Raw genomic sequence first — 230,686 nt, 5'->3', positions numbered from 1 at the left:
GAGAAAAAGGCTTTGCCATTAATACGCAGTTTGACAATTACAACGCTGGCATTGCTGGAGTTTCACATAGTGACTTTAGCCAAACCATACAGTATGCAAGTAGCGGCGTTCAGCTAGGTACAGTGCAAGATGGCGACTATGCCTACAACATTATTGCAAAAATGGGCAAGGCAGAAGATACCGAACTTCAGTCAATACGCGAATCGCAAGTATGGTCTACACAGCAGCGACAGTACGTGCCTTTTACACAGGTGTCGCAAGGCCTAGATCTAATGACCGAAGAAATGCGTATTCATCGCCGCGACCGTGTGCGCACCATTACCGTAGAAGCTGAACCAGGCGATCATGAAACCGCGGCTAAAGCCTTGGCTAGAATTCGCCCTCTTATTGAAGATATTGAGCTACCGGCAGGGTATTCACTGGAATGGGGCGGCGAGTTTGAAAGCTCTAGCGATGCACAAAAAGCACTTGGCGCCGGATTGCCCGCCGGCTTTTTAGTCATGTTTATTATCTCGGTATTGCTATTTGGTCATGCGCGCCAGCCACTTATCATTTGGCTTGTGGTACCTATGGCCGTGGTCGGTGTTGTGACAGGACTTCTTAGTACTGATATGCCCTTTGGCTTTATGTCACTACTCGGCTTCTTAAGCTTGTTTGGAATGCTTATTAAGAATGCCATAGTGCTTATTGAAGAAATTGACCTTCAAATAGAGGAAGGTTTAGCTATCAGGCAAGCCATTGTTGACGCTACTATCAGCCGTGTACGCCCGGTATCATTAGCCGCGGTAACGACTATTTTAGGGATGGCACCGCTGCTATTTGACGCCTTTTTTGCAGATATGGCAGTGACCATTATGGGCGGATTAGCGTTTGCCACAGTGCTTACGCTTATCGCTGTACCCGTGCTTTATAGCCTGCTGTTTAAAGTTAGCTATCGCAAGAGCTAATACTTATTTGGTAGTGGTCTCTCTATCGGACATTTGACGAAGTCTAGTAGAGAGACCTATACCCTTATTTGCGTCTCTATTTAACTAAATACTGTTCGTGTATTTACGTCAAACGTATGGATTATCCCCCATAGCAACGGCTACACAGAATAACCTTAAATCTAGCTCAAGCTGATGGTAATCAGGCTCCATATAACAGCAAAATTTATAAAAAGCTTTGTTGTGGTCCTTTTCTTTAAAGTGCGCCAGCTCATGAACTACTAGTGCTTTTAAGAGCGGCTCTGGCGCATAGAGCAAATCGTTATTAATGGCTAAATCGTGCTTGCGCGTTTTACCTTGCATACGGTAGGTATGCGTACCTAAAGCGTTGGTTATCATATCCCCTTGCTTTTTAAACGCGGCGCGCCCAAATGGCGGAGCATTTTTTAAAAACTGCTTCTTTAATTCAGTCGCATACTGATACAGCAACTTGTCTGTGGTTACGTCATGGGCTTCTGGGTACTTTTTTAGCAGATAAGTCTTTAACCGATTGTTTGAAATTAGCTGAAGCGCTTGCTCCACGATAGCTGGGGGGTAACCATCAAAATACCGAGCATATTCATTCACGTTTGTTTCTCCTTTACCGGAAGAATTATAAAGCATTTGAACGTAGTGGACAGGTCTCGTATTCCTAAGGCATTACTTTTATATAAAACCCAAAAGCAAAAAAGCCGCAGAAAAAGTTACTGCGGCGAAGGGTGTGCTAAGGGAAGCACTACGGGAAGTTTGTTTACCTAAACTCCATAGGTTAAAGTTATTCTACGGTAACTACGACTTTACCCACAGCGTTACCACTTGCCAGACGGTCATGTGCCTGTGCTATCTGCTCAAGAGTGAAATTTTCTGCATCTATAATTGGTTTAAGCGCACCAGCATCTACAATACTCGCTAGCTGTTTAAGTATTTTGCTATGGGCTTCTCGGCCCACGTTGTGGATCATAGGAAGTAGCATAAACACAACGTTTAAGCTTAAACCGCTAAAGTGAACGGGTGACAAGTCGGTCTCTAATAGAGATAGCGTAGTGGACACCTGTCCATTAAGCTTGGCTGCTGCAAATGAGTTTTGAAGGTTATTGCCGCCTACCGTATCGAAGATCACGTCAAAGCCGTTACCGCTTGTATACTTATTCACATAATCTTCAACTGATTCACTACGAAAATCGATGTAAGTGGCACCTAAAGATTCAATAATATCTTTTTGCTCATCAGAGCCGCCTGTAGCAAATACGTTTGCCTTCATATGTTTGGCAAGTTGTACTGCTATATGCCCTACTCCACCCGCGCCGCCGTGAATTAATACGTTTTGGCCTTCACTGGTTAATGCACGAGTTAACCCTTCAAACGCTGTAATACCAACAAGAGGTATTGCTGCGGCTTCTTTCATAGAAAGAGACGAAGGCTTGTGAGCGATAAGGCGAACATCGGCAAGCATTTTTTCTGCAAGTGAACCTTGTAAATCGCCAAGGCCACCAGCACAGCCGTATACCTCATCGCCTACTTTGTATTCTGTTACGCCCTCACCAACAGCTTCGATGGAGCCGGCAAAGTCCATACCCAGGACACCATTGGGTAACTGTGGAGCAAAAGGTAAATCAGCTCCCGACTGACGAATCATCATGTCGATTGTATTAACGCTGCTTGCTGCAATACGCACAACTACATGCCCGGCCTTTACGGTTGGCTCTGCAATATCGTTTTGTGTAAATTGTTCAGAACCGCCAAATTCGTTTATTACCATCGCTTTCATGATTAAGCTCCTTTAAAGCCTGTTGTATGAGTACGGAAGTAATCATAAACACTAGAATTCCAAATGATAATTAGTGTATAAAGGCAAACAGTTTTTAGATTTTATTGATAATCCAAATGAACATAGAACACCTAAAGCTTTTTGTGCGTATTGCAAGCACAGCGAACATCAGCTTAGCGGGGCGTGAGCTAAACATTTCACCTGCCGTGGCGAGTGCGCACATTGGTAAACTTGAAGAAACGCTAGGTGTTCGCTTAATTCACAGGACTACCCGAAAAGTATCGCTTACCGACGATGGAAAGCTTTTTCTTCCCCATGCTCAAGAAGTGCTAGACAGTATCGAAACGGCACAAGCAGCTGTTGGCAGCGGCGCTCAAACGCCGCAAGGTACATTACGCGTTACCGCGCCTGCGTCATTTGGTCGAATGCACTTAGTCCCTGCGATCCCTGAGTTTTTAGAACAATACCCAAAGCTAAATATCGACTTCCGATTCAGCGACAGTATTTTGGATGTGGTAGAAGGTGGCTTTGATGTTGCCATTCGCGATGCAGAATTGAAAGACAGTAATTTACACGCGAAAAAACTTGCTGATGACAAACGTATTATTGTCGCCGCCAAAAGCTATATAGATAAATATGGTGTGCCTGAAACACCATCCGACTTAAAAAACCACAAGATAGTAAATCTAACTGGGCTAGAGGTGTGGGACTTTAAGGGAGCCCATGGGGTTACATCGGTGAAAACGCCTAATCATTTGCGTATGGATAATGGTGAAGCGGTGCGCGATGCCTGTATTCAAGGCTGCGGTATAACCCTTACTGCTACCTGGTGCAGCTCACCATATTTAGAGAAAGGCCAGCTAGTACAAATACTACAAGATTACCCGCTTGCTACCGACTGTGCACTATGGGCAGTGTATCCTAGCAACCGTTTATTAGCCCCAAAAGTTCGCGCATTTATTGATTTCTTAGCCGACCGCTTTAGCGGCACGCCTTATTGGGATCAAAAGCTAAACGGTGTAGTAGTGTAAAATGGTATCAATTAAACAAAAAACACAATTTTTCAGTCACTTCTTAGTTTCTCTACTATGCTTGTACTAAAGTAAAATTGTCACGACACATTGTTTTAGGCAACATTTGTCACAGACTTTAAATTGGGTAAAAAATGATGAAAAAGCCGTACTTGTTCTTCGCGGCCATCTTTAACTTGCTGTTGGCTAACTGCACGTCGGCAGAACAAAATAAGTTAGATATTAGCGGCTTTGGTACACTTGCCACTGCCACCGCTGACACCCGCACTTATCAGTTTCGTACCGACCGTTCGCAAGCAGAATTTGCGAAAAAAGACGGCTTTGCGTTTAAGCCTTTAAGTTTGATTGGCGTCCAACTTGATTACACATTATCAGACAACCTAGACTTCGTAGGGCAATTTGTTTATCGAGAGCAAGACGAACAAAATATTGGCTCCATCACCCAAATGGCCTTTTTGCGTTACGATATTTCGCCAGCATGGCAGGTAAGAGCGGGTAGATTAGCCGCGGATATTTTCCACTTTAGTGATACCAGAGACGTTTCTATCGCTTACCCTTGGGTAAAAGTACCTACCGAAGTTTACGGTATTGTGCCCGCTAGAAGCTTCGATGGTGCCGACATAAGTTACACCACGCCCTTTAGCGACTACAATTTGTCAGTTAAGGGCTTTTGGGGTAGTGGTGAAAGCGATTTTAGTAGTGACGACTACAACCCAATAAAGTTTAACAATTTACGCTCACTAGGCATTGAATTTGTTGCTTTTGACTGGAGCGTAGCGCTAAAGCACACTCAGACTGAAGCTAAAAACGACAACGATGACGTTGCGGTAGTGGCAGCGGCAGTCGCTCAATTACAACCTTTTTGGGCGGGCGCACTTAAATTTTCAGGTGAAGTAAGCCTACGGGATGCTTCAATTCATTATACTTCTGTGTATTTTAATCGCTTCTTGGGCGATTGGGAACTATCAGGCGAGCTATCCCATATAGATTCAGACTCGATTGCGCTAAGACCTTCAACTAATGGTTTTTTGAACTTAAGTTACCTTTATGGACCTCACACATTTTACGCTCTCTACTCCTTTGCTGATACCGACACTTACTTTCTAAATGAAGAACAACCCGGTTTCCCCATCAACCAGAACACTGCAGAGATAGTTCTTTTTGTTGAAGAGGTGGCTAGTTCGCTGGCTCATAATCAACAATCATTTTCATTGGGCTGGAGATGGGACTTACGAGAAAACTTAGCCTTTAAAGCACAAATTGAACGCACTGACGTTAAAGCAAGAGGTACCGGGCTTCGTGCACGTGATGGGTTGATTGTTGACGATGAAGACGGTGTCGCGCACACCTTATTCCTCGCGTTAAGCTTTAGTTTTTAAGGGGTTAAGCATGAAATTGTTTAGACGCTTCCCCGTAATTATTGCCTTAGCACTTCTAACGCAAAGCTTTGCATTTATGGCGCAAGCACAAGAAAAAATTGTTGTTGTCACTAACTTTAATAACGATGTACATGTTTTGGATAAAAAAGGCTTAATTGATTTATTTATGGGTAAATACTCGGCGTTTCCAAATGGAAAAGAAGCCACGCCTATTGATGTAGAACTAGATTCCGAATTGAAAAGTCAGTTTTACAAGTCTTTAGTGGGCCTCCCTCTTGCAAGGGTTAATGCCTATTGGTCACGACTAAAATTCTCAGGCCGCGTCAAACCTCCTGCGGTAGAGCAAACCCTCGACGACATCAAGCAACGGCTTGAGCAAGACGAATCGGCGCTAGCCTATGTATATGAGTCGACCGTGACCGACAGTATGAAGGTAGTATACCGTTTTGATTAACGTGCAAGGTCTGGGGTTTCGTTTTTCGCTGTTTCTAATCGCAGCGGCAATGATAGTGGTATTTACTACCGCTGAGTTCTTTTATCGTGCAACTTATGAAAACGAAATAAGCGAAGCCAATAATGATATAGAAGAGCTTTATCAAACCGTAAGTGCAACCGCATCCATCGCCGCATTCTTAGAAGATGAGGACTTGGCCACAGAGGCTATTAATGGCTTAGTTAAAACTGACAAAATTTTAGCAGCCTCTATAAAAAGCGAAGCTCTCTACTATCAGGCAAATGTAAGTGAAGCGATTAATAAAAACACCAAACCTCGAGTATTTGTGGTTAGACACCCCTTTATGCCAGAGGAGTCACTTGCTGAAGTTAACGTATATCCAAACTTTGAATACATTATCAGTCAGGCAGAAAAAATAAGTACCGACAATAGTTACTCCTTGTACGCTGAAGCACTGGTTGTGGGCATTGTGGCTTTGTTCATCACCTATTACATCATTATCTCCCCGATGCTACGAGTAGGCCACTCTTTACACCAAATCACGCCTGGAACATCGCAGAGGATCCCAATCCCGAAATATCACTCGCGCAGTGAAATAGGTAAACTCGTTTACGACACCAACCAATTGTTGACCAAGGTTGAAGAGCAGTTCACACAAGAGCGACAGTTAAGAGAAGAAATAGAGTTTCTTGAAAAGCGGTTTAGAATGCTGTTCGAGAATGCCAAAACTGCAACTGTGTTAATGGCTGAAAATGGCACTATAGAGCTTCGAAATGATGCCTTTAACGATTTAGTAGAGAAGACGGGACTTGGCATAAAGCAAGGCTACGGCGAGTTGTTAGACGAACTGTTCGAAACACCCGTGGCAATGAAATCTGCACTTAAAGAGGCCTTTGCGCGAAACGAGTTTGCTACAGGAGAGTACAAGCTAAAAAGTAGTGCAAGCGACAGTGCTATATGGGTTCAACTTATTGCTAGCCCATTACTGACCGAAGAAGATGAACGTTATTACCAGCTTACGTTAAACGATATTTCGAGTCGTAGACAAGAGCTACAAAAGCTTGCCCTACAGGCAGACTTCGACGCGTTAACAGGGATATACAATCGCAATGGTGGTGAAAAGCTTATTGCTAAACTCATGAGAAAAGAACATCAGTTTGCTTTAGCTCTTATTGACCTTAACGGTTTTAAAGCGGTAAACGATATTTATGGCCATGATGCAGGCGACGAAGTTCTCATTTTTGTTGCTGAGCAATTAAAAGAAAAAATACGCAAAAATGATGTCGCCATACGTTGGGGCGGCGATGAGTTTATGTTGTTACTGCAAGCTGATGATGAAGCGTCTGTTAAAAGGGTTATGGAAAAAGTAAATGCTGGCATTAAACAGCCTTTTTATTTTAATGACGAAAGCAAGCCTACTGTGGTTTCAATGAGTGTAGGCGTGGCTTTTTACCCTCAAACAAGTCGCGATTTGCACGCTCTGATAAAGCTAGCTGATATCGCCATGTATAAAGCGAAACAAAATAAGATATCCTCACCTGATGACTACCTTATCTTTGCTAACTAATGCAGACTAGATGATGAAGATATGAGTTAGCGAGCCTCAAGCCCGCCTAATACTTAACCAACACCCTACTCTCAATACTTTTGCGTACGATATTGCCGGGAGCGCCCTCTTCCTTCATATCTAAAGCACTGTGGGCCAAATAAGGTAAGCCTTTATTGTCGTATATATTAAAAATAATAGCTTCATCCACCTGCATTTTTGACTTGTAGAACCAACGATGTTGACGGTTAGCCGCCACGCCCAAAATCTCTCCATGACGATCTGGGTATTTTAGAGCAATAGTCATCCAGTCTTCATCGTTCATAGAGTCTGGGCAGATAAAGCCTAACGGCGATGACATTATAGTGTCTTCTACCGGTCGCCAAATATTTACAAAGCCAAAATGCCCCTCGTTGTATTCAGCCGCTTTTTGTTCGCCCACTAAGTCAATAAGGCGTTGTTGAATTCCTTTTTCGCTGTAATCGTTGTGAACATTTCTGGCTGGACGCCGAGATGCGCTTTCATCGTCTATACGAATGGTATGGTCAAACACGAGTACGTCTTTTGCACTGACATGTGTAGACAGTAATGTTTGAATTTCTTTGTTGTACACTTGTTCTTGTTCAGCCGTGAACGGATAAGCCACTGGGCTCAGGTTTTCTAAAAAGGTTATTCCATGAACATTAAAGACCGTATTTGTTTGGCTTTCTCTAAGGTCATAAACGCTAACATCCGTTGTAAATAGCTCGGGCGAAACTAAATTGCCGTCTATGCCATCTACATCAAATTCAAAAGCCTGAATAAAAGGTTTTTTGACATGATAATTTACAGATGCATTCATATTGCTTCCCTCGAAATAGTAAAAATCACCGGAATACTGGGTTCTGAAACCTACCGAACCCGTTTAGGGGGCGAACTATACCCGTAGCAAAAAATATGAAAAACCACTTACTGACTGAAGCAGTATTTAGATTATCTTGATAATCTAAATACTGCTAACACTCAACGCACGCTGAAAGCAGTTAATAAATGAGTGATAGATAAACTGACCGTTAGTTTTCTGCAATGACAAGCGCGATTAAAGCTGGGAACACACCATTATCAAAATAAACTAAATACTGACTCAATAAATAACGCATTTATCTAGTTTTAAAATTGGAATATTCTTCAATTAACGAATGGCACGCTACCAAACGAACTAACAAAGGTTGGTCGTGACACCGTAAATTGGAGAGCAAATATGTCTGATGTAAAAAGTAATGTAGAAACCACACATGCTGGAACAGAATCAGTGGGAGCGCTGCAAAAAGCGCGTGCACTTACCCTTCCGTCAAGAGATGAAATGCTTAAACGAGCACCATCTGTACAGCAATTTTGGGATAAAAACCGCTCACTATTGGAAGCCGCATGGAAAGAATGGGATGTGCAAAACGAGCAATTAGCTGAGTGGATAAACGAAAATTTGATAAGCGAACCGCTTCGCAATGCCGTCACGCTAGCGTGGGAAGACCCAGCTAAAGAACAAGCGGTGACAAATTTGTGGGACGAAGTATTACCAGGTGTATACCAGGCCCAGCTATTCGATGTTGAAAAGCTGCAATTATTGCGCAATTACTTAGACGGTGTTGCTGATGCCGGTATCCCCCTTCGCCCTCCATACGGTATTGCTTTGAATCGCAACGGCGGTATGCTAGATGCACGCTCTGAAGGGTATTTAGCAGCGCCAACCTTCCAAGACTTCTATAACGTGATCATGGACAAATACATGCGTCCAGTATCTCGCTTGTTGTTCCCTGAGGTCATGGGGTTTGATAGCCAAACCTTTGGCTTTTCAATTCAGTACCAAGAAGGTATGGATACGTCGCTTCGCCCGCATACTGATGCGTCCGCCGCGACAATGAACGTAAATCTAAACGTGCCTGGAGAAACCTTCAAAGGGTCGGAAGTCGATTTCTTTAATCAGGAAACGGGTAAGGTAACGCGTACAGTGTTTGCTCCTGGTGTTGCGATGCTGCACAGGGGAAGCGTACCTCACGCCGCGCAGCCAATTACTGGCGGCAGCAGAACCAATATGGTGCTATGGCTATATGGCGATAGTATGCAAATACCACGAGGCGTTTTGCCGACGTCGAAAGCGGATGCTAAATCGAGGTGGACAGTTCCCAACACGCTAAAAGATAGTTTTGCACCTTTCTAATACGAAAAAAAGCCGAGTTATTTATTAACTCGGCTTTCCTTTCAGCTTTGAGTTTCTAACTCAATGCTGCGCTATAAAGAAGAATTTAAGTGTTTCACACTTTATTCATTAATTGTTTTGCCCAGCATACGCTTCAACGTACCGTCTTTGTCAATAATGTGGTGCTTAAGTGCGCCAGCAATGTGTAGCAATAAAGCAACAATGACGGTATAGCCGAGATAGAAGTGAATAGTGCCTCCTAACTTCGATAACTCATAATTAATCGGTAAGGTTTTTTCTGGGTCATCTACGCTAAAGTTTTGAGCAAATACTTCTAATCCGAACACGGATAGGCCGTGACCACCCAATACTGAGGTCATCAACCCTGAAATAGGCATTAATAAGGTAGCTATGATCAAAACCCAATGAACGATAGATGCAAGCTTGTGCTCAATTGGCTTGTAGTTCGATGCAGGACTGGGCCAACCATTTTTCATTCGCCATATAACGCGGATTATAGCGACTATTAGCACAAGAAACCCAAATGCCTTATGCCAACTAAATAGCTCGTAGACATTGTTCTCTGTCATATAAATGCCTGTGGCAAGTAACCCTATAATGGTTAATCCCACCAGCCAATGAAGAATTACCGTAGTGGTAGCAAATTTGTTATGACTATCGTACTGCATGCTTTTCTCACTTTAATTGTTCATACCAAGAACTACGTTTTCCATAAAGCGTATCTTGGCACTTTATAATTCCTTACACATTGTAAGGAATTATCTAAAGGCACTAAAGTAAATTCGAGCAGCAAATTCGAGGCCAACAATTTCGAGAGCGCTTTTGAAGCAAGTGAAGATTCATTGTGATGGATATGAGTATAAGGGGGCCGGAACTCCCCTTACCGCGTCTAATTTGTCGGTGGCGCGCGTTTAGCGCTGCCAAAAAACATAGCTAGTTAGCGGAAATAATTGCTTCAAGTTCTGATATCAATGCTTGTCTATTCGTTGAATAACTAGCGAAAGGGTGTGGAGATGCAAAAGTATTATGGTCATTGTCAAAGTAATCGCCAGCGACGTTAGCAAAACGTTCAGATAGTGCTGCCTCAATAAATATTTTAGCTCCCTCTTTTAAATCGCCACCTGCAATACCATAGGCATCTTTAACCATTTTACTACCTAATAAAGACTTAGGGTTCACCGAAACCATCTTAGGTCCATTCAACCGACACTTTTCCCCAAGATAAGCTGTCCACATAGTAATACCCAACTTACTCTGCGCATAAGCTGCGCCATCCGAAAGTTGAGTTTCACCTCTTAGGGCAGCAAAGTTCACTGGCGCTTGTGCAGCAGAAGAGACGTTTATCACACGACTGTGCTCATCCATAACATCTACAAGGGACAGGGTAAGCATATAGGGCGCGATAGTGTTAACCATGAACCGAGCATCTAATCCCGCAGCAGTAATAGGGTTTTCTATGGAAAAAACACCTGCGTTATTGATAAGTATGTCTAAACGGTCGGTGTTTGCTTTTAACTCTACGGCAAGTTTTTTAACGTCGTCGAACAACGATAAATCAGCCTGAAGAACAGTGATGCTGTTTTCGGGAAATTGCGCTTCTAATGCGCCTTTAACATTATCTAATTTACCTTGGCTTCTGCCGTGTAAAAAAAGGGTATGTCCTTCTTTGGCTAACATTTTTGCTGTTTCTAGACCGATGCCGTCAGTCGCCCCAGTTATCAATATCGTCTTCATCTCATACTCTGCCGTAAATAAAGCCCAAAACTCAATGCAAGCGACTTATACCAATCAACCTGCTTTAGTTTACATTATCAGTGAAGTAGAAGACTGATAATGGTGTCATTGCTTAAAGCTGTTTCAATGTAATCTATATAATCAACAGCTTTCGTTTTAATACTGTTTAAAATGCTTATATCAGCGATAGATAATTTATAAAAACCATCTAGCCAGCGACTTCAATAACACTTAGACTGCGGGAACAAAAATAAAAACGACAGGTATTACGCCGGCTTTCGAGCGAGGCGTTCGCCATCCTATGTATGCTATGCAGGTAGCCTTATCCATTTTCGAATTGTGGTGTACTGCGCGTGGTTTCAACATACATATGATGAGGTACTTTTCATTTTAGTAACAAGGGTTCTCAATTTAATGTCACAACAAAAAGTAGGTTTAGTGGGCTGGCGCGGTATGGTTGGCTCAGTATTAATGCAGCGCATGCAAGAAGAGCAAGATTTCGCGCACATTGAGCCCACCTTTTTTACCACCTCTCAAAAGGGTATTGCAGCGCCAAACTTTGCTGGCAAAGATGCAGGTGTTTTAGAAGATGCGCACGACATCGAGGCGCTATCAAAACAAGATATTATTATTACTTGTCAGGGCGGTGATTACACGAAAGCCGTTTATGATGATCTTCGCGCGTCTGGCTGGAATGGCTATTGGATTGACGCAGCGTCGGCCCTTCGCATGAAAGACGATGCGATTATTGTACTAGACCCAGTGAACCGTAAAGAAATTGATAGTGGCATTGAAAAAGGTATTCGTACATACGTCGGCGGAAACTGCACAGTGTCACTTATGCTGTTGGCTCTAGGCGGCTTATTTGAACAAGACCTTGTTGAATGGGCATCACCGATGACCTACCAAGCGGCTTCAGGTTCGGGCGCTAAGCATATGCGTGAACTTATTAGCCAAATGGGCGCTATTCATAGCAATGTTAAAGACAAAGTGGAAGATCCGGCTACCGCTATATTGGATATCGATCAGCAAGTTGCTGAATTTATTCGTAGCTCAGAATACCCTAGTGAGCAGTTCGGCGTTCCTCTTGCAGGAAGCTTAATTCCGTATATCGATTCCCAGCTTCCATCTGGACAAAGCCGCGAAGAGTGGAAAGCCCAAGCCGAAGCTAACAAGATTTTGGGTATTAATGGCAGTGAAGTGCCTATCGACGGTATTTGTGTACGCGTTGGTGCCATGCGATGTCACAGCCAAGCGATTACGCTTAAGCTTAAAAAAGACTTACCAGTTAGCGAGATTGAAGAAATCTTAGCGAAACACAATGATTGGGTAAAAGTCGTGTCTGATGATCGTGAAGTAACTATGCAGGAACTCACGCCAGCCAAGGTTACCGGTACCCTGTCTATCCCAGTAGGTCGAATTCGCAAGCTTAATATGGGCCCTGAGTATATCTCAGCGTTCACCGTTGGCGATCAGCTTTTGTGGGGTGCTGCAGAGCCACTTCGCAGAATGTTGCGCATTGTGCTTGAGCAAAACTAATACTTAGTTTTACTTAGTAAATCATAAAACGCCTTACCAGTGACTAGTAAGGCGTTTTTTATTTCTAGTATTCTTCGTAATGTACGTAAAACAATAGAAAAGAGTATGATTCTAGTTAGCCGACTCAGACCAAACAGCAAGTTCATTGCCGCCAGGCTCTACAAAATGAAAACGGCACCCACCGGGAAAATCAAATAAGGGTTTAGTAATTGTTCCGCCCGCGCTTTCTACATTATGTTGTGCTTTAGCAATGTTAACGGCATAAAGTACTAACAAGGGCGCCCCGCTCTCTGCTTTTGAAACTCGTTCCGCTGCGAATATGCCACCCTCTAACCCTGAATTACTAAAGGCACTATACTCACTACCGTAGTCAGTAAAGCTCCAGTTAAAAGCATTTTCGAAAAAGGCTTTTGAACGTTCTAGATCAAGGGATGCAAATTCAACATAGTTAAGTTTGGTACTTTCCTGCATGAGTGTTATGCCTAGCGATAAGCGAATTTGACAGTATCATAGCACTAATCATTATCGAGTCGACCATACAGACATAACTCTGTTCGCTGGGTTAAGCCGTTACGGAAAATGCAAAGCACGGCCGTTTTTGCCGTGTGCAAGGCTAGAAACTTATATCCCATTGAAGTGAATAGATTGTGCTATCGCCGACTTCATTGTCGAACTGATCAAGAGAAATTCTGCTTACCTGCGCAGTAAGTTTGTTGTCGTGACCTTTAAAAAACCAATTAAGTGCCAGTGACTTTTCGTAAAACTCTTCGTCTTTCTCGCTAGTATTAGGTGAATAAGTAGCATAGCGGACAGCAATTTCTAAAGGCTTCGGCCACCAGCTTAATGACCCATTTAAAAAGTAACCTGCTTGAACGTAATATCCGCGCAATGTTGTTTTGATGTTGTCATTCGCTACGTCCACGATTTTCTTTTCGTGATATTCTGCCTGCGCGTTAAAGCCTTGGTAAAAGTATGCGCCGTCAATCAAAAACTGCTGAATATCGTACTGCCCTTCAATTTCACCTTCATCAAAATTGGTTAGATTTCCTGCACCAGAAGAAGAGAAACGCGTGAATTGACTTTTAAATTTAGCCCCTGCGATAGCTATCGCGGCTTTCGGAGTAGATGAACGTGCAATGTCGCTATTTTTAAAACCGACTTCTTTACCTAAAAAATTCCACTGCAGACGACCCGAATACATGGCCTCACCATCATGATTACTATAGTCCCCACGACCTGAACCATTAAACACACCTGCCCAGTAATTGAAATTAGCAGCGCCGCCGTTATCGATATGACCGTAAATAGATGCGCCCATTTGCCTGTCTAGTGTAAATATTCTATTGATGATAGAGCGATCCATCATTTGTTGACCGCCGCTGCTTACGCTTCGCTCTCTGGAATATTCAACTTTCCACTGACCAAACTTAAACCGAAGCGCGTCATACTTTTCAAAGGCGAGGGTTGCACTTAGCGTACGCTGATCGACGGCATCGTATTCCACAGCGTAGTTAATCCACGGCATAGCAATGTGACCGTCTAATTTAACTCGCGCCCTGTTAATACCGAATTGATTTCCAGCGTTGTAGTCAAAGTCGGCAAGTTCAGTTGGTTGGCCAATGCCAGGGTTGGCATAGCGAAACTGCACTCGCCCTCGAGCGCGCAACGAAAAGCCGTTGTTGTCACTTTGAAACACTAGACCGTCGCCATTGTAAGCGGGCGAGGTCTCGTAAGACTCTTGCTCGGCACCTACCTCAATCGCTAAAGCGGCCGAGGAAAAAAATGACGCTAAAAAAACAGTTGATATAAGGCACAAAGAAAAACGATATTGGTAAAGCAAAACACACTACGTATCACGGAAATTTGTGCGCAGGATATATACTTTAGTATAAGAATCAAGAGTGCTGACACAAAAGTGACATAAAAATGAAATATTTAATGATTCTTTAGCAATATAGCGCTCTTCTATGTAAAGGCCATCTGTACTCTTTAGTTGTTCAATAGCGCGTTGGCTGGTAAGTGAGGACTTCCTTTTTGTGCTATCTCACTTTGTTTAATTAGTTCAACAATATGGCTATTTATTGGTGTAGCAATGTGATGTTTTTTGCCTAACCTAACTATCTCACCGTTCAAGTAATCTATTTCAGTACGCCTTCCTAGTACCAAATCTTCATACATGGAAGAGCGTGCTTCGGGGTCGATTTTAAGCGTCGAAGCAGCAACCGCCTTAAACAGAAAGTTAGGCAGTTTCATGATTGTCGGCATAAGTTTGGGGATAACCTTCCCAGTACGTGCAGGTTTTATTCCTTCGGCATTTAGCACTGTCAGCGCCTCGGACAATACTTTTGCCATTACCAGCCTGTATTGACGGTTCCCTAGCTGAGATTTAAGCGGTATACCTGACAATGCATTGACCGCGTTATTTAAATTCATAATAAGCTTGCCATACTGTACAGCGGCCATGTCACTGTAAACAGTCACAGGCAGCGAAGCGTTTTCAAGCGCCTTCACCAACTCTTCACAGTGATTATAGGGATCTTCTAAAGCTAAATTCCCCTCTGTACCACAATGAAAGTGCCCCTTTCCTTTGTAAAAAACGTTAAATGGCACCATGCCTGCAACGACTGCGTGTATTAAATGTTGGCGTAATAAGTCAGCATTGCCCACACCGTTTTGCAGACTGATTATAAGCGCGTCAGGCTTCGCACATTGATTAATTATGTTGGCAGCACTTTTAGTATCTTGGCTTTTAACACATAGTAGAATGATATCTGCATTAGCTAAGCTATCGTTATTTAATGTAAAATTGACGTGATGAGCATCGTTCATTTGATTGCGGCCCTGCCAATCTGTAACTTTCAAGCCATTTGCTACGATGTCGTCGTATAATCGCTGTCGCCCAACCAGCGTAAGCGTATTTGAACTGTTGAATGCAGGGCCGGACGCCAACAAACAACCCGCAACGTAACAACCAATACTACCAGCGCCTAACACCACGATATCCATTGATGTTTTTCCTATAATGCCTAACTTTCTGCTATTTAGTTAGACTGCTTCGCAATAATCAAAATGTAAACATAAAAATCACACACTAGTAACAAAAAGCGTTTTGTATCAGTTATTTCCTATTAGTTTGATTCAATCTTTCAATTTTCCCCTGACAAATGATCTCCCTACAATAAGACCAAGTAGTCAACTTATATATCGTCAAATAGAGGGTCATCATGTTCGGTCAAGAACTTGCGTCAACTAATGCTCGTAACGCTGAAAATTCTGCTAATAGCAAAGTTGCTTTAGTCGCAGAAGGTGGCGGTCAACGCGGTATTTTCACAGCAGGTGTACTTGATACATGGTTAGATGCAGGTCACGACCCCTTCGATATCCTCATTGGCACATCGGCAGGCTCGCAAAACTTAACAAGCTTTGTTGCACGTCAAAAAGGCTATGCAAAACGCCTTATTCGCGGCTTAACTCGACACAAGCGTTTCTTTCAGATGGGCCGCGGTTTAATGGGCAAACATATCGTCGATTTAGACTGGTACTTTGATAAAACCCAAGAAGCGAACCGTTTGCTAGATTTAGATACTGCTAAAAGCAACGTGGCAGATAGAGAAATACTGTTTACGGCTACGAACGCTAGAGATAGAAAAGCATATTTTCTAAACCCTATGAAAAGCCAAAACAACTGGGTTGAATTGATTAAAGCATCAAGCGCACTGCCCTTGTTATACAAACAAGGTGTTCCGCTTCACACTGAAATTGAGGCCAAGCAAGCTGCCAATACCGATTTTTACTTAGATGGTGGTTTAGCCGCACCTTTACCTGTAACTGAGGCTTATAACCGCGGCGCTACAAAAATCGTAGTGATTAGAACAGTGGACGAGGGCTTTCAAGCACAATCACCTTGGCTACAAAAGCTAAGTGCAGTGATGTGTGCAACGGGTACCTGCCCAAAAACTATCGACTATTTGCTGCAACACGAACATGCGTATCAAAAAGAATTAGCGTTTATCGAAAATCCACCAGAAGGGGTTGAGGTCATTCAAATTTTTGCACCTAACAAACTTCAAAGTAAGCTGTTAGGCAGCACTGATGCGCAGCTTCGTCACGATTACAACTTAGGCAAAAAGGCAGGTATTGCTTTTCTAGAAGCAGAAAGCGCATCAGAAGCTGAATTTGAAAGCGAAGCTGCTGCGGTACTTATCAAAGAGAACGAAGCCGAAACGTTAGGCAGCGATAATATTCGTGTTGCGAAGAATATTGAAGAGGTTAAAGATAAAGAGGCGAAAGCAAAACGACCTTTACTTACATTGCCCTTCCCTGCTCGTTTGAAACAGAATATGAATGCGCAGAAAGAAGATAAGCGAATGACGGCATAATCGCTGCTCTATTTACTGTTAGGGCAGCGAGGCTTCCATTTATATATCTGACAGCGATGCTCTCCTCACCTCTGGGGCAGCGATGCTGCCCAGTCCTCAAGATTTTCATACACGCCCGCTGCTCTAGAAAAATCATGATTAGCCGACAAGGGTGTGGGTATAGCCACTGTTTTAATTCCCGCACTAACGGCAGCTTGCAGACCAAATTCGGTATCTTCAACTGCCATAACTTCATGTGGTGCCAATTGCATTTGGGATAGGGCTGCTAAATAGCAATCAGGTGACGGTTTACCTTTAACTACGTCATCAGAAGAAACGATACACTCAACAATATCTTCTACACCATAGAAAGACACTGTCTTCTCAACCGCTAAACGGGCGCCTCCCGTTATTATAGCTACGCGCAAGCCATGAGATTTACAGAACACAAGGGCTTCTTTTGCGCCACGCATTAACGGAAATGCTTGGCGCTGTAAAAACTGTAGTGTCAGCGCCCTTCTCTTCTCAAATAGCTCCTTGGGCGTCAAAGCAAGCGAAAAGTCTCGAATGATATCGCTAGCATTGTTCATTACTGAGATACCAGCCATACGCGTGTGGTAATAATCGAATGTTAATTCTTTGCCCATATCCGCAAGCATGGTTTTCCATAACTCAAAATGCGTCATTTCTGAGTCGATTAACGTACCGTCGTGGTCGAATAAAATGGCTTTCACGGTACACACCGTAAAACTAACTCAAATGACATGGAAAGTAACCTAGTGAATATGTGTAAACGGCTTTCACTGCACGATAAAGTGTAACCGATTGATAGATATAGGAAATAAATACGGTCAAAAACCAACCATCTTGACAGCAAATGGAAAAGTATTTATAAAACGCCTTTTCACTATTTCATCAAGTAAATCATGTCAGAATTATCAACACCTGTAAAACAAACCGAAGCACACAAACTTATTGAAGGCCTATTGAAATCTAGCGATCCAACTGCCGAGCTAGATAAAATTTCTGAAGAGTACAATATCGCAAATTGGGGGCAAACTAATCCTGTGTCTGCCGACCTTTACGATGCCGTACGCGACTTACTTGGCAAAGGTGTAGTTACAGGTAACGACCTAGTAGCGGGCAAAGACACAATGGACCCAATTGTACATAAAGTACAAGCGGAAACAGAAACGCTTATCGCTAACCCAAGCGAAGCCGATGCTGACCGCGTTCAAACCTTTGTACTTGGCTTCCTACGCACTTTCGTAAGCCAACTACTTCACCCGGGCACAAAGAAAGCAATTTACGCGAAAAAGCTTCCTGACCTAATCAAACTTCACCAGCAGGTTGCTAAGTAATATAAATTAAGCGAACGATTCTGCGTTGTTAAAAAACGTTAGTTTAATATCGCGTCATATAATTTTTATTGAAACCCGCTTAATCGCGGGTTTCTTTTTGACTAAATCAATATGCTTTTTAGACCTTAAACAATTCCACCATTAGCCCGTATGACTTGACCATTTATCCATATACCGTCTTCGCTGCATAAAAAGGCAACGACATTAGCAATATCCTTTGGCGTACCCAAACGTTCTAACGGCGCCATGTTTTTTAACTTCTCAACAAAGTCTTCCGACTTGCCTTTCATAAACAGTTCGGTATCAGTTGGGCCGGGTGCAACAGCATTTACTGTAATGTCTTTCCCACGCAGTTCCTTTGACGTTATGGCAGTCAAGGTTTCAACACCAGCTTTTGTTGCCGCGTAAATGCCATATTTTTCTAATTTAAGACCTACTATAGAGGTAGATATATTTACGATTCGGCCACCTTGGTTCAGCCGATTGACTGCTTGCTGCGTGGTGAACATAACGCCTTTAAGATTAATATCCACATGTTGATGAATGGTATCTTCACTCACATCTGCTAATGCATCCATCGATAGAACACCAGCGTTATTAACGAGTATATCGACCGAACCAAACTGCTTTTCAGTCTCATCGAATAGACGTTTTACACTTGTAATATCAGACACGTCCGCTTGAATGGCACAAGCTATACCGCCATCCTTCTCGATATCATGCACCACACTTAGCGCTTGCTCTTCACTTCCCGAGTAATTAACAACAATCTGAAAGCCATCTTTACTCAACTTTCTAGCAATTTCAGCACCGATGCCTCGTGATGAGCCTGTGACAATGACAGTGCGAACATCTTCTTTCATAACCTTTCTCCGTGTATATGCAAACCCTATTGTTAAGTGTATTTACGCACTTGCTCAGGAAACGTTTTTAACAAGCGACAATTGGCTGGTGTAGCTGGGTGAAGTGTAAGAAACTTGCGTGCAAATCAAAGTGTGTGTTGTGTAGTTTAGTTGAATTTACTGCTGATGTGAGGCCAAGCGCAGCCCCAGCTTTGATGAAACTCCTTCGAGATACCATGGAAATGTGCTCCGTAGAAAACAATAAAGAATTGCGAATACTACGTAGTAGAGATACCTAAACCTGTAAGTAGAAGATCAAGAGTAGGCGGATATGGATGACGACTTATTTTAAAAGCATTATTTATAATTGCTTAAGTCCATTTCTTTAGGCACAAAAAAACCGGCGTAAAGCCGGTTCTTAGTATTTGGCGGAGAGAGAGGGATTCGAACCCTCGATACGCTATAAACGTATACACACTTTCCAGGCGTGCGCCTTCAGCCACTCAGCCATCTCTCCAAATTTTGTATCAAGAAGTTTTCAACGACGAAAACCTTTGAGCGCGCGTATAGTAGGTAAAGCCGCGCGCTTAATCAAGAACTTGCTGGAAAATATTCAGCAAGTGCTTATAAAACGTGCGCTTAAAGTCCGCCTTTCGCTTTTAACTCGGCTGAAAAGTTAAGCATGCGATCAAGTGGAATCAGTGCGCCTTTACGCAATTCATCATCAATAAAGATTTCATGCCCATCAGTTTCGCCCGTTAAAGACGCCTTAATCGCCTCTAAGCCGTTCATTGCCATCCAAGGGCAGTGAGCACAGCTTTTACAGGTAGCGCCGTTACCGCCCGTTGGAGCCTCTATAAACGTCTTCTCTGGAGTAAGTTGTTGCATCTTGTAAAAGATGCCTTTATCGGTAGCAACAATAAAGGTGTCGTTATCCATGGTTTGCGAGGCTTTTATTAGCTGACTGGTTGAGCCAACTGCATCTGCCATCTCTACCACACTTGCGGGTGATTCAGGGTGAACCAGAACCGCTGCGTTTGGATATAGCGCTTTCATGTCTGCTAGTTTCTGTGCAGAGAACTCGTCGTGAACGATACACTCGCCCTGCCACATTAACATGTCAGCACCGGTTTGCTTTGCGATGTAAGAGCCTAGGTGTCTGTCAGGGCCCCAAATGATCTTTTTGCCCTGGCTGTCTAGGTGCTCAACGATTTCAAGGGCAATGCTTGACGTTACTACCCAATCAGCGCGCGCTTTCACAGCGGCCGAAGTATTCGCGTAAACCACTACGGTGTGATCAGGATGTTGATCACAAAACTCGCTGAACTCTTTTACCGGGCAACCAATATCAAGGGAACAGGTCGCTTCAAGGGTAGGCATTAGCACGGTTTTTTCCGGGCTAAGAATTTTCGCCGTTTCGCCCATAAAACGAACGCCAGCAACAATTAACGTTTGCTCTTCTACATCTCTACCAAATCGCGCCATTTCTAACGAGTCAGCTACACAACCGCCAGTTTCTTCAGCAAGCGCCTGAATTTCGTGGTCGGTGTAATAGTGTGCGACAAGCACAGCGTTACGAGCCTTAAGCAAGGCTTTAATCTCTGCCTTTAACTCAGCTTTACGTGCTTCTGATAATGGCTGTGGTTTTGCTGGGAACGGGTACTCTACCTGATCCACTCGAAATGCTACTGACATTAACCTACATCTCTGTTGCGACAAGGGTGCGGATTATACCCAACTGTCATAAAAATTACACACTACCTATTCAACATAAGCGTAATTAAATAGTCATATTTGTGCTTACCTGTTCTACTACATGGGGTTAGGTAAACCAGATCAAAGTAAAAATGAGATGAGTAGCGTTTTAAACGCAATAAGCTTTAGCGTTTTGTACTGAGGAGATTATTTAAAAAAGGAATACTTGAGTTTGGGACTTGATGGTGGGTCGTGCTGGATTCGAACCAGCGACCAATTGATTAAAAGTCAACTGCTCTACCAACTGAGCTAACGACCCATCAAGTGACACACAGATAAGTTTAGCAATTCAAATGATGGTGGGTCGTGCTGGATTCGAACCAGCGACCAATTGATTAAAAGTCAACTGCTCTACCAACTGAGCTAACGACCCATCATTTGATGCTAGGAGAGAAAGTGGTGGGTCGTGCTGGATTCGAACCAGCGACCAATTGATTAAAAGTCAACTGCTCTACCAACTGAGCTAACGACCCTTTCTTTCCTGTTGTTGCCTGTGTCTTGGCAACGGCGGCATATAATACTCAGATTTTTATTCGACGCAACCCATAACGTCCTTTTATTTTCATTTTTCTGTCAAATTACGACTAAACGGTCAAAATGAAAACAAATCGCTGAGTATTTATACCAGCGCTAAATGAGTTTAGTCACTTTTCTACGAAACTCAGTAAAAATTGGAGCATTAATTTTAGGTCGCTTAAGCGGAATATTTTGAAAATTTTTTTGTTTAATGTATAAAAAAGCCTCTTTAAAAGAGGCTTTGTTCATTACAAGTTATTTAATCTAGGTTCAGCTAGGCGTTTTGCTGAAGAATCTGGATATTCATTTACGACTTGTTGAAATAGCTGTCGAGCCGTTGCACTGTCTCCCGTACGTTCGGCAATCACACCAAGCTTCAACAGAGCGTCAGGGCGCTTAGTAGAGTCGGTAAAGCGATTAGCAACAATATTGAATTGCTCACTTGCCTCACTCCATTGCTGCTTATTAAACAACAACTGCCCTAACCAGTAATGCGCATTTGGCGCGTAACCACTGTTTGGAAAGCGTGAAATGAACGATTGAAACGCAGGAATGGCCTTATCGTACTCTTTAGACTTGAGGATGAGGTTCACTGCATTTTCATACGCTTCATCTTCACCAGCCTGTGGCGTAAGCGCTTGTGCTGGCGTTGGTGAAGACGTTGAACTTACCGAGCCTGGATCAACACCTGCACTAGGCATAGCACTACCTTGAAGCGCACCACTTTGCTTAAGGGCTTCTACGCGCTTATCTATTTCAAGGTAAAGCTCACGCTGACGCTCAAGTACTTTTTGAAGCTCGTTGGTATTCACTTCAACCGCACCGCGTAGCTGGTCGACTTCCATTTGCATGTTGTCTAGCTGCGTTTGAAGCCTGTGCTGCATTTCAGTTCGGCTTTTCACAATGCGCTCTAGTACAACGATACGCTGCTCTAATTCACTGCCGCCATTAGCGTCTACCACGGGCGCTTGCGCAAATGCGGTAGAAACAGCAAGGGCGGCACATAAAGTGACGCCCATTTTTAATGTCTTATTCGCTAGAATAGTCATTAGCGGTAAACAACCACTCCGCGACGGTTTTGAGCAAATGCATACTCAGTAGAACCCATCACTGCTGGTTTTTCTTCACCGTATGAAACCACTGTTACTTGGCTGCTGCTTACACCAGCATTAAGTAGATAAGTCTCAACAGACTGTGCACGACGCTCGCCAAGTGCGATGTTGTACTCAGGTGTACCACGGCTGTCAGTGTGACCTTCGATAGTCACTTTAGTGCTTGGGTTTTTAACCAAGAACGCCGCATGTTTGTCTAGAATACGCTGGAACTCTGGCTTGATGCTTGAGCGGTCAAAGTCAAAGTAAACGGTTTGCTCGTTTTTCAGCGCTTCCATTTCTTGCTGAACCATTTCTTCTTGACGCTTCATGCGCTGAGCCGCTTCGGCTTTAACGCGCTGCGCTTCTGCTTCACGTGCTTCTGCTTCTGCAGCCGCTTGTTCTTGTGCAAGACGGTTACGTTCAGCTGCCAATTCTTCTTCGCTAGGGCCTGAAGAACATGCCATCATTGTCACTACTGGCAATGCGATAATGAAGCTCTTCATCACTTTATTCATTTGCATCCTACTAATCCTTAAATTTTATTGTTTAGTCGTTAAATTGTTAGAACAAAAATGGTGACCAACTTGGCGATTTAACTTGCCCATTGGCTGCTGGTAACCTAGCTTTAAAACGCCCATCTAAAGAGACCAGTGATAGTACTTGAGTCCCCTCGTGAAGGGTGCTGTAAATAATCATGCTTCCATTCGGCGCTACACTTGGTGATTCATCTAAGTACGTCCGTGTCAGTACTTGAGGTGAACCACCATCCAAAGACTGCTTGGCAATGTGATAGTTCCCATTAGTTTGGTTAACCATGATCATTTGCTTGCCGTCAGGGGTTAGCGTACCGCCAAGGTTCTGCTCACCTACGAAGGTAACGCGCCTTACTTTCCCAGAATTTAAATTTACGCTATATATCTGGGGTTTACCACCCCGTTCCGAGCTAAATATTAAACCGCTGCCATCGGGTAGCCACGCAGGCTCCGTATCAATCGCTCTATTGCGCGTGACTCGGCGAAGGTTTTTCGTCGCTAAGTCCATCACATAGAGTTCAGGGTTTCCATCTTTCGATAAAACCATAGCAAGTTGCTTGCCATCTGGCGAAAATGTAGGACTACTGTTTATTCCAGGAAAATCAGTAATGCGTGTACGCTCACTGGTGTAAATATCTTGAATGAATATTTGTGGTCTTCGGTTTTCAAAGCTTACATAAGCTAACTTCTCGCCGTCAGGTGACCATACCGGCGACATAAGTGGCTCAGGTGACGACAACAAACGGGTTTCGTTCTCGCCATCATAATCTGCAATCACTAATTGATAGGGCTTGTCCACGGTATCGCGGTCGCGAACAATGACATAAGCAATTTTCGTTAAAAATGCGCCGCGAACGCCGGTTAACTTTTCATAGACGATGTCGCTAATTCGATGCGCATACTGGCGAAAATCTCGTCCGTTGATTACGGCCTGACGGGAAGCAAGAACATGATTGTTACTCGATACTAAGTTGCCGTCTTTAAGTACCTTAGCTTGGCCATTGTCAACTTGCCCTTTGAGGACATCAATCAGCTCATACGATACAAGAAAGCGATCGCCGCCTTGAGGCTCAATGCTTCCCACTAATACGGTATCAACACCAAGCGTTGCCCATGCGGTGAAAGACACTTGCTCAGCGGTTTCTGGATACTGTGGCATTTTATCTACAGAGACCGGGTTAAACTTACCGCTTCGCATCAAATCAGCCATCACCACTTTAGAAATGTCGCCTGGCATACTGCCTTGCCCTTTCCACTTAAATGGCACAACACCGATTGGCCGGGCGCTATCTACGCCCTCGGTTATTACAATTTCTAAGGATGCAAATACTTTGACACTAAAGGCCATCGTAATAAGCGCTATCCATAAACCTAGTTTTTTCATACCACTATAATTCCACTTTTAAAGTTATGTCTTTTAGCTGCTCGTAAACATCGGGTGCATCTGACACAGGTAGCTTTTCTGCACGGCGTACTGCACTCTCTGCTGCGCGGCATAGCGCGTCGTTACCGCCAAGTACACGAATACTGGTTACAAAACCTGTGGTAGCCAGCCGTATATTCAAGCGGCAAGTTTTACCGCTATAGCTGTCGTCAGAATACAAGTTGCGCTTGATAGTTTGCTGAATTAGCGCAGTGTAGCGCTCAACTTCAGTTAACACTTGCTTTCGTCTACGCTCTCGCTGAGCCGCTTGCTCTTGCGCTAACTGCTCTTGCATGATTCTTTCCATCTCTGCACGTTCAGCCGCTTCTTTCTTCTTCCGCTCGGCTTCAGCTTTCGCTTTTGCTTCACGTTCCTTGCGCTCTTGTTCCTTCTGCGCAGCAAGGCGTTCTAACTCTTTTTGTCTTTTTGCCTCGGCAGCCTCAGCCTCACGCTTTTCTTTCGCACGCTTAGCTGCTAGCTGCTGTTGACGCTTTTTCTCAGCTGCCGCTTGTGCTTTTCTTTGCTTCTCTCGCTCTTGGGCTCGCGCCTGCGCCTCGGCTTGTGCCTGGGCCTTCTTCTGGTCGGCTATAGCTTGCGCATCAATGAAGGTTGCTTCAATTACCGGCGCATTAGAGGGAGCGTTAGGCAGCGGCTCGGGCGAGAAACTGACGCTAATAAGTAACAGTGCAGCAATAATGGCATGCAAACCTAACGACTTGTATAAACCAAGTTGTTCAGGCGTCATTTTACTTTTCTTGTTACCTTTTTGCTTCGCCCCCAGGCGCTCTCCTTCTTTCGAAGAAGCATTTTTGTGCTCAGTGCTGTTGGACACTTCAGGTTTCGACATATCTATTTTACTCAACCGGATCCGTCATTAACCCTACTGAAGGCACACCAGCTTGTTGCAACAATACCATTAACTGTATCACTTCGTTGTACGCCACCTGCCCATCACCTTTCACAACAACAGGCGTGTTAGGCTCTTTGGTTAACTGCGCTTTCACTATGGCACCCAGCTCATCTTCACTGATTGGAGATTCTTGGTCTTCACCAACATTTAAAAAGTAACGGCCTTTAACATCTACTGACGCAATAATGGGTGGGTTATCTTCTTGCTCGATTGGGTTAGCACTTGCTTTAGGCAAGTCAACTTTTACCCCTTGCGAAATAAGTGGCGCCGTTACCATGAAGATAATAAGTAGCACTAACATCACATCGATGTAGGGTACAACGTTTATCTCTGATACCGGTCTGCGGCGTTTTCTTACATACATAACAAGTCCTCCGTTTGGAATGTAAACGCTTAGGCTTGTTGTTGTGCTTGCGCAGCAACCGCTTGGCGATGAAGAATTGCCGAGAACTCTTCCATGAAGTTGCCATAGCTATTTTCTAGCTTCTCAACTTGGTGACTAAAACGGTTGTATGCAATTACAGCTGGAATAGCTGCAAATAGACCAATGGCAGTTGCAATAAGCGCCTCTGCAATACCAGGCGCTACCATTGCAAGGGTAGCTTGCTGTACTTCACCTAACGCGATGAAGGCATTCATTATTCCCCACACTGTTCCGAAAAGACCGATGTAAGGACTGATAGAGCCTGCAGTAGCTAGAAAAGGTAGACGACTTTCTAGTTCTTCAACTTGACGTGACATAGAAACACGCATAGCACGGTAAGTACCGTCAACAATGCCATTAGTTGCCGTGTTTGACTTGCGCAGGCGAACAAACTCTTTAAAACCTGAACAGAAAATGCTGCCCATACCGGTTAGGTTAGTTCTTGCCGAAAGCTCTTGATAAAGACGGTTCAGGTCTGCGCCTGACCAGAACTTATCTTCAAACTGACGCATTTCATTTCGTGCAGCCGACAAAGCTTTACTTCGTTGAAATATGAAAGTCCAAGACGCAACTGAAACGCTTAAAAGTAAAAGCATAACAAGTTGAACAATAAAGCTTGCTTGTAAGAACAAGCCAATAAAAGTGAGATCAGATGACACGCGAAATTTCCCCTAACAAAGTACGTGGTAATCTTTTTGGCTTCATTACAGCCAAATCGACGCAGGCAACCTTAATATTTCCTGATACTAAGGTAACGCCTTGTTCATTTTTAATATTTTGTTGAAACGTCATACTAGCGCCTTTCAATTCTACAACGCGAGTTTCAATACTCAACAGCTGATTAAACCGCGCTGGCGCATAGTTATGCATTTCAACGTGTTTGACGACAAAAGCGATGGATTGTTCCATCAGCGTGTCTTGTTCAAAACCTAGCTCGCGAAGCCACTCTGTGCGCGCTCGCTCCATAAACTTAAGGTAATTCGCATAATAGACGATACCGCCTGCGTCGGTGTCTTCGTAATACACTCTTACCTGATGTAAATGCATAACTATTCCCTTACCCAAAAATTTAATAATCCAAAACGGAGTTAAAATAACTAATTAGCGCGACAAAATGCAGAACAAATACACCCCACAAGCCCCACCAAAGCTAACATTTAATTAAAAATAAACCAATATTAAACACCCAGTTAACACATTAGTTTTTCTAATCCAAAACAACAATTTTACTCAATTGTAGTTTTTTCTGCTCTCCCTATAATGCACAGCATCAGTCGTACAGAGCGTGATGGTGCATAGCACGGTCATGCAAGAGTTTTTTCTCCTGTTAGACATGAGTTCCCTGGATTTATTTCCTTCAACACTTGTTGTTTTAGCCCGCTCTCTGAGCGGGCTTTTTTTTTGCCTATAGTTTGAGACTGTTTCTAACGAAAGAATCAATACCTATACCAGCCACTCGCTCTATACTCCTGTTCTCCCACGACCGACTTTGTTTCTACTCCAGCATAAATTTGTTTGACTTGCGCTATTTACTAAGCCTAAAAAAGCCCAGCTATCCAGCTAGGCCATTAATACAAATCTATACCCTGTTAAACAAAGCGATGAATTATTCTGACGGAGTAAAGCCAAAGTGCAGATAGGCGCGCTGTGATACGATGCGACCCCGTGGCGTGCGCTGTAAGAAGCCCTGTTGAATAAGGAAGGGCTCAATTACATCTTCTATGGTTTCTTTCTCTTCGCCTATGGCAGCAGCCAAATTATCTAAGCCTACTGGCCCACCATCAAACTTTTCAATAATAGCCGTAAGCAATTTGCGGTCCATGTAATCAAAGCCTTCTTTGTCTACATCAAGCATATCGAGGGCTTTAGCAGCGACATCAGCGCCTACGCTACCATCAGATTTAATCTCGGCATAATCTCGAACACGGCGAAGTAAGCGATTAGCGATACGCGGTGTACCTCTAGAGCGACGTGCCACTTCTTGAGCGCCTTCCTCATTCATTTCTAAATTAAGATAGCTTGCACTTCTTGCAACGATGCTAGTAAGGTCTTTTACATTGTAAAATTCCAGCCGTTGTACAATCCCGAAACGGTCCCGTAATGGCGATGTTAATGAGCCTGCGCGTGTGGTGGCCCCCACCAAAGTAAAGGGAGGAAGGTCAAGCTTAATAGAGCGCGCCGCTGGCCCTTCCCCTATCATAATATCAAGCTGATAGTCTTCCATTGCTGGATAAAGAATCTCTTCCACTACTGGGCTTAACCTGTGTATTTCATCAATGAACAATACATCGTTGCGCTCTAGGTTGGTAAGCAGCGCGGCAAGATCCCCAGCCTTCTCTAGCACAGGCCCTGAAGTGGTTTTGATGTTTACGCCCATCTCGTTAGCCACAATATTCGCCAAGGTTGTTTTACCTAAACCAGGCGGGCCAAAGATAAGTAGGTGGTCGAGCGCATCATCGCGATTACGTGCCGCCTGAATAAATATTTCCATTTGCTCACAAACGTGAGGCTGCCCTGTGTAGTCTTCCAACATTTTAGGGCGAATGGCACGGTCAATCACCTCGTCTTCGGTACTGGCGTCAGGCGTAATCAGTCTGTCTGCTTCAATCATGATAGTTCTACTTTAGGGAATAACACGAAGACAGCATAACGACATTATCGCTGCCTTCACTACGGGCTATTATATAGCGGCTTTTAAGGCATCGCGAATTACCGCTTCGCTTTCCATACCTTCAATGTATACACTTTCAACCAGCTTACTCGCCTGCGCTGGCTTATAGCCTAATGCGATAAGTGCGCTTTGTGCCTCTTCACGGGCGTCGTTTACTTCAACAATTGTGTTATTCGATAACAGGTCACTGCTAGGCGGTGGCATCACAATGCTTTGCGCTTTACCAAACTTAGCGAGCCTGTCTTTGAGTTCGACCACTAAACGTTCGGCAGTTTTCTTACCAATGCCAGGTAAACTTACCAATGCTGAAACGTCTTCATTTTGCACACTTGCCAAAAACTGCCCAGCCGACATACCTGATAAAATAGCTAAGCCCAGTTTAGGGCCTACACCGTTCGCTTTTATTAACTCGCGAAATAAGCCTCTTTCCATTTTATCAGCAAAACCAAACAGTAACTGGGCGTCTTCGCGAACCACAAAGTGCGTGTACACCACCACTTCTTCACCCACCGCAGGAAGCTGGTAGAAACTGGTCATAGGCATGTGAATTTCGTAGCCAACGCCGGCTACATCTACAAGAATTTCTGGAGGCTGTTTCTCAGCCAACGTACCGCGAATTCGTCCAATCATGAATTATCTCTGTAAAAGCGTGAGCTTCGAGCAGTATTAGCGCAAACGACCACGAACGGTTTTTCGGGCTTGCCCTGCCATGTTTATCAGGCTCTGTTCGGTGTGTGCGTGACACAAGGCAACGGCTAATGCATCGGCAGCATCGGCCTGGGGAGTGCCGCTTAAGCTAAGCAGGTGTTTAACCATGTGCTGAACTTGCGTTTTATCTGCGCCACCTTTTCCAACTACCGACTGCTTAATTTGCCTTGCGCTGTATTCAGCAACAGGAAGCTGCGCTTGGGTGGCTGCCACAATGGCGGCCCCTCTGGCCTGACCAAGCTTTAACGCTGAATCAGGGTTTTTCGCCATAAATACTTGCTCAATCGCAAACTGGTCGGGCTTATATTGACGAATAATATCGCCAACACCGGTAAAAATATTAGCAAGACGAGAGGATAAATCTGCCGTTCCAACGCGAATGCATCCGCTTGCTACATACACCAGTTTACCTTGCTTGCGTGCAATTAAACCATAGCCTGTAATCCGAGAACCTGGATCTATACCCAGTATAACCATTAAGGCACACTCGGTACAAACAAAGATACCGCTTCTTTATTAGAGGGAGACCATAAACGCGCCAGTGCTTCGTCTTTCGACACCCATTCGTACTGCAAGTGTTCTGTTAATACAAGGGGTAAATCACTGTTTATTTGAAGGGAAAATACGTGCTCTTTGTTGTGCACAGTACCTGGGGGATAACGGTGTAGCCAGCGGCTACGAATAACATATTTATTTTGCTTACCGTGGTCGTTAACCACAAAGCCGTGTGCTTTGGCATCGATACCAATTTCTTCACACACTTCACGATATGCCGTTTCTAAGGGTAACTCCCCCTCTTCTAACGCGCCGGTTACCGACTGCCAGAAGGTGGGGTCGTCTTGTCGTTGCAAAAGCAGCACTCGGTAGTGTTGGTCATACAACACTACCAGTGCAGATTCAGGCTTCTTATACGCCATAAATTACGATTGCTTTTTCACCGTTGCAATAGCGAGCTCTTCAAGCTGCTGTGGGTTCGCAGGGCTAGGCGCCGATGTTAACGGGCATGCCGCTGTGGTCGTTTTCGGGAACGCCATTACATCGCGAATAGAGGTTGCGCCCGTCATTAGCATTACCAAACGGTCTAGACCAAACGCAAGACCTGCATGCGGTGGCGCACCAAAGCGAAGTGCATCAAGCAAGAAGCCGAATTTGTTCTTCGCTTCTTCATCGTCTATGCCAAGAATATTGAATACCGTAGACTGCATGTCTTCATTGTGAATACGTACAGAACCACCGCCTAATTCAACACCGTTCAATACCATATCGTAAGCATCAGATAAGGCTTCAGCTGGGTTAGCTTTAAGTTCTTCCGGCGTTAAACCACGCGGCGCAGTAAACGGGTGGTGAATAGCGTGTAGCTGTCCGTCAAACTCTTCAAACATTGGGAAGTCAACAACCCAAAGTGGCTTCCACTCGCCTTCAAGAAGCTCAAAGTCTTCACCAAGCTTAAGACGAAGTGCGCCCATCGCTTCGGTAACCACGGTGTAGCTGTCTGCACCGAACAATAGAATATCGCCACTTTGTGCGCCAGAGCGCTCAATGATTGCGTTAGTAATGTCTTCCGTTAGGAATTTAAGGATTGGCGACTGTAGTCCTTCAAGACCTGCGCCAGCATCGTTAACTTTAATCCATGCTAGGCCTTTCGCGCCGTAAATACCTACGAACTTGGTGTATTCGTCAATTTGCTTGCGCGAAAGTGACGCACCGCCAGGTACGCGAATAGCCGCAACGCGACCTTTCGGGTCGTTGGCTGGGCCGCTGAATACTTTAAAGTCAACGTTAGCAAGCAAGTCTGCAACGTCTGTTAACTCTAGCGGGTTGCGCAAGTCGGGCTTGTCGCTACCAAAGCGCTTCATTGCTTCTGCATAAGTCATACGCGGGAAGTCGCCAAGATCAACATCCAGCATTTTGTTGAACAAGTCGCGGATCATACGCTCGGTAATAGACATTACGCCATCGGCATCTAAGAACGTGGTCTCAATATCGATTTGGGTAAATTCTGGCTGACGGTCGGCACGTAAGTCTTCGTCGCGGAAGCACTTAACGATTTGATAGTAACGGTCCATACCCGACATCATCAGAAGCTGTTTGAAAAGCTGTGGCGATTGCGGAAGTGCAAAGAACTCACCTTTGTGCGTGCGGCTTGGCACTAGGTAGTCACGTGCACCTTCTGGCGTTGCCTTAGTAAGAATAGGTGTTTCAATATCTAAGAAACCTTCTTCTTCTAGGAAGCGACGTACAGCACCGGTTACTTTTGCACGGAATTGTAAGCGTTGGCTCATTACAGGACGGCGAAGGTCTAGGTAACGGTAACGAAGGCGCTGTTCTTCTGAGTTTTCTTGGTTCCAGTCTAGTGGAAGCACGTCAGATTTGTTGATCACTTCAAGGCCTGTACCTAGAATTTCAATTTCACCTGTGCGCATGTCTTTATTAATTTGACCTTCAGGGCGCGCTCGTACTTTACCGGTTAACTTTACACAGAATTCACTACGTAACGTGTTAGCTACTGATAGCACGTCGGGTAAATCTGGGTCGAACACCACTTGTACGATACCTTCGCGGTCGCGTAAGTCGATGAAAATTACACCGCCTAAATCGCGACGCTTATTAACCCACCCGCAAAGGGTAACTTCTTGTCCAATGTATGATGAATCGATATTCCCACAGTAATCTGTGCGCATGGTCCTTGACCCCTGATGTTTTCTTCTTGCTTCGCATGCAATGAATTGGCGTTCAAAACCGTTTACTTTTGAGCTTAAGACTTTGCCAAAATTCGCGTAAACTTGCTGGCCAATTAACCGGCCCGCCCACAACATGCATAATGTAATGATTTAAAGGCCGCATAGTATAAACAAATGCTTGATAAAGCCCAATGACAAATATGCACAAATCAGCCATATCCCGAGGAAATCTCTATATTGGATTGCCAATGTGGCAACACAGCCATTGGCCAAGCACGTGGTTTGCTAATTATCCCAAGTCTGATAATGGATTGTCGCTGTATGCCAAGGAGTGTAATACGGTTGAAGGGAATACCACATTTTACTCTCTTCCCCACCAAGACGCTGTAGCGAGATGGTGCGATTCAACACCCGACCACTTCAGATTTACTTTCAAGTTTCACCAGAACATTACTCATGTACATCAATTACAGCATTGTGAAGAAGAGGTTGCCCAACAGCTTGCTTTATTAAGCCCGCTAAAAGAAAAGCTAGGAGTAATGATGCTGCAACTGCCCGCTTCTTTCGGGCCAGAGAAACTGCCCGTTCTAGACACGTTTTTAGCAAACTTACCTAAAAAATTAAACATTGCAGTTGAAGTGCGCCACCTGGCGTTTTTCGCTAAAGGTAATGAGGAAAAAGCGCTTAACCAACTTTTGATCCGCCACGGTGTGAATAGAATTATTATGGACACCCGAGCTTTATTTAGCGGGTCTTTAGATGCAGGCGGAGCAGATAAGCGCGCTATGCTAGAAGAAGTCAGGCAGAAAAAGCCGCGGGTTCCCGTTAACGTTATCGCTACAGGCCAGACTCCCATTGTGCGCTTCGTGGGTAATGATATTGATGACGACAACCAGCGCTGTTTATTGCCCTGGGTGAAAAAAGTGAAGCTTTGGCAAAGCGAAGGAAAAGATGTGTACTTTTTTTGTCACCGCCCTGACAACAAAGACGCACCATGGCTGGCGCAACAGTTTATTGATTTGTACAACGCTGAAGAGATAGCCCACCGGTTAGACAACCTTTCAATTAGAAATCAGCCAGCTCAAAATGCCTTGTTTTAGACAATAACTGCTTAATAGATAGTATTTTTCTGATTTAAAGGTAAACTACGACGGTTATTAGTTTTTGTGTTAAACTACTTTTTATCGTGACCCCCTCAATGAATCATGAATACGAAAAAGCACGTCTTGCTGCTTTGGAATCGTTAGATATATTAGACACTCCCCCCAGCGAACAACTTGATGCGCTTACTAAAAAAGTCCAAGAAGAATTTAGTGCTAAAACCTGCTTGGTAAGCCTGGTTGCTGAAGACCGTCAATGGTTTAAGTCGCGTCAATGCATGGACGCTACAGAAACACCCCGTAACATCTCTTTTTGCACTTATGCCATTGCAGAAGAGGAATATTTAATAGTACCAGATGCAAAAGCTGAAAAAGTATTCGCTAATAACCCGTTGGTGACTGGCAAGCCATATATTCGGGCGTATGCGGGTGCAATTTTACGTAATAAAGACGGCTATGAACTAGGTACCTTATGCCTTCTGTTTGATGAACCAAGAGACTTTACAGAAACTGAGATAGTGAGCTTAAAAAACTATGCTCGCACAGCGGAAATGATCATTTTTTCAGAACATTAAGGTCGTCGTTCCGCACACTACTTCGAGTGTAGGTTCAATTTAACAGGAACAGAACATTTTGTGGCATTTGATTGGCCATTGCTAAGACACTGACATTAGCCTTCTGTAGAATAGAAAAACGCGTTTCTTGGGCAGTAACGCTAGCAAAATCCGACTGAGTTATTTGGGCACTGGCACGCTGTAAATTTACGCTCGTGCTCGACATACTTTTGAGCGCTGAAGAAAAGCGGTTTGACGTTGCCCCCATATCTGTTCGCAAATTACTTATAATTTCAATGGCGTTATCGACCATGTCTAATGTGCTTCCATTTTGCTGTGCACTTTGCGCATCGTACTGACCGACTTTGCTGTTCAAACTCGACGATATTTGAAACTCACCTGTCGGGGTAGCCACGCGGATATCGGCATTGGTCTGATTAAGGATTACATCGCCTGTTACAAAATTAGTGCTTGTTGCATTGAGCCCTAAAATTTCGTTGGCCGTAGTGCTAATTAGCGCCGCATTAACGCCTCGATTTTCCACTAACTGAACAGCCCGCTCTACAAACGTTAACCCGCTATCGGTTGAAACGCTCAATCTTTTTTCTCCGGGGTTATCCTGCGCTTGAAGTATCACTTCGCCGGCATTTAGTGCGCTCGATCCGGATACACTCTGCCCTGACAAGCTTTGAGGTTGTTGACCAGACGCTGATACTGAAAACCCCGTCAAACCCAGTCCGGCAAGACCAATCCCATCACCATCTTGCGTTAAATCGACGCGAATGTTGCTGCTGCCGTTCGCGCTTATCGCAAAATCGCGGATAAAGTTACCGTCAAAAATTTTCTCACCTGCATAAGTAGTAGAATCAGCAATACGTGCTATTTCGTTGAGGTGCGCCTGAACTTCTTGATTTATAGAAGCTAGGTCGCTTTTACCGTAGATGCCGTTTTGTGAAGCTATAGACAGCGTGCGAATGTCATTCAAGTGGCGAGTGACTTCGCTTAGGCTACCATCAACTACTTGTAACAGCGCTTGCCCGCTATTAGCGTTTTCGACGGCTTGATTGAGTCCGATTGTTTGACTGCTAAGGCGCTCAGAGATTTGGAGGCCCGCCGCATCATCACTCGCTTTGTTGATACGAAGCCCTGAACTTAGTTGCTCGAAGGAACGACTCAGGCCTTTGTTTACACCGAACAGGGTGTTTGTAGCCTGTTGTGTGGCTACATTGGTATGCAAAAACATAGTGAATCACCATATACATAACACCTAATATAAAGATAGTAGAATGTAAGTGGCTTACACCGTTTCCGTTCAAAAAATAAACTAAAGAATAATGCAGAAATAAAAACAGGGGCTTATAGCCCCTGTTAATTCAGTCACAATTTAAAACTGACTTATCTGAAATCAGCGGCATCTAAATCATGCTTTTTCATAAGTTTGTGCATGTCCGTTCGGTTTCTACCTGCAAGCTCAGCAGCGCGTGTTACATTGCCATCGGTCATTTTAAGAAGCTTATGAAGATATTGCTGTTCAAAGGCGTCGCGAGCCTCTGTGAGCGTTGGCCAGCTCTGCTTAGTAGCTGAAAGAGCTTGTTCTACTAAATGTAGAGGGATGACAGGTGTTTGCGTTAAAGCTACGCATTGCTCAACCACGTTTACAAGCTGACGTACGTTACCCGGCCAAGATGAAGTCACTAACTGTTGCATTGCATCGTCAGAGAACTGGCTTACATTCACACCATGACGCTGTGCACTTTGCTGAAGCAGCGAGCGAGCCAGTAGTGGAATGTCCTCACTACGCGATTTCAGCGATGGAAGCTTAAGGTTGACTACATTCAAGCGGTAGTACAAGTCTTCGCGGAAGGTGCCCTCTTCCATTTCTTTATGCAAATCTTTGTGCGTGGCAGAAATAATACGTACATCAATATCTACGTGTTTACTGCTGCCAACCGGACGAATCTGGCGTTCTTGTAATGCACGAAGAAGTTTAACTTGAAGTGTCATTGGCATATCGCCAATTTCGTCTAAAAATAGCGTACCACCGTCGGCTTCCCTAAATAAGCCAGGATGGGCTGCTACGGCGCCGGTAAACGCGCCCTTTGCGTGACCAAACAATTCAGATTCAAGTAAGTTTTCAGGTAGCGCACCACAGTTAATCGCTATAAATGGTTTATCGCTGCGGTTACTGGCTTTATGGATAGCATTCGCCAACAGTTCTTTACCTGTGCCGCTGGCGCCACTGATAAGAACAGATACTTCGCGCTGGGCAATACGAAACGCTTGGTCAAGGACATTGAGCATTTCGGGTGAACGGGTGATTATGTCTTTTGCCCAATCCCCTGGCTGCGCAGCTTGAGATTGACTCAATGCTTTTTGCAATAATGCGCGCAATTCATCGTGATCAACGGGTTTAGGTAAGAAACCAAAGACACCGCGCTGAGTGGCAGCAACCGCATCAGCAATAGTGCCATGGGCCGTCATTAAAATAACAGGGATGTCTTTTCTGATTCCCATTATCTCTTCAAATAGGCTTAAACCGTCTAAGCCCGGCATGCGAAGATCACTTAATACAACATCATAGTTATCGTTCTGAAGTTTTCTCAGCGCCGATTGACCGTCTTCCACTGCGGTCACAGTGTATCCCTCGCCTTCAAGGCGAATGGTCAACAAGCGCAATAAGCTTTTATCATCATCAACCAACAATAAGTTAGGGTTACTACTCGCCTTCTCGCTCACTGTTGTGTACTCCTGTTTTTGTCCATCAGTGTTGCTTCTATTTGCAACAGTTCTTCTAATTTTTTACGCAGATTAACGGCTTCTTGTTCTAGCGCCTTAACCTTTTCTCCACGAGATGTATTTTCTTGTTCCAACACGACCATTGCGGACTCAAGCTGCATTATCTGGTTGTTTTGCGAAGCAGCAATAACATTAACTACTTCTTGGGCTTCTGCCGTGAATGTGCCCGCGATATCATTTAATGCTAGTTGTGCGCGCAACCTGTCTTGATAAGGGGTATCAATAGGTAGCGTTAAAATATAAGCATGGATGGTGTCAAACGCTGAATCCCCCAATGCTTTTAAAGCCTGCTTACGCTCTACCCAAGGTTGATTCGCTGCTGCAATCCACGTATTAAGCCAATAGGCTGCATCGCAATTGTGTTCAAAAACAGGTGGCGGCTCGTTAAACAAACAGATACCACGTTCTATTTTTGCTACAGGTGTCACTTTTTCTGGCTCACCCGTGTTGCTGCTGTTTCTGGTTAAACTCTGACATCCTGTCAGTACCAGCAAGGCAACAATTAAACCACTTATTCTCATTTTATTTTTCCTGTTGCGGAATGGTCACTCTAAAGCAAACATCGGCATAGTCTACATCTACCACTTTTACATCACCATGCATTAGTCGAGCGCAATCGGCAACAATTGATAATCCTAACCCCGTTCCGATAACATTGTCGTTTCTTGGCTCGGTCCCGCGGATAAAAGGTTCAAACAGCGTGTGTACTGATTCTGGCGCTATGCGTTTTCCTCGGTTGGCGACATCCAGTACAAGGCTATCATTTTCGTTATAAAGGCTAATATTTATCGGCCGTCCAACTGCTCCATGTGCTACAGCATTGGACACTAGGTTATCAAGTATTCTTCTAAATAATTCCTCGTCTACATATACTGAAGATGAGGAGATATTCACGTCTACCTCTCTATCTTGAATGGCGAGGGCGTAGTCCTCTAAACAGGCTTCGACTAATTTATTTGCATTACTTTCAACAATTTTAGGCTGCGCTTGTTGTAGTAGCAGATTGTAGTCGAGTAGTTTCTCAACCAAAGTATTGAGACGCTGGGTACTTGCAGTAAGTAATGACAAAACTTCTCGTTGAGCGTTATTTAATTCGCCTACCACGTTTTCTGATAATAAACTGCAGCCTTCTTTAATGCTTGCTAAGGGTGTTTTTAGTTCGTGCGCGGCATGCCTCAATAGTGCGGTTCTAATGTGCTCTAGCTGCTGCAGACGATCATAAAGCCAGTGCAAATCTTTCTCTACATCAATAAGTTCTCTAGGTGCCTGCTTAGACAGTGGCGGAAGCTGACCGTCACTATGTGCCATGATACGAATAATTTTTTTGAGGTTATTAACGGGATTTACAATTAGTTGGCTGCCCATCAATATCAGAAGTAACGACACGCTAACCAGCATTGCAGTAGACCATGCCTGTTTTGCCTGCATGGCGTTTAAGTCGTCTTGTTGTACCTTAACCCGCTCTGTTATGGCCGCTTCTACATCGTCACGCAGTTGGTCAACACTATCTCCTACCGATGCTAGATACGCATTGAGCAGCAGCTGATCTTCGATGGCACGATATTCAGCGAGTTGATTAAGTTGCTCAGATAAACGGGAACAGGTTGCTGGTACGGAAAGCGCCTGACATAAGTTATCGGCTGCCACAGCAAACTGGTCTATGGCATTATCAGAGAGCTGCGCCACCCTGTCGTTACGTAAAACGGCAAACTGTCTGATACTGCGCTCTACATCGACCACTGCGTTATCCAGACGTTGCATATCACTTACGACATCCACCACAAAGCGCGTTTCAAGGGTAGTCATTTGACCTACCTTTGCTAAATCGCTCTGGCTTTGCCAAAGAAGCGCAATAAGGGGAATAAGGGCCAGTACAAAACTTCCTAACGTTAACTGCCTTAGTGAACCAAGTTGTACCAAGCGCTCACCAAACGATACCTTGTTTATCAGAACCCTACCCTCATTGATGTTGATGTTCTTTCCTACTCACTCGCGGTGAGCTTTTTGTTACCTGGCGTAAGCTTGCTCTTCGCCAACTCGGCTTCAGAGAGCTTACCGTCTTCGTTGTCGTCAATCAGCCCAAAGTTTCGCAGTAATTCTGTATGTCTTACTGCTTCTTTAAGTGAAATAAGACCATCTTTGTTTGTATCTAATTTCTGCATAAGCGTGCGCGCTGGTGTAGCATGCGCATCGGCTACTGAAACGGCTTGTACCGCAGCAACTGCACAAAGTGCTAATAAAACTTTTTCGAGACGTTTCATCATGAATCCTCCGCTAAACGCTTTTTAAAATCCTTCTCAATTCGCCAATTGCTAATCTCTGATGGTTACCGCCATTTCGCAATCAGTTATGTGGATATTACCATTAGTCTTCAATTAACCACTATGTTTAATGCATTCAAACTACCTATGCTATTTTCAGACCAAAAGAAATATTAACAATATATACAACAACTTAAGAGTTTCACCGTTAGTCCCTCTCCTGTAATTAAAGGGCGGGTGTTGCAATAAAGAAACACTAGGCGTGAACGTATGCCGCCAACATTGTCGACATACTTTTGTAGATTTAAGCAAATTGTTCAGCTTTATACTGGTAGGGAGAAACGACAAGGTCATTGATGGGGACAGGTTTGCTAAACATGAACCCCTGAACGTTGTCACAGCCGTGCTCTATCAGATAATGCCATTGCTCAAGGTTTTCTATCCCTTCAGCGCAAACTGAAAGTGATAGGCGTTTTGCCAAATCGATAATAGCGCCTGTTACTAGTCGGCTTCGTTCTGAAGATTAGAGTTCAGTCACAAACTGCCTGTCTACTTTGAGGGTATCTATATTGATTTGAGTGAGATAACTCAAAGATGAATAACCCGTACCAAAATCGTCAAGCGCGATAGCACATCCCATATTACTAATGCGCCTGAAAAACTTATTAGAAAGCGAGAAGTTTTCAAGATAAGCACTTTCGGTAACTTCAAATTCAATGTTCTCTGGGTTCACGTCATAAAGCGTAAAAGTATTGTAGATATGATCGAACAGTTGATTACTTCTCAAATCATGACCGGATAAATTAATAGAGGCCCTGAAAGGCCCCTTTGCCCAGCGTGTGAGGTTAGGCATATCCATACACACTCGGTTGATGACCCAACGCGTAATAGCGGTGATCTTCCCGCCTTGTTCCGCGATAGGAATAAACTCGTTTGGCATGACAAGGCCGAACTCAGGATGCTGCCAACGAATCAATGCTTCAGCACCAATTACGTTGCCGGTGTTGTTTACTTTAACTTGGTAGTAAACGACAAACTCATCGTTGGTTATACCTTGTTCAATACCATTGGCTAGATGCAGTTTACGCTTGTGAGATTCCACCATATCCGGCGTAAATAATGTGTAGCTTCCCCTCCCCCTTGCCTTTGAACGATACATGGCTAAATCAGCGTTACTCATAAGCTCACTTAAATCGTACCCTGCATCAGACGCTGTGGCCACGCCGACACTCAACCCTACGGTAAGCGATAGCCCTCTGAGTTCAAAGGGCTCGTCGAACGCTGTAATTAGCCGCGTTGCTAAACTCTTTGCTTGATCTGCCGTCGCATCTCTATCTGGGAGGACTAAAAACTCGTCGCCGCCTAAACGAGCAAACAAGTCACCGTCTCTGAGCAAACACTGCACCCTATCTGCAACTTCTATCAAAATAAGGTCGCCGGTTTCGTGTCCTAGCGAATCATTTATCCCTTTAAAGCCATCAAGATCGAAAAATAGTAACAATAGATCTTCGTCATTTCTTTTTGCTCGGGCTAACTCTAGTCTTAAATTATCAAGAACAAACTGTCTGTTAGGTAACCCTGTCAAACTATCGAAATTCGCAAGGCGAGACATTGTCTCTTGCTGGTCGACCAAGGTTTGTTTTTGTTCAAAGTTCACCAGTAACTCAACTTCGATAGCATCTAATAAGCTGTTAATGTTGGTGGCTATGCTGCCTATCTCATTAGATGAGTTTATGGAGCTTCGTAGCGCGTAATCTTTGGTTTCAAACACTTCTTGTGTAAACCGCCCTAACGAGGCCAAAGGTGAAATTAATCTGGATACTATGAAAATACATACGCCAGTACACAATAGCCAAAGTGCTATAAAAACTGGTATTTGTTCTAAAAACTGCCGAGCACTATTTGTCGTCTGAACGTTGGTGGTGTCAGCGTAAATAACAATGTGTCCCATGGGATAAAGGCTACTACCAACAATTTGATGGGAAACAATGACACCTTCGTATTGGTTTATACCATAAGGAACGCTTTGAGGTGTTTTGGGGACCGTGGGGTCGCTTATTTCGAGCACTTTTTCAAGCTGAATAGCAGAGATAACGCGGTAGTTATTGTCGTAAAAAGCTGCTGATAAAAGCTGTTGATGTTCTTTTATGGGTTGGAACAACATAGAGAGTAACGCGTCGTTCCCAGGGTTCCTTTCCATCATCTCTGATAATTGTAGCGCAAGAGAATTACTTAAAGCGGCGGTGTTGTTTTTTACCAACTCAACTACAGACTTGCTATTATCTAATTTATAAACCATAGCGATTGAGATAATTAAAACTGCCGAGGATAAGGCAACAGCAATCCCAATGGGAACTTTCAATGTTTTCAACACACGTGTGTCCTTGCTTACTACTTTGATTAAAGCGGTACATGCAAGGTTAACAATCCCCTTAACACAGCCACTTTTTTATTATTCTGGCTGCAATAGTATGTCACGGACTCAAAAATTAAAAATGGATTTTTGAAGGTATTTCCCCCATTAAGCGTTGATTATTTCGTACCTTCAACAACTTCGAGCTTTGTTTTGATGAACTGGCTGTGAGGGACATACAACAAATCGGCGATTTGTCGTATTGTACTTTCTTCCAGCGGCGCTAGGGAATTATCGGCGTACGCAATAACCCAAAGGCTTTTAATTACGCTAACTTTTTCCTCTGCGGAATAATGATTATTGAGAACCTGAGTAAAGTGAACAAGGTCCACTGCATCATCCGCTGTTTGGTGCCCTCGCTGTAGCAAAAGCTCCATAGCCTCATCATCGACATTTACCAGACGTTTAAGCTGCTTTTCATATTCTTCCTTTTCCGTATCGGTTACCTGATTATCTGCATTGACCAATTCGCTAAGTAAAGCAGCGGTGGCAAGTTCGATGGTGTAGGCAGGTTCCGCTTTTTTGTGAGACTCTTCAAAGAGTTTGAGAAATGATTTCAGCATAAGCCCTCAGGTTTAAAGTTATGGCGACGCAGTTTTTACTAAAGGAAACTGAGTATTTAGCTAATTCATACTGAGTGGAAGGAGATTTCGATTAGTTGCTTAATTCCTTGGATAACTCTGGGGGGGAAGGCTATATAGTCCAAGCTAAAAAGGCATCTATTGGCTAATTTCGAGTGCTTAGCAGACAAAGGACTTTGCTTCCGTTATTTTCAAACCACACTCTCTCGCAGAGTGCGGTGATAAGGGGAATGCCTCGACCGTAACACTCATCATTAGATGAGCGAGGTTCTGCTAAATAGGTTTTATCTTCCCATTGAAACCCTTGCCCACTATCCTCAACCGAGATCAGCACTTCGCCTTTCATGGGTAAGGACTCAACTCTGATGATAATTCGCCCATGTTCCATCACTTTTAATGACGCTTCACGTTTTTCGTAATACTGTTGAAAGCCCCTGCTATCACGCTTCAGCTTTGAGTCTAACTTCAGGATCCCGTGCTCAAGTGCATTATTAAATAATTCTGATAATACCGTGTACACAATTGAACGAATACCCTGAATCCCCTCACATTGCCCGGTTAATTGAAGTACACGAGGCAGAACATCGGGTTCCTTGAGGTGTTTTGCCTCAAGAACAACTTCATGCACTGAGGGAAAACTACTTTCAACTTGGCTTTGTACCGGCATCTTTATTGGTTTTGAAGTAAATACAACCAAGGTCACATCATCATGAAAAGTAGATGTCGCGCAGTGCGCTTTGGCCCGGTCAAACAAAGACCTTGCCTTAATAGCACCGTCCTCTGTCATTTGCTCTTTTACTATGTCGATTAACCCGTCTTCTAACAACATATCCCCATTGCCGCTGGCAATTTCTATAAGCCCGTCACTGCATATAACCAATTGCTCGTTATGCCCCAAGTTAATAGTGTCAGTATCCGTATTTAGCTCGTGTTCTTCCAAAATACCCAAGGCCATATGCCGAGAAGAAAACTTACGCAACGCCATATTTGTTTTAGCGGGAATAATCACTGCAGGCATCCCGCCTTGCCATAAATTTACACGATTCCCTTGCGCATTAATTTCACCAATTACTGCCGCCATAAACATGTCACTGGGTAAAAACCTGATGAGTATTTGATTTAGTTCGCTAACAATTTCAGATACAGATACACCTTGCTGACTTAACTCCTGAAACGCACGGGTTACAGGCAGCGCTCCAATGGCCGAGGCAAGGCCATGGCCGGTAAAATCTCCTACAATGAAATAGATGCCACCACTTGGGCTTGCTTCACACAGAAATAAGTCGCCGTTAAAAGTTTCAGCAGGTTTAAGGAAACAGTCGAAGTGAGCCTGCACTTCTGGCCGATTAACAATAGCATGACTGAATATATGTTCTACGATGGAATGTTCGCGGGCCACCCGTTGGTTAAAAACTCGTAGTGTTTTGTTTTGTTCATCAACGTATTCACTTAGCGCGCGTATTTTTAAATGCGCTCGAATTTTTGCTATTAAAATATGACGGTCGAAAGGTTTCGTTGCAAAATCATTGCCTCCTACTTCCAAACAGCGTACTAGACTGTCTTTATCTTCTAAAGCAGTGATAAAAAGAATGGGAAGATAAGGGCCTTTTGCGAGTTGTCTAATTTTAGGCGCAACATCAAAGCCTGACAGGCCAGGCATTACCACATCAAGCAGCACAAGATCTGGCTGCTCTTCAATAAACTTTTCAATCGCCTCTACGCCATTAACGGCTTCTACGCATTTTTTATAGCCTGCGTTGTAAAGCATGTTAGTCAATAAAGTACGGTTGATAGCCTCATCATCAACAATAAGGATTTTCAAAAGAGGGTCCTTTCTACAGGCTATTTAATGTCGAACTTCTTATCGAACCGGGATATTTTGAGGATCTTAGCCACTTGGGGTCTGGCATTTTCGATACTGTACGTAAGCGTTCTTTCGGCTAGTGTTTTTTGCATATTCAACAACATGCCTAAGGCTGAGCTATCCATGTACTCTGTACGAGATAGATCCACAGTGATATGACTCACATCATTGTTAAGCTCACTGTAGGCGTTTCTAAAGTCTTCTACTTTGCTGAAGTCGAACTTTGTACCCACATCTATAACTAACACTTTCCCTTGATTTTGATAGCTTGACGTTATTTCCATATGCTTTCCTTAAAATGTCAGCAGAAATGCTTCAATACATGCTTTTATCTTTGCTATCCTTATTCTAGTTGAACTTTTCTACATCGCCATCGAAGGCTAATTAAACTTTCGTATGATTACACTTTGTTTAGTGTATTAAAGATGGTTTTACAGAATTTATTGAGGTATTTATGCAAGATTGGCAAGACGCTCTTTTGGTTTACAGCACACAGAGCGGCAAAATAAAGCCTGAGCAAAAAGCTGAGCAACGGTCAGTGTCTACTGACGGCGTAGTTCGTATTCATCGAGAAACAAAAGGTCGCAAAGGGAAAGGCGTGTCGTTAATTAAGGGGTTGGATCTCCCTGCAGATGAACTAAAGAAATTAGGCTCAGAACTAAAAAAGAAATGCGGTTGCGGCGGTGCAGTGAAAGAAGGTGTCATTGAGGTGCAAACTAATGATAGAGAAAAACTGCGCTCGCTACTTACCGACAAAGGGTACAAAGTTAAGCTCGCTGGTGGTTAGCGATAAAAAACTACCGGTTCGCTCTCACTTTTTCATAAACATATAACAAAAAGAGTCTGAAATGGAAAAGCTGTCAATTTCTGATTTACACATTATTTTGGTTGAACCTTCTGATACACAACGAAAAATTATTACTACGTTGCTGTTGAAGGAAAACGTTAAGGAAATTGACCCTGTCAGTACCCTTTCCGAAGCCCGTTCTGCGGTTAAAGCCCATGGCGCCGACTTAATTGTAAGTGCGATGTACTATGAAGATGGAACCGCACTAGAACTTCTTAAATTCATCAAAGAAGATGAAGAATTTAAGAGTATTCCATTCATGCTGGTGTCTAGTGAAAACCGATTGAGCAAGTTAGAAGAGTTTAAACAAGCAGGTGTCGCCGCTATTCTTCCAAAACCGTTTGAGACTCTGCACTTGTCTCGAGCGCTAAATGCTAGCCTTGACCTTATAAACCACGATGAATTGGAACTCGATTTATTCGACGTACACGATGTCCGAGTACTGCTAGTCGATGACAGCAAGCTTGCAAGAAATCACATTAGACGCGTACTTGAAGGAATGGGGCTACAGCGAATTCAAGAGGCAGAAAATGGTGCCGCAGCGCTTACTTTGATAAAAGACCAAGCTTTCGATCTTGTTGTGACTGACTACAATATGCCAGAAATGGATGGTCGAGAGTTGTCTGAGTTCATTCGTTTTAACCCAGAAACTACCCACATTCCTATTATTATGGTGACGTCTGAATCGGCAGATAGCGCACACATGGCAAACATTCAGCAAACTGGAGTAAACGCGTTATGCGACAAGCCGTTTGAACCAAATGAAGTACGCCAAATGCTCTCTGCACTTCTAGGTAACTAAATTTCGCTGAAGCATCTATTAGCTATGGCCGCATATCGCAAAAGGTTAGCGATTTGCGGCAAACTTATTTTCAGCTCTTTTTCAAGTCCCTCATATCAAAAACGACTATACATTTTGTAAAAATGAGTTGACACAAATAGGGCTTCAACATACATTCATGGTTATGAAACAGAATATAAAGCACGTAGCATTTTTCTTTTTTGCGTTTACATCCTTTAATTAGGGAGGCGCAGCTACATGCATGAAAACCTCCCTCTAGGGAGGTTTTTTTTTAGCAACATTTTTACACGACTCACACGGGAACCTTATGTCAGACAATGCACTAGATACTGTTAGAGAGCGCATTACCGCTCTAGACAGTGAATTACTTACACTACTCTCGGAACGCAGAAAATTAACCAACGAAGTTGCTGAGACGAAAATAAAGCATCATATCCCTGTGAGAGATCAAAAGCGCGAAGAACAGCTGTTGGTTCGCCTAATAAAAGAAGGGCAAGAAATCGGTTTAGACCCTCATTATGTAACACAGATTTTTCACGTCATTATCGAAGACTCAGTTTTGAATCAACAAGCTATGCTTGCAGAGCGCGCCAACCCCGGCAGCACGCTGCCATTGAACCGCGTGGCGTTTTTAGGCGATAAGGGTTCATACTCTTATTTGGCTACACAGAAGTATTTTTCACGGAGACCTGGCGAGTTACTTGAAATTGGCTGCCAAAGCTTTGCTGAAATTATTAACAAAGTTGAAAGTACAGAAGCCGATTACGCAGTTTTGCCTATTGAAAATACGACCTCGGGCAGTATTAACGAAGTGTACGACCAGCTACAGCATACTCAGCTAAGTATTATTGGCGAGCTTACCCACCCAATTCGCCATACCTTGTTGGTGGGAACTAACACAAGTATAGATAAGATTAAAACGCTTTATGCACATCCACAGGTATTCACCCAATGCAGCCACTTCTTAGCGGAACTTGGTAACGTTGAAGTAAAAACCATGGACAGCACAAGCTCAGCTATGTTGACAGTTAGCGAACTTCAGCGCGACGACGTAGCAGCTATTGGAAGTGAAGCTGGCGGAAATCTTTACGGCCTTATGGCAATTAAAAGTAATTTGGCCAACCAAAAAGAAAACCACAGTCGCTTTATTGTTGTGGCACGTAATCCGGTTGTGGTGCCTTTACAGGTACCGGCTAAAACTACGCTTGTTATGTCTACCGTTCAAAAGCCGGGAGCGCTTGTTGAAGCACTTCTCGTGCTTCGAGAAAACAGCATAAATATGACTAAGCTCGAGTCCCGCCCAATGCCTGGTAACCCTTGGGAAGAGATGTTTTACATTGATGTGGAAGGCAACGTAGAAGACGGCCCTGTACAAAATGCCCTTGATGCATTGCGAGGTATTACGCGCTACATCAAAGTGCTGGGATGTTACCCAAGTGAGGAAATTAGCCCAACTAAAGTGGCAGCGGCAAGCGCGTTGACAAACTAGTACCAAAAAGGCGAGCTCAATTGCTCGCCTTCTTATTCATTCGTTTAGTTTATTTATCTCTTAGAAGCTGTCCGTCATCAGCCTTTAGCAACATCTGTTTACTATCTACTAAACACTTCTTCGCGTAGTCTCCAAACCAAGCGCCGACTCTCATAAACTGCTCGACAAACCCTTTTTTGTCTCCGTTTTCAAGTAACGATAAAGCGATACCAAAGCGCTCGTAAAAACGGCGTAGCAGTGCAAAATTGTCAGGATTATTAAAGATAATATCAGCATAGAGTTGTGGAGACTGGGCAAACAGTCTTCCAACCATTGCTAGCTCTAACCGATAAATAGGCGAGCTAAACATGGTAAGGGATTCAAGGTTAGGATCTTCACCTTTCAAATGTTGCCCATACACAAAGGTGTTGAAGTGGCGCATGACCTGAATATACGCCATAGCTTGATCGTGCTCTTGTGCGCTTGAGTCATGAATTGTGGCTCCCCAAATTCGCATTTGCTCAATCAGCCAACTGTACTTTTCACTATGGCGTCCGTCACACACTACTACGACTTGTTTGATCATGCCTGGCGCATCAGGACCAAACATAGGGTGCAACCCAACGACAGGGCCGCTATGCACAGCAAGCATCGCCTTTAAAGGCTTAGCTTTAATACTGGTTATATCCGCAAGCACGCAATCTTTTGGCAGCATAGTTAGCTTGCTAATCACGGCTTCTGTTAAGTTTATAGGTACGGCAACAACAACTAGTGAAGCACTGCTAAGCAGCGATGCTGCTCTACCACTTTCCCAGTCGTCTTTTTCAACCACCGAAACTTTATAGTTACTTCGGTCAAATAAACTGACGAAAACACGACCAAGAGCACCTGCACCACCAATTACTACGACGTTGTCAGTATCGGGTTTTACACATCGATACTTGTTATTTTGCGTGTGGTAAGACTCACGCATTACGCGTCGTAATAGGTCTTCTGTGAGCTCGGGAGAAACCCCTAGTGCCTCGGCCTGAGCGCGGCGAGACGCGATCAGCGCTTTTTCACGTTCAGGTACATAAACAGGCATGCCTGCTTCAGCCTTAATCTGGCCGACTTGGGTTGTGATTTGGTTGCGTTTTGCGAGTAACTCGACAAGCTGGGAATCCAGCTCGTCGATACCTTCTCGCAGCGTATCTAACTGTTTTAAGTGCTGCGATAAATCGGCCATTCTGTCTTATCCTTGAATCAAATGGCACGGGGCTTATGGGCAATTTTATATTGCCCGTTAGGCGTCACTTCTTATTAGGCCACCGTGCGCTTATTTTGGCGTAAGGGTAACACAGTTATTAATTTATCTCTGGTTTGAGAGATTAAGTTTTCTGTTGTTTCCCAATCGATACAACCATCTGTAATTGAAACTCCGTACTCTAGTTCTTCGGGCTTCTTACCTTCCGCTTTTTGGTTACCGGGCTTCAAATGACTTTCCAGCATAACGCCAATGATAGATTGATTACCTTCAAGGATTTGATTTACCACGTTCTGCGCAACTAACGGCTGGCGGCGGTAATCTTTTGAAGAGTTTGCATGACTACAGTCAACCACTAGTCCTGCAGTCAATCCAGCATCCTGAAGCTCGATTTCGCATTCTGATACACATACCGAATCGTAATTTGGCTGCTTACCGCCGCGCAAAATGATATGGCCGTCTGGGTTACCACTGGTACCGATAATACTTACCTGCCCCTGCTTGTTAATTCCCATAAAGCGATGGCCTGAGGCGGCAGATTTAAGCGCATTAATTGCAATATCTAGGCTTCCATCTGTACCATTTTTAAAGCCCACAGGCATTGACAGGCCACTGGCCATTTCTCGGTGAGTTTGTGACTCAGAAGTGCGCGCACCAATAGCCGCCCAGCTAAATAGCTCAGCAAGGTATTGAGGGCTTATTGGATCTAATGCTTCTGTCGCAACAGGCAATTCCAACTCAGCTAACCAAATTAGAAGCTCTCTTGCTTTGCGAAGACCCGTTTCAATATCAAACGTACCATCAATATGAGGGTCGTTAATTAAGCCTTTCCAACCTGTTGTAGTACGCGGCTTCTCGAAGTACACACGCATAACGATAAACAGCGTATCTTTGCATGATTCATGAAGCTCTTTAAGCTTAAGCGCATACTCTTTGGCTGCTTCAATATCGTGTATAGAACAGGGGCCACATACAACAAGTAGTCTGTGGTCACGGCGATGAATGATATCTGATACAATTTTTCTCGACTCTGATATCGCCGCTAACGCTTTGTCTGACACAGGCAATTCAGCACTAAGCGCTTCAGGGGTAATAAGTACATCTTCTGTACTTACGTGAACATTATTTACGGTGTCCTTGATCATGGGAGTTCTCTTACTCTCTTAACTACAAATAAAAACGGAAAATTAAACGCCAAAAGAGTGTGCAATCTGCATGTAAACTTTATTATACAACCAGCTTTTTCTATATTTCTTTAACGTCATTGACTTTTTAACAACTTAAGCATAATAGCGCAAGCAATAACGAATAATACTTTAATCTAGGGTAGATTCGAAGCCAATGAGCATGACTAAATGGCAATGCTCTATATTTAAAGCTCAAATTTTAATCGGCAGTGAGGTTTAATCCTTTTTACTTTGCTTCCCTAAGTTGTAAGCGTCACCCATAAGTACTTCACCAGCCATCGCACTCGATAATACTGCTATTACAAACAGCATCTCTTTGGCATTCTCGATACCAGCAAAAAAGCTCCAAGCAGCAAACATCAACATCGATAATCCCAATAGATTAGCAATGAATTTAATATATATTTTCTTCACTTTTGATCCCCGAAGAAGCCAAGCAAGCTTACGTTACTGATGCACATCTCCGTGCACTTTAAATTTATGTATCTTTAATTTATGTATCTTAGATTTATTTATCTCAGGTTATTAACGGGCATAAATAAGCTAAATTTCTCATTTATTGTCTAGGTTTTGTATGATTGCCACAAAGGAATAATAACGAGAACACAATGCAACATTTAAGTATCACTTATACTGGCGACGTAGCTACATTAACCATGACAAATGGTGAAAACCGCCATAACCCTATATTTGCAAAAGAGATGCTTTCAGCTTTAGATGCTATTAAAAGCAATGAAAGCTGTAAAGCACTGGTGATCACATCAAACGATGAGAAATGCTTTAGCTTAGGCATTGATACCGATTGGCTGATGCCGGCTATGAAAGCGAGTCGCACAGAAGAAATAAAGCAATTTATGCATGATATGGATGATGTATTTAAAACCCTGCTCCTCTACCCGCTTCCTGTTATCGCTGCCATCAATGGCCACGCCTTTGGTAATGGAGCAATTTTAGCGTGTGCTTGCGATTTTAGGTTCATGCGCTCAGACAAAGGCTTTTTCTGTTTCCCTGAGGTAGATTTGTCTATTCCCTTTTTGCCGGGAATGATTGAGTTTGTTAAAAAGGCGATGCCTTATTATCGGTTTAACGAAATGAAGCTTTCAGGAAGACGTGTTTCCGGCAAAGAATTAGAGCAAGATCATGTGGTAGAGAAAGCGTACGACACTCAAGAAAGCTTGCTTGAAGGTGCACTGAACTACGCAAAAACCTTTGATAAAAAGCGAGGTATATTTGGTGAACACAAAAAACGACTGCACAAACATATCATTCACACTATAGACAGCGAAAATAAGCCACTAATTGAGGCCCTATCTCTTATGGCTTAATTAGCTTTGAGGGCGGGTATTACATATAGCAAGGCTGTGTAAACCGAAGGGGTAACACAGCCTTATATTGTATATTTTTAATAAATGGATTTATTTATCGCTAGTGTTTTTTTCTGAAAACTTCGACGTCCGTTTTCTGAACAAGTCTACATTCACTCCCCAATGAAGTGATGTTATCCGCAATAAAACTGTTACGCCAACAGAGCCCAAAATACACCAAATGTAGGGTATATCCACTGCAAATAGCGCAGCATAGGTCAGTCCCCCCGCAAAACAAGCGCTCGCATAGACATCGCCACGCATAACATAAGGCACTTCTCTGCACACCACGTCCCTCATCAAACCACCGAAGATACCTGTGGTCATTCCCATGGTTAAAGCAACAATCATTCCTGTACCACTAATTAACGCTTTTTCTATTCCTATTACGTTAAATATAGCGAGCCCTATGGTATCAATCAGAATGAAATAAAAATTTGAAGGGGATGGGAAGTAACGTATTAATATCACAGTTACGAAGATCGCACTGTAAGTCGCTAAGAGGTATTCTGAGGTTTCTACCCAAAATATCGGTTTTCCCAAAAGTAAATCTCTTAGCGTGCCTCCGCCGAGCGCCGTCATAACGCCAACAACCACTATTCCGAAGCCGTTAATATTTTTCTCATGCCCCAACAGTGCGCCTGATATAGCGAAGAAGGCGACCCCCATAATGCCTAGCACAATAAAATATTCGGAAGTCATTCTGCTCTCTATTAAAAAACCTTAATGTATGTAATGGACAGAACAGGAAAAAGATCGAATTTCAGGCACAAAAAAGCCCGCTTAAAGCGGGCTTTTTCGAAGTTAACAATAACGCAAGGATTAGTAATCTTAGTTAAGCTTCTCTTTGATACGTGCAGATTTACCTGAACGCTCACGTAGATAGTAAAGCTTAGCACGACGAACCGCACCGCGACGTTTAACTTCAATTGAAGAAACTGCCGGGCTGTGTGTTTGGAACACACGCTCAACGCCTTCGCCGCTAGAAATTTTACGCACGGTAAAAGACGAGTGCAGACCACGGTTACGCTTAGCGATAACAACACCTTCATATGCCTGAAGACGCTCTTTGTCACCTTCGGTAACGCGAACTTTAACAACTACTGTGTCACCTGGACCAAACGCAGGAACATCAGTCTTTAGCTGTGCTTCTTCGATTTTTTTGATGATATCTTGACTGACTTTGCTCATCATATCCTCTCGTCCTAGTTAACTGTCATCTTGCTGCAGTTGCGCTTGGAATAATTCAAGCAAACGCTGCTGCTCCTCAGTCAGAGCTAGGTGATTTAACAATTCAGGGCGACGCTGCCAGGTTCTACCTAATGACTGCATCAATCGCCACTGCCTAATTTTTTCATGGTCCCCACTTAACAACACCTCAGGTACCTTTTGACCATCAAGTATTTCGGGCCGCGTATAATGCGGACAATCCAAAAGACCGTCAGTGAAAGAATCTTCAACTGCTGAAGCTTTATGCCCCAACACACCGGGAACAAGCCTGGCAACCGCGTCCATAAGGACCATTGCAGGTAGTTCACCGCCGCTTAACACGTAATCACCAATAGACACTTCTTCATCTACATGGCTTTCGATTACCCGCTCGTCGATGCCTTCATATCTCCCGCAAATTAAAATTGTGCGGTCAATATTAGCAAGGCGTTGTACGCCAGCTTGGTCAAGGGTTTTCCCTTGGGGTGATAAGTAGATCACCTTACTTTTTTCACCGCCCACTTTTTTGGCGGCTTGTATCGCGTCAGTTAGCGGTTTTACCATCATAAGCATACCGGGGCCGCCTCCGTAGGGGCGATCGTCTACTGTACGATGGCGGTCATGTGTAAAGTCACGGGGGTTGAAGGTGTCAACCGATACCGTTCCAGACTTAACAGCTCGTCCTATCACACCCTGTTGGGTAAAAGGGGCAAACATATCTGGAAACAGGCTAACAACGCCAAACCACTTTTCCGGTGTCACTTAAAACCCCGGGTCCCAGTCAACTTTAATGACCTTCGCTTCTTTATCTACCTCTTGTACGACTTCGTCGAACACAAAAGGTAATAGTCTTTCTTTTTGACCAAAAGCATCGCCTACATTCGCTTTAACGTGGATCACGTCGTTAGCACCTGTATTAAACACTTCTTTCACCACACCTAAGTCGTAACCTTGCGTTGTTACTACTTTCATGCCGGTGAGCTCACGCCAATAAACCCCTTCGTCGCCTAAATCAGGCAGCTGTGAAGCATTTATGTTGATATCCAAGTTTTTGATACGCTCGGCATCATCTCGACTATCAACGCCCACAATTTTTGCAACGAGGCTTTTACCGTGCGGTCGCCACTGGTCAATTTGGTATTCTTTTTCTTCGCCAAGAAACCATGGCGTGTACTCGAAAATACCTTCTGGCGTTTCTGTATAGCTGTTGATTTTGACCCAACCTTTAACACCGTACGGTGCGCCAATTTTGCCAACAATCACTTTGTCAGACGCTAGACTCATCTATACCACCAGTTAATAACAGCTTACGCTGCAGATTTTTTCGCTTCTTTTACCAAGCTAGAAACGCGCTCTGATAAGCTCGCGCCTACGCCAACCCAGTAATCTACACGCTCTAGATCTACGCGAAGACGTTCCGCTTGACCTTGTGCAGTTGGGTTGAAGAAACCGATGTTTTCAATGAAACGACCGTTTCTTGCACGACGGCTATCAGCCACCACTAGTTGATAAAATGGACGCTTTTTCGCGCCACCACGCTGTAAACGAATAGTAACCATAAATGCCTCAAACTCGTTGTAGCGTTACCGTTAACTTAAGCCTTCATTTAACGACTAAAAATTAGACGCCAATTGGAAGGCCGCCGAATTATACGGATATCACCGTTCAATGCAAGTAAAAGTCTTGTTTAACTTATAATATTTTGTTGGTAATACGCGATTAGAACAATGCAAAGAAGGCACCGTTTAAACCTATCCCATTTTTAAACGACGGTTATAGGTGGCGCAAGGTTACACTTGCGTCATTATAGTCGTAGGGAACGTTTTCCCACTGTACGTTTTTAAGCTCTTGTGACTCTGTCTCTTCTGTCTCAAAGAGTTTGTTAGATTTGAGTATTAAACTAGGGAACCCTTGAGCGCCGATACTACGAGCCATATGCATTTCTTCGTTAAGTTTCTCAACTGTACTTGCACTGTTAAGCGCTAATCTAAAGCGCTCGACATCAAGCCCTATTTCTTCAGCAAATGCTATCAAGGTATCAAAATCCGAGGGGTTTCTTGCGTTCAAGTAGTACCCTTCTTGAATTGCCTTGATCATTGCCTTCTCTAATATTTTAGCTTCTCCACTATCTTTAGCCTGAGCTTTTGCCGCAATAACTGCTCGACACGAAGGATAGGTAGAACGGCGGGGCTGACATTGTGTCCAAAAGTCGTAATTAAACTGGGTGCCTGGCACTCGTTCTTGAATAGTTTTCCAGTATCCAGCAATTGTAAGCTTCATTTGTTCAGGCATCGGTACATCACTATCTGGTGCAAGACCGCCAAGCAAATAGACAACCTCAATATCATTGGGCAAGTCACTTTGTATTTTTTCCCAAGTGGGAACAAACGCCCAACACCAGCTGCACATTGGGTCGTGCACGTAATATAAAGTTCGCTTCTCTTCCATCATTGTTACCTTTGCCGGCCGCTGCCTAACGAAAACACTTAATTTTTCACTCAAGTTAACGCTAACTATATTTAGCTTTATTAATTAGCTGCGTTACTCGTTTATTGCTTCACTCAATTCTCATCTCAGCGTAGATACTGTCGCTGTAGTCGCATTGGTTACGTCCAATGTACACACTTTACCGTATAATCCAATCATCGATGTCAAATGGCGCTTTAAAAACAGCGCTATAAAGAAGTAATGCACGCAACGAGGTAATTTTGACGACACCGCTACCAACCGTATCAACAAAGCAAGTCTTACAGTGGATTGGCTCACATTTACTTCAATATAAAACGCGAGTTGTAGGCGCTGTCATTGCCCTTTTTACCGCAGCTATCGCATGGCTTCTGCTTGGACAAGGCATTAAATACGCAATAGATAGCGGCTTTATCGAAAATGCTGCCGACACCTTAAACAAAGCGACGGTTATGGTGCTTGCAATAACTTTCATCGCCTGTTTGGCAACTTATGCGCGCTTTTATTTAATGACTTGGCTTGGCGAACGAGTTAGCGCTGACATTAGAAACCAAGTATATGCGCATCTTCTCTCGCTTCCGCCGTCATTTTTCGCAGAGCTTCGAACAGGAGAAGTAATATCTCGCTTTACCAGCGATACGACAATCATCCAAACCGTAGTGGGAATGAGCTTATCCATGACGTTGCGTTCTATTGTTACCTTTGTAGGTGCATTGGCGTTAATGACCTTTTCCAGCCCACTGCTGACGTTTTGTGTAATTGTTGCCGTGCCGGCAGTACTCGTTCCAATTAAAGTACTCGCGCCCCAAGTTCGTCGTTATGCAAAAGCAAGCCAAGATAAAGTGGCAGACCTAGGCGCGCGTATTGATGAAAGTTTACATGAAATAATGACCGTACAAGCTTACACCGCCGAAAATGCTGAGCGCCTGCATTTTTCGAGAAAAGTTGAGCTTGCCATGGACGTAGCCAAAAAGCGTATTCATTACCGTTCATTGCTGATTGGCTGTATTATGTGTATCAGCATGACAGCTATTATTTTTATTGCGTGGGTAGGCGCAAGGCAAGTACTCGACGGAACCATGACAGTAGGCGAACTTTCTGCCTTTCTTTTCTATGCCGTTATGGCTGGCGGCAGTGTGGCTACTATTAGTGAAGTCATAGGCGAAGTGCAGCGCGGTGTGGGGGCGAGCGAGCGTTTATACGAACTATTTACTACTGAGTCAGTTATTAAACCTGTATCAGATGAGGCGAACAAAATTACCGAGCCTAAGCACACAGTGGAATCTAACGTCAAAGAGGTTGAAAATAAGGTTTCAATTTCCAAGGCTGCCCCTCGAATTCAGTTGGACAAAGTTTCCTTTGCATATCCAGATAGTAAACCTTTGTTTGATAACTTGAACATTGATATAAAAGCTGGAGAACGCCTTGCTTTAGTTGGCGCGAGTGGCGCAGGCAAAACCACCCTCTTTCAATTGCTAATGCGTTTTTACGACCCAAACAGCGGGCAAATTCTGTTTAACGGGATGCCGATTAATAAAATGCCCGTTGATGTATTAAGGCGACATATTGCGATAGTCACTCAAGAGCCCGTGGTGTTTGCAGATACTGTGATGGAGAACATTCGTTATGGCAGTCCTGAAGCCTCTGATGAAGCCGTTGTAAATGCGGCAAAGCAAGCCTTTGCTCACGAATTTATTGATAGCCTTGATGAACGTTATAGCACTCAGTTAGGCGAAAGGGGCGTAAAGCTTTCTGGTGGGCAAAAACAGCGTATCGCTATAGCGCGCGCTATTTTAGCCGACCGACCAATCTTACTTCTTGATGAAGCAACAAGTGCCCTTGATGCTATGAGTGAGCGTATGGTTCAGCAAGCCATTGATAGATTAATGGTAGGTAAAACAAGCATTGTCATTGCCCATCGTTTAGCCACGGTACAGCATGCAGACCGTATTCTGGTCATGGATAAAGGTCAAGTTGTGGGAAGTGGCAATCACGCTACTTTGATGAAAAGCGATACCCTGTACAGGGAATACGCTGAACTGCAATTGCTTAGCTGAACCGCCTGTGGTGCTATACGGTACAAACAATTAGGTTAACCAATCGGCTATTAAACATCCGTTTTGGTCATACAAAAATAAAGGGTTTACCGCTCTCTACAGCGACGAGCAGAGTAAACTTAACTAACGCTACGGGTTTAAAATGAAATATTCAGTCTATGATGCATTAAAGACATGGACACGTCTTTGTGCTCTTTTTTTAGTGATGGTACCAACTGCGAACGCGCAGTTTATGGGAGATAGACAAGCGAAGCTTGTTGTGACCAAGCCCATTCAATTTATGAACGAAACACGAAAAGTAGAAGCTGTTGGCAGTGCTGAAGCCGTGCGCTCTATTGTGTTATACCCTGCCGTTTCTGATGAAGTAACGGAAATCAACTTCGTACCGGGCCAATCGGTGGAGAAAGGTAAGGTTCTGGTTCGCCTTGATGATAGACGGCAACAAACTGCCTTAAAGCGCGCTAAGCTTACTTTAGAAGATGCCCAGCGTACGGTAGAGCGCTTAGCCTCAAGCTATAAGCAAGGTGCAGTGCCCGTTAGCGAACTAGACCTAGCACGCACTCAGCGCGACCTTGCTGAGGTCGCATTAGAAGAAGCGAAAGCAGATTTAGAAGACAGACATATTGTCGCGCCTTTTGACGGCATTGTTGGTATTACTGACGTAGAGGTTGGAGACCGGATTAACGAACAAACGGTTATCACCACCCTCGATAATAGAAGCAAGCTTTTTATCAATTTCAAAGCTCCTGAAGCTGCCCTTCCTGTTTTGCTAAATGCACCGAGCGTCACACTTGAACCTTGGAGCGATAAAGAACAACTGGTGAAAGCCGAAATAGCGCAAGTCGATTCTCGTATTAATGAAGCTGACCGCACCCTTCGTGCACGCGCACTATTAGATAACTCATCTGATAAATTCCGTCCGGGTATGAGTTTTAGGGTTAATTTGAGCATTGAAGGTGATCGCTACGCTGCCGTGCCTGAAGCCGCGTTACTGTGGGGAGCAACCGGTGCGTATATTTGGCTTGCTGAAGATGGGAAAGCCAAACGGGTGGATGTAAGTGTCCATCAGCGTTTAAGAGGAACTATCTTAGTATCCGGCGATATTGAAGAAGGCGACGCATTAATTTCAGAAGGCGTACAGCGCTTACGTACAGGCCAGGAAATTACTACTGAATTGGCCGGAGGGCCTCAAGGTGAGTGATCCAAATCTATCGTCTTCAGTCAGTGATCTTCCCTCACTCTCAATACGACGCCCAGTTTTAATTGTTGTTCTAAACCTGCTTATTGCCATTGCAGGCCTTGGCGCTTTAAGCGGGCTTGAGGTTCGAGAACTCCCCGATGTTGATACCCCTCGCGTTACGGTTACAGCGCAATTTCCCGGCGCTTCCCCTGAAACCGTAGATGCAGAAGTTACGGGTCGACTGGAAGGTGCAGTTGCCCGCGTTAGCGGTGTGAAAAACATATACGCGCAAAGCGAAGAAAACTCTGCACGCGTACGTGTAGAGTTTCGCCCTGGCGTCAACTTAGAAGATGCAGCCAATGAAGTACGTGAATCAGTAAGTCGCGTACAGCGTCAACTTCCTGAGGACGTAGAGCAAGTGGCAATCATTCGCGCAGACAGCGATGCTCAAGCGGTAGTTAGCCTTGCTATTTCTAGTGATACCCTGGATATGGAAACACTCACTGAGCGAGTTGATACAGACGTAGCGCCTTTGTTTCTCAGCATTCCCGGTGTTGCGGACGTTACCTTAAACGGCGATAGAGAACGTGTCTTGCGCGTATCCGTTGACCCACTTCGCCTCACGAGCTTTAGTCTTTCCATGAGTGATATAGCCGACGCCTTATCGCTCGCGCCTTTTGATGTTCCGGCAGGCAGTATACAGTCGGCAGAACAGGCGCTTATTGTGCGCGCTGATGCAACGTCAGTCAGCGCAGAAGATGTTGGCAACATTGTTGTAAGTGGCGATATTCGCATTAATGATGTCGCCAGTGTTTATTTTGGCCCCGCCGATACCACCAGCGTGGTTCGCTTAGATGGCACACCAGTTATCGGTGTAGGTGTCATTCGACAAGCTAGCTCTAACACCATAGAAATTTCTGATGAAGTGCTAGCCATGGTCAAAGACCTAGACAAGCGCTTCACTGACATGCACATCACCGTAACGGCTGACGACGCGGAGTTTATTAGAGATTCTGTGAAAGAAGTTGTGATATCGCTTAGCCTTACCGTTGCTTTAGTAGTAGTGACGTTACTGGTGTTTATTGGTTCTTGGCGTGCGACCATTGTTCCATCGCTTTCTATTCCTGTATCGCTAGCAGGTGCCTTGGCAATTATTTGGGGCATGGGATTTTCAATTAACATTCTTACCCTGCTCGCCCTTGTTTTGGCCACGGGTATGATTGTGGACGATGCGATTGTTGTTTCTGAAAATATTCAGCGTCGAAGAAGTATGGGGTTAGGTGCTCGTGCTGCTGCCGTAATTGGCACACGTGAAGTGTTTTTTGCCGTAGTGGCAACCACCGCTGTGCTTGCTTCTGTATTTATACCTATCGCTTTCCTTCCCTCTACCGCAGGGCGTTTGTTTAGAGAGTTTGGTGGCGTATTAGCTGGTGCAGTTGTTATCTCCTCTTTTGTTGCACTTTCCTTGGTACCTGCGCTTACCGCGCGCCTTAAGGTGAAAGAGACAAAAAGCGATGGCTTGTTTAGTAAAACCTTTGGACGCTTTGGTAATGCCTGCCTTGGTGTATATCAAGCTTCACTGCTAAAAGCCCTTAAGTATGGATGGGTCGTGGGCATACTTAGTCTAGCCGCTGGCGGTGGTGCTTATATATTGTCACAAAATATCGATAATGAGCTTTTGCCAAGCGAAGATAGAGGCACAATTCGTATATTTGCCCGCGGCCCTGATGGCGCAGGGCTGAACTTTATGGATAGACAAGCTGAAAAGATGGAAGAGCTGCTGCTACCTTATGTTGAAAACGGCACCATAGATTCGATTTACACCGTTGTTGGCTCTTGGGATCCGAACATTGTATTTATTACCGCTCCACTTAAGCATTGGGATGAACGGGATAAATCACTTCAAGATGTCGTAAACGAAATTCGCCCTAAACTACAGCAAATACCCGGTGCTCCTGGTAACGCCTTTGGTGGCAATAGCCTTAATTTGCGCGGTCAAGGTGGCGGTTTAGAAATTGCGCTTACCGGTGATACCTATGAAAACATTTTTCTAGCAGCGCAAAACTTTTCCCGTCAGCTTGAAGAAAAACTGCCCGAGCTTGGCAGACCCAGAATTAGCTATGACCCTACTCAACCACAGATGCGTGTAAATATAGACCGCCGTCGTGCAGAGGAATTAGGCGTGCCGCTTACCGACATCGCCAGTACGCTGCGTGCTGCCGTTAATGGCGATGACATTGCCGATTTAAACGTAGGCGACCAAGCTATTCCTATTATGCTGCAAACGAATAATCGCAGTACGCTAGACCCGTCCGAGCTAACCAGCCTGTATGTAAAAAGCGTTGATGGAAATTTAGTACCGCTTTCTAGTGTGGCATTTATTAGCGAAGAAGGCGTTGCTGCTGAACTAGAACGTCAAGCCCAGCGACGGGCGATAAAAGTGGAAATGGAACTGCCAGAAGATGTGGCACTTAGTGAGGTGGTAGATCAAATACGCACGCTAGCGCTTGATACTTTGCCCGATGGCGTTGGATTGGTCTTTTTAGGTGAAGCACAAACCTTTGAAGAAACCTCTAAGCAGGTTGCCCTAACCTATATCTTAGCCTTTGTTATTGTATTGCTTGTACTAGCTGCCCAATTTGAAAGTGTGAATAGCGCTGTTGTAGTTATGCTTACCGTGCCCTTTGGTATTGCTGCCGCGGTTTATGCGCTGTTTTTAACCGGCACTAGCATTAACATTTACTCGCAAATTGGATTAGTTATGTTAATTGGCCTACTTGCCAAAAATGCTATTCTATTGATTGAGTTTGCCGACCAGCTTCGCGATAAAGGTTATGATATCTATGATGCTATTGTTGAAGCAGGCAAAGTGCGCTTACGCCCCATTATGATGACCTTGGTATCTACAATTCTAGGTGGTCTGCCCTTGATTCTATCTACGGGTGCAGGTGCTGAAGCACGTAATGCAATTGGTTGGGTAGTGTTCGGCGGGCTGGGTATCGCGGTAGTATTTACTCTTTACCTTACGCCTGTACTTTACCTAGCACTAGCACGCTTCACCAAACCTCGTGCAGATGAAAGCGCTAAGCTTGAAAGAGAGATGGAAGAAGCTAACGCACAGCACTCTTAGAAAATTCCCGCTTGGGTAGACGCAGTGCCTATCTAAGCGATGTTTGAGGCGTGTTTACTTGCTCACTCTGAGCATACCCCCTTTTCAGATCGAGAATAGATAGACGCTTTGCCAGTCAGAGAGCGTTAAGAAGTAAAAGAGACGTCTAAGCCACGGGCGTAGTAACAAACACAATTGTTATTACGCACTGGCTTAGGCGTTTTTAGCTGAAATGCTGCAGAAATACGAAAGACAAATAAATCGCATTATGAGGACTAAACTTCTTACTAGGTCTTACAAAAGGCTTCAACCTTAGTCTTGCCAGTAAAGGCTAGCAGCTGATCTACCATCCTATCGAAGTAAGGGTTATACGTGAGCCTTGCATATACTCTTTTTTCTTGATCACTGATAAGATTAGTGTTCTCTATCTCTGGTTCAAAGCCCCAGGGGCCATACCATACTTCCTCCCCTGCTTTGCAGCGGGCTTCAGCATCACTTCCTTGTCCGTTGTCACAAATGCGAAACCTACTTTCCGTTCCATACAAGGTGTTATGTTCAGAAAAAAGTGTACTCATATGAGAAGCTGCACTAATTCGTTTCTCGGGTAAGTTCATGGTTTGCATAATGAGTGTATTATCAGGCACTTCAGGCTTATTCTCGCCCTGCCACAATATACACTTATGCGGATGAGTGAAATTGTCTCCAAATTGTTCAGCAATATTTTTGGTATCAACCACGCTGTCTTTTTCGGCCACCACCATTAGCACAGGAAGGTTCAAAGTTTGCTTTCCTTCTGATTGAGAAAACAACTCTTGAAGCACGTTTACGCTTTCCTGATAGGCAGCGAACCCTGGCATAGCGGTAGAATTATAGCGACTTGGATTATCCTCCTCTTCTACATTCGGCCAAGGAAACAATGAATCGATATAAGGGGCCAAACGGGTCACAAAAAAGCGTGACTTAAAGGCCGGTGAAAAATGCATTAGCCCCTTAATATCGAGCTCTTCAGCCATAGAAAAACTTGCAATAGTGGTTAAATTTGCCCCCGTTGAGAACCCCCCAATGTAGAGGTTATCTACTTCTTCAGAAAACAGCTTTATATGGTGATTGGTTTCTGCCTGCCATTGTTCATAGTTAACGTTTAGCATGTCCCCTGGCTTTGAGCCATGCCCAGGTAACAAGATGGTTCTTACATGAATGCCTTCATTACACATGGCGTTTGCTACATCGCGAAAGAAATAAGGTGAATCGCCAAGGCCATGAACTAACAACACACCGATGTCGCGGTATTGTGTGCCACATTCAAAAGGCATGTTCATGGTAATTTCTTGCGTTTTGTTGTCGGATATAAATGCCCTGTGCTTTAAAAGGTAGCCCTCTACGTCTTTTAAATAATCGTCAAAGGGTTGCACACCAACTGGGAACGCTTGTGCACTTGCCTTAAATTGAGACGCGCTAAATTGAGAGCTGGGGGATGTATAGCACCCGCTCAACATGAATAGCGAGAGAGAAGCAGCACACAAATATGCTGCTTTCATTGAGTGTTCTTGTACTTCTGGACGCACTTTGGGGGGCGTTAGCTCGCGCAACTTTTTTCGCATTAGTTAGAAAGACACCTACGATGCTGTAAAGCAATTATTGTAATGTATCTTTACCTGAAACTAATGCCTTGGCGAGTAATTTATGAGTAAGTAATGATAGAAGCTCGGTTTCTTCTTCACTTCGCTCACCATCTATACCGGTAATCGCCATAGCCACCTCTAACGTTTTGTCTGCGTCAAACGATAGGTCATTTTTGAGGCTTTTTAAGAAAGTGACAGTATCGCCAGTATCAATGGCCTTTCGGGCTTGATAAATAGTGTCGTTTAGAAATGCTTCGCGACAGATTGGGCTTTGCCAATCTAACGATTCAACCATAGCATTCAGGTAGTCTTGTTCAGTCAATGTTACCATTCCATCGACTTGATAAAGTAAAACTGAAAGCTTGATAAGGGCTTGGTTAAAACTTTGTTGTTCTGATAATTGCATAACTCTCTTCCTCTTCGTACTGTACGCACCAGTACCACAACATGCTCTGCATCCTAGCAGTAGCGAAAATTTTCTGTGCCTACATCGAGCTATTAAACATCGAAAGCATTGAAGCGCTTATTGACTGCTTTTACGACCTGCCAACCTTTACTTTGGTTCCAAAGTACAGGACTAACAATATAGACCGCTCGATTGACGGTAACATTACGCAGCGATGAAGCTTTTAGTTCACAATGTTAAATAAGTGTAAACACCTATTGCATTATAGGACTTTTTTGACAGGTTCCAAGTGGTAGTCATCGCAAAATACGAAAGACTTTTGTGGAGTATTGAATTGAACGAATATTGAAGTTGTCTTTGATTCTCTGCAAGTCACAGCTAAATAAAAAGTCTGGCACGCTTTTGATTGGCGAGGGCCAGACTTAATTCGACGAGATTTAGGTGCGCACAAAATTTGGCATCAACGCAGGCCCAACGTGATGTCATTTATATAGAAGTTACCTGTATAGATTCTATCGTTATTACCGTGAGATTCTAATGCAAAAAACTGCTTGTCTTCATCGTTTAGGGCTTGATACCCACCAATTACCTGATAAATCCATACCTCAGGATCAAAGTCTAAAGCGTGCTCTTCAAAATAATCCAGTGCCGTTTTAGGCTGGCCTGAATCAATCACCTCACAGAAATAGGCTTCAACTGCCTGCTGAAGGGGATCTTTTTCTAGCGACAGAGTGGATTGCTCGGTCACATCAATGTCAACAGGCTTAGTATCTTCGTGCTGAGACTGGCGTTTGTGTACGTGAGTCAACGACGCCACAATATTTTGGTAATCAGCTTCATGCTCAACGTTATTCACATCAGGCGCTGCATTGGCAATAATCGAATCTGATTGATTAAACAACACTGGCACATTGGTCAGATTAGCATAGTTGCCCGGCGCAAAATCAGGCTGCTGCTCCATGTGTAGCAAAAACCCTTTAAGTAACCGGGTACGACCTTGAAACTCTCTAAACCGGCCTAACAAGTCTAACAAACGCGCTTGCACAACAGATAACTCTTGTGCGGCTTTAGAAAAGCGCTGCTGGAGCGATACTACCAATAAATGGCGTAGTTCTCGGTTAGACCCAGCCAGTTCACTTAACTCATCGAAACGGAAACATTCAAGCTGAGCGAGCAAATCCGTTACCTGCCCCTGCGCTAACTCGTTTTCGCGAATTTTAGCTTCCACCGACGACACATAACCGAATTCATTGTTAATACGGCCGAACATCACACGCACACTGTTACTCAGTGATTCTGAAAGCTGATAGACGTGCTCTGTTAAATCACCCATGTGGGCTGCTGCTTCATTATATTTATTGTAGTGAAGCGCTTCTTTATAATGCTCGGTTAACGTTTTAAGACTAGCCAGCGACGCACCAATATTCGCATTAATTGTACGGTTACGTTCGTCTTGCAAGCTTCCTTCTAGAAGCGTTCTTACCGCGCTCTTTAAGCGCAATTCACTTTGCGCTTCGGGACGCCATAAGACTCCCAATTGAACGAGTTGCTCCAATACCTTTGAGCTGTGGTCGCGCTCTTTCACTGAACCATTAACATACGCCTGCATAATAAGGTCGCTGTGACGACCCAGTGCATTTAATAGTTTAGTCCCCGCCTGAATTAAAACCTGGCTCATATCAAGCTACCTTGCGAAATAGCGGCCTCCGCCTGCTCAGATAAACTCAGCGCTTCGGTTTCATCGATAAAACGCAGCATTTCGTAAAGGTGCTCTATTTTACCTGTGCCCAAATAGATTTGTTTATCCGGGTTAGGTTTAATCAGGTAACCCATTTCTGTTAAGCGTTTAAAAACCTGCTTCAGCTGTCCATCTAAGTTCACGCTGGTAGAGCCAAACATACGATAGCGCGAAATTTTCTCAAGTTGCTCTGCATAGGCCGGCGTGTCTTCAATGGTTGTTTGCAGCTCGTTCAAACGAATAGCGCTGCCCATGGTTATTGGCATGTCAGACTCATTGGCTTGTTGAACCAGCAATAACCACTCGACCAAAGGGACTAGGTTAGACGCCGTATCTTGGAACTGCTGGGTTAGCACTTTGCGTTCGTTTTCACCTATGGTGAGAAAGCTAGCAAAGAAAACATCACCTTCAGCAGTCGTTGAGAGTGTGCGGTTCAGCAACGCTAAGTGAGGTTCTAGCTGTGCAGCGTTGTCTCTTGATTTAAGAAAACGCCATGCCTCTTCATCGGTCACCTGACAAATAAACGCGCCTTGTAAAAGTGCACTCAGTACACGGCCTTGTTCTGTCATCATGCTGATGTCTCCTTGCCTGCTACTTCACTGTTCTTTTCTGCTTCTTTTTTTAGTTTTATGCGTGCGCCTATCGAACTTGCTTTCGGTTGAACTACCTGCAGTTGGCGAGTCACTTTATCTATCAAGTAGCGGTTTTCAAATAGCGTCAATACTTCCGATTCAGGATTCGGGAATGCACCTACTACACTGATGTTATTGTTTTGACAGGCTTCGAAAATTTTCTTCACATTGTTTTGGTGAAGTGTACCTAATTCATCAATAGGCCAATGCACGGTAGCGTCTGCATCGCCTCTTAGAAGACGGGTAAAGGCAAGTAAGAATTTACACAAGATAAGGTAGGCCATACCGTGGCTTGATGATTCGTTAAGCTGGCGGTCAGTACGAATCACAAGGTCGCTGTTCCCCTCACGTAGGTGAAGCTCGATATCAAGTAGCTTGCTGATGCCTCCCGTAAGCGCTGCACGGCCAAGAATATCCAATACGCGGCGCATACTCTGCCCATACTCTTCTTCAGGCAGCTCGTTCGCCCCCTCTTCCATCCAGTGTTCATAAAGCTTTCTGAATTGCTCAAGTTCAGGCCAAAATTCAAGTTCGCTAATACGTGAACGAATTTTAACGGCAGAATCTGATACACCATCAAGGGAAAGGTCGCCGTCCACTTCTTGAGTAATGCGGCGGCTTTGCGACACAATGCGTTTGTCGATATCGGCAAGTACAAAATAATATTGCGAAAGATCAGCACCGAATATACGGCCTTGTTCTCGCAAACCTTGCAGCTTTTGCGGCACAATCACATTCAGAAGCTGTGCAAGGTGCGACACCATGCGACGGTGGTCAAAACTCTTCACGCCATGGGCATTGAGCGTAGCGCACTCTTCACGGGCGCGCTCCCAGGTGTCAGATAGACCTGTACCTGCTTGCGCTGCTATAAGCTGATCAAACCTTTCTACATAAGCTCGTACATCGCTCAATAAGTTTTCGCGTTCCTGAAGCTGACTTTGTACCTCTGAGATGCGTTGACCAATACTGACATCATCATGCTTAATCTCTGCTGTTTCGTCTCCAGCCTGAAGAGTCAGCTTAGCTAACGACTTACTTAACGTTTTAACTTGCTCTAAATGTTCACTGGCAGTTTTAAGGGTACTTTCAAGCTGCGCGTGCTGTTCTTGAAGCTGCTCACGATTAGCTTTATACGTTGCCTGTTTACTTGCCAAGTCACGCTCCGACTCACCCAAGAGCTTACGCGACTTCGACAGCCCTTCCTGCCATATCACTTTTTGCTTAGTAAATACGTTAGTGTACCAACGTTCGTAGTCAGCTACTTTGTGACGATGAGTTTCAGTGCGTGTAATATCTTCTTTGAGCTTATTAATTTGCTTTTTAAGCTGACCTATCTCATCAACATCCACACCGCGATTACTCAATTCGCTCTCTAGCCAATCTTGCATATCTTTGCGGTCTTGAGCAGCACTGTCCTTCGCTTTTCGCATATCGCTATCAAGCTGAGAAATACGCGCGTCACTATCAGCAATAAGCTGCTGCCAGTGAAATTTGTGCTCGGTTTCTGCTTCTCGCTGCTGATCTTTGATTTCGTCTCGGCTAAGCTCAAACTGAGCTTTTGCTTGCTTTTGAGACTGCTGATTCGCTTCAAGCTTTGTCTTAGCTTTTTGCTTGCGTGCAGAAAGCGCTTGTTGGTATTCACTAAGCACCGTATCGCGGTCTTGCTGTGCCCGCTTACGACTGGCTTCCGCGCTCTTAACTGCGTTGTCTTTCTGAGTAACCACAAGTTCTGCATTGCGCACGTCCTCGTTAGCTTTTGCTAAACGCTGCTCACATTCATTTTGCGCGGCAAGGGCGGCAGCCTGACGTATTTCAGCTTCTTGCAACTGCTGTTTAAGTGCTTGTTCAGTGAAGGCGTAGTCAGGGGTATCAAGTTCAGTGAGCGCTAACTTAACACCCATGAAGGTATCGCTGGCGCTGTCGGTATTCTTTGCCATAACAGGGGCTAAATCTGCGCGCTCGAGTAGCTCAGGGCGAATAACTTTACCTAAGGATAACTCCCAGTCGTCCACATTGGCACGCAAGAACTCAAGTAACGAACCTTCCCCTGGGTACAGCAGCGCGTTAATTTTATTAACCGCTTTTTCTTCTTGTTGAAAGGCGTTGCGTGCTTTGTCTAACGCATTTGAACATCCTTTGCGAAATTCTACTGATTTAGCGTGTGCCTGTTGAGCTTGTCGCAATTCGCCACGGGCTGAATCTTCATTAATCGACGCCTCTTTTATTGCTGCGTCTAGAATGTCTAGCTGAGACTGCTCAAACTCGTTATAGCCAGCGTTACTGAGCGAGGCTTTAAGCTCAGCCTCCGCTACTTTCAGATCATTTAAACTATTCTGGTAATTCTGCTGCAGCGTGCTTAGCTGGCCGTTGTAATCGCTTTGGATGCGACTTAACGCTTCACGTTCGCTCTGCTGTTGTTCTGCTTTGTTTTCTGCAGCTTCTTGTCGAGCAGCTGACATTTCTTCTAAGGTAATTGAAAGCTTTTCGCCTAGCTCAGCTAAGCGCTTGTTGTAGGCTGACTCAATGTCCTGATGTTTTTCCGTCAGCAAAACATAACGGCTGTCGGCCATAGCTTTTTCATTCTGCCATTGCGCTAGGTTTGCAACATCTTCTTTAAGCTGCTCAATATTTTCGTCTTGCCACTTATCGAATTCACGCTCTACCGTATCTAGTTCGCTAGTAAACTTCTCAACATCAGCACGGGCAGAGGAAATGACTTGGTTTAAGTGATCCCTCGTATCGCCCCATTCGCTATCAGTTTGCTTGCGCTGAAAACTGTTTTCATCGAGCTCGTTTTTAGTGGTTTCTACACGCGCGGCTAAATAGGTCTTATCAAGCTCAAAGCTATGCTTTAGGTTAGCAAGCACTTGCTCTGTGCTTGTTAGCGCCATGTCGGCTTGTTCGAGTTTAGAAAATTCAGGGCGAATTTTGTCGAACTGTTTAATTAAGTGACATTCTTTAATCCAGTCATCAACACGATGACGGCTAAGACCTGAAGTAGGTGGCGTAACGCCATCTTCTTCTAAAATAGCGGCAATCATGGCCTTGATGGTTTCCATCTTGCCTTCTTTAGAGTGCACCGCTTTTGCCAACTTTTCGATATGGCGCATATGCTTTGAAGGTTCGCACAAACTAAAGATTTTGGCGTAGCCTAATAGCTCACGGGCATTGTTACTCTGGTTAAGCACCCCGTGATCGTTTTGAATGATTGCACGGAAGTCTTTGGTATTAAGTAAGCTCGTAACCAATATGTTGTTACGCTTCATGGCGCGTGCAAGCTCGGCGCTGCTTACACTAGCGTGTTTGCCGTTCTTTTGCTCTATTAAGTAGTCACTGATTTCAAATGGCTTGCCGATTAAACGATAATTGACGCCGGTTCCATTTGAGCTTAACACTGCTTGGCACAGGTCACCTTCGGCACGCGTGTATTCATAAATAATAAAGCTAGATAAACGAGGCAAATACCAGCGTTCAAAGCTGTCACGGGTTGCCGGTACCACGCGACTTGGGTACTCGCCGTAAAACACGGGAATAAGTCGTTGAAGCGTAGTTTTACCCGACGCATTGGTACCACAAATATTGGTGTGTCCATCAAGCTTTAGCTCGACCACGCCTGGTAAATGCGTGTCGATAAGAATAATACGTTTTAAGCCTGCCATAGTGTTCCTGTATCAATAACTCTGCCGCGTGAATCCTCACACAGCACAAAATTTGTGCCTGCTTTGATATACAAAAAAGCGTTATATCGAATAGAAGCCGAGCACGTGCGCACGATGTAGCCCGTCAGTGTATTATGAATTCACGAATTTGCACAGATGCGCAATGATTTGTTGGTTACAAAGCACGCTATGGCGCCAGAATTATTAGATGTTTCTCTTTTTCAAAGTTTGGCCCGCTTCGAATTAAAAATAAAATTTCTATGATTTTCCTAAATAGAATAACTTTTACACTTGCTGGTTAACCAATTTTAGAACAACTTATTAACCAATAAGAAACATTTGGTAAAAATCGTGTATACAAACAATAAAAAAGAAAACGCCCTACAAGAAACTCTAAAAGTACTTTTCTACTTCTTTTTAATTGCGTTGGTGATAACAGCGGTATCGGCCTGTGGAAGTAGTTCTAAAAGTGATACAACTTCTCAATCTGTAGCTGTACCTGATTCTCAAGGTGGTGGAGAAACGCCCACTGAAGAACAAGCAGAGTTTACCCTAGAGTCTGAAGTCATGTTGAGCGCCACGGGCGCTGCCAGCGCTAGCGAAACCTACGCATTAATAGAAAACGTGTTTGGAGAAGGCAGCATAGAAGCCCCCGACTTATCCGCTGGCGATCATACTTCTACGCCGCATATCTTAGAGGAAACCGATAGCGTTATAGGCCCCCACTTTGTGTTTTTAGCCCACCGAGATGACGACTTCAACAAAGGTGTTCAGTCTGACCGTCAGCGCAACGAAATAAAAACTTATGATAAAAGCGATGACGAAGTACTCGGGTTTGAAGGGGAAACCATGCAGTTTGAATGGTATTTCCATGTCGCCAGCGATATGTCTTTAACGAGTAAGTTTAGCCACTTTTTCCAGCTTAAAGCGCGAAACGACACTGAGGACAATAGTAATGGTAACGACGATCAGCCCGTCATTACCCTTTCTGCTGTTGAAAAAGACAGCTCAGGCAAAGAACTACAAGTAAGACACAGTGTAGGGTTTAACTCTGACGGTTCTCGCACCAGTGATGTTTATTTAGTCCGAGCCAACTGGAGCGATATCGCCGATGAGTGGGTTAAGGTATTTGTGCAAGCAACCTTTGCAGAAGAAGGCAACTTCATTATGCAAATAACCCGCGTTCGTGACGACGCGACTATCGTAGATATCAACGAAATAGATATAGATATGTGGCGAGGTGTATCTGACGAGGATTTTATCCGCCCTAAGTGGGGTATCTACCGCTCTACCGCTGAAATAGATAAATTACGCCTGCAGGAAGAACGAGTGAAGTTTGCTGACTTCGTTATTAGAAAAGGTACGCTTTGATTTGCTATCAAAGCCACTCAATCGATGTTTTCACTTTAGGGGATACTGGGAGTAGTCGAAAAACGTTTTTGCAGGTTCTTTTATAAAGGCGGTAACCAATACTCAGATTTACTTACCGCACTCATTTAGCTTTGACAGTGTGTTTTTAAACTATCATGTTGGAAAGCGCTATTATGCGCCTTCCAACCACTGCTTTACCTATTCAACAGCTAGTACATTCACAGACTCTGGCGCGGGATACATCATGCTGAAAGTCGGCGCAATGTCACCCGAGGCCGAATTTAAAATATTATCGAAGCGAAGGATCATGCCGTTTGATTTTTCCGCTACGTAAACATGACCGTTGCTCAGCATTAGATCTACTGGATTCCCCAACATTGAACTAGGACCTGCAATATTAACTGACACATCGGTTAAGCCATCTGCGTTGCCAGCACCAGCAATGACATAAAGTTTGCCGTCTGTTGCATCTGCAGCGTTACCAACGTCAGAAATAACAAGGCTATCGCTCTGGCTATCGTAGTCTATACCATGGATGTTCGTTGGCGCCGCAAATGCAGCGCCGTCGCTCGCTGGTACGATTAGCCTATCTTCACCTGTAATTACGGTCTCGCCACTTTGCAATTTGCGCATTACTTCTTCAAAAACTGCGACAGTACCGTTGGTTAATGCTAAATACGCACTGTCAGTTGAAGGATAGTAATCCACATCCCAGGGGCGTGCACTATCAGCGGCTTCAAGGGTCAATAAAGGCGCAACATTACCCGATGCACATGGCGAGAATACTCTTACAGCAGGCGTGCTTTCATTGACATCAGCAACAAATACCACACCGGCTTCAGAAGCAATGTCTAGCCCTTTCGGCGCAACCAGCCCGGTTTCGCTACCCATAATCATGTGGTCGTAACTATCGCTGTACGTCATCTCATCGCGCATGGTTTTCAAGCGATTAATTACTAGTAAGCCTCCCGTCGAGGTATCCACATCATCAAAGGTGATAACACTATCCCCCATTGCCGTAAACGCGGCACTTTCAATGCTCATACCTGCATCAAAAGAACTCAACTCGCTTGATAATACAGCGCTATATTGAGCCACCTGCCCTGTTGTTTCGCTTTCAGTTGAAGGGTTACTTGATACCGAAAGTCCCAAAATAGGCATAGTTGTTATGCCGTCGTCCGAAGCGTCTTTCATTTCGTCTAATTCTGTAAACTCAGCTAAAGACTCCGGCTTCGCCGATGGCGTTGATAACGTAGGTGTAATATCGCCGCTCTCTCCGTTGAAGATATTTGAGAAAACTAGAATGGCGTCGTTTGATTTTTCCGCCACGCGTAGGTCAGACCCGGTGAGAATAATGTCTACTGGATTGCCAAGCTGGGTCGATGCTCCGCCTATTACTCTGGTTGGTACAACAGCCCCATCTGCTGAAGAGACATTTTCAATCACAAATATTTGACCGTCGTCGGCCACAGAAGCATCGCCCACATCTGACAGCACCATACGGTTAGATTTAGGCTCGTACACAATGCCGTGTAAATTAATCGAAACTTGGTTTCCGTCGGTATCAGAAGGCACAACTAAACGCATCACAGTAGGGGCAAAATTTGAGCTTGCCACATTGTCGTACACCGCTAGTGTGCCATCGGTAAGTGCTACGAATAACCTATCGCTTTGCTCGTCGTAGGCCACGTCCCACGGTTTTGCTGACGTCATTATTTCTGCAATGGGTGCAACATTGCCTGCTGCTTGACCACCGAATACACTAACTTTTTGACCATTAAAGTCAGCCACCATAACTAAGCCAGCATTTTCAGCAAATGCTATACCTTTCGGGTTAACAAGGCCCGTAGTTGCGCCCGTTATCTCGTGGCCTCTATTCGTCATGTAATCTGTTTGTGCATCAAAATTACACTGCGTTCTTAAAAGCGGTAAGTCACTGTCGCCCGCTTGTACCAGACTTCCGCGTTGCGTGAATACAATTCCCTCATTGGCTCCTGTAGTTACCGTAGATAAAACATTTGCGTTTTGGTCAATCGAAGTAACCGTATTGCGGTTGTCATCGCCATTATTTGCGACCAAGAATGTCGCAGACGCAAAGCCTGGGGTTCCATCTTGACCCGGTGCGCCATCTGTTCCATCAACACCATTTAGGCCGTCTGTCCCATCGTCACCATCGCAGGCACTTAGCGCGAGAACCATTGCCGTCGCCAACAGTGACAATTTTAATTTTTGCTGTGATGTTTTATTGAATTCCATCTTCATCTCCGTACTTGTTGATTCGCGAAGAGACGTTTCTTAAACGCATAATGCGATAAGTACTGCTCACGTCCTGTTCAACAAGCCAAACGAGCCACATTTGATATTGGATGCAATAAAAACAAAAAAACCTCAATGCATTGCTGCAATTGAGGTTTTTAAGCATTGTTAAGTAATGCGACAGTCTTTTAACGTGGTGGGAAGCCACCGCCTCCACCAAATCCGCCAGGGCCGCCGAATCCACCTGGGCCGCCCGGACCGCCAGGGCCTCCAAAGCCGCCACCACCCGGTGGCATCATACCTTTCATCTGGCGCATCATTTTCTTCATTCCACCACCAGACATCTTCTTCATCATTTTCTGCATCTGCGTAAACTGTTTAAGCAAACGGTTTACGTCTTGAATTTGGGTTCCAGAGCCTGCTGCAATACGACGTTTGCGTGAACCTTTGATCATATCAGGACGTGCACGTTCTGCCGGCGTCATTGAATTGATGATGGCTTCCATTTGATTGAACTGCTTGTCGTTCGCCTGATCTTTAATTTTATCAGACATACCGCCCATGCCAGGCAGCTTATCAAGCATACCCATCATGCCGCCCATGTTTTTCATTTGCTCAAGCTGATCTTTAAAGTCTTGCAGATCGAAGCCTTTACCTTTCTGTACCTTTTTGGCCAGCTTTTCGGCTTTTGACTTATCAACTTTGCGCTCAACCTCTTCGATAAGGCTAAGTACGTCACCCATGCCCAAGATACGAGACGCAACACGCTCAGGGTGGAAAGGCTCTAGTGCATCAACCTTTTCGCCCATACCGATAAACTTGATTGGCTTACCGGTAATGTGACGAACCGACAGCGCAGCACCGCCTCGAGCGTCACCATCCGCTTTAGTAAGGATTACACCAGTTAGCGGAAGCGCATCGTTAAAGGCTTTTGCCGTATTCGCTGCATCTTGCCCCGTCATGGCATCAACCACAAACAGGGTTTCGATAGGTTTAACAGCAGCGTGAAGCTCTTTAATTTCATCCATCATGTCGTTGTCGACGTGCAAACGACCTGCGGTATCCACTAATAGAACATCAAAGAAGTTCTTCTTAGCTTCGACAATGGCATCATTAACGATATCAATGGGCTTTTGTAAAATCGTAGACGGATGGAAAGCAACATTTACTTCACCAGCAAGGGTTTCAAGCTGCTTGATAGCGGCTGGACGGTATACGTCGGCACTCACTACCATTACTTTCTTTTTCTCGCGCTCTGTTAAGTATTTGGCAAGTTTACCTACAGAGGTGGTTTTACCCGCACCTTGTAGACCAGCCATTAGCACAACAGCTGGAGGCTGAGTTGCTAGGTTCAGCTTTTCATTCGCCTCCCCCATTACAGACTCTAGCTCAGACTGAACGATTTTAATGAATACTTGGCCAGGTTTAAGACTCTTAGTCACTTCTGTGCCAACAGCACGCTCTTTTACCTGTGCAACAAACGACTTTACCACTGGAAGCGCTACGTCGGCTTCAAGAAGTGCCATTCGCACTTCGCGTAGCGTTTCTTTAATATTGTCTTCAGTAAGACGCCCTTTACCGCTGACATTTCGTAATGTCTGGCCTAAGCGTTCTGATAAATTCTCAAACATAGTATGAAACTTCTTTTTATTTCAGACGTAATGCCCGCATTGTAACGTAAAAGCGAAGCGTAACGTACCCACAATTGCGGTTAAATTTTTAAACTTTTGCGCAGGTATCTATTGTTTTTTTGTTGTCGTTCTCGCACTCGGATACGCTGCAAAGGTAAATAGACCACAGATATGCGAGCTCCCTATACCCACACTAAAAGTGGGTGTGAAACAAACAAAATCAAGGAGATGGTTGAATTTACTTGCAAGTTGCAGTATCAATACCGACTCAGTCGGTGAAGACATCACCTACCTATTACAGGATGCATCATGAACACCCTTTTCGCCATTTCTGCTGCTTTACTCTACGCGTTGGCTGCGGCAGTGCTTATTGGCAAATTCGTACATCAAGACGGCCCAAACAAACGTTTAGGCCTATCTATCGCTAGTGTAGGGGCAATCGCACATATCGCGTTTCTTACCAGCGCCATTATGGTTGCGCCAGGCCAGGATATGAGTGTAACCAACGTACTTTCTCTAGTGTCGTGGATAATCACCATCTCCATGCTCATTTTTGCCCGGGCTATTCCGAATCTAATTTTACTTCCTGTTGTATTCGGCTTTGCTAGCCTCACAGTGCTTGCATCACAGTTTATTCCCGTATCGTATATCATGCACATTGAGCTGCAGCCTGGCTTGGTTATTCATATTAGCCTATCCTTGTTTGCATACTGTACCTTGGTCATTGCATTTTTGTATGCACTCCAAATGTCTTACATCACCTATAGACTTAAACAGAAAGGTGCAGCGCTACTTCATTCATCTCTACCTCCTCTAATGTTGGTGGAAAACATCTTGTTCAAACTGTTACTTGCAGGCACCTGCCTATTAACGGTATCGCTTATCAGTGGGTTTGTTTTCTTAGAAGACATGTTTAACAAAACCTATGCACATAAAACAGTGCTTTCCGCTGCAGCGCTTGTGGTTTTTCTAATTCTTTTAATAGGCCAGAAACTTCGAGGTTGGCGAGGACGACAGGTTATTGTGATGACAGTGTTGGGTGTTACACTGTTATCTCTTGCCTATTTTGGTAGCAAATTAGTGCGCGAGTTCCTTCTTTAAATAAACGTATTTATAGCCGCCGAGTCTATCAAGCACATTGCTAGGCGGCTCCTACTTTACGCTAAACTTTCTAAGTATTTAGGGTGATATCAACAATTTCCCCTTGAAACTCATCCCTCAAATCAATACATTTGAAGCCTTAGTTTGTACAGGAAACCCTTAATTGGACGACATATCAACGAGTACGCTGTTTATCGCGCTCGGCGTACTCATATTACTATCTGCGTATTTCTCTAGTTCAGAAACAGGCATGATGTCGATAAACCGCTATCGACTCAAGCACTTGCAAGGAGAAGGCAACCGCTCGGCTATGCGTGTTGCAAAGCTTCTTGAACGACCAGACCGCCTAATCGGCCTCATCCTTATCGGTAACAACCTTGTTAACATAGCGGCTTCTTCGCTTGCCACCATACTCTGTATTCGCCTATTTGGTGATTATTGGGGGCTGTTCGCAGCAACCTTTGGCCTAACGCTAGTTCTTCTGATTTTTGCGGAGGTTACACCTAAAACCTTGGCGGCACTTTATCCTGAAAAGATAGCCTTCCCTAGTTCTATTATTCTGCTTCCATTACTCACTTTGCTTTACCCTTTTGTCGCAGCTATCAACGGTATTACCAATGGTATTCTCGCGCTGCTCAAAATTAGCCCAGCAAATGGCAATGACGATTCATTAAGTAGAGAAGAGTTAAGAACCGTAGTGTTTGAAGCTGGCGCTATGATCCCTAAACGTCACCAAGACATGTTGGTTAGCATTCTGGATTTAGAAAGCGTCACAGCCGAAGATATCATGGTGCCCCGCGCTGAAATTTTTGCCATAGACATCAATGACGACTGGAAGAAAATTCAGAAAGCCTTAACCCATGCTCAGCACACCCGAGTGTTGTTATACCGTGATAGTGTCGATGATGCGGTAGGTTTTGTACACGTACGAGATGCTCTGCGGCTTTTATCAAAAGATCAGTTCACAAAATCAAGCCTGCTTCGCGCGGTACGGGAAATTTACTACACTCCCGAATCTACGCCACTGCATACGCTAATGTATAAGTTTCAAGCAGAAAAAGAGCGCATCGCCCTAGTGGTAGACGAATATGGCGATATCATGGGCCTAGTGACCCTAGAAGATATTTTAGAAGAAATTATTGGTGACTTTACCACCAGTATGGTTCCCGATCACAGTAAAGAAGCCCATGTGCAGCAAGATGGTTCGGTACTGGTTGACGGTAGTGCTAACGTGCGTGAATTGAACCGAGAAATGGACTGGAAATTACCAACTGAAGGACCTAAAACCCTTAACGGCCTATTGCTTGAATACCTTGAAGATATTCCGGAAAACAAGGTTAGTGTACGTTTGGCGGGTTATCCACTTGAAATAGTAGATATTTCAGAAAGCATGATAAAAACCGTCAGGATTATGCCGGAATATTATGTCGCACCTAACGAATCAAATAATGACCACTAAGCAATGTAGTGGTTATGCCTTTGACTTTATCTGCTAGCCTTTTGTTTCGTCAGCGAGACGCTGTGCACGATTTGCCAACGCTCTCGCTTTCGCAGCAGCGACCTTATCTGATAATTCAGATAATCTGGCAATAATATCCCGCGTCTCCTCATCTTCACGTAAATCAGCCTCCGCCATATGCGATTGCAATGAACGTTTAAGGAGCTCAGGAATAGATTTGCTGTCCATTTCCCAACCCTTCAATAGAATAAACTTTGACACTCTCAAAGAGACTATCGACCGGATAGAGATATACTTAACAATTATTTGTTCAATTTTTATTAATTCACGTGAGAATGAGTGAACTGTGTTAAAGACCCTGATAGTGCGTAACCAAGGTGCCCTTGTGCTCATTCAAAGAGTACTTAATTACCGCAATTGACGCTGTAGAAAACAAGCTAGTGGTGTAGGACTGGCAAAGCTCATCAACCAAATAGCTAACTAAGGGCATATGACTAACTACAAGAAGCTTCTTGATAGGCTTTTTAGAATTGATGGCAGCGTGGAGAAGTCCGTCGATATAATCACTTACCAATCGCGGCGAGCCTTCTGGAACGATGTCTTCATTACTTTCAACCTTGCCCGCTTCTACATCTAACGACACCATATCAAAAGTTTGTTTTGCTCTGCGATAGGGGCTTACAAGCGCTAAATCAACAACACCTTCGGTACAGTAATGGTCTTTTAACCATAGCGTAGCCGACTTGGCTTGTTCTCGGCCAACTGACGTGAGCTGTCTACTTTTGTCATCGAGTCGAGGTGCTTCTGCTTCACCGTGACGCATAATGAAAAGATAAATGTCGTCGTTGCTACTTTGACCTGACATAACATTGCGCATAGTATTAATGAAAGTATGCTAACGATATCAGAGAGCTGAATCTACGCCTAGCGCAAAACCGTGAATAATGTGAATTTTCGACTATTATTTAATGTTTTGTGAAGATTATCTTAATAGATGCTCCAGCAGTAAGGTGCCTTTGACCATATATGAGAAAATGTGAATAACACGATCAACTTAGAAAACGCGCACCACATAACTTTGCCTAATGGCTTGCGTGTTATGCTGTGTCATACGCCCGAGGCAAGTGAGTCCTTTGTTTCTATGGCAGTACGAGCAGGACACTTTTACGACCCTCACGATTGTCAGGGGTTAGCTCACCTTCTAGAACACATGCTTTTCATGGGGAGCCGGCACTTACCCAAACCTAATGCGATAAATGGCTTTATTGAACAGCATGGGGGCACCATAAACGCTTGGACTGGAACCGAATACGCAAACTATCATTTTAATTGTAGTGGAGACGCGATTGCGCAAACTTTACCTGCTTTTGCAGATATGCTTAGGCAGCCTTTATTCGAAGAAGAAGCGCTTACCAACGAAATAAAAAATATTCATGCCGAATTTGAGTTTAAGAAAAAAGATGACCTTCGTCGTCTTTACCAAATTCACAAAGAAACCTGTAATCCAAAGCACCCTTTCGCTAAGTTTTCAGTGGGTAACAGCGATACCTTTTCCCAACATGGGTGCGCTGCGCTGAAACAACAACTTAAAGCACTTCACCATACTTATTACTGCGCAAAAAACATGTGCCTGTGTATTGCCAGCACCATGCCCTTACCTCAACTTGAAGCATTAGTGCATCAATGTTTTGCCAGTATGCCGTCAGGACAGTTAGCGTCAGATGACTGGCCAGCCCTTTACACCGAAAATGAATTGGGTATACAAATAAACATACATCCGCTTCAGTCAGCAAAGCGGATGATAGTGACATTCGCCCTACCCGCTTTACAAAATGACTATGAAACAAAACCGCTGAATTACATTAGCCATTTAATTGGCGATGAGGGCGAAGGTAGTTTGCTTGCCTACCTTAAAGAAAAGGACTGGGCGCTTAACCTCATTGCTGGTTCGGGTATCGAGGGAGACAGATTTAAAGACTTCAACGTGAGTTTCCAGCTTACTCAAAACGGACTGGAAAACAAAAACCGAGTACTGGAAGCACTATTTAGCTACATCTCAATAATTCGAGAAGCATCCCATGAAGATTGGCGATTTCACGAAAAATCGAAGTTAAATACCTTAGCCCTAGAGTACGAAGAAAATATTAAGCCACTTAGCCTGGTAACCGAATACGCACAACACCAGTTTATTTTTGGGCCAGACGAATTAGGTAAACTGCGCTCTACTATAGGCAGCTATGATAAAGGCGTTATTGAACATGCTTTATCCTTTTTCACCCCAGATAACATTCGCCTGAAAGTTATTTCTAAAGACGTGAAAACCACACAAGTTTGTGCGTTCTACGAAGCCGAATACAGTGTAGAGAACATTGCTCCTAAGTTATTGCGGGAGCTTAGGTCACCAGAGACAATTAGTGAATTACAGCTACCTCCACCCAACCCTTATTTAGCAAGCGAGTACAGCCTTATATTGCCTGAGACTGGCTTTAATATTCCTAATAAATTGGTGGACAATGGTGGTTATCGTTTTTGGTTTGCCCAAGACCAGCAGTTCCATAGCCCTAAAGGCGATATTTATATCTCTTTTGACGCCGCTAAATTTTCTGACTCTTTACTCGCGGTTGCTGCTAAACGCATCTGGCTGGGCGCATTAAATGATTACCTGCAGGCCAAATATTACAGAGCCGAGATAGCGGGCCTGCATTATCGTATATACGGGCATCAGGCTGGGTTTACGCTGCACACTCGAGGCTTCACTAATCAACAAACCTTATTAGCCAACCAGCTTCTTGCTGCGGTACTGGATTTCATACCTGATGAGAAAGCCTTTGAACATCACAAAGCGCTGCAAATTCAGAGCCTTCACAATTCGCTATTAAATAAGCCCACTAACCGCTTATTTTCGCGATTGAGCGTGCTTATCCAGCGCAACACCCAAGCTCCAGTGGAGCTGTTAGATGTAATAGATAGCATCACCTATGAGCAAATGCATAACTGCAGAAAGCGTGCTTTTGAGCATTATTTCATTGAAGCATTTATGCACGGAAACTGGTCTAGCGAAGAGGCAAGAGTATTTTCAAAGGCGCTTCAAGAACAGTGTATTAATGCTGGTGGCGGCCCGCTTTCACGGGCGGTATCTAAACTTCCTGTGGGGGGAACGCTTTACCATGAAGTGCTTTGTAACCACGATGACTCGGCGGTAGTGCTGTATCTTCAAGCGCCCTCCCCTGGCTTTACCGACACGGCGCTTTGCATGATTTTAGAACAAATGCTGGCCGCCCCTTTTTTCAATGCTTTGAGAACAGAACAACAATTAGGCTATATCGTAGGAACCGGCTATGTTCCGCACAATCAGCACCCAGGCATGGCGTTCTATATTCAAAGCCCACAATGTAGCCCGAAACATTTGTTAGATGCTATGACAGAGTTCTTATTCCAGCAGTTAAATGAAATTGAGTTCTATCGCTTTTACTGGCCAACAATTCAGCAAAATTTGATAAAACAGTTAGAGGAACGAGACTTAACGCTTTCTATGAAATCTCAGCGACTATGGGTGAGTTTGGGTACGCAAGACTTAGGGTTTAATAGAAACGTTAAACTGGCAGAGCGAGTTAAAGAACTAAGCTTTGAAGAAATTCAAGATTTTGCGCAGCAACTCGCTAAGCGTGAACGCTGTGGAGAACTTGTCCTGTTTTCCAAAGGAAAATTCGAAGCTATTCCAACCCAAGAGAAGCGTACAATAAACAGTATTTCCCACTTCAAACAAGAAATACCCTACTACTGAGCACAGTTTTCAATTATTACACTGTTATACGCTTACAACTACTCTGCTTTTTGTGTAAGGACCATCTTATGCAATAGTTAAGCGGTAATTTCATTGCTTTTTCTTCAATAACGCGGTTAAACCTCTTAACAATATCCTCTTTTTCATCAGTGCTTTACAGAAAAAACATAATAACCAGCGATTTAAAAAAGATATAAACGTCAAGTTTTTGACCAAGGTGTCGATAAATAGACGCTGAATTTATCTAAGGTTGCTCAATAAGTAACCCATCATCCCTGCTAACCCTAAAAAGTGCTTGTGGAGACTCAGTTAATTCGGCATATTTATTATTCTGGTCGTTAGGGATGCTGCCAGTCAAAAATAAAAAAATAATAAATGGCGTATGCCAAAGGTGTATAGGTGCGCTCAACCCTAATTTATTCAATGCTGCTTCTTTTGTTGGCTTTGTCAGGAATGTGTTCAAATCCTGTGAAGGCGATAGAAGTTTCTGATCTTCATTTCACAGAGTTAAATAAGCAACACGGCCTATCAGACACCGCAGTTTTAGATATTGTGGAAGACCATATGGGCTTTATTTGGCTGGCAACGTCAAATGGCCTTAACCGCTATTCGGGATATGATGTAAAGCAATACCATCCCTCAGACGTTGACCCAAACTCCTTACCTTCAGGTTACATTCAAACACTATTTGTCGATTCCGAAGGACAACTATGGGTAGGCACTCATTCAGGGCTGGCGCTTTATCAGCCAGAATCGGATGACTTCAAAGTCTTTAATAAAGACAGCTCTGTGATAAAAACCAACTTAATCACGGCAATTTCAGAAGCGAAAAACGGTGATGTACTTTTCTCTGATAAGAAATTCCTCTACCGCTATTCAAAGCAAACTGCACAAATAAGCGTTCTCACCCAGGTTTTTAAAGAAGAAAGCTACATTAAAGTAATTTTTGAAGAAGCAAACCGTATATGGGTGGGCTCTAACCAATTCGGCGCTGCCATAATAGACTCTGAAACGTTGGAAGTTCACAACGCGAGCAAAGTTAACCCGTGGGGGGTTTCTTTAGATATACGAGCGCTTCACGATATCACTGTAATTAACGGTAATTATTGGTTAGCAACAAACGAGGGCCTTATCGTCTTAGGTTCTAACGGCCGTGTTTTAAAGCGAATACAAAGCAATGACCTTGGCGTAACTGGAGAAGTTAACTCTTTCTCCATAACTGTTGTGGGTAAAGATATTTGGGTGGGCACTTACATTGGATTATTTTTGTTATCGGATGCAGCTGAAGCAACTATATCACCTGATTATCGCCCTGATTATTTGCATTTAAACTCTGACACTTACAGCGCAACAGGAATTCCTTCTGCAATTGTAATGCGGGTAATTGAGGATCGTACGGGTGTGGTATGGGCCGCAACTTTTCATCGCGGCGCTTTTAAGTACCACCCTGAATACGCCAGCGTACATTTTCAACCGGTGTATAATTCAGCTCGCCATAGCGACGATAACTTTTCAACATTATGGGGCTTTGCGGAAAGCAGCGATAGGACACTCTACCTAGTTTCTCAACAAAAAGGGCTAGGTAAAATATCCCGAGATACGGGCAATGTTACGTTTTTCGACTTTTTCGAAGAAATGGACCCAGCCATTCACTATTGGGATATTGAGATTGATGACCAAGATAACATTTGGATAGCATCCTCTATTGGCTTACTCGTGGTCAAAGATTCTGGAAACAGCTTAGAATTAGTGCGTGAGTATTTTAAAGGATCTTTTATTGATTACATCTTCAAAAGCGATTCAGCCATTTGGTTACAGGTTGCTGTGGGAAATGTATACTCTATAGATGTGAACTCGGTTGCTTTTACAACACAAAGTAACGAAGTAACGAAGACTGAGGTTCCTGAAAAATTGGGACACATGGTGGCAATATTCGAAGATGATGAAAATAACATATGGTTTAGGGCTAGTGAAAAACTTGTTATTTACTCGGTTAGCAAAGGTGAAATCATTCGAGTTTTAGACTCATCCAACGGCATTAATTCTTTGGTATATGGCGTACATGAAACCCCTTCCGGCCTATGGTTAACCACACGTTCAGATGGTGTTATTCAATTAGATAAAAGAAGTTTTACTCTGCTTAAAAAGCAAAAGAGAGACAACCAAAGCGGGTTTATCACTTCAACGACTGCGATAGAAAATAGCATCTGGTATTCGGATGCTAAAGGTGTCCATAAAGTTCATTTACCCACTTTAAGAGAGGCTGATAGTATTCCCAATGCTCAGCTTGAATATAACTCTCTTGGCGAAGGCGCCGTAATCGCCACTTCAGATAAGACGATTTATTTTGGCGGCAATAAAGGCTTTGTCAAGATTTCAAAGCAAGCCATTAGTGCCAGTAACGAGATTAAGCAAACCCTCCCCCCCCAACTTTATCAAGTCAGTGTGTTTGGCTCGTTGGCTAAGACCAAAAGAAAACTAATTGAAAATGACGAAGCTTCGAACTACCTATCGTCAAAAGTGAGTATCACCTACGAAGAACAGTTGGCGCTAAAGCACGACGAAACCCGCTTTAGTATTTCGTTTGGGCTTGTTAATCCGGTTTATCCAGATCAAGTGACTTATAGGTATAAGCTTAGCGGTTTTGAAAGCGACTGGGTTTACGTAAATAAAGAGCGTACCGCTCAGTTTAACAATATTTCTTTTGGTAACTATATATTTTCAGTACAAGCTAAAGAACCGGGTAAAGCGTGGTCTGAGAGCAGAAATTTAAAAATAACCATAGAGCGCCCCCCTTGGCTCCACACCGTAGCCCTTGTTTTCTACGGATTAATTGCATTGGCTATTTTTGCCTTTATTTTACGACAATACCAAATACGAAAAGCAAACCAGCTGGCCATAAAAGAGTCGGAAGAGCGTTTAAAGCTAACCCTATGGAGTTCAGGCGATGAGCTGTGGGACTGGGATGTGTATCGAGGTCAGGTATACCGTGCCAACACCTGGGGGACGTTAGACTTTCCTCAAGACGATATTCGTACTTCTGGAGCCTACGATGCCAATATTCACCCCAACGATATTAATCGAGTCAAATCCGCGCTAAGAGCACATTTAGAAGGCGATAGTGACTTTTACGAACTAGCCTATCGCGCTAAGACATTTAAAAACCAGTGGATTTGGATACTAGATCGCGGAAAAGTGGTAGAGCGCGACCATAACGAGCAGCCGGTGCGAATGACAGGTACGCTCAAAAATATTCATCACTTAAAAGAAGCTGAAGAGCAGCTCAACCTGTTTAAACGCTCAATTGAGAACATTTCAGAAGGGGTATTTATTACCAATACCCAATTCAAGTTTATTAGTGTTAATAATGCATATTGCAGCTATACCGGCGAAACTCGCGACCAAGCACTTGCCAGCTTCATGCATTTTCATTTATACCCAGATGCCTTTACTGAGGAAATTAAGAAAACGCTCAAGTCTAAAGGTAACTGGTCTGGTGAGGTAGAGAGCGTACGAGTAAACGGCGAGCGCTACGAAATGGAGCTCAATATTGATGCCGTGCACGATGAAGACGGCAAAATAAGTCATTTTGTTGGAGTTTTCAGCGACATTACGTCTCGTAAGAGTACTGAAAAAGAACTTTTGAAACTTGCCAATGTCGACCCGTTGACCGAACTCCCTAACCGTTCGTTCTTCCAAGCGAGCCATCAAAATTTAGTACGTAAATCCAGCGCTCATTCCTTGCTTTGCTTGGATATGGATAACTTTAAAAAGATAAACGACTCGCTAGGCCATCAGACCGGCGACATTTTAATTAAACAAATTGCCAAACGGCTACAGCGTATTACCGGCAAAAATGCCACTTGTTATCGCCTAGGTGGTGATGAGTTTAGTATTTTAATGGAAGATAATGCCGATATTCATACGGTAACCCATTATGCACAAAGCTTGTTAGATACCTTGTCGCGCCCCTTTATTATCAATAAACAAGAGTTTGTGCTGGGCGCAAGTATTGGTATCGCCTTCTACCCTGACGATGGTGAATCCCCCCAGGAAATGCTGAAAAATGCAGATACGGCCATGTATTTTGCCAAAAATAACGGCGGCAACAGCTATCAGTTCTTCAGTGGTGAAATGAATCAGAACGCGGTTAGGCAGCTGCAAATTGAAAATCTGATCCGTCAAGGTATCAAAGACGACCTGTTTACTGTGTATTACCAACCTAAAGTGGATATAGCCTCTGGTAAATTAGTCAGCATGGAAGCCCTGGTGCGTTTTGAACACCCACAAAAAGGCATAGTAAGTCCGGGGCAATTTATTCCATTAGCAGAGCAGACTGGCCAAATCATTGAAATTGGCGAGCAGGTACTACGCAAGGCCTGTGCGGATACTAAACGCTGGGTTAAGCAAGGTTTGTTTAGCGGGCGTGTTGCCGTCAATATTTCGGCAAAACAGTTCGAACTGCCAGATTTAGACGACAGAATAAATAGAATTTTAAGCGATGTAGGTCTGTCACCGCTGCACCTTGAGTGCGAAATTACTGAAGGTACGCTGATGGAAAGCCCTGAAAACGGCCTTCAAATGATGACACGACTGCGCGAGCGAGGTATTCACTTGGCGCTAGATGATTTTGGTACTGGCTACTCATCACTTGCGTACTTGAAACGTTTCCCTTTAAATACCTTAAAAATCGACAAAGCCTTTATTGATGATATTGCAAAAAGCAATGTAGACCGACATATGGCTGCAGCCATCATCAACATTGCCCACAATTTAGGCCTTAAAGTTGTAGCCGAAGGTGTAGAAGAGGAATCTCAACTAGACATACTACGTCGTTACGACTGCGAAATGTTGCAGGGCTTTCTATACAGCCGCCCTTTAAATGCAGAACGTTTTGAAAAGTTGCTTACAGAAAATCAAAAGCTGCACACGCTTTTAGGCAATAGCCAGTTTTAAAACGTCTTATCTCTTTGTGAAGGCATTAAGTGCCTTTTAAATTCCTCTTAAACGGCAAACTAGGGCAAAATCCCTCCCCATAAACCTTCGTATATTAGACTTTAGTGTCATTATAATGGCGCTAGCGCTTTTTCTTCTTTCACAACAATAAAAAATTTGCGTAAGCAACTGATTACAAAGGATTAAATATAAAGACAAACATATTGGCACGTAACTAGCAAGTATTAGAGTGCCGGTAACAAATATAAAAAATCGGCTTTGTTTGTTCGTTCAAAATAATAATCAGAGGAAATCAACATGTTAAAAGAGTACGCAGTTGCACTAGTACTTTCTACCGCTACCCCAGTTGCTGCCGACAAACTAGAAGGCGCTAAGCAGGCTCCTGAGTCGCAAAAAGAAACCACTACTCAGCCAGAGTACGTAAGACCTAAAACTGGCGGCGGAAGCGGCGTAGGCTTCTAATTTGAAGTTGAAACGATTTTCAAAAAAAAGAGAGTGCTTACTCTCTTTTTTATACCTGAAAATTAGAGCCCGTCGTTAGTGGGTAACGTAATCGGTATGTCTATGCTGCAATATAAATATTATTAAACCCTACTGCATTGCGCCAATGCATGTGGCGAGAGATAGAGAACATAGGTAACAAGATTGGACCTAACACAAAACCCGCTATTGCCCACTTCTTCGCATTCATTCCCCATTTAAACGCTTCTACATAAAAGTACAGAGAAAAGATAACGCTTAGTACTACGAGTGAAATCACACTGCCTCCAGCTGTTTAATCTAGTTATGTGAAGTTTCTTGTTTCCAACAATTATCCAAGTTAACCCATTGATAATTGACGCCAACAATTTGACACGTCTATTTTTTAATCACGCGAATTCTACCCAAAATAGAACAATAAACCAGCAAAAATATATATTAGACATAAAAAAACCGGGCAAAGCCCGGCTTTTAACATTTTACAAACTTAACTGTAAAAGGTTTGATCGTTTTCTGCCATTTTTACTAACACATCAGCAGGTGCAAATTTATCACCTACGGCGGTAGCATAATGGTTTAAACGAGCGACAAGGTGTTTGATTCCCAGAGTGTCCATGTAGCGGAACGGGCCGCCTAAGAATGGAGGGAAGCCAATACCAAAGATAGCACCAATGTCGCCGTCGCGGGCATTACGGATAACACCTTCATCAAGACAGCGTGCCGCTTCATTTAACATCATAAGCACGCAACGTTCAGCAACTTCTTTTTCGCTTAGCTTAGCAGACGGTGATAGCCCAAGTAATTCGTAGATTGACTCATCCACTTCTTTACCTGGTTTCTTACCCTCGTATGAATAAAACCCTTTTTGGTTCTTCTTACCTTTTCTGCCATCCGCCAGCACTTTATCGAAAGCACTTGGCGCAGTGAAGCGCTCGCCGAATGCCTCTACAAGGAATGGAATAATCTTAGTACCAACATCAATGCCCACTTCATCAAGTAGTTTCACAGGGCCCACAGGGAAGCCAAACTTAACCAAAGACTTGTCGATGTGTTCAATTGGCTCACCATCAAGAATCAAGTTTGCCGCTTCGTTCATATAAGGCGCCAAAATACGATTCACGTAGAAACCCGCACCGTCTTTAACAACAACTGGCGTTTTGCCTTGCTTCTTAGCGAACTCTACCGTAGATGAAATGACTTGGTCCGACGTTTTATCGTGAGCGATAACTTCAGCCAACGGCATTTTGTCTACAGGGGAAAAGTAATGAAGACCAATCACGTTTTCAGGGCGTGCTGCTTTAGCTGCAATTTGTGTAATAGGAATAGACGAGGTGTTAGACGCGAAAATCGTGCTTTCTTTGCAGTTTTCTTCAATATCCGCCACCATCTTCTGTTTAAGATCTAGGTCTTCAAATACTGCTTCAACCACGATATCCGCATCTTGGTAGCCGCTGTAATCCAGTGTACCGGTAAGAAGCGCTAACTGCTTCTGCATTTCGCTGTTGCGCATGAAACGCTTCTTCACCTTTTTGTTTAAGATGTCGTAGCTGTATTTCATTGCGTTCGCGATGCCATCGGCACGTACGTCTTTAATACGCACAGGTACACCGGCTTTAGTCGAGGTTACATAAGCGATACCACCGCCCATCAAGCCGCCACCAAGCACACCTACTTTCTTCATCTTTTCAGGCTTAACACCTTCAACGCCGTTTTCTTTCTTCATTTCAGTTGTAGCAAAGAAAATCTGACGAAGTTGGAAAGATTCTGGCGTCATCACTAGCTTACCAAAGGCTTCTGCTTCGGCTCTAAGCCCCGCTTTCATGCCTTCGTTCATGCCTGTTTCAATAACGTCGATAATGTAACCCGGCGCAGGATAGTTACCTTTGGTTTTAGCAAACGTCGCTTCACGGGCTTTTTTGAACATCATGTTACGGCCTGGGCCCGTTTTTTCTAACATTTTGTCCATAGCGCTTTTTTGCGGTGCGTCACGTTCTGGCTTGCGTTTAAGGGCAAATTGCTCTGCCACTTTCAAAAGTACGCTATGGGGAACAACTTCATCAACAATGCCGTATTTTTTAGCTTGTTTAGCGCGTGCAGGTGAGCCAGTAAGCATCATCTTCATTGCTTGCTGAATGCCAATTAGGCGTGGAAGGCGCTGTGTACCACCACTGCCTGGCAACAAGCCGAGCTGCACTTCCGGTAGACCTACCTGAGTACTAGGTGAATCGGTACATACGCGATAGTGACATGCAAGCGCAAGCTCTAAACCACCACCTAACGCTGGGCCATGGATAGCCGCAACGAAAGTAGCCTTCATGTTCTCGATTCTATCGAAAATAGCTTGGCCGCCAGCGGCGATAGTTGTGGCGTCTTCAGCGGTTTTACACGCTGCTAGCATGGTGATATCGGCACCCGCTACAAATGAGCTTGGCTTACCGCTCGTTAGCACAACACCTTTAATGCTGCTGTCGCGCTCAATGTCGTCAAGCATGGCAGAAATTTCGTCGCCAAATTCAGCTTTAAGTGTATTCATGCTCTCGCCAGGTACATCCATGCTGAGAATAGCAACGCCATTATCTTGCTTGGTTAACGTAAATGCACCTGATGTAGGCTGAACTTCATTTGTCATATCTTGTTCCTGACTCATATTATTCTGTCTCCACAATCATTGCGGCACCAAGACCGCCCGCAGCACATGCAGTCAATAGACCTGTACCACCGCCACGACGATTTAGTTCGTTAAGCATTTGCGTGATCATACGTGTACCGGTTGCAGCAAACGGGTGACCATAGGCGATTGAACTACCCATCACGTTAAACTTGTCCATATCAATTTCGCCCGTCGCTTTGTCGCGGCCAAGTTTCTCTTTAGCGAACTTGTCACTTGCGAACATCTTAACGTTTGCCAAGGTTTGCGCTGCGAACGCTTCGTGCATTTCAATTAGTGTTAAGTCATTTAGCGTCATGCCTGCACGGTCTAACGCAATAGGTGTCGCGTATGACGGACCCATTAACATGTCTTCCCATACGTCAATGGCCGAGAACGCGTAGCTCTTAATGTAACCAAGCGGCGTATAACCTAGCTCTTTCGCTCGACTTTCTGTCATCATAAGCACTGCAGAAGCGCCATCGGTAAGCGGTGTAGCGTTTGCAGCGGTTACCGAGCCGTACTTTTTATCGAAAACTGGGCGAAGTTTCGCGTAGCCTTCAAGCTTTGAATCGAAACGTACGTTGTTATCGCGCTCAAGCGCGCCTTTGTACGGTTCTGCGTAAGCGGTCATCACTTCACTAGACAGCTTACCTGCTTCCCAGCTTTCAGCCGCTAGGCTGTGCGAGCGATGCGCAAGCTTGTCTTGCTCTTCGCGAGAAATTTGATGCGTTTTCGCCATTTGCTCTGCTGTCTGTCCCATCGACAAACCGGTAGAATACTCAGCAACAGCAGGAGGTACTGGCGCTAAGTCTTTTAAGCTCAAACGCTTAAAGATGTTTAGCTTTTGACCAAGAGTCTTGGTTTTCTGTAAATCTACCAAAGCACGTGCAAGGTTCTTAGACACACCGATAGGTGATACTGATGTTGAATCTGCACCACCTGCGATACCCACCTGAACCGTACCAGCCATCATGCTTTCAGCGATGTTGACCGTAGACTGAAAACTTGTGGCACAAGCGCGAGATACGCTATAAGCATCAGTGTGAACATTCATGCCTGTACCAAGCACGATTTCGCGGGCAATGTTTGGCGCCTCAGGCATTTGTACTACCTGACCGTAAACTACCTGGTCAACCCACTCTTTTTGAACACCATGGCGAACGAGAAGTTCGTTTACGACCATTTTACCTAGATCAACAGCCGGAACACCGTGGAAATATGTAGCCATCTTCGCAAACGGAGTACGCAACCCCGCGACAATGGCGATGCGATCACCCTCTCGGGTAGTAACTGATTGTTTTGTTGCCATAATGCACCTAAATTGATGACCAACTTTATTATTAGCTAATAGCTGTAAAGTGGTCTGACCTGTAATAAACCTGATTTTTACAAACAATGAACAAAATAGCAAATAATGCAGGGCTAAGGGCAATATAAATGAAACTAAAGTTTACCTGAGCAGTTCAAATCATCGTTAAAACTTCCACTTGCCTTCTATAAATACGCCCTGGTGGCCCGAGTAACTTGTTAATGCCCTCACAAATATCGCATTTTTATTACTATTTAACGACTTGAAGAAAGATAGAATGAACCATATATGGAAATTAAAGTCTGTTTTGTGTCATTGTGGCTAATGTAAAGAGTGCCGAAGGTAAAGTGTGACTAGTGTAAAGTTAATTAATTCACTTTTTACTAAGGCGATCACTTTTTAATAGATTAGTTAACCCTATTGTCCAACTGACACTTCCTGATAACGAGAACTCAAACGGAAATTTTGCATTATGGCAGCAGCGCAATTTCAACAGTTACACGCTTATTTAGACCAGCAGATCATTGGTCAGAGTGCGTTAACCAAAAGCCTTCTAATCGCTCTTTTGGCCGATGGCCACCTTCTAGTGGAAGGCCCACCAGGACTTGCAAAAACACGTGCAATTAATGCGTTAGCTAACGGTATTGACGGTGATTTCCATCGTGTGCAGTTCACGCCAGACCTTTTACCGGCCGACTTAACCGGGACAGACATTTATCGCCCCGAAACCGGCGAGTTTGTTTTCCAGAAAGGGCCGCTTTTTCATAACCTAGTGTTAGCAGATGAAATTAACCGTGCTCCAGCCAAAGTGCAATCTGCGCTGCTCGAAGCTATGGCTGAACGCCAAATTACCGTGGGCAGTAAAACTTACCCCCTGCCCCCGCTATTTTTAGTTATGGCAACGCAAAACCCATTAGAGCAAGAAGGAACGTACCCGTTACCTGAAGCGCAGCTTGACCGTTTCTTAATGCACGTGGACATAGATTATCCAGGTGCAGAGACTGAATTAGAAATACTGCGTTTAACTCGAGGCGAAGCGCTTTCAGAGCCGCCTATTACACCGCCTACGCTAACTCAAGATGATATTTTCACATCTCGTAAAGAAGCCTTGTCCTTATACATGGCGCCAGAGTTAGAGCAATACTTGGTACAATTAATAATGGCGACTCGTCAGCCAGCGAGTTTTGATGCAGAATTAGGCCAGTGGATAGCGATGGGAACAAGTCCTCGCGCCACCATTAGCCTAGACCGCTGTGCACGGGCCCACGCTTGGCTTAGCGGTAGAGATTTCGTAGGCCCTGACGACATTCAAGCCGTGGTTCATAACGTACTTCGCCATCGTATTATCTTGTCTTATCAAGCTGAGGCAGAAGGTATAACGATTAACGACGTACTCGATAAGATTGTTGCTACTGTCGCAGTTCCTTAAGCTATGGTGAATGTACAAGCGCAGCTGAGTAAGCTGCAATGTAACGGTGTCTCTTTGTCTAGTGCAGAGTTACTTCGCTACCAGCAGTTGGCCAAGCTTTTTAGCTTGGCGCCAAAACGCATGCCACAGGCTAAACTTGCTGGGAGTTATTTAACCAAGCACAAAGGCCGAGGTATGGAGTTTGACGAGGCCCGTCACTACCAACCCGGGGACGATATTCGCGCTATTGATTGGCGCGTTACCGCGCGCACGGGTAAAACCCACACCAAAGTATATCGGGAAGAGCGGGAGCGCCCGGTTTTTCTTTTTTGTGATTATCTGCCCTCAATGGCCTTTGGTACGCAACTGCTTACCAAAGCCGTTCAGGCCGCCCATGTATCCTCATTGATTAGCTGGTCTGCTGCGGCCCGCGGCGATAAGGTTGGCGCATTAGTATTTAACCAACAACAGCACAAAGAAATTAAACCCCTTACTCGGAAAAAAGCCGTACTTCACGTTTGTCATGAGCTCATGGCATTACATGAACAAAGCACACCGTTTAAAGCTGACAAAGCAAAAGACGAACAAGCTTTTGCTGATGCTTGTGCGCGTGCAAGGCGTTTAGCTAGACCAGGAAGCTTAGTTTATCTGGTATCAGATTTTCAGCATTTAAGCGCCCAGGCTATTCAGCATTTAAGTCACTTAACGCGCCACTGTGAAGTTAGGGCTATTGTGATCCATGACCCGATAGAGCATGCCTTGCCACAAACCAGTTCACTGCAAACCGTTAGTGTTTCAGATGGTAACAATCAACAGCGCTGGGTATTAGGTGACAATACCGAACAGCAGCAATATTTAAAATGGCGAAATGAACACAACAGCGCAATTTACGATACGTTGCGCAAAACTAACATCGCCAGATTCAGTGTGAGTGCCGGCCTTCCGTTAGATGAACAGCTTCAAAGTATGCAACAAGAACAACGGTTGGAGCTTAATTAATGCAAAGCAATAACCTTTCTACTCATTTTTTATCAAACCTTTTACCTAAGTCAGTACAGTCAATGCCGCCTGCAAATCAAATGCCGGCAGCACCTCAGCAGCAAGACCCCCTCGCCCAGCTGCGCGATATACACGTGCCTAATGAGGTCAGTATTTGGCCATTAGATTGGGGATGGTGGGTACTTATCGCTGTGGTTTTATTAGTGTTATTTGGTCTCTATAAAGCTATTTCTGCTCACGTACGGCATAACAAGCCTCGTAAGCAAGCATTAGCATTGCTTGAATCAATTTCAGCACAACAAAGTAATTGGCCGGTAGCCCTAAACTCTATTTTGAAGCGCACCGCTATAAGCTATTACTCTACTCAACAGGTTGCTGGGCTATACGGCAAACAATGGCAAGCGTTCTTAACATCTGCTCTAAAAAGTCGTGATAACAAACTTGAAGCTGACTTAGCATTATTGATAAGCAATGTTTACCAAGCTAGCCCTAACCCAAATGACTTTGAAACCTGCAAAGGGGCGGTAAAAAGTTGGCTTTCGAAAGCAAAGCTCCCGAAAAATATGCGGACGGTGAATGGCCTTTCCTCTGAAAGTGTAAAGGAGCCGCATCATGCTTAATTTTGCTTGGTGGTGGGTCTTCTTTGCGCTCCCTTTACCAATTTTGGTACGCCTACTGTCTAAAAAAGCCCAAGACATGCCTATGGCCGCGCTGCGGGTTCCTAGTTTGCGACCTGGCGATGTATCGGAACAAACCCAATTAAAACAAACCAAAATACCGCTAGTAGCAAGTAGCTTGATATGGCTTTTGCTGGTAACAGCTGCCGCACGGCCTCAATGGTTAGGTGAACCTGTGAGCATACCTAATGAAGGCCGGGAAATGATGTTAGCGGTGGATTTATCTGGCAGTATGAAGATAGACGACATGCAGCTAAATGGAAGGCAAGTTAACCGTTTAACCATGACCAAATCAGTCGTGTATGACTTTATTCAGCGCCGCGTGGGCGACAGGATTGGATTGATTTTATTTGCCGATACCGCATATGTCCAAGCGCCGCTTACCTATGACAGAGACACCGTTTCAACACTTCTCAGTGAAGCTGTAATTGGCTTAGTTGGAGAACAAACTGCCATAGGTGACGCCATCGGTTTAGCAGTGAAGCGCTTTGACGAACGGGAAGAATCAAATAATGTGTTGATTCTACTCACCGATGGACAAAACACCGCAGGAAATATTACGCCTGAGCAAGCTAAAGAATTGGCTATAAGTAAAGGTGTGAAGGTTTACACTATTGGCGTGGGCGCCGACAAAATGCTGATCCAAAGCTTTTTCGGCAGCCGACAGATAAACCCGTCGCAAGAACTTGATGAAGGCATGTTAACTGATATTGCTACCGCCACGGGCGGCCAATACTTTAGGGCTAGAAATGCCCAAGAGCTTCAAGCTATTTATCAACAGCTTGATGCGCTTGAACCTATCGAAGGTGAAACTCGTAAAATGCGCCCATTAAGCGCACTGTTTTACTACCCCCTAGCGGCTGCGATTTTATTGTCAGCGCTGTGGGCTTTTATCATTATTTCTATGTCTTTATATCGTTGGTTCATACAAAAGCGAAATAACACGTCAACGCAACAGCTAAATTCGGCTAACGCAGCACAAGCAACTCAAACAAATAGGGAGACGAAATAATGGATTTCGACTTCTTAAATCAATTTCACTTTCTACGCCCCGAATGGTTTATGGCACTTGTGCCCCTGATGCTGCTTGTGGTTTTAATTAGAAAAACCACAGCTAAACAGTCTGGCTGGCAATCGGTGATCCCTTCGCACCTGTATCAACATATGGTGATAGGAAAGACCGAAATGGGCGTAAAGCCGCCAATGTGGATGCTGGCTTTTGTGTGGGTTGTAAGTGTTACAGCTCTCGCCGGCCCAACGTGGGAGCGTCTCCCTCAACCGGTATATCAGCTAAAAATGGGGCACGTTATAGTAATAGATATGTCGCTTTCGATGCGTGCAACCGATATGACGCCAGACAGACTGACAAGGGCTAAATACAAAGCCATAGACTTAGTCAACGCTATCGGCGAGGGTGAAATGGGCTTGGTTGCTTATGCCGGCGATGCGTTTGTTATAAGCCCTTTGACCGAAGATGCTGGGAATATTACCACGCTAATACCCAGCCTTTCCCCCGAGATCATGCCCGTACCCGGAAGCGACCCATTGTTAGGGATTGAAAGTGCTGCTGAACTGCTAACAAATGCGGGTTATAACTCAGGCATAATCTACTGGATTACTGACGGTATAGAGTTAGAGCAACAACAAGAACTTCAAGAATATGTAGCATCTGTTCCTTTTACGGTAAATGCACTTACCGTTGGCACAAGTGAAGGCGCGCCTATTAGGCAGCAAAGCGGTGAACTATTAAAAGACTTCACTGGCAGCATTGTTATACCCAAGCTAAATGAAAGCGCGGTGAAAGGCGTAGTAAAAACTAGCGGCGGTCGCTTTGAGTCCTTTACTTCTAACGACAATGATATTGATGCTCTAGCCGCGGTATCACTGCTAGATAAAGGCAGCAGTGAAGAGGACGAGGAAGAGAGTAATTTGCAGGGAGATCAGTGGAAAGAAGTTGGCCCTTACTTATTGCTGCTACTTCTACCATTTGCGGCCTTTGCGTTTAAACGCGGATTAGTATTTATCGTATTGGTTGGCCTGCTAAGCCCTTCAATAGTTAAAAACGCCCACGCTGCACAAAGTATAGGTACATCTCAGGCCGCTCAGTCTATTCCAAGCTCGAAAATGGTGGAAGAGTCTACGCCAGCAACAGTAAATAAACCTGAACCGCTTGCATGGTGGCAAAAGCCATTTATGAATGATAATCAGGAAGCTTTGAATAAATACCAGAGAGGTAAATACAAAGACGCCGTTAGCCAGTTCAATAGCGAAGCGTGGAAGGCATCATCCCTTTTTAAGTCAGGTGACTATGAAGGTGCTTTAAATGCTTACAAAAATATTCCAGGTGCTGAAAGCCTTTACAATCAGGGCAATGCGTTGGCCAAACTCGGAAAGCTTGAAGAAGCGATAGAGAAGTACGAGCAGGCTTTGGACGAAGCATCTGAGTTCGAGGACGCGAAAATCAATAAAAAAGTTGTTGAGGATTTACTGAAACAGCAGCAACAACAAGATCAGCAGCAGAATCAGAGCGAAAATAGTAACGATGACCAACAAGACAACGCTCAAGATAATAGCCAAGATAGCGCTAATAACGATCAGCAGCAGTCAGAAGATCAGAATAATCAGGATGGTTCAAGCGATCAAAATGGCCAGCAAAATGAAAGTGAGCGCCAACAGTCTGATCAAAACCAGCAGCCTTCTAATGATGAACAACAAAATGATGGGGATAATTCTCAACAGCAAAATCAGCCAGAGACGAGCGACCAGAACGAGCCATCAGACACACAGCAACAAAACGAAGAGTTAGAAAAGCGTGATAATACGCAGCAAAATAATGCGCAAGCGCAAGAAGACGAACAAAAAGCACAGCGGGAAGCTCAAGCAATGCAAGGTCAAGAAGCCGAGCTTACCGATGCAGAAAAAGAAGAACTACAGCGAATGGAAGGTTTAATGCGTCGCGTGCCCGACGATCCGGCATTTTTATTAAAACGAAAAATGCAATTAGAAGCACAAAAACGTCAGCGTCAACGTATGCCTTCAAACCGGAGTGATTGGTAGATGAGAGCCTTATTACAATCTACAGGAATAATTTTTTTACTAACCCTACTCGTTAGCGCGGCTGCCTATGCCGATGTAAATTCAGTTGAAGCAACCATCGACCGAAATCCGGTTATGCTTGATGAAGCTATTCGTTTAACCATTACCGCCGATGGAAGCGCCGATAGAGACGCATTTGACAGCTCTCCCCTATTAAAAGACTTTGTAGTGGGCAGGACATCGGTAAGTAGCCAAACGTCTATCGTCAATTTCGACACTAAGCGCACTACGGTTTGGACGACCACGTTATTCCCTCGAAAAGAAGGTACGTTCACTATTCCTTCGTTAACTATTGAAGGGAAATCAACAAAGCCTATTCAAGTTGAAGTTATTCCTGTTCAAGAACAGAGCAACGTGGCCCGAGACTATTTTGTTACTACAGATATCGATTTAAACGAGGCCTATTTAAACCAACAACTGCTGTACACTGTTAAGCTTTTTCTCTCTAGTAATATTGAGCGGGGCAGTCTGCAAGCGCCAGAAATGCAGAATGCGGAAATTACTCAGCTAGGTGAAGATAAACAGTATACCGATATTGTAAACGGCAGACGGTATCAGATTATTGAGCGTCAATTTGCTGTTGTCCCTCAAGCTTCAGGAGAGTTCACGCTAAGGGGCCCCATCTTTACCGGTGAAGTTATGGCGGCTAATACAAACCAGCGTTTTGGCTTCTTTAATCGTACCCAGCAAATTAATCGTGTTGGTCCTGACATTACGGTAAACATTAAGCCTATCCCTCAGGGAATTGACTATCCTTGGTTGCCTTCAGAAATGGTTCGAGTTGACGAAGAGTGGCCGCAAGGAGATAACTTTGTCGCAGGAGAACCGGTAACACGCATAGTTACGCTAACCGCGTTGGGCGTAGTAGAAGAACAGCTTCCTGATATTCCTGAGTTTTATCCGCCGAACTTTAAGTTATATCCAGATCAATCAAATACAACCACTGTTGAAAAAGACCAGAGTTTAATTTCACAGCGCCAAACGTCTTTGGCAATTATTCCAACACAGCCTGGCGACTTTGTTTTGCCTGAAATTACTATTCCTTGGTTTAATACGCTTACTCAAAAAACTGAGTATGCAACAATTCCAGCTCGCTCTATTACGGTAGTACCGGCAACGAGCAGCAGTAACCCAAGCAACACTGCACCTACAAGCAATGAGACCGTAGACGATACTCAAAGTGGTTTACCGTCAAAAGCGATTGAGCCCGATGTAGATTCGAGTAAAGAAGGCAAACCGTCTGATAGCACTGCTGATGACACTAGTATTAGTGAAAAAACACAGCTTGATTGGGTTGTGAGCGTTGTACTACTTGCACTTTTGCTGGTCGCGCTTATCGGGTGGTTGCTCACCTATAGAAAGCTCAAACAGACTCAGTTGGCTGGGCTTACTGACAGTACTAAACCGCGCTTCAATGTTACAGCGGCACTAGATGAGAAAGCCCAATATCAAAGGCTGATGGCAGTGATAAAAGCAAAAGATACTAGCTCAGTACCACTTACTCTTAAACAATGGATAAACGCACTAACTGCCGGTAAAGCACATCTTTCACAGTTTGATGGAGTCAACACCGCTGTTGATGAGCTTTACGCACTGCGCTTCTCAGCTAGTCAAACTGATAAACGTGCTCAATCGGAACAAATATCTAAGGCATTAGAAAAACTTACCAATGAAATAAAGCAGGCTCGCAGCAAATGGCAACAAACAGGAGCAAAAAATAGCCACACGCTATCTAACTTGTATCCTGCTTCATAAAACGCATTTCATTTGCTAATACACGGAAACCTGCGTAATTAAAGCCCTTGTATAGAGCTGTATGACAGCCGCAAGGGTTTTGATAGCATTACCTCTGGTTAATATTCAGCATGAGTCTTGGTATTTAATACCTTTTAAAGGCTCAAAAGTCCAAAATACTTGTAGCCTATAAAAATAATCAATTAAACGCGACGGGGAATAGAATGAAGAAAACACTATTAAAGCTAACGCCAATTGCGTTGGCAGTTACCACATTAACAGCTTGTTCGCCAGCAAGTGAAACCGCGCAAACAGCGCCAGAGCCTATTAAAACAGAACAGCCAGCAGGCCAATCAGAGTCCGAGCGTTTAAGTGCTTTTTTTGAACGTACTTTTGAAGAAGACCTTAAACGCTCGCCCCTATTCCAAAGTTATCTCGGAAAAAAGTGGGATTACGACAAGTGGGATGACATTAGTGATGAAGAAGCCGATGCTCGTGTAGCTATCGCCAAAAACCGTTTAGAAAAGCTTAATAGTTTCGACACCGGCAAGTTAAGCGAACAAGAAAAGTTAAGCTTGCGCCTTTATAAGCTTGGCATTGAACGTGATTTAGCCAACGACGAATTTAGACATCACCGCTACATTGTGCATCAGTTCCGCGCTGCGCATACACAAGTACCTAGCTTTCTTATTAATATTCACAGCGTGAAAAGCAAAGAAGATGCCCAGGCATATATTGGTCGTTTAGACAATGTACGCACCTACTTTGACCAAGTCATAGAACAGATGAAGGTGCGTGAAAAAGCTGGTGTATTCCCACCGGCCTGGGCTTATGATCAAATGATTGATGCGTCTAAAAACGTGATTACCGGCGCACCGTTCGACTCTAGCGAGACACCTTCAACGATTTGGGAAGATTTTCAAAACAAAGTAAACAACCTTGATATTACAGAAGCTGAAAAAACCACGCTGCTAGGTGAAGCAAAAGCCGCTTTGGTAACGTCGGTCATGCCATCGTACGAAAAGTTTATTGAAGAACTAGCCCACCAGCGTGAAGTAACCCCTGAAGGCGATGGTGTATGGCGCTTACCTAACGGCGATAAGTGGTATCAAAATCGCCTTAACTGGTTTACTACTACGGACCTTACTGCTGAAGAAGTCCATCAAATTGGCCTAGACAATGTAGAGCGTATACACAACGCAATGCGTGATATTATGAAACAGGTGAAATTTGAGGGTACACTGCAAGAGTTTTTTGTTTTCATGCGTGAAGACGAACAATTCTATTTACCTTCAACAGATGAAGGCAGACAGCAATATCTTGATATGGCCAAAACCGCCATAGACGAAATGCGAGAAGCTATTCCTGAGTACTTTGGTATTCTCCCAGAAGCGCCAATGATTGTTAAACGCGTCGAAGCATTCCGCGAACAGTCTGCGGGCAAAGCATTTTACCAAAGTCCAGCGCAAGACGGCAGCCGCCCAGGCATTTACTATGCAAACCTATATGATATGAAAGCGATGCCGACGTATCAGCTAGAGGCGCTGGCCTATCACGAAGGCATTCCTGGTCACCACATGCAGCGTGCCATTGCGCAAGAGCTTGAAGGTGTACCACAATTCCAAAAATTCTTGAGCTTTACCGCGTACACAGAAGGCTGGGGGCTGTATACCGAGGAACTCGCAAAAGACATGGGCTTTTATGAAGACCCGTATTCTGATTTCGGTCGCCTAGCCATGGAACTATGGCGAGCTTGCAGGCTTGTAGTTGATACGGGTATTCACGCGAAGAAGTGGACCCGTGAAGAGGCTGTAGATTACCTCATCGAAAATACGCCAAACCCTGAATATGACGCGCAAAAAGCAATTGAACGCTATATTGCCATGCCAGGACAAGCCACTGCCTATATGATTGGCAAACTAAAAATCATGGAGCTTAGAGCGCATGCTCAAACTGAACTTGGTGATAAGTTTGATTGGAAAGGCTTCCATGATGAGGTGATAAAATACGGTCCAGTACCACTTTCTATTTTAGAAGAAAATATCAACGCCTGGATTGCCACTCAAAAAGGTGCTTAGTATTCCTTAATAAGTGCTCTGATCACTGGAACTAAAAATAAAAACGCGCCTTTCGGATAACGAAATGGCGCGTTTTTTGTGCCATAGTGAAAATTCTTTAAGTTTTTGGATTTTTTTATGTTTGGGCGAAATAAATCCGACAGTGGTCAGGTCTTATCGGATATGAAAGCAAAACACCAAAGATATGAAGCACTGGTAAAGGCATTCCACGCCGACATTTACCGCTATGCATTCTGGCTTATTAAAGACCAGAGCATTGCTGAAGATGTTGTACAGGAAACGTTTCTACGTGCGTGGCGATCGTTAGACGCCCTAAATGATGAAAAGGCGGCAAAGTCGTGGTTAATAACCATTCTTCGTCGTGAGAATGCCCGCAGGTTCGAGCGCAAGCAATTCGACACGGTCGATATTGACGATTGTCATATACAAGATGACACCCAACATGCAGACGGCGATCTGAAAGACAGAGAGCTTCAGCGACTGTTAGGTGGGCTAAGTGTTGAATACCGCGAACCCTTAATCCTTCAATTGATTTTCGGGTTCAGTGGTGAAGAGATTGCCAACCAATTAGGGCTCAATAAAAACACAGTAATGACGCGTTTATTTAGAGCGAGAAACCAGCTGAAAGAGGCATTAGAGAAACAAAATGAACAGAGAGGTCGTATAAATGGATGAGTTAGAATTTAGGCGTCGAATCTACGCCGATCCAGAAACGACTGACAGTGATGTTGTAGAAGCAGCGAAAGCGGATGAAAGCAAACGCAGTTTCTGGAATGAACAAAAGCAGTTAGATAAGCAATTAAAGCAAGCCTTAAAAGTCGATGTGCCAGAGGACCTAGCTAGTAAGCTCATTTGGCAACAGTCGACTGACGAGTTCAATCGCTACAAACGCCGAAGTCGTTGGTATTTGGCGATGGCCGCATCCGTTGCTTTTACTATAGGCATAGGACTTACCATGTGGTATCACCAACCGCTTAGTATTGGTGGTCAAGCGCTAGCGCATATGCAGTACGCCGAAATGGAAACTGCACATTCGCTACTTCCAGCTGATTTGAATATGGTAAATGCAAAATTGGCAAGCTTTGGCGGTAGTTTTAGTGAGATGCTTGATGGTGTTGAAGTGGTGAACTATTGTCACTTAAGTACAGTGAGAAGCCTGCACCTTATCGTTGATACGCCACAAGGGAAAATGTCGGTATTTGTTGTACCTGAACGCGGTGATGTCACTGTACCTAGCGAATTTTCTGACGACCAGTACCACGGCGAAAGTATCAAAATGAGACACGCCAATGTCATGATAGTGGGCGACAAAGATGCTGACCTGAGTGAAATGAAAAAAGCCGTATCCGAAAGGATTCAATTTTCGGCCTAGAAAAAAGCCTACTCCCCGTTCCAAAAAAGTGCTGACTTTACGCACTTCCCTTCGTCGGCCCACTGTGGCCGATTTTTTTTGCCTAAATTTAAGGTGAAAACATGCGCAATAAAACTTATACTTTAGGATTAAAACAACCGTTTTAATTTTCAGCAAACATTTCAGCTTATCCGCAGTATAGAGGTAGCAAATTCAATGGCCGCTTGGTGTCGTTTTACAAGGGGGAAGTTTTGTCTACTTTTCATCATTTTCTTCAGTCACTCACTTCATGCACAGTTAGACAACAGTTCTGAGAAGTTGAGGCTTAAAAAGCTAGATGCTTATAGTCGGTTAGCAGCAGTAACTATCTATAACTGGAATAATCAATCTGATATTGATAATGACCAGATAAAAGCCAAAATCGAAGACTTACAAATTCAATCTGATGATAGTAGTGAAGGCATAATCTTTAGACATTTATTGGCTACGGGAACAGCTAACGAAACGGAAGCTCCTCGAGTTCCAATATACGTTAAGTCACCTTTGCTTGAGAACCATTGGAACGAGCTAAAGTCGCTCAATACAGATTTGTATGCTGCCGCAAGGGCGTATTATATCTATGCCAGAGCAGTTAACGACTTTGACCGGTCTTCACTGCGAATCAATGTTACAGTGCCAGCGCTCAAGCGCTTAAAGCGCGAAGTTCTGGAAACGGGCAGCAAAACAGCAACTGCTATAGCTAGCATATGGCTGTCAATGGAGCTCACGCTAGCCAATCCTATTCAAGCAATTAATGAATTAGAATATGCGCTCCCCCATTTGCCTGCGCGAGCTTCTTCACGAACTCTTGAGAATGCGTTAAGTAGCGCTACTGCACACGAGTGGCTTCGTATCGCTTTTACAGAGCTATCGGTACCGAGTAGAGCTTATTCTCACTCAATGAAGATAATCGAGCAAAGTAACCTCAAAGATGGTTCTGTTACGTGGGCATACTTTACTTCGATTGATTCTCTTCTTCTCCAAAATAAATATGACGACGCCCTGCTGACCTCAAATACGGCCATTAAATTTGTAAAAAATAGAAATTCAGAATTTGAGATGTTTTTAAGTTTATATCAAAAATTGCGAGTGCTTGTAACGGGGTTTCAGCAAACTCATGATAGTGAAATCCGCTCAGTTATAAACAAGATGGAGGCGATAGATAATGTTCAGATAAAAACTCAAGCAGAGGAGCTTTTTTATCTTTATCAGTCTTATAAAGCTATTGCTAAACGTAATAAAAAAGAGCTTTATGAAGCAACTAACGGGTATACAAAAGCCATGCTAGATACCCTGCCATCTAAGGAATTTAGAGCTAAGCACCTGCTAAGAAAAGAGCTTGAACTTATAAGAATTTACGATACTGCAGGCATTTACGAAAAAGCCTATGAGCATTCAAAAGTATACAACCAACTTCTCTTCGAAAAGAACACGGAGCAATTTCAGTTTTCTTCGCCTGACTTCTCAAATAGCATCGCGAAGGATATTGAGCTTGTCTATTATAGACAAAAAGAGATCAACGCCCTACGAGACGAAAAAGAAGGGCTATCCACCGATAAGGAGGCAATGAAAACCACCATTTTTGCGCTTATTGTCACTATTCTTCTTATACTCGCTATGTGGCTTTGGATTTCTAAACGGCAAAGTGAATTACTCGCAGAGCGAGACTCACTCACCGGAGCCCTCACTCGTCGCGCGATGTTGAATAGCCTTAAGAAGTCACTTAAAGGCGACAATACATCATGCATAGCGCTGCTTGATGTTGATAACTTTAAAAAAATCAACGATAGATATGGTCACACGGTAGGCGACGAAGTGTTAACTACGCTCACCCGAATCATCCAAAATAGAATTAGAAAATCAGATAAGCTTTGCCGATATGGTGGTGAAGAATTTTTGATCTACTTTTCTGACTCCGATGAACAATCGGCCAAGCGCATACTCGATGAGTTAAATGTTGCGCTTTCTCACCAAAAAAACTGGACGCATACCAATAAGAAGTTTTCAGTTAGCTTTTCTTCGGGGCTGCTGAATGTCCGCGGAGAAACCAATTTGGATACTATTATTAAAGCCTGTGATGAGCTTCTCTACAAAGCAAAAAGGTCTGGGCGCGCGCGAGTAGAATCTTTCGCGTATTAAAAATTTTGCCAAACTTTATTTACCTCTAGCCGTATAGAAAACAAGCAAGGTCGCTGACTGACGTAGAGACTCTAGGTCATAGGTGTTAGCATGAAATAAAAAACATAGGGAATTTATATGGCTACTGGCACGATAATCTCGTTGGGTTTGTATTTTGTTGTAATGTTGGGAATAGGCCTTTTCGCCTATCGGCAAACAGACACCAACGTAGAAGGCTATATGCTTGGAGGCCGCCAATTAGGCCCCGCTGTAACCGCACTTTCAGCAGGCGCATCAGATATGAGTGGCTGGATGCTCATGGGTTTACCTGGTGCAATGTACGTATCGGGCTTATCTGCAGGCTGGATTGCCGTTGGATTAGTTCTAGGTGCGCTCGCAAATTATATGTTGGTCGCTCCGCGCCTTCGCGTTTATACCGAAGTGGCTAACAACTCCATTACCCTACCCGACTATTTCGAGAATCGTTTTGCCGATAACTCTCGTCTACTAAGAGTGATCGCTTCTGTGGTCATCGTAGTTTTCTTCACGCTTTATACGTCATCAGGTGTTGTTGCCGGTGGAAAGCTCTTTGAAACATCCTTTGGTTTAACATATGAGACAGGTTTATATGTTACTGCTGGTGTTGTCGTTGCCTATACCCTCGTGGGTGGATTTATGTCAGTGAGCATGACCGACTTTGTGCAAGGCTGCATAATGTTCGTATCACTCATCATGGTACCTGCTGTGGTCATCAGTGAACTAGGCGGCATTGGGGCTTCAATTGACGCACTAGATACCATTAACCCTGCTCTATTTGATGCATTTATGGATGCCTCTACTAATGAAGCACTAAGTGTAATCGGTATTGTTTCATTAATGTCATGGGGTTTAGGCTACTTTGGCCAGCCGCATATTATCGTTCGTTTCATGGCTATACGTTCAGTAAAAGATATTCCTACTGCTAGAAACATCGGCTTGAGCTGGATGATTGTTTCTATCATCGGCGCGCTAATGACGGGTTTGTTTGGGTTGGCTTATATCACCGGTAACGGCAATGACATTGACCCAGAAACGGTATTTATCTACCTCTCTCAAATTTTATTCCATCCGCTTATTGGTGGCTTCTTATTAGCTGCGATCTTAGCGGCTATTATGAGTACCATTTCGTCTCAGCTACTAGTAACGTCTAGTTCACTTACCAGTGACTTTTACCAAGCCTTCCTTCGCAGAGATGCCTCTGATGGTGAATTAGTAATAGCGGGTCGCGTAAGCGTTGTTGCTGTAGCGCTAGTGGCTATCTATCTAGCGTATGACAGAGACAGCACTATATTGACCTTAGTAAGTAATGCATGGGCTGGCTTTGGCGCAGCATTTGGACCGCTAGTACTGTTTAGCTTATTTAAACGAGAAATGACCCGCCGCGCAGCATTGGGAGGCATGATTGTTGGTGCTGTGACTGTACTACTATGGATTTATCTTCCGATAGAAATCGGAGGCCAGAAGCTTGGTGCGTGGATGTACGAGATTGTACCCGGGTTCATTTTATCGAGCTTAACCATAATGATTTTGAGTAAATCAGGTACACCAAGAGAAGGCGTGCTAGACACATTCGATGCATTCCAGACCAAGCTGAATGAAAAGTAATTTAAAAATAACGCGTAAATAAGAGCAAAAGTAAGGCCCTGTTTAGTTTTCTAAGCAGGACCTAATCTTTTTCTAGCCCCTCAAAATAGGGCCTTATGCTTCAATTGTATGACAGTTTTATTTATTGGAATAAGATTGCTATTTTAAATAGCAAAATCGCATACTACTTTTGAATTTAAATATGTTATCGTTCTATGCAGAAAAATAACCCGCATATAACTTTTTTATATATAACATAAATTCGGACTTCAAAATGACTGCTAGTATCCCGTCTGTAACGCATTTGAAACAACTCGAAGCCGAGAGTATTCAAATTTTCCGTGAGGTCGCTGCTGAGTTTGAAAACCCAGTAATGCTTTACTCTGTAGGAAAAGACTCTTCAGTGCTGCTTCACCTTGCCCGTAAAGCGTTCGCGCCAGGCAAAATTCCTTTTCCACTTCTACACGTAGACACCACGTGGAAGTTTGGCGAAATGATCAAATTCCGCGACGAGCAAGCAGAGAAACACGGTTTTGATTTGCTTGTTCACATCAATGAAGAAGGTGTTGAAGCTGGCGTTGGTCCATTTAGCCATGGCTCATCGAAACACACTGATATCATGAAGACCCAAGCGCTCAAGCAGGCGTTAAACAAATATAAGTTTGACGCAGCGTTTGGTGGAGCACGACGCGACGAAGAAAAATCTCGTGCTAAAGAGCGCGTTTACTCATTCCGCGACAGCAACCACCGCTGGGACCCTAAAAACCAGCGCCCAGAGCTTTGGAATATCTATAACTCACAAGTTAACAAAGGCGAAAGCATTCGTGTTTTCCCAATGTCTAACTGGACTGAGCTAGATATCTGGCAATACATCTACTTAGAAAACATTGATATTCCACAACTGTACCTTTCTAAGCCTCGCCCTGTGGTAGAGCGTGATGGCGTGCTCATTATGGTTGATGACGACCGTATGCCGCTTGAAGAAGGTGAAGTACCAGAGATGCGCTCTGTGCGCTTCCGTACCCTAGGCTGTTATCCATTGACCGGTGCGGTAGAGTCAGAAGCCGCAACCTTACCTGAAGTTATTCAGGAAATGCTGCTGACCAAGACCTCTGAGCGTCAAGGTCGCGTGATTGACCATGACAGCGCAGGTTCAATGGAGAAGAAGAAAATGGAAGGGTACTTCTAATGGCCACAGACAACGTTGTTTGGCATAAACACGAAGTCAATAAAACCACCCGTTCTGAAAAGCTAGGGCAAACGCCTCGCGTTTTTTGGCTTACTGGTTTAAGTGGTTCTGGTAAATCAACATTAGCCAACTTGCTTGAGAAGAAGCTTCACGAGCAAAACAAGCACACCTATCTACTAGATGGCGACAACGTGCGTCACGGCTTATGCGGCGACTTGGGTTTTAGCGACAAAGATCGCGTTGAAAATATTCGCCGCATTAGTGAAGTTGCGAAGCTATTCGTTGACGCTGGTACTCTTGTACTTACCGCTTTCATCTCTCCGTTTAAAGCTGACCGCGATTACTGCCGTAGCTTAATGGCAGACGGTGAATTTGTGGAAGTGTTTGTTGATACACCACTTGAGGTGTGTGAAAAGCGCGACCCCAAAGGCTTGTACAAAAAGGCCCGCAGTGGCGAGATCAAGGACTTTACAGGTATCGATTCAGCCTATGAAGCACCTGAATCACCGGAAGTACACTTAACCTATCAGGATGAACCGGCAGAGCAGACCGCTGAGCGTTTATATGCTTTGCTACAAGAAAAGGGATTGGTGTAATGACACAGCCTTTAAATAATCTCGCACAAAAAGTACTAACTATTGCCAAAGAAGCTGGCGATAAAATTATGGCGATTTACGAAAAAGATTTCGCTATTTATGAGAAGCAAGATACCAGCCCACTAACCGAAGCTGATCTTGCCGCCCATAACGTTATTGTAAAGGCCCTTGAAGCGGAATCTGACCTGCCTATTCTTTCTGAAGAGTCAGCTGATATTTCGTGGGATGAACGTAAAACGTGGTCGTCATACTGGCTGGTTGATCCGCTAGACGGCACCAAAGAGTTTATTAAGAAAAACGGTGAATTTACGGTAAACATTGCACTTATCGAAAATGGCAAACCGACTATGGGTGTGGTTTACGCGCCCGCGCTAAACAAGAGCTATGTTGGTATTGTGGGTGAAGGTGCATGGACCGAAGTAGATGGTGAATTCACTGCCATTTCTGCGCGTAAGCACGATGGTGCAGAAGTGTGGAAAGTGGTGGGCAGTCGTTCTCACCAAAGTCCTGAAATTCAAAATTTATTGGCACAGCTTGAAGGTGAAACTGAGCTTGTGGCGATGGGCAGCTCACTAAAACTTTGCTTAGTGGCAGAGGGCGAAGCACATCTTTACCCTCGTTTGGGCCCAACATCTGAATGGGATACAGGCGCTGCACATGCAGTTGCACTGGCTGCTGGGGCAAATGTAACTGTTTTAGACCCAGAAAATCCACTAGATGACAACGCCGACGCTCTTACCTATAACCAAAAAGAGTCTGTGTTAAACCCCTTTTTCCTTGTGAGCGCATAACATGAACAACGAAAACGAATTATTAAGACAGGACGTTCTGTCTTACCTTGAGCAACACGAAAAGAAAGACATGCTACGTTTCCTTACCTGCGGTAGCGTAGATGATGGTAAGAGTACCCTTATTGGTCGCTTACTTCACGATTCAAAAATGATTTATGAAGACCAACTTGCTGCCATTACAAAAGACAGCAAAAAAGTAGGTACTACGGGAGAGAAAGTTGACCTTGCCCTTCTTGTAGACGGGCTTCAGTCTGAGCGTGAACAAGGTATTACTATTGATGTAGCTTACCGCTACTTCTCTACCGACAAGCGTAAATTTATTATCGCTGATACCCCAGGGCACGAGCAGTACACCCGCAACATGGTAACAGGCGCATCTACTTGTGACCTTGCTATTATTCTTGTTGATGCTCGTGGCGGCGTTAAGGTGCAAACCAAGCGTCACTCATTCCTTGTATCTCTTCTAGGTATCAAACACGTTATTGTTGCTATCAACAAAATGGACTTAATGGACTATTCAGAAGAGGTCTATAAGCAGATTCAGGAAGATTACCTGAAGTTTGCTGAGCAGCTTGATATTCCTGATATTCAGTTTGTTCCTATCTCAGCATTGGAAGGCGATAACGTTGTAGGTGTTAGTGAGAAAACACCTTGGTTCAACGGCACACCACTAATGGAAATGCTAGAAAATATTGAAATTGGTGAAGATGACAATCAGGAAGATTTCCGCTTCCCAGTACAATATGTTAATCGCCCTAACCTAGATTTCCGTGGCTTTGCCGGTACGGTAGTATCAGGTCAGGTTGCGCCAGGTGATGAAGTGACTGCACTTCCATCAGGTAAGAAATCAAAAGTTAAGCAAGTGGTTACATTTGAAGGCGATCAAGAACGCGCTTATGTACCTCAAGCGGTTACGCTAACACTCGAAGACGAAATTGATATCTCTCGTGGCGATATGATTGTTAAATCAGACAACTTGCCACTACTTAACACCCAGTTCAAAACACATTTAGTCTGGATGTCTGAAGAGCCGCTAATGCCAAACAAGCAATACTTGTTTAAGTTCGCGACTAAGTCAACGCCAGGGGTTGTTGCTCATATCGATAATCAAATTGATGTGAACACGCTGGAAGAAGCAGATGCCATGCACCTAAATCTTAACGAGATTGGTGTAGTTGACGTCAAGTTCACCCAGCCAGTAGCCTGTGACCCGTACAAGCGCAACCGTCCTACAGGTTCATTCATTGTTATCGACCGTTTAACCAATGGTACCGTAGGTGCAGGTATGATCATCGACGAAATTGCCGGTGATGCACAGCATACTTCGCCTAATTTCTCTGAGTTTGAACTTGAATTCAATGCATTAGTCCGCAAGCACTTCCCGCATTGGAACTCTGTGGATATCAGTAAACTATAAGCAGGACTGGAGCAATATGGATGTGACCCAGTTCATCGTACTGACAATTTTTGTCAGTACGATATGCGCGCTGATTTTTACCAGTCAGCGCCCTTCCACTGTGTTTTCTGGTGCAGTGTTAGCTTTACTGGTTACCCAGCAGTTATCTCTTGATGACATCTTGCTAAACTTAACAAACAAGGGCCTAATCACCCTTGTTTTGTTGCTTTTAGTAAGCAGTGCTATTGATAAAACCGCGTTAATAAAACGTATTGGTAGAAAGCTCGTTAGTGCTAACTTTACCCAGTCCTACTGGCGACTGTTTTCACTTACTTTTGTGTCGTCAGCACTGCTCAATAACACAGCAATTGTGGCCAGTCTTATTGGCCCTATAAAACAAAATCAATACCACCCCGCTTCCCGATTACTGATCCCGCTTTCCTACGCCGCAATACTCGGTGGCACTGTTACTTTAATTGGTACCTCAACTAACCTTATTGTAGATAGCTTTCTACAAGAGCACGGGCACCCTGGTTTCAACTTTTTCGACTTCACACTTTATGGCTCCATTGCTGGGCTAAGCTGTGGCCTTCTCATGTTCATGTTATTACCTTTGTTGCCCAACATTGGCAACAAGAACAATAACTATCATGAGTATATGGTTGAAGCAGAAGTCGAAGCAGGTTCAGAGCTAATTGGCAAAACTGTGGAGCAAAACCACTTACGTAACCTGCCTGAGCTTTTTTTGGTAGAAGTAGTGCGCAATGGCAACCTAATCTCGCCTGTTGGTCCTGACTTAGTTATTCTGGAAAACGACAAGCTGATCTTCTCTGGCAATGTCCAAAAACTAGATAACTTAAGCCATATAAAAGGATTAAGCATGTTCGCAGAAACCGATGGGGTATTGCGTGAAAGCTTAACTGAGGTTGTAGTGGCCAACCGCGCTCAAATAATTGGGCAAACCATTAAAAATCTGGGATTCAGAGCCCTGTTCGATGCTGCCGTTGTAGCTATTCGCCGCGATGGAGAGCAACTATCAGGAAAACTAGGTGAAATAAAGCTTCAAGCCGGTGACTTTTTGCTGCTAGCAACAGGGCCTGATTTTGCAACTCGTCAAAACTTGAATAAGAACTTTTTCATTTTGTCTGAGCAAAAAATTGCCCGCCCATTAACCAATAAGCAAGAGTGGATCACCCTTGGTGGTTTCCTTACGACAGTGTTATTAGCCGCGACTAATGTCATTTCATTGGCTATTGGTTTACTGTTCTTAGCTGCTGTTCTTATCGGGGTTAGGGTTACGTCAAACGGAGAAATGAAGCGAAACCTGCCGCTAAACTTGATTGTTGTAATAGTCGGTGCGCTAAGTTTAGCCACTGCGCTCGAAAACTCTGGGGTCATTACCACTACAACCGAAGCGCTCATGCCTCTTTTGGCGGGCACTGATTGGTTTGTGGCGCTCGTGGTTATCTACTTGCTAACTTTACTTTTAACTGAGTTCGTTACCAACAACGCAGCTGCGGCTTTAATGTTTCCTTTTGCTTATGGGCTAGTGCAAATTATCGGAGCTCCGCTAATGCCATTCGCTTTAGCTGTAGCATTTGCAGCGAGCGCGAGCTTTATATCGCCATTTGGCTACCAAACCAACCTCTTGGTTTACAACGCTGCCAACTACAAATTTGCACATTTTATAAAGATAGGTCTACCAATATCTGTGATGTACAGCACTATAGTGCTAACGCTGCTGAATATAACTTATCTATAGGCTGTATACGGTTTTGCCAGCATAAAAAACAAAAGGGAAGCCATGCTTCCCTTTTTACTGGTCTTTAACCAAGCTTGCACTCAATTAACCTTATACATTTTCCCTTACAAAAAATGTCGCTTTATCAGAATCTTGTGCTGTACATAATGTGTGCCCGCCAGTAATCTTATACCCAAACTAATGAACAATAATTTGCAGTCATTGTTTTACACACAACCTAAGCAGCAAATAAAAACTAAGAAAGAGGAGCAAGGGATGCACACTGTGACGAATCCTTTCCAAGCGTGTAATGATATCTTTTTTAAACCGAATGGTGTATTCAAAGCAGTTGGCGAGCACAACAACTGGAGCTGGATGCCGTTTATCTTGGTTATGGCTATTACGCTGGTATCACAATATCTCTACGTGAACTTTGTTGATATTGAGTGGTTTGCAGAAATGAACATTGCCGCACAGGGCGATATGAGCCCGGCTGAAGAAGAGCAGATGAAGGCTTTCTTCACCAGAGATGCGCTGCTTTGGTCTTCTATTATCGGCGCTTTTTTCATTCCTATTATCGTTAACGCTGTTTATGCAGTTTACGTAAACCTCATGACTCGTTCAGACGATAGCCATGTTTTCGGTTTCACAGATTGGTACGGTTTTGCATGGTGGCTTTCAATGCCTTACGTACTTACCGGTTTAGTTGGCGTTGCACTGCTATTGTTCACTGGCGACCATCAGGTGGCACCATCAATCTTATCACCAGCATCCTTAGGCTTTATCGCAAGTATTCCTATGGACTCGCCTTGGTACGCGTTCGGCCAAGCTTTAAGGTTAGAGCTTTTTTGGGGAATTTATTTGGCCACCGTAGGCATCTCGCAGTGGACGTCTTTTCCTCTTAAGAAAGCGGCACTCATTGCAAGCGCTCCGTATGTGGTTATCTACGGTATTTGGCTGATTGCTTTAGCGCTATTCTAAAAAAATACACTTAATAGCCGCCTTCCATTTGGCTATTTGTTGGCGCTGCTCCGAAAAAAAACTGGGGCAGCGTCAAGCTCTTTAAGACCACAAAGGTAGCTGAATTGTCGGCTTACTTCCCTCCCGGAGCGGTCTAAAATAGTCTTTATTCTGATAAAACACTTCATCTTGTTGACCTTGCCACAAAGGTACGCCAAGCAAAGGCAATGGTTTTAAAAGCGGTGTACTCTCAAAATAATTTAACGTTTTGATGCGTGCTGTCATCGCATCGTCTAGCACCAAGCGCTGCTGCCATTTATCAAGATGGCTAAAGCCTTTTGGTACAGCCACTGCTAACCACTTGCCCGTGAGGCCTACAAATGGATTTAGCATCATTTCTAAATTCGCGTGTCCAAAGATAAAAGGGCTGACCTGTTTGTGCCACAGTGCTCGTTTTTCAACAAAGACACGCTCCCACTCATGGGACGCTAATTCCGCTAAAAACGTTTCAAGAGTGCCTCTGTCATATAGCGCACCTAGCGTGGCCTTATCTGTAGTTTCGCTATTTGAGTCAATAAGTGTTGCTGTACGCTTAGGCTTATTTGAAGCAGTGCTATCAGGCGCTTCAATGGCAAGCACTACACCGCACTCATCGAAGTGCGTAATGCGATTGCGTCGCGGTGTTCTGGGGTTTACACCGTATGCACTAATATCACTAATATGTAGCGCATTTAACAGAGATTTTGTTTTGGGGAACTGCAGCCAAATAAGTGCATTAAACAAGTCGTGCCAGCTATGCTCTCTGGTAGGAACTACACCGTCTTCACTAATGATGGTCTCGTAATAACGCTGGTCATCATGTGAAAACTGGCTTTGTCCTTTGAACAGTGGCCCTTGCCATTGTTCATAATACCGGGCCGTTAATTCATTTAGCTGTTCAGGCGTAGGAAATTCGCCGTTACTTAGCAAGCCAACCTCTTCAAGAAGCGCCGTAACCGGTTTACTGGCGTATTTTAGTAAGTAGTCTTTACAGAAGGGGATTGAGTTTGATTGCATATCAACTATTGGTTCGCTTTGGGGTTTTCTCTATACTGGTCGCGTATTGTAGAGCAAACAGAGACTAACAATGAAAAAAATGTTTTTGCCATTGCTTGTACCTACCCTTTTAGGCGTAAGTGCTTGCACACCTAACAACGAGAGCACCACAACCAACGAGACAGCGCAGAAAACTATGCCTGTGGCTTCTAACTTCGACAGTGTTTATAACAACATTTCTGATGCTGATATTCGCGAGCCGCTAAAAGTTTTGTCTTCTGATGAGTTTGAAGGTCGTTTACCAACGACTGAAGGTGAAAAGAAAACCATTGATTACTTAGTCAGTGAATTTACAAAAGCAGGTCTTAAGCCCGGTAATGGCGATAGCTTCCTTCAAAAAGTAGCACTTATGGAGATCACTGCTGATCCTGATATGACCATGACGATCGGCGACAATACCTTTGCCTACAAAGAGCAAATGGTAGCCTCTTCTAAGCGCGAGCAAAGCTCGGTATCTCTTGAAGACTCTGAGCTGGTGTTTGTTGGTTATGGCGTAAATGCGCCAGAATACGACTGGAACGATTACGAAGGGTTAGATGTTAAGGGCAAAACCGTAGTTATGCTAATTAACGACCCTGGTTTTGAAAACCCAGAAAGCGGTAAGTTTCAAGGTACTACCATGACCTATTATGGCCGTTGGAGTTACAAATACGAAGAAGCGAGCCGACAAGGGGCGGCGGGTGCCATTATTGTTCACGAAACCGCGCCAGCGTCTTACGGCTGGTCGGTTGTTGCAAACAGCTGGAGTGGTCCGCAGTACGGTTTAGTGAGTGCCGATAAAGGTGCGAGCCGTGTTGCCGTTGAAGGCTGGCTTACGTTAGATGCAGCGAAAAAAGTGTTTGCCGATGCCGGTCTTGATTTCGACACAGAGAAAGCTAACGCCATGCAGGGTCCATATAGCAAAGCGATGGATATTAAAGCGTCGGTTACCGTGAAAAACACTTTCGAAAAGTCAGAAAGCTACAACGTAATCGCCACGTTACCGGGTACCGAGTATCCTGATGAGCATATTATCTACACAGCCCATTGGGATCATTTAGGTAAAGACGAAAGCAAAGAAGGTGACCAAATCTATAACGGCGCGCACGACAACGCCACAGGTACTGCAGCAATGCTTGCTATGGCTAAAGCCTATTCAGAACTTACGCCTGCACCTAAGCGTTCAGTTTCGTTTTTAGTAGTTACGGCTGAAGAGCAAGGCCTATTAGGCAGTAAGTTTTATGCCAGCAACCCTGTCATTCCTATTGAGAGTACCGTTGCGAACATCAATATGGATGCAATGAACGTGCTGGGGAAAACTAAAAACGTTGCTGTTGTAGGCATGGGTAAATCAGAAATGGAAGATTACCTTGAAGCCGCCGCAGCTAAACAAGGTCGAACACTTACCCAAGAAGACCGACCTGAAGCAGGTTACTACTACCGTTCTGACCACTTCAGCTTTGCTAAACAAGGTGTACCGGCACTTTATGCAGAGGGCGGCAATGAGCCAGCAGATGAAGAAACGGCTAAGTATAGAAAACGTATGAACATTATCGTGACAGGCTGCTACCATCAAGTGTGCGACCAATATCGCGATGACTGGGACCTAAGCGGCATTGTACAAGACACTCAGATGCTGTTTGACGTAGGTGTCGGCGTTGCGAATGCAGACGCTTGGCCTAAATGGAATGAAGCAAGTGAGTTTCAGCGCAAAAATTAATATCCGCACTGACTTCTAAGCGTTAAAAATGCTTACTTATGCAGTAAAACTAAAAGGGCCTTTTTATAGGCCCTTTCTTATTTCTCATTCCTAAAGCACTACTCCAAGCGGCTTCGAATTGCTACTTTTTACTATTCAGTAAACTCACTCACTATTTAATTGATATAATAATTATGCACCCCAAATAGGATAAAAATGTTAATAAACGGCTATTTTGAGATAAAAGGAATAAGTATTTCCATTTTCTCATCATAATGTACTTGCAATTTCCTGTCAGACTGGCACATTCAAGGCACGCGAAAAAAGAATAAAAACAATCCTTCGCTCACTCGTACGCGAGTACCGACAGAAAAAACTTCTATTTTTTTCAACAAGTGAACAGAGAGAATCCGTTATATGTGTGGTATTTTCGGTATCCTTGATATCAAAACCGATGTGTCTGAACTCAGAACCCAAGCCCTCGATTTATCAAAACTATTGCGCCACCGTGGCCCTGACTGGTCGGGTATCTGGAATAATGACAATACCATTCTTTGTCACGAAAGACTGGCGATTGTCGACGTAGATACAGGGGCACAGCCTCTTATCAGCCAAAACGATAAGCAAATTCTTGCTGTTAACGGCGAGATTTATAATCACAAGCAGCTAGCCGCTGACTTAGATGAACCGTATCCATTTAAAACCCGTTCAGATTGTGAAGTTATCCTTCCGCTTTTTCAGCAAAAAGGTATCGACTTTATTGATGACTTAGAAGGCATGTTCGCGTTTATTCTTTACGATGAAGAACAAGACGCTTACCTGATTGCCCGTGACCATATTGGAATTATTCCGCTTTATACGGGCTATGACGAACACGGTAACTTTTATGTTTCGTCAGAAATGAAAGCACTAGCGGGCGTATGTAAGACAATTAGTGAGTTCCCTCCTGGTCACTACCTTTGGAGCAAAGAAGGAAAAATCACTAAGTACTACAAACGCGATTGGATGGAATACGACAACGTAAAAGACAACACAAGCGATTTAGACGAGCTTCGCGTAGCGTTTGAAAAAGCAGTGAAGTCACACATGATGTCTGACGTGCCTTACGCAGTGCTGCTGTCTGGTGGCCTAGACTCATCACTGGTTTCTGCTGTGGCTGCACAGTACGTAGCCAAACGTGTTGAAGACGAAGATAAGACCGACGCCTGGTGGCCACGCCTACACAGTTTTGCTGTAGGACTTGAAGGCGCTCCTGATCTTAAAGCTGCGAAGAAAGTGGCGGATATGATTGGTACAGTTCACCACGAAATCCATTTCACCATTCAAGAAGGTTTAGATGCCATCCGAGATGTTATCTTCCATCTAGAGACGTACGATACAACCACTATCCGCGCTGCTACTCCTATGTACCTTATGACCCGCAAAATTAAAGCAATGGGCATAAAGATGGTGCTTTCGGGTGAAGGTTCTGATGAAATTTTTGGTGGTTACCTGTATTTCCATAAAGCGCCAAATGCTAAAGAATTCCACGAAGAAACAGTACGTAAGCTAGATCGTCTTCACATGTTTGACTGTGCTCGTGCCAACAAAGCAACGTCAGCATGGGGTGTTGAAGCACGCGTTCCTTTCTTAGATAAGAACTTCATTGATGTAGCCATGCGCCTAAACCCACAAGACAAGATGTGCCTTGATGGGAAAATGGAAAAATGGATCCTTCGTAAAGCGTTTGATAACGGCGATACACTGCCTGCAGAAGTATTGTGGCGTCAAAAAGAGCAATTCGGTGACGGTGTAGGTTATTCGTGGATCGACTCAATTCGCGATTTCGTTGAAAACGAAGTAACCGACCAACAACTGGCTACTGCGGAGTTCCGCTTCCCAGTGAATACGCCTGACACAAAAGAAGGCTATTACTACCGTACTATTTTCGAGAGCTATTTCCCTCAAGAAAGTGCTGCGCGCTGTGTACCTGGCGGCAAGTCAATCGCCTGTAGTACTGCAGAAGCTCTTGAATGGGACGAGAGCTTTAAGAACAATGCCGACCCTTCTGGTCGCTCAATGAAAGACGTTCACGCTGGCGAGTCTTAATAGACGCAACGAAACAGCAATATGTAAAATGTAGAAAACGCAGCTTAGGCTGCGTTTTTTATTGCAGTTTTAATTTATACCAGTCCGCATAAATAATTACCCACTCAGCGAGAGTTAAAATGTTCGTAATCACGGCGTGTTACCGCAGGTATAGTGGTTCTACATCAAGGTGACACAACAAAGAGTACGGACATTTTAAACTCGCCCTTCGGGAAGGTCTGGCAAGCTTCCTAGCTTCATGCTGGGAATTTGAAAGGGAACAGCCATTCCTGCATTCCCACGCTTTGCTAGGAAACTTGCCAGCACCTTCTGAGTGGGCACTTATCTATGCGGATTGGTATTAGTCATCGTTGGTTTATACCAGAGTGCAGAGTTAGTGAGAGGGGTTTCAATAGGAAGCAATGGGTTTTCCAGAGTAAATATTTTGCGCTCACTAACATCTAGAGACTCTAAGATAGGCGCATAGGTAGACTCAAACAAGGCGTCAAACGACCCGTCTTTTATGGCTCTATTTAACCCAGTGTGAATGAGGTTTTCTAATGTTTTATTATTTACATTTACGAAGTAATACATTGCTGTTGGGTAATAGAGGGCCATTGAAGGTTCAAGGTAGAGGTTAGAGCGACGGCCTTCTTCCTCAAGTTCTGCGCTCACTTCCATCACTGAGCGGGGAAAAAAGTCACCTTTCCCCTGTTTAATCATGTCATACGCTTCGCGAAATTCAGGCACGGTGAAAACATTGAACCCGTTGGCTTGGAGAATTTTGGTATCTGGCCACTCCTCACCTTGAATAGGAACAAGTTTGCGCATATCGTTCAGCGATAATACATCACTAAATTTTGACTTTTTATCTTCGTTTATAACAAAGACGCGAAAGCCAATCAGACCTTTGGCGATAGGTATTCGAATGGGAGTCAGTTCTTTTTCACGCTGGTTATCTGTCATGCTCCACACAACGTTCACTTCTCTATTCTCACGAAGCTGGCGCATAGCCTTACTCGTCAGTAATATGCGATCCGAAGGACGAAGCTCATAATTGACACCTGTTTTATCGAGAGCAAGTTTAAGTAAAGCGATAGGATATTGAGCTCGCGCGTCGGAGTCGTCGATAGGACGGGGGTAGGTAATCGTCCACGTAGCGCCATCAGCCGTTGGTACAATAGCCAAAAGACACAAAGCAATAGCCGTAGTAACGGCTTGTTTAAGCGTGTTGAAGCTGTGCATTTTCTTTATGCCCATGATGAATTAAAGAGTGAGTTAAAGAGTAAGCTGAGTGCTCATCATCGCTAATTATTCTTTTAAGCGGCCGATATGTATTAAACATTTATTCAATGCCAATGTATTTGTGTGTTTGTAAAGATAGCCGCCAGTTGCGCTCAATACAAGTACGCACAGCCAGTTCAGTCGCTCTCTTCTGCTGGCTAATTGGTTGTAAACAAACCTGTTTTCCTTCTAGCGATGATACATTGCTCAACAGCGCATCAAGTTCATCAATATGCTTTTGCATAGCAATAGGATGCTTAATTTCGTTTGCCCTTTCTAATGCGCTGACTAAAACATCGTATCCACCTTTCATATTTATTTTAGGTGAAACGGTTACGTAAGTGCGTTCGTCACACAGAACTTCAAAGGTGCCGCTGGTCTCAATTTGTGTGGTATACCCGTTATCGTGTAGCAAGGTTGTCAACGGACGTAAATCATACATACAAGGCTCACCACCGGTAATAACCACGTGCTTTGCCACGTATCCTTGTTTACTAAATTCGGCTAGTAAGGCGTCTTCGCTTGAGATGAAATAGCTTTCTGACTCTTCACCTTTGGTTATTACCGCCTGTGGCGAAACACTTAAATCAGGCTTGATTTCCCATGTATGTTTGGTATCACACCACGGGCAGCCTACAGGACAGCCCTGCAGACGAACAAAGATAGAAGGAATACCTGTGTGAGCTCCTTCACCCTGGATAGTTTCAAACATCTCATTGATGTTTAATGTGGACATTACAGACAAAATGACACCCTTTAACGATTGTATGTTGGGATTTTACCAAGGATCACATAAAATTCGGGGATAATTTCTTAAATCTTCAAAAAACTATGTCATCAGAAAATGTTGTTGTTATTTATTCAGGAGGCATGGACTCTTTCACGGTACTGCACAAAGCACTAAATGCAGGCAAAAAAGTCCACGCATTAAGTTTTAACTACGGTCAACGTCACAAAAAAGAACTCGACTATGCGGCGAACGTATGTAAATCACTTAACGTGCCACATAAAATTGTTGATATTAGCGCTATTAACACACTTATTGGAGGCTCTGCCCTAACGTCAGATATAGATGTGCCTGAAGGCCATTATGAAGAACCAAGCATGAAACAAACGGTAGTGCCTAACCGTAACATGATATTGCTTTCATTAGCGGTTGGCTATGCTGTGAGTTTGGACGCCAATGAAGTTTACTATGGTGCACACTCAGGCGATCACGCCATTTACCCCGACTGCCGACCAGAATTCGTGCATAAGATGAATGACGTATGCGGTATTGCAAACTATACCCCTGTTACCATTATGACGCCTTATATCGACGACAGCAAAACAGCTATTTTGACCGACGGTTTGTCAATGGGTTTGGACTATGGGCAAACATGGACATGCTACAACGGCAGAGAAAAAGCCTGCGGGAAGTGCGGTGCATGTGAAGAACGTTTAGAAGCGTTTAAAGAAAACAACGCTACCGACCCTTTAGAGTACGAATAAGCACTGGGTATAAAAATAGATAGACTCAAAAAAACACCTCTTGTTCCACGCGCATTTATAAGCGCTTTGAAACAAGAGGTGTTTTTATATTCGCTGTATTGATAAAACTACTTCTGACTTTCAGAAATAAAATAGCTCAACTCTTTAATACAGTGGCGCAATACTGGGTTTAGCCGCGTGTTTTTACCATTCATCACAAACAACTCGTGGCTAAAGTTAAAAAGGCTACCTTGTGCAATAGGCACAAGTCCTAACGCCGCACCCTGCTCTTTTGCCATGTAATCAGGTAACAAGCCAATATATTCGCCCGTCATAATTGCGGACATTGCGGCGTCAAAAGAATCAGAAAAGGTTTGAATAGATAGCCTGGTCTCATCTTCAATGTAATTAGCCGATGACAGGCCAGCGATACCAATCGCAGGATAATCACCAATTTTCACATTCTCTGGCAACTCAGTATCGCGATACTTTGCCAACGGATGGGTTGGCGCACAATATAATCGCCCTTCAGTTTCAATTCCCACGGGGTGAAAAGTCACTGATTCGGGTTTTACCATGTCATAGGTTGAAACTACAAGGTGACACTCACCCGAAAGCGCTACGTGTTCTACTTCGTTATATAAGCGAGTTTGGATATTCACATGGATATCATCAAACTTTTTCATTGTACTTTTGACCGCTTTACTTACAGCCATGTGCATTGATAGCGGAAGACCTGCCATCAACACGAGCGTGATATGGCCAGAGTAGTCATCGTGTAGCGATTTTAGGTTAAATACAAAGTTATCGAATGCGTTGAAGATGCGCTTGGTTTCTTGAAAAACCACCTCACCTTCTTTTGTCATTTGAAAACCACCACGCCCACGATGGCATAGCACCAAATCCAAACGTTCTTCCAGCTTTTTAATAGCGGCACTGATATTTGGACGTTGCATTCGCAACACGGGTTCAGCCGCAGTAAATCCGTTGCAGCTTGCTACAGCATAAAACACACGCAGTAGCTTGATATCTGACTCCTGAAGACGATTAAGCATATTAGCACCTGTTTTTAGGTATAGTTATAGATACTCTTACGAGAACTATATGTAACTAATCGTGCTATTACAACGACATTTTGCCGCTTTTCGTCTCATTTAATAATAAAAAAGCAACTTTTCTGTTTGGTAAATAGTTATCTACAGGAATATTTTTACATAAGTAAAAAGAACATAAGCAAAGGTGGGGAGAAAATAGTGATGTGTTATTCAGATTTATACGGAAAATGTGCGTAGAAGGCTTTGTAACATTTTAACCTCGCCCTTCGGGAAGGTCTTACGAGTGAAGTGCCCCCAAAACACATTGAGGGCTTTGACTATGTAAAATGCTTAAGAAAGCGCAACCACCTGTTTTCTAAGTGATTCAATATCGTCACGAAGTGAAGCCGCTTTTTCGAACTCAAGCTCTCGGGCATATTCGAACATTTGCTTTTCAAGTTCAGTGATTTGATCCATCAACTCAGTTGCACTTGCTGTCTTCTGTTGCTTTTTCTTTTCTTCAACTTTGCGCAGTCTTACCTTGCCAGAGGCAGGATGTGCACTATCACCTAGGTCCATAATATCGGTAATAGGCTTATTGAGTCGCATCGGTGTAATGCCGTTGGCCTCATTATGCGCCATCTGCTTTTCACGACGACGATCCGTTTCGTCTATCGCTTTTTTCATAGATTTGGTTATGCTGTCACCGTATAAAATCGCTTTACCATTTACGTGGCGTGCAGCACGACCAATAGTTTGAATAAGCGAACGCTCAGCACGTAAGAACCCTTCTTTATCCGCATCTAAAATAGCAACGAGCGAGACTTCAGGCATGTCCAAACCTTCACGTAAAAGGTTGATACCAACCAACACGTCAAATTTACCCAACCGCAAGTCGCGAATAATTTCAATACGCTCAACAGTATCAATATCGGAATGTAGATAGCGCACCTTAACGCCGTGCTCGTTTAAGTACTCGCTTAAGTCTTCAGCCATACGCTTTGTTAACGTAGTAATGAGCACACGTTCGTCGAGCTCTACTCGCTTTTGAATTTCAGAGAGCACATCATCGACTTGGGTGGCTACGGGGCGCACTTCAATAACCGGATCTAATAGCCCAGTGGGCCGCACAACTTGTTCAACTATCTCGCCGTCAGTTTTCTTCAACTCATAGTCACCCGGCGTAGCAGAAACATAAATGGTCTGAGGGCAGATTTGCTCAAATTCTTCAAACTTCAGAGGGCGATTGTCCAACGCAGATGGCAATCTGAAACCAAACTCCACTAGCGTTTCTTTTCTAGAGCGATCCCCACGATACATAGCCCCTACTTGGGAAACCGTAACGTGAGACTCGTCGATAAACATCAAGCCATCTGCCGGGAAGTAATCTAATAAAGTTGGAGGCGGCTCGCCCGGCGCTCGACCCGACAAGTAGCGGGAATAGTTTTCAATGCCCGAACAATATCCAAGCTCCATCATCATTTCGATATCAAACTGGGTACGTTGTGAAATCCGTTGTTCTTCAATAAGCTTATTCGTTTCCTGAAGCTGCTTTTTGCGCTCGCCTAATTCATCCTTTATATGCTCAATAGCATTCAGAATTTTCTCTCGCGGTGTAACATAGTGCGTTTTTGGGAAAACCGTCGCGCGAATAACAGACTTATCCACTGCGCCGGTTAACGGGTCGAATAAACTGATTTTATCTATTTCATCGTCGAACAGCTCAACCCTTACAGCTTGCTTTTCAGAGTCAGCGGGGAAAATATCAATAACATCCCCACGCACACGGAATGTACCCCGTTCAAAGGCCAAATCGTTACGCTTATACTGCAGTTCAGCAAGGCGACGTAAAATATCACGCTGATCCATGGTGTCGCCCTGTCGAAGATGCAGCAGCATTTTCATATAGGATTCGGGGTCACCCAAGCCATAAATAGCCGACACACTGGCCACTATCACTACGTCACGGCGCTCCATCAGTGCCTTAGTAGCTGACAATCGCATTTGTTCAATGTGATCATTTATAGACGCGTCTTTTTCGATAAAGGTATCGGTACTAGGAACGTAGGCTTCTGGCTGGTAATAATCATAATATGAAACAAAGTACTCTACGGCGTTATTAGGGAAAAACTCTTTCATTTCACCGTAAAGTTGAGCCGCAAGTGTTTTATTGTGTGCCAGTATAAGCGTGGGTCGCTGCACTTCTTTAATGACGTTGGCCATAGTAAAGGTTTTACCTGACCCCGTAACACCTAGCAGTGTCTGGCCGGCCAAACCACTTTCCAAGCCATCGACTAAGGCTTCGATGGCCTTAGGCTGATCGCCCGCTGGTTTGTATTTAGAATGAAGCTCAAACCCTCTACTCATTTATTTAACCTTTCCTTTAGCCTAATGCTTAACATATTATTTGCGGGCATATTTTCTGAAAAATACAGCGAAGCACACTTACCGTTAGCCTCGTTGAGCATTTATAGTGTCTGTTTCGAACTTAGCTAGCGCACTCTTGAAAACAACAAGCGAGACACATGCCATTGCAATATTGGCAATGACAGTACCGGCAAATAGCCCTTTCAAGTCGAAGAAAAAACTGCCCGCAACGCTTATTGGTACGAAGAAAATAAACAAGCGGATGACACTTAGAACTAATGCAGTCATGGGGCGGTGCATTGCGTTTAACGATGAGTTAGTCAGAATGATAATGCCTTGCATGCCATAACCTAGCGGCACAATCATCAAGAAAAGCTGTATCAATACGCTTACCTCTGCTTCATGGGCAAAGGCAACGGCTATCCAGCTAGACATTGCCCACATGACAAGAAAAATGCCGAACTGCCAAACAAGAACAAACTTCAAAGTAAGTGAATATGCTTTTTTTACCCGTTCTACCTGCCCTGCTCCTACGTTTTGGCTGATAAATGGAGGCAGCGTCATAGATAGCGCTAGCACAACAATGCTAGCAATAGACTCCATTCTATTACCTACCCCCCAAGCTGCCACTGCTTCGGCGCCGTAACCAGCAACCACAGCTGTCATCACACCACCTGCAATTGGGGTTAACATATTTGCTCCTGCCGCAGGCAGCCCTATTTTGAGAATTTCCCGGCTGCTGTCACGTAGCTCGGCGAGTGTTAGAAGTCGAGGTAACATTAACTTTCGACGTACAGATAAAATATAAAGTATCCATATGGCGCCAACTATCCACGCGATAAAGGTAGCCAACGCCGCACCTTTTATTCCCATTGCCGGAATAGGCCCAAGTCCGAATATAAAAATAGGGTCAAGCAACGCATTTAGACCGCCCCCTGCTGCCATCACTATGCTAGGTGTTCGGGTATCACCACATGCGCGAAGTACACTATTGCCCACCATAGGCATAGCTAAAAAAATGCTCGATAAATACCATAGGCCCATATAGTCAGATATATATGGCATTAAGTTATCTGTGGCATTAAGCAGTTTAAATACAGGCTCTATGGTAAAAAAGCCAATTATTGCTAATGTCCCTACCAGCAAAACAGACAGCATTAGCGAGCCTGTAGCATAGTGTTGGGACTTGGTTATTTCCTTACTACCCTGCAACTTCCCTATAATTGCCGAGGTTCCTATACCTAAACCAATGTTCAGACTAATTACGGTAAAGGTCACTGGAAAGGTAAAACTGATAGCAGCTAATGGGTCTGTGCCCAACAAACTGACGAAAAAGGTATCGATAAGCCCAAAGCTCATCATCATTACCATCCCCAATATCATAGGAATAGTCATACGCTTTAACGTAGTACCTATATCTCCTCCCAATAAGTCGGAAGTACGTTGTTTAGCGTTAGTTTTTATCACTAGAGCTCCGGCTAATTAAATTCCCCTCATTAACTGCGCGCTAGTGTAAAACGGTGAACGCTATTTAGCCATGCTGTTTCGATAAACAAAGCAAAGCGTAAGAGGGAGAGAAGAAATATAATGTTTTTAATGAAAATACATGCACTTTGCGAATTTGTTCGCTATTCGCTAAAAGCACTACTTTGTCAGTATTTTTACACGATTAATATGTCAGTGAATTCGTGACAGTTTAGTTTCTATTCCATTTCACTTTTAATATAGTGACTATCAAAGTTCATCCATATTAAATTTTTACAACTCAGCGGTTGAAAGACCAACAAAAATGTTAATAACTTGTAAGAGTCTGAGAAATAACATGGATTTTGTTGAATAGCATTTAGTCATTCGTTGAATTAACACACAAGCTACTTTTTGTTCAACCGATCAATTTAGATCGAAGGTTGCGATCACAAAAACAGTGCTAACCCTTTGTAGTATATAGAATATAACCCCACATTCAGGCCTATTCAATCGGATCAATTAATACCTGATCTTACAAAAGCAGTAGACGAATATAAGCTATCAACATAGTTATCCACAGATTTAGTGGATAACTACCGCCAGACCATATTCGGCGGGATTTCGTGCTCGATTAATTTCTCATCACGTAAGTGGTGACTAACCTTTTAATCCTCAGGTACAGGTTACAGATTTATTAAAGCCTGTACATAATAACAGTATGGAAGCGATTTTTTATTCTTTTTAGTTATAGCCTTTAACTTTACCGAGATATATCAGAAAAAAGAAAAAATCATTTCTTTAAAAGCTAAAAGCACACGTGTTTATATGTAAACAAGCAATAATGTGCAGTTATTAACCATCATTTTCTCAGCATTGACGACAAAATGAACATAAAAGCCGTAAAAAGCTATTTTTTGCGCAGTCAGCACAAATATTTCATTTATGTTGTTGACAGTTCCTAAGTACGTCTTTAATATTCGCCTCCGTTGAAGCACAGGTCCCCCTTAGCTCAGTTGGTTAGAGCGACGGACTGTTAATCCGCAGGTCCCCCGTTCGAGTCGGGGAGGGGGAGCCAACTTCAGCAAACAACTTAGGTGTCGATTCCCCCTTAGCTCAGTTGGTTAGAGCGACGGACTGTTAATCCGCAGGTCCCCCGTTCGAGTCGGGGAGGGGGAGCCACTTAGTTGGCTCTTAATCGTCTTACCCACTTCATTCTATTTTAATTCCTAAAACAACGCGTTTAGACATTAAATAACCCTAATTCAATCAAGTTGTTAAACCCGTTCTAAAAAGGGATAATAGACCTAATCTGTTTTTCTTTTTAATTCGCGGGCATTGTCCGTCAAGATTCCTCGAAGGAATTGCGTTATTCATGACTGAATTTTTACTGCTATTGATTGGTACAGTACTGGTTAACAACTTTGTGTTGGTTAAGTTTCTCGGTTTATGTCCGTTTATGGGTGTATCTGGAAAACTAGAAACCGCCATGGGCATGTCTATGGCCACCACATTTGTACTTACCCTTGCCTCGGCTTCAAGTTACCTGGTTGAAACCTATTTACTTGCGCCATTAGGTATTGGCTACCTCAGAACGTTAGCCTTTATCCTTGTTATTGCGGTGGTTGTTCAGTTCACCGAAATGGTCGTGAACAAAACAAGTCCTACCTTATATAGGCTGTTAGGTATATTTCTTCCTCTTATCACAACCAACTGTGCAGTTCTTGGTGTAGCTTTGTTAAATCTTACCGAGCAGCATAATTTCATGCAGAGCCTTATCTATGGGTTCGGGGCTGCGGTAGGTTTCTCCTTGGTATTAGTGTTGTTTGCAGCCATGCGTGAGCGCTTAGCTGCTGCTGACGTACCAGTCTCTTTCAAGGGTGCGTCAATTGCCATGATTACCGCAGGCCTTATGTCCCTCGCATTTATGGGATTTAGTGGATTGGTGAAGGTGTAATGTCGATGTCTACTACGATCATACTTGCAGTCATTGCAATTGGCGTCCTCGCTCTTATTTTTGGCCTAGTCTTGGGCTATGCAAGCATTCGCTTTAAAGTAGAGGGCGACCCCCTTGTCGAACAAATCGACGCCGTGTTACCACAAACCCAATGCGGCCAGTGTGGTTATCCAGGTTGTAAACCTTATGCTGAAGCTATTGCAGACGGCGATGACATTAATAAATGTCCTCCAGGCGGCGAAGCAACGATCAAAAAACTTGCAGACTTAATGGGGGTTGAACCCAAACCCCTTGACGCAGCGCATGGCGAAGAAGACGTCAAAAAAGTTGCTTTCATTCGAGAAGATGAGTGCATCGGCTGTACCAAATGTATCCAAGCCTGCCCTGTGGATGCCATATTAGGTGCCGCAAAACATATGCATACCGTTATTACTGATGAGTGTACAGGATGTGACTTATGTGTAGACCCCTGCCCTGTCGACTGCATTGACATGGTGCCAATCGTTCAAACTACTTCTACGTGGAAGTGGGATTTCGAATCATCACCTAAAGGTGATATCCCTATCAAAATGGTATCGTAATTGTGATGTATCCAAGTTTTGATTCAATTATAGAAGCTCTTGAAGCGGGGAAGCTGTACTCATTTCCAGGTGGTGTGCATCCTGACGATAAAAAATCACTTTCTAATACGTCGGTAATTAAAAAGCCATCGTTGCCAGAGTTATTGATAGTACCACTGCGCCAGCACATTGGTTCAGACGGCATATGTTGCGTAGAAGTTGGCGATACCGTGTTAAAAGGCCAAATTCTTTCGCAAAGCTCCTCGCCTTTTTCGGTACCTGTACACGCCCCCACCTCGGGCGAAGTTGTTGCAATAGCGCCGCATGTTGTTGCTCATCCTAGTGGCTTAACCGAAATGTGTATATCAATACGCCCGGATGGTAAAGACACATGGGGCGACCTGTCCCCCATCGCTAACTATAGCGAGCTTGATAAAAACAAACTTATTGAAGCTATTTGCCAAGCAGGAATTTCAGGAATGGGTGGTGCCGGCTTCCCTACCCATATAAAAACCTCAACATCTAAACCTGTTGAGTTTCTTATTTTAAATGGAATTGAGTGCGAGCCTTACATTACTTCTGATGATCGATTGATGCGTGAGCACGCCTGGCAAATACGCCAGGGTCTAGACATTCTTACTCACCTTATTGGGCCGAAGGCCATTGTAGTTGCGGTTGAAGACAACAAGCCAGAGGCTTTCGAAGCACTTAATATTGCCTGTCAGGATAAGAAAGACTATCGCGTTGTTAGCGTTGAGACTAAATACCCTGCCGGCGGCGAAAAACAGCTGATTCAGGTACTGACTGGCCGAGAAGTTCCAAGAAATGGATTGCCTGCCGATGTAGGCGTGATGATGTTTAACGTAGGAACCTGCTATGCCATTGCAGACGCTATTTTGCATGGTAAGCCGCTTATAGAGCGTATTGTTACTGTAACCGGTGAAGCAGTTAAGTCCCCTAGCAACTTCAGAGCGCTATTAGGTACACCTGTTTCTCATTTGTTAGAAGAAGCAAGTTACAACCCGAAAAAACAGAAAGCGCCCAAAGTCATTATGGGTGGGCCTATGATGGGCTTTACCTTATCAGACGCAACTATTCCTGTGGTAAAGACCACAAACTGCTTATTAGTCCCGGCCAAGAAAGAGCTTGTAGATGATAATGCAGAACGCCCGTGTATACGCTGTAGTGCGTGCGCCGATGCTTGCCCGGCATCACTGCTCCCACAACAAATTTTTTGGCACGCTAAAGCAAAAGAATACGACAAAGCCGAAGAATACGACCTTTTCGACTGTATAGAGTGTGGCGCATGCGCTTACGTTTGCCCCAGCGAGATACCGCTGGTGCATTACTATCGCCAGGCTAAGTCTGAAATACGCATTCAGCGTGATGAAAAGAATAAAGCTGAAAAAGCTAAACAGCGTTTTGAAGCACGTAAAGAACGTTTAGAGCGCGAAAAACTTGAGCGCGAAGAAAAACATAGAAAAGCAAAAGAAGCACGATTAGCCGCCAACAAAGCCAAAGAACAAAATGCTGCAGCTGTAGATAATGCAAATAACTCGGCTGACGCTACCGCAACTGAAGCAAAGGACAAAGTAGCGGCGGCGCTTGCGCGTGCGAAAGCGAAAAAAGCGGCAATGCAGGCCAAGGCTAAGGCTGAGGACGAAAATACACCAGTAAACGCTGACGAGCCTAACCCAGCGGCGGACGATAAAAAAGCTCAGGTAGCCGCGGCAATTGCCAGAGCAAAAGCGAAGAAAGCAGCCCGAGCTCAAGGTTCAGAGCAAGCTGAAAACGCCACTGAGCCAGCGGCTCAGGCACCTTCGCCAGAAGATGATAAAAAGGCCAAAGTTGCCGCTGCTATCGCCAGAGCGAAAGCCAAGAAAGCAGCCCAAGCTGGCCAGTATTCAGATGCGTCAACAGAAAACCAAGCGGGTTCTCGAGACGAAAAAACTGCTGAGCTTTTAAATACTGAACCTGCAAATAGTGAGCCTTCAAAGACTGAAACTAACTCAGACCTATCAGTTGAGGAACAGAAAAAAGCGCGAATTGCAGCGGCCGTTGCTAAAGCAAAAGCGCAAAAAGCCGCTAAAAATAACGCAAGCGGACAATCTGAGCAGTCTACACCCACTCAATTAAACGAGCAGCAAGACAACCAGTCTAGAGAGCCGCTAGGTGAAACAGATGCTAAGGATGCAAAGAAGGCTAGGATAGCTGCTGCCGTTGCCAAAGCTAAACCCAAAAAGGCCGCGTCGCAAAAAGCACAAGCATCTACCCCTGTTGGCGAAGCTGACACAGACAGCCAGGACGCTAGCTTACAAAAAGAAGCAGATCCTCAAAGCGTCAACGGCCAAGATAATAGTGCTCAGAATAACAAGGCTCTAGATTCATCTAGCAACTTGAGCGAAGCGGAACAAAAAAAGGCCCGCATTGCTGCCGCTGTGGCGAAAGCAAAAGCCAAAAAAGCGGCTAAACAGGAAGATAATCTAGAAGATAATATTAAAGGCGAGCAAGAAGGTGCTGGCGATAGCGACCTCAGCATGGAGGCTGCTTCAACGCGAAAAGCGCAGGGTGTATCTAGCACGCCTAATGAGAATACTAAAGACGCTCCATTTACAAGTGACGCTGACGAGAAAAAAGCGCGTATAGCTGCCGCTGTGGCAAAGGCCAAAGCAAAGAAACTTGCTCAAAGCACTAATGACGATTTTGCAGCCTCACAAGATACTGCTGAACAAGAAAGTCACAAGGAATATGAGCAGAGCGAGTCGTCTAGTGAAGCAGAACAAGAACCAAGCGTGCAATCAACTTCTCAACCCACTGCTCAAGATGAAAAGAAAGCACGTATAGCGGCAGCCATTGCAAAAGCAAAAGCGAAAAAAGCGGCGGCTGAACAAGAGAAAGAATCAGAATGAAGTTAAGTTTATCGAGTTCACCACACCAACGGGTTAAACGAGATACCGGACAGGTCATGCGCATGGTTATTTACGCCATGATCCCAGGCATGATAGCCCAATCTTTTTTCTTTGGTTGGGGCATGCTTATTCAAGCGGTTATTGCAGTAGTAAGTGCACTGGTAATTGAAGGGGTTATTTTATTTTTAAGAAAGCGTCCTATCGAACGCACACTTACTGATTACAGCGCCGTTTTAACAGGCTTGTTAATCGCTATTAGTATTCCGCCTACTCTGCCGTGGTGGATGACGGTCATTGGAGTATTTTTTGCGATCGCGGTTGCTAAACAAGTCTATGGCGGGCTTGGTTTCAACATTTTTAACCCCGCAATGATTGCCTATGTGGTTTTGCTTATTTCATTCCCGGCAGCCATGAGTTTATGGCTACCGCCTGCAACCCATGCTGGGGTTACGCCAAGCTTCTTTGACTCGCTGTCATTGATATTTACAGGCTTCACTACCAGCGGCTACGATGTTACTCAGCTTAAAACTATTGCCGACGGCGTAACCATGGCTACACCTCTAGACACGTTAAAAACTGACTTAACGCAAGGTGTGACTTACACAGAGTCTTTAGCTAAACCAATTTTTGATGGCGGCGTATTTGATGCCGCTGGTGCAGGATGGGGTATGGTGAGCCTTGCCTATTTACTTGGCGGTCTTTACCTATGGAAAACCCGTGTTATTAACTGGCACATCCCAGGTGGCATGCTGCTAAGCGTATTTGTTTGTGCATCACTGCTTCATTTGGTTAACGCCGATTACTATGCTTCACCGCTATTCCACCTGTTTAATGGGGCAGTAATGGTTGGCGCTTTCTTTATCGCAACCGATCCGGTTTCCGCGTCAACAACCCCAAAAGGCCGAATTATATTTGGGGCTGCGATTGGATTTTGGGTAGTTATAATACGCACATTTGGTGGTTACCCCGATGCTGTGGCGTTTGCGGTGATCATTATGAATATGGCGGTACCGCTTATTGACTATTATACCCGCCCTCGTGTTTACGGTAAAAATGTGGGCAAAGGCCGAGGTAAGCAGTAATGATGAAAGAAAGCTTGGCCAAGAACGGCCTTATGTTAGGTGCGTTTGCCGTTGTCACCACTGCGTTAATAGCGTTAACCTTTTTCGGCACTCAAGACAAAATTGAGCAACAAAAGCAGCAAAAGCTTCTAAGCGTACTTAATGAAGTTGTGCCGAGTGAATTCCACGACAATGCTCTGTACGCCAACTGCACAGAAGTCGATGCCCCCGCACTGGGCATAAAAAAAGCCCATAAGATATACCGTGCCACGCTAAACGGCCAACCTAGCGCGCTTGTGTTGGAAGCCACTGCCCCCGATGGCTATAGCGGTGATATAGATATTGTTGTCGGTGTAAAAGTAGAACCACATATTGCCAACGGTAAACAACAGGGTATGCCAAATGACTCCCGTAGCAGTGAGAGTGAAAACCTCAATACTTCTTCACTACCGCTAACCGATATGGCAAAACTAGACGAGAGTTCTCCCGAAATGGATACGGCTGAAATAAAAACAACCAATATGAGAGTACTTGGCGTACGCGTTATCGAACATAAAGAAACCCCTGGGCTTGGTGATAAGATAGAGCTTGCAGTAAGCAATTGGATCACAAGCTTCAGCGGTAAGTCGTTCTCACCAGATAACTTAGCTCCATGGCAAGTCAAAAAAGATGGCGGCGAATTTGACCAATTCACAGGCGCTACTATAACGCCAAGAGCGGTAGTCACAGCCGTACGTGAAGCTTTACTTTACGCTCAGGCTAACCAAAGCGCGTTATTCTCCGCCCCCAACACCTGTGCAACAACAGATTCGGTTGAAACAATAGATGACGTTAACGTGGATGAAACCCAACCTCATAGTGTAGAGGAGTTATAACGTGACTGACTTTCGCGACCTGTCCTTGCAAGGGCTTTGGAAGAACAACCCTGCGCTAGTACAGCTGTTAGGATTGTGCCCCCTACTAGCCGTTACTGCTACCTTCATTAACGGTTTAGGACTTGGCCTTGCTACCATGTTGGTTTTAATTGGCAGTAACATTACCGTTTCACTCGTTCGAAATGTGGTAAGAAACGAGATCCGCATTCCTGTTTTCGTTATGATTATTGCAGCATTTGTAACCATTGTTCAGCTTCTAATGAATGCCTATACCTACGACCTTTACTTAGCGTTAGGTATTTTTATTCCACTGATTGTAACTAACTGCGCCATTATAGGACGCGCCGAGGCCTTTGCATCGAAAAACGGGCCCCTTGCGTCCGCATACGATGGGTTCATGATGGGCTTAGGATTTACCGCTGTGTTGGTTGTACTAGGTGGCATGCGAGAAATATTGGGTGCGGGGACGTTATTAGCGGGTGCAGATAGACTATTTGGCCCCATTGCTGCGAACTGGACTATTACACTGTTTAACACAGAAAACCCATTTCTACTTGCGATATTACCGCCGGGCGCGTTTTTAGGCATGGGACTTCTTATTGCTATTAAAAACAGCATAGATGCCAAGTTAGCCGCTAAGCAAACATCGCCTGCGGTGAAAGCTGAGCGCGTGCGCGTCACTGCAGAGAGTTAAATCATACCGTAATTGTTAGCGTAGCTTGACGGAGTAAGTGAAAACTTCAGCAGATGGTGCAAACGTTTTAACTTAAAAAATTTACACCTTGTTTAGCGTCCATATTAAAAAAGTATATAGAAATGAATGATGTAGTTAAGCCGGCAAAGCCGCTATCTAAGCAGGAAAAAGTAAAAGAAATAATGCGAATTTTGGATGACCTTTATCCAGAAATTCCTATCTTTCTAGATCACAAAGACCCATATACTTTACTGATTGCAGTTCTATTATCGGCACAATGTACCGACGAGCGCGTTAATCAAATTACGCCAAAGCTGTTCGCTCGCGCAGATAACCCCTACGACATGGTGTTGATGAGTATTGAAGAAATACAAGACATTATCCGCCCTTGTGGATTATCGCCTATGAAGTCGAAAGGCATTTGGCATTTGTCCGATATGATCATTAAACAACACAATGGTGAAGTCCCAGCAAACTTTGAAGCGCTGGAGGCCATGCCTGCTGTTGGCCACAAGACAGCCGCGGTGGTTATGTCTCAAGGCTTTGGCATTCCCGCTTTCCCGGTAGATACACATATTCATCGTTTAATGTACCGCTGGGGTTTATCGAACGGAAAAAGCGTAGAGCAAACAGAGCGCGATGCAAAACGCCTGTTTCCTAAAGAAAGATGGAACGACCTGCATCTACAGATTATCTTGTACGGCAGAGAATACTGCCCTGCTCGCGGTTTTGATTTAAATAAGTGCACTATTACCCGTGAATTTGGTAGAAAGAGCTTTATAAACGAAGTGCTGAAAGAACAAGAGAAAAAGCAAAAATTGGCGCTTAAGAAGAAGCGTAAATAGAACTTAAGGCAAGCCTTTGCGATTCAAACAAGGAGTCTATAGACTCCTTGTTTATATATCGGATAACGCTAATCTTGAGGGCTAAATTGGCGAAAAGCATAAGCTCTTGATGAAGCCTCTGTAGCTATGACAATACCATTTCTCTCAATAATTGAGTTTTGATATTCAAAGGGAAATACACCATAAGCGAGAAGCCCTTTATATTCGAAATCTTCAAAGCAGGTTTCCGCTTTAATCGTAATATCGAAAAGTGAATTGATTCCGCTAATTTGCTCGACAGAGCCTGAGTATACGCAACCATTAGTATCTGAACCGCTGATCCCCCCTTCATTATCGATAGCAAACGAACGAGTGTAGGCGCCATCAGACCAAGAACTTGCATAATTGCCAGCAATATCGATAAGTGAAACATCCTCGGTAGCGCTGACCTTGTTGGCAGAAAAATCAAGTGTGAGACCCGATACTGTCGCTGAGCCTTCTAAACTGTCACCATTCGCTGTGAGCTGCATTGTGCCATGCTTAGTCATGCCTTCTCCTGGATACAGCATGGTATCGTCAGAAGTAAAGGTATCTTCGCTTATGTCGCCGTGAGCAATAAGCGTGTCTCGCGAGGCCTGCGAAAATACAATAGTCTTACCCTCAGAGGAGATCGCAATAACAACCTCTTCTTGCCCATCTTCAACTGTTGAAGTTTGCCCAAACCATACGCCTAGTAATGAATCTGGCCTTACTACACTGTCATTACCATTTGTGCTACCGCCACAACCAACAAGCAAAAACGCACAGAGCAGTGAACCGAAATAAGTCTTATTGTTGATAATACTTGAGAAGGCTGATGTTCTATTTTTGAAATAAGTATAAAGAGGTATTTTCATATTTACTTTCCTTGTTATTTTTTCCTTTTCAAAAGGTAACATTATTTTTCACAACCAAGTAGACCTGCTTTGCGATTAACTTACGACTTCGGCTTGTGGTTTACCTCGAAAGCACATCTCAATTTGGCTATGATAAGCACGTCATATTTTTGCTCACGCAAATAAACAAAAATATAAAAATAATCCACGGAGAACACATGTCCCGATTGAATAATATCGCTAGGAATCTAGCGTTTGGTGCACTAGTAAGTGCATGCAGTTTCGGTGTTTTTGCTGAAACTTCACCCATTACAGACGAGCAAAAGAAAAATGCGGAAACGCTAATTCAAAAAGCGCTGAAAAGTGACTTAGGCTATAGCATCGTAGAATCACTAACTACAGAGATAGGCCCACGCCTTGGCGGTTCGGAAGCTGAAAAGCGAGCCAGAGACTGGGGCGTTAAGGTAGGAGAGCGCCTCGGATTTGATAAAGTGAGTATTGAAGAGTTTACCATGCCCTTCTGGGACAGGGGTCATTTACATATTTCACTTACTGCGCCTTATGCCCAACCGCTTTATGGCACAGCGCTAGGTGGAGCGGCTCCTTCAGATAGCGAGATAAACGCTGACATCGTGTATTTCAGAGATATTCACGCACTAACCGCAGTTAAAGACGGCGCGCTTAAAGGCAAAATTGCGTTTGTCGATGGCGATGCCATGGTAAAAAGTCAAACGGGTGCGGGCTATGGCCAAGCGAATCAACGTCGCCGTATTGGTTGGCAACATGCGCAGCGCGGTGGCGCTGAAGCGCTAGTTGTACGTTCGGTAGGCTCAGACTCTCATCGCTTCCCTCACTCTGGCATGATGAGCTCAGACGGCGATGAGTGGGCCGATATTCCGGTTGTTGCTATTTCTAACCCCGATGCTGATCATTTACGACGCCTACACAATTTAGGCAAGCCACTGTCGTTATCGCTTCATTCTGAGTCAAAGTGGAAAGGCGAAGTAAGCAGCGGCAACGTAATTCTAGATTTAGTCGGTAGTGAAAAGCCCGAAGAGATTGTGCTCATTGGTGGTCACTTAGATAGCTGGGACTTAGGCACCGGCGCTGTTGATGACGGTGCGGGCGTTGCTATTACCACAGCGGCAGCCGCTTTAATTGCATCACTGCCTGAACGCCCTAAGCGCACCATTCGTGTAGTTATGTTTGGCGCTGAAGAAGTGGGCTTATTAGGCGCGTTTGCTTATGCAAAACAGCATGAAAAGAACCTTGCTAACCACGTTCTTGCTACTGAGTCTGATTTTGGCGCACAAACAATTTGGCAACTTGTGTCAAATGTGAACCCTGAAGCAACAGTACTGGTAGATGAAATCGCAAAGATCTTGTCACCTCTGGGTATAATTCGCGGTGGCTCAGACGTTGCCGGAGGTGGCCCCGATATTATACCGCTAGCAGCGAAAGGCGTACCGACTATCCGGTTGAACCAGAACGGTCGAGATTATTTCGATCTTCATCACACGCCTGATGACACATTAGACAAAATTAACCCTGATGAACTGGCTCAAAACATTGCAGCTTATGCAGCAAGCATATATCTGTTAGCAGATTCAGACGTCGACTTAAAAGCCAAATAATAGCGGCAGGTTATTTCTATAATGACATTGGTTAGTACACACCCGTACTAGCCAATGCTTCTCTTGCAACAGCCCCCCTTTATTTACAGCGCTTTATACATACCACGCAGTTGCACTACTAAAAAGGCAAGAGCTATAACCTTTTAACTTTTTAGCATTATTATTGACTATAAAGCGATAAGGGTAGAGCGAGCTTAATTAGCTCTTTTGAATAAGCTGAGCAATGAATCGCTTTGCTTCTTGTCTTGATGATAACTGAACATGTCGGTAGGTATTCGCATGTTTGAAGGCAACAGCTGTTTTATTTATGGAGATATTTGAAATTAACGCACCTGGAATAAGGCTGTTAATGGTAGAGATAGAGTTTTGAAATTGCATATTAGATACTTCTTTATTGATATAGTTTGTTTTGAATTCCTCGCAGGTTGGGTTAAGAAATCTAAAAACGAAAATTAGGCTCTTTTCACATTTTTTGTGTAAAAGAGCCCATCTTTGCGGGTTACTTCAGATAAGAGAAATAACCCTAAGCTGGCTTACAGGTCTTAAAGAACTGTTACGTTAGCAGCTTGTGGGCCTTTTTGGCCTTGTTCAACTTCAAAGCTAACCGCTTGACCTTCAGCAAGAGTCTTGAAGCCGTCAGAAGTGATTGAACGGAAGTGTACGAATACGTCTTTGCCACCAGCTTCAGGAGTAATGAAACCGAAACCTTTTTCTTCGTTAAACCACTTAACTGTACCGTTTACAGAATTAGACATAATAATAACCTTTTAAAAAAATTGATGTAATGGTGGAAGCCACCGAATAGCAATAGACATAACTAAGCTAGTAAAGCAGTTGTATATCTATCTAGCACTTCAATTTGAAGGTATAAAGAAAGGTACAGCGCAGTATTAGGTAAAGCATAAAACATATCTAGAGCGAGCGAGACAGTACAGGTAATTGGTCGCCATGTCCAATTATTTCGGGATTATTTTTTAAGCATTGCAATGCGACCTTATCAATTGGGCCCACAATGAATACGTATGTTTGTATAACGCCAATACCAGCTAAGTTAGTCTTATTCTTTTTTTGCTAGGTTTTAATTATGACAGATATGTATTTGTTATCGGGTAAAACCGCCATTGTGACAGGTGGCGGCAAGGGGCTGGGTAAAACTATAACTCACTTTCTATTAGAAGCAGGAATGAAAGTAGCTATTTGCGGACGCACTGAGGAAACGATAACCAAGACAGTTAAACAATTAGATGCGCTATTCCCCGGTAAAGTCATTGGGGCAAAATGTGATGTATCAAAAAGTGATGAAGTCGCAAGTTTCGTAAAAGAAGTTAAAAATACATTTGGCGAACTTCACGTTCTTATCAATAACAGTGGTTTTGGTAAAGAAACGCTCATCTGGGAAACCAGTGAAGACGATTGGGACGAAGTGATGGATACCAATGTAAAAGGTTCCTTCCTTATGTGTAAGCAAGTAGTGCCCCATATGATTGAAAATCGAGAGGGTTACATTATCAATATTGCCTCTCAGGCGGCACTAAATGGATATGCCAATGCGGGCGTTTACTGCGCGTCGAAATTCGCATTGGTGGGGCTTGGGAAAGCTCTTCAAGAGGAAGTGCGACCTTATGGCATTCACGTTCATTCACTCAACCCTGCGCTAATTCAGTCACAGAAAATAGGATCTGAGAAGATAGACAAGGGTCTGATTCAAAACGAAGACTTAGGCGAAATGGTCGTCTACCTGTTAAGCCAGCCTCGTCGGCTTAAAATTGATAATATCGGCATGTGGGGTTTTTAATACGTTTAAGTGGAATTGTAAAACTGTCTTAAAGCGTTAACATTTCCCCATTATCATAGCGTGTCGTTTGCGTTTACCAACGAGAGTACTCTGCGAGGCTTTGTCTGGATGGAGTTCTGTGTAGCTAGAGTTCTGGATACATGTGGCATTTGCAAACGCGCACTTACAATGCAGTGTACCATCGGGTAATTCTGATGGTTCAAATAGGAAATAGTTATGCGAATGCTTCACACCATGCTTCGAGTTGAAAACTTAGAGGCTTCACTTCACTTCTACACCTCATTGATGGGCATGCGCCTTCTTCGACAATCAGAAAACAAAGAGTATGAGTACACCCTCGCTTTTGTAGGATACGGAGAAGAGACCGATAGCACTGTGTTAGAGCTTACCTATAACTGGGGTGACAACACCTATGATAAGGGTAACGCGTATGGCCACATCGCCATTGAAGTAGACGACATCTATCAATTTTGTGAAAACTTAGAGGCAAATGGCGCTGAGGTGTACCGTAAACCCGGCCCCGTAAAAGGTGGCTCTACCGTCATCGCTTTTGTACGCGATCCAGATGGGTATGCCATAGAACTTATTCAAAATAAGTCTATTTCACTATAGCAGCACGGCGTCGCCAATATCTTCTAAGCGCTCGTAACATAAGCTTTCTGTGAAATGTAAGGCATAAATAAGATGGCGATAAAAGTAAACACATGGAGTGGCAGTCACATGCTAGGTAACCGCTTATTATTTTCTTTAAACCGGGTAAGCAAGGGTATAGCGGGTTCGTCGAACCAGCTCAAACTGAGATTAAAGGGCAATGCTAGGTTGCGCAATAGATACACAACTAGATTGACATCGTTACTACCTGCTTTGGTTGTGCTATTTACAGGTGTCCTTGCCTCTGAGAGTACGCTTGCAGCTGATGCTACGAATAGTAAAACTTCGCACGCTGAAGCAGAACGTACCACTAGTGAAAGACTGCATTTTACCGTTATCGCCCATCGAGGTGCTTCTGGCTATTTGCCGGAACATACCCTTGAAGCAGCCACGCTAGCGTTCTCGCTGCGTCCTGACTTTATAGAGCAGGATGTTGTTATAACCAAAGATGACATCCCCGTTGTATTGCACGACATTCACTTAGAGACAGTCACTAATGTAGAAGATATTTTTCCAGCACGTCACCGAAAGGACGGACGCTATTACGCCCGTGACTTCACTCTCGAAGAGCTTCGAGCGTTGCGGGTACATGAGCGTGCTAACAGTGACGGGGAGCAGGTTTTTAAGAGTAGGTACCGCGGCACCCAGGCTAATTTTAAAGTGGCCACGTTAAGTGAACACTTTGAACTAATCAGCGAACTTAACCGCCAATTCGGCACATCTGTAGGCGTATACCCAGAAGTAAAGTCCCCTGCCTTTCACATTGCTGAAGGTATTGATGCCAGTAAGATGGTTATCGACACATTAAAAAACTACGGGTTTGCGGGAGAAAACGGCAATAGCTACCTGCAGTGCTTTGACTTCAATGAGATCAAACGCATTCGTGAAACCCTTGGCTATAAGGGCAAAGTAGTTATGCTGATTGGCGAGAACGATTGGGGAGAGAGCGACACCGACTACGAATGGCTGCGTACACAAGAAGGTATGAAGCAAGTCGCGAAGTATGCGAATGGCATAGGCCCTTGGTTAGGCCATTTAATGGATACTCAGGCAATGGCTAAAGGGAAAGTAGAAGCAGCTAGTTGGGTTAAGTACGCTCACGATAACGAACTTACCATTCATCCCTACACTTATCGTCAGGATGCGCTTCCGGCGGGCATGTCTGGAAAACAAATTTTAGATGCATTGCACAAGGTAGTGCGAGCTGATGGCGTTTTCACCGACCATTTAGTGCCTGTATTAACCTGGCGAGACAAAACAAATTAACGCAAGTTAAACGGGTTTGAGGCGCTTGAGCAAGCGCCTACGACTTGGATAGTCGTACCACTACGCGTCTGTTTTGCGCACGGCTTTCCCGCGTATCGTTTGGCGCGATATGGCGTTTTTCACCATGGCCTGTTAGCTGGATTCTATCTTCAGGTACACCTAGCGTAGTTAGATAGCTTTTTACTTCATTGGCCCGTCGAATAGACAACTGTTCGTTGTTGTAACGGCCACCGTAACTGTCCGTGTAACCATCGAGAAGCACAAGCTCCAATTCGCTGTCTTCTTTTAAATATTCGCCAATCATAGTTAAACGCTTTTGCGAATACTTAGTAAGCTCTGTGCTGTTGTTCTGATAAGACAACACAGTGTAGGCGATGTCATCAAAACTAAAGGGAAGCAAGTTCGACACGCACTTAACAAAGTCGCGATACACGCCTGAGAAGTTGCTTGCGTTTAATGCCACACTCACTTGGTCATATTTGTTATACCAGTCTTGATAGTAAATCGTGGGCCAAAAGCCTTTCTCTAACTCAGACAACATAGTCCATGCAGCCTCTTGTGGCAGGTCGCCATTGTATTGCTTTCGAATAGACATATCCGCGATGGTCTTTGGCGCCACACCCGGCATCCACTTTGGCGGAACAGAGTAGACCGCAGCCACATCAAACTTGTTTGGCAGCATATACATGTCTAATTCAAATTCCATGTTTAGCTGCTTCGACGCGGAACTCGTAAACATGGCTTCGCCGTAACCAGGCAATTCGTGGTTAAGCGTACACTGCAGGCGCGTGTCCGTATCAATACGCCAGTTGGAACTTTCAATGGTTGCAGAATATTGCCGCATGGCAGCATGGGACGACAGCGACCCCACCATCCCCAATAAAGCGATATATTTTAATTTCAACACCATTTCGACACCATAACGAAAGTCTGACTAACACGAGCGTAGGCCTTTTAACCGCCCACCAACCTTTAAGAGCCATAAATTGTAACCATTCGCTTTAAGTCGCGAATAGTGAGTTTTGAAAATTCATGGTTAATATGATTATCGTCCAAAGTGTAGAAAAGTTTAGCGTTTAATACCATTAGCGTTTCGTACTACTAGTTGCTTCTCATCTTCGCGGTTTTCAAATTGAAACTGGCAACTCGAAGATATCCTTGCGATAATTCTTTTTGCTAATAAGTTTCGCAGGTAGGTTTGCATAAAAAGCAACCAACCAGTTTCTGCAATCTAGTTTTACAAGAGTGTTTATGTCTGCCAACCCGCCCCTTCTTTCCCAGCGCTTTCGAGGTTATTTTCCCGTTGTCATCGACGTTGAAACGGCCGGATTTAATGCAGGCACTGACGCCTTATTAGAGTTAGCAGCGGTTACGGTGAAAATGGATGAAGACGGAGTACTGCATCCTGACCAAACCTTTCACTATCATATAGATCCGTTCGAGGGCGCTAACCTTGAGCCTGCGGCATTAGAATTTAATGGCATTGATCCTAATTGCGCATTACGAGGTGCTATAGAGGAAAGCGAAGCCATGAAGGATTTATGTAAAGGTATTCGCAAAGCACAGAAAAATGCGGACTGTCAGCGTTCTGTTATCGTTGCTCATAACGCAACGTTTGACCAAAGCTTCGTTAATGCTGCTATTGAGCGCTGCAATATAAAGCGCACGCCCTTTCATCCATTTGTTTCCTTCGATACCACCAGCCTAGCAGGCCTTGCTCTTGGTCAAACTGTGCTGGTAAAAGCATGCCGAGCGGCGGGTATATCGTTTGACCAAAATGAAGCGCATAGCGCCCTTTACGATGCACAGAAAACCACCGAACTATTTTGCTACATGGTAAATCGTTATAAGGCGTTAGGTGGCTGGCCAGTAGAAAATCAAGAATAGTTTTTGTTCGATAAATGCCATAAATAAAAACAGCGCCCAAAGGCGCTGTTTCTTTATTATCTTTAAACAGGCTAGCTTATAGCTTATCTGCTTCTTCAGATAGGTATTTAGCTACACCTTCAGGTGATGCGTCCATACCTGATTTACCTTCAGTCCAACCTGCTGGGCAAACTTCGCCATGCTCTTCGTGGAACGCTAGAGCGTCGACCATGCGAAGCATTTCGTCAACGTTACGACCAAGTGGAAGATCGTTTACTACTTGGTGACGAACCATACCTTCGGCATCGATTAGGAATGAACCGCGGAAAGCAACACCATCTTCTGGGTGCTCGACATCGTACGCTTGGCAGATGTCGTGTTTTACGTCTGCAACAAGAGTGTACTTAACTGGACCAATACCACCTTGATTTACTGGGGTATTTCTCCACGCATTGTGTGAAAACTGAGAGTCGATTGAAACACCAATTACTTCAACACCGCGCTTTTTAAACTCGTCAAAACGCTTGTCGAAAGCGATAAGCTCTGACGGGCATACAAAAGTAAAATCTAGCGGGTAGAAGAATACAACCGCTTTTTTGCCCTTAATTGCTTCACTTAGTGTGAAAGAATCTACGATTTCACCGCTACCAAGTACCGCTGCAGCAGTAAAATCAGGCGCAGGACGGCCAACTAATACACTCATGAGTCTCTCCATTTATATTTGGATTGTAATAATAGAAGTGATTACATTGCGTAACCACTTTGATGGGAAATTTCCTTCCCAGAAAATAGGTACGAATACGGAAATAACAATATTAAACAATGAGTTTTTTTACTGCTCGTACCAATAATGATAGTCCGCATAAATAGTTATCCAGATATTGCCCAGTCATTACCCAGTATTTACCAAATTTCGGTTTATTAAACTTGTCATTATCTACTTGCCAAAACGAAGAATAACAATTATTATCATTTCCAGATTCATTTGGAGTACGTTTAATGTTTGTTTGCATGTGCTATGGGGTAACAGATAAAAGCATTCGCGCGGCGGTTGAAGAAAACGGCGTGGGCAATGTGCGTGAGTTACGCCAACATTTAGAGCTAGGCTCGCAGTGCGGTAAGTGCATCAACATGGCGCAACAAATTATCGATCAAACCATCATTGATGAGTCGCTTTTCAAAGACGTCGGCTAATATTTAAGTCCAAGGCTAAATAGCACAGCCTTATAGTCAAACACGCTTGCCCTATCTATTTAAACTAAAGCTTTATCCATCTAGGAAAGCTCGGACTAACTCCCTCACCTTTTCCCAAATTAGCTCCGTCAATACTATTAGCTATTTAAAGCGATATTCAACACCTGCATAGTAAAACGCGCCATTAATGCCGCCCGGAGATGTAGGTGGGTAAAGCGCTCCCACTTCCTCTTTAAACGGGTTTTCATCTGGCAATGCATCAAATATATTTTGCGCACCAAAAGTAACTTGGGTATCAGGCAAAACGTTCCAAGCAAGTTGAGCGTCGAAAGTGGTTAGCGCACTGCCGTAAATATCTAAACCTGCCGAAGCATCAAGATGGTCTTCATAAAATTTACCGTAGTAATTTAAACGCCATGTCATTGCCCATTTATCTTTTGATTGCTCTAACGTAATGCTCCCCCTATGAGCCGGAAGATTGTCTTCTAGCATACGTATTCGAGCATCGGTTAAGTTGGGCAGAAGCGTTATTTCCCCATCGCTTAACACCGGGTACAAAGAGACACGCTCCACTTGCGTGTCTGTCCAGTTATAAGCAACTAACACTGAGTTTGACCAGTCACCTAATGCGAAATTGTAGTTAACAACTAAATCGACACCCTGAGTTTTAGTATCAAAATCATTAGTAAAATACTTAGCTGAATTATATCGAGCCGCATCGGGGCGCCCTCGCGCAATAAGCGCATTAACGTCATTGTCGGTTAAAGGAATGGCCGATGTGGTACTAATGCGATCGATAAGGCGAATATTAAAATAGTCTAGCGTAGCAAAGAAATTTTCACTTGCTTGCATAACTACGCCCAAGCTAAAGTTTACAGATTCTTCTGGCGTCAGCGGCGTGGCGCCAAGCTGCTGCGAGATAAGGTCGGTTGGAGGCAAGGTTGCTTGGTCTTCTAAACCGTTAACGCCATAGGCAGTGGTTACGTTTATAACGTTGCTTTGCCCCACCGTCGGTGCTTTAAAGCCCGTATTGACAGAACCTCGCAGTGCAAACTCTTCGTTTAGTGTGTAGCGCGTACTTAGCTTTCCATCGAAAGTTGAGCCGAAATCACTGAAATGCTCGACCCTCGTTGCTAGACCAAACTGCCATGCTTCGGTTGCATAAAACTCCACATCAGCATACGCCGCCCAGTTGCTGCGACTCCAGTGCCCTGCAGATTGCGGCTGATAACCAGGAAAGCCATTTGAGCCAATTGAAAAGCCTTCACTTAAGCCTACCGGTGGCTCTAAAGCGAAAGGACCAGCAATATACGAGGCTTCATCTCCCGCTTTCTGAAAATAGGTTTCTTTTCGCCATTCAACCCCAGCAGCAATGCTCACGGGGTCGTCAAAAATGGTCTGAATTAGTTTCGTAAAGTCTAGGTTTAGCGTGCGCTCAACTTGCGATACCCCACCTGGCGAAAAGGTCGTTGGACTTTGCGGGCCAAGCGAAGGATTGACCGTATTTGATATGGTGTACTCAATATCGCTATAGCCCAAGGTGGCACTGATATCCATCGCCCACCCGTAAGACAATTCTTGCTTTATGCCCATTGCAATAGAAGCATCGGTAATCGTTCCACCGAACCGAGGAGTAAAACCACCAGGGAACCACTCATTGAAGGCAAAGCAGTTTGCTCCAAGTGCTGTCGTGTTATCTGCGATAAGTTGGTAGTCGGGGTCTTCTAGTACATTGTCATTCGATAAAGAGATTGAAGGGCATGCTATACCGCTGTTTAGTCCATCTAAATCGGCAACGATAAGACGGCTTTCGCCGGTATTTGCATCCGTTCGGCTAAAAACACCTTCACGAGTTTGCGGGTTTCGAAAATAAAAACCTCCGTTTATTTCTCTTCTCGCAGCGGTTGCAAAGCTATAAAAATGGGAGGTAGCCGAAAGATCAGCACCAGTATTGAGTGCGAGCTTAATATCCTCGCTAACATCAAGTGCTCCCCAAATTTGAGATGGCGAAGCAATAAAGCTATTTCCTTGGTCAATTAGCATTTGAGCATCGCCTCGCTGTATAGAGCGCGACGTGCCGTTTTGCTGTCGGTATTCCGCCGTAGCGTTCAAAAACCCCGATTCTCCTAACCCAAAGCCTTTATTAAGCTGTATTTGAAACAGTTCGCCATCGCCCTCACTGTATCCTCCGACTTTAAGCGCAACGCTTCCGCCCTCGCGGTCATCTTTTAGCACAAAATTGATCACGCCAGCGATAGCATCTGAGCCATACTGGGCAGACGCCCCGTCTCGCAGTACTTCCACTTGTTTTAACGCATAAGCAGGTATAACGGATATATCGGGACCTTGAGCACCATCAGATAACCCGCCGCCTAAAAACGTAATAACCGCTGAACGGTGGCGTCGCTTGCCATTTAACAACAGCAAAGTGTGATCTGACGACATACCTCTTAGGTTAGCGGGTCTCACCAAGCTGCTAGCGTCATTGATCGGCTGGTCGTTCACGTTAAGTGAAGGCACCATAACGCTTAGCATGGAAAGGACGTCGCTATTGCCTTGTGAACTAAGTTTATCTGCTCCAATAACATCAAGAGGAACCGCCGAGTCGACGGCACTTCGAGGCGCGTTACGAGAACCAACGATAGCAATTTTTTCAAGCCCGTTTGCGCTATCGTCATCTTGCTGTTCATCATCATCAGTCTGTTTACTTTGTGCTGTGAGCGATGCACGGGAACGAATACTCAATGCCCCATTTTCATCGGCTACCACCGCTAATTCAGTGCCTTCAAGTAGCTGAGCTAATGCCTCACTTAAGGTAAAGGTTCCTTTAAGCGCATTGGTCGTTACTTTCTTCGCCAAATCAAAAGGAAACAAAAGCGTAGTGTTGGCCTGTTTAGCTAATTCAGTTAAGGCTTCGTTAGCGTTTTGTGCTGGAATAGAGAAACTAAAAGCATCGGGCGCTGATGCCGGAAGAGTTTTAGAAGGTTGAGAATTTTTTAACGTTGAACCGCCCTGGTCTTGCGCATAAAGTGACGGTGTTACGAATAAGAATAAACATACACTCGAGGCAATATGTAAGGGCGCTGTAAACGCAGAGTTGGAAAACCACGCCGTTGTTTTGTGCGAAACGCAACCAGCCGAACACGCAAGGGCATGCAGCTTCTCTATTGCCTTTTTCGTTTGCCTGCTTATCGCTAAATTGCCGTAATGCAAGATATATAATCGATGTACTTATTATTTTAGTTATATTGTCACATTAAATAAATTGATGCCAATAGGGAATAACTAATAGCACCGACCTATCAAACAATATTTAACTTTTCGCTAGCTTAAGCTCAATACTGGTTTCTGTAACTTTCTCATAAGTTATATTGAAGCTGCTTTCTAGTGCCGACAACAAGCCGTCTATGTCGCCCACTTTGAAATAGCCCGCCACTCTGCGCTTACGTAAACTATTGTCAGAAATGTGAAAACGAACTGGCGTATAACGCCCAATTTCTAGAAGCACGGATTCAAGGGGCTCGCCTTTAAAAACTATCATACCCTGCTGCCATGCTAAATCATCATCAATCTCATCTTGCGACATACTTTCACGGGCTTCTACTTTGCCCAAAACAGTCGCTTTCTCCCCAGCAAACATTAGCAAACCTTCCTCTGTAACAGGGCGCTTACCAAAAAGTGATTCATTTGAAGATGATGCTTTAAAGCGGTCTTTAACTAATACTTTGCCATCGGTAACAACAAGTTCAAAAGCGTTGTCGTCAACATACTGCATATTAAACGCGGTACCTACTGCTGTTACAGTATTGTTTCCAGCGGTAACTGAAAATGGACGGGTTTTATCATGAGCCACTTCAAAATGAGCTTCGCCTTTTAAAAGCACAATATTACGTGCACTTGATGTGAAATCTACCGTTACTAAAGAGTTGGTGTTTAGATGAAGCTGCGAACCATCGGATAAGGTTATATTTTTCTGTTCGCCGACCCCCGTCTGAACTTTTTGGCTAACAGCTGCAAATTCTGGCGTGCTATTTAACCATGTGCGCTGAACAATGACGCCAATTGCAATTGCCATGACCAAGAACGTGGCAGCAATACCCCATACAGCGTTTTTCGGTAGGGCGCGTTTTTTAGCAGTGTGTCTTGCTGTCGGTTGTGGGAATAAGCCGCTTAATTCATTAAGCACCGACATATCATCCCACAAGCTTGCGGCATCTAATAGAGCTTGGCGATGGGCATTGCTCTCTGCCAGCCATGTGTCTAACTCTACCTTTTCGTCACTTTTTAAACCGCGATCGAGACGGCTCACCCAAAGGCACGCTTGCTCTTGGATATCTTCTTTGCTTGAAAACTGGCGAATATTATTCATGTTAACTACTGCTTATGTCCTGAGTCGCGGTAGCAGTTGCACGGGGAGATGCACTGTCATTTGAAAGCTCTGCTAAATACCTAGAGCACATCATTAAACCTTTGGCGACATGCTTTTCGACGGTGCTTTCGCTTAGCCCCACAAGCTCTGCAATCTCTTTTTGTCGCATGCCATATACTTTTTTAAGTAAAAATACGCGTTTTACATCAGCAGACAGCGTGTCTGTCGCTCGGCAAAAATGAATAAAGCGCTCTTTACTTTCTACATTTTTTTCTAAACTGTGCCCCACTAGTTCGTAAGGCAAAATATCCATGTCGTCTAGCTGCTTGTTTTTGTTTTCTGCTTTTGCAACATGGTTCAGCGCTAAGTTACGCGCTGTCTTGAGCATATATGTCCGCTCATATTGTATTTCTTGTTTTAATTCTGCTTCGTAGCTTTTTATAAAAGCTTCTTGCACGATATCTTCGATGTCGTCGGCGCCAACAATAGAACCTACCGCGCGCATTAACTTCGAGCGGTATTTTAAAAAGGTTTCAGCTACTGTCGACTTGCTTGTCATAATAATAAAAGTTGTGTGTTTCGAATTGCTTACAATGGCATCAATAATGCCTGTTTCTTCATGACTTTTCACGCAAATGATGTTCGAAATAGAAAATAAAAGGGGAGCTAATGCTCCCCTCCACGTCGAAACATTTGTGAAAGTTGTTTTCGCTAGTACTAGCGATTAAAAAGTGTAAACACCTCTTAGATAATAGAAGCCACCGTTAATACCGATTGGTGAGGTAGTTGGATACAACGAACCTGCTATACCGGCATATTGTGTATTCTCATCTGGGTATTCATCAAAGGCGTTTTTCGCGCCTACCGTTACAGTAAACTCTTCAGTGAAGTTGTAAGCCACTTCTAAGTCCACAGTAAACTCTGAACCTACTTTATCAATAGGCAATGCAGAATCTAAGTGATCTTCAAAGATGCTACCGTAATAGTTCAAGCGTGCAAGGAAGCGCCAGTCACCGTTGGTGTGATTTGCTGTTGCACTGTAGCGCACTGCAGGAAGGTTATCTTCTAGCATGCGAATACGGAAGTCAGAGATGTTCTCTGACGCGCGGTCTACTTCAGTCGACGTCCAGTTGTAAGCAAGTGAGAACTTAGTTTCACCGCCCATCATTTCCATTGCGTAGTTCGCTACAACGTCTACACCTTCTGTCGTTGTATCGAAGTCATTCGTAAAGAAGCTGATCTCTTGGAAGCTAGACGCATCATTAATGCCTTGCGCAAGAAGCGCAGCTATATCATCGTCTGTTAACTCGATACCAGACGCCGTACTAATACGGTCAGTCAGCTCAATGTTGTAGTAGTCAGCGGTAATGAATAAACCATTTTCAAAGTCTGCTACTACACCAAATGTAATGCTTTCTGACTCTTCAGGTGTTAGCTGCTCGCCACCTTTAAGCTGTGATACCGGATCCGTTGGCGGTAACGTTGCACGGTCAATAAGCTCACCACCTGTACCGAACGCTGTGGTTACGTTACGAACGTTACTTTGACCAAGCGTAGGCGCTTTAAAGCCTGTTGAGAATGCACCACGGAACGCAATGTTCTCTAGCGCTTGCCAACGGAAAGCAATTTTACCTTTCGTGGTATCGCCAAAATCAGAGAAGTCTTCGTAACGTAGCGCACCAGCTAGCATGAAGTTTTCAGTGATATAGGCTTCTGCATCAATGTAAAGCGCGATGTTGTTGCGGGACACACGACCTTGGCTATTGGCCGCCAAGCCAGGGAAACCATTTGAGCCAATGCCAAAGCCTTGTGTCGCCAGCGGACCTATTTCATAAGAGGCAGTATCACCTGCAACGCTCTCATAACTTTCGTTGCGGTATTGGAAACCAGTCGCTACGAATAGCGGCTCATACAAACCAACATCGAAAGGTTTTGTAAAATCAATATCAAGTGTTTGCTCAGACTGTGTGTAACGGCCTGGACTGAATGACGTTGGCGTTTCTGGGCCAAGCGACGGGTTGATAGTGTTACTAATAGCAAAATCAACTTCGTTTTGACCTAGGTTTAAACTTACGTCATAGGTAATGTCGTTGTCTAACTCGCCTTTAGTACCAAAAACAAGAGACATATCGGTTACCGTACCGCCAAAGCGAGGTGTGAAGCCACCTGGAAGCATTTCGTTAAACGCGAAGCAATCTGGGTTGTTCAAGACTTGGTTAATATATGTAGTATTTTCCAGTACATTGAAGCCTTGATAGTTTGTGCTACCGTTGATGATTTCGCCTGCTCTTATACCGGTTGGACAGTTGCCAGACATATCGCCTGTTAAGTCACCGACGAGTAGCAACTGATAGCCTTCATTAATGTCACCATCTTCGTTCGTTGTTAGAACTCCGTCACCATTTACATCTGCTTCCTCAAAGCCACCGTCGTTCACACCACCACGGTTATGCGGGTTACGGAAATAGAAGCCCCCTTCTACCTCACGCTCGGCAAAGTTACCAAATATATAAGCTTCTGACGTGTCGGAAAGCTCTAGTCCCGCGTTAGCGAAAAGCTTGATGTCATGCTTAATTTCAGGCGAACCCCAAATCTGGGCAGGGTCTGCTACAAAAGTGTTGCCTGCCGCAATAAGCGCCGCTGCATCGTCACGCTGAACGCTGCGAGACGTATCGTCAGCAGTACGGTATTCTGCTGAAAGGTTAAGAAAGCCCTTGTCAGAAAGTGGTAAACCCACGTTACCCGACAGCTGAATCATGTCGCCATCACCTTCGTAGTAAGAGCCATAGCGGGCTTCAAATGTACCGCCTTCCGACGCATCATTAAGTACGAAGTTAATTACACCGGCAATAGCATCTGAACCATATTGCGCCGCTGCACCGTCACGCAGTACTTCCACCTGCTTAAGTGCCGCTGCAGGAATTACAGAGATGTCAGGACCTTGTGCACCATCTGAAAGACCGCCACCTAAGAAAGTGATAACCGCAGAGCGGTGACGACGTTTACCATTTACAAGCACTAGCGTATGATCTGATGCCATACCGCGCAGGTTTGCAGGGCGAACTAGCGTTGAAGCATCGTTGATTGGCTGGTCGTTTACGTTAAAAGACGGAACGACAGTTTGCATCATAGATACCATATCTGTGGCACCCTGCTGCTTGAACTCTTCGTCAGAAATAATATCAATTGGAACCGCTGAGTCTGCTACAGAGCGAGGCGCTGCGCGCGAACCAACGACGGCGATTTGTTCATAATCTTCAGCTTTAGCACTCTCTTCTGCTTCTTGCGCATAAACAGGCGCTGTAGCCATTACTGAAAACGCCGCAGATGCAGCTAATACGCCGCGCACGTTTTTAGTCAATAAAGACAAGGATGTATTCATGGTGGTTTCCCGGATTTTCTCTAAAACACTTTCAGCGTTATTCACACAATAAAAAAGTGTTTCGAGAGGTTGTTGTTTTATACCTTCAACACTGACTCATTTGCGGCCAGCTGCATGTTTTTATAGAACGCAAGATATTAAAAAACAAACCTTTTTCGACAAAATAAAAATATTTTTTTAGACCATAGAGGATCTTTATTTCTGACCTGTCTATATAGTTTTTACGGGAATAAAAGTGAGAAGTTTTTGGCGGCTTTTAATGAAAAAAGCTGACATAAAGCCAGCTTTTTAATCGATATTTAAAATATCAGAAATCTGCTACAAATCGAAAGATTTACTCTTCTTCTTTGTATTTTTCAGCTGTCTCTTTGATAAGCGGCTGAAGTTCGTTTTGCTGGAACATTTCAATAATAATATCGCAACCACCAACAAGCTCACCTTCTACCCATAGCTGTGGGAATGTAGGCCAGTTTGCGTATTTAGGCAGTTCAGCACGAATATCAGGGTTTTGTAGAATATCTACATAAGCAAATGGTTCGCCACATGACATCAACGCTTGTGATGCTTGTGAAGAAAAGCCACAGCTAGGTAGCTTAGGAGAACCTTTCATATACAACAAAATTGGGTTTTCTTCGATTTGCTGCTTGATTCTATCTAGCGTTGATTGATTTTCAGTATTATCCATTTGATTCCTCTGAGCACAAAAGTGTATTCCCTCTAAGATGGGAATGCATGAATGATTTATCAAGGTAAAGGGTATCATAAAATCCCTTTTATTTACCCATCACTGAATTGATCTTTTAGTAGGCTCCATCGCTATCTACTTGTACATCTACCAACTCTATATTTTCACAAAATAGATTTTGAAAAAAAATTCACAATTTTGTCATTGAGTTATAAGACTTTATCCCCACATTTGGGATATGCTCTAGCGTCTAAAGTGATATAGTCAGCTAGGCGTTGACTGGCACTTATCGAACAGGCGAAGATAAGTGTGCTTTAGACTACAATACTAAACCAACATGGAGACCGTCATGGCTTTTGAACTACCAGCATTACCATACGAACAAAATGCACTAGAACCGCATATTTCTGCTGAAACGCTTGAGTACCACTATGGCAAGCACCACGCTACTTATGTAACTAAGCTTAACGGCCTAGTTGAAGGTACTGACATGGAAAACAAAAGCCTAGAAGAAATCATCAAATCTTCTGAAGGCGGTGTTTTCAATAACGCAGCGCAAGTTTGGAACCACACGTTCTACTGGCACTGCCTTAGCCCGAATGGCGGCGGCGAGCCTACTGGCGCACTAGCTGATGCGATTAACGCAAAATGGGGTTCATTTGCAGACTTCCAAGCAGCGTTTAACGACAAAGCAGTTAACAACTTCGGTTCTAGCTGGACATGGCTAGTTAAAACTGCAGACGGTAGCCTAGATATCGTCAACACTAGCAATGCAGAAACCCCTATTTCTGGCGATGATCTGACACCAGTACTTACTGTTGACCTTTGGGAGCACGCTTACTATATCGATTACCGTAACGCGCGTCCTAAGTACCTAGAAAACTTCTGGGCTCTAGTTAACTGGGAATTCGCAAGCAAGAACTTTGCGTAAGCGAAACCTTTAAAAGCTGTGTGCCTATTGTGCACGACAGTTTTTGCCTTTGTGATTTAAAAAGCCCCGCTTTCGAGCGGGGCTTTTGTTTGTGCGAAAATGTTCATCTAGAGACACTAAATTCTTATTAAAGTTGCATTTTTCATTAGACGAAAAGATTAAAAACTATACACAATAATTACTATCCTTTTCCCAAATACCTACTAAGCTGAAATTACGGGGTTCCGTATTTAAGGGGTATTCATGGGTATTTTTGAACACTATCAAAGTCGCTATGAAGAGCGAAAACAGGAAGAGTTCACCATTGGGGAGTTCCTTGAAATTTGTAAAGAGGATCAAACCGCTTATGCAAATGCAGCAGAACGTTTGTTACAAGCCATCGGTGAGCCAGAACTAATCGACACTGCCAACGACCCGGCGCTTAGCCGCATTTTCTCTAACCGCGTCATTTCTCGTTATCCAGCTTTTTCAGAATTCTATGGCATGGAAGAGGCCATTGAACAAATCGTCTCTTACCTCAAGCATGCCGCACAGGGTCTCGAGGAGAAGAAACAAATTCTTTATTTACTCGGCCCAGTTGGCGGCGGTAAATCGTCACTGGCCGAAAGACTTAAAGAGCTTATGCAGCATGTCCCTATATACATGCTTAAAGGCTCACCAGTGAATGATCATCCATTTTGCCTATTCGACGTCAAAGAAGATGGCGACATATTAGAAAAAGAATATGGCATTCCTAAGCGCTATCTGAAAACAATCATGTCACCATGGGCTCGTAAACGCCTTCATGAGTTCAATGGTGATATTACCCAGTTCAAAGTGGTTCGGGTTTATCCATCAGTGCTTGACCAAGTGGGCATAGCTAAAACCGAACCGGGAGATGAGAACAACCAAGATATTTCGGCTCTGGTGGGTAAGGTGGATATTCGTCGCCTAGAGCAATATGCACAAAATGACCCAGACGCTTACAGCTATTCAGGGTCTCTGTGTAAAGCCAACCAAGGCTTGATGGAATTTGTTGAAATGTTTAAAGCGCCAATTAAGGTGCTACATCCACTATTAACTGCCACCCAAGAAGGCAACTATAATCCAACTGAAGGCTTCTCTGCCCTTCCCTTCGACGGGTTGATACTGGCGCACTCGAACGAATCTGAGTGGCAATCGTTTAGAAACAATAAAAACAACGAAGCATTTTTAGACCGTGTTTATATTGTGAAAGTCCCGTACTGCTTAAGAGTAAGCGAAGAAATTCGCATTTATAAAAAATTACTCGATAGCAGTGAGCTTAGTGGCGCTCCCTGTGCACCTGACACTTTGGAGTGCTTAGCGCAGTTTACCGTGCTATCTCGTTTAAAAGAGCCTGAAAACTCCAGTATGTTTTCGAAAATGCGGGTCTATGACGGAGAAAGCTTAAAAGACACCGACCCGAAAGCGAAGTCTTATCAGGAATACAGAGATTACGCCGGTGTCGACGAAGGCATGGAGGGTTTATCCACCCGCTTTGCGTTTAAGATCCTTTCTCGCGTGTTTAATTTCGATCATCAAGAAGTGGCAGCGAATCCAGTTCATTTATTCTACGTGTTGGAACGTCAGATTGAGCGGGAACAGTTTCCTCAAGAAACCGCTGATAAGTATTTGGAGTTTTTGAAAGGCTACCTGATCCCCCGCTACGTGGAGTTCATAGGCAAAGAAATTCAAACCGCTTATTTAGAGTCATATTCTGAATACGGGCAGAACCTATTTGACCGCTATGTGACCTATGCTGATTTTTGGATCCAAGATCAGGAGTATCGCGACCCAGAAACCGGGCAACTGTTTGACAGAGCATCGCTTAATGCTGAGCTAGAGAAAACAGAAAAGCCCGCTGGCATCAGCAACCCGAAAGACTTCCGGAACGAAATCGTTAACTTTGTTTTGCGTGCCCGTGCGAATAACGGCGGAAAAAACCCAGCGTGGACAAGTTATGAAAAACTTCGCACCGTCATTGAGAAGAAGATGTTCTCTAACACGGAAGATTTACTGCCCGTTATTTCCTTTAACACCAAAGGCTCAGCAGAAGAGCAGAAAAAGCACGACGACTTTGTAAATCGTATGACCGAAAAAGGCTATACGCAAAAACAAGTTCGCTTGCTTTGTGAATGGTACCTACGCGTACGAAAAGCGTCATAGCCGAAAGGCTAGAAGCTTCTAGAACGTGTAGGGTACTAAAGCGTGCGCTAAGCGCGCTTTAGTACCGGTACTTGTGGTTCACAACAACTCAAGCAGGTGTGTATGGCGCATTTCATAGACCGAAGGTTAAACAGCAAAGGCAAGAGTACGGTAAACCGCCAGCGCTTTATTAAGCGTTACAAACAGCAGATAAAGCGTGCTGTGTCTGATGCAGTGGGCAAACGTTCTGTTACCGACTTAGATTCTGGCGAGCAAATTAGCATTCCAGCCAGAGATATTTCTGAACCTATTTTTCATACCGGGCGAGGTGGCAGTAGAGATATTGTCCACCCAGGTAACGACCAATTCACCGCAGGAGATAAAATTGACAGACCGCCAGGTGGCGGTGGTAAAGGCGCAGGTGAAGGGGACGCTAGCAATGAAGGAGAAGGGCAAGACGAGTTCGTATTTTCAATATCCAAAGACGAATATTTAGACTTACTATTTGAGGATTTAGCGCTTCCGAATTTAAAGAAAAATCAGTTCGATAAAGTCACCCAATTTGAAACCTACCGCGCGGGTTATCAGACCGATGGCGTACCGAGCAACCTTGATATTGTTCGTTCACTCAAAGGTTCTGTAGCAAGGCGTATTGCTCTAAGCGGAAGTGATAGAAAGAAACTCAAAGAACTTGAAGAAAAACTGGTAATGCTTGTAGAAGACAAGCACGACAATACGCTGGCTATTAATGCACTAAAAGAAGAAATAGAGGCACTTAAAGCAAAAATTGCTCGAGTGCCTTTTATCGACACCTTTGATTTGCGCTTTAAGAACTATGACAAGCGTCCCCTCCCCTCAAGTAAAGCCGTGATGTTTTGTTTAATGGATGTGTCTGGCTCTATGGACCAGGCCACTAAAGAAATGGCAAAACGCTTCTATATTTTGCTTTATCTATTTTTAAGTCGTACTTACGAAAACGTAGACGTGGTATACATTCGCCATCACACACAGGCTAAAGAAGTGGACGAGCAGGAGTTTTTCTACTCTCAAGAAACTGGCGGCACCATTGTTTCCAGTGCTTTAAAACTAATGGACGAAGTGGTTCGTGAGCGCTATAGCGACGGAAACTGGAATATCTATGCAGCACAAGCGTCTGACGGCGATAACTGGGCTGACGATTCGCCGCAATGCCGCGATTTGCTTACCACTAAACTGCTGCCGACCACCCGCTATTATGCCTATATCGAAATAACCGAAAGACAGCACCAAAGCTTGTGGCGTGAATACGAGAAAGTTGCCGCCACTCACGACAATTTTGTATGTAAGCACATACAAACCCAGGCCGACATCTATCCTGTGTTCAGAGAGCTGTTCAAACGCTCTGAGCAAGATGCGCAGCAAGGAGCCTAATATGACAACCGACGCTATCGCAACAGAAAACAGCAAGCCTGCATCATCGAAACGACATTTGCTAAGCGATGGGCCCGACTGGACATTTCCGCTTATCGAAGAGTATGAGCAACATATCGATCGCATCGCTAAAAACTTTAAGCTAGACACCTACCCTAATCAAATTGAGGTCATTACCGCCGAGCAAATGATGGATGCCTACGCCAGCATAGGCATGCCGCTCAACTATACCCATTGGAGCTTTGGCAAAAAATTTATTCAAACCGAGCAACAATACCGTCGCGGACAAATGGGCTTGGCTTACGAAATTGTTATTAACTCTGACCCTTGCATTGCATATTTAATGGAAGAGAACACCATTACTATGCAGGCGCTGGTGATGGCTCATGCGTGCTACGGGCACAATTCGTTTTTCAAAGGTAATTACTTATTTAAAACCTGGACTGACGCTAGCTCTATAATCGATTATCTTGTCTTTGCTAAAAACTACATTGCTAAATGTGAACAGAAGTACGGCTATGACGAGGTCGAAAATATGCTCGATTCGTGTCACGCGCTTATGAATTATGGCGTTGACCGATACAAACGGCCGCAGAAAATTTCGCTACAAGAAGAGAAGAACAGACAAGAAGAGCGCGAAGCCTACCTTCAATCCCAGGTGAACGAGCTGTGGCGCACCTTACCCGATAGCCCGCACAGCAAACACAAAGAAAAAGTTCGCTTTCCCCAAGAGCCACAAGAAAACCTGCTCTATTTTATTGAGAAAAACGCCCCATTACTTGAACCGTGGCAGCGGGAAATTGTGCGTATTGTACGCAAAGTCTCACAGTATTTTTATCCGCAGAAACAAACCCAGGTGATGAACGAAGGGTGGGCCTGTTTCTGGCATTACCATATTCTCAATGAGATGTATGACGAGGGTTTAGTTAGCGATCGCTTTATGATGGAGTTCTTGCACAGTCATTCAAGTGTAGTAATGCAGCCTGAATACAACAGCCCTTATTATTCTGGCATAAACCCGTATGCTCTTGGCTTTTCTATGTTTATGGATATTAAACGGGTATGTCAGTCGCCTACTGAGGAAGACTATAAATATTTGCCCAGTATTGCGGGTAAGGACTGGCTGGAAACCGTGCATTTCGCTATGCAAAATTTTAAAGACGAGAGCTTTATCAGTCAGTTTTTATCGCCAAAAGTGATTCGAGATTTTAAATTATTCGCTCTTGAAGATGATTCCGCCAAACCCTTTATCGCAGTCAGTGCTATCCACGATGAAAGGGGTTACCAAATTATTAAAGAGAAGCTTTCCGCCCAATACAATTTGAGTAATTTAGAGCCCAACATTCAGGTACATAACGTGGATGTGCGTGGGGATCGCTCACTGACCCTTCGCTACATTCCTCAGCGGGGTATTCCACTTGGTGAATCTAAAGATGAGGTCATGCGTCACTTGCACAGGCTATGGAAATTCGACGTACGCTTAGAGCAAGACAATGGGGATAGTGGCGTTGAAGTGATATCGGAGTGTAAACGCGCACCGCAGGGATAAGCCTGCGGTAGGCCCTCAGAAAAAGGCATTAAGCTGCTTGCGCGCGTTCCATTTCTTTTCGTGAACACAATAGTAATGACAGCGCGCCAATTGCGGCAAACACCGCTGCAGTGACGAAAGTCTCGTAAGCGTTAGTGCCCTGCTGCCATTGCTGCCCCGCCATGTAATTACCCAATGCGCCACCCAGTCCAAAAGCTACACTAATGTACACTGCTTGCCCTCGGCTGTGATACGCCTTAGGTAAAAACTGATGGATAAAGTGTACCGATACCGCATGGGTTAACCCAAAGCTTAATGCATGAATAAGCTGGCTTAATACTATCACCATAAAGCTATCAGCAAATGCCGCCATCATATACCAACGTAACCCTGTGAGCGCGATACTTAAGAATAATAAATTCCACACACCAAATTGACTAATAAGCCTGCGGGCAACTAAAAATATCCCCACTTCGGCAAGTACCCCTAGCGCTATAAAAATGCCGGTCTGTTGTCCGCTGTAGTCAAGGTCTCGCATGTAAAGGGCAAAAAAGCCGTAATACGCGCCGAAGCTAATTTGCAGACAGGCAGAAGCGAAGATAAAAATAGCAAAAGGTTTTTGCTTAGCGTACTTCCAAATACTGCCCGCCGTAGACGATTCAGGCGCTGCTTCTTTCGGCGCGCGTATAAACAAGGTACTAATAAATAAAAGTGCAAGTACACCAACACTGGCATGCACAGGAGTATCAGTAGAAAAAATATCTAGGGCCTTACCCACACCTACCGTTAAACAGATAAATCCAACACTTCCCCATAGCCTTATTTGCCCATAGGTAGCCTTGGTTTTCGCCACTGTGTTCATAGTGATGACTTCAAGCTGAGGCAATACCGCTGTCCAAAACATCATCATAAGGCCGAACGCCAGCGTAAGCCCCCAGAAACTGGTGAAGTAAAAGACGGAACTAAAAGTCAGCACTGTAAGCAAGCAGCCTAAACGCATAACGCCTATAGCGTTTCCTGTTTTATCAGCAACGCCTGCCCACAAGCCAGGACCTAAAATACGCGCTAGGGTAATGACGGCAAAAAGCTCGCCAATTTCGGCAGAAGAAAAGCCCCGCCCATCAAGAAAGATCCCCAAGTATGGAACAAGTACGCCAAGTTGTCCGAAGTAAAGCCAGTAGGTAACAGCAAGGATAAAGAGCGCAGCTTTGCTACTTTTTGCGCCTGGCTCAGCGCTTTTGGCATGGTTTAGACCATTAGATGACAATTCACATCTCCATATGCAAAAACGCCACTAGCGCAAAACGGGTAGTGGCGAATAGTGAGAACATTTAGCGCAATACAACCTTGTTATTGCGCGTTTTACTCCATCGCGTAGATGATACGATTAAGCTTAGTTGTAATTAAAAAGCGCTATGCCTGACCCGCAATCGGCTTAGTGGTCGATAGCACGCCCGCATTTTGCGCACGGTGACGCAGCAAGTGGTCCATCAATACAAGCGCCAGCATGGCTTCAGCAATAGGTACAGCACGAATACCTACGCACGGGTCGTGACGTCCTTTGGTGACTATATCAATCTCTTCATTGTCTTTATTGATAGTTTTACCCGGTACCGAAATGCTCGAGGTCGGCTTAAGTGCCATATGCACTTCTATATCCTGACCGGTAGAAATGCCGCCTAATACACCACCTGCGTGGTTTGAAGAGAAACCTTCTGGCGTTAGCGTATCGCGATGTTCACTACCTTTTTGGTTTATAACGTCAAAGCCATCGCCAATTTCAACGCCTTTCACTGCGTTAATTCCCATCATAGCGTGGGCGATTTCCGCATCCAGCCTATCAAAGACTGGCTCGCCTAGGCCCACGGGAACATTTTTAGCTACAACCGACACTTTCGCGCCGATGCTATCGCCAGATTTTTTAAGGTCACGCATGTATTCGTCCAGTGCATCTAACTTAGACTCATCTGGACAGAAAAATGGGTTGGTGTTGGTGACGCTGTGGTCTACCTTATCAACGGTAACAGGGCCAAGCTGAGACAAATAACCCAACACCTCGATACCGTGCACTTCTTTTAAGTACTTCTTCGCAATACCGCCAGCGGCTACGCGAATAGCTGTTTCGCGGGCTGATGAACGTCCACCACCGCGATAGTCACGGCTACCGTATTTTTGATCATAGGTATAGTCAGCATGACCTGGGCGGAAGCGGTCTTTAATATTGCCGTAATCTTGGCTTCGCTGATCTTTATTTTTAATCAACAAACCAATACTAGTGCCTGTAGTCTTGCCTTCAAATACGCCAGATAGAATTTGTACTTCGTCGTCTTCTCTTCGCGCTGTGGTATAGCGCGAAGTGCCTGGTTTGCGTCTGTCTAAATCCACCTGAAGATCTTCTTCGGTGATCTCAAGACCTGGAGGACAACCGTCTACTACACCGCCAATTGCAATGCCGTGGCTTTCACCAAACGTGGTTACAGTGAAAAGTTTTCCGAAGCTGTTACCTGACATAATTAACTATTAATCCTTACTACTAAAATACTGTACGAGTGTGTCTTTGCGCACGGCAAAAATACCTGAACCACCATTTTCAAACTCTAACCAAATGACTTCTAAGCCAGGAAACCTTTCATTCATGTGCACTTCACTGTTGCCTACTTCTACGAGCATCCAGCCGCCATCATTGAGGTAATTGGGCGCATCTTTAAGCATAATATCCACGAGGTCTAAGCCGTCGTCGCCTGCGGCGAGCGCAAGTTCAGGCTCGTGATGATACTCTTCAGGTAAGTCAGCCATATCTTCCGCGTCAACATAAGGCGGATTAGACACGATCAGATCGTATTTCTGCCCTTCTAGGCTAGAAAACAAATCTGACTGAATTGGATAAACGCGATGACTAAGACCGTGTTCCTGAATATTGATGTCGGCCACTTCTAGTGCATCCGTACTAATATCAACGGCATCCACCTGAGCTTCAGGGTATGCATGAGCCAAAGCAATAGCGATACACGCACCGCCTGTGCACATGTCGAGAATGGTGTTTGGCGCCGACTCAACAAAAGGCGCAAATTCGTTTTGAATAAGCTCGGCAAATGGCGAACGTGGAATAAGCACACGTTCATCCACGTAAAATGGCATACCGCAAAACCAAGCCTCGTTTGTAATATAAGGCAACGGCATGCGAGTTTGTACGCGCTTTAAAACGAGCTCGGCAATTTTTTCACGTTCACTTTTGGTCAAGCGTGAGCTAAGAATGTTCTCGCCAGCCTGCTCTAAGATAGGGTGAGGTAAATGCAGTGCCTGCATAACGAGGCTAGTCGCTTCGTCCCACGCATTATCAGTACCATGACCAAAGTACAAAGCCGCGTCGTTAAAACGGCTGGTTGCCCATCGTGTCATATCTAACAGGGTATGCAGATCTTCAATGGCTTCTTCAAGGTAAAACTTATCGGTCATGGCGTTTGGGTACATCAAAAATTTCAAAGCTGGTATCATACCCAAACTTCATACCGATTCACATAATTAACTACGTACCGAATCTTTCTATTCGTTATAATTTAGGCGTTTTGAATTATTGAACTTGTGTTTATTTACCAAAGCTATATTTGATGAAAACCTTTAAAAAAGAACTCAAAGCATTAAAAAAGCAACTGGCTGAACCAAGGCGTCCTTTGGGGCGAGCTGGGCTAGAGGGCGCAAATAAGCGCGATACGTCCTCAAGCGCTGAAGAAGAGACTTTTTCGTTTGCTGATGTGATGCAGGGCGTCACACCTATATCGCAAGATAAGGTAGAGCCTGATAAACAGGTTGAGTTATTTAAAAAGTCACAGCAAATAAAAGGTAAACATCTAAAACACAGCAAGCAACTTGCAGCTAGTTTCAACTTTTCTGACATGTATCAAGCGGCACTACCTCAAGAAGGCCCTATGCGCTTTTGCCAGGAAGGTGAGTCTACGCATATTTTGAAACAGTTACGTCGCGGCGACTACTCGCCAGAAATGACACTGGATTTGCATGGGTTAACCCGAGAAATGGCAAAAGCAGAGCTTGCGGCGCTTATTCACACGGCAAGAAAAGAACTGATTGATTGTGTTTGCGTGATGCACGGTTTTGGGCAAGGCGTGTTAAAAGCTGCCCTACCCCATTACTTAGTCCAGCACCCACACGTACGTGCTTTCCATCAAGCCCCTCTTGAATACGGCGGGCAAGCTGCATTAATGGTGCTTATTGACATACCGCTTCAAAACAACAAACGATAGGGCAATGCTGCGTAGTGCGGTCTATTTATCTTCGTCTGCGCTGTTGTGCATAAATAAATAGGTGTAGTACATCATCATCGCAACAATAATGCCTATACCTAATAGTGAGCCCCACACCACTGGGTCTTTCATCATAGTCCACATCATAATAAGTCTCCTCTTTAACTAAGTGAATAATAGAGAAGACTTGCCTTGAAGATTATGATCTAGATCAATAGTAAAAATTAGCCATATGGCTGCGTCTAGTATGCTTGATCCAGGTCAAATTATGGTGTGCTTCAAACCGTTTTTAAAAGTCATCAAGCTTTTTTGGCTGACGTAGATTACAAGGTTATTACGGTTTAAAACGGTTAAAGATATTAAGCTCGTTTTCACTTCCTAACATTAACTCAGCAGACCTACAAAGTGTTTCCATCGACTCACTCACTTTCACGTCAAAGTTAGAGGGCGTAGCTTTTAAACTGTGCTGAAATATCTTTGCGTTAGTGTGGGTCGCTAAAAGCAAAAATCCAAGGCAACCGTAAGATTTTAAATAGGGTAATCGACTACAGAGTTGTTCTGCTGCTGTATGGGTGACAGTTAGACTTTTATCTGGAATAGAGAATATTACCCAATGTTCTCTCTTTCTCCCTTCTTTAACAATCGCCGCAAACCATTCGTCTACCGTTCTGTCGTCGTATACGCTGCTTGGGATATCAAATAGCACGTTATTGACGTTGAAAAAACGATATTGATGCTGACTTCCTACCATGGCTACCTCCTGTTATGCCTTTATAGAATTGATAGGAAGTGTGGTGATGCTTAGATCATTTAATGCAAAAGAAGTGATTGCAAAGATAGCAACCGAGAAAACGAATGAGTTCGCACTGTTCGTACCTTTTATCCCTTACCTTATAATGTTGTTGTTTTGATAAACGCCCTTCGAGCGCATGCCAGAAGTAATTTTCTCGCTCAACCACTCTGAGGCTTTAGGTGTTTCGCTAAAAAATTGGAAAGGCAACGTGGACGCATCGTAAATTCTGGACCAGAACTTTTGCTGCAGTGCGAGTCCCTCTGGTTCATGAAGAACCACAGCAGTGGCAACAAGCCCTGAATCAACGGCTTCATCTACTATTAGTTGTGCATCGTCTGTAGCTTCCATGGGCGCGAGCGCTAAGCCATAAACATTAACTAGGCTTGCCCAACAAGGAACATTAATCTTTCTTCTTTCTGCGCCCACCACACGTTGATACTTACGGATAAATTCTAAATTGAAAGGGCCGCTAAGATCGATGGTTAATATTCGCTTATCTTCTATGAAGAGAGCTCTAACCTCGCCATGTGCGCTAAATTTTTCATTGTCCATACATTGCTGTCGCTACTTTCTACCTAATGCAGTATTGCTAGTTGTGAGTAAAGTATAAAGTAGGATCTAGGATTGCGCCTGCAAACTAACCAAGAAAACTGCGTAATTTAAAGAAAGTAAAAATAACGCCATAAAGTTATTGCAAATCATTATCATTTACACTATCTTGTAAATGCCTGTTCGACGTTGGGTAAAAAACGGTCTTGGCTTAGCGTCGCTGAGGGGTAGACGCCCGTCTATCCCTCATTTTTTCTTTTACTACTCATTCTCTTACTGACATAAAAAACGCGACTTACAAGCCGCGTCTTAAACACAAAATAAATATTCGCTTTTTAAAGTTAGCTAAACAGCTTCATAAACCAACCTTTTTGCAGGTCTTCTTCGCAGGTTTTAAGTTGTGTCGCGTAACGTAGCGAGCGGGCTTTTACTTTTGACGCCACTTTCTTAAGCCAAGGTTTTCTGTCATAGCTTCTGCGTTTATAGCCGCCCCACCCTTCGTGATAGTTAAGGTATTGTGCATAGGCGTCCCATTTAGAAATACCGTTTACTTTTTGCGATTTATAGATAAACCACCCCATAAAATCGATGGCATCTTCAAAATCATCCCTATCCGCACCACTATTATCAGTCTCGCGCATGTAGTCTGCCCACGTAGGCGTTTTAGCCTGCGAGTAACCATAAGCCGAACTGACACGCCCCCAAGGAATAAGCCCGAAGAACACATAATCGCGAGGTGGTAGCGCATCGTGACGGAAAGAGCTTTCCTGGTACATCATGGCCATAGGCACATGAATCGGCACGCCCCACTTATCTCTTGCGTCAGCAGCTGCATCATACCAACCGTCCTTTTCGTAGAATATTTCACACAAATTACTGATGTCTTTAGGAGGCGTAGTTGCACACCCAGCGATAAACAGTGGAAAAAGTACGATGAGAGTTGATAAAAAAACAACCAGTTTTTTGAACTTTTGGTTCATAGCTTGTCTTAACTAATGTTCTAGTAAAATGTGTGTTTCCCTGGAACCTTTTAATGCCTGACCTATGTCAGGCATTTTTTTTTGCTGGGGCTTCAGCGAAATAATCACGTATAAATGTATCGAAGTCTTTCTCATCAGCCGCTTCAATTTCTTTTTGTGCAGCAAACGATACTTCAGCTTGGGCAGCAAATCCTGCGGCGTCGGTATCCGTATACTCAAAAGACTTCATCTCAGATTGATAGGCCTGTGCGAGTTCTAATCCTAGCACTCCATTATCTTTGTCGTCTTCTAAAAGCATAGAAAGCAGTTTACCTGACGGCGTTAACTCGGGGTCTTGTACTTTGGCAAGCTCAGTTTTCACCGCTTCACTGTAGCGAGAAGTATCGTTAGCCATATCGAGTAATTCAGCGGCCTGTTCGAATGATTTAAACAGCGAAGTACACCACTGAGGTAACGTTATATCCACCCCATCATTTTGTAGCACTAGGTCTGGGTTTCTCCCCTCTAGTACTACTCGATTCATGTTTTCTTTCGCTTCGTTAAGTTGAGTTTCATCGAGCTCAGCACTTGGCATTAGCAAACATGCAACCAAAAATACATCTAAGAAATCAAACTGGGTCTGTGAAATACCCACTGCGGAAAACGGATTAACGTCTAGCGCACGTACTTCAATGTAATTGATACCGCGGCGAACCAAGGCATCTGTTGGCTTTTCCATTGATTTGGTAGGCTGCTTTGGTCGTATAGGCGAGTACAGCTCATTTTCAATCTGAATGATATTGCGGCTAAGCTGTTGATAATTGCCTTCGTCCCCAGCAGCAAATTGGCTGAAGCGCGAAGACGGTGTATTCATAGCATCCCGCAACAGCTTGACGTAGTTGTCGAGCTGGTTGTAACAAATTTTAAGCGACGACTGCTCTGCGCTGGTATAGCCTAAGTCACTCATTCTAAGGCACGTGGCATGAGGCATGTACACAGTACCTTTACCCACTTTCTTAAATGGCAAAGCGTGCTTTTTACCTTTTAGGAATGAACCGCAAAGTGCGGGAGATGCGCCATAAAGATAAGGTATTAGCCAGCAAAGGCGGCGATAGTTGCGAATTAACCCAAAGTAATCCGCTGAAACCTGGTCTTGCGAATATTCTTTGCCGTTCAATTCAGCCCAAAGTTTCCAAAAGCTGTCTGGTAAGGAAAAGTTAAAATGAACGCCTGCGATAGCTTGCATCATACTGCCGTAACGGTTTTTAAGACCGATGCGGTACACCCGTTTCATTTTCCCTACATTTGACTCACCAAAGTAAGCAATTGGAATATCGGCATCATCTTCGATAAAACACGGCATGCTTAGCGGCCATATTTGCTCGTCACCAATGTTATCAATAACAAACCTATGGATATCTTTTAACTGAGAAATCGTTTTGGCAGAACTGTTTTCTGGCGGTGTAATAAACTCAAGCAACGATTCAGAAAAATCTGTAGTGATTGAATCATGAGTTAGCGCAGATCCCAGCGGTTTAGGATGGGGAGTTTGTGCCAACGTTCCGTTCGGGTTTATACGAAGGGCTTCGCGCTCAACACCGCGCTTAATATCTTTTAGCGCAGCGAGAAATTCGGGTGACTTAAGCGCAGCAATGCGCGCTTCAAAACGGGATGAGTCTACAGTCAAAATGGTGGTCCGTTATGTCAATATAGCCCCCTGTTATGGGGGGCAATAATGTAAATTCAACAAAAATCAATCTATCAGTTTAACGTTTCTCGGGTATTACTCTCTACTGATAACTCGATAATTGGCATCGATAGCGCGTTTAACTGAGGCAAAATTTTAGCTTTATCACCTACTACAATAATTTGCATCTTATCGAGATTCAAATATTGCTTTGCTAACGCATCCATCGTTTCCTTATCAATATTGTTAATAATAGTAAGCTGCTCTTCACGATAGCCTTTCTCCAAGTCGTAACTGAGCAGCTGTCTTAAGAAGCGCGCTTTACTAGCAGGCGTTTCAAATTCTAACGCATCGCTTAGCGTAAAGGCATTGCGCATAAAGGCTATTTCTTCCTCAGTCACGCCCTCAGTGCGGTAGCGATTAATCTCTTTTAGAATTTCAGAAATTCCTTCACCTGTATTGGCAGCGGTTAGGTCGGTACTTGCTTCAAACCATCCAAGGGTTTTACCACCCACAAAACCGCTATTTGCTCCATAGGTGAAACCTTTATCTTCTCGCAAGTTAAGATTTATACGGCTATTAAATGCCCCACCTAACGGAAAGTTCATAAGACGGGACTTAAAGTGATCGCCTGTTGCATCAAAAGGCAGGCTTCGATCAACTAGGTATACCACTGACTGTACCGCTTCTGGGCTGTCTACCAGGAATATCTGATTTTCTTCATAGTTAGGGAAGTCACTGTAATCAGCGAACTCATAGGTTTGACCTTTCCACTGACCGATGAAGTCTAAAGTATTTACCATAGCCTCTTTCGGTAAATTACCGACAACCACAATACTCGCTTTATCAGGTGAGTAATAATTGGTGTAAAACGTTTTAACGTCTTCTAACGTGATGTTTTGTACTGATTCTAATGTACCTTCGTCAGGCAGGCTTACGCGATTCTCTTCCCCAAACATGATGAGATCTCGTGCACGACGCGCCAGGCTTGAAGGCGTTTTCGCTTGCTGCTGTAGCCCCTGTACAACCCGCTCTTTCATACGGTTGAAGTCTTCTTGCGTAAACGCAGGGTTGAACAACTTTTCTTTTAACAGTGCTAAGGTTTCATCTAGATGCTTAGTTAATGTTGATACATAGACTTGCGAATACCTACCAGCAGTGCTGAAACGGATAGCACTTCCCAGCTTAGCAAGCTCGTTAGCCAATGCTTCGTTACTGTAATTTTTTGTAGTTTCATTCATAAGCAAAGCGGTCAGATAAGCCGTTCCAGCTTTACCTTCAGGGTCTAGCAACATGCCACCGTCCATGCCTAGGGTAAACGTTACCGTTGGAGTTTCAGTACTGGTAACGCCAAGCATTTCTATACCGTTAGCAAGTTCAGCTTCCCAATAATCGGGGACTTCTACAACCGGTGCCTCGCCAGCCTTTGGCATTTCGCTTCTATCGAAACTTGATACTGCGCTGGCAAAGGCATCGTCATCTGTAATTTCGGCGGTTTCTATCTCAATATTTCTTACCGGGCGCTCAAAGTTTTGCTCCGCTGCAGCTAGTTGCACCTGGCCTTTGGGCACAACACTCAGCACTACACTGTTAGCATCTTTAATATACTTGTTGTAAACGCGCATGATGTCTTCAGCCGTTACCGCGTTATAGCGCTCAATATCTTCGGCTATTAAATCGGGCGTTTGATAAAAGGTTTCGTTAGCAGCAAGGGCTGACACTTTGCCAGACACACTTTGTAAGCCAAACACCGTACGCGCTTCAATTTTACCTTTTGTTCGCGCTAAATCATCGGTGGTGACACCTCTTGTTTCAAACTCTTTAAGTGTTTCATTCAGCACATTTTGAAGTGTTGAGAGTGAAGTGATTTTTGCAGGGTTAGCCAAAGCAAGTAGCTGAAATTCACAGGCGAGTTCACGGCAAGGGTGAGACACCACAGCCTGCACTGCCATGCCCTCTTTTACTAAGTTTTTATAAAACAATGAAGTTTTACCACCACCTAAAATATCGGCTAAAACATCAAGCGGCGCTTCATCTTCGTGGCGACCGTATACCGTTGGATAGGTTATTTGAAGAAGTGGAAGGTGAACCTTATCTTCAAGAGTGACATAACGGGTTTCGTTTAACGTCACCTGCTGTGGCTCAGGCTCTTCTACTGCAGGGCCAGCTGGTATTTCGCCGAAGTACTTCTTCACCCAGGCTTTAGTTTTAGCTACATCGATATCGCCACCTATGGTTAGCACAGCATTATTAGGGCCATACCAGCGCTTAAAGAAGGCTTTCAGGTCGTTTACGTCTACCCGATCTAAGTCTTCTACATAACCAATAGTCATCCACGAATACGGGTGCCCTTCAGGATAAAGCGCTTCGCCATTAAGCTCAAAACGCAACCCGTAAGGCTGATTGTCCACCCGCTGTGCGCGTTCGTTCTTAACTGTCTCTCTTTGATTTTCAAACTTGGTTTGGTCTACGGCTTCTAGCAGGTAGCCCATTCGATCAGACTCAAGCCATAACACTTTTTCTAACTGGTTTGCCGGCACAGTTTCAAAGTAGTTAGTGCGATCGGTATTAGTCGTACCGTTTAAATTGCCACCAGATTCTGTAATAACTTTAAAATGCTGTTCATCAGCAACGTGTTTTGACCCTTGAAACATCATGTGCTCGAAGAAGTGGGCAAAGCCAGATTTGCCAATTTCTTCTCGTGCCGAACCAACGTGATAAGTTACATCGACGTGCACCAGCGGGTCAGAATGGTCTTCGTGAAGGATGACGGTCAGCCCGTTAGCAAGCGTATATTTTTCATAAGGAATAGAAACGCTATTTGATGTCGTTGCGGCGGTATCTGATTTACTAGTCGCCTGTTCTTCCTGCACGTGCTGACACGCTGATACTGCAATAACGCCTATGGCCATTAAGAGGGTACGAAGGGTCAGTTTTCCTGACATGATGATTCCTTTTCAATTACTACATGTTTCACTCGCCTTCACTCTAACTACATTTTGCCGTAACCACTTAACTTGGCGGTCAAGAATGAAGTTGCGATTTCAAAAGCGCGAGCGAATTTTTGAAGACTACCAGACTTTTTAACGCTTTACTTGCTTCGACTTTGCTATGGATGTATTAATTTGTGTATTTCTGAAATACACTTACACTTCATAGTCTTTAGTAATAAAGGCTTTAGCCAGTTGAATTCGTTAAGTGGTACGAATGAACTGACAAATGGTTTGCGTTTGGACTAGAAATTGTCCGAAAAGAAGTTGCGAAATAAAAGGATAGATGTATGGATCAGTCAACAACAGTACTCGATATAGACTTCGGAATGTCACAGTTAAGTGGTAACAAAAAACTGTTGTTCACCCTACTAGGTAAGTTCACGGACGAATATCGTTCTCTAGATGCTGACTTACAAGCACATATTGCTAAGGGTGACTTCACTGAGGCTTATTCACTTGTTCATACCCTCAAGGGCGTAACAGGAAATCTAGGTATGTTTGCGCTTCACAATGCAAGCAAGCCTGTTGAAAGTAGCTTTCGAAACGACGGACAAGTCGCTGATGAATACCCTGCGTTTGTCGCCGTGCTAAATGAGACAATTACCACGGTAGATGCATTAATCAAAGAGCCAGAAGTTACCGCTTCTGCCCCTGCAAATGGCGCTGCCGCTGAGCAAGCTCGAAAGCAGTTATTGGCCGCACTTAAAGCCAGTGAGTTTATTGCACAGGATAAACTAGACGAGTGGCTAGACGCCCTTGCCTTACCTCAAGAAAAACGCACGGCTATTATCGATGCGGTTGACGAGCTAGATTATGAAGAAGCTATCGAAGAGTTAGAAAATAGCTAGTGCTACACATTCCTATCCTCGTTGAAAACGCTGATCTTATCGTCGTTAATAAGCCTGTTGGCGTTGCCATGCACGATGCTGTCGACGAAACTGGCGTAAAACAACATCCAACGAAAGGTATTAAAGCAGGAAAGGTAGACGGTATTGTTACTGTTTTAAAAAAGCAGCTCGCCGTTAAAGAATTGCACCTTTGTCACCGCCTAGATACCGGTACCTCAGGATCCTTATGCTTAGCTAAAAATGCCACGGTGGCGGCAGAAATCGGCGAACTTTTTTCATCAAGACGCGTCAGCAAATACTACCTAGCCTTAAGCAGTAACAAACCTAAAAAGAAACAGGGCATGATAATCGGCGATATGAAAAATCGTCGCGGCGGCCAGCGTATTTTGCTTAAAACTCAGAAAAACCCAGCGATAACTCAGTTTTTCAGTAGCGCAGCTAGACCGGGAACTCGTGGTTTCGTTGTTAAACCTCATTCAGGGAAAACCCATCAAATTCGAGTCGCGCTTAAAAGCGTCGGGGCCCCTATTTTAGGTGATACACTTTACGGCGGTGCGGCGTCAGATAGGCTCTACCTTCATGCTTGGCACTTGCGCCTTCCTCTATCGAAAGGTGAATTATCAGTAACCGCACCTTTTGATGCGGGCGAAGTAATTAGCCAAGAAGACATGCACGCTTGGGTTGAGGCGCTTAATGCACCAGACGCTTATCCATGGCCGGCAATTCCAGCGCGCTTCTTGTCTGAATCTTTATAAGAGCGTCATCAAGGTAAACCCGTTCCGTACAAGTAAAACAGTAACCTAATACAACATTTGACAGATATTAATGGGAAAACTACATATAGTCGGTGGCGGTGCCATCGGGAGTTTAATTGCAGCGAGCGCTCATAAAAATGGCGTGCCCTATGATTGCTACCCCAGAAATATTAGGACCATGCCTGCTCGCGCAAAATGGCGAGATGGCCAAAGTATTGAACTAAAAGCTGCTATGCCAGCGCCTGTCATTCTTGAAAAAGATGACGTGTTAATACTTCCACTTAAAGTGTATCAACTTAACGCTGCTCTAAAAGAGTGGCTGCCCTACCTCAATCAAAAACCGACGGTTGTGCTGATGCACAATGGTATGGGCGGGCTAGAGGTTGCACGAGATTTGTTAGGCGGCGATTATCCGCTGCTTCTTGCTACAACGAGCCATGGCGCGTTAAAAGAAAGCACATCAAGCGGCAATTTTCACGTGAAGTATACAGGGCTAGGAGCAACGCAAGTTGGCGCGCCTAATTTAGCTAAGCCAATACCTCAAAAGCTTGCAGACCTTTTACAAGTAGCACCACAGCTTGCAAATGCAATTGCTACTTTAGATAGTTCGCTTCCGCCTGTGCAATACCGAAGTGATATTTTAACAGCACTGTGGGCCAAGCTTTCCGTTAATGCCGTAATTAATCCACTAACAGCACTTCACGATATTCAAAATAAGCATATTGCTGATGCTGAATTTGAGCAAACTCGCAGCAAGATATGCCATGAATTCACGCTAGTGGCTAACGCATATGGGTTTAAATTCGATGAAGATGAGGTACTAAAAAACGTGTTGTCGGTAGCCAAAGCAACAGGTGAAAACTACTCCAGCATGCATCAAGATATTGCTCAAGGCAGGCAAACAGAAATAGACGCCATTAACGGTTATATTGTGGAAATGGCAAAGAAAAAGGGTATTCCCGTTCCCGAGAACACCCTTTTGGTAGAGCGTGTTAAAGCGCTAAGTGTTTAAAGCCTTAGCGTTTATAACTGATTTTACTCTTGCTCACCCGCTTCTTGCCCATCTTTTGGCGCTTGAGGCTTCATGTGTGGGAACAAGATAACATCTTTAATGGTAGAGCTATCGGTAAACAACATCGCTAGACGGTCAATACCAATACCTTCTCCCGCTGTTGGCGGCAAGCCATATTCAAGGGCGCGGATGTAATCATCGTCAAAGTGCATGGCTTCATCGTCGCCAGCGTCTTTTTCTTCAACCTGCTTCGCAAAACGTTCCGCCTGATCTTCTGGGTCGTTAAGCTCACTAAAGCCATTCGCTAATTCACGTCCCCCTACAAAGAACTCGAAGCGGTCTGTAATGAATGGGTTGTTGTCGTTACGGCGCGCAAGCGGCGATACTTCCCACGGATATTCTGTAATAAACGTAGGTTGGATAAGCTTCTCTTCTGCTGTTGCTTCGAAGATTTCGCAAAGGTACTTACCCGCACCCCAAATGCCATCAACTTCAGGCTCTTTAATGTGAAGCTGTTTTGCCATTGCTTTAAGCGCGTCAAGGTTCGCCTCTGGGTCGCGGATAGCGGCTTCATCAGCTTCTGGCCAGTACTTAAGAATAGCTTCGCCCATGCTTAAACGGTCAAACGGCTTACCAAAATCGTATTCAACTTCAGACGTTACGTTACCTTCAGCGTCTTTAGTTGTGTTTTTGATAATGCTTGTACCAAGAATATCTTCTGCCAGCGTGCGCAGCATATCTTCGGTAAGGTTCATCAGGTCATTGTAGTCTGCATACGCTTGGTAGAACTCAAGCATAGTGAACTCTGGATTGTGACGTGTTGATAAACCTTCGTTACGGAAGTTACGGTTAATTTCAAACACACGCTCAAAACCACCAACGACTAAGCGCTTAAGGTATAACTCTGGCGCAATACGCAGGTACATATCGATGTCTAGCGCATTGTGGTGAGTTACAAACGGCTTCGCAGTCGCACCACCTGGAATAACCTGTAGCATCGGCGTTTCTACTTCTAGGTAGTCACGTTCAGTAAGGTAGTTACGAATGCCGTTTACAATCTTACTGCGGATAATAAAGGTTTTGCGGGTTTGCTCACTTGTAATTAGGTCAACGTAACGCTGGCGATACTTAGTTTCCTGGTCGCTCAAACCATGGAACTTTTCTGGCAATGGACGCAGTGCTTTAGTAAGCAGCTCGTATTGCTCCATGTTTACGTATAGGTCGCCTTTACCTGACTTGTGCAAATCGCCCGCTACACCAATGATGTCACCAATATCCAGCGCACCGTATTTTGCTTTAAGGGCCTTTTGGGTGTCTTTATCAGCGTAAGCTTGAATACGGCCTGTCATATCTTGAAGCAGCATGAAAGGACCACGCTTTGCCATGATACGGCCAGCAATGCTTACCTTGTTTCCCTGCTCTTGCAGCGTTTCCTTGTCGAATTCACCGAACTTAGCTTGAAGCTCATCCGCATAGTTTTCGCGACGGAAGCTGTTTGGGAAACCGTTCGCACGGCACTGCTCGCGAATAGCGCTTAGCTTAGCACGGCGCTCTGCAATCAATTTGTTATCGTCTGTTTGTTGGTCAGTCATAACCTTTCACTTCGTTGTTCGGTTTACAGCCCAGATTTCAGGCTGGCTTCAATAAATTTGTCCAAGTCGCCATCTAGCACGGCTTGAGTGTTACGTGTTTCCACGCCAGTGCGCAAGTCTTTAATGCGAGAGTCGTCCAAAACGTAAGAGCGTATTTGGCTTCCCCAGCCGATATCAGATTTGCTGTCTTCCATCGCTTGTTTTTCAGCGTTTTGTTTTTGCAGCTCAAACTCATAAAGTTTGGCTTTTAACTGCTTCATCGCCTGATCTTTGTTTTTGTGCTGCGAGCGGTCGTTCTGACACTGCACCACTATGCCCGTTGGTTCATGGGTAATACGTACCGCTGAATCTGTTCTGTTTACGTGCTGTCCACCTGCGCCCGATGCGCGATAGGTATCTATACGTAAGTCAGACGGGTTGATATCTATATCAATATCGTCGTCAATTTCTGGGTATACAAACGCTGATGAAAATGACGTGTGACGGCGGTTACCCGAATCAAACGGTGATTTACGAACCAAGCGGTGCACGCCAGTTTCTGTGCGTAGCCAACCAAATGCATATTCGCCCTGAATACGCAAAGTTGCGCTTTTAATCCCGGCTACATCACCGTCTGATACTTCAATGAGTTCAGTTTTAAAACCGTGAGCTTCACCCCAACGCAAATACATGCGAAGCAGCATATTGGCCCAATCTTGCGCCTCTGTGCCACCAGAGCCCGACTGAATATCAATGTAGCAGTCGTTCTCATCATTTGGACCAGAGAACATACGGCGAAACTCAAGCACCTCTAGTTGTTCAATTAAGCCTTCTAGTTCACTTTGAGCCTCAACAAAGGTGTCTTCATCTTCGGCTTCAACCGCCAATTCAACAAGACCTTCAACATCTTCTGTACCCTGATCGAGCTTATGGATCGTTTCAACGATTTGCTCAAGGGCCACTTTTTCTTTGCCCAGTGCCTGCGCTCTGTCTGGCTCGTTCCAAACATCAGGACTTTCTAACTCTCGGCTAACTTCCTCTAAACGCTCTGACTTTGCATCAAAGTCAAAGATACCCCCTAAGCGCTTCGGTGCGCTCGCGGATATCTTTTATCGCATTAGTAACGGGGTTTATTTCAAACATAGTCCGCTTATTTCGTTAAAAAATTAAGACCGCGGATAGTACCGAATTTGAAGGAATTTTGATAGGGGTTGGCGCAAATATTGCGACCCAGTTTTTGCACACGCTAGCGAACTTTTTTTAGTCGCTTGAGGTGAATTGAATAATATTACCGTTAAACGGCTTACAGTAAGCATTGGTAATACGCTTAAAGCCCATAAGATAAAACTTATAAAGCATTAAACGCTTCTTGGCATCTTAATTCGTGCACTGGTTTAGCACATTCTCGCTTCCCACAAGTGTGCAGGGTAAACCATAAAGTCGTTATAAGCGATAAATGGAAAAGTAATAGGAAAAGTATGTCGTTAAATAATTTGTCTTATGCTGTTATCGGAGTACTGCTTGGTCTCTTAGTATTGGCATTGGGCCAACTTTTTGACTGTCAGAATTTAGCCGGCGCAACCATGGCGCTTCAGTGCCCCAATGGTACGCCTATTTCAAAACTATGGTTGGTCACCTCAATGTTGATAGCTGGAAGTGGTATCGCCGCTTGGCTATTCCGAAACCGCAACTTCTAGGCGAGGTGTGATATTTCAATCGCATTGCAATTGGCCGAACGTAAATTAACTAAAAACATTAACGTTTTCTTAATTATAAACTGCAGCGCGTATAGATAGTTTAAAAAGCGCATAAAGAAGCGCAGCTCCTTTATGCGCAGCAGTGTGCACCCCATAACATTTACGGCTATTTAGCAAATGTATAATCTGTATAGCCTTTCTCACCGCCACCAAACAAGGTATCAGGGTTGTGCGTATTTAACGGTAAATTGTTCTCTAATCGATAGGGCAAATCTGGGTTCGCCACAAAGGGTCTACCAAAACCGATCATATCTGCCCAGCCTTCAGATAACGCTTTTTCGGCGCGCGCTTTGTCGTACTTTCCTGCATAAATCAATATACCACTGAATATTTCGCGAATAGCCTGTTTGAAAGATATAGGCATTTGCGGCGCATCATCCCAGTCGGCTTCAGCAATATGCATATAGCCAATCTTGAAACCATTAAGCATGGAAGCAATCGCAAGATAAGTCTCTTCGGGATTGTCGTCGACGGTCCCGTTTAATGTTGTTAGGGGAGCTAAACGTACACCTACTTTATCAGCGCCAATTTCTTCAGAGACGGCCTGCACCACTTCTTTCAAGAATCGAATACGGTTCTGTACACTTCCGCCGTATTCATCAGTTCTTGCATTACTCTGAGAATCGATAAATTGGTTAAGCAGGTAACCATTAGCCGAATGCAATTCAATACCATCAAATCCAGCATCTACGGCATTACGCGCCGCAGCGCGATACTCTTCCACCACGGCTTTTATATTTTCAATGCTCATTTCGCGTGGCATGACCGACTCAACAAAGCCAGGGTTGCCGCCTTCATCAACAAATACTTTTACCCCTTTTGCTTGAATTGCCGATGCGCTAATTGGCTGCTGCCCTTCTGTATTTGAAGGGTGGGATACGCGGCCCACGTGCCAAAGTTGCGCAAACATTACACCACCCGCTTTATGGACTTTATCTGTTACCAACTTCCAGCCTTTGATTTGCGCTTTGGTATAAATACCTGGTGTCCACGCATACCCCTTACCGAGTGCCGAAATTTGTGTCCCTTCGCTGACAATTAGACCAGCGCTTGCGCGTTGGGCGTAATAATCTGCCATTAAGGCATTGGGCACATCTCCCGGCTGTGTTGAACGGGAGCGGGTCATTGGCGGCATAACAATTCGATTATTCAGCGCTTTTCCAGCCAGCGATATGCTTTCAAATAGTTTCATAATACGGTCCTTTAAACTTGAGTCTTGCAATTTACACGTTTCGAAAACGGTAAATATAAGGTTCATAAGCAAGGTTAGAACCCGTACTTTTAACAAAGCACTTTTGCATTTTTCACAAAAGTAGCGTTGCATTTCGACGACGTTATCCCAAATTTCCCGCCCCCCTCTTGACGCAGAAAAAATTAAGCTTACACTTGTTCGCTGAAATGGCGTACAAGTGTAAGCTAAAACATTTTCATCCTTTTTGTATTTAAGATATTCCGACGAAATACAGGTGTGATTTCTACATTGAAACTATTACTCGATAAATTCACAGATCGCATATTCCACCATGGCTCTTGGAAGGGCTACTGGGAGGTATTGATGCAGCAAATTAAACCCGCGTGGCGCGATGGGTATTTCAGAGCTAGGGTTGTGACCGTAAAAAAACTGAGCACGGATATGCTAGAGGTGTTACTTATGCCAGAGAGGTCTTGGCCAGCGCATGTTGCAGGGCAACATATCGCATTAACCATAGAACTTAACGGCAGGCTCACCACCCGCGTGTTTACCATAGCGAGTGGTGCTAATAGCCACCAAAGAGACAAGCAGATCCGCTTGGTCACAAAGGTAAAAGCCCGAGGCGCGCTAACCCCTTACCTACATACCTGTGTGCCTAATCAATGGGTAAATATCTCAGCCCCTATGGGAGAGTTTGTATGGCCTGAGACGCAAAAGCCTCTTCTCATGATTGCGGGCGGCTCAGGCATTACCCCTTTCATTGCCATGCTTGACGATGCTATTAACAACGCGCAGCTAAAACATACACCGGTGCACTTACTTTATTTTGCTAAGCCAGACGAGCATGTATTACTCAACGAATTATCAGCGTTCAGCAAACGCTGTGAGCACTTCACCTATGATGTTTTGAGCAAGCAAAAAGATGGAGACGTAGAAGCTCATTTGTGTGATTTTGCCAATGCACACTGGTTAGTATGTGGTCCACATGCCATGTTCGAGCAAGTTGAAAGCTATGCAAAAACGATTAATGCGCCTGTTTCGAGCGAGCATTTCGCTGCGCTTCCTGTGGTGAGCAACACCAGCCTTACCGAAAACGAAACCTTCTCTTTGGTTCACAATGGCCAATCTTTGGCTATCGACAATCAGCAAACCCTGCTTTCACAGCTTCAACAAGCAGAGCAACCCGTGACCTACGGATGTGGAATGGGGATTTGTCACCAGTGCCAATGTGTTAAGAAAAAGGGCGTGGTAAGAGATACCCGTACTGGCGAACTTTCAGATAGCGCAGAGCAACTTATTCAGTTGTGTGTATCACAAGCCGTTACCGATGTGGAGATTCAACTATGAACACTAGCGTTGTAATAGACAAACAACACCGTGAAGCAGCAATTGAACAAGTAGATTTACCGATGCGTGAAACTCAGGGAATTCAGGAGACGCTTACAACTCAGTCAACAAGCACCAAAGAGAAACCAAACTACGAATTACTTGCTACTCAGCTTGATGAAATTAAAGCTGACATTAAACGAAAAGTCGGGGCTGAAGATGCGGCCTATATACGACGTATCATTCTTATTCAGCGAATTTGCGAATGGAGCGGCCGGATACTACTGATGTTGGGGTTCATTCAACCGCTGCTCTGGGTTGCCGGTGTATTGAGTTTAGCTACAGCTAAAATTCTCGATAACATGGAAATAGGCCACAACGTGATGCACGGCCAGTACGATTGGATGAACGACAAACATATCAATTCGAAAGGCTATGAGTGGGATATTGCCTGTGATGGTGCGAGTTGGAATCGCGTTCATAATTACGAGCATCACACCTATACCAACATTATTGGCAAAGACAGAGACTTTGGCTACGGTTTGCTTCGTCTGTCTAACGATTTCAGATGGCGTGTAAAAAACCTATGGCAGTTCGCGACTTATATCGTACTTAGCGTGATGTTTCAGTGGGGCGTGTCTTATCACGAGATGGCTGCAGAACGGGTCTTTTTTGGGAAGAAGAAAGACAACCGTAAGAATCAGGTTACTCATAGTGAACTAAAGAAGCGCTTTTTTAGCAAGGGAGCACGTCAGTTAGTAAAAGATTATGTGCTATTTCCTTTGTTAGCTGGGCCGTTATTTTTATGGGTATTTACCGGTAACCTTATCGCCAATTTGTTACGCAATTTATGGACATCTACCATTATCTTTTGCGGCCATTTCACTGGTGATGTGGAAACGTTTAAACAAGAAGATTGTGTTAATGAAACCCGAGGGCAATGGTACTACCGACAGGCGCTGGGCTCATCGAACATAAAGGGCGGAAATCTGTTTCACGTGCTTACCGGGCATTTAAGCTTTCAGATTGAGCACCATTTGTTCCCGGATATCCCTGCCAGACGCTATAGAGAAATGGCCCCAAAGGTAGAGGCCGTATTCAAAGAACACGGCATGCACTACAACACTGGCGGCTTTTTAAAACAGTACGGTAGCGTGTTAAAGCGAATTATTCGCTACTCTTTCCCTTAACCAGTTGAAACCCTAACCAGCCGGCCATGGCGCTAGCGCTGGTTAGGCAAGTACCCCACGCCCAATCAATCAGCATAATAAACAAAGTAAAACCCTCAATGATGCTGTATGCCGTTAAGTTGTAGGCGCCATAACTGGCTAACCCTAAAAGCGCGCCATCTATTCCAGCATAAAGTAACGACTTCTCTCTGTTCGCCACCACAGCAAGTACAAACACCACACATCCATACATGAGGTAAAAAACCACCCAAGGCCACGTGATAAATTGACTTCTAAGCAGAGGAGCCATTTCACTTTGATACCAGCCATCCGCAATAACGCCAAGCCACAAGAAGTCGAGCACACCAAAACACACAAAGATTGCAATTAACGACACGACGATGTTTTTCGCAAAGCGAATGATGTTGGAAAGCATGGAACCTATCCCTGTAAATAAGCAAATTGCGGATGCAAGTGATTTAAAATATGAATACGCAAGTGTTGCACAATAAGCGCATCACTTGAATGATAATTCAAGGTAATGCGCATGGGATGGTAATTCACTTAGCTTTTAAATACTCAGATTTTCATTTTCGCAGCAAGTGTCGCACGCAGAGTTGCAGTTGGACGACCAAGTAGTGATGATAAGGTGCCGCTGTTATCTTGGAGCCACCCCGAGGCGGCGTAATGCTCTGAATCTGCTAACGCTGCTGCCATACCTTCAGGCAGCCCAGCTTTAATGAGTGCTTCTCTATAAGCGCTCTCATCCATGTCTAAAAAACCAATATCTTCGCCGGTAATTTCAGATAGGGTGGAAGCATACTCCATTAGCGTAAAGCCCGTGTCGCCAGCAAGCTCATAAATTTTGCCTGTTTGATTTTGCGATGATAGAAGAACGGCCACTGCGGCGTCTGCATAATCTTGTCGGCTAGCAGTAGACAAAACTCCCTGCTTTGCAGCGCCTGCCACCGCTCCCATCTGCAGTACGCTGTCTACATTATCGGTGTAATTTTCCGTGTACCACCCATTTCGAAGAAACACGAAAGGCGCTGACACATTTTTAAAGTAAGCCTCGGTTTGTTTATGTTCTTGCGCTAACAGCAAAGGAGACGTATCTGCTTTCAACAAACTGGTATAAGCAATGAGGCTAACGTTTTGTGCCATAGCTGCATCTATTACCGCTTTGTGCTGCTCAAAGCGTTTCCCAAACTCTGTACCTGATATTAGCAACAACTTCTCAACACCCTCAAAAGCTGACTTAAGCGTTTCCGGGTTATTATAGTCGGCCTGCCGTACTACTACTCCCAACTGCTTTAATGCGTGTGCGTTATCAGGGTTGCGCACTAGTGCAACAATTGTGTTTGCCTTCTCTGTATTAAGCAGTGTTTGAATAACTTTTTGACCTAATTGTCCGTTAGCGCCGGTTACTGCAATCATAATCTATCCTCTATCAATTAAATGAGTACTGGTTGAACACAGAGGTGATTATGTGCGTGAAACACTGTTATGATAAGTAGACATATACAGAACAAATTGTCACGAATATGAGTACAATTGACTATTCACATCTTAAGGCACTCGCCATATTTGCCAGCGTAGTAGAATGTGGAAGCTTTGCGGAAGCTGCCCGCCGTTTAGGCACCAGTCGATCTAGAGTTAGCGAGCAAGTGGCAGGTTTAGAAGCATCTCTTGACGTGCGATTACTGCAAAGAACTACTCGACAGCTCATGCTTACTGACGAGGGAAATGCTGTATTTTCCCATGCGAAAAAGTGCCACGAGATTTTGCATGGTATTGATGAAGAGCTGCGTCAAACAGCGCCAAAAGGAAGAGTATCAATAACAGTCACCAACGACATTGCACACAAGTTTTTATTACCGTTGCTGCCTGAGTTCAAGCGCCGCTATCCTGAAATAGATTTACACATAGTGAGCAGTGACGATAAGCTCGACCTTATCGCTCAGAATATTGATGTAGGAATTCGAATTGGTTTGCCACGAGACGACTCGCTCGTCGGTAGGGTCTTATATCAAGAACAATTCGCCTTATATGCTAGCCCTGATTATCTCAAGAAATATGGTGAACCTAAGACTATTGCAGAACTTAATAATCATACCTGGATTTTGCTATCTCAGTTAAATTCACGAATCATGCATTACCTAATGCTGGACAACACACCAATAGACGTTACACCCAAACATTACGAGCTGTGTAATTCTCCTCACCTTGTTCAAGAAATGGTCAAAGCAGGGTTGGGAATATCTACGCTGCTACCTTCAACTGTGCAAAAAGAAGTCGCATCTAACGAATTGGTACGAATTTTCCCGTCACTTGGAAGTGAAACCTTGTTGTTTACCTTGGTTTATCCTTCTCGTAAGCATGTGCCAAGCCGTACCCGAGCACTTATTGACTATCTGGTTGAGACTTGTCGCTTCGGCAATGCCGCTTCTTTTTGATGTAAAATGCATAACGTAATGAGTGTTGCTTATAACGATACGCTCGTTATGAAGTTTGCATACCGAAATGCTTTACTTAAAACTTACACTGGGTGCTGCAACTAAAGAGGCGTTTGAATCTCAAAGTGACGTGGTTCAAATAAGCGTTAAATAAAATGAATAAAACACTATTAGTAATAACGACCTCTTTGATTGTCAGTGCGTGCGCTCATAGGCCACCACCTTTAGACATGGATGAAATATTTTTTGAAACGAAGATCAAGCAAGACGGTACCAAGCTCTTCGCCTTTAGCATTCCGTTAATGCAGCATCGTGACGGTGCCAAAGGTGGCGGTAAAGGCGGCCGTGGTCAGGGAGGCGAACGAAGTGGTCGTGGCGGTCGCCAAGGACAGGAAAGTCGGGAAGGCTCGTCACATAGCAGCGATAGAATGACTGAGCAACTTTATACATCTCTAGATGAAAAACTGGATGAGACCGGTTACTGCCAAACGGGCTTTCTAGAAATAGATACACACCAAACCGAAGATAGGCTTCACCTATTAGGTGAGTGCAATGAAACGGCGAGCGAACTGGACAAAATCGAGTTCCCCAACGTTAATTAACCCGCGTTTTTGTGAAGCGCATTGCCGATGGCGTGCGCTTCATTCAACGTTCGTTTGCTAAACAACCTCTTAGTCAACACACAAGGTATGCTCCACAACGCCGTCAGACACATAGGCTCTACAGCCAAATAGGTCGGTAGTTTCTAAACACACCCCACTGGCTTTTTGCCCAGCATCCACCTGATTATTTTCTGTGACACAGGCTACTTCGCACTCGCTGCTGTCATTACACGCATTGCCAGCATCATTCGCCGGTAAAACACAAGCATACGCCTGCTGTCGGCCTACTTTCTTCCAGTTCCCCCCCTGTTTATCACACACTTTTTCAGACTTTATGGAATAGGCCTGCTGTACTAACGGCAAAGAGGTATCAACAACTTGCTCTAATTTTTCAATTTCTTCAACACTTGCTATAGGCTGCTCAATGACTTCTGGGGGCTGCGCACCGCAAGCCGTTAAAGTTGCACCCAAGCCCACTGCCAACCAGGCCCCAAACCGATGCTGTATCTTAACGCCTGCCTGTTTCATTCTTTCCCTCTATTTGTTTTACTTTTTAAACAACGACTACTCAAAAGCCACGCTTTTTTAAACCTGCGATACTTATGACCACGGCTATTAGATAAGTTCTTATTTTTTCAATAAATCCTTATTCGTGCGCTGTGCTATGCCCAATAAATTATCAAACCATTGAAATTTTAGTGATACCTAGGCAGGTCTCTACATACACTTCGCAAAACTTGCAGTATTTACGGATGCTTTATGACACTACAACAAACCGAAAACCTGGTAACCGCCTTAATAGCTTTCAGCTTCTCTGTTCTTGGCCTAACATTTTTACTGGGTGCAAACCCTAATGCACTAATAACGACTTTTAACTTCTATTCGTTAGGTGCAATGGTTAGCGAAAGTGCACTTGGTGCTATCACTGGGATTACATTATTGCTGCTAGCCTTAATGACATTTGCTGCACGATTTAAGCTAGTGTCACCAAAAACGGTTACGCTATTCGCTGCATTGGTTACCGCAATCCCCCTACTCACCTTGTTATCTTCCGGGCGATGGATGGCCGATTTAGGCGGCTTCCCGATTATCGGAAGTGGTCAAGGCATCATCAAGTACTTCGCAGTATTACCGCTTTTTCTGTTCTTGTTTTATCGCGACAAACTTTCGCATAAACAGCTGACTTACCTTAACTTTGCACCTGTAGCCATGGTTTTACTATGGATAGGAAGCATGAAGTTTTTCGAATTTGAAGCCAATGCAATTGTTGGGTTAGTAGAAACCTCGCCGTTTATGTCGTGGCTTTATGACGTGTTCAGTGTACAGGGAGCATCGAATGTAATTGGTGGGTTTGACGTCTTCTTTGCGCTTGTTTTGGGCGTAGGTATTTACACTAAGAACAAGCCAATGATCATTACGAGTGGAATCGCTTGTTTATCCGTATTTTTGATGACTCAAACGTTTTTATTTAGCGTGCCTGATACCTTTAATAGTGCCACCATCGTTAACCGTCTAGGGCAGTTCGTTATTAAAGACCTTTGGTTTGTCGCTAACTTAGTGGTAGTTGCCTACTTCACAATATTTAATTCGGTGTCAGATCAAAACCGAAAAACGCAGCTAGACTAAATTGGGCTAAATTACGCTATATAAGGCTACATAAGGCCGCTTGCCGCGGCCATTACTAGTGATATGAAACAATAAGTAAATAATGGGAAATCGATTAATGAGCTTTATTTATCTTGTTCTAGCGACAAGCTTACCCAGACTAGCCTATGATCTGAGCTGGCGGCACGATCTTTAACTAATCGATACAGGTCACTCGTTTTAGCTGGCCAAAAAACGCCTACATCATGTACATCGAATCCATATCGAGATGGTAGAACATAGTCGGCTCTGGCGCCCCAATAGGCGGTAAAACGATTGCTAAACGCAGCGCCTGACGCGCCTGCGCCGCCTGCGCTTGTTGGGATTGTGTCGTTATTGACAAGCGGGTGTTCAGTAAGCTGTTCTATTACACCTTCTCTATGTTTGTCCCCGATATCGGCAGCATTGAAATCGCCGACTAGCACAAAGCGCGTATTGTTTGATAGGCTAACTTTCTCACCCGTGTCATCATAGATATATGTGCCTTTGTCAGGAGAAAGGTAATCCGCCATCAACCTTATTTCATCGAAATTGCGCTTTCCGTTTCTGTCTTCGTTTCCATCAAAATTCGGTGGGGTTGGGTGCATGGCTAACACATGTACAGTCTTATCACCCACATTGATTGGCACGTCCCAGTGAGACTTCGAGCTTAACCTCAATGCCTCCCACTCATTTACATCGTACCAAGGGGTGCCGCTGTCCACATTGCCATTTTCATCAGGAATAATAGGTACTTGGGGATGAGGCATATGGTGCCATTTGAATTTCTGAAAGGTACGGATACTATCCACATCAATAGGGTATTTTGACAGTAGCGCCATACCGTATTGTCCAGGATAAAGCCCAAAGCCGTAAGCATCCCCACCAAAACCTTCTGCCTTACCATTGTTGTCTAAGTCGAAGGTGGTGGGCTCGCCCGTATTAACTGTCGCCACATAGGTATAAGGGTAATCCACTGGCTTGAGCCCACGCTGTGAAACATTTAGGTAATTCTTAATAAACGCTCCCACCCCTTTACGCTTATCTGCAATGTAGTCAAACTCATTCAGCATCAGAATATCAGGGTTAACACGCTGAATAATTTCAGCAATATTTTTAACTTGAGGGTGCTCGCCCGTAGACAGAACATGCTGAAGTACTTTGTCGCTCGGCTTCATGCCCAACGCTTTATAGTTAGTGGCTTCCATACTTACGTTAAATGTAGCAACTTTTAGCATTTGCTCTTCTTTCGAATAAGCCAACGGAGATACACATAATGCGGGTAAAAGAGCTGTGACAAAGAAAAGCGCCCTAATTTTCATGTTGTTACCTTTTAATAAAGTCGTTTGCTAACGATACCAATATAGAAGAGGATTCTGAACTTTTTTGTACTGAAGAATAGCTAGGGTCTGTTTGGCGTTAGGTGCAATGAACCTTTCCTAAAATTACCTTCCTTTCGGCTATCTTTTTGCCCTTGTCGTTATAACCTTGGATTAGTTTTAATCTCTCAAACTTTCGCGCACGATTATTCTAAAAAATAACTGCATTATTAAAGTATTCAATGCGAATAAAAATTGTGGGGTTCCCTCAGACTCTGCCCCCACTTTTTATCCACTCCTCATGTATTACGGATAGCTTTTCCGACTTACCAGCAAAAATGTTGTCACACTTTTCTCCTGCCGTGTTTCTTAGTTATATGTCCAGCAAATAATTTGCTGTCCATTTTTATAAACGAGAGGAATACGAATATGAAACGGGTCTTACATGTGAGCAAATGGCTGTTACAGGGTCTAAAGAGGACGACTTTGGTTCAGTCCACTGGGTTTTGGCAAATATTTGCTGTATTTATGCTAATTTTAGGCGTGGTAATACCAACTGCGTTACAAGCCAAAACTATCACAACACACAGTGATGAGCGTATTACAAATCTAGGCACTGCTATTGTTGAACAACACGCAAATAATTCGAATAAAAAAGCAATTATCTTTATCCCTGGTTTGATGTCGAACGCGTCGGTTTACGAGGGGATTACAGAACATTTTAGTTCGCAGTTTGATGTTCATATTGTTGCGATAAAGGGCTTTGGGGGCACACCTCAAAACGGGGAATTTGATTTTGACAAGTTAATAAAGGAGCTTCGCGATTATATTGCAGTCAACACAAGAAACAAGCCTCATGTCGTTGGACATAGCATGGGAGGGTTAATAGCGTTAACCCTAGCTGCAGAGCATGAAGAGATAATTGGGAAAGTGGTATCAATAGATGGCTTGCCATTTATTGGGCCTGTTTTTACACGCAGTAACGATACTGAAGTAAGCCAACTTGAGCCGCAAGCCCAAGTATTTAAGGCTATGTTTAGTGCAATGAAGCCTGACCAATTGGCAGAGCAAACAAAACGCGGTATTTTCATTCAAGCCACATCGCCTGATGATCAAGCTCGCATCATCGAAATGGCAAAAAAATCTCACCCGCCAACGGCTGGAAATGCCATGTATGAAGTAATGACAAGAGATCTCAGGCAGCCTCTAAAATACAGCGAAACCCATATACTTATGCTGGGCGCATCTGGAGGCTTTAGTGACGATGCCCAATACCAGCACGCACAGTATTTATATGAACAACAATTTGTTGATGTAAAGAATGCTGAAGTGGTTATGAATACAGAAGCGCGTCATTTCATTATGTACGACCAACCGATATGGTTAGTGAATCAAATTCGCTCATTTTTGGAGAAATAAGGATGTTGAAATGTCAGATGGCACACGCCGAGAGTGCCGACATTATCTTGGCTCAACAGGGCGATCAGCAAGCTTACGAGCGTATTATTTGTCGTTCACAGAATTTGGTAAGTACCATAGCGCTAGCAATTGTGAAAGATGTGGATGATAGCGAAGAAATAGCTCAGCAAGTGTTCGTAAGTGTATGGCAAAATTTGAAACAGTTGAATAAGCCGGAAAGTTTCTTGCCTTGGCTCAGGCAAACCACGCGATATGCGGCGTTGAACTTCCTTAGAGACAACAGAGTAAACGACCGTGTAGATTCCGATGAAGCCAATTTACTGTTAGCGCAAATGGCGACTGCCAATGACGTGCAATATGAAGAACTTAGTCAAGAACAACACAAGCGTCTAGTTGCACAATTTATCGACCAGCTTTCTGAGGAAAGCAGAGAAATAGTACTGCTTTACTATCGTGAAGAGCAATCCAGCAAACAGGTGGCACAATTGCTGAACCTCACTGAATCCTCCGTACGGAAAAAGCTCTCTCGTGCGCGGGTTGCTTTGAAAAGTGAGATGCTAAAACACGTAGGTAGTGCTATTTACAGTACGGCCCCCAGTATTGGTTTTAGCGCTGTGGTTCTGGGGTTAATCACCCCAAGCGGGCCTGTTGCCGCTGCTATGGTATCGAGCAGTCTAACGTCGATACCGGCGGGAAGCAAAGCGGGAAGTAGTTTTTGGTTGAAAGCATTAAGTATATTGGGCGGGTCGCTCATCGGTGCATTTATGGCCGTATTGGTAATCATTTGGTCATCGAAGACGGCGCTGTCTAACTTGCCTGACAAAGACAGCAAACGCACTATGAAACGCTATCGAAACGAACTTATAGCCTGGGTTTTATTTTGGGGGCTGGTTATTACAGCAGCATATGAACTGACTCTTGATTGGGTGGCGCCGGTGGTGACTTACACTATATTTGCTTTTGGTCTATTCATGTTGATGGTAAGAAACATGGCTTTTCTTCACGAAAATGCAGAATTCAATGAAAGTGGTAAAGCAAAAAGGAAAACCACCGTTTCTGAGAAGGTGTTAGGTTATGCATGTTTAGTACTGGGTATTGGCAGCGGCTTTGCTGGGGTTATTTGGGGGCTTATTTCTAACGGAAGGCTACCGCTTTAGGCTTTGTTGGTTGTGGGAGGGAAAGTTTAGTGCTACCTCTGTTGCTCGAATTTTGCGTACATGTTAGTGAGTTCGCCGTGTAATATGCGATATATTTCTTTTAAAAATTCACATGGTAGAAATATTTTTCACATCAAACCTCTATTATTAAAATAATAAAATCAAATACTCCATCTTCACTGGTATTCTAATTCTTGCCTTATACAGCCAACGTCAAGCGAACTACGCTTTATGTTTAATTTTTAAATAACGTGCTCAACGTGTTGCATTTCAGGTAAAAGAGAGAGGGTTATGAAGAGCTGGGTTTCAAAAGCGATAAATATTATCAATGCAGATTATCAACGCTCGGCTGATACGCACTTAATCAAGTTAGAGCAAATCGCCTTTAAAGATGTTGATATCTATCTGAAAGATGAAAGCACTCATCCGACAGGCAGCCTAAAGCACCGTCTAGCCCGGTCTCTTTTTCTGTACGCCCTGTGTAATGGAAAAATTGTAGAAGGGACCACGGTCGTTGAAGCATCCTCAGGCAGTACAGCGGTGTCTGAAGCTTACTTCGCTAAAATGATTGGCGTTCCGTTTGTTGCCGTCATGCCTAAATCTACCGCCCAAAGTAAAATAGCTCTTATTGAACGCTACGGTGGACAGTGTCACTTCGTTGACTGCCCTACACAAATGCATAGCGAAGCCACCAAGGTAGCGAAAGAACTTAACGGCTACTTTATGGACCAGTTCCTTTACGCTGAGCGCGCTACAGACTGGCGTGGAAATAACAATATTGCTGAGAGTATCTTTGAGCAAATGAAAGCCGAGCCCCACCCTGTTCCACACACCGTGGTTATGAGTGCTGGTACTGGCGGAACATCAGCAACCATAGGCCGCTACATTCGCTACAAAGGTCTTTCTTCTCAGCTAGTGGTAGTAGATCCTGAATTCAGCGTATTCTTTGATAGCTTTAAAAACAAGGATCATACACTTACGGCTACCCGAGGAAGCCGCATAGAAGGGATAGGACGTCCTAAAGTTGAAGCCTCTTTTCAGCATGATGTTATAGACGACATGATTGCTGTTCCCGATACGGCTAGTATTGCAACCATGCATTGGCTAAACAACACCATGGGAATTAAAGCCGGCCCTTCTACTGGCACAAACTTATGGGGTGCACTAAGTATTGCTGAACAAATGAAGCAGCGAGGTGAAGCGGGCTCAATTGTAACGCTTATGTGCGACAGCGGTGAGCGATATAGTGAAACCTATTACAATGCTGGCTGGGTAGAAAGGACCATTGGTTCTTTCGATGAATACACCGCCAAACTAGAAGCCATCGGAGCTAGTGCGTAAGGTTTAAAAAAGCCTGTTGCTGCTGTTTAAAGTGCTGGGGCGTTATGTATCGCGCAGCACTTTATTCAAAGCATTTATCACTATACATTGGCGATATACTTCTCATTGATTAAGTGCGCAACACTATGTTCAAAATAAAAAAACTTGTTCGCTGTACCCTTGCATTTGCCACAGCGTTTGCCACCCACAACGCCTTTGCTAGTAGTTCACCGACAGTTGAAGCCAACAACAAGGGCAGTGCCGGTGCCAATCAAGCTTTAGTAGCAAATGCTCCCACTGGCGTTCCTAACAATAATTACGAAAGCGTTTTTGCTAACCTCGCGCTCCATTGTATTCATCAAGAGTTTCCCAATGTTGTAAAACACATGATGAATAATGGCGATGACGTAAAGGCACCAAGTCAACTCTACCCCGCATTTTACGGATGTTTAGACTGGCACTCATCAGTTCATGGCCATTGGCTCCTAGTAAGAATGTTAAATACTGCGCAAGACGCTGTTGATAAAGATTTAATCATTAAAAGCCTCAACACCAGCTTTACGGCAGAGAACATTCAAGGTGAACTTGCTAGCCTGAAGCGCGAAAACAATGCGTCATTTGAGCGCCCCTATGGCCTTGCTTGGTTTCTACAATTAACCGCGGAACTACGCCAATCATCAATTCCAGAAGCAGAGGTATGGCTGGACACGCTACTGCCACTTGAGGAAGAAATTGTGGCAAGAGTAAATGCGTGGTTACCTAAATTGGCTTACCCTATTCGAACGGGTGAACACAGCCAAACCGCCTTTGCTTTTGGACTAATGTTAGACTGGGCGAAGGTAGCAGATAACAGGGACTTTGAAGCACTGCTTACATCTAGAGTAAAAGAATATTACCAGGCTGATAAGCAATGTCCCCTAGCCTACGAGCCTTCAGGGCAGGATTTTCTATCACCGTGCTTGGCTGAAGCCGACCTAATGCGCCGAGTAATGGCTAAAAAAGACTACAGCCAATGGCTTTCAGCATTCTTTCCAGACCTAACCGCTGAAACTTCAAGTTGGCTAGCACCTGCGACTGTTACAGACAAAACGGATGGTAAGCTCGCTCACCTAGACGGGCTTAATATCAGCCGTGCGTGGATGATTGAAGGCATTATAAGCGCTTTATCAAACGATGACGCACGCTTACCTGTACTGAAGAAAACGCTAAAAGCACATCGTGATGCAGGATTAAACGCGGTGTTTGGTGATATGCACTACATGGGAAGCCACTGGCTTGGCAGTTTTGCTAGCTATTTGGAAACACAGCGTGGCATAGACTAAATTCAAGCTCGGCTGCAATATTTTGCAGCCGAGCTTTCTGTGTGTCTATAAGATGTTGTACCAACGACTATTATTTCGCTAGCTTACCAGCCAACTCGGCAGTTTCTTTACCCAAGTTTTTTAGCTGCTTAATAGTTTTTTCATCCGTAATTACGCCCTCATCCATAAGCGTATTTACTTTTGCTATAGCTTTTTGATTTGGCAGCACCATAGTACCTAGGTTCTCAAGTAACATTCTTAGTACCACCAGCACACGCATACCGCCCAGCCCGCCTGCCGATGCGGCCATAATACCAGCTACTTTACCGCGATACGCTTGCAGTGGCTTTTCGCCTTCGCTCATGCGTGATGCCCAGTCAATGGCGTTTTTGAGCAGTGCTGGGTAGCTAGAGTTGTATTCTGGTGAGGCAACTAGAAAACCATCATGACTCATTAGCAATTCTTTGAACGCCTGTGCTTTTTCAGGAATGCCAAACTCGGCTTCCTCATCTTCATTAAATAATGGCATTTGAAAGTCGGCCAGGTCGATAACGGTAACCTCTGCGCCAGCCTCGCGGGCGCCTTCAGCTGCAACTTTCATAATAGCTTGGTTGAATGAACCTTTACGGGTACTACCTGCAAATGCAAGGATCTTGGTCATTTGAATTTCCTGTCGTTAATTTGAGTCGTCTTTATCGTTTACTTTATAAGAATTTATTACGCCATCGGTTCTAATCGATAAATAAGGATCATGATTAGCGCAAACGGACAATGTATTTTTGACGTTCTTTATTTTGCATAAAAAAAGGCTGACAATCATTGTCAGCCTTTTCAATATCAATATGTATGTTGTACCGCGAACACTACATTTTTTCTAGTGTTTCAATGCCAAGTAGGGTTAATCCTTGCTCTAGCGTCTTGGCAACCAAAGCTGACAAGGCTAAACGACTATCACGCACCGCTGGCTCAATACCGTCTTTTAGCATCGGGCACGCTTCGTAGAATGACATAAATGCTGAAGCCACATCATAGAGGTAAGTACACAGTACATGAGGCGTGGCTTCACGAGATACTGTACCAATCACCTCTTCAAACTGCATAAGTAATACAGCTAGCGCGTGCTCTTGTTTCTCAGCAATATTGATACCTACTGGCATGGTGGCCATATCCACACCCGCTTTTCTGAACAAGCTTTTCACTCGGGTATACGCATATTGAAGGTAAGGCGCAGTGTTACCTTCAAAACTTAGCATTGAGTCCCAATTGAACATGTAATCGGTTGTGCGGTTTTTAGATAGGTCAGCGTATTTCACAGCGCCAATACCTACCTTGCGGGCAACCTCTTTAAGCTCGTCTTCACTTAAATCGTTGTCGCGCTCTGCAATTAACTTACCTGCACGTTCAACGGCTTCATCAAGTAACTCAACCAATTTAACTGTACCGCCAGTACGTGTTTTAAATGGCTTACCGTCACTGCCTAGCATCATACCAAACGGGCAATGTTCGTAAGTTTGCTCTTCTTTCATAAAGCCTGCTTTGCGGCCTACAATTTCAGTTTGCTTGAAGTGCAGTGCTTGGCGAGCATCGGTAAGAATAAGCGTACGGTCAGCATTTAGCTTGCCGCTGCGATAGCGCATGGCTGCAAGGTCAGTAGTTGCGTAAAGATAGCCACCACCCGACTTCTGAACGATATAAACCGCAGGGTTGCCTTCTTTATCAGCAAGCTCAGGAATAAACACCACCTGCGCGCCTTGGTCTTCAACAGCGATACCTTTTTCTCTGAGGTCGCTGATTACGTTTGCTAAATCTTCATTGTAAGCTGACTCACCCATAATATCTTTACGGGTCAGGCTTACGTTTAGTTTGTCGTACACTTCTTCAGAATGAGCGATAGACACGTCAATGAACTTTTCCCACAGCGCCAAACACTGAGCGTCGCCGCCCTGCAGTTTAACAACGTATTCACGGGCGCGGTCGGCAAAACCTTCTTCTTCGTCAAAACGTACTTTGGCTTCGCGGTAAAAGTCTTCAAGATCAGAGAGCGCTGTTTCAGCTACTTCGTCTTGAAGCTTGTCTGAAAGGTGCGCAAGCAACATACCGAACTGAGTGCCCCAGTCGCCCATGTGGTTTTGACGAATAACGTTGTGGCCCAAGAACTCCAGTACTTTAACCACAGCGTCGCCGATGATGGTAGTACGCAGGTGTCCCACGTGCATCTCTTTGGCTAGGTTTGGAGAAGAGTAATCAACAACAATGTTCTGTTCTTTTGACTTAGCAATGCCTAAACGCGGGTCGGTTAGCGATAGCTCACACTGATTAGACAGCCAATCGTCGTTTAAATGTACGTTAATAAAGCCAGGACCAGCCACTTCTAATTTACTGGCAATATCGTCAAGTTTAACGATATCAACAATCTTCTCTGCAATATCGCGCGGCTTTTGCTTAAGCTGCTTGGCTAGCGCCATCGCGCCGTTAAACTGATATTCACCAAATTCAGGTCGAGCGCTGCGCGAAACTGGCACTGGCGCATTTTCTACGCCCATTTCTTGTAGAGCTTCAGTGAAACGGTTAACTAATAGTGCATGTATATTCATAATATATTGTGTCTTTGTTTAATCTTTATTAGCTTAATTTTCGCGCGTGTTCTTGAACTGAATATCAGGGTAGCGCTCTTGCGCTAGCTGTAAATTCACCATAGTAGGTGCGATGTACGTCAAGTTATCGCCGCCATCTAGTGCAAGATTTTGCTCACCTTTACGGCGGAATTCATCAAGCTTCTTCTCATTGTCAGAGTAAACCCAGCGGGCAGTGCTCACGTTAATATGCTCATAAAGCGCGTCTACGTTGTATTCGGCTTTCAAGCGAGCGACAACTACGTCAAACTGAAGCACACCTACTGCGCCCACAATCAAATCGTTGTTGGCAAGCGGTCTAAACACCTGTACCGCCCCTTCCTCAGAAAGCTGGATCAGCCCTTTCAGCAGTTGCTTTTGCTTAAGCGGATCTTTCAAGCGGATGCGTTTAAATAGCTCAGGCGCAAAGTTTGGAATACCCGTAAAGCGGTAGTTATCGCCTGACGTGAAGGTGTCCCCTATGCGAATGGTACCGTGATTGTGCAAGCCGATGATATCGCCGGCATAGGCTTCTTCTAGCAATGAACGGTCACCAGCCAAGAAGGTCAATGCATCCGAAATACGCACATCTTTACCTAAACGGCTGTTGCGCATTTTCATGCCTTTTTCGTACTTGCCCGACACAATACGACAGAATGCGATGCGGTCACGGTGTTTCGGGTCCATGTTGGCCTGAATCTTAAATACAAAGCCACTGAACTTACCGTCGGTACTTTCGATAGTCCCTTCTTCGGTTTCGCGGCCAAGTGGCGCAGGTGCCCACTCAACCAAACCGTCAAGCATATGATCAACACCGAAGTTACCTAATGCTGTACCGAAAAATACTGGCGTTAACTGGCCTTCCAAGAAAAGCTCTTGTTCAAATTCGTTAGATGCACCGCGTACAAGCTCAAGCTCGTCACGCAAGGTTTCAGCGAGGTCACTTCCTACTGCAGTATCTAACTCAGGGTTATCTAACCCTTTGATGATGCGCACGTCTTGGATAGTGTGACCCTGGCCGCTTTGATACAAAATAGTTTCGTCGCGGTGAAGGTGATATACACCTTTAAAGCTCTTACCACAGCCAATCGGCCATGTGATTGGTGCACACAGGATATCAAGCTCGGTTTCTACTTCATCGAGCAGTTCCATAGGATCGCGAATATCACGGTCAAGCTTGTTCATGAAAGTCACAATCGGCGTATCGCGCAAACGGGTGACTTCCATAAGTTTACGGGTTCGGTCTTCTACACCTTTCGCTGCGTCGATAACCATAAGGCATGAGTCAACCGCCGTCAGTGTTCGATAGGTATCTTCAGAAAAGTCTTCATGCCCCGGAGTATCCAGCAGGTTTACTAAGTGATCGCTATATGGAAACTGCATGACCGAGGTGGTTACCGAGATACCACGCTCTTTTTCCATTTCCATCCAGTCAGATTTAGCATGCTGACCTGACTTTTTACCTTTAACGGTACCGGCAGTTTGCAGGGCGCGTCCGAATAACAATACTTTTTCGGTAATCGTGGTTTTACCCGCATCCGGGTGCGATATGATTGCGAACGTACGTCGCTTTTTAATCTCTTCTAGAAGCTTCTTATCTGACATCAACACTTATCTTCGTTATCTATTATCACTGTAAATCAATTGCTTACAGGCGCGTTTCATAACGGATAAGCAATGCTTTTCCGCGCAAATTCAGTATTGCGGTAAAACGCTTGATACGGCTTGGTAATTAATTGCGCGGATTTTAGCATTTTACTGCACGTAACAGTAGAGCGAAATTACATACTCCCTACCGCTTAATTTGCTATGCGACCACTCACTGCTTTTTTTCATGCATACACACTTTCACATCGTTAACCTATTTCAAACATTGTTGTACACACCGTTTACAACACAAGTGACAGACCCTTTTTATAAACCCTATTTATAAAAATAAGGACAACGCCCTGTGATATTGTTTCTAATTTGCGTAGCCGCGCTTATTGCTGGCTACTTTATATATGGCGCCTTTGTTGAGAAGGTATTTGGCGTCACACCAGCACGCCCCACTCCTGCACATAGCCAAAAAGACGGCGTAGACTTTGTTCCCATGTCTACACCGAAGGTGTACCTCGTTCAGCTTCTGAACATTGCTGGCGTAGGCCCTATATTTGGTCCTATTATGGGTGCACTATATGGCCCAGCTGCCATGCTTTGGATTGTATTAGGGTGCATTTTTGCCGGCGCTGTTCACGATTATTTTTCGGGTATGCTGTCAGTTCGCAACAATGGAGAATCTGTGCCTAGCTTATCTGGCCGTTATTTGGGCCGAGGCGCTAAGCACTTTATGAACTTGTTCGCTATTGTGCTGCTTCTACTGGTAGGTGTGGTTTTTGTCTCAGCGCCTGCGGGTATGATTACCAATTTAGTCAATGACCAAACATCATTGCAGGTGGAAGTTGGCACCATGGTAGCTATTATTTTCGCCTATTACATACTGGCAACCATAGTTCCAGTAGATAAGATTATTGGCCGCTTCTATCCGTTTTTCGGTGCACTTCTTATCTTCATGTCAGTAGGTTTATTAGCCGCAGCCAGCTATTCAGACCAGCACTCTATTTTGAGTCAGTTTTCAGCAAGCGATATGCTGACTAACCTTAACCCTAACGATATGCCGCTATGGCCTGCGCTCTTCATTACTATCGCTTGTGGCGCTATATCTGGGTTTCATGCAACCCAATCACCACTAATGGCTCGTTGCATGGAAAACGAGAAAAACGGACGCTTCGTGTTTTTTGGTGCAATGATAGGTGAAGGCGTGATTGCCCTTATCTGGTGTGCGATTGCCCTTTCATACTTCGACAATTTAGAAGCGCTGTCTGCAGCCATTACTGACGGTGGCCCTGGTAACGTTGTTTACGCTTCATCATTCGGTCTTTTGGGTGTTGTGGGTGGCGTACTCGCGTTTCTTGGTGTGGTGATTCTGCCTATCACGTCTGGCGACACCGCCTTTCGTTCAAGCCGCCTAATTATGGCTGAGTACTTTAACGTTGAACAAAAAGGTATACGTAACCGGTTATTTATGGCTGCCCCTTTGTTTGTTCTGGGCGGCATCCTCACCCAAGTCGATTTCGGTGTTATCTGGCGCTACTTCGGGTTTGCCAATCAGACAACTGCCGTCATGATGTTGTGGACTGCCTCTGCGTACTTACTTAGACACAATAAATTGCATTGGATCACCACGGTGCCGGCTATGTTTATGACTGCCGTTTGTGTAACTTTTATTTTAAATAACGACACCTTGGGTTTCGGTATGGCGATGAATATATCAACAATCATCGGGCTTGTTGCATCTTTGATTACCACTGTTTATGTCATTCGAATTTCTAAAGGGAAAGGCGAAGCCCCACTCGAACCTATATCTGTAAGTGCTGAAAAGCCCACTCAACCAGTAGACGCGTAACTTCCTACACTAAACACGTGTAATATGATGAGCCGCCCTTTATATAGGGCGGCTATTTATTTTGTACGTTTTAAATGAGTTATAATGAGGCTCACTTTTAACTGGCGGTAATATTGGCAAGCATGGAACTCATACTCTCACTACTTCAACAAATGTGTGTGTATCTTGTACTCGCGTACATGCTCAGTAAAACACCGTTATTCCTCCCTATTCTCAGTATTTCCTCCCACCGCAAGCACCGCTATCTGGTGTACTTAGTTTTTTCTTCATTTTGTGTGTTGGGTACCTATTTTGGTCTGCAAATAGACGACGCCATTGCCAATACCAGAGCCATTGGAGCAGTTATAGGAGGATTACTAGGCGGTCCAGTAGTTGGGTTTGCCGTAGGATTGACCGGCGGCCTCCATCGTTATTCATTGGGTGGTTTTACTGATGTGGCCTGCGCTATCTCCACCACATTGGAAGGTTTGATTGGTGGCCTGGTGCACGTTTACTACGTTAAAAAGAATAAGAGCTTGGATCTGTTTAATCCATGGAAAGTGGGCGTTGTTACCTTTGTAGCAGAGCTATTCCAAATGGCTATTCTACTTACTGTTGCAGAACCTTTTGAAAAGTCTTACGCACTGGTTAGTGCTATTGCCGCACCTATGATAATTGCAAATACTGTGGGGGCCGCACTTTTTATCAGTATCTTATCTGACAAGAAAACAATATTTGAAAAGTATTCTGCTACTTTTTCACGTAGGGCACTGTCCATAGCTGACCGCTCGGTGGGCATACTTACGTCTGGATTTACTCCAGTAAACGCAGAAAAAGTTGCACGCATTGTTTATGAAGAAACCAATGTGGGCGCCGTAGCAATTACCGATAAAGAAAAGATTTTAGCGTTTATCGGAACGGGAGCGGATCACCACCTGCCAAATACGCCCATCTCATCAGCAAGTACCATGGAGTCTCTAAACAATAACAAGATAGTGCATTTAGACGGCGCTGAACTTCCTTATCAATGCACCCTAGACAAAAACTGTCCGCTGGGCTCCGTGTTAATTATACCGCTTCACTCTGGTTCAGAAGTTGTGGGTACCATCAAGCTTTATGAACCCAAACGAAAGTTTATGTCGACGGTTACACTATCTATGGCAGAAGGCATCGCTCAATTACTGTCTAGTCAGATAGTTTACGGCGAATATCAACAACAAAAAGATTTACTCTCACAATCAGAGATAAAGCTGTTACATGCACAGGTAAACCCGCATTTTCTTTTTAACGCGCTCAATACCATTAGCGCTATTATCCGCCGTGACCCCAAAAAGGCCAGAGAGCTCGTGCTAAGCTTGTCGCGCTTTTTTAGAATAAATCTCAAGCAAAATACAGCAATTGTTACCCTCAAAGAAGAGATTGACCACGTTAATGCTTATTTGGCGATTGAAAAAGCGCGTTTTGCGGAGCGCCTACAGATCACGGTAAAATACGACGAAGCAGCAATGTCAGCACTTTTACCTAGTTTTACGCTACAGCCATTAGTTGAAAATGCGGTCAAGCACGGCATCGCTCAGTGCATAGAGGGGGGGCATCTATCTCTAAATGTACGCTGTACGGCGGATGACCATATTCACATTCTTGTAGAAGATAATGCTGGCTTGTACAAATCCAAGAAAAAGCAAGACGCGGGTTTAGGAATGGATATTGTAGATAAACGACTTATTCATCAGTTTGGCCAACAAGCAGGTCTGGTAATCGAATGTCGGGCTAACCACTTCACCCGTATGTCTTTCTCTATCCCACATACCCATCATTCTTATCAGAGCTAACCATGACTAAGAATTCAGTATTCCGGGCGCTTGTTATTGACGACGAACCCCTCGCCAGGGATGAGCTTTGTCAGTTGCTAAACGAAACTAATGAGGTTCAAGTTCTTGCCGAAGCTGCAAACGCAATAGAAGGGTTGGCATTAATAAAACAATACAATCCAGATGTTATTTTTCTGGATATAGAAATGCCCCAACTCTCGGGGCTAGATATGTTAGCTATGCTTGACGTAGACACCATGCCTTATGTTGTATTGGTTACGGCATTTGAACAATATGCCCTTCAGGCATTTGAAGATAATGCGTTTGATTACTTGCTAAAACCAGTAGAACCAGAGCGGCTTGATAAAACACTCGCCAGGCTTAAAAAGAGAACTCAGCCCCAAACTGACATTGACGCCATTGCCTCCCCCACATTAGTACATATTCCTTGCGTAGGTCATCAGCGCATATTACTGCTACCCGAATCTGATATTCAGTTTGCTTATAGCGATGTGGCGGGCGTACATGTTAGATCGCTAGAACAACAAGCAGACACGCAGCTCACATTGAAAATCTTAGAAGAGAGAACCGCGCTTGTTCGGTGTCACCGGCAATACTTGGTGAGGTTATCATGCGTTGTGGAAATTAAACTCTTGGATAATGGCCTTGCTACGCTTCTAATGAAGACGGGAGATTCAGTTCCCGTGAGCCGTCGATATCTCAAAAAGCTAAAGTCGTTATTAACACTTTAATCACACCACAAAGGCTGTATTAACTTACAAAGGACTGAGAGAGTATGCCTGATTTTCAGGCACCGTAAGACAAATAGCCACATTTTCCTGCTCGATGGAGAACCTTCACCCGTTCAATTCACGCTCAACTTGCAAAATCTCTTTCTCATCTCAATGGCATTTACTTAGCATGCTAAACAATTAAACTAGTTAGCATGCTAAGTAAAATCAAGGATGCCGATATGTCATTTTCAGAACCCATGCCACTTCATCTTGTTGCGCTTTTCGCCCGTACAGCGCAAAAGTGCAGAAGAGCTGTCACTGAATCTGTCGCACACCTCGACCTTACAGAGTCTAGATGGCGCGTAATGATTCATATGTCGTTACTTGGTGAAGGCTGTACACAGCAGATGGTGGCAGAAAGCTTGGAAATAGAAATGCCTAGTTTAACGCGCACCATCAAGCAGCTTGAAACTACGGGTCTAATCAAACGCGTTACAGATGATAACGACAAACGAAGTCGCTTGCTTTATTTCACAGATATGGGCAAAGGCCGAATGAATGATATCGAAAGTACGTTAATGGCACTCCGAGATGAAGTGTACGCAGGAGTATCGGACGAGGAATTACGCACTATGGCTAGATGTGTTCAGAAAATTGAAGCCAATGCAGCAAAATTGTTGGAGTCATTTAAGTGAGTCAAAGAACACCAGATCAAGAGTTTGCTAGGTATATAGAACTGTCTTTGGTCGGTTTCGCCATCTGTTTTGTCTACTTCATTATTGCAGATATACGCATGCCTATGACGCCACAGGCGAGGGTTTATCATCAGGTCACACAAATCTCACCCCAAATAAATGGGCCAATAAATGAGGTGCTTGTCAAAAATAATCAAACCGTAAAAGAAGGACAGGTTTTGTTCACTATTGACGAAACACCTTACCTAATTGCGCTTGAGAAGGCGCAGATTGCTTTGGCAAATGTGGAACTAGAAAATGCTCAAATTGATGCCAAAGCAGAAGCGATAAGAGCCAAATTAGAGGCAGCATCCGCAGTTTACGACGAGCGTAACAGTGAATTTCAACGGCTGCGTTCCCTAAAGCAGACCAAAGTGGTATCTCAACAAAACGTAGATAAAGCCTACGCTCAGCTTAAAAGCGCCGAAGCTGAAATTAGCGCGCTTGAAGCCGAACTAAATCAGCAAATTGTTGCTAGAGGTAAGCAAGGTGACAAAAACCTGAAATATTTAGACGCGGCAAATGCGGTCAAACGGGCAGAATTAAACTTAGCCTATACAAAAATTAGAGCACCGCATAACGGCGTCATGGCAAACATGCAGGTAACTCAGGGTACTTATGCTAAACAAAGTACGCCGCTTGCCTCGGTAGTTGATAACACGTTGGATGTGGTTGCAGACTTTCGAGAGAAATCGCTAACCAATGTAAAGAAAGGCATTCAAGCTAACGTGGTTTTTGACGCGCTACCTGGCAAAGTGTTCAAAGCGAGAGTGGCTGAGTTTGAAGCTGGTGTAAGTGACGGTCAACTCGCTGCCAACGGCACCCTTGCAAGCGTTGAGAAGTCGAACCGATGGGTACGCGATGCGCAGCGCCAACGAGTCCATATTAAGCTTGATGAACAAAAAATATCGTTAAAACATCTCACCAGTGGTGCTCGCGCTACCGTACAAATTGTGCCAGACAATCCTATTGAAAGGGCGGCAGCAAATATTCAAATTCACTTTATAAGCTTACTGCACTTTATTTATTAAACTTAAATTATGGTTTACCAGACATAAAATATGGAATCACAGCTAAGTAAAAATGATGTTCAGCAGATGCTTCGGATTGCGTCAGGTGCCACGTTAGGGTTTGCTATATCGAAAGCGTTGGATTGGCCTAATCCGATATTTTTCACTTTGTATCCCATTCTATTGCTTGGACTGGTGGCCGTTTTAAACGGTCACATTGTTCGACAATTTCTTGCCGCAACCATCTTTCCTGCGGCTACTGTTTTAGTGATCTACGGCTTGTTCGGCAGCCACCCATTGCTGATCACACCGCTAGTTGCCGCCACTTTTGCTTTTTTGTTTTGGCAGATGAGTAAAGGTACGCTGTATTTATTCGGGGCCTTTTCCCTTGTAGGACTATCGCTGCAACTTCATTTTGCCAGCTACAGTAATGATGGAATAGATATCTATGCATTGGTCATATCAAATATAGGTGCAATTCTGTTGGCATTGATAATTGCATTCGCCTTAAATATTGTTTTTCCCGATGAAGCGCCGCGCACGCCTATGCCCAGAGCGATAAAAGATAAAGCGAGTATTCGTCACGAAGTTATCTTATGTACGACAGTCGCCACATTATCCTTTGCTGTGTTTCAAGCCTTTGACTTAGTAGATTCGATATCAGCACAAGCTGCGAGCGTCTTAGTACTATTTCCACTTTGTTGGAAAGGCGCAACGATGAGTGGATGGCAACGGGCACTGGGTACACTCATTGGTTGTAATCTTGCCCTGCTCGCCCAGCTCATTTTGCTCAATTACAGTGATACGTTATTTTTTGCTAGCTTTAGCTTATGGATATTGGTGTTTTTCATCAGCCGCCAACATGTCTTAGGCGGAGGTGGTGCCGGTACTGGCTTCGGTGTGCTAACGACCTTTGGCATTTTGTACGGCCAGTCACTCTCACCTCAGCAGGATATTATTTATAGTGCGCTGTATCGCTTTTCATCGGTAGTGGTTGCCATTGCACTTAGCCTGTGTGTTATTTACGTTGTACATCGCGCTCTCAATGCCTATCAAGCGACACGACATCACACATTTTATTAGCTTCGCGTTCTCTAACGACCTTAGTTAGTTATCCACGCTAAAAACGCTACAAAAAATAGGCGATTTACCTATACTTATGTTTTATTTAATGCGTACTAAATTTTTGAAACTATGTGCTATATTGAGTTGTAGATAAAAAACCAATAAAACAAGGACGATGAATGCTGCGAATATTGCTCGCATGGCTTGTAATAGCATGCTGTTGCCAAACGGCCAACGCAGCTAATTTCAATAACTCACAAACTATGTTGTCTTTAGATAACGATGTAGTTTTTGCGGTAAGTAACTCAGCAACTATAACCGGCGAAGAAGAATGGTTTTATAGCGCTGATGTTATTGATAGGTCGCCGTCACAGTATTTGCATTTCAAAGTTCGCATTTACAATCAGTTAGATACGCAAGTTCCCGTCTGGTTTTCAATAAGTTTCCCTGCAATGAAAACGTTAGTTGTTACCGATGGCAATTATCAATGGGTAACCGGCGACAGTACACCTTACAGTACTCGAGCGGTGAATACGCCCAACTATCATTTCCCCTCTGTATTGCAGCCGTCTTCTTATACTGAGTTTACCGGCACTATGTCTGGTGAGATTTTAAGATACAGTTTCTCGGTCGCCACGCCTGAGTATTACAGCAACCTTTACATGAAAACATTGAAGCGGGATATGGCATTTTTCGGCGCAATGGGACTGCTTACCCTACTTTGTGTATTAGGCTATATTGCCAGCCGTAATTTAGTTTTTTTGAGTTTTGCATCATTTATTTTTGCTACAACATTTTGGTTTTTCCGCGTGTTCGGTTACGCATTTGAACTACTGTGGCCAAATACACCGGGTTTGAACGATATTAGCTACGCCATAAGCATTTATTCGGTATTGATTACTGCATTTTGGGTATTGTTTCAGACACTCGCGCGAGACGACCATGAGGTTTACGGGGCAAAAACAATTAAAGCTTTTTGCATAGTGCTTCCGCTGCTGGGTATTTTACTGTGGCAAACAGTGGGGTTAGATATTGCCTTAAAACTGCCTGTACTCCTCTTTTTCCCTTATATACTGATAGCGGGTATCGTTATCTTTGTAGAGCATAGACGGGGCTCTGATAGAGCCAAATGGCTTGCCGCCGCTATGCTTCCTGTAACCTTTAGCACGCTAATCCTTACCATTATTGCACTTTTTGAAGTAGACCTTTACCTCGAACCCGTTGCCACCTTTATGACTGGGCTAGTTATGACATGCCTATTCATGGTCGCACTTACCGCAAGCTATATGGTGAAAGTTGTCCAAAGGGAAAGAGACGCCCAAAAAGAAGCTGCTAAGTTAAAAAGTGAGCAGGCATCAAAATTAGAAGCGCTGGTAAGAGAGCGCACCCTTGCACTTGAACAAACGAATAGCACGTTGGCCGAACTAGCTTCCAAAGATAGTTTAACCGAATTGCCCAATCGACGTACGTTGGATATGTTCGTAGACAATACGTTTGATAAAACCTTACACGATCATGATGCGCTAGCCATTGCACTAATCGACTTAGATCACTTTAAAAGTATCAACGATACATTTGGTCACGATGTCGGTGATGAAGTACTAAAAGGCATTGCTAAGATTCTTGCGCCGCTTAATGATGAGTGGCAAGTAGCAGCGCGCTATGGTGGAGAAGAATTTGCCATTGCAAAGCGCGTAAAAGCGCTCAATACAAGCAAGACCACCCAAGCCGACGAGTTTGCAAAGCAACTGGAAACTGTCCACAGTGCCATCAACCAGTTGGCCATTGCATCGATTGACGATAGAAAGTTAGGGGCATGTATAGGTTGGACTTTATGTAAAGGCTCCGACGATATTGTCGAAGCCTTCAGACGAGCTGATAAAGCCCTTTACGTAGCCAAAGATAAGGGAAGAAACTTAATCATTCCGGCTTTATGACACCGTAACCACCGCCTTTCGCTTGTCTTCTTTTGAAAATTGTAGGGCCTCGTTCAAATTATCGAAGTCAAACACGCTAGGTATTTCGACAACCAGCGTTTGCGCAGCAACTTGCTCAAGTAGAGCCTCACCGTCTTTCACCAAGCGCTGCCACTGTGATAAATCGCCATAATCATGCAGCGCGCCTAAGGCTATCTCATGATAAGAAATAGTACGTGTAAAAGGTGCGTCTACAGGTACTTCAATACGACCTAGAATACTCACTACGTGGCCGTTAGCTTCAAGAAGCGGCACCAGTGACGCCGCATAGTCTGGACCATTCGCGTCAAAAAGCGCGTAAAAGGTTTGCCCTTCAGGTTTACCGCGATGGATGGCTTTTACGCCCATCTCAGCAGCTTGCTCTTGCGTAAAGCTTCCTGAGATAACATGTACGTTAAAACCAGCCTGTGAAAGTATTTGCGCCAGCAATTTGTTAACGGCGCCCATACCGCTAACTAGCACGTTAGCGCCATCTCGAACCGGCACTTTACTGAACGCTTGCCAGGCAGTAAGCATTGGACATGGCAACGCAGCAGCTAGTGCAAAATCAACGCTTTCTGGCACCACCATTACGCGGCTTGCATACACTTCACTATGATCGGCAAAACTTCCGTTTTCACCTAGGCTATGATGGTAAGCCACACGCTTACCCAATAGACTGTTATCAACGCCCTCACCTACAGCGACAACAACACCCGCACCGTCCACTCCGGGAATATGCCCTTTTTCCCAGTCGCGCGGGTTATCATCGATAAACTTCCAGTCAACTGGGTTAATGCCAATAGCATAGTTGCGCACGACAATACGCCCTGCCTTCGGCTCAGAAAACTCGCGTACCTGCTTTACCAGCGATGCGCCAGCTTGTTCAAATTGCCAAACGTTAGCTTGCATAAAAGCTCCTTAACACAGTGATTTTTCCGATTAATCCCACGCAGGTGAAAAATCTGGGTTAGCTTGACGGTCGCCACAATCTAGCGCGTCAATCTTTGCGATATCGTCAGCGCTCAAGGTAAGTTCAAGCGCTTTGAAATTGGTTTCCAGGTTCTTGCGCTTAGTCGACGATGGAATAGTGACTAAACCATGGGCCAGCTCCCAGGCTACTACTACCTCAGCAGTGCTCACACCATGCTTATCTGCAATTGCAATGATAGTCTCGTCTTTTAGCACTTTACCAACAGCAAACGGCATATATCCTGTTACTGTGATACCGTGTTTCTCACACGCTGCACGCACTTTTTCATTAGTAAGATAAGGGTGTACCTCTACCTGATTCGTGGAAATAACGCCCTCGCCCAAGATATTCACCGCTTCTTCAATTTGTGCCACGGTAAAGTTAGAAATACCAATTTCTTTTGTGAGTCCCAGTTCCTTAACGCGCAGCAATTCACCTAGGTACTCTTCCATGCTTTCGCCGTTTTCCGGTGACGGCCAATGAATAAGTAGCAGGTCAACGTACGACAGTTGAAGCTTTTCCAAACTCTCTTTTACGCTATCCACAAAGCTTGCTTTATTCAGCTTGTCATTCCACACCTTGGTGGTGACGTAAAGGTCTTCACGTGCAACAAGATTGTTTGCAATAGCGTCTTTAATAGCGCGACCTACCGCTTCTTCATTGCCGTAAATTTGCGCCGTATCAATGTGACGGAAACCCACTTCAAGTGCCATTGTCACGCTGTTATAGGCTTCATCGTCTTTTAAGCGAAACGTGCCTACACCTAGCGAAGGAATTTTAGATTGTGACTGATTTATATTCGGCATGATGCCTCCTTGTTGGTTCCGTTATTTATGAAAGTGAGGTAATACGTTGTCAGCAATGCGCTGCATCGCGCCTTCTACTGGTTGCGTATTACGTCTGAAGTGCAGGCCAATATGATCAACCCCCGCGTCTTTCATTGCATTGAGTTCTTTGATAAGCCCATTTACACCAGTTTCAACCCCAAATCGGTGGCGTTTTATGGGCGCTTCATCGTCTTCAACCAAATTAAGATGAATAAAGCTAACGTACGGCTTGTTGCCCGCGACACTTCGCCATAGTTCTACGCGCTTTGCATGGTCGTTCGGTGTACCTGGATACGCCAACCAACCGTCCATATTTTCTCCAACCCACTGAGGGCTTTGCTGAGCGAGCCCTGCAACGTACAAAGGCGGCGTGGTTGAGCGCGGTAACAGTGACATGCCAGGCTTAAGGGAATTCTCACCGTGCTTTACAATTTCCAGTGACTGCCTGAATTGCTCGCCGCGACTGTCAAAATCGACATCGAACAACGGATACTCAACCGGCCTATCTCCACTGGCTACACCGAGTATTAGGCGGTCGTTACTTAGCTGCTGCACCGTTGCTGCCGCCTTTTTGACAAGCCATGGCTGCCTAAGAGGTAAAACAACGGCGGCTGTGCCTAATAGAATATTGTCTGTGATACCTGCTAAATAGCCCAGGTAAGTGAAGGTTTCGAAAACCTGAGCCGCATCACCAAAGCTAGGGTCATAAACTGGCACATCTCGTACCCACGCTGCTTTAAACCCTAGTTTGTCGGCTAGTTGAATACGGCTGTGATGCTCGGTCATATCAGGTACGCCGAATGGCGTACCTTTTGTGGCGTCGAAGTGCACCCAGTCGTTATCTAGCGGAAGCTCTACACCTACAGAAAATTTATGTTGTGCAAGCTTATCAAAGGTATTTGTCGTCATTATGACCTCCCTACGCGCTCGTTGTATTATTCGCCGTATTCGCAGTACTGAGTGCGCGCTTGTCTAAGTAGCCGCTGTAACGTGTAACAAGTAACGCTGCAACAGAAATAATTGCGCCAATCCATGCGGTATCTGATAGCTGCATGCCGTCTACAATTGCACCGCCCAGAATTGAACCCACTGCTATGCCAATGTTAAATGCCGCGATATTTAAACCTGAAGCGACATCAACAGCATTAGGGGTAAACTTCTCTGCTAATTGGACAACGTACACCTGAAGTCCTGGAACATTGCCAAAGGCAAAGGCGCCCCATACCAAAACAGTAATCACTGCGGCAACTTTACTGCCCATGGTAAACGTCAGGGCAAACAAGATGACTGCAAGGGCTGAAAAGATGATAGTTAACGCGCGGATTGGGCCTTTTTTGTCAGCAAGCTTGCCGCCATAAATATTGCCTACCGCGACAGATACACCGTAAACCAGCATAATTAAGCTGATGGCTGAGGGCGCAAACCCCGCCTCTTCCTGCAATATAGGAGCGAGATAGGTGAATGCCGTAAATGTGCCTCCATAGCCCAATATCGTCATTAGATACACTAATACCAGACGAGGCTGAACCAACACCTTCATTTGTTCACTCAAGGTGGCCGGTTTACTTTGTTTAAGGTTGTTCGGTACCAGCAACGCACTGCCGATTAGCGCAATAGTGCCTAGCGCGGAAACCACAAGGAAGGTTGCTCTCCAACCGAAGTTTTGACCAATCCAGGTACCCAAAGGTACGCCAGTAACCAAGGCTACGGTTAAGCCCGTAAACATAATGGCAATAGCACTGGCTTCTTTTTCTTTCGCCACTAGCCCTGTAGCAATAGTTGACCCTATGGAAAAGAACACACCGTGCGCTAAGCCTGTCAAAATGCGAGCTAAAATTAAGCTCTCGTAGCTAGGCGCTTGCCAGGCAAGAATATTACCAGCCACAAATAGCGCCATTAAGCTAAGCAGAACATGCTTTCTATTCCACTTTCCCGTAAGGGCGGTAAGAACCGGTGCGCCAACGGCAACGCCAACGGCGTACAAGCTTACAAGTAAGCCTGCGCTCGGTAACGTAACGCCAAGATCTGCCGCAATTGTCGGCACAAGTCCCACTATCACGAACTCTGTTGTGCCAATAGCAAACGCACTTAACGTTAATGCAAATAATGCAATAGGCATTTTAATTATCCTCAAAAAGTAATTAACGAGATGGCATCACTAACAATGCCACCGTTGGCTTCTAGAACGGCTAGATCGTTTTTTGAAAGCCATTAATAAAGTGCGTACAGTTTGACGATAAATTTATTTGCAAAAAACAGCACTAATGACAAAATACTTTTGCGATATATGAAAATATAAGGTGTGTAATGCCAGTCTTATCAAGAACTGAAGATTTAGAAGCTTTCCTAACCGTTGTGGATACAGGTAGTTTTTCCAGTGCAGCCAATTTACTTAATCAGCAGGTTGCGAAAGTCAGCAGAGCGGTAACCCGGCTGGAAGATGGCTTAGACGTAACCCTGTTGAACCGCACTACCAGACGATTAGAGCTAACAGAAGAAGGTGAGCTTTTTCTCCAATATGCCAGAGACGGGCTAAACGTATTGGAAAAAGGCGAAGAAGCATTGCGATTGTTAAAGCGCGCCCCGTCAGGCAAGCTGCGTGTAGATGCAGCAAGTCCTTTCGTGCTGCACCAACTTGCGCCGTTAGTGGGCGAGTTTCAAGAAGCATTTCCTGACATTACGCTCGATATTACGAGTCACGATAGTATTATCGACTTGTTAGAACACAAAACCGACATTGCAATACGCATTGGTGATTTAAGCGACTCTAACTTGCACGCTAGACGTTTAGGAAAAAGTAAACTGCATATTGTGGCAAGTCCGCAGTACCTTGAAAAGTATCCTTTACCTGAAGGTGGCGGTAACGCGAGTTCATTGAGTAACCACAAACTGATTGGTTTTAGCGACTCACCAAATTTGAATAAGTGGCCACTTAAGCAAGATATCAACTTGCAATACAGCCTTCATGCGTCAAGCGGTGAAACCATTCGACAACTATGCATTGCAGGGCAAGGTATAGCTTTACTTTCACACTTTATGGTTCACAGGGATATTAGCGAGGGAAGACTCATAGCGCTATTTAACGACGATATAATCAGCCCAAATCGCAGAGAATCGGTGCAAGCGGTGTACTACAAAAATAGCGCCGTATCGTCTCGCATCTCTGCATTTTTAGACTTTATACAACCTCGCTTAACTCTTTAAACAGCGATTACTTTCTGCGTCCTTTGCCTAGTATTTTCTTAAGCATGCTTGGTGAAAGGCCGTTTACGATTAGCGCGGCTATCATCAATATTGCACCGGCCATAACCATAGGCAGCAGCGTTTCTTTAAGCAATATCACAGAGCTTACATAGCCCACTATCGGCGTAAGTGTACTAATAAGCACGATTTTATCCGGGGGTAATTTAGGCCCTGCCGCTACCATGAGGCCAAACCCGAGACCCGTTGCCACTGGACCAATGTACGCCAGTAGTAACCAATCGCTTATATCGTATGCCCCAAAGTTAGGTGTTGGCTCTACTATGAGAGCAATAGCAAGCATGGCAAAACCAGCAATGGTGAATTGCCAGAAGACAGCTTCAATAACGCTACCTTTCCATTTATGAAAAGACACCCGACGAATAGCGATCGCCCACAATGCAGACGCTAACAGCATCCCAAACAGGGGTAGCCATGCTCCCGGTTGCCCCGAGGCGAATAGGATCATTGCGCAGCCAATAGTAGAAATGCCGGTAAGAATTAATCGTTTAGAGGGCGGGCGCTGTCGATACCATAGCGTGTCGATAAGCAGCATCCAAAGTGGTGTGGTGTAAATGAGAATACTGGCCGTGCCTGCAGGGATAAACTGCAGGGAAACGGTAATAAGCCCCATCGATAGGATAAACTGGAAAAACGCGACAACAAACACCACCGAGCGATCTTTACGGTTTAGCACAGGAAGACGCTTTTTGGTGATTAATACAAACAACGCAAGTACAGGAAGACTTAACAAAAAGCGCAGGCACACCATCCAGACAGGCCCTACAATCTCTAGCCCTAACTTCATACCTGGCCAGTTAAGTCCCAAACACAACACCGCAACCAAAAGCATTTTAATACCTTTTGATTGCTCTTTTTCCGCCAACGATATTGAAGACATGCGTTTTAAAAAATCCAATTACACGAACTGCTTTAAGAGAAGTATCCACCGCCGAGTAAGATGAATGTGGGCAGGGAATTGTAAGGGCGCAAATATAAGTGAATTGGCGGCGAATTGAAACCTTGCCTACCGTAGAATGATGATAATTTATCGACCAAATGGTCAACTTTTTAAACACCTGTGGAAACTTTGCTATACGGGGCTTTCGTCACGGTATATAAACTTGCCTCACAGGTACAAGGCAATGGAGAGTAGCTTACGCTCTCCCTTCTCTATTTTACTGACACTGTGCATATATTTGTCAGGTCGAAAGAAGTAAATACGGTTGAATAGACTAAAAATGACTTTCTCCGCCCAAAACTGCCCACCCAGCTTTGGCTTTTTTAGCACCACGTTAAATTTGAAATAACGCCCGCTTCCCATAGGGTCGTTATGCTCTAACACACGATGCCCTTCTTTATAGGTAACCACATTTATGGCAAATCGTTTAGACGAGACTATTGCCTTGTTGAGCACTTTGGCCATGCTAATTCTACCTTGGGTGAAGAGAACATGATGCAATTTAAACACGCACGGCTATGCGCTGGAAAGCGCATGCTGAGTTCGGATAGTGCTTTAATATGCGTGAAACGTATATGGCTACCGGTGGAGCCATAGACTAGATTAGGTTTGGGTTTGCCCACTTCATGATTTTAGCGTTTTCTTTTTGTGCGATATTTCTATTAATACCGCTTTTGTCGTTATCGCTACTTTCTACGGTGTAATAGTTTTTACGAGTTTCGATGTGTTCAAAACCTGAACTTTCGTACAGAGAAATAGCCGCGTAATTACTTTCACGTACTTCTAGCCAGATTTCACCCATGCCATTTTTCACCGACATTTCAACGACAAAATCAACTAAAGCCCGCCCTACTCCATTGCCTCTAGCGTTTTTATCTACAGCAATATCCATTAGCGTTGCTTCATCAACAACTTCAAGCATAATGGCATAGCCGATTACCTCGTCACATTCAAAGGCAAACACTCCGTAATAGGGTTTAGTAAAGCAATCCGCAAAGGTGCTTAACTTCCAAGGTACGACTTGTGAGTGCTGATGGATAACATGTGCACTTTCAATATGCTTATCAAAGCTTTCAGGCGTTACGATGACTAACTTCATAGGTTTAGACTATTGGGGCGAAACGGAAGCGTTGTTTAACGCTTTCCCCGCGCTAACAAGCTGTGCCCAAAGCGCCCTTTTTTGCTCGGTGGTGAGTTTAAGCGGTGCGGCTGGCAATACAATGGCTGATTCGTTTACAGATAGCGTACGACCAATCATAACTGTGCTAGACCAATAAGAAGGAATACCTAACTGAACACAGGCTAGCTGTAAGTCTTTTAGCCATTGTTGTGACTTCGCTCTCTGCTCAGCACTTAACGGAATACCTTCTGGCGATGCGGGCCCTTTTGCTTCGCTTTGCGCAACTTCTAATTTATTAGCGACATTTTTATCAGCTGCCTCATTTGTTAGCGCACGACGAGTAGGCGTTTCGTCTGAAACAGCAACTTTAAGCTTAGGTTTATCTTTTGCTCCACTGCCTACATTTGCCCTTAATTGGGCAAGGCGTGACTGTTTTTCTTCTTGAGAGATAGGCGTTGATGGCGGCTTATTTTCCTGACCGTTTTGTCTAAAAGGTGTTTGTGGCGATGTACTAACAGCCGCGCCATGTATTGGTGCTGAGGCGTTGCCTTCTTTTAAGCCTTCCTGCTTTTTCATTTTCGCATGGGCGTCTTTAGTGATCCACACTGGGATCCCCATTTCCTGTAATACCGCCTGCTGATATGAAGTAAGAGACATTGCGTAAAAGACCTAAAGTAAATAAACCGTTATTTGCCCAAGTTTACTAAAGTTGCTGGGCTGAATGAATAACTATCGCATTCTTTTACCTAAAGTGCGCTATGTAGTAAGCACACAAAGTTTAAGAAACCCTACCGTAAGTCCGTCAAACACCGGCACCTTTTACTTTACAAGTATTAGCTGGCGCATAGGCTCTTGAGTATTTAAACCCAGGTTATAAAACACTAAAGGTAAGCATTGCGAATCAAAAGTATGATGAATAATTTTGTAGAAAAAACTTAATGAGAAGTTTATAAGGAGATATTTTTTATGTTTGAACTAGATTGTTCATAAGAAGAGAAAGTGGCAGGGGTGGAGGGACTCGAACCCCCAACCATCGGTTTTGGAGACCGCTGTTCTACCAATTCGAACTACACCCCTAGCGCGCTGTGCATTATACGGATGACATTAAAAAGGTAAAGCCTTTTTATCACTACCATGCACTGCATGCTTAATTAACACGCAATACGCTGTTTTTTCAATCGAATAACGTCAAATATGCCTGTTTAAGCTGACCATTGAACTAGCCTTACGCAAAGGCAAGCCTAAAGCGCTTTACGCTTTGCGTCTAATTACTTTTATTCGCATTAAGCGCGGCAAACCACAGGTCGTTTGTTATATGAACAATGTCTGAATGTAGCTTGAACTTGTCCATTGCATCGCCTTCGTCAACATTCATGATATTTGCATAGTGGGCAACTAATTCTTCGCTTTCATTCTTGTTAAGTTTATTGATAAGGCAACAGCTTGCTAAGTCGAAATAACGATTTCCCATTGCGGCATACTCCCAATCAATGATTTTTATCGTGCTGTTGGTACCAAGCAATAGGTGATTAATCAACAAGTCGTTGTGGCACAACACGCAGTCTTCATCGTCTTGCTCACTTTTGATTACGTTGTTTTGAAATGCTCGCGCCCTCAAGTAAAGGTCCTTACTCGTATCAAGCTTTGCAGCATTACAATAATGCTGCCATCTCGCAACTAGGTTTAATGGCCTTGCGGTAATAGACAACGAATGAATACGCGCGAGGGTTTCAGCCAACGTGTGTGAAGGAGGTCTAGTTGAAGAAAGCCCTGCACTTACACTATGACTTTCCCACTGTTCTACCCAGATGGTTTCGTCATCGCTTAGCCAGATTGGCTGCGGCGCTATCCCCACGCCATATAATTGTTGCTGTAAAGTAAACTGATGTTTGCGTTCCACACCACTGAAATCATCATCGCCCAGCCACTTAACCGCTAAATCGATGGGGACATCTTCAAGCTTTTGATGGGCAGTAATGTGAGGGTTACCTTCACTTAAACTCAATAGGCTATTTGCTGGGTCTTGAACGCGATAAACACGGTTTACCGCGCCAGCAGGATGTACCGAAACATCTGCACTCTCGCTAAGATTAAGCGCCTTTTGCAGCGTGGCTATGATATCCAACCTGTTCACCTTGTTTCTTATATTGCACAAGCCATTGATAATAACCAAATACTGCGAAGCCCACGTATCCTAGGAACAGGCAGGCAGACAGTGCGTAGCCCACCTGCAGGTATAAATATGCCGAAGCTAAATTTATGAAAAACCAGTAAACCCAGTTTTGCAGAATTTTATGCGCCACCATAAATGTGGTAACCACACTCAATAAGTTAATGCTTGCATCTAATAGTAGGTACTCACTATTAAATTGCGAACCAGCCACTTCAGAGAGACCCCATGCGAGTAATAACATGCTTGGGACAATGAGCGAGTGCAGCCACAGCGGCCAATGAAGCACGGGCTTAACCTCGCCATCTTCCGCCCCTTTCGACCACTGATAATACCCGTACCCTGCCATTATCATGTAAAAGAAATTAAGCGCAGATTGAAATGGCAAGGTCACTTGCCAGAATAACCAAGTATAAATAGCTGTGCTTACAAAGGCACAGAGCCAGCACCAGCTATTTTGTTTAGCTGCTAATAATACATAGGCGATGGCAAGTACAACCGCTACCCACTCTAACAGTGAAGTAGCGGCAATTTGAGAAGTGAACTCAGAAAAGAAGTTAGTCATTAAGATGACTTTCTTGCTTGCATAGCATCGAAGTTTAAAAACTTAGCAACGAAAATAGCCTGCCCCACTTCTTCGTGAGTTCTCTGCATTTCATCGCCGAGTACTTTCATTACTACAGCGTAATCCCCCGTTACCTGGGTACTAGTAGAACATGTTGTCACCGTGATATCGCTATAGCTGTTTAACCTATCAATGAAGTCTTGAATAGGTGGTATATATTCGTTTACCAAAGGGTACAACGACAGTTCAACCATAACTTGCATGTCTTTTTCCTTTTTTTAAAACGCGTATTTAACAGTGATACCAAACTGGCGACCGTTACCTATTTGGTAATATGGTTCGTTAAACGCATACTCATCGCGAGGGTCGTTGCTGAAACCACCAAAACCTCGAGTGTAATACTCGCGGTCAAACGCATTTTGGATCCACAGCGAGGTCTGCCAGTCACCGTGTAAAACTACGATTTCTGAATTAACCAGCGTCGTGCTTGGTGCAGTAACATCATGGCCGTCGGAAAAACGGTATTCGCTTTTATAGTCTACATCTACGCGCCATATCATAGTGTCTGTAAGTGCGTACTCACTGTAAAGGTTTGCGGTCCACTTTGGTGACTGAGCCTGTCTTTGCTCAGATACTTCAGTACCGTCTGCTAGTGTATACCCTTCAAATGTAGCGCTTAAGTAACCAACACTTGCATCTAACTGCCATGCATCGTTTGCAAACCAACTCAGTTCAAGCTCGGCCCCTTTGTTTGTTCCTAAATCAGCATTATCGATAATATCTACAAAACCTGCCGTGCCGTCATCACGGGTGATAACGTCAAAATCACTTACCTGCGTATCTGTCCTGTCCATGTAGAAAATTGCCGCACGAGCAACAAGATCAGGCGTAAGCAACGGGCCTTTTACACCCACTTCATAGTTCCAGTTGTATTCTTCGTCAAAGAAACGTTGATTATCGTTTACTCGGCTGTCGGGATTAAAGCCAGCGCCTTTAAAACCGCGTGAAATGCTACCGTAGTAGAAGTGATCACCCTGCGTATACTGAAGCGCTACTTTTCCGCCAACCATGGTGGTGTCAAACGCGCGTGTAAGTTGGTTGTTATCGGCGTAATCGAAGTCATAGTTTTCTATTCTCAACCCGGCTACAAGCACTAGGTTTTCATTCAACCGGCTTTCCGTCTGAGCATAGATAGCAGTAGTCGTTGGGGTATATTCACTGGCAAAGTCACTATCCAAATACGTGTATTCACGCAGTAACTTTTCTTCTGTGTTTTTATAAAATATGCCTAAGGTCCAGTCTGTCATACCGTCGAAAAGTGCGGCACTGTCAGACGACACAAAACGCACCTCACCGGTTTCCGTTTTAACGTCTCGGTAGTACGCATCAAAAGACGTATAACCCCACGGGTGGAAGCCATCGAATGTCCAATCTTCATCGTAGCCATACGCGATGTTATGAGACGCATGAGTGGCAATAAGGATGAAGTCGCCCGCCGCAGTATTTGTTGTAGAACGTGCACTTACAGCGTGCGTTTGGTGTTCGTCAAAACCTGGCTCGTCAGACAGTGTTTTGTTGTCGTTATCAAGCGAAAACGCATCGTAGCCGTTGTCAATATCATACCAGCGGTAGGTAAGTGCAAGTGTGGTTCGTTCGTCTACGTTGCCTTCAACAGCAAAGCGCAACGCGGTCTCATCGATATTATTAGTATCGCTTCTATCCAGGAATGTATTCTCTACAAATCCATCGCTACGGTTATGAACTAGCGCTACGCGATATCCCCAATCGGAATTGATATCGTCTCCCGTTGCCCCTTCAACACGATAACTATCTTTGTTACCAATACGCGCTTCTACATAGTCTGGCGCGTCGCTACCTACGTTATTACTAGAAAGCTTAACAGCTCCGGCGAGTGCCCCTGTGCCGTAAAGCGTAGCCTGAGGTCCGCGATAGACTTCTAGTTGCTTGGTATCAAAAATGATACCTGCTGCAGCTAGGCCTGAAAAATCAAACTCATCGACAATAAAGCTTACAGAAGGGTTGATTGGTTCAGCAAACTGGCTACGCTCGCCAATACCGCGAATTTGCACGAAGCGACCACGAGAAGCACCCGCTGCAAAATTAACGTTTGGAATACTGTTTAACACACTGTCGATGTGACTTGGCTGCCTGCTGCGAAGTCGCTCTTGGTCTAAAATAGTCGCGCTAGCACTTAGCTGGTCAAGTGTAGTTTGTCGAAAGTCACCAGATACAACGACTCGTTCAATATCAGAAGGCGTGTTTTTTGACGTGTCGTTCGCTGCAGATTCTTGTGCATAGGCAGCAACAGAACTTGCTAGCAATGATAGTGTGAAAAGTGTTTTATACATGGGATCTCTTGTTCTTATTGAAGAAAAAAGATCCGGGTCTAACGGCAGGTGATAAGGCTATGCTGTGAACCATCCCTACGCCGGTATTATCCGGATCAGGTTTAAGGGTTCCCACTTACGTGGATCTCAGACCGAAAACGGACACCCCTTGGTATATAGTGTTGGGCCACTCAAATAGTAACCTCAACGTCTGCGACGGAGTCTACCAGTTCAATACACGCCGTCAAGCAGATAAGACATTAAGCTAAGGTCATAATTTTTATATAATATAAGGCATGCAGAGCCGAAGGCTATTCAGCGTTAATATTCATATTAAGACGACGAACTTCATCGTCAGTCTGTGCTTTTAACCCTTCTAGCGTTTTGCCGTGTGCTGTTGGTTGGCGAGTATCTGGGTCTACCTTTACGAAAACGATGTCATCTGCAAAGCAGATAGTTTTTTTAGTGGCCTTATTGCGCACTAGGCAACTTACGGTAATAGATGACCGACCTACCGCCTTGGTTTCCAGACCAAACTCTACAATATCACCTTGCATCGCAGGTGATTCAAAACTAATTTCGCCAATATGCTTAGTCACTAAACAATTGGTCTCTAACTGACAGATTGCCCAAATGGCAGCCTCTTCGTCTATCCATTCTAACGCGCGGCCACCGAACAAAGAATTGGCGTAATTAAGATCATTTGGCATAACTAAACGCCGAGAAAGAAAGCGCATTCGAATTCCTCACAATAAATCGCTACTATAGCGTAAGATTATACCGAAAAAACTGATTCATGGCGCTAAATCAATTACGTGAATGGCTTCTTGCCCCCTACAGTAAAAATAACTGCGAAAATAGCTCACACCTATCAGATATAAATTACCTAGTTCACCGAAGAATGCTGGTAATTTCAGGTAATGATACGTTTTGTGAAGCGGCGTTATCCATAATTCAAACTTCAGCTGATGAAACTGAATTTTTGAGCCTAGCCACCTTTACTAGTACTGAGTTGAAGGGAAAAAAACGCAAAAAAGTGCTAGGCAGCGAGTACGATATTGCGACATTGGATTGTAGGGATTCCTTTAAGCCTGGTGATGCAATGGCAGTGGCAGGCATAGTAAAACACCAGGGGTGTTTAGTGCTTATCTGTCCCGAGTTGGAACAGTGGAGCAGCAATGCTTCAGTTTCTTTTCTTTCAGAAGGCTTTACGCTCACCCATAGCCGATACCTGGCACGTTTTATTAAATGCCTGCGTGCGAATACTGGCATAGCAATACTTACTGAATCTACAGCTAGGCTACCGGGTTTAGCAACCTATCGAGTAGAAAAGCGCTCCTTAGAAAATGCTTATAGAGGTTCGTTGTTCCGCTCTAAAGAGCAAGAATGCGCATATGGCCAATTGTACCAGTCTTACTCGCTAAATAAGTTGAACGCTTTGGTCACTGCTCCGCGAGGAAGAGGTAAATCTTCTTTGTTAGGCATATTTATTGACAGCCTAGTAAGGAAAGGGAAAAACGTGCTTCTCACTAGCGAGCAGCATGAAAACGTTGCTAACGTAATGTCTCAGCTTCATCAATTTGACGTCACCAACAAAACAGATTACCAGTTTCATCATACCGACTCCATCAATAAAGAGCAGCGTTCCGTAGACGCACGAAGGGCGTGTTTAGGCTCTGTAAAATGGGTACCTCCTGACAGCGAATTACTTCATACCCAAAATAGCAAAAACAATACAACATTTGACCTTGTTGTGGTTGATGAAGCCGCCTCAATGCCCCTGCCAGTCGTAAACCGAATAATAGCGACTAACCCTCAGTGGATTTTGAGCACCACGCTACAAGGCTATGAAGGCTCGGGAAACGGATTTATTCATAAACTCATTCCTAACTTGCCCAATGGTAGCATTCATTTAACGCTGTCGACCCCACTGCGATGGTTCGAAAATGACCCTATCGAAGCATTCTTTAAAAGCACATGCTTGTTTGAGAGCAAAACTGCAAACGATAACGTCACAAATATTGAATCAGAAGATAGCGTCGAACTAATAGAGAAATGCAATTTCTGTTTACGTTCTTTTGAAAACGTTAATGAAAGCACGCTTCAGCAAATTATGTCCCTTCTTGCGCTGGCGCACTACCAAACCACGCCTGACGATTTTATGCGGTTACTGGATAGCCCTGACGTTATGGTTGCCACACTGAAGTTAGGCACCCTTGTGGTAGCAGCCGCAATTATAAATATTGAAGGTGGTATCAAGTTAACCCATGTATCAACAGGTATTGCGTCGGGGCGCCGCCGACCTAAAGGCCATCTAGCTGCGCAAAGGCTTACCCTGCTTTCTACCGATCCTAAAGCGGCCACACACAAGTATTGGAGAGTTAACCGTATCGCTGTACATCCAAAGCTTCAAGGAAGAGGCGTCGGTAGTTATGTAGTAAATAAAGTCGTTGACGAAGCCCGGGAACAATTAATAGATGCAACTTGCACGTCCTACGGTACCACATTGAAGCTAGATAACTTTTGGACTCAAAATGGTTTTGACATAGTTGATTATGGCAGAAAACCTAACAAGGCCAGTGGTGAGACGAGCGCGTTAGCTTTGCTGCCCCTTTCCCCCAAAACAACTGAACTTGTAACCAACCTCAAATCATTAAAGGCCAGCTTTGACGGCGCTAATGTAAATGAACTGTCTAAAACCGTGCTCGATATCTATGTGACAAAGCTCGCTCAGTTTATTCAAGGTTATAGGACGTTAGATGATGTTTGGCCAATTTTGCATAAGATGTCGAAAGAGGCGCAATCTGTCTCTCAAATAGAAACGCAAAGTCTTGCAAGAGATTGCAGCAATATGCCTAGAATAGCTGGGGATACGCAGGAAACGTTGGCGCTACTGATAAATGTGATAAACAAAAAGAGTTACTTAACAGCGCTATTCAGTCATTCAAACATAGATATAAAGCGTATCAAAGGCGTTTTAAGTAATAATGGAACTATCGTAAATGGCTTGAAAGAAACCACATCAATAATAAGAACTGAGTTGTGTGCCGCTTTTGACCAATTTCAATAAAACCCGTAAGTCTCCTCATTAAATACTGAAGCTTAATTTTTACTATCCTGTTGCCTTTGATAATAGCCTTGATCTTACTTTCCTTCTTAGCTTTTCTTCTTACTTAAACAAAAGTTTAAGGCATAAAAAAAGCCTCCCGAAGGAGGCTTTTGGCTAAATCCGAATATTAGATATTAATACCACGGTTTTTAGCTTTTTCCTTGATGTAAGGTTCCCACGCAGCCGCGTTACGACGTAGTGAGCGATCTTTCTTAGCTTCTTGTACATGCTTGTATGCAGATCTGAAGTTACCCGCGTAGAAGTTCGCTTCCATAAGAGTGAAGTGAATCTTCTCTGGGTTTTCAGCGCCACGTTCTAGAGCATTTTCTAGAGCTTTGATAGCACCTTTATAATCTTCTGCTACAAGTAAAAGCGTACCTTGTTTACGATAATGCTCAGGGTCTGAACTCTTAGCCGCAGCTTGTGCATACAAGTTTGCCGCTGTTTTAAAGTTTTTAGCCTGGTGATATGCATTAGCGATATTCGCAATCATATCAGCATCGTTCTTTAACAAGCCTTCTTTCATGTGCTTTTCAAGCAGTTTGGCAGCCTTGTAAGGCATACCATTACTTTGATAAAGCTGAGCAAGCGTTTTAATTTCTGAATCTTTTTCTAGATAGCCTTGCATGTAAGCAAGTTCTAGTGTTGAAAGACCTTTTTTGTAGTCTTCAACTAAGATGTAGAAAAAACCAAGACGCGACCACCAAGTCTTTTCCTGAGGGAAAGTACTAACGAGGTCTTCCGCTACAGAAACCGTTTCAGGGTACATCTTACGCTCGTAGTAAGAAGTTAGCTTAAGAACATAAGGGTTCTTATTTGGCTCTTCATACAAAGCAATAGCCTTGTCTGCTGGCTCAATCATTTTAGCTAACTGCTTAGACTCAAAGTAAGCTTGCGCTAGGCGAGTATACACATCAGCATCTTCCTTACAGGTAAATTCCATCCACTTGTTATACCATTTGATGGCATCAGTGTACTTCTCTTCCTGCATGCTCAAATCACCTATTAATTTAAGTGTCTGAGAGTGCTCTGTGTCGTTAAGTACTTTTGGTTCAACTGAGTCGACCAAGTAGTTTAACGCTTTACCGCCCTGACCTTCTTGTGAAGCCAATAAGTTACCGATGAAACGTTTAACGTAGGCTTTGTCAAAATCGTCCGATGGGTCGATTTCATAAAGTACGTTTAACGCTTCGGTAAGCTGGTCTTCATTATAGAATTCAAAAGCTTTTTGAACCTTCTTACCGGTACGCTCACCTACTAGCGTTGTTTTACCCTTCTCATATCCAGGGCAAACAACAGGTGCCGACTGCGCTAGAGCAGCGGGTGCAGAAAGCACCGCACCTGCGCCTAGCACTAAAGCAACGGCTGACATTTTGAATGTACGTTTCATCATGATCATTGCTCCAGTTTAAAGTCTAGCTGTACGAACATGCCTGTTTGTCTAACTGGCTTGCCATCAACGATCTTAGGCTTGTATTTCCACTTACGTAGAGCACGACGTGCTTCACGATCGAATACGCGCTTAGGTTCAGCTTCGATAACTTCGATATCTTCAACACCACCAACTTCGTTGATAGTGAAAGACAGTCTTACCCAACCTTCGCGGCCGTCACGGGCTGCATCAGGTGGATATTTCGGGTCGATACGAACGATAGGTGTAGCTTCACCGTCACGTTGCATTGCACCAACACCACCGATGTTTACACCAACACCACCTGTGTCAATAGCTGGAATAGCTAAGCTAAAGCCATCTGCATCAGGTTCCGCTGTTTCCGGCTCTACCTGCTCCATTTTCGGAGGCTGTGGAGGCGGAGGTGGCGGTGGTGGTGGAACACGAGTACGCGTTTGCGTCTGGTCGTCTGGTTCCTGCATTACAATATCGATAACCGGTGCAGGCGGTACTTCGTCTGCTGGTCTAGATGAATTTTCAATCAACTTGGCCATTAGAACGAACAGGGCAAATGCGACCGCAGCACCTAATACAATAGATACAAGTATACGTAACATCTTATCCCCTTGCCGCTACCGAGACTCGGTTAACGCCAGCGGCTTTAACCTGATCCATAATTTCAACTACTAAACCATGCTTCGCTTTAATATCAGCTTGAATGATTACGTAGTCAGTTGGCTGCTCGGTAAGCAGTCTTTCAATATTCGCTCTTACGCTGTCCGGCGCTACTTCACGCTTATCTAGCCATACATTTCCGTCTTCCGTTACGGCGATGAAAATGTTTGCATTTTTGTGAAGAATCGCCTGGCTCGCATCTGGCTTGTTGACTTCGATCCCTGCTTCCTTAACGAAAACAGTGGTAACGATAAAGAAGATCAGCATGATAAACACGATATCCAACATGGGTGTCATGTCGATCTGTGCATCTTCTTCCTCGGTTCTGACTTTTCGAGCCATAATCTCTCTCTCTAATGATGTGGCAGGCTATCAACTAGCCCTTCTCTTGCCAGCTTCACTTTCGCTTCAAGACGAGAACTGATGAACAGTCCTGATAGCGCGGCTACCATTCCCGCCATTGTCGGGATAGTTGCCATAGAGATACCAGCCGCCATTAGACGTGCGTTGCTGGTGCCCTGTGTTGCCATTGTCTCGAAAACGCTGATCATTCCGGTCACTGTTCCAAGTAGACCGATTAACGGACACATTGCAATAATGGTTCTGATAATCAGCATTCTAGCGTTTAGATCGTCTGACGCTTGAGAAATCCACGCGTCACGGATTCTATGCGCATACCATGATGTGGTATCTGCTCGGGCATCCCAATTCGCGATGATGTTTTTCTTCACCTTTGGGAAGACCGAGGTTAAATACCAGTAACGCTCAATCATTAAAACCCACATGAGAAAGAGCGCGGCAGCAACGAAGTAAAGTACGTCACCGCCGGTAGCGATAAAGTCCCTGACCGATTCGAATAATCCAATCAGGTAATTCATATTACGCTTTCTCCGACTCTGAGTGAGCAGCTACGATACCCGCAGTTTGCTCATCAAGAATGTGGATGATTGACTTGCTACGAGAAGCTACGATGCTGTGAGTAAGGATTAGAGGCAGAGCCGCGATAATACCTTGAGCAGTAGTTACAAGAGCCATTGAGATACTTCCTGCCATCATACGTGGGTCACCAGTACCGAATAGTGTGATGGTTTGGAACGTCTCGATCATACCAAGTACTGTACCTAGTAGACCTAGTAGAGGAGCAATCGCTGCGAAAATCTTGATTACGTTGATGCCGCTTTCAATTTTTGGAAGCTCGCGAAGAATCGCTTCATCAAGTTTAAGTTCAAGGTTTTCTGCATCAGCAGTTTTGTTCTCTTGGTAAACTTTAAGAATACGACCTAGAGGGTTACCTTCAGATGGACTGTTTACGTTCTTAAGCTGTGAACGCATTTTACCACCAGTGATGGTTAGCGTAATCATTTTGTAAAGACCGATAAGTAGACCGACAGCTAGCATTAGCGTGATTGTGTAACCTACTGGACCACCCGCGTGATAACGCTCAGACATAGTCGCTTTCTGCTTCAATAGACCAAGGATACCGCCTTGAGAAGGGTCAGCGTAGAAAGGAGTGAAACCTGAAGTCGCGTCGATTAGGTCTTCAGCAGACGCTACGAAGTGACCGTCTGGTTGACGACCTAGAGGCTGAACAACTTCAGACTCTGCATCGTAAGCTAGGTAACCATCTTGGCCAACAAGGTTGAAAGTACCGATACGAACAACTTCTTGCTCTGAAGAACCGCCGTCTAGGTTAACTACTTCAGTAGTAAACCTAACTACTTCACCACCTTCAGTCATTTCTTTCTGAAGTGCAAACCATAGGTCTTCTAGTTCTTTGATGTTAGGAAGACCTTTAGAATCTTCAGACATCTCAGCTAGGAACTGGCTGCGGCCAGGGAACTGTGCACTAACGATTGATGTAGAGATACGACCATAAGCTTCAGAAGATGCTTGACGTACTACACCAAACATTTCGCCAAGTGTACCAGTTGCCTGATCTAGCTCAGCGGCTTTTTCGTTTAGTGTTACTTCGTTGTCTGAGAATTGCTTCTGTAGACGGTCGCCACGATCTTGCTCAGCTTTAAGGCCTGCTTGAGCTTTACGAAGAAGCGCTTGCTTGTCAGCACGTGCTGATTGGAATTCAGCTTCGCGTTGCTTGTCTAGACGTGCTTCAGAAACACGGTTCTGTTGAACCTGCTCTAGAAGGTCTTTCAGGCTCTTTGCTTCCTGAGCTTGCGCTCCGGTTGCCGCAACTGCAACTGTCGCAGCGGCTAAAAGAGATTTGAATACTGGTTTCATTAACAATTACTCCGCTGCGCTAATTGGTAGTTTAACAAGAGCCGCAGGAATGGTGCCGTTAGCCATTTTTACTGCGTCAATAGTTGAAGAAAGGTACTCATCACCTAGCTTCTCCCAAGTGCGGCTTTCATTGTTCCAAACCCATGCGTGAGTTTGGTCAAGTGAAAGTGCTAGTAGAGCCGTACGACCTAGGTTAAAGAAGTCAACAGTAACTTCTGTACCTGCGTCGTCGATAGTACCTTGGTAAGAATTGATCTTAGTACCGTACTCAACTTCAACCAGATAAGCTTCTAGTACCTGACGGAACTGTTCAGAAACAGTAACGTTAGAGTTAGCCATTAGGTCGCGAAGACGCTCAACGCGCTGCAGACGCTCTTCCAAACGAATTGGACGGTCTAGCTTGATGAATTGCTCTAGGCTGTCAATCATGCGGAACATAAGAGGAACGATGCCCTGCTTAGTTTCTTCGATGCTGTCGATTTGACGTTGTAGAGAGTCGATACCGCGTTGCTGGTCAGCAACTAGACTTGCGATATAATCATTGTAGATTTTAAGGTTTTCTGTCTCATCTACTGTTTGACGATACTCAACAAGTAGTTCTTGAGATTGCTCAAACAACGTGTTGATTTTTTCTTGAGATTTCGCCGCAGCCGCGTGGATTTTTGCTTCTTCTTTATGAAGATCTTCAAGCGTGTCTGCAGAGACTGCACTACCTGTTAGTGCGAATGCACCCATAACAGTAGAAGCAATAAGAGTTCTCTTGCTCATTTTGGACATAGTTCCCAACCAAATTTCTTATTTGAATCCTCGCCGATAAGGAAAATATTCGGGCAAGGGGCGTATAAAACTTTCACAATTTTGTTTCAGGAATGTAGCTCTGACATTAATAGTCAGTACTACGAACGTATTATATTCACATGGATTGCTCGGTAGAGTCAAGCTAGCAAAGTACTTGCAGCCGAGAAGTGGAGATTAATTGTTCACTCAGCGTCCAATTAATCACCTTTTATGCAATCTGTTTGTTAATAAATTAACCTGAAGGACATATTGCACGTTAACATTCACAGTTAGTGGTTAAAAATACGACAAGTTACTGCCTTTTTATAGCACTAATTGTGGTGCCTATTAAACCTCTTTTATCGGATATATCTGACACACTAATATCAACAAAATCGTTACACATTAATTTACTTTTGAGTAACGTAATTTTTTCAGAATCGCTCGCAGCGTCGATTAAATCCGATAGTCTTACGCCATGAGATCTTAATTCTTTATCGTATACTTCAACGATAGCCTCTTTCTTTCGAACGATTTTTAATTCATAACCGTCTTCAAGAGTTAGGGGAAATTAGTATCGTAAAGGGCACATTGGTTTTCACTGACAAAGTATTCGACTTCACCATTTAGCTTCAATCGAATGTTCTCTCTACCCTGAGTAATCTTTTAGCGCTATTGAAAAACGCTTTCTACCCGATTGATACTAATATATTCAGCTTTTTCGAAGTACTCGGACAGCACTTAGATTTATAAACAAATGCAACATTCGCCCTTTCCATTCCTGTACTCGAATGCCACATATTAGTTTTCTATCAATAAAACCCGCTCATGTCAGGTGTTAATACACAAAAATAAAAATTAACCCTTCTTCTATGCGAAACTGCAGTGGTCTCTTCGTTATAAGCTATCTGAAGAAATCTAACTTTTTGTTTTGAAAGATTGCTTTTGATTGTTTAAGCCTATTCTGAGCAAATATCAGTGTAGTTCGTCGAAAGGCCCAAGAGCAAGAAAAGTCAACGTCTACTGTAAGTAAGCTGATTTTATGTTGCAGATTCAGAATCCACCAATCTACCATACTATGCGATGACTTCGTCACAGGCTACTTATCTAATAAACAAGCGAAAGATTTGGGTAAAGCTTTAATAATAGTGAAATGGTATTTTTACAATGTCATTTAAGTACGCACCAAGAGAAGATTTAAGGAATAAAGACGCGACATGGAAAGTGTAAAGTTAATTTACTTCGTAACTTTATTTGATGAGGAGGTAAAAACATGATTAAAGCTAGTCATTAAATATAAATTCAAAAAAGCTTTTTAATAGTGATTCGCAAATAAAAAAGCAAGCCAGCTATTATTACCTGACTTGCTTTCACTCAAGAACGTAACGCTTTAATTAGAAACGAGCAGTAAAGCTAGCTTGCATATATCGACCTGTTACATCATAAGCTTCTGATACAGTGTTGATACCAGTACCGCCGTTTACTGAGCTTTGGTTAGCTACAGGAGGTTGTTTATCAAAAGCGTTTCTTACTACCAGAGATATGTCCATATTGTCACTGATCACGTAAGAAGCCGAAACATCATGATATATAACTGATGGAAATTCGTTATACTCTTCCAGTGGCGCGAAGTTAGTGAAGTTATAGTTATTCCCTTCAACAGAGTCAACTGATGATGCCCAATAGCGCATTCTCCATGTGAAGTTCCAGTCTTCATAACCATAAGACAGGTTAAGATTAGCGCGGTCATCTGGGTATAGGACTTCACCAGCAAAATCTACAGCGTCACCTGATTCAATACCCGTTACTATGTATTCAGAAGTATGATTCCAGATAAAGTTTACACCAAACTGGCCGCCTACTAGGTCAGTGGTGTACGCCACTTCTACATCGAAGCCTTTAGTATCGATGTCGTTTTCATTACTCGTACCACTATTAACTTCAGTAAGCGCACCATTCGCATCGCGAACAACGTCTCCACCACAGTTTGGATCGAAATTGGTGCTCTCGAAGCAACGTCTAACCACTGTAGAGCGTGAAGTGGTGCTTATCGCGTCCTCAATCGAAATATCATAGTAATCTACGGTTAGAGATAAACCATCCATGACTTGCCATACAGCACCAGCACTCCAGTTATCTGAAGTTTCCGGTTCAACATCGGGGTTACCACCAACAGTACCGCCAGTACTTTGTGACTCGACTTGTGTTAGAACAAACTCTCCGTCACGGGCAACTCGTGCCGAAATCTCGGGAATAGATAAACAATTTTCTGCTATCGTACCTGTGCTGTCTGCAGTGATCCCAGAACAAGGGTCTGAAACCCCTGCGAAAGTTTCTCCTCGACCGCCAAATAAGTCAGCGATGTTAGGAGTACGTATCGCTGTTGCTGCTGAAGCACGGAGCTTAAGCGTATCAATAGGTGAATATTCAACACCTAGATTCCACGTAGTTTCACCGCCCACGATTTCATGGTCAGCATAGCGAGCTGCAGCGTCTACAATCAAGTTCTCTAAAACCGGAATGCTTGTTTCTATAAATACATCGTTTGTGTAAAAACTACCGTCTGTAGCATCTGCCTGGTTAGTACTCGAAGCACCTACTTGAGCAAAATCGCCAGGTTGGAATTGACCTTTCTCTAAACGGTGCTCAACACCAACGGCCACGTTAACAAAACCGCCCGGAAGTTCTAAAGGGGTCTCTCCGACAACGGTGGCACCGAAAATAAACTGTTCTGCTTCACCAGTTGCTTTCGCTGGAGTACTTACATATCGAACAGCTTCTTCAGAAATAGTTCCTTCACCCCAGATGTTAAGAGGAACACATCCATATAAACGCGCAGTTTCATCTGCGCACACGATTTCGCCAGTGTCAGGATCTTCTACTACATTAAATGCTTGATAAGCACGCTCTAAATTTACTTGGCCACCATTCTCTTGCCATTGGTCGGTTTTACCCCAACTAACAAAAGTATTAAGTGCCCAGTTATCGTCAATGTTCCAATCAAGTCCAGTTGCTATACGTACTGTGTCGCGCTCCATATTGGTTGAACGAGCTCCAAACTCAACCATACGTCTTACAGTCCATGGAATGTTGTCATCCATTGTGAGGCCGTCGTTCATCAAGTTTTGTACCAGCAAATCTGGAAGCATAGGATTTGACATACTAATGCCACCTGTACCACCACGTGACGGTTTAAAAACGTCTTTTACGTCAAAAGGAGTAGGTTCAGTTGTAGAGTCATACGTTTCAGATGAGTTCCAGTTCGCTTCAGCAAAATATTGAACATCATCGTTTAGCTCTTGTTTAAAGTTAAATGCAACATATTTACGCTCAAGAGGTGTTACTAATTGACGATAAGAGGCACGGTTAAATGAATCTTCAGATCCAACATACGGTGTACCGTCACCATTGTAAGACGACCCAACTCGACCTTGTGGAGGGTAAGAGGAATTCTGAATATCTACATATTCATTACCATTTTCATCTAGGAAAACCGCTTGATCATAACGAGAAAAATCTCTATCAGAAGCTTTTAAACCTTTGTCGTCATCATAGCCCATTGCGATAGTAACGCTTCCAGAGTCCCAAGAGTTACCTGCAGTGATGTTTATTGCATTTTTCTCTCTGTCAGACTCTCCTGAAATTCCGCTAGTTACATTTACTTCAACGCCTTCAAAATCGGAGCGAGTAATGATGTTAACTACCCCTGCCACGGCGTCTGAACCATAAATTGCAGACGAAGCGCTTTTAAGAATTTCAATGCGCTCAATCATTGATGCGGGGATAGAGTTAAGATCAACTGCGTAACCACTAGAAGGAGATACGCCAGAAACGAAACGACGACCGTTGACCAAAACAAGAGTTCTTGATTCACCTAGGTTACGTAAAGCCGTTGTATTAAGACCGACTGCAGTAGTTGAAAAAGAACTATTTGATTGATCGCTTGACGCAATTGAAACAGGTGATTGATTTAGTACGTCTGCCGCGTTGATTGCACCGATTGATAAAATTTCATTACGTCCGATTACCGTAATTGGAACTGGTGATTCAATATCGGTACGCTGAATACGAGAACCAGTTATCTGAATTTTTTCAACTGTTTCAGCAGATTGCTCTTCTTGTGCGTTAACAGCACCTGAAAATGAAAAAGCGGACGCAGCACCAAACGCGCACGCTAGCTTGACTGATTTAGCCAGCTTAGAATTTGTAAGCATGTATTGTCTCCCTGGACTTGAAAATACGTTTTAGCATTTCAGCATCGTCTTTATAACGATTTATTATTAATAAGGTTTGGACCTCATAATGATAATAAACACAAGCACAATTCAGGGTCAATAAGGATCAGATAAACGGTTCTGAAAAGTTCAATTTTTTTTTGGCACTTCAGAGAAAATTGTAACAAAATAGCTACAAAATCGAAATAAAGTCTTTTATTACAGATAGATAAAATGTAAAAAAAGAACTAACTTTTTTTCTGATTATTTTTCATACCGCTCGCTCAAAGTGGTTATAATTTAATCTTTTGCAGGTTGAATTTTGTGCCGTAATTTAAAATCAAAAGATAATTGAAAGGACGCTTTAATTTTACTTAAAAACTTTAAATGCAAATTTATGAGGTTAAACAACCCTAGATATTTCTTTTTACTTGGCCTCTAGACGAACAAAAAAATGCTGAAAAAAATTATAAGATAAAATTAATGAATTAAGTTTACTCACTGCTGTAGATAAAAACCCAAATATTTACGCACTGCTTCGGGCAGTTCAGGCAACACACTTTTAGGCAGTAAAAAAGTTGCCATGTTGAAGAAATCTAGAAATATGCGATTGGACTCGGTGGTTTTCTTTAGATAGTGGTGACCAGAAGAGCCGCCCGTCCCTATTTTAGTACCCAGCATACGCTGAACCATCATTGCATGACGATATCGCCATATCGTTAATTGCTCATCCACTTCAGTAAGTGCTGTGATAAGTTGAAAAGGAAGATTGAATATTGGCTCTTCCGAGTATTGCTTTATAAATAAAGCTGAGAGCATGGCCTTATGGCTTAAACGGAACTTATCTTCACCTCGAAGTTTTTCAAATCTAGTTTCATCAAATAAGGCATCGAAGTTTTCTCTAGTGGCTTTTAGATCCTTCAGCTCCTGACGCTTTTCTGTCTCCGACAACATATCACTAGTAGAAATGGTGCTATGGTCATCTTTCAACATTTCGTCAGCAGCATTTTTATAGTATTGCCAAAAGTCGAACCCTTCAGTTTTTAAAAGGGGCATGCGAGAAAGCCAATCATCGACCAATTCAAACAAGCTCGGCTTGCTTTCTAAACTTTCGAGTAATGCTCGGTCCTTGTCAGTAAGCCGGTTATAAAAGCTTTGCTTGTCAAAATCGATCCTAAAATCACGTTTTAAGCCAAGAGAAATTTCTAAACGTTTGAACTGGATACTCTGAAAGCCCGATGCGGGCACAAGATAATCTCGAAACGACAGAAATTGCTGCGGTGTCATGGTTTCCATGATGGCAATTTGGTCGTTCATAAGCTTTTGAATTTGTATGATTCGCTGCAGTCTGTGTACAACTAACGTTAACTGCTGGTCTTTCACCGTTTCTTGGTTAAACGTATCAATAACGGCATTGAGTTCGTGAAGGACCTGTTTAAACCAGAGTTCGTAAACCTGATGTACGATAATGAACAACATCTCTTCGTGGGCCGCATCGCCGTATTTCTCGCTTTGCAATTCTTGCGCACCTAGTACCTTATCTAGATGCAAGTAATCGCCGTAGTAGCAGGGCTCTATATTTTTCTTCATTTTATTATTGCCTTATTACTGATTTGAACCGTGTAATACTAACACCGTCACCTCGACATCCCCAGAATACAAGCTATACATTATAAGGTTACATAGCTAAGGGTAATGTCGTATCGCGGTGGGCGTAAACGAATGTATCCATTACAAGTGTAAAGGCGTAATCTGAACTAAAGGTTATAATTAAGCTAAGAATTTCTTAAGCTCAAAGGCTTTCTTGATCTAGGGCTCTTTTAAGCTTGAGGCTAGTTGTGTAACGTATTGCTTGCATACTATTCATAACGCTAAAGCACGATGCTTACAAAAACTATAAGGGGAACGAAGGTGAAACTAGACGACGATATTCACAATTATTATGAGCACTTGGTCTTAGAAAGAATTAGTAAACTGGGTCTTGATACGACCAAAAGCCCCGATTATTTGGCAGATTTGTGCTGCCTTGCGCTCAATCAGGTTCCGCCGCGTTACATTCGATATGAAGTTGATATGGCATTTTACCTGCCGCAAAGTGAACGCAACCAAATGGAAATGAATGTTGAGCACGCGATTAGCAAAGCACTGAAATATTTAGACGAAGCAGATAAAAGTAAGAAAGAAAATACGGAAGAAGGTATAGAAGAAGTAGAATAAGAGATTTGGGTGGCAGGCCTTCAGCCACATCCCGGCACATGAGTCGTCTGCTGCGGCTGCTCCCTTCCAGGCCTGACCGGGTTCACAGAGTATCATTGCGGGAGGACCAAAAGCCCACCATAGAAAACCGCATTCAAAGCAAAGTCATTCGCCCCTGCCTGAGTGCGGGGCGCATTATGACTATTTGGCCAAGAGTTTTCAACCCTTTATAGAAAATCTCTCTTCAGCAATTACATTTGCGACACGGTTAGTCGCCGCCCCCTCCTGCTCAGCGCGGGTATAAATTTCTTTTAGCGTTTCGCCAATTTGTTCAATATGTGCGCGTAATGCTTCGTTAGAACTCGATTCCATACGCTGATGGAAGATATCAATAACCCCCCCTGCATTGATCACATAATCTGGCGCATACAATATGCCGCGCTGTTGAAGTAACTCACCAATGTCTTCGCGAGCTAGCTGGTTGTTTGCTGCACCTGCAATCACTGTGGCTTTAATCGCCGGTAGCGTTTGGTCATTTATTGCAGCACCTAATGCACAAGGTGCAAGTACATCCACATCTAAACTCAAAATCTCTTCAGGCGCTACCGCAGTTGCACCGAACTCACTCACCGCTTTCTCCACGCCTTCAGGATAAATATCAGCAACGTAAAGTTTAGCGCCATGTTCATGTAAATGCTTAGCAAGACGATAGCCAACGTGCCCCATTCCTTGAATGGCCACACTGACTCCATCCAAGCTGCGCTTCAATCCATACTCTACGGTAGCCTTTAAACCAACAAAAACACCATATGCCGTTGACGGTGCGGGGTTTCCATCGGGGACTTCACCCGCATAGTGATACTGAGCTTTAACACCCGCTATGTAATCAGACTCAGTTGCCATGGTTTGTAAATCAGTTACTGAAATGCCTGAATCTTCAGCGGTGAAGTATTTTCCACCCAATGATTCTACGAATTTACCCATCGCTTTCATCATTTCCGGCGATTTTGCTTTACGAGGGTCACCAATTATTACCGACTTGCCGCCGCCAAGCTCTAAATTGGCCATCGCAGCTTTATATGTCATTCCTTTAGATAATCTCAATACGTCGGTCAACGCCTCACTACTGTTAACATAGGGCCACATCCTACAGCCGCCAAGCGCTGGGCCGAGGTTGGTGTTGTGTACAGCAATAATGGCACTCAGGCCCGCCTTCTCGTCGTGATAAAACGCAACGTGTTCGTGATTATCGAACTCTGGGTGATCAAAAACTGACATATTTTCCCTATTAATACTGTGATGAGTTAAAGCCTATCCAAGTCTGAGCTGTCACGAATTCTAGACGGTGCTCATTTGGAATGATGTGAGAGTCTGATAACAATTTGCGATACACTTATTGGCTTAGCGTCGGCATCGCAAAGATCATCAACATTTTGAAAAGTGTATCTGATAATTCTGAGGACATGCCTTGCAAAGTTTGTTAATGAATTTTACAAACTGAAACGCAATAGAATTGAATACTATTTTTCTAGGACAGCTATCCTAGAATTTATTTTGATATATAATAAACATCATAAAGACGACGGAAACAGTGTTAATGAAATTGGATAAGTTTGACCGTGAGATTTTACGCGTACTTCAGCAAGACGCCACGGTATCAATGGCAGATTTAAGTCAACGTGTTGGATTGTCACATACACCATGTTGGCGTCGCGTAAAGAGAATGGAAGCCGATGGAATCATCCTAGGTAAAGTTACTTTGCTAAATAGCAAAAAACTCAATTTGGGCGTATCAGTTTTTATCTACGTTACGCTCAAAAACCATGACGGTGACTCGCTGACCGACTTTGAAAATGCGGTTCAAAATATCGATGAAATAGTAGAGTGCCACACCACAAGCGGTGAAAAAGACTATTTGCTGAAAGTGATAGTGGAAAGTATTGAAGAATACGAATTTTTACTTAAAACGAAATTGACGCATCTTCCCCTTGTGGACCACTTAAGCTCAACATTTGCATTGAAGCAAGTGAAAAACACCACCGAACTTCCCATTAAACGTCAATAACAAAAAATGATGGGGTCAGAGTCTGAGGGATCCCCCACGAATTTAATTTCATGTTCCTTCAGCCCAGGCTACGTCAACTATAGAGCTGTACCACTT

General features: G+C 44.1%; 196 protein-coding genes, 7 tRNA genes, 1 other RNA gene, 1 pseudogene and 1 riboswitch (1 of these 206 cut by a window edge). Of the genes and pseudogenes, 88 read left to right on the top strand and 117 right to left on the bottom strand.

Annotated elements, in window-relative coordinates; all coding sequences use genetic code 11:
* Positions 1-947: the 3' portion of an efflux RND transporter permease subunit gene (locus PCAR9_RS06235; protein WP_179982857.1), read on the top strand. 2,095 nt of this gene lie to the left of the window's left edge; 947 of the gene's 3,042 nt are visible here — the last part of the coding sequence; its start codon lies beyond the left edge, outside the window; the stop codon is at positions 945-947.
* A gap of 108 nt (positions 948-1,055) precedes the next feature.
* Here PCAR9_RS06235 and PCAR9_RS06230 read toward each other — a convergent pair whose 3' ends face one another.
* Together PCAR9_RS06230 and PCAR9_RS06225 are read right to left on the bottom strand one after the other, a co-directional pair.
* A complete protein-coding gene (locus tag PCAR9_RS06230; RefSeq protein ID WP_179982856.1) occupies positions 1,056-1,553 on the bottom strand; it encodes a M48 metallopeptidase family protein in 498 nt (165 codons plus the stop codon).
* A 187-nt stretch (positions 1,554-1,740) separates the two neighbouring features.
* A complete protein-coding gene (locus PCAR9_RS06225) occupies positions 1,741-2,733 on the bottom strand; it encodes a zinc-dependent alcohol dehydrogenase family protein (protein WP_179982855.1) in 993 nt (330 codons plus the stop codon).
* Between the two features lie 116 nt (positions 2,734-2,849).
* Between PCAR9_RS06225 and PCAR9_RS06220 the strand changes: the two genes are divergently transcribed.
* The 4 genes from PCAR9_RS06220 to PCAR9_RS06205 all read left to right on the top strand — a co-directional run bounded on the left by PCAR9_RS06220 (position 2,850) and on the right by PCAR9_RS06205 (position 7,164).
* Positions 2,850-3,764 (top strand): LysR family transcriptional regulator, encoded by a 915-nt coding sequence (locus tag PCAR9_RS06220; protein ID WP_179982854.1) that lies wholly within the window; start codon positions 2,850-2,852, stop codon positions 3,762-3,764.
* Between the two features lie 134 nt (positions 3,765-3,898).
* The gene (locus PCAR9_RS06215; RefSeq protein WP_179982853.1) at positions 3,899-5,143 is read left to right on the top strand and encodes a porin; all 1,245 of its coding nucleotides are present in this window, start codon (positions 3,899-3,901) and stop codon (positions 5,141-5,143) included.
* A 10-nt stretch (positions 5,144-5,153) separates the two neighbouring features.
* Complete coding sequence (locus tag PCAR9_RS06210) at positions 5,154-5,597, top strand: hypothetical protein (protein ID WP_179982852.1); 444 nt, start codon at positions 5,154-5,156, stop codon at positions 5,595-5,597.
* A gap of 1 nt (position 5,598) precedes the next feature.
* On the top strand, positions 5,599-7,164 hold the full coding sequence (locus PCAR9_RS06205) for a sensor domain-containing diguanylate cyclase (protein ID WP_232091280.1): 1,566 nt from the start codon (positions 5,599-5,601) through the stop codon (positions 7,162-7,164).
* A gap of 46 nt (positions 7,165-7,210) precedes the next feature.
* On the opposite strand, the gene PCAR9_RS06200 is transcribed toward PCAR9_RS06205, so the two are convergent.
* Complete coding sequence (locus tag PCAR9_RS06200; RefSeq protein WP_179982850.1) at positions 7,211-7,984, bottom strand: CmcJ/NvfI family oxidoreductase; 774 nt, start codon at positions 7,982-7,984, stop codon at positions 7,211-7,213.
* 399 nt (positions 7,985-8,383) lie between these two features.
* On the opposite strand from PCAR9_RS06200, the gene PCAR9_RS06195 reads away from it, so the two are divergent.
* Positions 8,384-9,340 carry a 2OG-Fe(II) oxygenase family protein gene (locus tag PCAR9_RS06195; RefSeq protein ID WP_179982849.1) on the top strand — a complete coding sequence of 319 codons (957 nt, stop codon included), beginning with the start codon at positions 8,384-8,386 and terminating at the stop codon, positions 9,338-9,340.
* 101 nt (positions 9,341-9,441) lie between these two features.
* Here the strand turns inward: PCAR9_RS06195 and PCAR9_RS06190 are convergent, their stop codons facing one another.
* Complete coding sequence (locus PCAR9_RS06190) at positions 9,442-10,008, bottom strand: cytochrome b (protein WP_179982848.1); 567 nt, start codon at positions 10,006-10,008, stop codon at positions 9,442-9,444.
* 265 nt (positions 10,009-10,273) lie between these two features.
* Entirely contained in the window at positions 10,274-11,074 is an 801-nt protein-coding gene (locus tag PCAR9_RS06185) for an SDR family NAD(P)-dependent oxidoreductase (protein ID WP_179982847.1), read from the bottom strand.
* Between the two features lie 414 nt (positions 11,075-11,488).
* On the opposite strand from PCAR9_RS06185, the gene asd reads away from it, so the two are divergent.
* Positions 11,489-12,613, top strand: a complete 1,125-nt coding sequence (gene asd / locus PCAR9_RS06180; protein ID WP_179982846.1) for an aspartate-semialdehyde dehydrogenase — start codon at positions 11,489-11,491, stop codon at positions 12,611-12,613.
* Between the two features lie 111 nt (positions 12,614-12,724).
* Here asd and PCAR9_RS06175 read toward each other — a convergent pair whose 3' ends face one another.
* The 3 genes from PCAR9_RS06175 to PCAR9_RS06165 all read right to left on the bottom strand — a co-directional run bounded on the left by PCAR9_RS06175 (position 12,725) and on the right by PCAR9_RS06165 (position 15,619).
* Positions 12,725-13,084 (bottom strand): VOC family protein, encoded by a 360-nt coding sequence (locus tag PCAR9_RS06175; RefSeq protein ID WP_179982845.1) that lies wholly within the window; start codon positions 13,082-13,084, stop codon positions 12,725-12,727.
* Positions 13,085-13,226: 142 nt separating this feature from the next.
* Positions 13,227-14,453, bottom strand: a complete 1,227-nt coding sequence (locus tag PCAR9_RS06170) for a porin (RefSeq protein ID WP_179982844.1) — start codon at positions 14,451-14,453, stop codon at positions 13,227-13,229.
* A 149-nt stretch (positions 14,454-14,602) separates the two neighbouring features.
* Positions 14,603-15,619, bottom strand: coding sequence for a 2-dehydropantoate 2-reductase (locus PCAR9_RS06165; RefSeq protein ID WP_179982843.1), 1,017 nt, complete (start codon positions 15,617-15,619; stop codon positions 14,603-14,605).
* Between the two features lie 218 nt (positions 15,620-15,837).
* Between PCAR9_RS06165 and PCAR9_RS06160 the strand changes: the two genes are divergently transcribed.
* Positions 15,838-16,992: a patatin-like phospholipase family protein gene (locus tag PCAR9_RS06160; protein WP_179982842.1), complete on the top strand. Its 1,155-nt coding sequence runs from the start codon at positions 15,838-15,840 to the stop codon at positions 16,990-16,992.
* A 65-nt stretch (positions 16,993-17,057) separates the two neighbouring features.
* Here the strand turns inward: PCAR9_RS06160 and PCAR9_RS06155 are convergent, their stop codons facing one another.
* Positions 17,058-17,705 (bottom strand): HAD family hydrolase, encoded by a 648-nt coding sequence (locus tag PCAR9_RS06155; RefSeq protein ID WP_179982841.1) that lies wholly within the window; start codon positions 17,703-17,705, stop codon positions 17,058-17,060.
* Positions 17,706-17,897: 192 nt separating this feature from the next.
* On the opposite strand from PCAR9_RS06155, the gene PCAR9_RS06150 reads away from it, so the two are divergent.
* The gene (locus tag PCAR9_RS06150; protein ID WP_179982840.1) at positions 17,898-18,332 is read left to right on the top strand and encodes a hypothetical protein; all 435 of its coding nucleotides are present in this window, start codon (positions 17,898-17,900) and stop codon (positions 18,330-18,332) included.
* A 125-nt stretch (positions 18,333-18,457) separates the two neighbouring features.
* Here PCAR9_RS06150 and PCAR9_RS06145 read toward each other — a convergent pair whose 3' ends face one another.
* From PCAR9_RS06145 to aspS, 19 genes are all read right to left on the bottom strand, one after another.
* A complete protein-coding gene (locus tag PCAR9_RS06145; RefSeq protein ID WP_179982839.1) occupies positions 18,458-19,195 on the bottom strand; it encodes an SDR family oxidoreductase in 738 nt (245 codons plus the stop codon).
* Between the two features lie 67 nt (positions 19,196-19,262).
* Positions 19,263-19,412: a twin-arginine translocation signal domain-containing protein gene (locus PCAR9_RS20235; protein ID WP_179982838.1), complete on the bottom strand. Its 150-nt coding sequence runs from the start codon at positions 19,410-19,412 to the stop codon at positions 19,263-19,265.
* 188 nt (positions 19,413-19,600) lie between these two features.
* Positions 19,601-19,691: transfer RNA gene (locus PCAR9_RS06135), tRNA-Ser, on the bottom strand.
* A 122-nt stretch (positions 19,692-19,813) separates the two neighbouring features.
* Positions 19,814-20,869, bottom strand: a complete 1,056-nt coding sequence (nadA, locus tag PCAR9_RS06130) for a quinolinate synthase NadA (RefSeq protein WP_179982837.1) — start codon at positions 20,867-20,869, stop codon at positions 19,814-19,816.
* A 243-nt stretch (positions 20,870-21,112) separates the two neighbouring features.
* A tRNA-Lys gene (locus PCAR9_RS06125) sits at positions 21,113-21,188 on the bottom strand.
* A 38-nt stretch (positions 21,189-21,226) separates the two neighbouring features.
* Positions 21,227-21,302 (bottom strand) — tRNA-Lys (locus PCAR9_RS06120).
* A gap of 24 nt (positions 21,303-21,326) precedes the next feature.
* Positions 21,327-21,402: transfer RNA gene (locus PCAR9_RS06115), tRNA-Lys, on the bottom strand.
* Positions 21,403-21,693: 291 nt separating this feature from the next.
* Positions 21,694-22,494, bottom strand: a complete 801-nt coding sequence (gene ybgF / locus PCAR9_RS06110) for a tol-pal system protein YbgF (RefSeq protein ID WP_179982836.1) — start codon at positions 22,492-22,494, stop codon at positions 21,694-21,696.
* A complete protein-coding gene (pal, locus tag PCAR9_RS06105) occupies positions 22,494-23,060 on the bottom strand; it encodes a peptidoglycan-associated lipoprotein Pal (RefSeq protein WP_014948870.1) in 567 nt (188 codons plus the stop codon). Before pal ends, ybgF begins: the two co-directional genes overlap by 1 nt.
* A 40-nt stretch (positions 23,061-23,100) precedes the next feature.
* Positions 23,101-24,456 carry a Tol-Pal system beta propeller repeat protein TolB gene (gene tolB / locus PCAR9_RS06100; RefSeq protein ID WP_179982835.1) on the bottom strand — a complete coding sequence of 452 codons (1,356 nt, stop codon included), beginning with the start codon at positions 24,454-24,456 and terminating at the stop codon, positions 23,101-23,103.
* A 4-nt stretch (positions 24,457-24,460) separates the two neighbouring features.
* Entirely contained in the window at positions 24,461-25,240 is a 780-nt protein-coding gene (tolA, locus tag PCAR9_RS06095; RefSeq protein ID WP_420000788.1) for a cell envelope integrity protein TolA, read from the bottom strand.
* 109 nt (positions 25,241-25,349) lie between these two features.
* Complete coding sequence (gene tolR, locus PCAR9_RS06090) at positions 25,350-25,769, bottom strand: protein TolR (protein ID WP_025254601.1); 420 nt, start codon at positions 25,767-25,769, stop codon at positions 25,350-25,352.
* A gap of 29 nt (positions 25,770-25,798) precedes the next feature.
* Positions 25,799-26,488: a protein TolQ gene (gene tolQ, locus PCAR9_RS06085; RefSeq protein WP_025254600.1), complete on the bottom strand. Its 690-nt coding sequence runs from the start codon at positions 26,486-26,488 to the stop codon at positions 25,799-25,801.
* Positions 26,478-26,876 (bottom strand): tol-pal system-associated acyl-CoA thioesterase, encoded by a 399-nt coding sequence (gene ybgC / locus PCAR9_RS06080; protein ID WP_024015995.1) that lies wholly within the window; start codon positions 26,874-26,876, stop codon positions 26,478-26,480. The genes tolQ and ybgC overlap by 11 nt, the downstream gene beginning before the upstream one ends.
* Positions 26,877-27,435: 559 nt before the next feature.
* The gene (ruvB, locus tag PCAR9_RS06075; RefSeq protein ID WP_179982833.1) at positions 27,436-28,440 is read right to left on the bottom strand and encodes a Holliday junction branch migration DNA helicase RuvB; all 1,005 of its coding nucleotides are present in this window, start codon (positions 28,438-28,440) and stop codon (positions 27,436-27,438) included.
* 69 nt (positions 28,441-28,509) lie between these two features.
* Positions 28,510-29,130 carry a Holliday junction branch migration protein RuvA gene (ruvA, locus tag PCAR9_RS06070; protein WP_179982832.1) on the bottom strand — a complete coding sequence of 207 codons (621 nt, stop codon included), beginning with the start codon at positions 29,128-29,130 and terminating at the stop codon, positions 28,510-28,512.
* A gap of 36 nt (positions 29,131-29,166) precedes the next feature.
* On the bottom strand, positions 29,167-29,685 hold the full coding sequence (gene ruvC / locus PCAR9_RS06065; RefSeq protein WP_179982831.1) for a crossover junction endodeoxyribonuclease RuvC: 519 nt from the start codon (positions 29,683-29,685) through the stop codon (positions 29,167-29,169).
* Positions 29,685-30,125, bottom strand: coding sequence for a dihydroneopterin triphosphate diphosphatase (nudB, locus tag PCAR9_RS06060; RefSeq protein WP_179982830.1), 441 nt, complete (start codon positions 30,123-30,125; stop codon positions 29,685-29,687). The genes ruvC and nudB overlap by 1 nt, the downstream gene beginning before the upstream one ends.
* Positions 30,126-30,128: 3 nt before the next feature.
* Positions 30,129-31,889, bottom strand: coding sequence for an aspartate--tRNA ligase (gene aspS, locus PCAR9_RS06055; protein ID WP_179982829.1), 1,761 nt, complete (start codon positions 31,887-31,889; stop codon positions 30,129-30,131).
* Positions 31,890-32,080: 191 nt separating this feature from the next.
* On the opposite strand from aspS, the gene PCAR9_RS06050 reads away from it, so the two are divergent.
* Together PCAR9_RS06050 and PCAR9_RS06045 are read left to right on the top strand one after the other, a co-directional pair.
* Complete coding sequence (locus tag PCAR9_RS06050) at positions 32,081-32,989, top strand: DUF72 domain-containing protein (RefSeq protein WP_507236304.1); 909 nt, start codon at positions 32,081-32,083, stop codon at positions 32,987-32,989.
* A 98-nt stretch (positions 32,990-33,087) separates the two neighbouring features.
* Positions 33,088-33,564, top strand: coding sequence for a GAF domain-containing protein (locus tag PCAR9_RS06045; protein ID WP_179982827.1), 477 nt, complete (start codon positions 33,088-33,090; stop codon positions 33,562-33,564).
* Between the two features lie 34 nt (positions 33,565-33,598).
* Here PCAR9_RS06045 and PCAR9_RS06040 read toward each other — a convergent pair whose 3' ends face one another.
* The 9 genes and pseudogenes from PCAR9_RS06040 to PCAR9_RS06000 all read right to left on the bottom strand — a co-directional run bounded on the left by PCAR9_RS06040 (position 33,599) and on the right by PCAR9_RS06000 (position 43,742).
* Positions 33,599-34,786: a flagellin N-terminal helical domain-containing protein gene (locus PCAR9_RS06040; protein ID WP_179982826.1), complete on the bottom strand. Its 1,188-nt coding sequence runs from the start codon at positions 34,784-34,786 to the stop codon at positions 33,599-33,601.
* Between the two features lie 152 nt (positions 34,787-34,938).
* Positions 34,939-36,279: a sigma 54-interacting transcriptional regulator gene (locus PCAR9_RS06035; RefSeq protein ID WP_179982825.1), complete on the bottom strand. Its 1,341-nt coding sequence runs from the start codon at positions 36,277-36,279 to the stop codon at positions 34,939-34,941.
* Positions 36,276-36,860, bottom strand: a complete 585-nt coding sequence (locus PCAR9_RS06030; RefSeq protein ID WP_179982824.1) for a hypothetical protein — start codon at positions 36,858-36,860, stop codon at positions 36,276-36,278. The genes PCAR9_RS06035 and PCAR9_RS06030 overlap by 4 nt, the downstream gene beginning before the upstream one ends.
* Before the next feature lies 1 nt (position 36,861).
* On the bottom strand, positions 36,862-38,259 hold the full coding sequence (locus tag PCAR9_RS06025; protein WP_179982823.1) for a sensor histidine kinase: 1,398 nt from the start codon (positions 38,257-38,259) through the stop codon (positions 36,862-36,864).
* 62 nt (positions 38,260-38,321) lie between these two features.
* A complete protein-coding gene (locus PCAR9_RS06020) occupies positions 38,322-38,603 on the bottom strand; it encodes an EF-hand domain-containing protein (RefSeq protein WP_232091130.1) in 282 nt (93 codons plus the stop codon).
* A 301-nt stretch (positions 38,604-38,904) separates the two neighbouring features.
* Positions 38,905-40,551 (bottom strand): annotated as a pseudogene (locus PCAR9_RS20050) (putative bifunctional diguanylate cyclase/phosphodiesterase).
* Positions 40,552-41,132: 581 nt separating this feature from the next.
* A complete protein-coding gene (locus PCAR9_RS06010; protein ID WP_179982822.1) occupies positions 41,133-41,576 on the bottom strand; it encodes a tellurite resistance TerB family protein in 444 nt (147 codons plus the stop codon).
* A gap of 163 nt (positions 41,577-41,739) precedes the next feature.
* Complete coding sequence (locus PCAR9_RS06005) at positions 41,740-43,416, bottom strand: fused response regulator/phosphatase (protein WP_179982821.1); 1,677 nt, start codon at positions 43,414-43,416, stop codon at positions 41,740-41,742.
* Positions 43,417-43,436: 20 nt separating this feature from the next.
* Positions 43,437-43,742, bottom strand: coding sequence for an STAS domain-containing protein (locus PCAR9_RS06000; RefSeq protein WP_179982820.1), 306 nt, complete (start codon positions 43,740-43,742; stop codon positions 43,437-43,439).
* 170 nt (positions 43,743-43,912) lie between these two features.
* On the opposite strand from PCAR9_RS06000, the gene yciH reads away from it, so the two are divergent.
* The 3 genes from yciH to pheA all read left to right on the top strand — a co-directional run bounded on the left by yciH (position 43,913) and on the right by pheA (position 46,596).
* Positions 43,913-44,245, top strand: coding sequence for a stress response translation initiation inhibitor YciH (yciH, locus tag PCAR9_RS05995; protein ID WP_179982819.1), 333 nt, complete (start codon positions 43,913-43,915; stop codon positions 44,243-44,245).
* Positions 44,246-44,306: 61 nt separating this feature from the next.
* Complete coding sequence (locus PCAR9_RS05990; protein ID WP_179982818.1) at positions 44,307-45,107, top strand: response regulator; 801 nt, start codon at positions 44,307-44,309, stop codon at positions 45,105-45,107.
* 307 nt (positions 45,108-45,414) lie between these two features.
* Positions 45,415-46,596 (top strand): prephenate dehydratase, encoded by a 1,182-nt coding sequence (gene pheA, locus PCAR9_RS05985; protein WP_179982817.1) that lies wholly within the window; start codon positions 45,415-45,417, stop codon positions 46,594-46,596.
* Positions 46,597-46,645: 49 nt separating this feature from the next.
* Here the strand turns inward: pheA and tyrA are convergent, their stop codons facing one another.
* The 3 genes from tyrA to PCAR9_RS05970 all read right to left on the bottom strand — a co-directional run bounded on the left by tyrA (position 46,646) and on the right by PCAR9_RS05970 (position 49,419).
* Positions 46,646-47,800: a bifunctional chorismate mutase/prephenate dehydrogenase gene (tyrA, locus tag PCAR9_RS05980; protein WP_179982816.1), complete on the bottom strand. Its 1,155-nt coding sequence runs from the start codon at positions 47,798-47,800 to the stop codon at positions 46,646-46,648.
* A gap of 74 nt (positions 47,801-47,874) precedes the next feature.
* Complete coding sequence (locus PCAR9_RS05975; protein WP_118489815.1) at positions 47,875-48,963, bottom strand: 3-deoxy-7-phosphoheptulonate synthase; 1,089 nt, start codon at positions 48,961-48,963, stop codon at positions 47,875-47,877.
* 258 nt (positions 48,964-49,221) lie between these two features.
* Positions 49,222-49,419: a hypothetical protein gene (locus tag PCAR9_RS05970; RefSeq protein ID WP_179982815.1), complete on the bottom strand. Its 198-nt coding sequence runs from the start codon at positions 49,417-49,419 to the stop codon at positions 49,222-49,224.
* Positions 49,420-49,613: 194 nt separating this feature from the next.
* Here PCAR9_RS05970 and PCAR9_RS05965 point away from each other — a divergent pair, with 194 nt between their 5' ends.
* Complete coding sequence (locus PCAR9_RS05965) at positions 49,614-50,330, top strand: enoyl-CoA hydratase/isomerase family protein (RefSeq protein WP_179982814.1); 717 nt, start codon at positions 49,614-49,616, stop codon at positions 50,328-50,330.
* A 90-nt stretch (positions 50,331-50,420) separates the two neighbouring features.
* Here PCAR9_RS05965 and PCAR9_RS05960 read toward each other — a convergent pair whose 3' ends face one another.
* From PCAR9_RS05960 to PCAR9_RS05935, 6 genes are all read right to left on the bottom strand, one after another.
* Positions 50,421-51,071 carry a trimeric intracellular cation channel family protein gene (locus PCAR9_RS05960; RefSeq protein WP_179982813.1) on the bottom strand — a complete coding sequence of 217 codons (651 nt, stop codon included), beginning with the start codon at positions 51,069-51,071 and terminating at the stop codon, positions 50,421-50,423.
* Between the two features lie 129 nt (positions 51,072-51,200).
* Complete coding sequence (rplS, locus tag PCAR9_RS05955; protein WP_024015986.1) at positions 51,201-51,560, bottom strand: 50S ribosomal protein L19; 360 nt, start codon at positions 51,558-51,560, stop codon at positions 51,201-51,203.
* Positions 51,561-51,578: 18 nt separating this feature from the next.
* Positions 51,579-52,340, bottom strand: a complete 762-nt coding sequence (gene trmD / locus PCAR9_RS05950) for a tRNA (guanosine(37)-N1)-methyltransferase TrmD (RefSeq protein ID WP_179982812.1) — start codon at positions 52,338-52,340, stop codon at positions 51,579-51,581.
* Positions 52,341-52,862 (bottom strand): ribosome maturation factor RimM, encoded by a 522-nt coding sequence (gene rimM / locus PCAR9_RS05945; RefSeq protein WP_179982811.1) that lies wholly within the window; start codon positions 52,860-52,862, stop codon positions 52,341-52,343.
* A 23-nt stretch (positions 52,863-52,885) separates the two neighbouring features.
* Complete coding sequence (gene rpsP / locus PCAR9_RS05940) at positions 52,886-53,137, bottom strand: 30S ribosomal protein S16 (RefSeq protein WP_163084733.1); 252 nt, start codon at positions 53,135-53,137, stop codon at positions 52,886-52,888.
* A gap of 214 nt (positions 53,138-53,351) precedes the next feature.
* Entirely contained in the window at positions 53,352-54,026 is a 675-nt protein-coding gene (locus PCAR9_RS05935; RefSeq protein WP_179985165.1) for a DsbA family protein, read from the bottom strand.
* Positions 54,027-54,286: 260 nt separating this feature from the next.
* Here PCAR9_RS05935 and PCAR9_RS05930 point away from each other — a divergent pair, with 260 nt between their 5' ends.
* The 3 genes from PCAR9_RS05930 to PCAR9_RS05920 all read left to right on the top strand — a co-directional run bounded on the left by PCAR9_RS05930 (position 54,287) and on the right by PCAR9_RS05920 (position 60,411).
* Positions 54,287-56,101 carry an ABC transporter transmembrane domain-containing protein gene (locus PCAR9_RS05930; protein WP_179982810.1) on the top strand — a complete coding sequence of 605 codons (1,815 nt, stop codon included), beginning with the start codon at positions 54,287-54,289 and terminating at the stop codon, positions 56,099-56,101.
* A gap of 142 nt (positions 56,102-56,243) precedes the next feature.
* A complete protein-coding gene (locus PCAR9_RS05925) occupies positions 56,244-57,302 on the top strand; it encodes an efflux RND transporter periplasmic adaptor subunit (protein WP_179982809.1) in 1,059 nt (352 codons plus the stop codon).
* Positions 57,295-60,411, top strand: a complete 3,117-nt coding sequence (locus PCAR9_RS05920; RefSeq protein ID WP_179982808.1) for an efflux RND transporter permease subunit — start codon at positions 57,295-57,297, stop codon at positions 60,409-60,411. The genes PCAR9_RS05925 and PCAR9_RS05920 overlap by 8 nt, the downstream gene beginning before the upstream one ends.
* 266 nt (positions 60,412-60,677) lie before the next feature.
* On the opposite strand, the gene PCAR9_RS05915 is transcribed toward PCAR9_RS05920, so the two are convergent.
* The 5 genes from PCAR9_RS05915 to PCAR9_RS05895 form a co-directional block, all read right to left on the bottom strand.
* A complete protein-coding gene (locus tag PCAR9_RS05915) occupies positions 60,678-61,991 on the bottom strand; it encodes an alpha/beta hydrolase (RefSeq protein ID WP_232091128.1) in 1,314 nt (437 codons plus the stop codon).
* A gap of 34 nt (positions 61,992-62,025) precedes the next feature.
* A complete protein-coding gene (locus PCAR9_RS05910; protein WP_179982807.1) occupies positions 62,026-62,418 on the bottom strand; it encodes a TerB family tellurite resistance protein in 393 nt (130 codons plus the stop codon).
* A 460-nt stretch (positions 62,419-62,878) separates the two neighbouring features.
* Complete coding sequence (locus tag PCAR9_RS05905) at positions 62,879-64,096, bottom strand: phosphoenolpyruvate carboxylase (RefSeq protein WP_179982806.1); 1,218 nt, start codon at positions 64,094-64,096, stop codon at positions 62,879-62,881.
* A complete protein-coding gene (locus tag PCAR9_RS05900; RefSeq protein WP_014978725.1) occupies positions 64,093-64,728 on the bottom strand; it encodes a condensin complex protein MksE in 636 nt (211 codons plus the stop codon). The genes PCAR9_RS05905 and PCAR9_RS05900 overlap by 4 nt, the downstream gene beginning before the upstream one ends.
* A complete protein-coding gene (locus tag PCAR9_RS05895; RefSeq protein WP_179982805.1) occupies positions 64,725-68,447 on the bottom strand; it encodes an ATP-binding protein in 3,723 nt (1,240 codons plus the stop codon). The genes PCAR9_RS05900 and PCAR9_RS05895 overlap by 4 nt, the downstream gene beginning before the upstream one ends.
* A gap of 351 nt (positions 68,448-68,798) precedes the next feature.
* Between PCAR9_RS05895 and PCAR9_RS05890 the strand changes: the two genes are divergently transcribed.
* Entirely contained in the window at positions 68,799-69,818 is a 1,020-nt protein-coding gene (locus PCAR9_RS05890) for a hypothetical protein (protein WP_232091127.1), read from the top strand.
* 198 nt (positions 69,819-70,016) lie between these two features.
* On the opposite strand, the gene PCAR9_RS05885 is transcribed toward PCAR9_RS05890, so the two are convergent.
* Positions 70,017-72,074 (bottom strand): YncE family protein, encoded by a 2,058-nt coding sequence (locus tag PCAR9_RS05885; protein WP_179982804.1) that lies wholly within the window; start codon positions 72,072-72,074, stop codon positions 70,017-70,019.
* 188 nt (positions 72,075-72,262) lie between these two features.
* Positions 72,263-73,705, bottom strand: coding sequence for a signal recognition particle protein (gene ffh / locus PCAR9_RS05880; RefSeq protein WP_179982803.1), 1,443 nt, complete (start codon positions 73,703-73,705; stop codon positions 72,263-72,265).
* A 309-nt stretch (positions 73,706-74,014) separates the two neighbouring features.
* Here ffh and PCAR9_RS05875 point away from each other — a divergent pair, with 309 nt between their 5' ends.
* Together PCAR9_RS05875 and PCAR9_RS05870 are read left to right on the top strand one after the other, a co-directional pair.
* A complete protein-coding gene (locus PCAR9_RS05875) occupies positions 74,015-74,806 on the top strand; it encodes a cytochrome C assembly family protein (RefSeq protein WP_179982802.1) in 792 nt (263 codons plus the stop codon).
* 163 nt (positions 74,807-74,969) lie between these two features.
* A complete protein-coding gene (locus tag PCAR9_RS05870; protein WP_118489833.1) occupies positions 74,970-76,265 on the top strand; it encodes an HlyC/CorC family transporter in 1,296 nt (431 codons plus the stop codon).
* A gap of 33 nt (positions 76,266-76,298) precedes the next feature.
* Here the strand turns inward: PCAR9_RS05870 and PCAR9_RS05865 are convergent, their stop codons facing one another.
* Positions 76,299-76,493, bottom strand: a complete 195-nt coding sequence (locus tag PCAR9_RS05865) for a hypothetical protein (RefSeq protein WP_179982801.1) — start codon at positions 76,491-76,493, stop codon at positions 76,299-76,301.
* Between the two features lie 121 nt (positions 76,494-76,614).
* Positions 76,615-77,130, bottom strand: coding sequence for a phosphohistidine phosphatase SixA (gene sixA, locus PCAR9_RS05860; protein ID WP_232091126.1), 516 nt, complete (start codon positions 77,128-77,130; stop codon positions 76,615-76,617).
* A gap of 171 nt (positions 77,131-77,301) precedes the next feature.
* On the opposite strand from sixA, the gene PCAR9_RS05855 reads away from it, so the two are divergent.
* The 3 genes from PCAR9_RS05855 to PCAR9_RS05845 all read left to right on the top strand — a co-directional run bounded on the left by PCAR9_RS05855 (position 77,302) and on the right by PCAR9_RS05845 (position 85,467).
* On the top strand, positions 77,302-80,049 hold the full coding sequence (locus tag PCAR9_RS05855) for an insulinase family protein (protein ID WP_179982799.1): 2,748 nt from the start codon (positions 77,302-77,304) through the stop codon (positions 80,047-80,049).
* A 399-nt stretch (positions 80,050-80,448) separates the two neighbouring features.
* Positions 80,449-85,005: an EAL domain-containing protein gene (locus PCAR9_RS05850; RefSeq protein ID WP_179982798.1), complete on the top strand. Its 4,557-nt coding sequence runs from the start codon at positions 80,449-80,451 to the stop codon at positions 85,003-85,005.
* A 297-nt stretch (positions 85,006-85,302) separates the two neighbouring features.
* Entirely contained in the window at positions 85,303-85,467 is a 165-nt protein-coding gene (locus tag PCAR9_RS05845; RefSeq protein ID WP_179982797.1) for a hypothetical protein, read from the top strand.
* 100 nt (positions 85,468-85,567) lie between these two features.
* On the opposite strand, the gene PCAR9_RS05840 is transcribed toward PCAR9_RS05845, so the two are convergent.
* From PCAR9_RS05840 to fadI, 3 genes are all read right to left on the bottom strand, one after another.
* Positions 85,568-85,765: a hypothetical protein gene (locus PCAR9_RS05840; RefSeq protein ID WP_179982796.1), complete on the bottom strand. Its 198-nt coding sequence runs from the start codon at positions 85,763-85,765 to the stop codon at positions 85,568-85,570.
* A gap of 207 nt (positions 85,766-85,972) precedes the next feature.
* The gene (gene fadJ, locus PCAR9_RS05835; RefSeq protein WP_179985162.1) at positions 85,973-88,114 is read right to left on the bottom strand and encodes a fatty acid oxidation complex subunit alpha FadJ; all 2,142 of its coding nucleotides are present in this window, start codon (positions 88,112-88,114) and stop codon (positions 85,973-85,975) included.
* Between the two features lie 19 nt (positions 88,115-88,133).
* The gene (gene fadI, locus PCAR9_RS05830) at positions 88,134-89,444 is read right to left on the bottom strand and encodes an acetyl-CoA C-acyltransferase FadI (RefSeq protein WP_105931863.1); all 1,311 of its coding nucleotides are present in this window, start codon (positions 89,442-89,444) and stop codon (positions 88,134-88,136) included.
* Positions 89,445-89,916: 472 nt separating this feature from the next.
* Between fadI and PCAR9_RS05825 the strand changes: the two genes are divergently transcribed.
* The 17 genes from PCAR9_RS05825 (at position 89,917) to PCAR9_RS05745 (ending at position 111,261) form a co-directional block, all read left to right on the top strand.
* On the top strand, positions 89,917-90,873 hold the full coding sequence (locus PCAR9_RS05825; protein ID WP_179982795.1) for an AAA family ATPase: 957 nt from the start codon (positions 89,917-89,919) through the stop codon (positions 90,871-90,873).
* 3 nt (positions 90,874-90,876) lie between these two features.
* Positions 90,877-91,851, top strand: a complete 975-nt coding sequence (locus tag PCAR9_RS05820) for a DUF58 domain-containing protein (RefSeq protein WP_179982794.1) — start codon at positions 90,877-90,879, stop codon at positions 91,849-91,851.
* Entirely contained in the window at positions 91,851-92,471 is a 621-nt protein-coding gene (locus tag PCAR9_RS05815) for a DUF4381 domain-containing protein (protein WP_179982793.1), read from the top strand. The genes PCAR9_RS05820 and PCAR9_RS05815 overlap by 1 nt, the downstream gene beginning before the upstream one ends.
* Complete coding sequence (locus PCAR9_RS05810; RefSeq protein WP_179982792.1) at positions 92,464-93,540, top strand: vWA domain-containing protein; 1,077 nt, start codon at positions 92,464-92,466, stop codon at positions 93,538-93,540. The genes PCAR9_RS05815 and PCAR9_RS05810 overlap by 8 nt, the downstream gene beginning before the upstream one ends.
* A complete protein-coding gene (locus PCAR9_RS05805; RefSeq protein ID WP_179982791.1) occupies positions 93,540-95,585 on the top strand; it encodes a vWA domain-containing protein in 2,046 nt (681 codons plus the stop codon). The genes PCAR9_RS05810 and PCAR9_RS05805 overlap by 1 nt, the downstream gene beginning before the upstream one ends.
* A complete protein-coding gene (locus PCAR9_RS05800) occupies positions 95,586-97,379 on the top strand; it encodes a BatD family protein (RefSeq protein WP_179982790.1) in 1,794 nt (597 codons plus the stop codon). It abuts the gene before it with no gap.
* A 203-nt stretch (positions 97,380-97,582) separates the two neighbouring features.
* Complete coding sequence (locus PCAR9_RS05795) at positions 97,583-99,436, top strand: DUF885 domain-containing protein (protein ID WP_179982789.1); 1,854 nt, start codon at positions 97,583-97,585, stop codon at positions 99,434-99,436.
* A 117-nt stretch (positions 99,437-99,553) separates the two neighbouring features.
* Positions 99,554-100,111: a sigma-70 family RNA polymerase sigma factor gene (locus PCAR9_RS05790; protein ID WP_179982788.1), complete on the top strand. Its 558-nt coding sequence runs from the start codon at positions 99,554-99,556 to the stop codon at positions 100,109-100,111.
* Positions 100,104-100,808, top strand: a complete 705-nt coding sequence (locus PCAR9_RS05785) for a DUF3379 family protein (RefSeq protein ID WP_179982787.1) — start codon at positions 100,104-100,106, stop codon at positions 100,806-100,808. The genes PCAR9_RS05790 and PCAR9_RS05785 overlap by 8 nt, the downstream gene beginning before the upstream one ends.
* A 195-nt stretch (positions 100,809-101,003) precedes the next feature.
* Positions 101,004-102,965, top strand: coding sequence for a GGDEF domain-containing protein (locus PCAR9_RS05780; protein ID WP_179982786.1), 1,962 nt, complete (start codon positions 101,004-101,006; stop codon positions 102,963-102,965).
* Between the two features lie 117 nt (positions 102,966-103,082).
* Positions 103,083-104,588, top strand: coding sequence for a sodium/proline symporter PutP (putP, locus tag PCAR9_RS05775; protein ID WP_179982785.1), 1,506 nt, complete (start codon positions 103,083-103,085; stop codon positions 104,586-104,588).
* A gap of 253 nt (positions 104,589-104,841) precedes the next feature.
* The gene (gene cysD, locus PCAR9_RS05770) at positions 104,842-105,756 is read left to right on the top strand and encodes a sulfate adenylyltransferase subunit CysD (protein WP_179982784.1); all 915 of its coding nucleotides are present in this window, start codon (positions 104,842-104,844) and stop codon (positions 105,754-105,756) included.
* Positions 105,756-106,352, top strand: a complete 597-nt coding sequence (gene cysC / locus PCAR9_RS05765; protein WP_179982783.1) for an adenylyl-sulfate kinase — start codon at positions 105,756-105,758, stop codon at positions 106,350-106,352. The genes cysD and cysC overlap by 1 nt, the downstream gene beginning before the upstream one ends.
* A complete protein-coding gene (gene cysQ / locus PCAR9_RS05760) occupies positions 106,352-107,143 on the top strand; it encodes a 3'(2'),5'-bisphosphate nucleotidase CysQ (RefSeq protein ID WP_179982782.1) in 792 nt (263 codons plus the stop codon). Before cysC ends, cysQ begins: the two co-directional genes overlap by 1 nt.
* A gap of 1 nt (position 107,144) precedes the next feature.
* Positions 107,145-108,560, top strand: a complete 1,416-nt coding sequence (gene cysN / locus PCAR9_RS05755; RefSeq protein ID WP_179982781.1) for a sulfate adenylyltransferase subunit CysN — start codon at positions 107,145-107,147, stop codon at positions 108,558-108,560.
* Positions 108,561-108,576: 16 nt separating this feature from the next.
* On the top strand, positions 108,577-110,301 hold the full coding sequence (locus tag PCAR9_RS05750; protein WP_179982780.1) for an SLC13 family permease: 1,725 nt from the start codon (positions 108,577-108,579) through the stop codon (positions 110,299-110,301).
* A gap of 255 nt (positions 110,302-110,556) precedes the next feature.
* The gene (locus tag PCAR9_RS05745; protein WP_179982779.1) at positions 110,557-111,261 is read left to right on the top strand and encodes a YIP1 family protein; all 705 of its coding nucleotides are present in this window, start codon (positions 110,557-110,559) and stop codon (positions 111,259-111,261) included.
* Positions 111,262-111,342: 81 nt separating this feature from the next.
* On the opposite strand, the gene PCAR9_RS05740 is transcribed toward PCAR9_RS05745, so the two are convergent.
* Complete coding sequence (locus tag PCAR9_RS05740) at positions 111,343-112,296, bottom strand: DUF3025 domain-containing protein (RefSeq protein ID WP_179982778.1); 954 nt, start codon at positions 112,294-112,296, stop codon at positions 111,343-111,345.
* A 70-nt stretch (positions 112,297-112,366) separates the two neighbouring features.
* Here PCAR9_RS05740 and PCAR9_RS05735 point away from each other — a divergent pair, with 70 nt between their 5' ends.
* Together PCAR9_RS05735 and asnB are read left to right on the top strand one after the other, a co-directional pair.
* On the top strand, positions 112,367-114,034 hold the full coding sequence (locus PCAR9_RS05735) for a M28 family metallopeptidase (protein WP_179982777.1): 1,668 nt from the start codon (positions 112,367-112,369) through the stop codon (positions 114,032-114,034).
* A 396-nt stretch (positions 114,035-114,430) separates the two neighbouring features.
* Positions 114,431-116,101, top strand: a complete 1,671-nt coding sequence (gene asnB / locus PCAR9_RS05730) for an asparagine synthase B (protein ID WP_179982776.1) — start codon at positions 114,431-114,433, stop codon at positions 116,099-116,101.
* Between the two features lie 321 nt (positions 116,102-116,422).
* Here the strand turns inward: asnB and PCAR9_RS05725 are convergent, their stop codons facing one another.
* The gene (locus tag PCAR9_RS05725) at positions 116,423-117,325 is read right to left on the bottom strand and encodes a type 2 periplasmic-binding domain-containing protein (protein ID WP_179982775.1); all 903 of its coding nucleotides are present in this window, start codon (positions 117,323-117,325) and stop codon (positions 116,423-116,425) included.
* A gap of 100 nt (positions 117,326-117,425) precedes the next feature.
* Positions 117,426-118,100, bottom strand: coding sequence for a 7-carboxy-7-deazaguanine synthase QueE (queE, locus tag PCAR9_RS05720; protein WP_179982774.1), 675 nt, complete (start codon positions 118,098-118,100; stop codon positions 117,426-117,428).
* A gap of 95 nt (positions 118,101-118,195) precedes the next feature.
* Here queE and queC point away from each other — a divergent pair, with 95 nt between their 5' ends.
* Positions 118,196-118,855 (top strand): 7-cyano-7-deazaguanine synthase QueC, encoded by a 660-nt coding sequence (gene queC, locus PCAR9_RS05715; protein ID WP_179982773.1) that lies wholly within the window; start codon positions 118,196-118,198, stop codon positions 118,853-118,855.
* A 107-nt stretch (positions 118,856-118,962) separates the two neighbouring features.
* On the opposite strand, the gene PCAR9_RS05710 is transcribed toward queC, so the two are convergent.
* The 3 genes from PCAR9_RS05710 to PCAR9_RS05700 form a co-directional block, all read right to left on the bottom strand.
* The gene (locus tag PCAR9_RS05710; protein WP_118489862.1) at positions 118,963-119,889 is read right to left on the bottom strand and encodes a LysR family transcriptional regulator; all 927 of its coding nucleotides are present in this window, start codon (positions 119,887-119,889) and stop codon (positions 118,963-118,965) included.
* Positions 119,890-120,219: 330 nt separating this feature from the next.
* Positions 120,220-122,235: an excinuclease ABC subunit UvrB gene (gene uvrB / locus PCAR9_RS05705; RefSeq protein WP_179982772.1), complete on the bottom strand. Its 2,016-nt coding sequence runs from the start codon at positions 122,233-122,235 to the stop codon at positions 120,220-120,222.
* A gap of 84 nt (positions 122,236-122,319) precedes the next feature.
* Positions 122,320-123,702: an MATE family efflux transporter gene (locus PCAR9_RS05700; protein WP_179982771.1), complete on the bottom strand. Its 1,383-nt coding sequence runs from the start codon at positions 123,700-123,702 to the stop codon at positions 122,320-122,322.
* Positions 123,703-124,700: 998 nt separating this feature from the next.
* Here PCAR9_RS05700 and PCAR9_RS05695 point away from each other — a divergent pair.
* The 9 genes from PCAR9_RS05695 (at position 124,701) to PCAR9_RS05655 (ending at position 132,600) form a co-directional block, all read left to right on the top strand.
* Positions 124,701-124,777 (top strand) — tRNA-Asn (locus tag PCAR9_RS05695).
* A gap of 27 nt (positions 124,778-124,804) precedes the next feature.
* A tRNA-Asn gene (locus tag PCAR9_RS05690) sits at positions 124,805-124,881 on the top strand.
* 193 nt (positions 124,882-125,074) lie between these two features.
* Positions 125,075-125,656, top strand: a complete 582-nt coding sequence (gene rsxA, locus PCAR9_RS05685; RefSeq protein WP_179982770.1) for an electron transport complex subunit RsxA — start codon at positions 125,075-125,077, stop codon at positions 125,654-125,656.
* On the top strand, positions 125,656-126,237 hold the full coding sequence (gene rsxB, locus PCAR9_RS05680) for an electron transport complex subunit RsxB (RefSeq protein WP_179982769.1): 582 nt from the start codon (positions 125,656-125,658) through the stop codon (positions 126,235-126,237). The genes rsxA and rsxB overlap by 1 nt, the downstream gene beginning before the upstream one ends.
* Before the next feature lie 5 nt (positions 126,238-126,242).
* Entirely contained in the window at positions 126,243-129,125 is a 2,883-nt protein-coding gene (gene rsxC, locus PCAR9_RS05675) for an electron transport complex subunit RsxC (RefSeq protein ID WP_179985161.1), read from the top strand.
* Entirely contained in the window at positions 129,122-130,207 is a 1,086-nt protein-coding gene (rsxD, locus tag PCAR9_RS05670) for an electron transport complex subunit RsxD (RefSeq protein WP_179982768.1), read from the top strand. Before rsxC ends, rsxD begins: the two co-directional genes overlap by 4 nt.
* The gene (locus PCAR9_RS05665; RefSeq protein WP_179982767.1) at positions 130,207-131,061 is read left to right on the top strand and encodes an RnfABCDGE type electron transport complex subunit G; all 855 of its coding nucleotides are present in this window, start codon (positions 130,207-130,209) and stop codon (positions 131,059-131,061) included. The genes rsxD and PCAR9_RS05665 overlap by 1 nt, the downstream gene beginning before the upstream one ends.
* Before the next feature lies 1 nt (position 131,062).
* Positions 131,063-131,755 (top strand): electron transport complex subunit E, encoded by a 693-nt coding sequence (locus PCAR9_RS05660; RefSeq protein ID WP_179982766.1) that lies wholly within the window; start codon positions 131,063-131,065, stop codon positions 131,753-131,755.
* A gap of 122 nt (positions 131,756-131,877) precedes the next feature.
* Positions 131,878-132,600, top strand: a complete 723-nt coding sequence (locus PCAR9_RS05655; RefSeq protein WP_118495283.1) for an endonuclease III domain-containing protein — start codon at positions 131,878-131,880, stop codon at positions 132,598-132,600.
* A gap of 68 nt (positions 132,601-132,668) precedes the next feature.
* On the opposite strand, the gene PCAR9_RS05650 is transcribed toward PCAR9_RS05655, so the two are convergent.
* On the bottom strand, positions 132,669-133,475 hold the full coding sequence (locus tag PCAR9_RS05650) for a hypothetical protein (RefSeq protein WP_179982765.1): 807 nt from the start codon (positions 133,473-133,475) through the stop codon (positions 132,669-132,671).
* A 197-nt stretch (positions 133,476-133,672) separates the two neighbouring features.
* Here PCAR9_RS05650 and PCAR9_RS05645 point away from each other — a divergent pair, with 197 nt between their 5' ends.
* On the top strand, positions 133,673-135,088 hold the full coding sequence (locus PCAR9_RS05645) for a M20/M25/M40 family metallo-hydrolase (protein ID WP_179982764.1): 1,416 nt from the start codon (positions 133,673-133,675) through the stop codon (positions 135,086-135,088).
* Positions 135,089-135,286: 198 nt separating this feature from the next.
* Here PCAR9_RS05645 and PCAR9_RS05640 read toward each other — a convergent pair whose 3' ends face one another.
* Both PCAR9_RS05640 and cspE read right to left on the bottom strand, forming a co-directional pair.
* The gene (locus PCAR9_RS05640; RefSeq protein ID WP_179982763.1) at positions 135,287-135,466 is read right to left on the bottom strand and encodes a hypothetical protein; all 180 of its coding nucleotides are present in this window, start codon (positions 135,464-135,466) and stop codon (positions 135,287-135,289) included.
* A 164-nt stretch (positions 135,467-135,630) separates the two neighbouring features.
* A complete protein-coding gene (gene cspE / locus PCAR9_RS05635) occupies positions 135,631-135,843 on the bottom strand; it encodes a transcription antiterminator/RNA stability regulator CspE (RefSeq protein ID WP_025254517.1) in 213 nt (70 codons plus the stop codon).
* A 329-nt stretch (positions 135,844-136,172) separates the two neighbouring features.
* Here cspE and PCAR9_RS05630 point away from each other — a divergent pair, with 329 nt between their 5' ends.
* The 3 genes from PCAR9_RS05630 (at position 136,173) to glpQ (ending at position 138,800) form a co-directional block, all read left to right on the top strand.
* A complete protein-coding gene (locus PCAR9_RS05630) occupies positions 136,173-136,883 on the top strand; it encodes an SDR family oxidoreductase (protein ID WP_179982762.1) in 711 nt (236 codons plus the stop codon).
* 216 nt (positions 136,884-137,099) lie between these two features.
* Complete coding sequence (gloA, locus tag PCAR9_RS05625; RefSeq protein WP_179982761.1) at positions 137,100-137,495, top strand: lactoylglutathione lyase; 396 nt, start codon at positions 137,100-137,102, stop codon at positions 137,493-137,495.
* 231 nt (positions 137,496-137,726) lie between these two features.
* Positions 137,727-138,800 carry a glycerophosphodiester phosphodiesterase gene (gene glpQ, locus PCAR9_RS05620; protein ID WP_232091125.1) on the top strand — a complete coding sequence of 358 codons (1,074 nt, stop codon included), beginning with the start codon at positions 137,727-137,729 and terminating at the stop codon, positions 138,798-138,800.
* Between the two features lie 37 nt (positions 138,801-138,837).
* Here the strand turns inward: glpQ and PCAR9_RS05615 are convergent, their stop codons facing one another.
* The gene (locus PCAR9_RS05615; protein ID WP_179982760.1) at positions 138,838-139,710 is read right to left on the bottom strand and encodes a flagellar protein MotY; all 873 of its coding nucleotides are present in this window, start codon (positions 139,708-139,710) and stop codon (positions 138,838-138,840) included.
* A 341-nt stretch (positions 139,711-140,051) separates the two neighbouring features.
* Between PCAR9_RS05615 and rnt the strand changes: the two genes are divergently transcribed.
* Positions 140,052-140,687 (top strand): ribonuclease T, encoded by a 636-nt coding sequence (gene rnt, locus PCAR9_RS05610; RefSeq protein ID WP_179982759.1) that lies wholly within the window; start codon positions 140,052-140,054, stop codon positions 140,685-140,687.
* A 76-nt stretch (positions 140,688-140,763) separates the two neighbouring features.
* Here rnt and PCAR9_RS05605 read toward each other — a convergent pair whose 3' ends face one another.
* Positions 140,764-141,369, bottom strand: a complete 606-nt coding sequence (locus PCAR9_RS05605; RefSeq protein WP_118489876.1) for a peroxiredoxin — start codon at positions 141,367-141,369, stop codon at positions 140,764-140,766.
* A gap of 296 nt (positions 141,370-141,665) precedes the next feature.
* Here PCAR9_RS05605 and PCAR9_RS05600 point away from each other — a divergent pair, with 296 nt between their 5' ends.
* Complete coding sequence (locus PCAR9_RS05600; RefSeq protein WP_179982758.1) at positions 141,666-141,860, top strand: bacterioferritin-associated ferredoxin; 195 nt, start codon at positions 141,666-141,668, stop codon at positions 141,858-141,860.
* Positions 141,861-142,001: 141 nt separating this feature from the next.
* Here PCAR9_RS05600 and PCAR9_RS05595 read toward each other — a convergent pair whose 3' ends face one another.
* The 5 genes from PCAR9_RS05595 to PCAR9_RS05575 form a co-directional block, all read right to left on the bottom strand.
* Positions 142,002-145,073 carry a TonB-dependent receptor gene (locus PCAR9_RS05595; RefSeq protein ID WP_179982757.1) on the bottom strand — a complete coding sequence of 1,024 codons (3,072 nt, stop codon included), beginning with the start codon at positions 145,071-145,073 and terminating at the stop codon, positions 142,002-142,004.
* 100 nt (positions 145,074-145,173) lie between these two features.
* Positions 145,174-146,229 (bottom strand): FecR family protein, encoded by a 1,056-nt coding sequence (locus PCAR9_RS05590; RefSeq protein ID WP_179982756.1) that lies wholly within the window; start codon positions 146,227-146,229, stop codon positions 145,174-145,176.
* A 1-nt stretch (position 146,230) separates the two neighbouring features.
* A complete protein-coding gene (locus tag PCAR9_RS05585) occupies positions 146,231-146,788 on the bottom strand; it encodes an RNA polymerase sigma factor (RefSeq protein ID WP_420000787.1) in 558 nt (185 codons plus the stop codon).
* A gap of 165 nt (positions 146,789-146,953) precedes the next feature.
* A complete protein-coding gene (locus tag PCAR9_RS05580; RefSeq protein WP_179982754.1) occupies positions 146,954-149,611 on the bottom strand; it encodes a TonB-dependent receptor plug domain-containing protein in 2,658 nt (885 codons plus the stop codon).
* Positions 149,612-149,945: 334 nt separating this feature from the next.
* Complete coding sequence (locus PCAR9_RS05575; RefSeq protein WP_136780857.1) at positions 149,946-150,296, bottom strand: Grx4 family monothiol glutaredoxin; 351 nt, start codon at positions 150,294-150,296, stop codon at positions 149,946-149,948.
* A 349-nt stretch (positions 150,297-150,645) separates the two neighbouring features.
* Here PCAR9_RS05575 and sodB point away from each other — a divergent pair, with 349 nt between their 5' ends.
* The 4 genes from sodB (at position 150,646) to PCAR9_RS05555 (ending at position 156,331) form a co-directional block, all read left to right on the top strand.
* Complete coding sequence (gene sodB / locus PCAR9_RS05570; RefSeq protein ID WP_025254504.1) at positions 150,646-151,227, top strand: superoxide dismutase [Fe]; 582 nt, start codon at positions 150,646-150,648, stop codon at positions 151,225-151,227.
* Positions 151,228-151,470: 243 nt separating this feature from the next.
* Entirely contained in the window at positions 151,471-153,393 is a 1,923-nt protein-coding gene (locus PCAR9_RS05565; protein ID WP_179982753.1) for a PrkA family serine protein kinase, read from the top strand.
* 102 nt (positions 153,394-153,495) lie between these two features.
* Positions 153,496-154,782 carry a YeaH/YhbH family protein gene (locus PCAR9_RS05560; RefSeq protein WP_179982752.1) on the top strand — a complete coding sequence of 429 codons (1,287 nt, stop codon included), beginning with the start codon at positions 153,496-153,498 and terminating at the stop codon, positions 154,780-154,782.
* Between the two features lies 1 nt (position 154,783).
* Positions 154,784-156,331, top strand: a complete 1,548-nt coding sequence (locus PCAR9_RS05555) for a SpoVR family protein (protein WP_179982751.1) — start codon at positions 154,784-154,786, stop codon at positions 156,329-156,331.
* Between the two features lie 28 nt (positions 156,332-156,359).
* Here PCAR9_RS05555 and PCAR9_RS05550 read toward each other — a convergent pair whose 3' ends face one another.
* The 3 genes from PCAR9_RS05550 to prmB all read right to left on the bottom strand — a co-directional run bounded on the left by PCAR9_RS05550 (position 156,360) and on the right by prmB (position 159,766).
* On the bottom strand, positions 156,360-157,577 hold the full coding sequence (locus PCAR9_RS05550; RefSeq protein ID WP_179982750.1) for an MFS transporter: 1,218 nt from the start codon (positions 157,575-157,577) through the stop codon (positions 156,360-156,362).
* Positions 157,578-157,723: 146 nt separating this feature from the next.
* The gene (aroC, locus tag PCAR9_RS05545) at positions 157,724-158,821 is read right to left on the bottom strand and encodes a chorismate synthase (RefSeq protein ID WP_020745585.1); all 1,098 of its coding nucleotides are present in this window, start codon (positions 158,819-158,821) and stop codon (positions 157,724-157,726) included.
* Positions 158,822-158,830: 9 nt separating this feature from the next.
* On the bottom strand, positions 158,831-159,766 hold the full coding sequence (prmB, locus tag PCAR9_RS05540; RefSeq protein WP_179985159.1) for a 50S ribosomal protein L3 N(5)-glutamine methyltransferase: 936 nt from the start codon (positions 159,764-159,766) through the stop codon (positions 158,831-158,833).
* A 152-nt stretch (positions 159,767-159,918) separates the two neighbouring features.
* Between prmB and smrB the strand changes: the two genes are divergently transcribed.
* Positions 159,919-160,569, top strand: coding sequence for an endonuclease SmrB (smrB, locus tag PCAR9_RS05535; protein ID WP_179982749.1), 651 nt, complete (start codon positions 159,919-159,921; stop codon positions 160,567-160,569).
* A 21-nt stretch (positions 160,570-160,590) separates the two neighbouring features.
* Here the strand turns inward: smrB and PCAR9_RS20170 are convergent, their stop codons facing one another.
* The 6 genes from PCAR9_RS20170 to PCAR9_RS05510 form a co-directional block, all read right to left on the bottom strand.
* On the bottom strand, positions 160,591-160,716 hold the full coding sequence (locus tag PCAR9_RS20170; RefSeq protein WP_259462646.1) for a hypothetical protein: 126 nt from the start codon (positions 160,714-160,716) through the stop codon (positions 160,591-160,593).
* A gap of 187 nt (positions 160,717-160,903) precedes the next feature.
* Positions 160,904-161,320, bottom strand: a complete 417-nt coding sequence (locus PCAR9_RS05530; RefSeq protein ID WP_179982748.1) for a hypothetical protein — start codon at positions 161,318-161,320, stop codon at positions 160,904-160,906.
* Positions 161,321-161,455: 135 nt separating this feature from the next.
* Positions 161,456-161,914: a hypothetical protein gene (locus PCAR9_RS05525; RefSeq protein WP_179982747.1), complete on the bottom strand. Its 459-nt coding sequence runs from the start codon at positions 161,912-161,914 to the stop codon at positions 161,456-161,458.
* Between the two features lie 338 nt (positions 161,915-162,252).
* Positions 162,253-162,891 (bottom strand): transglycosylase SLT domain-containing protein, encoded by a 639-nt coding sequence (locus PCAR9_RS05520; protein WP_179982746.1) that lies wholly within the window; start codon positions 162,889-162,891, stop codon positions 162,253-162,255.
* Positions 162,892-162,958: 67 nt separating this feature from the next.
* Complete coding sequence (gene gshA / locus PCAR9_RS05515) at positions 162,959-164,557, bottom strand: glutamate--cysteine ligase (RefSeq protein WP_179982745.1); 1,599 nt, start codon at positions 164,555-164,557, stop codon at positions 162,959-162,961.
* Between the two features lie 74 nt (positions 164,558-164,631).
* Positions 164,632-167,502: a M16 family metallopeptidase gene (locus PCAR9_RS05510; RefSeq protein WP_179982744.1), complete on the bottom strand. Its 2,871-nt coding sequence runs from the start codon at positions 167,500-167,502 to the stop codon at positions 164,632-164,634.
* 335 nt (positions 167,503-167,837) lie between these two features.
* Between PCAR9_RS05510 and PCAR9_RS05505 the strand changes: the two genes are divergently transcribed.
* The 3 genes from PCAR9_RS05505 to PCAR9_RS05495 all read left to right on the top strand — a co-directional run bounded on the left by PCAR9_RS05505 (position 167,838) and on the right by PCAR9_RS05495 (position 170,165).
* Positions 167,838-168,398, top strand: coding sequence for an Hpt domain-containing protein (locus PCAR9_RS05505; RefSeq protein WP_179982743.1), 561 nt, complete (start codon positions 167,838-167,840; stop codon positions 168,396-168,398).
* Positions 168,398-169,153, top strand: coding sequence for a pseudouridine synthase (locus PCAR9_RS05500; RefSeq protein WP_179982742.1), 756 nt, complete (start codon positions 168,398-168,400; stop codon positions 169,151-169,153). Before PCAR9_RS05505 ends, PCAR9_RS05500 begins: the two co-directional genes overlap by 1 nt.
* 70 nt (positions 169,154-169,223) lie before the next feature.
* On the top strand, positions 169,224-170,165 hold the full coding sequence (locus PCAR9_RS05495; RefSeq protein WP_179982741.1) for a ketopantoate reductase family protein: 942 nt from the start codon (positions 169,224-169,226) through the stop codon (positions 170,163-170,165).
* A 23-nt stretch (positions 170,166-170,188) separates the two neighbouring features.
* Here PCAR9_RS05495 and lysS read toward each other — a convergent pair whose 3' ends face one another.
* Both lysS and prfB read right to left on the bottom strand, forming a co-directional pair.
* Positions 170,189-171,757, bottom strand: coding sequence for a lysine--tRNA ligase (gene lysS / locus PCAR9_RS05490; protein ID WP_179982740.1), 1,569 nt, complete (start codon positions 171,755-171,757; stop codon positions 170,189-170,191).
* A 23-nt stretch (positions 171,758-171,780) separates the two neighbouring features.
* Positions 171,781-172,879, bottom strand: a protein-coding gene (prfB, locus tag PCAR9_RS05485; RefSeq protein WP_179982739.1) for a peptide chain release factor 2 whose coding sequence is annotated in 2 segments (ribosomal slippage) — positions 171,781-172,803 and positions 172,805-172,879 — 1,098 coding nt in all. Because the reading frame shifts where the segments join, the coding sequence is not laid out codon by codon here.
* Positions 172,880-173,214: 335 nt separating this feature from the next.
* Here prfB and PCAR9_RS05480 point away from each other — a divergent pair.
* The gene (locus PCAR9_RS05480) at positions 173,215-173,433 is read left to right on the top strand and encodes a hypothetical protein (RefSeq protein ID WP_071951054.1); all 219 of its coding nucleotides are present in this window, start codon (positions 173,215-173,217) and stop codon (positions 173,431-173,433) included.
* Between the two features lie 166 nt (positions 173,434-173,599).
* Here the strand turns inward: PCAR9_RS05480 and PCAR9_RS05475 are convergent, their stop codons facing one another.
* Positions 173,600-174,685, bottom strand: coding sequence for an alkene reductase (locus tag PCAR9_RS05475; protein WP_179982738.1), 1,086 nt, complete (start codon positions 174,683-174,685; stop codon positions 173,600-173,602).
* Between the two features lie 288 nt (positions 174,686-174,973).
* Between PCAR9_RS05475 and PCAR9_RS05470 the strand changes: the two genes are divergently transcribed.
* Together PCAR9_RS05470 and PCAR9_RS05465 are read left to right on the top strand one after the other, a co-directional pair.
* Positions 174,974-176,032, top strand: coding sequence for a flavin reductase family protein (locus PCAR9_RS05470; RefSeq protein WP_232091124.1), 1,059 nt, complete (start codon positions 174,974-174,976; stop codon positions 176,030-176,032).
* Positions 176,029-177,201: a fatty acid desaturase family protein gene (locus PCAR9_RS05465; protein ID WP_179982737.1), complete on the top strand. Its 1,173-nt coding sequence runs from the start codon at positions 176,029-176,031 to the stop codon at positions 177,199-177,201. Before PCAR9_RS05470 ends, PCAR9_RS05465 begins: the two co-directional genes overlap by 4 nt.
* Here the strand turns inward: PCAR9_RS05465 and PCAR9_RS05460 are convergent.
* Positions 177,179-177,616 (bottom strand): DUF2177 family protein, encoded by a 438-nt coding sequence (locus PCAR9_RS05460; protein WP_071814097.1) that lies wholly within the window; start codon positions 177,614-177,616, stop codon positions 177,179-177,181. The two genes, PCAR9_RS05465 and PCAR9_RS05460, sit on opposite strands and share 23 nt — an antisense overlap.
* Positions 177,617-177,759: 143 nt before the next feature.
* Positions 177,760-178,617 (bottom strand): SDR family oxidoreductase, encoded by an 858-nt coding sequence (locus PCAR9_RS05455; RefSeq protein ID WP_179982736.1) that lies wholly within the window; start codon positions 178,615-178,617, stop codon positions 177,760-177,762.
* A gap of 107 nt (positions 178,618-178,724) precedes the next feature.
* Between PCAR9_RS05455 and PCAR9_RS05450 the strand changes: the two genes are divergently transcribed.
* Both PCAR9_RS05450 and PCAR9_RS05445 read left to right on the top strand, forming a co-directional pair.
* Entirely contained in the window at positions 178,725-179,636 is a 912-nt protein-coding gene (locus PCAR9_RS05450; protein ID WP_179982735.1) for a LysR family transcriptional regulator, read from the top strand.
* Positions 179,637-179,866: 230 nt separating this feature from the next.
* Positions 179,867-180,238, top strand: a complete 372-nt coding sequence (locus PCAR9_RS05445; RefSeq protein WP_039233308.1) for a hypothetical protein — start codon at positions 179,867-179,869, stop codon at positions 180,236-180,238.
* A gap of 69 nt (positions 180,239-180,307) precedes the next feature.
* On the opposite strand, the gene PCAR9_RS05440 is transcribed toward PCAR9_RS05445, so the two are convergent.
* Complete coding sequence (locus tag PCAR9_RS05440) at positions 180,308-180,766, bottom strand: hypothetical protein (protein ID WP_179982734.1); 459 nt, start codon at positions 180,764-180,766, stop codon at positions 180,308-180,310.
* Between the two features lie 231 nt (positions 180,767-180,997).
* Here PCAR9_RS05440 and PCAR9_RS05435 point away from each other — a divergent pair, with 231 nt between their 5' ends.
* Positions 180,998-181,864, top strand: a complete 867-nt coding sequence (locus tag PCAR9_RS05435) for a DUF417 family protein (protein WP_179982733.1) — start codon at positions 180,998-181,000, stop codon at positions 181,862-181,864.
* 104 nt (positions 181,865-181,968) lie between these two features.
* Here PCAR9_RS05435 and PCAR9_RS05430 read toward each other — a convergent pair whose 3' ends face one another.
* Positions 181,969-183,183, bottom strand: coding sequence for an endonuclease/exonuclease/phosphatase family protein (locus PCAR9_RS05430; RefSeq protein ID WP_179982732.1), 1,215 nt, complete (start codon positions 183,181-183,183; stop codon positions 181,969-181,971).
* 426 nt (positions 183,184-183,609) lie between these two features.
* Between PCAR9_RS05430 and PCAR9_RS05425 the strand changes: the two genes are divergently transcribed.
* The 4 genes from PCAR9_RS05425 (at position 183,610) to PCAR9_RS05410 (ending at position 188,398) form a co-directional block, all read left to right on the top strand.
* The gene (locus PCAR9_RS05425) at positions 183,610-184,599 is read left to right on the top strand and encodes an alpha/beta fold hydrolase (protein WP_179982731.1); all 990 of its coding nucleotides are present in this window, start codon (positions 183,610-183,612) and stop codon (positions 184,597-184,599) included.
* A gap of 17 nt (positions 184,600-184,616) precedes the next feature.
* Positions 184,617-185,756 (top strand): RNA polymerase sigma factor, encoded by a 1,140-nt coding sequence (locus PCAR9_RS05420; RefSeq protein WP_179982730.1) that lies wholly within the window; start codon positions 184,617-184,619, stop codon positions 185,754-185,756.
* Between the two features lie 291 nt (positions 185,757-186,047).
* Complete coding sequence (locus PCAR9_RS05415) at positions 186,048-187,097, top strand: PLP-dependent cysteine synthase family protein (protein ID WP_179982729.1); 1,050 nt, start codon at positions 186,048-186,050, stop codon at positions 187,095-187,097.
* 125 nt (positions 187,098-187,222) lie between these two features.
* The gene (locus tag PCAR9_RS05410; RefSeq protein WP_179982728.1) at positions 187,223-188,398 is read left to right on the top strand and encodes a DUF2891 domain-containing protein; all 1,176 of its coding nucleotides are present in this window, start codon (positions 187,223-187,225) and stop codon (positions 188,396-188,398) included.
* A 70-nt stretch (positions 188,399-188,468) separates the two neighbouring features.
* Here the strand turns inward: PCAR9_RS05410 and PCAR9_RS05405 are convergent, their stop codons facing one another.
* The 3 genes from PCAR9_RS05405 to prfC all read right to left on the bottom strand — a co-directional run bounded on the left by PCAR9_RS05405 (position 188,469) and on the right by prfC (position 192,594).
* Positions 188,469-189,038, bottom strand: coding sequence for an NADPH-dependent FMN reductase (locus PCAR9_RS05405; protein WP_179982727.1), 570 nt, complete (start codon positions 189,036-189,038; stop codon positions 188,469-188,471).
* 202 nt (positions 189,039-189,240) lie between these two features.
* Positions 189,241-190,971 (bottom strand): arginine--tRNA ligase, encoded by a 1,731-nt coding sequence (argS, locus tag PCAR9_RS05400; RefSeq protein WP_179982726.1) that lies wholly within the window; start codon positions 190,969-190,971, stop codon positions 189,241-189,243.
* Positions 190,972-191,004: 33 nt separating this feature from the next.
* Entirely contained in the window at positions 191,005-192,594 is a 1,590-nt protein-coding gene (gene prfC, locus PCAR9_RS05395) for a peptide chain release factor 3 (RefSeq protein WP_014948726.1), read from the bottom strand.
* Between the two features lie 346 nt (positions 192,595-192,940).
* Here prfC and PCAR9_RS05390 point away from each other — a divergent pair, with 346 nt between their 5' ends.
* The 7 genes from PCAR9_RS05390 (at position 192,941) to PCAR9_RS05360 (ending at position 201,704) form a co-directional block, all read left to right on the top strand.
* A complete protein-coding gene (locus PCAR9_RS05390) occupies positions 192,941-194,434 on the top strand; it encodes a carbon starvation CstA family protein (protein WP_179982725.1) in 1,494 nt (497 codons plus the stop codon).
* A 122-nt stretch (positions 194,435-194,556) separates the two neighbouring features.
* Entirely contained in the window at positions 194,557-196,245 is a 1,689-nt protein-coding gene (locus PCAR9_RS05385) for a sensor histidine kinase (protein WP_179982724.1), read from the top strand.
* Between the two features lie 2 nt (positions 196,246-196,247).
* Positions 196,248-196,976, top strand: coding sequence for a two-component system response regulator BtsR (btsR, locus tag PCAR9_RS05380; protein WP_179982723.1), 729 nt, complete (start codon positions 196,248-196,250; stop codon positions 196,974-196,976).
* Positions 196,977-197,197: 221 nt separating this feature from the next.
* Complete coding sequence (locus tag PCAR9_RS05375; RefSeq protein WP_179982722.1) at positions 197,198-197,653, top strand: MarR family winged helix-turn-helix transcriptional regulator; 456 nt, start codon at positions 197,198-197,200, stop codon at positions 197,651-197,653.
* A complete protein-coding gene (locus PCAR9_RS05370; RefSeq protein ID WP_179982721.1) occupies positions 197,650-198,723 on the top strand; it encodes an HlyD family secretion protein in 1,074 nt (357 codons plus the stop codon). The genes PCAR9_RS05375 and PCAR9_RS05370 overlap by 4 nt, the downstream gene beginning before the upstream one ends.
* A 30-nt stretch (positions 198,724-198,753) precedes the next feature.
* Positions 198,754-199,785 (top strand): DUF2955 domain-containing protein, encoded by a 1,032-nt coding sequence (locus PCAR9_RS05365; RefSeq protein ID WP_179982720.1) that lies wholly within the window; start codon positions 198,754-198,756, stop codon positions 199,783-199,785.
* Positions 199,786-199,946: 161 nt separating this feature from the next.
* Positions 199,947-201,704, top strand: a complete 1,758-nt coding sequence (locus PCAR9_RS05360) for a diguanylate cyclase (protein ID WP_179982719.1) — start codon at positions 199,947-199,949, stop codon at positions 201,702-201,704.
* Here PCAR9_RS05360 and PCAR9_RS05355 read toward each other — a convergent pair.
* From PCAR9_RS05355 to PCAR9_RS05340, 4 genes are read right to left on the bottom strand one after another with little or no spacing between them, the layout of a single operon-like run.
* Positions 201,699-202,634, bottom strand: a complete 936-nt coding sequence (locus tag PCAR9_RS05355; RefSeq protein WP_179982718.1) for an alcohol dehydrogenase catalytic domain-containing protein — start codon at positions 202,632-202,634, stop codon at positions 201,699-201,701. The two genes, PCAR9_RS05360 and PCAR9_RS05355, sit on opposite strands and share 6 nt — an antisense overlap.
* A 30-nt stretch (positions 202,635-202,664) precedes the next feature.
* Positions 202,665-203,501 carry a 2,5-didehydrogluconate reductase DkgB gene (dkgB, locus tag PCAR9_RS05350; RefSeq protein ID WP_179982717.1) on the bottom strand — a complete coding sequence of 279 codons (837 nt, stop codon included), beginning with the start codon at positions 203,499-203,501 and terminating at the stop codon, positions 202,665-202,667.
* A 21-nt stretch (positions 203,502-203,522) separates the two neighbouring features.
* Positions 203,523-204,431: a TIGR03571 family LLM class oxidoreductase gene (locus PCAR9_RS05345; protein ID WP_179982716.1), complete on the bottom strand. Its 909-nt coding sequence runs from the start codon at positions 204,429-204,431 to the stop codon at positions 203,523-203,525.
* Positions 204,432-204,441: 10 nt separating this feature from the next.
* Positions 204,442-205,641: an MFS transporter gene (locus tag PCAR9_RS05340; RefSeq protein WP_179982715.1), complete on the bottom strand. Its 1,200-nt coding sequence runs from the start codon at positions 205,639-205,641 to the stop codon at positions 204,442-204,444.
* Between the two features lie 188 nt (positions 205,642-205,829).
* Between PCAR9_RS05340 and PCAR9_RS05335 the strand changes: the two genes are divergently transcribed.
* Entirely contained in the window at positions 205,830-206,726 is an 897-nt protein-coding gene (locus PCAR9_RS05335; RefSeq protein WP_179982714.1) for a LysR family transcriptional regulator, read from the top strand.
* A gap of 7 nt (positions 206,727-206,733) precedes the next feature.
* Here the strand turns inward: PCAR9_RS05335 and PCAR9_RS05330 are convergent, their stop codons facing one another.
* The 10 genes from PCAR9_RS05330 to PCAR9_RS05285 all read right to left on the bottom strand — a co-directional run bounded on the left by PCAR9_RS05330 (position 206,734) and on the right by PCAR9_RS05285 (position 214,663).
* On the bottom strand, positions 206,734-207,663 hold the full coding sequence (locus PCAR9_RS05330; protein WP_179982713.1) for a DMT family transporter: 930 nt from the start codon (positions 207,661-207,663) through the stop codon (positions 206,734-206,736).
* 228 nt (positions 207,664-207,891) lie between these two features.
* Positions 207,892-208,188: a 2OG-Fe(II) oxygenase gene (locus tag PCAR9_RS05325; protein WP_179982712.1), complete on the bottom strand. Its 297-nt coding sequence runs from the start codon at positions 208,186-208,188 to the stop codon at positions 207,892-207,894.
* Positions 208,189-208,321: 133 nt separating this feature from the next.
* On the bottom strand, positions 208,322-208,822 hold the full coding sequence (rimI, locus tag PCAR9_RS05320) for a ribosomal protein S18-alanine N-acetyltransferase (protein ID WP_179982711.1): 501 nt from the start codon (positions 208,820-208,822) through the stop codon (positions 208,322-208,324).
* A gap of 9 nt (positions 208,823-208,831) precedes the next feature.
* Entirely contained in the window at positions 208,832-209,500 is a 669-nt protein-coding gene (locus PCAR9_RS05315; protein ID WP_179982710.1) for an alanine acetyltransferase, read from the bottom strand.
* Positions 209,501-209,843: 343 nt separating this feature from the next.
* Positions 209,844-209,920 (bottom strand) — tRNA-Trp (locus PCAR9_RS05310).
* A gap of 187 nt (positions 209,921-210,107) precedes the next feature.
* Positions 210,108-210,968 carry a phosphotransferase gene (locus PCAR9_RS05305; RefSeq protein ID WP_179982709.1) on the bottom strand — a complete coding sequence of 287 codons (861 nt, stop codon included), beginning with the start codon at positions 210,966-210,968 and terminating at the stop codon, positions 210,108-210,110.
* Positions 210,934-211,578, bottom strand: coding sequence for a nicotinamide riboside transporter PnuC (pnuC, locus tag PCAR9_RS05300; protein ID WP_179982708.1), 645 nt, complete (start codon positions 211,576-211,578; stop codon positions 210,934-210,936). Before pnuC ends, PCAR9_RS05305 begins: the two co-directional genes overlap by 35 nt.
* On the bottom strand, positions 211,578-211,841 hold the full coding sequence (locus PCAR9_RS05295; RefSeq protein WP_025254439.1) for a hypothetical protein: 264 nt from the start codon (positions 211,839-211,841) through the stop codon (positions 211,578-211,580). Before PCAR9_RS05295 ends, pnuC begins: the two co-directional genes overlap by 1 nt.
* Before the next feature lie 15 nt (positions 211,842-211,856).
* On the bottom strand, positions 211,857-213,947 hold the full coding sequence (locus PCAR9_RS05290; protein ID WP_179982707.1) for a TonB-dependent receptor: 2,091 nt from the start codon (positions 213,945-213,947) through the stop codon (positions 211,857-211,859).
* Between the two features lie 55 nt (positions 213,948-214,002).
* Positions 214,003-214,106, bottom strand: a riboswitch (TPP riboswitch).
* A 131-nt stretch (positions 214,107-214,237) separates the two neighbouring features.
* Entirely contained in the window at positions 214,238-214,663 is a 426-nt protein-coding gene (locus tag PCAR9_RS05285; RefSeq protein WP_025254437.1) for an acyl-CoA thioesterase, read from the bottom strand.
* A 59-nt stretch (positions 214,664-214,722) separates the two neighbouring features.
* On the opposite strand from PCAR9_RS05285, the gene PCAR9_RS05280 reads away from it, so the two are divergent.
* Positions 214,723-216,996, top strand: a complete 2,274-nt coding sequence (locus tag PCAR9_RS05280) for a GNAT family N-acetyltransferase (RefSeq protein WP_179982706.1) — start codon at positions 214,723-214,725, stop codon at positions 216,994-216,996.
* Between the two features lie 166 nt (positions 216,997-217,162).
* Here PCAR9_RS05280 and PCAR9_RS05275 read toward each other — a convergent pair whose 3' ends face one another.
* The 8 genes from PCAR9_RS05275 to PCAR9_RS05240 all read right to left on the bottom strand — a co-directional run bounded on the left by PCAR9_RS05275 (position 217,163) and on the right by PCAR9_RS05240 (position 227,919).
* The gene (locus PCAR9_RS05275) at positions 217,163-218,428 is read right to left on the bottom strand and encodes a tetratricopeptide repeat protein (RefSeq protein ID WP_179982705.1); all 1,266 of its coding nucleotides are present in this window, start codon (positions 218,426-218,428) and stop codon (positions 217,163-217,165) included.
* Positions 218,429-218,430: 2 nt separating this feature from the next.
* Complete coding sequence (locus PCAR9_RS05270) at positions 218,431-219,042, bottom strand: energy transducer TonB (protein WP_118489932.1); 612 nt, start codon at positions 219,040-219,042, stop codon at positions 218,431-218,433.
* 1 nt (position 219,043) lies between these two features.
* On the bottom strand, positions 219,044-219,442 hold the full coding sequence (locus tag PCAR9_RS05265; RefSeq protein WP_039222950.1) for an ExbD/TolR family protein: 399 nt from the start codon (positions 219,440-219,442) through the stop codon (positions 219,044-219,046).
* 11 nt (positions 219,443-219,453) lie between these two features.
* Entirely contained in the window at positions 219,454-219,978 is a 525-nt protein-coding gene (locus PCAR9_RS05260; RefSeq protein WP_012517736.1) for a MotA/TolQ/ExbB proton channel family protein, read from the bottom strand.
* Position 219,979: 1 nt separating this feature from the next.
* Positions 219,980-221,338, bottom strand: a complete 1,359-nt coding sequence (locus PCAR9_RS05255) for a MotA/TolQ/ExbB proton channel family protein (RefSeq protein WP_179982704.1) — start codon at positions 221,336-221,338, stop codon at positions 219,980-219,982.
* Positions 221,339-221,344: 6 nt separating this feature from the next.
* The gene (locus PCAR9_RS05250) at positions 221,345-222,106 is read right to left on the bottom strand and encodes a DUF3450 domain-containing protein (protein WP_179982703.1); all 762 of its coding nucleotides are present in this window, start codon (positions 222,104-222,106) and stop codon (positions 221,345-221,347) included.
* 1,403 nt (positions 222,107-223,509) lie between these two features.
* Positions 223,510-226,329: a TonB-dependent receptor plug domain-containing protein gene (locus PCAR9_RS05245; protein WP_179982702.1), complete on the bottom strand. Its 2,820-nt coding sequence runs from the start codon at positions 226,327-226,329 to the stop codon at positions 223,510-223,512.
* Between the two features lie 498 nt (positions 226,330-226,827).
* Positions 226,828-227,919 carry a tryptophan 2,3-dioxygenase family protein gene (locus PCAR9_RS05240; protein ID WP_179982701.1) on the bottom strand — a complete coding sequence of 364 codons (1,092 nt, stop codon included), beginning with the start codon at positions 227,917-227,919 and terminating at the stop codon, positions 226,828-226,830.
* Between the two features lie 321 nt (positions 227,920-228,240).
* Between PCAR9_RS05240 and PCAR9_RS05235 the strand changes: the two genes are divergently transcribed.
* A complete protein-coding gene (locus PCAR9_RS05235) occupies positions 228,241-228,546 on the top strand; it encodes a late competence development ComFB family protein (protein ID WP_179982700.1) in 306 nt (101 codons plus the stop codon).
* A gap of 15 nt (positions 228,547-228,561) precedes the next feature.
* Here the strand turns inward: PCAR9_RS05235 and ffs are convergent.
* Positions 228,562-228,658: signal recognition particle sRNA small type (gene ffs, locus PCAR9_RS05230), an RNA gene on the bottom strand.
* An 86-nt stretch (positions 228,659-228,744) separates the two neighbouring features.
* Positions 228,745-229,803 (bottom strand): Glu/Leu/Phe/Val dehydrogenase dimerization domain-containing protein, encoded by a 1,059-nt coding sequence (locus PCAR9_RS05225; RefSeq protein WP_179982699.1) that lies wholly within the window; start codon positions 229,801-229,803, stop codon positions 228,745-228,747.
* 319 nt (positions 229,804-230,122) lie between these two features.
* Here PCAR9_RS05225 and PCAR9_RS05220 point away from each other — a divergent pair, with 319 nt between their 5' ends.
* Positions 230,123-230,590, top strand: coding sequence for an Lrp/AsnC family transcriptional regulator (locus PCAR9_RS05220; protein WP_014948689.1), 468 nt, complete (start codon positions 230,123-230,125; stop codon positions 230,588-230,590).
* Positions 230,591-230,686 lie beyond the last annotated feature (96 nt).

The organism is Alteromonas macleodii (assembly GCF_903772925.1).
Lineage (GTDB): Bacteria > Pseudomonadota > Gammaproteobacteria > Enterobacterales > Alteromonadaceae > Alteromonas > Alteromonas macleodii_A.
Note: the sequence above shows the minus strand (reverse complement) of the source record. Positions and strands in the feature narration are given on the sequence as shown.

Excerpts from the sequence above, each read along its gene's own strand:
- PCAR9_RS06225 (WP_179982855.1), bottom strand. The coding sequence starts at position 2,733 with ATGAAAGCGATGGTAATAAACGAATTTGGCGGTTCTGAACAATTTACA.
- PCAR9_RS06220 (WP_179982854.1), top strand. The coding sequence starts at position 2,850 with ATGAACATAGAACACCTAAAGCTTTTTGTGCGTATTGCAAGCACAGCG.
- PCAR9_RS06215 (WP_179982853.1), top strand. The coding sequence starts at position 3,899 with ATGATGAAAAAGCCGTACTTGTTCTTCGCGGCCATCTTTAACTTGCTG.
- PCAR9_RS06210 (WP_179982852.1), top strand. The coding sequence starts at position 5,154 with ATGAAATTGTTTAGACGCTTCCCCGTAATTATTGCCTTAGCACTTCTA.
- PCAR9_RS06200 (WP_179982850.1), bottom strand. The coding sequence starts at position 7,984 with ATGAATGCATCTGTAAATTATCATGTCAAAAAACCTTTTATTCAGGCT.
- PCAR9_RS06195 (WP_179982849.1), top strand. The coding sequence starts at position 8,384 with ATGTCTGATGTAAAAAGTAATGTAGAAACCACACATGCTGGAACAGAA.
- PCAR9_RS06190 (WP_179982848.1), bottom strand. The coding sequence starts at position 10,008 with ATGCAGTACGATAGTCATAACAAATTTGCTACCACTACGGTAATTCTT.
- PCAR9_RS06185 (WP_179982847.1), bottom strand. The coding sequence starts at position 11,074 with ATGAAGACGATATTGATAACTGGGGCGACTGACGGCATCGGTCTAGAA.
- asd (WP_179982846.1), top strand. The coding sequence starts at position 11,489 with ATGTCACAACAAAAAGTAGGTTTAGTGGGCTGGCGCGGTATGGTTGGC.
- PCAR9_RS06175 (WP_179982845.1), bottom strand. The coding sequence starts at position 13,084 with ATGCAGGAAAGTACCAAACTTAACTATGTTGAATTTGCATCCCTTGAT.
- PCAR9_RS06165 (WP_179982843.1), bottom strand. The coding sequence starts at position 15,619 with ATGGATATCGTGGTGTTAGGCGCTGGTAGTATTGGTTGTTACGTTGCG.
- PCAR9_RS06160 (WP_179982842.1), top strand. The coding sequence starts at position 15,838 with ATGTTCGGTCAAGAACTTGCGTCAACTAATGCTCGTAACGCTGAAAAT.
- PCAR9_RS06150 (WP_179982840.1), top strand. The coding sequence starts at position 17,898 with ATGTCAGAATTATCAACACCTGTAAAACAAACCGAAGCACACAAACTT.
- PCAR9_RS06145 (WP_179982839.1), bottom strand. The coding sequence starts at position 19,195 with ATGAAAGAAGATGTTCGCACTGTCATTGTCACAGGCTCATCACGAGGC.
- PCAR9_RS20235 (WP_179982838.1), bottom strand. The coding sequence starts at position 19,412 with ATGGTATCTCGAAGGAGTTTCATCAAAGCTGGGGCTGCGCTTGGCCTC.
- nadA (WP_179982837.1), bottom strand. The coding sequence starts at position 20,869 with ATGTCAGTAGCATTTCGAGTGGATCAGGTAGAGTACCCGTTCCCAGCA.
- ybgF (WP_179982836.1), bottom strand. The coding sequence starts at position 22,494 with ATGACTATTCTAGCGAATAAGACATTAAAAATGGGCGTCACTTTATGT.
- pal (WP_014948870.1), bottom strand. The coding sequence starts at position 23,060 with ATGCAAATGAATAAAGTGATGAAGAGCTTCATTATCGCATTGCCAGTA.
- tolB (WP_179982835.1), bottom strand. The coding sequence starts at position 24,456 with ATGAAAAAACTAGGTTTATGGATAGCGCTTATTACGATGGCCTTTAGT.
- tolA (WP_420000788.1), bottom strand. The coding sequence starts at position 25,240 with ATGACGCCTGAACAACTTGGTTTATACAAGTCGTTAGGTTTGCATGCC.
- tolR (WP_025254601.1), bottom strand. The coding sequence starts at position 25,769 with ATGTATGTAAGAAAACGCCGCAGACCGGTATCAGAGATAAACGTTGTA.
- ybgC (WP_024015995.1), bottom strand. The coding sequence starts at position 26,876 with ATGCATTTACATCAGGTAAGAGTGTATTACGAAGACACCGACGCAGGC.
- ruvB (WP_179982833.1), bottom strand. The coding sequence starts at position 28,440 with ATGATTGAAGCAGACAGACTGATTACGCCTGACGCCAGTACCGAAGAC.
- ruvA (WP_179982832.1), bottom strand. The coding sequence starts at position 29,130 with ATGATTGGACGAATTCGCGGTACGTTGGCTGAGAAACAGCCTCCAGAA.
- ruvC (WP_179982831.1), bottom strand. The coding sequence starts at position 29,685 with ATGGTTATACTGGGTATAGATCCAGGTTCTCGGATTACAGGCTATGGT.
- nudB (WP_179982830.1), bottom strand. The coding sequence starts at position 30,125 with ATGGCGTATAAGAAGCCTGAATCTGCACTGGTAGTGTTGTATGACCAA.
- aspS (WP_179982829.1), bottom strand. The coding sequence starts at position 31,889 with ATGCGCACAGATTACTGTGGGAATATCGATTCATCATACATTGGACAA.
- PCAR9_RS06050 (WP_507236304.1), top strand. The coding sequence starts at position 32,081 with ATGACAAATATGCACAAATCAGCCATATCCCGAGGAAATCTCTATATT.
- PCAR9_RS06045 (WP_179982827.1), top strand. The coding sequence starts at position 33,088 with ATGAATCATGAATACGAAAAAGCACGTCTTGCTGCTTTGGAATCGTTA.
- PCAR9_RS06040 (WP_179982826.1), bottom strand. The coding sequence starts at position 34,786 with ATGTTTTTGCATACCAATGTAGCCACACAACAGGCTACAAACACCCTG.
- PCAR9_RS06030 (WP_179982824.1), bottom strand. The coding sequence starts at position 36,860 with ATGAGAATAAGTGGTTTAATTGTTGCCTTGCTGGTACTGACAGGATGT.
- PCAR9_RS06020 (WP_232091130.1), bottom strand. The coding sequence starts at position 38,603 with ATGATGAAACGTCTCGAAAAAGTTTTATTAGCACTTTGTGCAGTTGCT.
- PCAR9_RS06010 (WP_179982822.1), bottom strand. The coding sequence starts at position 41,576 with ATGCTGAAATCATTTCTCAAACTCTTTGAAGAGTCTCACAAAAAAGCG.
- PCAR9_RS06000 (WP_179982820.1), bottom strand. The coding sequence starts at position 43,742 with ATGGAAATAACGTCAAGCTATCAAAATCAAGGGAAAGTGTTAGTTATA.
- yciH (WP_179982819.1), top strand. The coding sequence starts at position 43,913 with ATGCAAGATTGGCAAGACGCTCTTTTGGTTTACAGCACACAGAGCGGC.
- PCAR9_RS05990 (WP_179982818.1), top strand. The coding sequence starts at position 44,307 with ATGGAAAAGCTGTCAATTTCTGATTTACACATTATTTTGGTTGAACCT.
- pheA (WP_179982817.1), top strand. The coding sequence starts at position 45,415 with ATGTCAGACAATGCACTAGATACTGTTAGAGAGCGCATTACCGCTCTA.
- tyrA (WP_179982816.1), bottom strand. The coding sequence starts at position 47,800 with ATGGCCGATTTATCGCAGCACTTAAAACAGTTAGATACGCTGCGAGAA.
- PCAR9_RS05975 (WP_118489815.1), bottom strand. The coding sequence starts at position 48,963 with ATGATCAAGGACACCGTAAATAATGTTCACGTAAGTACAGAAGATGTA.
- PCAR9_RS05965 (WP_179982814.1), top strand. The coding sequence starts at position 49,614 with ATGCAACATTTAAGTATCACTTATACTGGCGACGTAGCTACATTAACC.
- PCAR9_RS05960 (WP_179982813.1), bottom strand. The coding sequence starts at position 51,071 with ATGACTTCCGAATATTTTATTGTGCTAGGCATTATGGGGGTCGCCTTC.
- rplS (WP_024015986.1), bottom strand. The coding sequence starts at position 51,560 with ATGAGCAAAGTCAGTCAAGATATCATCAAAAAAATCGAAGAAGCACAG.
- rimM (WP_179982811.1), bottom strand. The coding sequence starts at position 52,862 with ATGAGTCTAGCGTCTGACAAAGTGATTGTTGGCAAAATTGGCGCACCG.
- rpsP (WP_163084733.1), bottom strand. The coding sequence starts at position 53,137 with ATGGTTACTATTCGTTTACAGCGTGGTGGCGCGAAAAAGCGTCCATTT.
- PCAR9_RS05935 (WP_179985165.1), bottom strand. The coding sequence starts at position 54,026 with ATGGAAGAGAAGCGAACTTTATATTACGTGCACGACCCAATGTGCAGC.
- PCAR9_RS05925 (WP_179982809.1), top strand. The coding sequence starts at position 56,244 with ATGAAATATTCAGTCTATGATGCATTAAAGACATGGACACGTCTTTGT.
- PCAR9_RS05915 (WP_232091128.1), bottom strand. The coding sequence starts at position 61,991 with ATGCGAAAAAAGTTGCGCGAGCTAACGCCCCCCAAAGTGCGTCCAGAA.
- PCAR9_RS05910 (WP_179982807.1), bottom strand. The coding sequence starts at position 62,418 with ATGCAATTATCAGAACAACAAAGTTTTAACCAAGCCCTTATCAAGCTT.
- PCAR9_RS05905 (WP_179982806.1), bottom strand. The coding sequence starts at position 64,096 with ATGAGCCAGGTTTTAATTCAGGCGGGGACTAAACTATTAAATGCACTG.
- PCAR9_RS05900 (WP_014978725.1), bottom strand. The coding sequence starts at position 64,728 with ATGATGACAGAACAAGGCCGTGTACTGAGTGCACTTTTACAAGGCGCG.
- PCAR9_RS05895 (WP_179982805.1), bottom strand. The coding sequence starts at position 68,447 with ATGGCAGGCTTAAAACGTATTATTCTTATCGACACGCATTTACCAGGC.
- PCAR9_RS05885 (WP_179982804.1), bottom strand. The coding sequence starts at position 72,074 with ATGGAATTCAATAAAACATCACAGCAAAAATTAAAATTGTCACTGTTG.
- ffh (WP_179982803.1), bottom strand. The coding sequence starts at position 73,705 with ATGTTTGAGAATTTATCAGAACGCTTAGGCCAGACATTACGAAATGTC.
- PCAR9_RS05875 (WP_179982802.1), top strand. The coding sequence starts at position 74,015 with ATGAACACCCTTTTCGCCATTTCTGCTGCTTTACTCTACGCGTTGGCT.
- PCAR9_RS05865 (WP_179982801.1), bottom strand. The coding sequence starts at position 76,493 with ATGGACAGCAAATCTATTCCTGAGCTCCTTAAACGTTCATTGCAATCG.
- sixA (WP_232091126.1), bottom strand. The coding sequence starts at position 77,130 with ATGTCAGGTCAAAGTAGCAACGACGACATTTATCTTTTCATTATGCGT.
- PCAR9_RS05845 (WP_179982797.1), top strand. The coding sequence starts at position 85,303 with ATGTTAAAAGAGTACGCAGTTGCACTAGTACTTTCTACCGCTACCCCA.
- fadJ (WP_179985162.1), bottom strand. The coding sequence starts at position 88,114 with ATGACAAATGAAGTTCAGCCTACATCAGGTGCATTTACGTTAACCAAG.
- fadI (WP_105931863.1), bottom strand. The coding sequence starts at position 89,444 with ATGGCAACAAAACAATCAGTTACTACCCGAGAGGGTGATCGCATCGCC.
- PCAR9_RS05825 (WP_179982795.1), top strand. The coding sequence starts at position 89,917 with ATGGCAGCAGCGCAATTTCAACAGTTACACGCTTATTTAGACCAGCAG.
- PCAR9_RS05820 (WP_179982794.1), top strand. The coding sequence starts at position 90,877 with ATGGTGAATGTACAAGCGCAGCTGAGTAAGCTGCAATGTAACGGTGTC.
- PCAR9_RS05815 (WP_179982793.1), top strand. The coding sequence starts at position 91,851 with ATGCAAAGCAATAACCTTTCTACTCATTTTTTATCAAACCTTTTACCT.
- PCAR9_RS05810 (WP_179982792.1), top strand. The coding sequence starts at position 92,464 with ATGCTTAATTTTGCTTGGTGGTGGGTCTTCTTTGCGCTCCCTTTACCA.
- PCAR9_RS05805 (WP_179982791.1), top strand. The coding sequence starts at position 93,540 with ATGGATTTCGACTTCTTAAATCAATTTCACTTTCTACGCCCCGAATGG.
- PCAR9_RS05800 (WP_179982790.1), top strand. The coding sequence starts at position 95,586 with ATGAGAGCCTTATTACAATCTACAGGAATAATTTTTTTACTAACCCTA.
- PCAR9_RS05795 (WP_179982789.1), top strand. The coding sequence starts at position 97,583 with ATGAAGAAAACACTATTAAAGCTAACGCCAATTGCGTTGGCAGTTACC.
- PCAR9_RS05790 (WP_179982788.1), top strand. The coding sequence starts at position 99,554 with ATGTTTGGGCGAAATAAATCCGACAGTGGTCAGGTCTTATCGGATATG.
- PCAR9_RS05785 (WP_179982787.1), top strand. The coding sequence starts at position 100,104 with ATGGATGAGTTAGAATTTAGGCGTCGAATCTACGCCGATCCAGAAACG.
- PCAR9_RS05780 (WP_179982786.1), top strand. The coding sequence starts at position 101,004 with ATGGCCGCTTGGTGTCGTTTTACAAGGGGGAAGTTTTGTCTACTTTTC.
- putP (WP_179982785.1), top strand. The coding sequence starts at position 103,083 with ATGGCTACTGGCACGATAATCTCGTTGGGTTTGTATTTTGTTGTAATG.
- cysD (WP_179982784.1), top strand. The coding sequence starts at position 104,842 with ATGACTGCTAGTATCCCGTCTGTAACGCATTTGAAACAACTCGAAGCC.
- cysC (WP_179982783.1), top strand. The coding sequence starts at position 105,756 with ATGGCCACAGACAACGTTGTTTGGCATAAACACGAAGTCAATAAAACC.
- cysQ (WP_179982782.1), top strand. The coding sequence starts at position 106,352 with ATGACACAGCCTTTAAATAATCTCGCACAAAAAGTACTAACTATTGCC.
- cysN (WP_179982781.1), top strand. The coding sequence starts at position 107,145 with ATGAACAACGAAAACGAATTATTAAGACAGGACGTTCTGTCTTACCTT.
- PCAR9_RS05750 (WP_179982780.1), top strand. The coding sequence starts at position 108,577 with ATGGATGTGACCCAGTTCATCGTACTGACAATTTTTGTCAGTACGATA.
- PCAR9_RS05745 (WP_179982779.1), top strand. The coding sequence starts at position 110,557 with ATGCACACTGTGACGAATCCTTTCCAAGCGTGTAATGATATCTTTTTT.
- PCAR9_RS05740 (WP_179982778.1), bottom strand. The coding sequence starts at position 112,296 with ATGCAATCAAACTCAATCCCCTTCTGTAAAGACTACTTACTAAAATAC.
- PCAR9_RS05735 (WP_179982777.1), top strand. The coding sequence starts at position 112,367 with ATGAAAAAAATGTTTTTGCCATTGCTTGTACCTACCCTTTTAGGCGTA.
- asnB (WP_179982776.1), top strand. The coding sequence starts at position 114,431 with ATGTGTGGTATTTTCGGTATCCTTGATATCAAAACCGATGTGTCTGAA.
- PCAR9_RS05725 (WP_179982775.1), bottom strand. The coding sequence starts at position 117,325 with ATGCACAGCTTCAACACGCTTAAACAAGCCGTTACTACGGCTATTGCT.
- queE (WP_179982774.1), bottom strand. The coding sequence starts at position 118,100 with ATGTCCACATTAAACATCAATGAGATGTTTGAAACTATCCAGGGTGAA.
- queC (WP_179982773.1), top strand. The coding sequence starts at position 118,196 with ATGTCATCAGAAAATGTTGTTGTTATTTATTCAGGAGGCATGGACTCT.
- PCAR9_RS05710 (WP_118489862.1), bottom strand. The coding sequence starts at position 119,889 with ATGCTTAATCGTCTTCAGGAGTCAGATATCAAGCTACTGCGTGTGTTT.
- uvrB (WP_179982772.1), bottom strand. The coding sequence starts at position 122,235 with ATGAGTAGAGGGTTTGAGCTTCATTCTAAATACAAACCAGCGGGCGAT.
- rsxA (WP_179982770.1), top strand. The coding sequence starts at position 125,075 with ATGACTGAATTTTTACTGCTATTGATTGGTACAGTACTGGTTAACAAC.
- rsxB (WP_179982769.1), top strand. The coding sequence starts at position 125,656 with ATGTCGATGTCTACTACGATCATACTTGCAGTCATTGCAATTGGCGTC.
- rsxC (WP_179985161.1), top strand. The coding sequence starts at position 126,243 with ATGTATCCAAGTTTTGATTCAATTATAGAAGCTCTTGAAGCGGGGAAG.
- rsxD (WP_179982768.1), top strand. The coding sequence starts at position 129,122 with ATGAAGTTAAGTTTATCGAGTTCACCACACCAACGGGTTAAACGAGAT.
- PCAR9_RS05665 (WP_179982767.1), top strand. The coding sequence starts at position 130,207 with ATGATGAAAGAAAGCTTGGCCAAGAACGGCCTTATGTTAGGTGCGTTT.
- PCAR9_RS05655 (WP_118495283.1), top strand. The coding sequence starts at position 131,878 with ATGAATGATGTAGTTAAGCCGGCAAAGCCGCTATCTAAGCAGGAAAAA.
- PCAR9_RS05650 (WP_179982765.1), bottom strand. The coding sequence starts at position 133,475 with ATGAAAATACCTCTTTATACTTATTTCAAAAATAGAACATCAGCCTTC.
- PCAR9_RS05645 (WP_179982764.1), top strand. The coding sequence starts at position 133,673 with ATGTCCCGATTGAATAATATCGCTAGGAATCTAGCGTTTGGTGCACTA.
- PCAR9_RS05640 (WP_179982763.1), bottom strand. The coding sequence starts at position 135,466 with ATGCAATTTCAAAACTCTATCTCTACCATTAACAGCCTTATTCCAGGT.
- cspE (WP_025254517.1), bottom strand. The coding sequence starts at position 135,843 with ATGTCTAATTCTGTAAACGGTACAGTTAAGTGGTTTAACGAAGAAAAA.
- PCAR9_RS05630 (WP_179982762.1), top strand. The coding sequence starts at position 136,173 with ATGACAGATATGTATTTGTTATCGGGTAAAACCGCCATTGTGACAGGT.
- gloA (WP_179982761.1), top strand. The coding sequence starts at position 137,100 with ATGCGAATGCTTCACACCATGCTTCGAGTTGAAAACTTAGAGGCTTCA.
- PCAR9_RS05615 (WP_179982760.1), bottom strand. The coding sequence starts at position 139,710 with ATGGTGTTGAAATTAAAATATATCGCTTTATTGGGGATGGTGGGGTCG.
- rnt (WP_179982759.1), top strand. The coding sequence starts at position 140,052 with ATGTCTGCCAACCCGCCCCTTCTTTCCCAGCGCTTTCGAGGTTATTTT.
- PCAR9_RS05605 (WP_118489876.1), bottom strand. The coding sequence starts at position 141,369 with ATGAGTGTATTAGTTGGCCGTCCTGCGCCTGATTTTACTGCTGCAGCG.
- PCAR9_RS05600 (WP_179982758.1), top strand. The coding sequence starts at position 141,666 with ATGTTTGTTTGCATGTGCTATGGGGTAACAGATAAAAGCATTCGCGCG.
- PCAR9_RS05590 (WP_179982756.1), bottom strand. The coding sequence starts at position 146,229 with ATGAATAATATTCGCCAGTTTTCAAGCAAAGAAGATATCCAAGAGCAA.
- PCAR9_RS05585 (WP_420000787.1), bottom strand. The coding sequence starts at position 146,788 with ATGACAAGCAAGTCGACAGTAGCTGAAACCTTTTTAAAATACCGCTCG.
- PCAR9_RS05580 (WP_179982754.1), bottom strand. The coding sequence starts at position 149,611 with ATGAATACATCCTTGTCTTTATTGACTAAAAACGTGCGCGGCGTATTA.
- PCAR9_RS05575 (WP_136780857.1), bottom strand. The coding sequence starts at position 150,296 with ATGGATAATACTGAAAATCAATCAACGCTAGATAGAATCAAGCAGCAA.
- sodB (WP_025254504.1), top strand. The coding sequence starts at position 150,646 with ATGGCTTTTGAACTACCAGCATTACCATACGAACAAAATGCACTAGAA.
- PCAR9_RS05565 (WP_179982753.1), top strand. The coding sequence starts at position 151,471 with ATGGGTATTTTTGAACACTATCAAAGTCGCTATGAAGAGCGAAAACAG.
- PCAR9_RS05560 (WP_179982752.1), top strand. The coding sequence starts at position 153,496 with ATGGCGCATTTCATAGACCGAAGGTTAAACAGCAAAGGCAAGAGTACG.
- PCAR9_RS05555 (WP_179982751.1), top strand. The coding sequence starts at position 154,784 with ATGACAACCGACGCTATCGCAACAGAAAACAGCAAGCCTGCATCATCG.
- aroC (WP_020745585.1), bottom strand. The coding sequence starts at position 158,821 with ATGTCAGGTAACAGCTTCGGAAAACTTTTCACTGTAACCACGTTTGGT.
- prmB (WP_179985159.1), bottom strand. The coding sequence starts at position 159,766 with ATGACCGATAAGTTTTACCTTGAAGAAGCCATTGAAGATCTGCATACC.
- smrB (WP_179982749.1), top strand. The coding sequence starts at position 159,919 with ATGAAAACCTTTAAAAAAGAACTCAAAGCATTAAAAAAGCAACTGGCT.
- PCAR9_RS20170 (WP_259462646.1), bottom strand. The coding sequence starts at position 160,716 with ATGATGTGGACTATGATGAAAGACCCAGTGGTGTGGGGCTCACTATTA.
- PCAR9_RS05530 (WP_179982748.1), bottom strand. The coding sequence starts at position 161,320 with ATGGTAGGAAGTCAGCATCAATATCGTTTTTTCAACGTCAATAACGTG.
- PCAR9_RS05525 (WP_179982747.1), bottom strand. The coding sequence starts at position 161,914 with ATGGACAATGAAAAATTTAGCGCACATGGCGAGGTTAGAGCTCTCTTC.
- PCAR9_RS05520 (WP_179982746.1), bottom strand. The coding sequence starts at position 162,891 with ATGAACCAAAAGTTCAAAAAACTGGTTGTTTTTTTATCAACTCTCATC.
- PCAR9_RS05510 (WP_179982744.1), bottom strand. The coding sequence starts at position 167,502 with ATGTCAGGAAAACTGACCCTTCGTACCCTCTTAATGGCCATAGGCGTT.
- PCAR9_RS05505 (WP_179982743.1), top strand. The coding sequence starts at position 167,838 with ATGGATCAGTCAACAACAGTACTCGATATAGACTTCGGAATGTCACAG.
- PCAR9_RS05495 (WP_179982741.1), top strand. The coding sequence starts at position 169,224 with ATGGGAAAACTACATATAGTCGGTGGCGGTGCCATCGGGAGTTTAATT.
- lysS (WP_179982740.1), bottom strand. The coding sequence starts at position 171,757 with ATGACTGACCAACAAACAGACGATAACAAATTGATTGCAGAGCGCCGT.
- PCAR9_RS05480 (WP_071951054.1), top strand. The coding sequence starts at position 173,215 with ATGTCGTTAAATAATTTGTCTTATGCTGTTATCGGAGTACTGCTTGGT.
- PCAR9_RS05475 (WP_179982738.1), bottom strand. The coding sequence starts at position 174,685 with ATGAAACTATTTGAAAGCATATCGCTGGCTGGAAAAGCGCTGAATAAT.
- PCAR9_RS05465 (WP_179982737.1), top strand. The coding sequence starts at position 176,029 with ATGAACACTAGCGTTGTAATAGACAAACAACACCGTGAAGCAGCAATT.
- PCAR9_RS05460 (WP_071814097.1), bottom strand. The coding sequence starts at position 177,616 with ATGCTTTCCAACATCATTCGCTTTGCGAAAAACATCGTCGTGTCGTTA.
- PCAR9_RS05455 (WP_179982736.1), bottom strand. The coding sequence starts at position 178,617 with ATGATTGCAGTAACCGGCGCTAACGGACAATTAGGTCAAAAAGTTATT.
- PCAR9_RS05450 (WP_179982735.1), top strand. The coding sequence starts at position 178,725 with ATGAGTACAATTGACTATTCACATCTTAAGGCACTCGCCATATTTGCC.
- PCAR9_RS05445 (WP_039233308.1), top strand. The coding sequence starts at position 179,867 with ATGGATGAAATATTTTTTGAAACGAAGATCAAGCAAGACGGTACCAAG.
- PCAR9_RS05440 (WP_179982734.1), bottom strand. The coding sequence starts at position 180,766 with ATGAAACAGGCAGGCGTTAAGATACAGCATCGGTTTGGGGCCTGGTTG.
- PCAR9_RS05435 (WP_179982733.1), top strand. The coding sequence starts at position 180,998 with ATGACACTACAACAAACCGAAAACCTGGTAACCGCCTTAATAGCTTTC.
- PCAR9_RS05430 (WP_179982732.1), bottom strand. The coding sequence starts at position 183,183 with ATGAAAATTAGGGCGCTTTTCTTTGTCACAGCTCTTTTACCCGCATTA.
- PCAR9_RS05425 (WP_179982731.1), top strand. The coding sequence starts at position 183,610 with ATGAAACGGGTCTTACATGTGAGCAAATGGCTGTTACAGGGTCTAAAG.
- PCAR9_RS05420 (WP_179982730.1), top strand. The coding sequence starts at position 184,617 with ATGGCACACGCCGAGAGTGCCGACATTATCTTGGCTCAACAGGGCGAT.
- PCAR9_RS05415 (WP_179982729.1), top strand. The coding sequence starts at position 186,048 with ATGAAGAGCTGGGTTTCAAAAGCGATAAATATTATCAATGCAGATTAT.
- PCAR9_RS05410 (WP_179982728.1), top strand. The coding sequence starts at position 187,223 with ATGTTCAAAATAAAAAAACTTGTTCGCTGTACCCTTGCATTTGCCACA.
- PCAR9_RS05405 (WP_179982727.1), bottom strand. The coding sequence starts at position 189,038 with ATGACCAAGATCCTTGCATTTGCAGGTAGTACCCGTAAAGGTTCATTC.
- argS (WP_179982726.1), bottom strand. The coding sequence starts at position 190,971 with ATGAATATACATGCACTATTAGTTAACCGTTTCACTGAAGCTCTACAA.
- prfC (WP_014948726.1), bottom strand. The coding sequence starts at position 192,594 with ATGTCAGATAAGAAGCTTCTAGAAGAGATTAAAAAGCGACGTACGTTC.
- PCAR9_RS05385 (WP_179982724.1), top strand. The coding sequence starts at position 194,557 with ATGGAACTCATACTCTCACTACTTCAACAAATGTGTGTGTATCTTGTA.
- btsR (WP_179982723.1), top strand. The coding sequence starts at position 196,248 with ATGACTAAGAATTCAGTATTCCGGGCGCTTGTTATTGACGACGAACCC.
- PCAR9_RS05375 (WP_179982722.1), top strand. The coding sequence starts at position 197,198 with ATGTCATTTTCAGAACCCATGCCACTTCATCTTGTTGCGCTTTTCGCC.
- PCAR9_RS05365 (WP_179982720.1), top strand. The coding sequence starts at position 198,754 with ATGGAATCACAGCTAAGTAAAAATGATGTTCAGCAGATGCTTCGGATT.
- PCAR9_RS05360 (WP_179982719.1), top strand. The coding sequence starts at position 199,947 with ATGCTGCGAATATTGCTCGCATGGCTTGTAATAGCATGCTGTTGCCAA.
- PCAR9_RS05355 (WP_179982718.1), bottom strand. The coding sequence starts at position 202,634 with ATGCAAGCTAACGTTTGGCAATTTGAACAAGCTGGCGCATCGCTGGTA.
- dkgB (WP_179982717.1), bottom strand. The coding sequence starts at position 203,501 with ATGCCGAATATAAATCAGTCACAATCTAAAATTCCTTCGCTAGGTGTA.
- PCAR9_RS05345 (WP_179982716.1), bottom strand. The coding sequence starts at position 204,431 with ATGACGACAAATACCTTTGATAAGCTTGCACAACATAAATTTTCTGTA.
- PCAR9_RS05340 (WP_179982715.1), bottom strand. The coding sequence starts at position 205,641 with ATGCCTATTGCATTATTTGCATTAACGTTAAGTGCGTTTGCTATTGGC.
- PCAR9_RS05335 (WP_179982714.1), top strand. The coding sequence starts at position 205,830 with ATGCCAGTCTTATCAAGAACTGAAGATTTAGAAGCTTTCCTAACCGTT.
- PCAR9_RS05330 (WP_179982713.1), bottom strand. The coding sequence starts at position 207,663 with ATGTCTTCAATATCGTTGGCGGAAAAAGAGCAATCAAAAGGTATTAAA.
- PCAR9_RS05325 (WP_179982712.1), bottom strand. The coding sequence starts at position 208,188 with ATGGCCAAAGTGCTCAACAAGGCAATAGTCTCGTCTAAACGATTTGCC.
- rimI (WP_179982711.1), bottom strand. The coding sequence starts at position 208,822 with ATGAAGTTAGTCATCGTAACGCCTGAAAGCTTTGATAAGCATATTGAA.
- PCAR9_RS05315 (WP_179982710.1), bottom strand. The coding sequence starts at position 209,500 with ATGTCTCTTACTTCATATCAGCAGGCGGTATTACAGGAAATGGGGATC.
- pnuC (WP_179982708.1), bottom strand. The coding sequence starts at position 211,578 with ATGACTAACTTCTTTTCTGAGTTCACTTCTCAAATTGCCGCTACTTCA.
- PCAR9_RS05295 (WP_025254439.1), bottom strand. The coding sequence starts at position 211,841 with ATGCAAGTTATGGTTGAACTGTCGTTGTACCCTTTGGTAAACGAATAT.
- PCAR9_RS05290 (WP_179982707.1), bottom strand. The coding sequence starts at position 213,947 with ATGTATAAAACACTTTTCACACTATCATTGCTAGCAAGTTCTGTTGCT.
- PCAR9_RS05285 (WP_025254437.1), bottom strand. The coding sequence starts at position 214,663 with ATGCGCTTTCTTTCTCGGCGTTTAGTTATGCCAAATGATCTTAATTAC.
- PCAR9_RS05280 (WP_179982706.1), top strand. The coding sequence starts at position 214,723 with ATGGCGCTAAATCAATTACGTGAATGGCTTCTTGCCCCCTACAGTAAA.
- PCAR9_RS05275 (WP_179982705.1), bottom strand. The coding sequence starts at position 218,428 with ATGATGAAACGTACATTCAAAATGTCAGCCGTTGCTTTAGTGCTAGGC.
- PCAR9_RS05270 (WP_118489932.1), bottom strand. The coding sequence starts at position 219,042 with ATGTTACGTATACTTGTATCTATTGTATTAGGTGCTGCGGTCGCATTT.
- PCAR9_RS05265 (WP_039222950.1), bottom strand. The coding sequence starts at position 219,442 with ATGGCTCGAAAAGTCAGAACCGAGGAAGAAGATGCACAGATCGACATG.
- PCAR9_RS05260 (WP_012517736.1), bottom strand. The coding sequence starts at position 219,978 with ATGAATTACCTGATTGGATTATTCGAATCGGTCAGGGACTTTATCGCT.
- PCAR9_RS05255 (WP_179982704.1), bottom strand. The coding sequence starts at position 221,338 with ATGAAACCAGTATTCAAATCTCTTTTAGCCGCTGCGACAGTTGCAGTT.
- PCAR9_RS05250 (WP_179982703.1), bottom strand. The coding sequence starts at position 222,106 with ATGAGCAAGAGAACTCTTATTGCTTCTACTGTTATGGGTGCATTCGCA.
- PCAR9_RS05245 (WP_179982702.1), bottom strand. The coding sequence starts at position 226,329 with ATGCTTACAAATTCTAAGCTGGCTAAATCAGTCAAGCTAGCGTGCGCG.
- PCAR9_RS05240 (WP_179982701.1), bottom strand. The coding sequence starts at position 227,919 with ATGAAGAAAAATATAGAGCCCTGCTACTACGGCGATTACTTGCATCTA.
- PCAR9_RS05225 (WP_179982699.1), bottom strand. The coding sequence starts at position 229,803 with ATGTCAGTTTTTGATCACCCAGAGTTCGATAATCACGAACACGTTGCG.
- PCAR9_RS05220 (WP_014948689.1), top strand. The coding sequence starts at position 230,123 with ATGAAATTGGATAAGTTTGACCGTGAGATTTTACGCGTACTTCAGCAA.